The sequence below is a fragment of the Varunaivibrio sulfuroxidans genome, assembly GCF_029318635.1.
In the GTDB taxonomy this organism is placed as follows: Bacteria; Pseudomonadota; Alphaproteobacteria; order Rhodospirillales; family Magnetovibrionaceae; genus Varunaivibrio; species Varunaivibrio sulfuroxidans.
In genome coordinates this window covers 2,313,032-2,543,717 of record NZ_CP119676.1, presented here as the reverse complement: position 1 = coordinate 2,543,717, position 230,686 = coordinate 2,313,032, and the positions used below count along the sequence as shown (strand labels likewise).

Below are 230,686 nucleotides of genomic sequence, written 5' to 3'. Positions count from 1 at the left end.
GCCGTCGCGGTCTTGCTGTTGGCCGTGATTGGCGGCATTTTCTTCGCCAGACCGACCATCGTACGGCTCTACCCTCCGGCCAAGGATATCTACGCCATGCTCGGTGTCGGCCGCCCGGCCCTAGGCGAAGGTTTGGCGATCGAGAACATACAACCATCGCAGATTACCCGAAACGGGGCCGAAATTCTGGTGGTTAAAGGCGAGGTGAAAAACGTCACCGACATGCCGATCACGGTACCGACGGTGCGGATATCCCTGCTCAAGGTAGACGGCACGGAAGTTGTCGGCGTCAATGTCGAGGTTGCCGACAAACGACTTCCGCCGACCGAGAAAACCAGCTTCGAGGCTGAAATCGCGAGCCCACCCGCGATCGCGCGCAAAATGTCGGTCAACTTCACCGACACCCCCGATATGGGGGGGAAATCATCGGGCGCGCAGGACACCGGAACCGACAAACCCGCCGCGCATTGAACCCGTCCCCGGGAACCGTCGTCCCTGGGCCTGTATCCAACGCCACCGCTCCGTATCGCGTGCGCCCTCACACACCACGGTCCATCGCAGGGCGCTGTCCGCCGCGAGCCGTTGGCGCGGCAGGCCGTGCGCCGTTAAAAAGCGGGTGGGTCCGGAAAGATAAAGCCTCACCCCTCCCACTCTTTGAACGCCCCGCCCTCTTTTGATCTTTCTTGAGGGGGGGCATGACACGACAGGAAGAGAGCCGCGAACGCGGAAAGTCCCTACGGGATAATCTACCTTTATTTGTCGTATTTCAATAAATAAATTTTACATTATTTTGTTGTTGGAAATCGTTCCAAATGGCCTACTGGTCGAAGCCGAACGAAACCCGTTTGGCGAAAGCCGCGTTGTGAGCGGACCGCCTGCTTGGGCGGCCCGTTTGCGCAGGGGGCGCGTCCTCCGGCGCGTTTTTGCATAGGCGCGCCACACCATCGACATCGGCGCGCCATCCCAGAAGGGTTGGGTCTTCCGCCGTAAAGACGCGTGTGCGCGGCGCATACCCATAGACGCCGAAGACACGGAAATCATAACGACAGCCCACGACAAACATGGGCGTGAAACAGCAGGGAACGCCGTCAAGCGCGCTTTTTCGCACGCTGGTGGTGGAGAAAAGTGTTTACAAACATTAAGGGGAGGGACGGCAAAAGACGAGGAGCCTAAATTATGATTAAAAAATATTTTTATTTGCTGTCGCTATGGATCATCGCCGGTTTTGTCGGCGTCCTTGGCGCGGCAACTCTCCCGGGAACGGCGACGGCTAAGGAGGTCGTCTCCTCGATCGCCCGTGGCGGCATGCTGTACGACAATTGGTATACCGTACTTAAGGCGGGAAAACCGAAAGAAAACCACCCCCTATGGCCAACCGCCAACACGCAAGAAAAGGGCGCCAACACATGGCGCTGTGCATCGTGTCATGGCTGGGACCTTAAAGGCGACAACGGCATGCCCGGTCTAACCAAGCTGAAGGACGCCGACCCCGCCAAGGTCATCGCCGTGCTCAAGGGTAAAAAACACGCCATGGCCGACGAGTTTTCGCAGCAGGACCTTACCGACCTCGCCAATTTCATCACCAAGGGGCAGTTCGACGTCGATAAATATATCGACCGCGCCAGTGGCAAGGCCAAGGGAAACAAGGAAAACGGCGTGATTTACTACAATACGATTTGCGCCAAGTGTCATGGCCTCGATGGAAAGAAGCCCAAGGATTGGGACAGCGTCATGGGCGCGATCACCAATGAAAGCCCATGGGAAGCCCTGCATAAGATCATGAACGGCGAACCCGGCGAGGTCATGCCCGCGCTCAGGGCTTTCGGACCGCAGCTTTCCGCCGATATTCTGAGCTACGCTCAAACCCTTCCGAACAAAAGATAACCACCCGACGATGCGTGACCCACCCTCTCCCTTCATGACTATGGAGAGTCGGGGTGGAGCGCGCTCTAGGGCCGGTCACGCTTTGCCTAACACCATGATCAAAAGGATACCCCGACATGTTTTCACGTTTGTGGAAATGGTTTTTTTCGCCCACGTCGCGCTATGGATGGGGATTGATCCTCGTTATCGGCGGTGTTGGCGGCGCGTTCGCACTCGGCGGTTTCGACACCCTGATGGAACAAACCAACACCATCGGATTTTGCGTTTCGTGCCACGAAATGAGCCAGACCGTCTATCCAGAGTACAAAAAATCGCCCCACTATAAAAACGCCGCCGGCGTGCGCGCCAAATGTTCGGATTGCCACGTTCCCAAACAATGGTGGCCGAAGGTTATCCGTAAAATCGAAGCCTCAAACGAGGTCTTTCACAAGCTTACGGGCACCATCGACACGCCGCAAAAATTCGAAGCCAAACGCCTCGAACTGGCGAAAATCGTCTGGGCGACCATGAAGTCCAACGATTCGCGCGCGTGCCGCAGTTGCCACAGCTTTAAAAGCATGGATTTTCACAAACAAAATCGCCGCGCGGCGCGAAAAATGGAGGCGGCGATGAAAGAGGGTAAAACATGCATCGACTGCCATAAGGGCATCGCGCACCACTTACCCAAGGGATACAAGGACGACCAGGGTTAACGCCGAGTTTTCGACGACTTTATTTACGCCAGCCAGGGCGCGGGCGTCTCCAAGGCGAGAATGTCATCGACGGTGAGGCGGCGACGAATGAGGGCGAATTGATCGCCGCGGACCAAGACCTCGGGCGCGAGAGCGCGGGTGTTATACATCGAACCCTGCACCGCGCCGTAGGCCCCGGCGGTGCGGATCGCCAACAGATCGCCATCGTCCGGCGGCGGCAGAAGGCGGTCCTTGCCGAACAGATCGCCACTTTCGCAGATCGGTCCGACGACGTCGTAGCGCGCCATTTTCGCGTCGCCGCCGGGTTCGCGAACCGGCACGATCTCGTGGTAGGCGTTATATAGGGTTGGGCGGATCAAATCGTTCATCGCCCCATCGACGATGGCGAAATTGCGCGTCGTCCCCTCCTTGGTGCGTACGATGCGCGTGAGGAAAACGCCCGCGTTGGCGACCAGCACCCGGCCCGGCTCGAAGATCAGATGACAGCCGAGATCGCCGACGCACGCGCGCACCACCTCGCCATACGCTTGGGGCGAGGGAATGGGCGCACCGTCCGCGTGACGCGGTTCGTAGGGAACGCCCAGCCCCCCGCCCAAATCCAAGTGTGTGATCTCGTGCCCATCGGCGCGCAACATCGCGATCAGGTCGCGGGTGCGCACGAAGGCGTCGCGAAACGGCGCCAAATCGGTGAGCTGCGATCCGATATGGATCGCCATGGCGCGGGCCTCGATCCCTTTCATATCACGGGCGCGGGCGTAAATTTCATGCGCGCGGGTCCACTCGATCCCAAATTTATTTTCTTTTTTCCCGGTCGAGATTTTTTCGTGGGTCTTGGCGTCGATATCGGGATTGATGCGAATACCGATGCGCGCCTTGACGCCCTTTTCGACGGCGATCGCGTCCAGGAGTTCCAGTTCCCGTTCGGATTCGACGTTGATTTGCAAAATCCCCGCATCCAGGGCAGAGGAAAGCTCTTCGTCAGTTTTTCCAACTCCAGAGAAAATAATCTTTTCGGCAGGAATTCCAGCCATCAGCGCGCGACGCAGTTCCCCCCCCGAGACCACATCCGCCCCGGCGCCCATATCCGCCAGGGTCCGCACCACAGAGAGGTTGGAGTTGGCCTTCAGGGCGAAACACACCGTGCGTTCCAGCCCATCGAGGGCGTCGTCGAAGACCCGATAGTGTCGTTGGATGGTGGCCTCGCTATAGACGTAGCAAGGCGTGCCGACCTGCCGCGCAATATCGCTAAGGGCGACGTCTTCGGCGTACAGGCAGCCATTCTTGTAGGCAAAGTGGTCCATCGGGAATCTTTCGCTAATTCTTTAAGAGACAAGGAATTACTGATTATAGGGATATTCTTGGGGATAGGTGGCGCCACTGGGCGGTTGCGGCGATCCCTTGCGACCACAAGCCGCCAACGCCGTCATCACCATAAGCGCACAGACGATCACGATGCCCTTCGCCGCCCAAAAGCGACGGCCTTGGATCTTATATCTTCCATCGGTTCGCGTCATATCACGCTCTCCTCGATCAGTTTCGCGGATCGCACCCCCGCGCCCGCGGCATTCAATCCAAAAACCTGCGCCGCGCCTCATCGACCGCGCGGCGGACGTTTTCCGGCGCGGTTCCGCCGTGACTGGTACGGCTCTTGACCGAATTTTCAACGCCCAGGACATTGTAGATTTCTTCCGTAATCCCCGGCGCGACGCTCTGCATCTCGCCCAGGGAAAGGTCTTCCAGGCCGACCCCCTTGTCCTCCGCCATTTTAACCAGGGCCCCCGTGACATGATGAGCGTCGCGAAACGGCATCGCCAGCACGCGCACCAGCCAATCGGCCAGATCGGTCGCGGTGGTAAAGCCCTTGCCGGCGTCTTTCTTCATACGTTCCGTATTGAAGATGGCCGTGCGCACCATCGCCGACATTGCACTGATACATAGCTCCAAAGTATCGGCGGCGTCGAAGACCGGCTCCTTGTCCTCCTGCATGTCCTTGCCGTAACTCAACGGCAGCCCCTTCAGGGCGACCAGCAAAGACGTCAGATCGCCGATCACCCGGCCCGCCTTGCCGCGCACCAACTCGGCGGCGTCGGGGTTGCGCTTTTGCGGCATGATCGAACTGCCGGTCGAATACTCGTCCGATACTCGCATGAAGTTGAATTGCGCCGAACACCACAGCACGAATTCCTCGGCCATGCGCGACAGATGTACGGCGATGATCGCCGCCAAGCTCAAAAATTCCAGGGCGAAATCGCGATCCGACACGCTGTCCAGGGAGTTGGCCGTCGGGCGGTCGAAGCCCAGCCTGCGTGCGGTATCCAAACGATCGATGGGAAACGAGGTGCCCGCCAGCGCCGCCGCCCCCAACGGGCTTTCGTTCATCCGCGCCCGACAATCGGCGATCCGCCCGCGATCGCGGCCCAGCATTTCGCAATAAGCCAGCAGATAGTGCCCCAGGGTCACCGGCTGGGCGGCCTGCAAATGGGTGAACCCCGGCATCACGTCGTCATGGTGTTCCCGGGCGCGGTCGATCAGGTCGCGTTGCATGCCTTTTAGCGCGCCGTCCAAGCCGTCCAGGGTATCGCGCACCCACAAGCGCAGATCGGTCGCCACCTGGTCATTGCGCGAACGGGCGGTATGCAGCCGCCCGGCGCCGTCGCCGATCAGCTCGCGCAGCCGATTTTCGACATTCATGTGGATGTCTTCAAGGGCCGGAGAAAAAGCGAACTCTCCCGCCTCGATTTCATCCAACACGCGATCCAAGCCGTCGAGAATCTTGAGGGCGTCGTCTTCGGGGATGATGCCTTGGTTTTTCAGCATGACGCAGTGCGCCTTGGAGCCCGCGACATCCTGGGCGTAGAGGCGCTGATCGAAACCAATCGAGGCGTTGATCGCCTCCATCAGGGCCGAAGGCCCGGCGGCGAAGCGCCCGCCCCAAATTGAACTGGTCGCCCCCTCCGTCATCGGAATTTTACTTTCGTCATCGCGGTTTTTATCGTTATGATCTGTCATCTTATGATTTCGGCTCTCGTGTTTTCAATATGCATGACCACGCGCCGGCGCCGTGCACGCCAATGACCATGTGTCGGCGCCGTGTCGGTGGAATTTACATGAAACGTCCACATCGTCATTTTCCCGAACGCTTTCCCTCCTGGGCGGTCGTTCTCGCGTTCGCAATTGTGGCCATATCCTCGCCGCTTGCAAGGGGAGATGACGCCGCCACCGCGAATTCTGAAATTTCCCGAAAGATCGACCTGAAATCCCCGCGCGACGCCTTGCCCGATATCGCCTTTTTCGACGCCGACGCCAGGGAACATACCTTCAAAGAGTTTCAGGGCAAAGGATTCCTGCTCAACATCTGGGCGACGTGGTGCATTCCCTGCCAGCGTGAGATGCCAACCCTGAACAACCTAAGCGCCATCCTACGTGACAAGGGCATCCCCGTCCTCGCCCTGTCGGTCGATCGCGCCCCCTTTTCAAAGATATCCCGCTTTATCGACAAAAGAGGTTTTACCAACCTTAAAGTGTTTCAGGACGTCAGGGGCGCCGTCGCGCGCAAGTTGGATATACAAGGCCTGCCCACGACCATCATCGTCGATGCCCAGGGCCGTGAAATCGGGCGCATCGTCGGCATCGCCGAGTGGGATAGTCCGGAAAATATCAAGACGATTCTAAAATTTCTGGACACCCCGCCCGATCTTACCTCGGCGCGGCGGTAATGAATAGATGCCCCTACCGGCGCGCGCGCCTTGCTACGTCATGCGATTATCGTGAAAACGAACAACAATCATAAGATTGTATGGTAGAATGCCTTGGAGAGAGTTGTTTTTTCGCGTATAAATTGATATCAATGACGATGGGAATTAATCGCACGGGAAATACCGGCTCCCTCACGACGAACGACAATTTCCTCTCTTCGAAAGAAATCGCGCCCAACCGACGGATAGACGATGGCCAACGAAACTAAAGTTCGCGACCACCGATTTTCTCTCGACGCGGGTCAAGCCGGCAGGCTGGAGGCATATCTCGCCGATCACCACTTCCCGCATATGTCCTCCCTACTGTGCGACTGGACTTGGGAAACGGACGATCGCCTTGAAATCACCTTCATCTCCGAGCGCTTCTCCCAGACCTGCACCCTTCTTGAAAGCACCGTCCTCGGGCGCACCCTGCCCGCATTGACCCTAGCCGACGACAAAGCCGGTTTGGGTGAGGGACGGACATTTAATCTCCTGGAGAACCTGAAGCCCTTTGAGAATGTCGCTTGTTCACTGCTCGACCCGCACGGCAACATTGTCCACATCGCCCTGAGCGGCGCGCCCAGATTCGCCGACGGCGGCATTTTCCTCGGCTATAGCGGGACGGCCTGCAACATCACGCCCCTTCTTGCTTTTCGGCGTCACTACTATGATGAAAAGCGCTCATGCGACGAGCAACCCGCGCCGACCCCCCCTCAGATTGCGCCATCCCCTCGCGATCAGGGGGGCGTAGAAGCGCCCCTCTCCTCGCCCGCCGCCGACCCCGACGCATTCGTCGTCTACGACCCGCATGGACGGATCATCGCGGCCAGCCCGCAATATGCGGCGCTCTACCCCGCCGTGCGCGACCTGATCAGACCCGGCGCCGCACTCGGCGACATTCTCCACGCCGCCGCGCGCCGGCTGCATATCGGCGCGGCGTCCGAAAGTCCGGAGCGCTGGGTCGCGCGTAAACTCGACGAACGCCTACGCCCCCCAAGCGGCCCACAGGAAATTTTTCGCGACGGAAGGTGGTGGCGAATCAGCGAACTGGTGAGCGCCGACGGCAATGTCATCAGCATGCATACCGACATTACCGAGCGACGCAAACACATGCAAAAAGGCCGCGAAAGCGGCGCCCGTTACCGCCAGCTGGTAAACCTGATTCCCGACATGATCTGTACCGTGCGCGGCGGGAATATCACTTGGCTCAATCCTGCGGGCGTGCGTATGCTCGCCGTCGGGGACGCCGGGGATGTCGTGGGCAAACCGCTCAATCACATCGTCCACCCCGATTACCAAATCGTCACCGATAACGAATTCGAGACGCTCTCCACCGCCAGAGACGGCGTGCCGATTAAGATGATCCGCGCGGACGGGTCGTTTTTCGACGTCGAGATTTCTTTGAGACCCTATCCCGACGGCGAACGGCGCCATTGCGAACGACCCGACGGCGAGGTGATGATCATGGCCCGTGACATCACCGTGCATAACCACACCGCCCGAACCCTGCTCGACCGCGAGGCGCGATTGCGCGGAATCATGAACGCCGTCATCGCCGGCATCATTTCGATCGACGCCGATGGGGTCATTTTATCGCTGAACGCCGCCGCGGAGAAAATTTTCGGATACGGGGAATACGAAATCGTCGGTTGTCCCGCGGCGCAGTTGATGGCCGACGCCCCGCCCAAAGACGCCTCGAAGCGAAGGCGCGGGAAAAAAGGCCAAACCCTCACCTTGGATAAAACCAAGATCATGGGAAAAAACCGGGAACTCATCGGCATTCGCAAGGACGGAACGCGATTTCCCCTCGAACTGACTCTCAGCGAATTGTCGCGCAACGACTCCACCCTTTTGATCGGCGTGGTGCGCGACCTTAGGGCCCGCAAGCAGGCCGAAAAGGCGCTGCGCGACAGCGAGGAACGCTACGCTCTGGCGATCGACGGCGCCGCCGAGGGTATTTGGGACTGGAATCTCCCCGAAGATTGCGTTTACACCTCCGATGTTCTCAGGAATATGCTGTCGTACAAGTCCAATCGGATCAAATCGCGCAGTTGGATGAAAACGATCCATCCCGCCGACCGCGAGCGCTTCCGCCGAAGCCTTTTGCAACACCTCAAGGGGAAAAGTGAAATTTTCTCCATCGAATATCGCCTCAACAGCAAAAACATGGGCATGCGCTGGGTTCGCCAACGCGGTAAGGCGCTACGCGACGAGACCGGCAGGGCGTACCGCATCGCGGGCTCGCTCAGCGATGTCACCGAGCGCGTCGCCTTTCAAAAATCCCTTAAAAAGGCCAAGGAAACCGCCGAGGTCGCCAATCGGGTAAAAAGCGAATTTCTCGCCAACATGTCGCATGAGCTGCGCACCCCGTTGAATGCGATCATCGGCTTTTCCGACATCATGTGCACCGGTCTTTTCGGCAAAATCGACGCCCGTTACCAGGACTACATCCAAAGCATCCACGACTCGGGAGCCCATCTTTTGGGTTTGATCAACGATATCTTGGACGTTTCGCGCATCGAGGTCGGGAAACTCGAACTGAACGACGACATTATCGCGCCCCTCGACGCCATCGACGCCGCAGTGGGGTTGGTACGTCCAGACGCCGACGCCGCCAAGATCGCACTCGTCGTGCATATCGAAGACGGCCTGCCCCCGATCCGCGTCGATGCCCGACGGTTCAGGCAAATCTTACTTAACCTGCTGTCGAATGCCGTCAAGTTCACCGCCGAAGGCGGACGCGTCACCCTAACCGCCGCCATCGACCGCACGGGGGCGTTCGTCATCTCCATCGCCGATACCGGCATCGGCATGTCGTCCGACGAAATTAATCTTTCAATAACGCCCTTCGGCCAGGTGGACAGCACGTTATCGCGCAAGTACGAGGGGACGGGACTGGGTCTCCCCCTCGCCAAGAACTTCGTGGAAATGCACGGCGGTCGCTTTTTGCTCGACAGCACCCCCGGCCAAGGCACGAACGTCACCATAATGCTCCCTACCGAACGGGTGATCGACCCGCAAAAAGTTTAGGGCCGGATGCCCTTCCTTTGCTACACTGGCGGACATGGACGTCACGGAATTTCGCATCGCCACCTTCAATCTGGAAAACCTGGACGCCGCCGACGAGAGCGCCCTTGAGCGGCGCATCGCACAATTGCGTCCCCAGTTGCTTCGCCTCCACGCCGACGTTCTGTGCCTTCAAGAGGTCAACGCGCAACACCGTCCCTCCACCGGCCAAGACGTTACGGCGAAACAAGAAGGAACCCCGCCTCCCGAACGCACCCTGGCGGCCCTTGACGCGCTTGTCAAAGGCACCCCCTATGGCGAATATCATCGCGTCCACACCTTCAATCCCTCGGCCAGCGCCGCCATGGACAGGCATAATTTGGTGATCCTCAGCCGCACCGCCTTCGCCCACAGCGCGCAAATTCATCACCACTATATCGACCCGCCCTTGTACCGCCTTTCCTGCGCCGATCCCCCCGCCCCCGAGGACCCTCAACCGGTGCGCTGGGATCGTCCTTTCCAGCACGGCGTCATCACGACCCCCACCGGGGCGCGCCTGCACATTATCAACGTTCACCTACGCGCGCCGCGCGCCGCGTTCGTTCCCGGCTGCAAGGACAACGCCCAAACCTGGAACACCTTGGGCGGATGGTCCGAAGGGTTCTTTCTGGCGGCGGTGAAACGCGCGGGGCAGGCCTTGGAAGTTCGCCTGTTTCTGGAAACCCTGTTCGACGAAGACTCCCAGGCCCTAATTCTCGTCACCGGAGATTTCAACGCCGACGCCCATGAAATTCCACTGCGCATGATCCGCGGCGATGACGAGGATTGCGCCAACGGCGCGTTGCGTTCGCGCATCCTGGTCCCTCTTGAGAACGCCCTCGCCCAGTCACAGCGCTTTTCCGTCATTCACGGCGGGCGTAAACAGATGGTCGATCACATGCTCGCCTCGCAGGCCTTGATGGCGTGGTTTTCCAGAATAGAAATTCACAACGAAGACCTAAACGACGAGTTCGCCACCCCCGCCGTGGTCCCGGACACGCCGCAGTCTTTTCATGCGCCCGTCGTCGCCGAATTCGTTCCGCCGCAAAAGGTTTTTTAATCTCTCCCGCTTGCACACGGCGTTTTCCGGTCTTAGCTTCAAGTTCATGGACACGAACATGAACGAAACCACGCCCCCCCCTGCGGCCCACGATACCGGCGGCGCCCTAACGGCCCTGCGCGCGGAATTGGCGCGGCGCGCCCTCGACGCCTTCATCATCCCGCACAGCGACGAACACCAAGGCGAATACCTGCCCCCCTCGGCGGAACGCCTGGCGCGGCTCAGCGGCTTTACCGGATCGGCGGGCAGCGCCGTCGTCACCACCGCCGCCGCCGCGATCTTCGTCGATGGGCGCTACACGCTTCAGGTCGGCGATCAGGTCGATAGCGCACTTTTTCAAATCCACCATCTGACCCGGTCCCCACCCATGGATTGGATCGCCGGAAATCTTCGCCCCGGCGACGTATTGGGATACGATCCGCGCCTGCATACGACGGCCCAGGTCGCGGCCCTCGACAAAGCCTGCCGGAAAGCCGGGGCGCGCCTCGCCCCCCAAGACGGCAACCCCATCGACGCCGTATGGCGCGACCGGCCGTCACCGCCGATGACGCCGATGCGGCCTTATCCGGTGCGCTACGCCGGACGCGAAAGCGCCGACAAACGCGCGCGGATCGCCCAAACCCTGCGCGCGGCAAAGCAGGACGCCGTCGTCCTCGGCGCGTCCGATAGCATCGCCTGGCTGCTGAACGTGCGCGGCGGCGATCTTCCTTACATGCCTGTCACCCTGGCTTTCGCCATTCTTTACGACGACGGCAAGGTCGATCTGTTCATCGACCGGCGCAAAACCTCCGACGCCTTGATCGCTCACCTGGGTGACGCCGTTCGGGTTCTTGCGCCCGAAGATTTCGCCGCCGCCCTGGGCGCGCTGGGAGAGGGCGCGAAAACCGTGCGTACGCCGCACGGCGTCAACGCCTGGATCGTAGAGACCCTGCGCGCCGCCGGGGCGCGCCCGGACCCCGGCGACGATCCCTGTCAATTGCCCAAGGCGATTAAAAACGACGTCGAGTTGGCCGGCATGCGCGCCGCCCACGTGCGCGACGGCGCGGCGCTCACGCGTTTCCTGGCGTGGATCAAGACCGCCGCCGCCGCGGGCGGGATCGACGAAATTTCCGCCGCCGACACGCTGGAAGGCTTTCGCCGCGAAAACGACGCGTTCGAAGGGCTCAGTTTCCCCACCATATCCGGCGCCGGCCCCAATGGCGCGATCGTCCATTATACCGCCGACCCCCGCAGCAACCGCGCCCTGGAGACGGGCAGCCTGTATCTGGTCGATTCCGGCGGGCAGTATCTGGACGGCACCACCGACGTCACCCGAACACTGGCCATCGGCGCGCCCAACGCCGCGATGCGTACGCATTTCACGCTGGTTTTAAAAGGGCACATCGCCCTGGCCCGCGCCGTCTTCCCCAAGGGCACGACGGGAGCCCAACTCGACGCCTTCGCGCGCCGTCCGTTGTGGGAAGCGGGCCTCGATTACGATCATGGCACCGGGCACGGCGTCGGTTGTTTCCTGGGTGTTCACGAAGGGCCGCAGCGAATCTCTAAATCCCCCGGCACGGTGGCCTTGGAACCGGGCATGGTCCTGTCCAACGAACCGGGCTATTACGCCCCCGACGCCTATGGCATCCGTATCGAAAATCTGGTTGCGGTCGCCCGACATTCCGGGTTCGATCACCCCGGCGGCCCCGGCGACCATGACGGGCTGCAAATGCTCTGTTTCGACACCCTGACCCTGGCCCCCATCGATCGCGATCTGATCGACCTCACCCTTTTAAACGGCGATGAGGTTGCGTGGATCGACGCCTATCACCACCGCGTTTACGACACCCTCGCCCCACGACTGGACGCGGATTGCCGCGCTTGGCTCGCTCGCGCCTGCGCCGTTTTGGGCGCCACCGACGACGCGCGCCGGCGCCAACGTCCATGAGGTGTCCGGAAATGCTTCTTTTTCTCCTTTTTGTAGAGTAAGTTAAAGGGTATGAGGTAATCAGGAGCATGTCGTTGTTCGGTCGTTCGCAGCAAAAAGGTTCCAACGCCCCCATAGGCCCACCCGTCGATCCGGTTTGGGCGCGTGATTCCCGGGGGCGCTTTCACCGTTTCCTTCCCCTAGATCCCGAGGAGGCCGGCCTCAACGGAAAGGGCGGCGTCTTTGTCATCTGGCACGCCGGCGTACAGCCCGCATGGGTCTACGTCGGGCAGTCCGACGACCTCGCCGGGACCTTGCATATGGTGGGAAACGACAAAGATATTTTGTCGTTCGAAGTTAACGGCGGTCTTTTCGTCACATGGTCGTTCGTGCTCAAGGAATTTCGCAGCGGCGTCGTGCGCTACCTAGAAGAAACCCTGCACCCTCTGGTCCCCACCCGCGACGAATGGCCCCAAGAAACCCACCCCATCGCGGTGTTTTCCCCCGGCGGCGAACCCAAGAATCCTAGCGCTTAGCGCCGCGATCGGGATTTCTCGCCGCGCGCCAAGTGCTCTTGCGCAAGAACGACGAGGTCGCCGACGATCGCCGTCAGGTCGAAGTTTTTCGGCGTATAAACCCCGGCGACGCCCTGATCCATCAGCGCGCGGGCATCGTCCTCGGGGATAATTCCCCCGACGACGACCGCCACATCACCAAGCCCAAGTTCCCGCAGACGGCCCAAAACCGAACCCACCAACGCGCCGTGAGACCCTGAAAGGATCGACAGCCCGATCACGTGGACCCCTTCTTGCAGGGCGGTATGGGCGATGTCGTCGGCGGTCAGGCGAATGCCCTCGTAGATCACTTCGAAGCCGGCGTCGCGCGCGCGCATGGCGATTTGCTCCGCCCCGTTGGAATGGCCGTCCAGACCAGGCTTTCCAATCAACAATTTGGGCCGCACCCCATAGCGGCGCTCCAGGTCTTGGATCCGGGCGCGGACCTCTTCCCAGGCGGCGCCCGGCGTTTCCCCCGGCGCGGCGGCGGCGATCTCCCCCGGCGCGGCGGCGCCAATCCCCCCCGGCGCGGCGGCGCCAATCCCCGTGGACGCCCGGTATTCGCCGAAAACGGCGCGCAAGGCGGCCGACCATTCGCCCGTCGTCACCCCGGCGTGGGCGCACGCGATCGAAGGCTCCATGATGTTTTCGCCCTTTTTCAGCGCCGCGGACAGCGCCGCCAAGGCGCCGCGCACCGCATCATCATCGCGCCCGTCGCGCCAAGCCGCCAGGGCGGCGATTTCCTGCGCCTCGACATCGGGATCGACACTGAGAAACGCCGTTTCGCCGCCCACCAGGGGCGACGGTTCTCCCTCGCGGAAGCGGTTGACCCCAACCACGACCTGCGCGCCGCTTTCGATCGCCGCCAAACGCCGTGCGTTGGCTTCGACCAAACGTTGCTTCATGTAGCTATTTTCGATCGCCGCCACCGCGCCGCCCATCTCCAAGATGCGCTCCAATTCGGCCTGCGCACCGCTTTTGAGTTCGGCCACCTTGGCCTCGATCACCGTCGATCCGGCGAAAATGTCGCCGTACTCCAACAAATCGGTCTCATAGGCCACGATCTGCTGCAAGCGCAAAGACCACTGCTGATCCCAGGGCCTGGGCAGTCCCAAGGCCTCGTTCCATGCCGGGAGCTGCACCGCGCGCGCGCGGGCGTCCTTGGACAGCACGACCCCCAACATCTCCAAGGCGATACGATGAACGTTATTTTCCGGCTGTTGTTCGGTCAGGCCTAGAGAATTGACCTGAACGCCATAGCGAAAACGCCGCATCTTCGGGTCTTCGACGCCATAACGCTCGCGGGTGATGGCGTCCCACAGCTCGCCGAACGCCCGCATCTTGCACACTTCGCCGACAAAACGAATGCCGGCGTTAACGAAAAAGCTAATCCGCCCCACCACCTTGGGGAAATCCTCGGCGGCGACGTCCCCCCGATCACGCACCGCGTCGAGCACCGCGATCGCCGTCGCCAAGGCGAACGCCAATTCCTGGACCGGCGTCGCGCCGGCTTCCTGCAGATGGTAGGAGCAGACGTTGAGCGGGTTCCATTTGGGGAGCTCGCCCACGCAAAATTCGACCATATCGGCGATCAGGCCCAGGCTTGGCCCCGGTGGGAAAATATAGGTGCCCCGCGACAGATATTCTTTGATGATATCGTTCTGCACCGTGCCCGACAGGTCTTTGCGGGCGACGCCGCGGCGCTCGGCGGTGGCGATATACAGCGCCAGCAACCACGCCGCCGGGGCGTTGATGGTCATCGACGTGTTCATCCGTTCCAGCGGGATGCCTTCGAACAAGGTTTCCATATCGCCGAGATGGCGCACCGGCACGCCGACCTTGCCGACCTCGCCCTGGGCCAACGGGTGATCGGAGTCATATCCGGTCTGGGTCGGCAGATCGAAGGCGATCGACAATCCGGTCTGGCCACGATCCAGATTGGTGCGAAACAGCGCGTTCGATTGCGCCGCCGAACTGTGCCCCGAATAGGTGCGAAACACCCATGGCCGATCGCGCGATTTTGCTGCGTTTGCGAATGTCTCGTCCATGGTTTTTCGTCCCCGTTTTTCACTGCCCCGCAAAAGGGGCATTAATTGTATGTTTTAACGCGTGAAAATATTCAAATCGCACCCCAAGTCCGCTAATTGTAGCAATTTGTGCATTGCGAAAAAAGAGTGCTTGCGACATAATTTTACCCACACTGCGTGTATGACATTATCGGGAAAACACAATGACCGAGGCCACAGAAGCCCCCTCCCCCGCGCCCGGCGCGGCGAAAAAGGACCTTTATGAGGTCGGCGAGATCGCGCCCTTGGGTCATGTCCCCAAGCAGATGTACGCCTGGGTCATCCGTCGCGAACGCCACGGCGCGCCGGACACCGCGATGCAGGTCGAGGTCGTCGATGTTCCCAGCATCGATTCCGGCGAGGTGCTGGTCATGGTGATGGCCGCCGGGGTCAATTACAACGGGGTGTGGGCGGCGCTGGGCAAGCCGATTTCCGTGTTCGACGTCCACAAGGCGCCGTTTCACATCGCAGGGTCCGACGCCGCCGGCATCGTCTGGGCGGTGGGCTCGAAAGTCACGCGCTGGAAGGTCGGCGACGAGGTCGTCGTCCATTGCAACCAAGATGACGGCGACGACGAGGAATGCAACGGCGGCGACCCCATGTTTTCGCCCTCGCAGCGGATCTGGGGTTACGAGACTCCCGACGGCTCGTTCGCCCAATTCACCCGCGTCCAGGCGCAACAGGTCATGGCCCGCCCGCGCCACCTGACCTGGGAAGAAAGCGCGTGCTATACCCTGACCCTGGCCACCGCGTACCGCATGCTGTTCGGCCACCGCCCGCATATTTTGCGCCCCGGCCACAACGTGTTGGTGTGGGGGGCGTCGGGCGGTCTGGGTTCGATGGCGGTGCAACTGATCGCCACCGCCGGGGCCAACGCCATCGGCGTCATTTCCAACGAGGACAAGCGCGAATTCGTCCTCGGCCTGGGCGCCAAGGGGGTCGTCAACCGGCGCGACTTCGACTGTTGGGGACAACTGCCCGATGTCGATGACGGCGCGGCCTATGGCGATTACATGAAAAGGGTGCGCGCCTTCGGCAAGGCGATCTGGGAAATTACCGGCAAGGGGCGCGATGTCGATTTCGTTTTCGAACATCCCGGCGAGCAGACCTTCGCGGTGTCGTGTTTCGTCGTCAAACGCGGCGGCATGGTGGTTTTTTGCGCCGGCACCACGGGCTATAACCTGACCTTCGACGCCCGCTTCGTGTGGATGCGCCAAAAACGCATCCAGGGCAGCCATTTCGCCCACTTAAAGCAAGCCTCCCAAGCCAATCAGTTGATGATCGAACGACGCATCGACCCGTGCATGTCGGAAGTGTTTTCGTGGGACGACATTCCCATGGCGCACGTCAAGATGATGAACAACAAACACAAACCGGGCAACATGGCGGTCCTGATCCAGGCCCTCAAACCGGGACGGCGCACCCTTGAAGACTGCATCGAAGAATGAGACGGCGCGCAGGACCACGGATCGCAAGCCCCCTCGAACGGAGCCCCCGGCCATGAACGCCCCAAATCCCACCCCCGATACCGATACCGGTGCGCTCTTTCCGGCGCTGCTGGAAGACTGCCGCGCGGCGTTGAGCGTGGCCGAAAAACTGGTCGAGGCCGCCCGCCAGGGCGTCGCCGACCTGATCGCGCCGGGCGGAACGATCGATCCCGCCTTGCTTGAGCGCGAGCAGGTCGCCGCCCACGGTCTGGCGTGGCTGGCGACCTATGGCGAGGGTTTGGCTCAGCTTTTGGGTTGGGCCGAGCGCCTCGACGATGCGGGCCGCCTGGGCGAGTTGGAGCGCCTGATCCTCCAGGTCGGCTTCGGCGAATACCTGAGCCAGATGACCACCGGAATCGCCATGAGTCAGGTGGAAATCGTACGGCCCGGCGACATGGGGATCGAAGACGACACGGTGGAGGAAATTCTCAATATTCAGGCCCATCGCCTGATGCGTATGGGCAACGCCCCCGCCCTGCGGGTGCGTATCGCCGTCCTGCTCGATCTCGACGGCGGGCGCTTCGGCGATCTTGGCCTGGGCGATGAAACCCTGGATCTGGTGCGCGAACAATTCCGCCGCTTCGTCGAGGATCAGGTCGCGCCGTTCTGCCACGACTGGCACCTCGCCGACACCCTGATTCCGATCGCCGTGATCGAACAAATGGCCGAACTGGGCGTCTTCGGGTTGACCATCCCCGAGGCCTTCGGCGGCCTGGAAATGGGCAAGACCGCGATGTGCGTGGTCACCGAGGAACTGTCGCGCGGCTACATTGGCGTCGGATCCCTGGGCACCCGTTCGGAAATCGCCGCCGAACTGATCGGCCTGGGCGGCACCGACGAACAGCGCGCCCACTACCTGCCCCGCCTGGCCAGCGGTGAAATCCTGCCCACCGCCGTGTTTACCGAACCGAACACCGGATCGGACCTCGCCTCCTTGCAGACCCGCGCCACCCGGGACGGCGACGCCTACCGCATCACCGGCAACAAGACCTGGATTACCCACGGCGCGCGCTCGGACATGATGACCCTGCTGGCGCGCACCGACCCCGAAGACAAGGGATATCGGGGTCTTTCCATGTTCCTGGTGGACAAGACCCGGGGCGACGACAAGTCCCCGTTTCCCGATGCACACATCGACGGCGGCGAAATCGGGGTGCTCGGCTATCGCGGCATGAAAGAATACGAAATCGCCTTCGACGGCCTTGAAACCCCGGCGGCCAGTCTGCTCGGCGGCGCCGAGGGACAGGGGTTCAAGCACCTAATGGCGACCTTCGAAGCGGCGCGCATCCAAACCGCGGCGCGCGCCGTCGGCGTCGCCCAGAACGCCATGGAAGAGGCCCTCAAATACGCCCACGATCGGATACAGTTCGCCCAACCCATTTTTGCCTTCCCCCGCGTCGCCGGAAAAATCGGCTGGATGGCGGTGGAAACCATGATCGCCCGGCAACTGACCTATTTCTCCGCCCGCGAGAAAGACGGCGGGCGGCGCTGCGACATCGAGGCGGGCATGGCCAAGTTGCTGGCGGCGCGCGTCGCTTGGTCGAACGCCGACGCCGCCTTGCAAATTCACGGCGGCAACGGCTATGCCCTGGAATACCCCATTTCGCGGATTCTGGTCGATGCGCGCATTCTCAACATCTTCGAGGGGGCGGCGGAAATCCAGGCCCAGGTCATCGCGCGAGGCCTTGTGCGTCAAGCAGGGGACTGAGAAAACCGATGGCCCCGTGTGAAATTATTCTCGTGCGTCAGTTTCGAGAAACGGATACGCCCAACCGACGGATTTCGAGCAACCATTTCAACGTTGACGGTACATTCACCTTCGTGGCGGACGCCCACGATTTGGTTCGGCTTCCTCGATTTTTTACGGGTATTATATCGTGTGGCTCCTCCTAAAGGCATGGACCAAAGCCCTCAAGCGCGATATTTTAGCCCTATACTTGGCCACGCGAGATAAGAGGGTTCGATGGCGCGCGAAAATCTTAGCCGGGGTTGTCGCCGGTTATGCCCTAAGTCCCATTGATTTTATTCCTGACGTCATCCCGATCCTAGTGGTTTGAGTTTAACATTTGAGTCCGATGCAATTGGACACAAATGCGTGAAGAAATCAAACTGCAACAAAAAGATAGATAGCGGTCGGCCCGATGGTTCGCGGGAGCGAAACGTCGGCCCGATCCACTAGGCTATCTGGATGACGCCATACTGCTGCCGCTTGGCATTTTACTGGTCATCTCCTTAATTCCCCCGGTCGTTATGAGCGATTTGCGCCAAGAAGCCGTCGTTCGCTTCGAAAAACACCGACCGAAAAGCATAACCGCGGCCACGATTATCATCGCGATATGGAGCCTGCTCGCAGGCGGAGCGATCGCTCTCCTCATGACGGTTCGACATTAAACGTCGCGTCCAGACCCGTCCCGATGGCGATCGCCCCCACGGCACGAATGTCTTGTTTAAATTCGAGGATGGGACAATGATGGGACAATGATGGTCGAAGAGACTTCCACGCACCGTGGCCGACCGATTTTTCGATAGACGCCCGGAACGCCGGAGAACCGCCCACCTCTAGTGAGTTTCCGTTGATGAACTGAAGGTATACGCGTGCTTCCAACCGACGCCATCATCGAAATTTTCCGCTCCATCCTGATCTTCGGTCTTTTCGTTTACGTGCTGTTCGCCGGACGCGCAAATAAACTGGGCGCGCGGCGCGGCTGGTATCTTCTGGTGGTCGGACTCGGCCTCTTTTCCCTGACCAGTCTTTTTGACACGATAGACACCCTAAATAGAGGAGGACCGGATAGCGGAACCTTGGACGCGATCAATCCTTTTCTATCCTCTAACGGCACTATACAAAAAGCCTTCATCGGAAAATCCATTGGCTATGTTTTGGGCGCCGCCCTCGTGTTTGTCGGCTTGTTTTCCTGGAACCCCACACGCTCGGGAAAGGCGAAGTTCCGCCGTGCGCCCGCATTGCGTGACGAGCAGCGTCAACTTAACGATCTTATCGTGCTCTCGCCCGACGCCATCGTCATTCACCGCGAACATATTATCGTCTACGTCAATCCCGCCGCCGTAAAACTGATGGGCGGGCATTCGTCCGTCGATCTCCTCGGTCGCAATCTTCTCGATTTTGCACACCCCGATTCAATCGAGAAAACCAAGCAACGCCTGAGTGCGTTGTACGACGGCAAGCAAGAACTGCCGACCACCGAGATCCGCCTCCTGCGCCTGGACGGCGCAAGCGTTGACGCCGAGGTAACGTCGGGAGCAACGGTATTCATGGGCGAACCCGCCTTCCATTCCGTCGTTCGCGATATGTCGCGCCACAACCGCACCCTGGAGGCCCTGCGCCGTTCGGAAAAAAACGTGCGCACGATCCTCGACAATATGAGCGATCTGTTCTACCGCACCGATTTGAGCGGTCGCATCATCATGGCTTCGGCCTCCATCGAGGACCTCACCGGCTATCCCCTGAACGAGGCTATCGGCCTACACATGGCGTCTTTGTACGCCGATCCGTTGGGGCGCGAAAAATTCCTCCAAACACTTGAACAGAGAGGAGGACGCATCAAAAACTACGAAGCCCTCATGCGCCGTAAGGACGGCCGCGAATTGTGGGCTTCCATAAACGCCCATTTCATATACGCCCCCCCTCATACCCCCACCGGGGTCGAAGGATCCATGCGCGATATCACGGAACTGGTCGAAACGCGAAAGCGTCTCGAACGTATGGCGATGCAAGATGACCTAACCGGCATCGCCAACCGTAGGCAATTCGAAATTTTTCTCGAACACGCGATGGCGCGCTCGAATCGCTCCAACGTTCCGGGCGCCCTGTTGTATTTTGATGTCGATGATTTTAAAAACATTAACGATACCCACGGCCATGAATTCGGGGACTGGGTTTTACGAGAGATCGCGCAGCGCATCGGTGACACCGCCCGAGGAACGGATCTGCTGGCGCGCATGGGCGGAGACGAATTCTGTCTTATCCTGGAAAACATTCACGATGTCGGGGGCGCCGTTAAGGTCGCCGGCAATATTATTCGGGCGATAAACCCGCCCTTCGAACACGGCGGCGTCTCTCTCGGCGTGTGTATCAGTATCGGTATTTCCACTTTTTCGGGACGCGACGACAACATTTCAACCCCCCTACGCAAGGCGGACATCGCCATGTATAAATCCAAACAGGAGCCGGGCAGCCGGTTTCACGTCGCCGAAGCGTGATTCGGGGCGACGGACACTCATCCATAGGCGTACACGATGGTTAAACTGACAAAAATTTACACCCGAGGCGGCGATAACGGCCAGACATCGCTGACCGACGGTAGCCGACGGGACAAGCACGATCTTCGCGTTGCCGCCTATGGTTGCGTCGATGAGGCCGGCGCCGCGATCGGATTGGCGCGACTGCACTGCCCCCGGGAAACCGACGCCTTATTGAGCCGCATTCAGAACGATCTTTTTGATCTGGGCGCCGACCTTTCCACGCCCGCCGAAGGCCGCGCGGACGAAGGCGCCCTGCGCATCGTCACCGCTCAGGTCACGCGCCTAGAGCAGGACATCGACGCCTACAACGCCCAACTAAAACCGCTGAATTCCTTCGTTTTGGCAGGAGGAAGCGCCGCCGGCGCCCATTTGCATTTCGCCCGAACGGTGGTGCGCCGCGCCGAACGCGCGGCCTCGGCGCTGGCATGCCGGGAGAAAATTTCCGCCCCTGCCCTGATGTATCTGAACCGGTTGTCGGATCTCCTGTTCGTGCTCGCGCGCCACCACAACGGACGCGGCGAGGATGATGTTTTATGGCGTCCCGGCGCCGAACGTTAAAAAATGAAAGCGCACGATACAGCCTGACGTTGTGCCTGACGTTGTGCATGTGCGAAAGGATTTGCCAGCCACCGTCTTCTCCCATAAAATCCACGCCTTACGCATGGGGCGCGCCCGATGAGGGACGCCTCGATTTCCTTGAATGCAACTTCGATTACGGGTTTTAAGTGTTCATGAAAGTTCTCGTCGCGGTCAAACGGGTCATCGATTACAACGTCAAAATTCGCGTCAAAGCGGACGGATCGGGCGTCGAGACCGCCAATGTCAAAATGTCCATGAACCCGTTCGACGAAATCGCCGTCGAAGAAGGCATTCGCCTGAAGGAAGGCGGCGTGGCGCAGGAGTTGGTCGCGGTGTCGATCGGCCCCGCGGGTTGTCTTGAAACCTTGCGCACGGCGCTCGCCATGGGCGCGGACAGGGCCATCCATGTTCAATGCGACGACGAGATCGAACCGCTAGGGGCCGCTAAAATTCTAAAAACTCTGGTCGCGCGAGAAACCCCCGATTTGGTGATTGTGGGCAAACAGGCCATTGACGACGACGCCAACCAGACCGGTCAGATGCTGGCGGGCCTTTTAGGTTGGGGGCAAGGCGCCTTCACCTCCGCCCTCAAAATCGAGGATGGCGAGGCGAAAGTGACCCGCGAAGTGGACGGCGGCCTGGAAACGATCGCCGTGAAAACGCCCTGCATCGTGACCACGGACTTGCGCCTGAACACGCCGCGTTACGCATCGCTACCCAACATCATGAAGGCGAAAAAGAAAACCATCGACACCGTCGCCGCCGAGGATCTGGGGGTCGATATACGCCTCCGCGTTAGGACCGTTTCGGTTGAAGAACCGCCCCTGCGTCATGCCGGTCATCGCGTCTCATCCGTGGACGAACTGGTCGATAAACTAAAGAACGAAGCAAAGGTGATCTGATGAACGTTCTGGTTCTTGGCGAACATGACAATCGGGACCTGAAGGCCGCCACCTTACATACCATCACGGCCGCTGGGCAATTGGGTGCGGTGGATGTCCTGATCGCCGGCGAAAACTGCGATCAGCCCGCCCGGCAGGCGGCGGCGGCGGCGGGCGTACGGCGGGTCTTGGTCGTCGATGATCCCGCTTTCGCCCATCCCCTGGCCGAGGTCGTCGCGCCCCTTCTGGTCTCTCTCGCCGAAAACTATGAGGCCGTGCTCGCCGGCGCGACCACCACCGGCAAGAACACCCTGCCGCGCGCCGCCGCGCTGCTCGATGTCGCCCAAATTTCGGATGTTATCGCCGTCCTCGGTCCGGACACCTTCAAACGCCCGATTTATGCCGGAAACGCAATCGCGACGGTAACCTCAAGCGACCGCATCAAGGTGCTCACCGTGCGCACGACGGCGTTCGACGCCGCACCCTCCGGGGCGGACGAGCCGGCCCCGATCGACACCCTTGCTTTTGTCCCGCAAGACGCGCCGTCACGCTTCGTCGGCGCACAACTGAGCCATTCGGAACGCCCCGAACTGACCGACGCCAAAATTATCGTCTCCGGCGGTCGCGGCCTGGGTTCCGCCGAGAACTTCAAGCTGATCGAAAATCTCGCCGACACCCTGGGGGCCGCCGTCGGAGCCTCGCGCGCCGCGGTGGATGCGGGCTATGTGCCCAACGATTACCAGGTCGGACAGACCGGAAAAGTCGTCGCGCCCAACCTCTACGTGGCGGTCGGCATCTCCGGCGCGATCCAGCATCTGGCCGGAATGAAGGATTCTCGCGTTATCGTCGCCATCAACAAAGACGAAGAGGCTCCCATTTTTCAGGTCGCCGATTACGGTCTGGTGGCCGACTTGTTCACGGCGCTGCCCGAACTGACGGCAGCGCTCAATCGCGAATAACCGTGACCCCTGGGTTGGCGTTTTTTCACATCTTGCGCTCGGGCTTGCGCCCCAGACTCGGAAAAACGGATCGAGGGGAACGGATTGAGGGGAACGGAATATGTCGATAGAAGACATCAAGAAAATTGGGATCGTGGGCGCCGGGCAAATGGGCAATGGAATCGCCCATATCTCGGCCCTTGCCGGTTTCGACGTTTATATGATGGATCTCAACGAGAGCGCCGTCGCCGCCGCCCTTGAAACCATCGACGCCAACATGACCCGTCAGGTGCGCAAGGAAAAAATCAGCGCCGTCGACAAGGACGCCGCCCTCAAGCGCATCTCCACCGGCACCGGCTATGACGGCTTCGCCGATTGCGATTTCGCCATCGAGGCGGCCACCGAGGACGAACAGATTAAGCGCGAAATTCTCAAGGAGCTTTGCGCCCATATCAAGCCCGACACGATCATCGCCTCGAACACCTCGTCAATCTCGATCACCCGCCTGGGGGCGAAAACCGACCGTCCCGGCAAGTTCGTCGGCATGCATTTCATGAACCCGGTGCCGGCGATGGAACTGGTGGAAATGATCCGCGGCATCGCCACCGACGAGAACACCTTCAAGACCATCAGCGCCCTGGCGGTCAAGTTGGGCAAGATTCCGGTCAGCGCCGAGGATTTTCCCGCCTTTATCGTCAATCGCATTTTGCTGCCGATGATCAACGAGGCGGTATACACGCTTTACGAGGGCGTGGGCTCCGTACTCGCCATCGACACCGCCATGAAACTGGGCACCCATCATCCCATGGGACCTTTGGAACTGGCCGACTTCATCGGCCTGGATACCTGTCTTTCGGTGATGAACGTCCTCCACGACGGCCTTGCCGATACCAAGTACCGGCCCTGCCCTCTGCTGGTCAAATATGTCGAAGCGGGCTGGCTGGGGCGCAAGACCGGGCGCGGATTTTACGACTATTCCGCCGATCAACCCGTTCCGACACGATAACCTCAACTACCGTCCGCCACGCCCGCCTCAAAAGAGGAACGGGGCGAACGACGAACGCCATAACGCCAGAAAGACCTCCCGCCCCCACGCCGGTGTAATGCGCGCCAATGTAATACCCCCCGGTGTAATATTTTCATCACGCGTTCGACATATCACCGCCCCCAACTGTTCATCGAAGCGTAATTTGAGCCACCGCCCCCCTTCGTCTTCAATGGAGACATCGGATCCAGGTGAAGGGGAAGTCTCGTGGACACGCTTATTTTCAATACGCTCGAAGTCCGTCTCGCCCAAAACGCTGCGGAAATCGACGCCGCGCAGGCCCTGCGCTATCGAATTTTCTATCAAGAAATGGGCGCCCTGCCGACTCCCGCCATGCGGCTCAGCGGGCGCGACTGCGACCCTTACGACGAAATTTGCGACCATCTTCTGGTGATCGACCGCGCCCGTTCCACGCTTGGCGCCCCCTGCGTGGTGGGGACTTATCGCATGCTCCGGCGCACGATCGCCGAAGCCAGCGCCGGTTTTTATTCCGAAGATGAATTCCAACTGACACCCCTGTTCGAACACCCGGGTGAGGTTCTGGAGCTGGGCCGTTCGTGCATCGATCCCGACTATCGCAAGCGCAACACCATGCAGTTGCTATGGCGCGGTATCGCCGAGTACATCAACGTCCATGACATCGACATCATGTTCGGCTGCGCCAGCATTCCCGGCGACGACCCCACGGAAATGAAGCTCCCGTTGTCGTACTTACATCATTACCACAAAGCGCCGAAGACGTTACGCCCGCGCGCCGTCGCGCATCGCTACGTCGATATGGACATGATCAAAAAGAAGCGCATCGACGTTAAGCGCGCGTTGAACGAATTGCCGCCATTGATCAAGGGATACTTGCGGCTGGGCGGCTTCATCGGCGACGGTGCGGTGATCGACCACCAGTTTAACACCGTGGACGTCTGCATTTTGGTTGAAACCACACAGGTCACCGAAAAATACCTGCGCCACTATAGCCGCGACAAGCTGCCCCAGCACGCCGCCGCGCCGATTCGCGTATGAAAACGCAAACCGCCCTACGGCTTCTTGCGATCGTGCGCATGACCGCCCGCGCCGGCGCCTTCGTTGCGCTGACGGTCCTTCTGGTTCCACCCTACCTTCTCGTCTATCCGCTGGGCCGCCTCGGTCGCGACGGGATCGCGCGCTTGTATTTTCGCGGATGCGTCGCCCTGACGGGTCTGCGCCTACGCGTGTCGGGCGCGACGAATGCCGGGGCGGCGAATCGGGACGGCCCCGTGCTTTTCGTCGCCAACCATGTTTCTTATTTGGATATCCCGGTGTTGGGGGCGCTCTGCCGGGGCACCTTCATCGCCAAGGGCGAGGTCTCGCGCTGGCCCGTCTTCGGCCCCCTCGCCCGTCTCAGCGGCACGGTATTCGTCAGCCGGATCAACGCCACATTAAACGACGAACGCAATATCCTCGCCGAACGTCTGAACGCGGGTGAAAATTTTTTCCTGTTCCCCGAAGGCACCAGCAGCGACGGCAGCCTCGTCGGTCCGTTCAAAAGCGCCTTGTTCTCCCCCGCCCACATGCGCAATACCCTCGCCCTTCGGGTGCAGCCGGTGACGATCGCCTACGCCACGGACCGTAAGGGACGGCGGCTTGGCCCCGTCGAGCGGGACCGCTATGCCTGGTATGGGGACATGGAAATGTTCGGCCACCTTCTACGGGTGTTCATGCTGCCCGGGGCGATTGTCGATGTGCGCTTTCATCGCGCCGTCGCCGCCCACGATTTCGCCGACCGCAAGACCCTCGCCCAGCACAGCCACGACGCCGTCTCCAGGGGCCTGAGCGATATTCTGGGCCGCCCCAGGGACGGCGCGGCGGCGGATCGGGCCACCCTTTACGATGCGGCGGCGGAGTAGGGTTTTACGAACCACCGAAAAGCTATAGATGATCGGCGGCGGCCGCCTCGATCGAGGCGAAATCCAATGTGACCCCGGCCTCTTTGAGCATCGCCATCGACACCTTGGACCTATCGTCCCAGCGTGCGCCAAAGTCAGCGTTGGCCAATGAGGCCTCATCGACGACGACGCGGGTGATGCCGACCTGAACGATCGCGCGCGCACAGTCGGGACAGGGCACATGGGTGACGTAAATGGTGCAATTCTTCAACGCCATCCCGGTCCGCGTCGCGTTATAGATCGCATTGCGTTCGGCGTGTTCGGTCCAGTCATACTTAATCGGGCGTTGATGGCGCTCGTCCAGGTCGTCGTCGATGGTGCGGGGAAACCCATTGTAACCATAGGGACCCGGCGTTTTATCGTCGGCGACGATGACCGCGCCGACCTTGGTCGAACGGTCTTTCGACCAGCTCGAAATTTCCCGCGCCAGACGCACGAAGCGCGCATCCCATTTTTCCGACATCCCAATCCTCCCTTCGCGCCCCGCCAACGCATTAATGGGGCGCATTAACGGGGCAAACACGCATAACTCGAAGCGATGCACGAGGGATGGACAGACCGCGCCGCTACGCCTACCCGCTTACGGGGCCTCCGCGCGAATTTTTTGGCGTAAGGTGTCGATCGGAACCAAGGCCCCCTTCACTTCGGTGTACCAGAATTGCCAGCCGTTGCAAGTCGGGGCTTTTTGAACATGGGCGCCGACTTGGTGGATCGACCCTTTCGCCTCGCCGGTGGTCAAGGTGCCGTCGGCGCGTACGCGCGCGCTGAAGCGGCGGCGCTGATCGACCAGGACCGTGCCCGGCTGCAAGATCCCCCGCTCCACCAGATTGCCGAAGGGGATACGCACTTGCGCCCTTTTGGCGGGTGTTGACACCAGTTCCGGGTCGTCCACGGCGGTAACCTTGGCGATCCGTTCCGCGGCGATCTTAGCGTAGCCGGCATCGCGCTCCAAGCCAATGAAGTTGCGCCGCAACCGCTTGGCCACCGCGCCGGTGGTCCCCGATCCGAAGAACGGATCTAAAATCAGGTCATTGACCTCGGTCGAGGCGAGGATGACCCTGTGCAGCAACGATTCGGGCTTTTGCGTCGGGTGGGCCTTCTGACCGTTGACCTTGAGACGTTCGCGCCCGGTGCAGATCGGCAAAAGCCAGTCGGAGCGCATTTGCAGGTCGTCGTTGAGCGCCTTCATCGCTTCGTAATTGAAGCGGTATTTCGAATTTTTATCGCGCGAGCACCAAATCAGGGTCTCATGGGCGTTGCAGAACCGGCGCCCACGAAAATTGGGCATTGGGTTGGTCTTGCGCCAGACCACGTCGTTAAGCATCCAAAACCCCTGATCCTGAAGCTGTGCGCCAACCCGAAAAATATTGTGATAGCTGCCGATCACCCACAAAGTGCCGTCGGACTTCAACAGGCGTTTCGCGGCGGACAGCCAGTCACGGGTGAAGCTGTCGTAGGTGGCGAAGCTGTCGAAGCGATCCCAGTCGTCATCAACCGCGTCAACCTTGGAATTATTGGGACGCAACAAGTCGCCTTCGAGTTGAAGGTTGTACGGTGGGTCGGCGAAAATCATATCGACCGAGCCTTCCGGCAGGGCGTTCATATGCGCGATGCAATCGCCGATAAGAATTTCGTTTACGGGGGGGCGGGTGTGCTTTTTCATGAGGCGCAGCATGATTCATGAATGCCGGACCGTCAAGAAAATAAATAGATTCAATGGCTTACAAGATCATCCTGACGCAACATATGGGAGTCGAGGTTTACTCGGGACTCAACATCTTGCGAATGGGCGCGAAACTTTTTCGGTGCGCCGGGGTCACGCCAAGCCGCCGCAAGGCGTCGGCATGGGCCTTCACGCCGTACCCCGCGTTCTTCTCCCAGCCGTATCCGGGGTGGCGTTGGGCCAGTTCCGTCATCATCGCGTCGCGGTTGACCTTGGCCGCGATCGACGCCGCGGCGATCGACAACGAGCGCCCATCGCCCTTCACCACACACCGCGCCACACACGGCAATTCGGGGACGCGGTTACCGTCAACCAGGGCGAAATCCGGTTCCCCGGACAACGCCTCGACGGCGCGGCGCATCGCCAGAAAGGTCGCCTGCAAGATGTTCAGGCGGTCGATTTCCTCGACGGTGGCGACGCCGAGGCCGATATCGGCGTGTTCACCGAGGACCGCCCACAGCCGTTCGCGCTTTTTCGCCGTCAATTTTTTCGAATCGTCCAACCCCAGACGCAACGCGCCGGGCAGGGTCAGAGGATCGAGAACCACCGCACCGGCGACGACCGGCCCCGCCCACGGCCCCCGGCCCGCCTCATCGACGCCGCACACCCGCCGATAGCCCTCGGCCCATGCCCCTTCCTCCAGGATAAAATCCGCCATGACGTTCTGTTTTTATTCCTCGCTTCATATCGGCGCACGCACCGACGACGGACGCGTTTTAAAAGATGAAGATCGCCGCGCCAATGCTTATCGCTCTATTTCTCCAAGGGGGAATGATGCGCGTCGGCGTCGGCGCTATCGTCCGCCGCCGGCGCGCGGCGCTCACCGCGCTTTCTCATGATGACGCGCGATAGACGAACCAGATAGACGCGCACGCCGCCAACCCCGACACCGACGATATCCACTTCACGCCCATAGATCAGGGTCAGAACCTCCTTCGCCGAAGACACCCCTTCGGAGGCGACGTTATGCAAGCGTCGCGCCGTCACCACCCAAAGCGGGCTAAGCGCAAGGCTCAAGACCGTCACCGCGATCACCAGACGCGCGCCTTCGGGATCGATGACCCCATTGTTTAGCCCCAGCATCGCCAGCAGGAACGAGAATTCACCGATTTGCGCCAACATCACCGCCGCCAGAAAGGCCTGCGGCCAATCTTGCCCCAACATCCGCAACAATCCCGCGTTAAGGACGGTCTTGAAGATGGCGACGACGAACAACAGCAACAACACCGTGCCCAAGTGATTCCAGATAAAACCCAAATCAATCAACAGCCCGATGGATAGGAAAAACACCATCATCAGGACGTTTTGAATGGGCATGATATTGGTTTCGAAAACCCGACGTTGGGTCGAATTTCCGAGCACCAATCCGGCGATGAACGCGCCGTAGGCCGGCGACAACCCCAAGACCCCGGATGCGGCGGCCCCACTGAAACAAAACGCCAGTGCCGTTAACGGCGGCAACTCATCATTTTTGGCGATTCGATCCAGGTATGGAATCCGCACCTTGCGGCCGCGACCGAGATACCAGACCAACCCCCCCAGCAACCCCACCGAACCGGCTAGGCGGACGACCGCCAGCCAATCGAAGACATTGGTGCCCATGACCGAAACGATCAACATCATCGGCACCACCGCGAGGTCCTGGGCGATCAGGACGCCAACGGTAATCCGCCCGGCGCGGGACCTCAACTCGCCGATCTCTTCCAGAACCTTGATCGCAACCGCCGTGCTGGACATGGCGACGACGAACCCGATCAGAACGCCTTGACGCCAAGGCCAGTTAAGGACGTACGATAAACCGACCGTGATCGCGACACTGGCGACGATTTGACCCAGCGTCGCCACCACGGTAATTTTCCAAATTCGCCGAAATACCCTGAGCGAGAGCTCCAAGCCGACCACGAACAGCAGCAGAAGCACCCCAAGCTCGGCCAGGGCGTCAACCCGAGCGCGATCCTCGACCAGGGCGAGTCCCGACGGGCCAAGAATGACCCCGGCCAGCATATAGCCGATCAGGGCGGGCTGGCGCAGGCGTTCCATCCCCACGCCGCACAACAAGGCGGCCACGACGACGAGAGCGACTCCGGTCAAATCGGTATGTGCTGCTGTTTCCATGGGGCAAGCGTACCATCACGCCGCGCCCGCGCCTATAATGATAATAGGACGCTCATGCGCGGCACACCGCCCCCTAAAACCCGACCCCTAGAACAATGACAATTGGTCGCCCTTGCGCGGCGGCACGGCAAAAAGGTCGCCGCGCAACGCCGCGACCGTGGGCATCCCCCGGGACAGTCCCAAGCGCCGACAGGACACCGCGAAACGCTGCGCCAGCAGGTCGGCGTGCGGCCCCGCGCCCCGCATCCGCGTCGCAAACGACGGATCATACAGCGCGCCCTTACGGCTTTGGCGCAACAGACTCAAGACATGGCGAGTCTTGCCTGGGACATGAGCGTCCAGCCATTCGGTAAAGATGTCTTTTAATTCGAGCGGCAAGCGCAGCATCGCATAGCCCGCGCCCACCGCCCCGGCGTCGCGCGCCGCCTTTAAAATTCGCTCCAATTCGTGGTCGTTGACACAGGGGATCATCGGGGCGGCGAGCACGACGAGCGGAACGCCGGCGGCGCTTAACCGTTCGATCGCCGTCAGGCGTTTGGACGGCGTCGGAGCGCGCGGCTCCAACGTACGCGCCAGGGTCGGCCCCAAAGTGGTCAGCGAAATCGCCACACTGACCAAGCCCCGCCGCGCCATGGCCCCCAGTAGGTCGAGGTCGCGAACGATCCGGTCGGACTTCGTGGTGATCATCACCGGGTGGCTGAAGGCGTCCAACACCCGCAATATCCCACGGGTGACCTCAAGGCGCCCTTCGATCGGCTGATAGGGATCGGTGTTCGCCCCCACCATGATCGGACGAACACGATATCCGGGCTTGGACAGTTCGCGCGCCAACGCCTCGGACGCGCCCGGTTTGGCGAACAGACGGCTTTCGAAATCCAACCCCGGCGACAGTCCCAGATAGGCATGGCTGGGACGGGCGTAGCAATACACGCAGCCGTGCTCACAACCGCGATAGGGATTGATCGAACGGTCGAACGGCAAATCCGGCGAGGCGTTATGGCTGATCACCGTGCGCACGGTTTCCATCGTCACCTCGGTGGCGATCCGGGGCGGTGGCGCATCGTCGTCGGCCGGCCAGCCGTCGTCCACGGCCACCCGCGCGCACGGTTCGAACCGTCCACTGGCGTTGCTCACCGCGCCCCGGCCTTTTCGTGCGCGCATTTCGGGGATATGCTCCATGGCGTAAACGTAGCGTAAGAAACAAGAACATTTCAAGAACTTTTGGGGCCTTCGCGCCCCGATAGGATGCTGAACCCGGTGAACGCCCCCGAAATACCACCCACGCCTCTCTCGACGCTCAGTGTCGTCATCCCGACGCTCGACGCCGGGGCGGGCCTGGATGAAACGCTCCGCGCCCTCGGCGATCCGGCACTGCTGCGCGAGATTATCATAGCCGACGGCGGATCGACCGACGACACCATGGCCATCGCCACCGCCCATGGCTGCCGGATCGTAAGCACCGCGCCGGGGCGCGGACGGCAATTGGCGGCGGGGGCGGCGGCGGCGCGCGGGAATTGGTTGTTGTTCCTCCATGGCGACACCCGCCTTGACGGTAACTGGCGGTCCGCCATTTCCCGGCACATGGCCGATGGAACGATGGTGCGGTGCGCCGGGGTTTTTACCCTGCGCTTTGCCGGCGTCTCCGCCCAGGCGCGGCGCGTCGCCGCCCTCGCCAACTGGCGGACCCGCGTTTTCGCCCTGCCCTACGGCGATCAGGGGTTGCTGATCGGGCGGGATTTTTACGCCGCCACCGGCGGGTTTCGCCCTTTGCAGATCATGGAAGACGTCGATTTTGTCCGACGTATCGGCAGATCCCACATCGCCATTTTGGAGGGCGTCGCGATAACCTCGCAGGCGCGTTATCTAAAAGACGGTTGGTGGGCGCGCCCTTTGAAAAACCTGGGCTGTCTGGCGCTTTATTTTCTCGGCGTTCCGAACGCCTGGATCGCGAGACTCTACCGATGAGACGTTCTCGTCACCTTGTCATTCTGGCGCGCGCGCCACAAATGGGGCAGGGCAAGCGCCGCCTCGCCCGGGATATCGGCGATCTTCAGGCGGTTCGTTTTTCCCGCCTAATCCTGGCGCGGACCCTACGCGTCCTGGGGCGCGATCCCAGATGGCGCACCTGGCTCGCCTTGACCCCCGATCGCGCCGCACGCGACCGCCGTTTCTGGCCGCGCACGGTATGCCCACTGGCCCAGGGCGACGGCGATATCGCCCGGCGAATGATGCGACCGATGCACCGTCTGCCGCCCGGCCCCGTGGTGCTGATCGGTGGCGATATCCCCGATGTTTCAATTCGCCACATCTGGCGGGCGTTTCAGGCATTGAAACGTCACCATATGGCGTTCGGACCGGCGGGCGATGGTGGTTTTTGGTTATTCGGCCAACGCCGCATGCCGACAATCGTCGATCCCTTCACCGGGGTTCGTTGGTCAGGCCCCGACGCCCTGGCCGACACCCTGGCCAACATCCCCAAGGGATGGACCTGGGGATTGTGCGACATCCTGCACGACGTCGATGACGGCCCCGCTTGGCGCGCCTGGCGGGCGCGCAAGCGCGATGGCTAATAGGCGGAAAACCCGCCGCAACGACCTTCATTGCAAGGGTTTTCCAACGACATCCGCGTTTAAATTCATCTCCGCCAGACGCACCAGATCCAGACGCACCAGATAAAGAGGACCTGACCCTAGTGGATCGACTCCGACGTTTCGCTCCCGCGAACCATCGGGCCGACCACTATCTATCTTTTTGTTGCAGTTTGATTTCTTCACACATTTGTGTCCAATTGCATCGGACTCAAATGTTAAACTCAAACCACTAGGAAAGATGCTCTTGCAGGCGGGGCATCAGTTCGACGAAGTTGCACGGCTTGAAGCGGGCGTCGAGCTGCTGCACCAGGATTTCGTCCCAGGCGTCCTTGCACGCGCCGGGCGATCCGGGCAGGGCGAACAGATAGGTGCCTCCCGCGACCCCGGCGACGGCGCGCGATTGAATCGTCGAGGTTTTTATTTTTTGATAGCTGATCCAGCGGAAGACCTCGCCGAAACCCGGAATTTCCTTTTCGAACACGGCGCGGAAGGCCTCCGGCGTGACGTCGCGCCCGGTGACCCCCGTTCCGCCCGTCGAAATCACGACATCGACGCCGGGATCGACGATCCATGACTTTAGGCGCGCCGTAATCAGGGAGATTTCGTCGCGAACAATGTCGCGCGCGACGACGACATGGCCCGCCTTTTCGATACGATCGACCAGGGTTTGCCCCGAACGATCCTCGTCCAGGGTCCGACTGTCGGAAACCGTGAGCACCGCGATATTGACCGGAAGAAAGTCCCGGTGTCCTTCAATTTTTGACATTTTCCGCCACCACTACAGATTGTTGTCCCAAGGCCGTGTAAACCGGCCACCTTCCGGCGGCAAGGGCGTCAAGCGAGGGCGAGGGCTGGCCCAGGCGATCGCGATAAGCCCACAGGTTGGCGTGCACCCGTTCGATAAAATCCCGCGTTTCACGGGACGGAATGCTTTCGATGAAAAAAAGCGCGTCGTCCATGTCGTCGGTGTTGCGCCGCCACTTGTTGAGATTCCCCGGCCCCCCGTTCCAGGCCGCCGCCATCAAGAAAAGGTCACCGTTGATTTTACTGTCGGACAAAAGAAACTCGACATAGCTTTGTCCTAATTTCAAATTGCGCTCGGGGCTGAACAGGTGTTTGCGCTTGCTCCGTCGATAGCCTCCGTCGCCGGCGATGAAGCTTGCGGTTCCCGGCATCAGTTGCATCAGGCCGCGCGCGCCGGCGGAACTTTTGGCGCGTGGATTAAAGCGCGATTCCTGGCGCACCAAGGCGTAAATCAACGCCCGATCGACTTGGAACCCACCTTCGGGCCGCCAATAGGGCACCGGGTAGGCCGCCCCGTCATAGCCGCCACCGGATGGATACAAAGCCGAGGACAGCCGCACCGCCAGCGAAGCCATATCGGCGCGTACCGCCAGCGCCATGACATCCTTGGCCAGCGCGTCGCCACCGCGGGCGGCGGCGAGCAAAAGTTCGCGCCCCGCGCGCGCCGCGTCACCCACCTCTAAAAGAGCGAGAGCCCGGCGCGCGCCGGGGTTGGCGATAAGACGCGCGCGGACATCCCCGCTCAATGCCGGCACCGACCAGTCGAACCCCAAGGGAAGACCAAGCACCCGGCGCGCCAAAATTCCGTAAAAGGTATGCCCTTGCGCGCTCGCCTCACGCAGATAATCTTCGACCCGCCCGGGCCGACGGGCCACCAAGTTCGCCCGCGCCGCCCAGAACGCCGCAGCGGCGACCGTCCATGGCGAATCTTCAAACTTGGCGGCTTGTTCGAAGTGATCCGCCGCAATTTGAAACTTGCCCAGTCGCCACGCCGCCAGACCCGCGAACCAATGGGCGTCGGGCACCTTGTCGCCAGAGCGTCGCGCCGCCTTTTCGGCCCATTGCAAGGCCCAGCTATCGCGCCCGGCGCTGAAGTAGCCTTGCGCCAGACGGGCGCGCGCCCAATCCATGTCGGCGGAGGAAAAAGCCCGCCGCACGGCCTTGCTTTCGATCAAGCGCTTTGTTGACTTCGTCCAGCCGCTACGCAGCAGACTGCGTATTTTACGTTTGTAGGCGCGCACCCTGCGCGATCCGGTATAGGTCAAGTTGCGCGCGTACGTTCGCGCCGCCTGCCCACGCGACGCACCGACATCCTTGACCGGGCGCAGCGCAGGAACGCCCTTTGGCCGGTTTGGCGCGCGCCAATTCCTCGGCTTACGCCTGAGCGCCAGCTTATAAATTCGGTCGGCCTCGGGAAGATCGGCGTATCGCGCCAGCCAGCGTTTCAATTCTTTATAGTGGGAGCGATATTTAGTCGGGTGCAAATAGCGTTGCGCCAGGACATGCCCCATTAACACCCGGTCATCGAGCTTGGCGATCAAGCGATCGGCGGTTTTCCAATCACCAGCCTCCTGCACGGCGAAAATTCGCCGATAACGCCCCACATCGGCGGCGCCGAGAACCGAGGGAAGCTCGGCATGGGAACTTTTCGGAACGCCGCCGATTTGAGAAGAAGAAAGTGCGGCGTCAAAGCCTGCCTGAAGGTCGCCGGCGAACGCCGACGCATCGCCCTGCCCCTGAACAGGCGTGCGGTCCAGGGCGTAGGCGCGCGCGGCCCCTCCGCCAAGGGCGAAAGCCAGCACCAACGTCGCGCATATTTTCCGTGAGAGACAATCGAACGACAGCGGAATTTTCCCTAAAAAAATATTTTTCGAACTCGTCTCGATTTATAGGCGATGCCGCAAGCGCTGACAACCTCGGCGATGTTCGGGGGAAGACGCTGGCGCGGGTTCACGACGGGGCCGATTCTTCGTGTTCGAGTTTTTCGCGAATCGCTAATAAATCGCGCCATGCCAAGCGTTTTTGTTCCGGCGAGCGCAGCAAATACGCCGGATGAAAAATCGCGGTAGCGGGAACGGGGTGTCCCAGGCGCGGCGTCGAAAAGGTGAACCAGCGCCCACGTAAGCGGCTCATTCCGCCTTTCTGCGCCAATAGGGAATGACTCGCGGGCCCCCCCACCGTAACCAGGATTCGGGGATCGATCAACTCGATCAGGCGTTCGACAAAGGGCTGGCATACCGCGATTTCCGATGACGTCGGCGTGCGGTTACCGGGGGGGCGCCAGAACACGGTGTTGGAAATAAACACCGTGCTTCGGTCCAAGCCGATCGACGCCAGCATACGATCGAGCAACTGTCCACTGGCGCCGACGAAGGGGACGCCCTGGCGGTCCTCGTCCGCACCCGGGGCCTCGCCGATCAACACCAACTTGGCATCGGGCGCGCCGTCGCCGAACACCGTTGACATTGCCGTCCTCTTTAAGGGGCAGCCGTCGAAATCGGTCACCGCCGCGCGCAACGCCTCCAGGGTTTCAGCCGCACGCGCCAAGGCGACGGCGCTTTTTACCGACGCGTCGGCGCCCGGAATCGACCCCCGGCCCCCCCCTTGCATTTGTGGCGCGGAAACCGACGGATCGAAAGTGGACGACGGCGGCGGGGACGGCGGGGACGACGACGCAAGGGGCATCGCCGAGGCCTGGCTCTCCGAGCGATAGACGCGCCGTCCGGGTTCGCCCCGTCCAGACAACGCCTCGGCGAAACGGTCATGAGCGGCGTCGTCGATCGTCTCGTCAACGCCGGCCAAGACGTACCAACGCAAAACATCCTCGTCGGACATCATGTCTTCGCCGAACATCGCGCCGGAAGAATTTTCGGGAGGGGCCATTGTGCGCATAGGACCATGGTATCATGGCCAAAGCGACTTCGCGAGCCTTCTACCCTCAATAACAAGCGCACAAACAAGCGCACATCAAAGCGGGTCGCCTCGGCAAGGATTTCGCGGTTGCAGCATAATGCCCCATCCTGTTAAATCGGTTGCATCATAAAAACAACGAACGCCCGGTCCAAGCATCGGCGGGCGCGGCGACAGGCGGAGGAAACGATGGAACGCGAAGCGATGGAATTTGACGTCGTCGTCGTCGGGGCGGGCGTCGCCGGGCTGACGGCGGCCATTCACATCAAGCAACTGGCGGGCAAGGCCGGTCGAGATGTTTCGGTTTGCGTGCTCGAAAAAGGCTCGGAGGTCGGCGCCCATGTTCTGTCCGGGGCGGTCTTCGATCCGATCGCGCTGGAAGAACTGTTTCCCGACTGGCGCGAGATGGGCGCGCCGCTGAACACCCCCGCCACAGAAGACCGTTTTCAATACCTTACCCCGACCAAGGCGGTCGGCTTGCCGACCCCGCCGCAGATGCGCAATCACGGCAACTATGTCATCAGCATGGGCAATTTGGCCCGTTGGCTGGCCCGGCAGGGCGAAGCGCTGGGGGTCGAAATTTTCCCCGGCTTCAGCGCCGGGGAAAATTTGTTCGACGCCGATGGACGGCTGAAGGGGGTCGCGACCACGGACATGGGACGAAACGCCGACGGGACGCCGGGTCCACATTTCGAACCGGGCGTCGAACTGCACGCCCGTTACACCCTGTTCGCCGAAGGGTGCCGAGGCTCGCTCAGCGGGCAAATTATCGCCCATTTCAGCCTCGCCCACGGGCGCGCGCCGCAGACCTACGGGTTGGGCGTCAAGGAATTGTGGGAAGTCGCCCCGGACAAGCACCGCCCCGGCGCGATTACGCACACCGTCGGCTGGCCGTTGCAAAGCGACACCTACGGCGGGTCGTTCATCTACCATCTTGAAAATAATCAAGTCGCCGTCGGGCTGATCGTCGGGCTGGATTACGCCAATCCGTATCTGAGCCCATTCGACGAAATGCAACGTTTCAAGACCCATCCGGCGATCCGCCCGCTTTTCGAAGACGCAAAGCGGATCGCATACGGCGCGCGCGCGCTGAACGAAGGCGGGTTCCAGTCGATTCCCAAGCTGATTTTCCCCGGCGGAGCGCTGATCGGGGCGGCGGCGGGGTTCATGAACGTGCCGCGCATCAAAGGCTCGCACACCGCGATGAAATCGGCGCTGGAGGCGGCGAAGGCGGTTTTCCAGGGCCTGGATGACGGCGCGCCGGCGATCCTCGAAAATTATCCGAGAACCCTGAAAAAAAGTTGGGTATGGACCGAACTGTACCGTGCACGCAACATCCGCCCGGCCTTCCACAAGGGACTGTGGCCGGGAATCGCCTATTCGGCGATCGACACCTATGTGCTGCGCGGCCGCGCGCCGTGGACCTTCACACACCGAGAAGACCACAAAGCCCTAAAGCCGGCGGCGCAGGCGCACAAGATCGATTATCCCAAACCCGACGGGAAAGTCAGTTTCGACAAATTGTCCTCGGTGTTCATCTCCAACACCAACCATGAAGAAAATCAGCCCTGCCACCTGCGCCTAAACGACGACGCGACGCCGATCGACGTCAATCTCGCCCTCTACGACGGGCCGGAAAGCCGCTATTGCCCCGCCGGGGTGTATGAATTTCTCGACCCCGAACCGGACGGCGCAGGGCGAAAACGGTTGCAGATCAACGCCCAAAACTGCCTGCACTGTAAAACCTGCGATATCAAGGATCCGACGCAAAATATCACCTGGCGCGCGCCCGAGGGCGGCGGAGGGCCGAATTACCCCAACATGTGAGCAGAGCGGAAAGGTCGCCGCCGAGGACGCCGATGCGACTCAGTTCCGATTTGTAAGCCGCCCAGCTTATCGCTACACTCCGACGGGTGCGGACCGTCCCATGTTCCGCACCCTTGCATTTTGGATTTTTTCCACAGGAAACAGGCCCCTCGCCGCATGCCTCAGAAAAAGAGTTACCTCATGCCGACTCCGCGCTCGATATTCCCATCGAAAAAACAGCCGCGCCGTTTTGGCCGCGCCGCGATCATCGCCCCTGCCCTGTTGGTCCTCGCGGCATGCGCATCGGCGGGCACGACGACGGCGCACGAGCAACCGGCGTTTATCCCGGCGGCCTCGATCAGTGGCAATTATCTTTCAGGCATGCACGCCAACGCGCGCGGAGATATCCCACGCGCGATCGACTATTTTCAGACCATTGCTAAACAAAGACCCGACGACGTTTATTTGTGGAAATTGCTCTATGTCCTCAACCTGTCGGGCGGCGACATGAATCAGGCGACCGCGTTCGCGCGCCTCCTCCTTAAAAACCATATCAATGTCGCCTACGAGGCGTATCTGGTTCCCGTCGATGATCTCGTCAAGGGGCGCATGAAGCAAGCCGACGCCATATTATCGGGTCTCCCGAGTCAAGGCCTGCATATGTATTTGCGCCCCTTGATTCGCGCCTGGATCAAGGTCGCAAGCAAGGATTACGACGGCGCGTTGAAGGCGCTCCGCCCGCTGTCGAAGAAAAAAGACATCCAGCCCCTGTACGCCATGCACGAAGGCATGATCCAGGCTTTGTGGGGGCACCAGGACAAGGCGGAAAAATTACTCGAACAAGCAAATAACGGCGAGGACGGCCCCAGCTACCGCACCACGATCATTTTAGGCAACCTTTATGAACGGGCGGGAAAGCCCAACCAGGCGCGCCGCGTGTACCAAAACTACATCACGCAGAGCCGGTCGGGATACCTACTTGACGACGCCATGGCGCGTTTGAAAAGCGGGCGCAAACCCGCGCCGGCGATCAGAAACGCCACGGACGGCCTTGCCGAGGGGCTATTCGGGATCGCCAGTTCGCTGCGCCGCGATCACGTCAATGAACCGGCGCTGGATTTCGCCCGCATGGCGTTGGTTGCACGCCCGCATTTTCCCGCCGCACAAATTTTACTCGCCGATATTTACGAGCAAGAGGGGCAAATCCAAGCGGCGAACGCCGTCTACCGCCAAATCGACCCGGCGTCGGCCTTCGCCTGGGACGCCAAATTACGGATGGCGGACAATCTCAACGCCCTGGGGCAAATCAAAAACGCCCTCAAGCTGCTCGAAGCGCAGGCTAAGGCCTATCCCGATAGACCCGCCCCCTTGATTCAGATGGGCGACATTCTGCGCCACGCCGGGCGTTTCTCAGAGGCGGTGAACGCCTACGACCGGGCCTTTGCACGGATCAAAAACCCCGACGAGCGATCCTGGTCGCTGTATTATGCACGCGGCGTCGCCCTGGAACAGGCCAAGCAATGGCCGCGCGCCGAAGCCGACCTGCTAAAGGCGCTGTCACTCAACCCCAATCAGCCCAATGTACTCAACTATTTGGGGTATTCGTGGATGGAACAGGGCGAGCATCTCGATCGCGCCCTGGAGATGGTCCGTCAGGCCGTACTTTTACGCCCACGTGACGGTTATATTGTCGATAGCCTGGGTTGGGGGCTGTATCGGATCGGACATTACGCCGAGGCCGTCCGAGAGATGGAACGCGCCGTGCTTCTGGTTCCCGAAGACCCCGTGATCAACGACCACCTGGGCGATGTCTATTGGCAAGTGGGCCGACGCCAGGAAGCGCGTTTTCAATGGAACCACGCCTTATTTTTCGGCGCCGACGCCGCCTTGAAAAAATCCATCGAAAACAAACTGAAAAACGGCCTTCCCCCGCACAAGGTTCCCAGAAACGCCACCCCCAAACTGTCCCCCAAATCATCCTCCAAGACCGACGCGCCGGGCGACGTCAAGCCGGAGGCTCCATCCATATGAGCGCCCTCACCGTCGCCGCACCGGCCAAACTCAACCTCTATCTTCACGTCACGGGGCGACGCCCGGACGGCTATCATACGCTCGATTCGCTGGTCGCCTTCGCGGGCATTCAGGACATGATCCGGGTCGAAGAAAGCCGGGGCCTGACGCTGGACATCGAGGGACCGTTCAAAGATGACGTTCCGCACGGCGAGGAGAACATCGTTCTGCAGGCCGCGCTGGCGCTGCGCGAAAAGCTGGAAGCGCCGATGGGGGCCAAGATCACCTTGGTCAAGCGCCTGCCGGTGGCCAGCGGCCTGGGCGGCGGCTCGGCGGACGCGGCGGCCACCCTATCGGCCCTGATGCAATTGTGGAAAGACGCCCCCGCCGACGACGAACTGATGGCGCTGGCGCTAAAACTGGGCGCCGACGTTCCCGTATGCCTGGCCGGGCAGGCCTGTTTCGTCGGCGGCATCGGCGAAGAACTGACCCCCGCGCCGAAATTGCCCGAAAGCTGGGTGGTTCTGGTCAATCCCGGTGTCCCGCTGTCCACGCCCACCGTTTTCGCCGCACGGGAGGGCGATTTTTCCAGACCCAACCGCTTCGATTACGCCCCCGCCGACGGCGCCGAGCTGGCCGCCATTTTAGCCGAGCGCACCAACGACCTGCACGTCTCCGCATTGACGATGGCCCCGGTGATTGGCGATGTCCTGAAGGCGCTGAAAGACCGACCAGGCTGCCGTCTCGCCCGGATGTCGGGCAGCGGGGCGACCTGTTTCGCCCTGTTCGACACCGCCGACGCCGCCATTCAGACAACCATGGCCCTGGATAAAGACCACCCCGGATGGTGGGTTAAGACCGGTTCCCTGATCTGCGACACCGGAACGTTGAGCCGCCCCGCACCGTGATTTTCCGTGCCCGTCGGGTGATCGTTTTTTTTGCGCATTGACGGCTTGCGGCGCGCTCGATTTGCCCTTATGTTGCGCTCTCCTTGGTGGGGCGTCGCCAAGTGGTAAGGCACCGCTTTTTGGTAGCGGCATTCGCAGGTTCGAATCCTGCCGCCCCAGCCAATCCGATCATGCCACCGTCACCTGCCGCCGATGCGGACGGGACGGTGGCTTTTTTTGGCGCGCGCGCCTGTCGGTCCGACACCGAGCGACGGGCTTTCGGCGCGCCGGGGGGTGATGTACGATGACCTTCGCGCCCCATCCCCCGTTAGCCACACCGAGGAAGGTCGCCCGTCTGAAAGGTGTTCTCATGCCCAGCCCGCGCGCGCCTCTGCCGCCGTTTACCATCGCCCGTCTACCGCGCCTCGTGTTCGGGGCGGGGACCATCGCCCAATTGCCCGGCGAGATCGCGGCCCTGGGGCGGCGGGTTTTGATCGTCACCGGGGGGCGATCGTTCATGGAGGGACCGCACTGCGCCCCGCTGCTGGCCGAAGTGACGAGATCCGGCGCTAAATATTTCCAACTCGCGATTGCCGGTGAGCCGTCGCCCGAGTTGATCGACGACGCCGTACGCCAATATAAGGGCGCCGGCGTCGAGGCGGTGGTCGGCATCGGCGGCGGCAGCGCCTTGGACGGGGCCAAGGCCATCGCCGGCCTGCTTACGAGCGGCGACAGCGTGATGGACTTTCTCGAAGGCGTCGGTCCCGAACGACCCTACCGCGGCCCCGCCCTGCCCTTTATCGCCGTGCCGACCACCGCGGGCACCGGTAGCGAGGCGACCAAGAACGCCGTGCTCGGTCGCCACGGACCGGAAGGGTTTAAAAAATCCTTCCGGTCCGACGCCCTTGTGGCGCGGCTGGCGATCGTCGATCCGGATTTATTGTTCTCGTGTCCGAAAAGCGTCGTCGCCGCCAACGCCATGGACGCCTTCACCCAACTTCTGGAATCGCTGGTTTCGACGCGCGCCAATGTGATGACACGGGCGCTCGCCTGGTCGGGACTAGAGGCTTTCAATGACGGTTTATGGACGGCCTGGCGAAGCGCCGACGGCGACACGCCGACGCCCCGGCGGAGCCACGCCTTGCAGCGCCTCGCCTATGCCGCGATGATTTCGGGGATTTGCCTGGCGCAGACCGGCCTCGGGTCCGTTCACGGTCTGGCCGCGCCATTAGGCGCGTTTTTTCAAATTCCCCATGGCGTCGCCTGCGCGGCGGTTCTGGCGGCGGCGACGATGGTAAATATCGAGGCCCTGCGCGAGCGCGACCCGGAGAACCCGGCCCTCGACCTGTACGCCCGCGCCGGAACGCTGATCGGCGGTGGCGAAGACGACACGCCCCCCGGCGACCCCCTGGAGGCGCTGTGCGTTACCCTGCGCGGGTGGACCGAAACCTTGAACATTCCCCGTCTGGGCCATTTTGGCGTGGGCCCGGACGATATCGCGCGGCTTGTCGCCAACAGCCGAGGATCGAGCATGAAGACAAATCCCGTCGCCTTAAGCGACGCGGAAATCGCCGCCATCGTCCGGCGCAGCCTTTGAATGGAGAGCTGGCATTGTCCTGCAACAATTGCGGCGTTTTCAAAGAAGATGAAATCCAGTAATCATGAGACATGACGCACGCACCCCTGCACCCCTACGCCACGATTAAGAACGCCTTTTGGGGCGGCCTACGCGATGCCCTGGGCACCCCCGCGATCGTCCTTGGCGCAAGCATGGTAGGCTTTGGATCGTTGATGCAGGAAGATGGCTGGACGATCTGGCACGGCCTGTTTTCGACCATCACCACATGGGCCCTGCCCGGGCAAATCGCGATGGTCGAACTGTATCACGCCGGAGCGTCGCTGTTCGTCATCGTTCTCGCGGTGGGGCTGACCAATGCCCGACTTTTACCCCTGACGGTGACCCTATTTCCGATAATCCGCAATCCAACCACCCCGAAATGGGTCTATTATCCGCTCGCCCATCTCGTCGCCGCGACGGGATGGATTGGAGCCATGCGCCGCAACCCCACGCTTCCGCGCGAGCAACGCTTGCCTTATTTCGCCGGTTTCGCGCTGTTGTTGTGGGGGGTGTCTCAATTCGCCTTCGTCTTCGGGTTTTATCTGTCACGATCGGTTCCCCTGCCGGTTTCGCTGGGCCTGATGTTTCTCAATCCGTTGTATTTCGCCTTGTTGTTCACGCAGGACCTACGCCATCGCGGGCGAATTTTATCGCTCCTCCTAGGTGCGCTTAGCGGGCCCGTGCTTTATAAAATCATCCCCGATTGGAGCCTTCTCATCGCCGGACTGGGCGCGGGTACCTTGGCCTTCGCGGTGGATCGCGCGTTACCCGCAAGGGGTCCGCGGACCCGTTCCGCCGCCAAGGCGGACGACGCATGATCGCCTTGAACGACCATTGGCCGTGGATCGTGCTGGCGTGCAGCGCGTTGGCGACCTACGCCTCTCGCTTTTTGGGCGCCGCGCTGTCGGGACGCATTTCCCCCCAATCGGCGGCCTTCGCGTGGGTATCGTGCGTCACCTACGCCTTGTTGGCGGCGCTGATCGTCCGCATGATTTTGTTCCCCATGGGCGCGCTGGCGTCCACGGGATTGGGAACGCGCCTGGGCACGGCCGCGATCGCCTTTATCGTTTTCGCCGTGTCGCGCGGAAATCTTTTGCTAAGCCTGACCATCGGGGTTGGGGTCTTTGTTTATGTGTTGTGGTAAGCCGGGATTACAAGCCTAACGACCTTTCCGAAATCTTTACTTTTTTGACGAATTGCGTCTTATCGTCGAGTATGCCGCGGGGCGTTCGGACAGTAACGCAGAAAGCAAAGCTGAGAGAAATGGTTGAAATCATTGCTTTATTCGGATTTCTTATCGGCCTTAGCGCATTGCTGGTCAGCAGCGAGGCCATGCGCCGCCTAAGCCAGAGGTGTCTGCATCTCGAAGCGCAAATGTTCAAGGCGTCCCAGCGCATCACCAGGCTTGAAAGCGAAACCGGCGCCCTTCGTCGCCAATACCGCCGCCGCCAAGAAACGCTTATCGCCCTGGAACGAAAAAGCCGCCACGCCGCCGAAGAGCACGACGCGCCCCAGGGCGACGAATACCCGACCGAGGACATCCGAACGCCCCAACAGCGCTATGTTCCGTCGCAATTTCTCGATGCCTCACTGCGTCGCTCCGGGTAACGTCCGACGGAAACGGCACGCCCGTTAAGGGCGCACCCTTTGGTTTTCGACTGTTTTTTCGCGGGGCGCTTTTTCGCTCGGCTTAAGTGTCGGCGTTCCCCTCGGCCGCGCGCACGCGGTTTTTATCCCCGACGCAATCGAGGGTCGGGCTGCGCAGCGAGGCCTCGAAATCGACCGCGCACATTGGTCGTCCCAGATAATACCCCTGCGCAAGATCGCAACCCAATTCACGCAGGAAGTCGAATTGCGTCAGATGCTCGACCCCCTCGCCGACGACCTTCAGATTAAGGCTGTGCGACATGGCGATGATCGCCCGCACGATCGAGGCGCTCTCCTCTTTTTCCGTCATGTCGCAGATGAAGGCTCTGTCGATTTTTATGGTGTCGATGGGAAACATCTTCAAATAGGCGAACGACGAATAGCCGGTGCCGAAATCGTCGATCGACAACTGCACGCCCATTCCGCGCAAGGCTTTCAAGGTCCCCATGATATTTGTGGAGTCGTCGGCAAGCAGGGATTCGGTGATTTCCATTTCCAAAAGGTGCCCACCGACGCTGTGCCTTTCCATGACGTCCTGGATAATTTCCAAGAGGTTGCCTTGCTTGAACTGACGCACCGACAAATTGATCGCCAGTTTGTCGGGGGCGATGCCCTCCTCGTTCCATCGTGCAAGCCTGGCGCAAGCCTGCTCCAGAACCCACTTCCCAATATCGACGATCAGCCCGGTCTCCTCGGCGAGGGGAATGAAATCGGCGGGCGCGATCTGGCCGCGCACGGCATGGTTCCAGCGCAACAACACCTCGGCCCCGATGACCCTGCCCCGCTGCACGCAGACCAGGGGTTGATAGTACAGTTCGAGTTCATCGCGGGTGATGGCATGACGCATCTCGCGCTCGAGAAGCATCCGTTCGAGCACCTGCTCTTGCAGTTCCATCGTAAAAAACTGGTAGGTGTTGCGTCCCACGTCCTTGGCCCGATACATCGCGGCGTCGGCGTTTTTGAGCAACTCCTCGGGGGTGTCGCCATCGCGAGGAAACAGCGTAATGCCGATGCTGGCCGTAACATGCACCTCGGCGCCGTCGATGAACAGCGGCTCGCTCAGGGCGGCGAGAACCTTGCCCGAAACCACTGTCGCCGCCATCTCCTTGGCGATCGACGGCAGCGTGATGGTGAATTCGTCACCGCCCAGACGCGACACCGTATCCTCGCCGCGCACGCAGTTGGTCAAACGGCGCGAGACCTCCTGCAACAGCATGTCGCCGGCGGCATGACCCAGAGTGTCGTTAATCAGCTTGAAGTGGTCCAAGTCGATGAACATCAGCGCCGCCATGCGATTTTCCCGGCGCGAAATCTCCAAGGTCTGCCACAGCCTGTCCATGAACAACGTTCGGTTGGGCAACCCCGTCAAGGCGTCGTAATTGGCCTGATAACGAATACGCTCTTCATCCTGTTTGAGCTTGCTGATGTCGCTGAACAAGGCGACATAACTATCGACCGCGCCCGCGCCGTTTTCGATCACCGAAATGGACAGCCATTCGGGATAGAGTTCGCCGTTTTTACGCCGGTTCCAGACCTCGCCCTGCCAATTGCCCTGCGCAAGAAGCGTCGTCCACATCGCCTCGTAGAAGGCTTTGTCGTGACGCCCGGACTGAAGCATGCTCGGCTTGCGGCCGATGCCTTCCTCGCGACTGTAACCGGTGATCGTGGTGAAAGCCGGGTTGACGTCGATGATGTTATTGTCGCTGTCGCTAACCATGATCGCTTCGGTTGTATTATCGTAAACCGTCGCGCCTAGGCGCAGTTGTTTTTCGACCCTTTTGCGTTCCGTGATATCGTGTGCGACCAGAAGAACGAGATCGTCTTCGCTATCGTCGAGATTGATTTTTTCACCCGACAGCAAGAAATCTCGAATTTCCCCGGATTTGCAGCAAAATTGCACCTCCAAGTCGCGAAATGCGCCCTGGTTGGCGTGAAAGGCCTGAACGAAGCGTTCACGTTCTCCGAGACTGGGCCAAACGCCGATTTCCTGGGCGGTGTGGCCAAGCGCCTCTTCCCGGCTGTACCCTAGCGTATTGATCCAGGCGTCATTGACATCGAAATGCACGCCGTCCTTCAGTGTCGAAATCACCATCAGATTGGGACTGGCCATGAAGGCCTTGGTGAAGCGCATTTCCGAACGGCGCAAATCCTCCAATGCCGCGCGTTCGGCGGAAATATTACGTGCGTAGATGGCGATCCGCGTAACCTTTCCGGTGTCATCGAAAACCGGATAGTAGTTATCCTCGAACCACGCCCCGCGCACCGTCACCACCCCTTTGACCGGGTTGCGCCGGGCGATCACCTCACGAATCCACGACAGACGCTGCCGGTTTAGCTTTGCCTGGGGGTGATCGAAAAAAGTCTCTCCAAGAATAGCTTGGGCAGGTTTTTGCCGCCAGCGCGCCATCGCGTCGTTGACGAGCAGAACCTTGAAATCGAGATCGATCAGGGCCGCGGGATCCGGGGTCGCATTGAGAAACGCCCGCAGGTTTTCCGCGTTTTCCCGCTCCCGCTCCTCGGCCCGAATGCGTTCGGTGACATTGGCGCCGGTCCCCCGGTAACCTTCGAAAGAACCGTCGCTGGAGAATACGGGAACCCCGCTCAATTCAAAAACCGCCTCCTTGCCATCGGCAATTTCGGTCACATATTGAAAATTGCTGAAGGGTTCGTGTTTACGCAATTGCTCAAGATGGGCTTCGTAAGCCCCCGGTTCGCGCACAGAGCGAATCAGATCGGGGCGCGATAGGCCGATCACCGCGCTGGTTTGCAACCCCGTCGCCGCCTCGAAATGTGGCGAGAGATAGCTGAACCGTAGCTCGCTATCCATCTCCCACAGCCAATCTGTCGATGCCAGGGTGAAGTGGCGATAGCGCCGAGAGTTGCGCAGACGCACGTCGGATTTTTTACGCCTGTGCTCGGCGAATTGGACGGCCCACACCATTTTTTCATGAGTAAGGCCATCCATATCCAAAACATGGTCGATCACCGCCGACATCGGCTTGGGCGCGATGCGCACCCCGCCCGCCCGCAAAATCGCCAGGAGCATTTTTTTTGGAGCCACCCGGCGCAGTTCGATCAATCCTTCATCGGGCGCGCGATCGGCAAACTTGGGATCGACGATCAACCCACCGATTGTGTCGGCGTCGCGCCCTTTGAGGATATCCAGCGCCTCGCCCAGACTGTGCGCCGTGCGCACGCCACCCTCGGCCATCCACCCCAAGGCGTCCTTGACTCTCGCGACCGTTTCCGGTTGCGCGGAGATAATCAGAAAATGCATGTCCTGACGCTCGTGCATGTCCTGCGCTTTTCACTTTTTCCCGGGGATTGACGCCCTAAACGATCCGTCCGGGCGGGGGCATGCGCCCGGCGGAGAGGGGCGGCCCCACGGCGCCCCGCCCGGACGCGATAAAACCAGGGTGTCCCATCCATCCATGCTGATTTTTCTCATTAAAAAGAGCCCCCGCCTGCGATAGGCTTCCAAAACACGGGACGTGTCGCGCTCCAAAAGCCCGGATAAAACAGCCACGCCTCCCGGCGCTAGATGGCACTCTAACGCGTTGGCCATCTTCATTAAAGGCCGCGCCAGAATATTCGATACGATAAGGTCGTAAGGGCCGCCTCGGCAAACGCCACGAGAACGATACCCATGGCTTTGAAAGGCGCGCACGTAGCGCCCGAGAGCATTGCGCCCGGCGTTTTCCACGGTAACGGGAATGGCGATGGGATCGATATCGACGGCGATAACCCGCACCCGCCATAACCGCGCCATCGCCATCGCCAAGATACCCGAACCGCACCCCATATCCAGCGGACGAGCGAACTTGCGTTCTTTGGCCAGATCGTCCAAGGCGCGCAGGCATCCCGCCGTCGTCGCATGTTGGCCGGATCCGAACGCCGCCCCCGGATTTATGCACATCGCCATTTTTCCAACCGGAGCGGCGGCGTCAAAATGCGTGCCGTGGATAAAAAATCGCCCGACGGAAAACGGTGGAAACTGTTTTTGATTTTCCGCGACCCAGTCGTCGCTTTGCTGGCATTGCACGGCAAACGCCGGACAGGGCACGGCATTCGCCTTCGCCGCCCGGCTCAACGCCGCGGCAAGGGCGTCGTCGGAGGGCGCGTCGGCGCAAAATCCCTCCATACGCCAGGAAGCGGCATCGTCCTCGACGTACCAGGTAATTACCTGACAATAGGGCTCGAGCGCGCCTTCAAACTGGGCGACGACATCGCGCGGCACGCGAATCTCGACCCGCCATACTTTCTGTGCTTGTGCGTGGGCCATTCCCCTCCGGTATGCGTGAGCTTTATCTGCCCGTCAATGCCCTTCACACAAAAAATTAAAATAAAAAAATACGTTTGTTTTTTTCATTTGATCAATAAGGCCGGCCAACCAACGCAACAAATGCACGTTTTTCATTTTAGAACAAAATACTAAAATATTACTAAAGTTGAATATACAAAAACTCTAATACTAACAGCCATGATTTGCGTGCAAACATTAAGTTATGCTACAATTACTGCGGTTAAAAACACTAATAATGTATACAGGAGGGTGTAATGATGTCTGAGATGCTAGATAAGTACGGTCTCCCCATGGTTGGGTTGCTCGCGATGGCGGTATTTGTCGCTGTCTTTTATTAGGGTCAGGACCTCTTCATCCGGATCCGGCGCGTCTTTTCTCGGGGCGTAAAACCGAGGGGGGCATAAAACTGAGGGGAAGTCCTGCTATCGTGTTTCCAAGGTTGCCGCCCAAGGCTTCCCTGGAGACACGTTTTTTCGCCTCGGCGCCGTTCTGAACGCGGCTCCAACCTGAAACGGGGGGGCGAAACTTTATCCGATAACCGCCCCTCCGATAGCCGTCCCTATGAAACGAGAAAAAAGAATTGCGCGACCTTAAAGTGCGTCGGCGGGGCGTATAAAGGAGGTCATGACCTTTTTGACGCCCGCTTTATCGAAGGCGATCTCCAGTTTATCGCCGTCAACGGCGCGCACGCGACCGTAACCGAATTTTTGATGAAACACCCGCACTCCAACACCGAACGGCGCATCGTCGTCCGCGCCTTGCGTCCGCCGCCGCGACGCTTCCTGCCCGGTACGGGGGGCCGCGCGCAATCTGGCGGGAAACGCCACGGGAACCCCCGGTCCACCCGACCCGGCGTTGATCCCCGCGTTGCCGTACAGTCCCGTCTCGACGATGCGCTCGACATGCTCCCCGGGCAATTCTTCGAGAAACCGCGACGGCAGCGCACTTTTCCATTGCCCAAAAATACGCCGGTTGGCGGCGAATAAAATCACCGCGCGTTGACGCGCGCGGGTCAAGCCGACGTAGGCCAGACGGCGTTCCTCTTCGAGCCCCCGGGTTCCGGTTTCGTCCAGCGCGCGCTGATGCGGGAACAGGCCCTCTTCCCAGCCGGGCATGAAAACGGTGTCGAACTCCAGGCCTTTCGCGCCGTGCAGCGTCATCAAGGTGACTTTGTCGTCCTCGCTCGCGGTTTCGTTCTCCATCACCAGGGCGACGTGCTCGAGAAACATTTCCAAAGTCTCGAACGGCTCGATCCCGACCGTTAATTCCTTTAGGTTTTCGACTCGGCCCGGGGCGTCCAGCGCCTTGTCCTCGCGCCACATCTGCAGATATCCCGAACCGTTCAACACCTGATCGAGCAGTTCCGCCAGTTTGATTTCGGCGCTCCGCCCGCGCCAGGCTTCGAAGTGCGCGATCAGCGCACCCAGGGCGCGCCGGGCGGCGGGGCGCAATTCGTCGGTTTCGACCAAGCGTCCGGCCGCTCGATACAGGGAAATGCCCTGGGCGCGGGCGTACAGGTGGACATCGCGCAGGGACGCCTCGCCCAGCCCTCTTTTGGGAAGGTTGACGATGCGCATGAACGCTAGGTCGTCGTCGGGTTGGGCGATCACGCGCAGATACGCCACCACATCGCGAATTTCCTGGCGTTCATAAAAGCGCAATCCCCCGACCACACGGTAAGCGATGCCCATGGTTATTAGGCATTCTTCCAGTTCGCGGGTCTGCGCGCCTGTGCGCACCAGCACCGCCATCGAACTGAGGGGGTCGCCCCGGCGGTGGAGGGTCTCCATCTCATCGCCGATGGCGCGGGCTTCCTGGGGACTGTCCCAGACACCCCGCACACGGACTTTCTCGCCGCCGTCAAGATCGGTCCACAAGGTCTTTCCCAAGCGTCCCTGGTTGTGTGCGATCAGGCCCGACGCCGCCGCCAAGATATGCGGCGTCGATCGGTAATTGCGTTCCAGACGGATAATCACGGCGCCCGGAAAATCCTTCTCGAAGCGCAGAATATTGCCGACCTCGGCGCCCCGCCACGAATAAATCGACTGATCGTCATCGCCGACGCAGCAAATATTTTTGTGCTTCTGCGCAAGCAGGCGTAGCCATAGATACTGGGCGACGTTGGTGTCCTGGTATTCATCGACCAGGATGTAGCGGAACCGCTCTTGATAGCGCGCCAGAACATCGGGCGCGGCCTGAAATATGGTCACGCAATGAAGCAGTAGATCGCCGAAATCCGCCGCGTTAAGCTGTTTCAACCGCTCCTGATAGGCGCGATAAAGAGCCACAACGCGCCCCTCGGCGATGTCCGAGCCTTCCGCCCCGGTCACCTTTTCCGGGCCGAGGGCGCGGTCTTTCCAGCGCTGAAGAACTCCGCCCACGACTTTGGGCGGCCAGCGCTGGGAATCGATGCCCTGGGCGGGCAAAAGCTCCTTGATCAAACGATTTTGATCGTCGGTGTCCAAGATGGTGAAATTCGATTTCAGGCCGACCAAATCGGCGTGACGGCGTAAAACCCGCGCCGCCAGGGCGTGAAAGGTGCCGATCCACCACCCCTCGACGGGTCGGCCCACCAAATCGGCGACCCGTTCCTTCATCTCGCGCGCGGCCTTGTTGGTAAAGGTCACGGCGAGAATTTCCTGGGGATGCGCCTTGCCACTGAGGAGGATATGCCCGAGGCGGGTGGTCAGCACCCGAGTTTTGCCGGTCCCCGCCCCCGCCAACACCAGCACCGGACCGTCGGTCGTCTCGACCGCCCGGCGTTGCGTTTCGTTCAGACGTTCGAGGTGACGCGCCGACAACGCCCGCGGGGCGCCATCGGACGCCATCGGGTCATGGAAAGGATCGGAAGAATCGTTCATCGCCATGGTATAGCATGGCCGTCGGACGCCACGGAACGGCCTCGGTGGGCCAACCGTAAAAAAAATGCCGCCGCCATGACGCCGCCGCCCGGAAACGCGCATGGCGCGGCGACATGAGCGCCAAAACCTGAACCGAAGATAAACGTCGCCCTCAGGGGCCGTTCAGGCGCTTTGTGCCTTAATGGCGCAACACCCACCGAGCGAAGCGTTTTTTTAACACGATAGCCAAGAGGAAAAGCCCATGTCCCGCATCCGCAATTTCCCCCTTCGCCGCGTCGATCTTGTTCTGATCGTCGTCTCCGGCCTTTGGCTTATGATGCTGCCGATGCTCTGGAACGGATGATGCTTCCAACGCCCTGAAGTCGCCCACCGCGGGCGGAGATATCCGCCATAGCGGTGGGCGCGCTCGCGGCTCAATGGTCGAACGAGAGCGCCTTATCGTCCAGGTCCCGCTCGCTAAGACTACGGTCTCGGCCCGTCCGCTTGGCCATGTATAGCGCTTGGTCGGCCCGTTTGATCAAAACGCCGAGACTTTCGCCGTAGGCGAATTGGGCGATTCCCATCGACACCGTTATTTTTCCCATGTCTTCCTTGGTTTGGCGGTTGATCAAGTTTTTCGCGCTAATCTTATGGCGGATTTCCTCGGCCACCTTCTTCGCCTCGTCGATTTTCGTCTGCGGCAGAATGATGGCGAACTCCTCGCCGCCATAGCGCGCCGCCATATCGTCGGCGCGCACGGATGCCTTCAGTGTCGCGCCCAATAATTTCAAAACCTGATCGCCGACCTGATGCCCATAAGTGTCGTTAAAACGCTTAAAATGGTCGATATCGACCATGAGCAGACACAAGGGCGCGCCGTCTTCCATCGCCGTCATCGCGGCGCGGCGCAATTCAAGATCAAAACGCTTGCGATTGGCCAGTCCGGTCAGGGAATCGGTCATCGCCTCGCGGCGCATTTCTTCCAGGTCGTCCTTCAACTGCACGATTTCGCCGCTCGATTTTTCGAGCTGATTTTCCAGCGCCTTGTTGAGACGCTCCATGCCGCGCGTCTCCTTGATCACCTTGACGATCATGCCTTGCAGGTCTTCCGCGCCCGCGCCGCCAATGCTTCGCGAGGCGTCGCTTAGGGTCCGCCCATAACGCGCCGCGCCGTCGCCCGCCAAATCCAACGTCGTGAGGATTTTTGAGATTTCATTTTCGATCTGACCGGCCGTTTCGAAGAGATTCTTATTTTCTTCCTCCACCGTGAAAAAACGGCGAAACAATTCGTCACTGCGTTCAGGCGTGAAATTTTGACCATTGTCCAAAAGGATTTGCAGCGTTTGCGACAATTCGGGCCGCTTACCCGAAAAATGGCAATACCAGACCGCAAAATTATTTGGGTTGGCGACGACGCCCTTGGCCCGCATCAGCGTCAACGCCGCGCGCGCATACTCATCGGCCTGATCGGCGGATTCACTATACGACGTATCTCCCATCGAGACTTTCCCGTTTTTCGTCACGCCCCTCATCCCGGCACAAGACCGCCATCGCCCCAAGGTCCAAGCAATCCCGGTCCCGGCGTAATCCGGTCCCGGCGTAAAATGTGTTTTCTTTGTGAATAGCGCCCTTCGGTCATGATCGGCGCTGGCCAACACCGCCTAGGCGGTGTAAAAGCAGGGCTTAATGGTTCCAGGTGAACCCAGGTCCAACTCCAGCCGCGACCCCAGCCATGGCAGAAAACACATCGCGCGCCACCGCCGCCGTTTCCGACGGTCCTAGCGCACCCTCTCCCTATCACCTAGCCGTTGTCGTCCCCGTTTACAATGAGGAAGATAACGTCGCGCCCCTGATCGGTGAAATCGAGAGTGCGCTGAACGGCGTGTGCGCCTTTCAAATCGTTTACGTCGATGACGGCAGCGCCGACGGCACCGCGCGAACGTTGAGCGAGCAGGCGCGGCGGCTCGACAACCTGACGGTCATGCGCCATCGCGCCTGTTGCGGGCAAAGCGCCGCCGTCGCCACCGGCGTCGCCGCCGCGCAGGCGACCATCATCGCCACCTTGGACGGCGACGGACAGAACGACCCCAACGATATTCCCAATTTGCTCAAGGTTCTCGAGTCCGACGACGCGCCCGACACCCTTCTCGTCGCCGGTTGGCGCGCCAAACGCAAGGACACCTGGTCCAAGCGCATGCAATCGAAAATCGCCAATGCGGTGCGCGCCCGCCTGCTCAAGGACGATACCCCCGACACCGGGTGCGGCCTGAAGGTGTTCACCCGCACGGCCTTCCTCGACATGCCCCGCTTCGATCACATGCACCGCTTTTTGCCCGCCTTAATGATCCGCCGCGGCGGGCGGGTGCGCTCGATCGAAGTCAACCATCGCCCCCGCGAGCGCGGTCAGTCCAAATACGGCCTATGGGGACGATTGAAAGTCGGCATCATCGATATCTTCGGCGTGAACTGGCTGATCCGGCGCGGCTCCAGACCCGTTATCGAAAAAATAGAAGGCCCCCGCCCTTGAACCCCAAAGTTCTGATCCGTGGTTTCATCGTCATCGCCACCCTGATCGCCGCGGGATATCTCCTGCGCGCCTTAGAAAGCGGCGTCCTACTCGATGCAAGCTGGATCGACACCGCGGTGCGCGGACACGGCGTCAAGGGAGATATCATTTTTATCGCCGCCGTCACGATCGCCACCGCCGTGGGATTGCCCCGTCAGGCAATTTCGTTCCTCGGCGGTTATGGCTTCGGATTTCTGGCGGGAACCGGGCTTGCCCTGGCCGGTTCCATCTTAGGGTGCTTGCTCGCCTTTTATTACGCCCGCTTCGTCGGACGCGCATTCGTCACCGCGCGTTATCCCGACAAAGTCCGCAAAATAGACTCTTTCTTGCACGATCATACTTTCACCATGACGCTGATCGTGCGCCTGTTGCCGGTCGGCAGCAACGCCGTGACCAACTTGGCCGCCGGCGTTTCCAGCGTGCGCAGCCGACCGTTTCTCTCGGGATCGGCCCTGGGTTACCTTCCCCAAACCATGATTTTCGCCCTCATGGGCAGTGGCATCGCCATTGATCCGACATTGCGTATCGGCGTCGGGGTCGTCCTGTTCGTGACATCCAGCCTGCTTGGCGTCTATCTTTATCGCAAGTTGCGCCATGGCAAGAAATTGGACGACGCCGTGGATAGCGAAATCGGCGGCGACGCTTTGGCCCCCCCCTTAAACGAGGGGCGTGGCCCTCTTGACGCATCGGGAGAACGGCAAAAATGATTTCATCGTCCCCACATCGTCCCCTCGACGGTCCAAAATTGTGGATCTTACTCTGGTTTTTGGTCATGACCGCGGGAATCATGCTGCGCCCCTACCTGCCGATTGATGAAACCCGCTACATCACCGTGGCCTGGGAAATGTGGCGCGACCATTCGTTTTTGGTCCCCCATCTCAACGGTGAACTGTATTCGCAAAAACCGCCTTTGCTTTTTTGGATGATCCACTTGGGATGGGCGATCTTCGGCGTCAACGATGTCACCCCACGCCTCGTGGCCCCGCTGTTCGGCCTCGCCAATCTGTTCATGACCTACCGCATCGCTCGCCAATTGTGGCCCAGCGACGCCGACGCCCTAATCGCGCGCATCGCCCCGCCGATGGTTCTGACCGGGTTTTATTGGGCGGTTTTCTCGTCGATGACCATGTTCGACATGTTGGTCACGTTTTTCACCCTGATGGGGATTTCCGCTCTGCTCGGCGCATGGCGCGCCGGCGGCGGACGTGGTCATTGGCCCGCCTTTATCACTCTCGGACTCGCCATGGGGTTCGGCGCATTAGCCAAGGGGCCGGTGATTTTGCTGCACTTGCTACCGATCGCCCTGCTCGCCCCTTACTGGGGTCGTGTCCTGTCCTTCGCGCCCGAGATCGCGCCCAGGCGCGATAAGGCGTTCTGGAAAAAGTGGTACCTGTCGATTCTGATCGCCGTCGCCATCGGCTTCGCCGTCGCCCTGTCATGGGCGATCCCCGCCGCCGTCGTCGGCGGACCGGCCTACGCCGACGCCATCTTCTGGAGACAGTCGGCCGGGCGCATGGTCAAATCCTTCGCGCATCGCCGTCCTTATTATTGGTATCTGCTGCTGCTGCCCGTCCTGTTATTGCCGTGGACGGTTTGGCCCCGCCTATGGGCCGCCGTCGGCGGATGGACATCCTGGCGTGCGAAAGTCGGGTTGCGGGCGGCGTGGCGTGATGGCGGCGGACGATTCTTGCTGTTGTGGATCGTTCCGGTGTTTATCGCCTTTTCCCTAATCAGCGGGAAACAGCCCCACTACCTATTGCCGGAATTTCCGGCGATCATGGTGCTGTTCGCCTTCTTGCTGGTCCGCCATCAGGACCGTGCGCAAGCGCAAGAACAAACCAAGAAAGCCATCGACTGGACAATCCGCCCCCCCGCGCTTTTCATCGCCGCCCTCAGTGCGATTTTGATTATCGCCATCTATGGCGCTCTTTTGCTCGCCCGATTTGATCTGGGTGGCATTCCGCCCTGGCTGCATCTTGTCGAGGGGTATTGGTTGGTCTTTCCGCTAGCGGGCGGCGCACTTCTCGCCTGGCGCGGACGCGGGCGGCGCGTCGGCGCGCAGGTCGCGGCCCTATCGAGCCTGGCGATGACCCAGATCGTATTTCTGCATCTCGCGCTCGCTCCGGCGTTGCACGCCGCCTACGACCTCAAACCGATCTCCCTCAAGCTTAAGGCTTGGGAGGACGCCGGGCGTCCCTTCGCCCAAGTCGGCAACTATCACGGCCAGTATCAATTTCTTGGCCGTTTGAAGACGCCGATGGGTGAATTTCGCACCCTGGATGAAGCAACCCAGTGGCTGGGCGAGCACCCCAACGGCGTTCTCATCACCTATCCCAACGAAAAAACCGCGGACAGCGCCCGCGCATTGTATTTTCAAGATTATCGAGGGCAGTATCTCGCCGTCTGGGATAGCGCACACAGGCCGCCGGCGCAATGAGCCTTGCCGGGCCGTTTTCGTAAAAAATTCATCCTCCGCGCACTTGACAGAATGGGGGGATCACCTTAGATCGTTGGCACTCACATAGGGCGAGTGCTAATAATCGCTGGAAATTGTGTTTTCCCCTTTCCTAGAAAAAACCTTTATCGGAGGAATACCCATGAAATTCAGGCCTCTTCATGATCGCGTGCTGGTCAAGCGCGTGGAACAAGAAGAAAAGACGGCAGGCGGGATCATTATTCCCGACACCGCCCAGGAAAAGCCGATGGAAGGCGAAATCGTCGCTGTCGGCAGCGGCGCGCGTAACGAAGACGGCAAGGTCGTCCCCCTGGACGTCAAGGCCGGCGACCGCGTTCTGTTCGGAAAATGGTCCGGAACCGAAGTCAAGATCGACGGCGTCGAACTGTTGATTATGAAAGAATCCGATCTCCTCGGCATCATCGAAAGCGGGAAAAAGAAGTAAGCCTTTTTATTTCTCTTTCTTCCGAAATTTTCGACCCAGCACAAGGATTGATAAAATATGTCTGCTAAAGAAGTGAAATTCGGCGTTGACGCCCGCACCCGTCTGCTCAACGGTGTCGATACCCTGGCCAACGCCGTCAAAGTGACCTTGGGGCCCAAAGGCCGCAACGTCGTCCTCGACAAGTCCTTCGGCGCACCGCGCATCACCAAGGACGGCGTCACCGTCGCCAAGGAAATCGAACTGACCGACAAGTTCGAAAACATGGGCGCGCAGATGGTCAAGGAAGTCGCCTCGCGCACCAACGACGAAGCCGGTGACGGCACCACCACCGCCACCGTGCTGGCCCAGGCCATCGTTCGCGAAGGCTGCAAGTCCGTCGCCGCGGGCATGAACCCGATGGACCTTAAGCGCGGCATCGACATCGCCGTCGAGGCGGTCGTCGCCGACGTGCTCAAGCGCGCCAAGAAGGTCAAGACATCCGCCGAAGTCGCCCAGGTCGGCACCATTTCCGCCAACGGCGAAAGTGAAATCGGCGCGATGATCGCCAAGGCGATGGAAAAAGTCGGCAACGAAGGCGTCATCACCGTCGAGGAAGCCAAGGGCCTGACCACCGAACTGGACGTCGTCGAAGGCATGCAGTTCGACCGCGGCTACACCTCGCCTTATTTTGTCACCAACGCCGACAAAATGACCTGCGAGATGGAAAACCCTTACATCTTGATCCATGAAAGCAAGTTGTCTTCGCTGCAGCCGTTGCTGCCGGTCCTCGAAGCCGTCGTGCAATCCACCCGTCCGCTGCTGATCATCGCCGAGGATATCGAGGGCGAAGCCCTGGCGACCCTGGTCGTCAACAAGCTGCGTGGCGGACTCAAAGTCGCCGCCATCAAGGCTCCGGGCTTTGGCGATCGGCGCAAGGCGATGATGGAAGACATCGCGATCCTGACCAGCGGTCAGGTAATTTCCGAAGATCTCGGCATTAAGTTGGAAAATGTCAGCCTGGATATGCTCGGCACCGCCAAGCGCGTCGTCATCACCAAGGAAACGACCACCATCGTCGATGGCGCCGGAGCCAAGAAAGACATCACCGCGCGGTGCAACCAAATCCGCGCTCAGATCGAGGAAACCACCTCCGATTACGACAAGGAAAAACTGCAGGAACGTCTGGCCAAGCTGGCCGGCGGCGTCGCCGTTATCCATGTTGGCGGCGGTTCCGAAATCGAAGTGAAGGAACGCAAGGATCGTGTCGATGACGCCCTGCACGCCACCCGCGCGGCGGTCGAAGAAGGCATCGTCCCCGGTGGCGGCACCGCGCTTCTGTACGCCGTCAACGCGCTGAAGAAGGTCGAGGGCGTCAATGGCGACCAAAACGTCGGCATCGGCATCGTGCGCAAGGCCCTTCAGGCCCCGGTACGTCAGATCGCCGAAAACGCCGGTTTCGACGGCGCCGTGATTTCCGGTAAGCTGCTGGAAAGCAAGTCCGCCACCGAAGGCTTCGACGCCCAAAGCGGTGAGTTCAAGGATCTTGTCCAGGCCGGTATTATCGATCCGGTCAAGGTCGTACGCACCGCGTTGCAGGACGCCGCCTCGGTCGCCGGCCTCTTGATCACCACCGAAGCGATGGTCGCCGACAAACCCGAACCCGCCGGCAACGCCGCCGCTGGCGCGCCCGACATGGGCGGCATGGGCGGTATGGGCGGCATGGGCGGTATGGGTGGCATGGGCTTCTAAGTCCCGTTCCATCCGGCGCTCTGTTTCGCCATCGAAAAGGCCCACCTCAAGTGAGGTGGGCCTTTTTATTTCACCCCACGGGACGCCCTCTATGAGGGGTCGTCCTTCATCGGGTGGCGTGGTCGCGCGCGGTTTCGTTCGCCAGGACACGCCGGCGGAGATGATTTTAAATATTTTGACAAACAATCGTTTGGTATGTATCAAGGATACGTTATAGAGACACGAGGAACGCACATGCCGATACAAAAAACGGATAAGGAAGAGGTCATTGCCGGCGCCTTGGAACTTTTCCGCCGCCAGGGCTACCAACGCACGACCATGGCCGACATCAGCGCCGCGTGCGGTCTTCTGCGCGGCAGCCTTTACCATTATTTTCCAAGCAAGGAAGACCTCGCCGAGGAGGCCATGGGTCATGTCGATACCCTCTTCAAGGACACTATTTTTTCCATAGCCGAGGATGAAACGGCGTCCCCCACCGCGCGCCTTGCACGCATGGGGGCGGCGACCGAGGCTTATTTCACGGCCCGGCGCGGCGGCTGCCTGATCGGCAATCTCGCCCTTGAAACCCTAGACACCATCCCCGAGTTCAGGCCGCTTATTCGCCGTTATTTCGAGCGTTGGATCACCGCGTACGCCCACATTTACGCGGCAGGCGGCATGTCTCCGCGCGCGGCGCGCGCGGAAGGGCGCAAGGCCGTCGCCTTAATTCAGGGGGCCTTGATGATGTCGCGCGTCTTCGAGGATACGAGCGCATTGCAAGACGCCATGATGAAGCTATCGAAACACCCCCCGACGCCCGAAAATGAGGTCGAGGAGGCCCGAAACCGGGACCTCAAGCAAAATTAACCCCACGCAGAAGTGGACAAGGGCCGGTAGAAAACCGGCGCCCGGAGCGAAAAATGGGTTGTATTCAAAAAACGACCCAAACCTTGGCCCGAACCTTGGCCCAAACCTTGATACGCATTCTATTTTTATCAAACAACCGTTTGTTTCAAAGGAGCCGAGATGACCAACGACGCCCCACATACACCGAACGCGTCACCCACAAACGATCCCCGCCCCGAGACGCCCGGCGCCCCCCTGCGGCGGTGGGGCATGCGCATCGGCGGCGGTCACGCCGCCCCCCCAGGCGCGCCATCGCTCATCCATGTCGCCCGGGTTTGGTGTGGGGCGCTCATCGCCATCGCCGCTTTGGCTTTCCTGACCGAAACGACGCAGCACCCCCTGCTGCTCGGCTCTTTCGGCGCGACGTGCGTCCTTGTCTTCGGGTTTCCCGACAGCCCTTTTTCCCAGCCTCGCAACGTCATCGGCGGGCATGTTCTTTCGTCGTTCACCGGGTTGGTTTTTATTTCCGTCCTGGGCGTAACCTGGTGGAGCGCGGCGCTCGCCTTGGCCACCGCGATCGCCGTCATGCAACTGACCCGAACCGTGCACCCGCCCGCCGGATCCAACCCGGTGATCATTATGCTGACGCACGCAAGCTGGCCGTTCCTGCTCAACCCGACGCTGACCGGGGCGGTTATCTTGAGCGCCATCGCCCTGGCGTTCCATACCCTGACCCGCAAGGCGCCCTATCCGACGTATTGGTAGGAGCCCATCGAGGAACCGGGAACGGGCCGGCGCGCGATCACAAGGTCGCGAACCGCGCCCGCGCGCCCCGCTCGATGGCCGCCGCCGATAGACGATCGACGTTGAGGTGATGGCGCAGCATTTCGAGATAGAGCAATTCTTCCTGATGCGCCTCACCATCAGCGGCGACGATATCGCACGCCAGGGCGTAGGCGGTATCGCGCAATTTCGGCGGCAACGCTCCTTCGATCAGGTCCAACGCCATATCGAGACCGTTTTCATCATCGAGCAGGTCGGCGCACGACGCCGCCGTACTGGGCAGCGCCTCGGCGGGATAATCATAAAAGACCGGCACCGTTTCCACGATCGAGCCGATACGCTTCAACTCGGCGTCGGTCATCTCCCGATCCGCCGCCGAAGCCAAGACCATGGCGTAGATCAAAGCCGCGTGATGCGAAATACCTGTCATAATGGCTCCTCGTTACCGTTTGCGGAAAAAACGCATGGCGGCGCGAACCTCGTCGCGCCCCACATCCAGAACTTAGCATTTCTGCGCCCGGCACTCCAGAAATGTCGTTATGCATGTCCCCGCGCGCGATCACGGCGCGCTTAGAAACCCCCGAACCTCGGCGATGGCGTCTTTCAAGCCGCATCGCAACACCTCGACCCCTTCGGGAAAGGCCGTCGTCAGGCGCGTGGGCAAGGCCCCGTCGAGCATGATGAAAACGCCCCGGTCGCCTTGTTGACGCACCAATCGTCCGAAAGCCTGCTTCAATTTCAAGCGTGTCAGCATGTCGTCGTAAGCCCCCATCCCGAAGGCCTGGCGACGCGCCTTGTGTAAAATGTCCGGGCGCGGCCAGGGCACGCGATCGAATACGATTAGGCGCAAGGAGCTGCCCGGGACATCGATCCCATCACGCACCGCGTCGGTGCCGAACAGACATGAATTCGGTTCGGCGCGAAAGATGTCGATCAGCGTCCCGGTGTCCAGGGGGTCGATATGTTGGGCGTACAGCGCAAGGCCCGCGTCATCCAGCGCCGGGGCGATGCGCGCGTACACCGTACGCAAGCGGTTGATCGCCGTGAACAGGCCCAAAGCGCCGCCTCCCGCCGCCAGGAGCAGTTCCCGATAGGCCGCGGCGACTTGATCGGCGCTGTTTTTGTTGACGTCGGTGACGACGACAACCCGGCTCGCCTGGGCATAATCGAACGGCGAGGCATGGGCGAAGCGCACGACGTCACCGGGGATATGCCGCGCGCCGGTCCGCCGGTCCGCCGCGAGCCAGCCCGCGTTTTCACTATCCGGCGCATCGCGCAGCGTCGCCGACGTCACCAGGACGCCATGGGCGGAGGCTTCCATGACCTCGGCGAACGGCGCCATCGGATCAACCCAATGACGGTGCAGGGAAAAATCGACATCCCGTCCGCCAAGGCGCTCCGCACTCAGCCAATCGACGAATTCGGCCGGCGTTTCGCCCTGCCGTAAACTGTCGAGCATGGCCCGCCACGCCTTTACGGGGATCAGGGCGCGTCGCTGCAGACTGAGGATCACCCCTTCGATACGCGCCCGCTGGGCGCTGTCGAGTTCATCGGCCTCGTCGTCGAGTTTGTCCGCCAGACATGCCGCCAGCGCGCCCAGGGGTTGGGCCAGGGCGCGCAAGGCGTCGTCCAGATCCCGCGCCGCCTCGAACAGGCCATCGACCGGGGGGCGTGTCGGCGTTTCCAGCGAATAGCCGCCGGCGCGCTTGTGCGCGCAGCGGGCATAGACCTGATCGCGCACGCAGAGCAAAAAGGTTTCCGCGGGACCGTAGGGCTGCCCCCCGGAAAGACGCTGGAGCCATCCCACCCCAGGGAGCGCATGGGCCGCTTTGCGAATATCGACGATCAAATCCTGAACCTTGCCGTCATCGCCGATGAGGTCCTCAAGGCGCGCCTTGAGGCCTCGCGAGCGCGATCTGGCGCCTTCTTCCGCACCCAGTATCCAGCGCCGCAGGTCGCCCCCTTCGCGTCCCGAAAGCTGCGCCGAAAAAGCGCTGTCGGCGGCGGAGAAAAGATGATGTCCCTCGTCGAACACATAGCGCGTCGGCGCCGACGGGTCACGCTGTGCCCCGCCCGTCGCCTCCATCATCGCGGCGTGAGCCAGAACCAGGGCGTGATTGGCGATCACCAACCGGGCTTGACGTGCGCGGCGTTGGGAATGTTCGATAAAGCAGCGTTTATAGTGCGCGCACGCCGAATATACGCATTCCCCCCGGGTATCGGTCATATCCCAGGTCATCGCACGGCCCAGGAGGTCGCCCAACCAAGCGGGGAAATCGCCGCCGATCATGTCGCCGTCTCGGGTGAATTGCGCCCAGCGCGCCATCAAACCCAACGCCACCGCGTCCTGTGGACGGGCGGGCAGGCGGGCGAGCGCCTCTTCGAAATTGAGCAGGCAGAAATAGTTTTCGCGGCCCTTGCGCACCACGACGTGGCGGTTTTTTTCGTCGGGATCGGGGTAAAGACGATCCAGTTCGCCGTCGAGCTGGCGTTGCAAATTGCGAGTGAAGGTGCTGATCCATACCGGGGCGGCGTTTTTTTCCGCCCACACGCTGGCCGGGGCGATATAGCCCAGGGTCTTGCCGATGCCTGTGCCCGCCTCGGCGAGGATAAAGTGGGGACGCCCCTCCGCCGCCATCGGGGTGAAGGCTTCGGCGGCCCCGGCGCTGTAATCGGATTGCTGCCGGCGGCGCTCCGCCTTACCGCCCGCCCCCAGAAGAAAATCCAGCCGCGCCCGCGCCTCGTCCGGCGCGACGCCGTCATGACCGGGGGGACCCTCGGGGGGGCGTTCCTCCCACTCCTTCAGCTTGTTCCAGACCCTGAACCCTTCGAGAAGATTGCGCGTGTGCGGGGTATCCCGACCGGGATCCACGCCCAACGCCGCCAGGACATAATCGGCCCACGGCCAACCGCCCTGCTTCATCGCCCACGCCGTCGGGGCGAGATCGCGGCCCAGCAGCGGGGCGTCTTCGGCCAATTGCCCCAGCAGCGCCGCCGCCGACCCGAGAAGACTTTCGGCCTCGCGCGCCATCGTCGCGGGGATCGGCAGGTCCAGTTCCTGAGCGACACCCCGCGCGGTAGGCAGGCAAAAGCGAGCGGGCCGCACGAAGGCGAACAGCTCCAAAACATCCAACACATGGATCGTCTCGAGATCGAGCCGTTTCGCCGTCGCCCGGCCATGGCAAACAAGAACCGGCCCATGGGGTCGTTTCCCCCCTATGCCGGAGGACAGCGTCCGGCGCGCTTGGGCCGAGGAAAGGCTACGCACCTCGCCATGAACATCCACCATGACCGCGCCACGCACACCGACGACAAGAGCGCGCATCCCCGCGGGAAAAACATCGGCGAACCGACGTGGGTCGGAGTCGCCTTGCGATCGTCTCGCGGACGAACTTTCGGGCGGCGTTGCGGATGGCGGCACGGGCGAATTCATGGGCCGAGTATAACGCGCCCGCCGCCGCGCGCCATGCTCACGATACGCCCGCGGCGCAAATATGTTCGCCTCTTGCACGCGGTTTTGCTTTGCCGCCCCGAAAAGCAGTGCTAATGCAAAGTGATGTTACGCGCGCACCTCATCACCCACCTGGGCTATGGCCCCTTCGATCTCGACGTTTCCCCGGGGGAACGCGTGGTTCTGATGGGGCCTTCCGGTATCGGCAAGTCTCTTTTGCTGCGCGCCATCGCCGATCTCGATCCCAACAGCGGCGAGGTCCACCTCGACAATGTTTCCAGGGAGACCCTCGACGCCCCCATTTGGCGGCGACGGGTAGGCTATCTGGCCGCCCAATCCGGCTGGTGGGAGCCGACCGTGGGCGCGCATTTCCCCACCGACACCCGGAGCGCGGCGAAAATCTTGTTCGAACAGCTCGGCCTTGAAACATCCGCCCTCAATTGGGATGTCGGGCGATTGTCAAGCGGCGAACGTCAACGCCTTGCCCTCGCGCGCCTGTTGGTGAACACCCCCGACGTCCTCCTGCTCGACGAGCCGACCTCCGGGCTTGACCATGGCGCGACGTTAAGGGTGGAGGCGGTTTTGAAGGCGTACGCCGCCGCTGGAAACGCCATCGTTTGCGTCACCCACGACAAAGCGCAGGCCCGGCGCTTCGCCACCCGAACATTGACCGTCGATCATCGCGGCCTGCGCGGCGGAACGAAGCAACATCCGCCTTCGGAGGCCCCGCAATGACCTCCGCCCCCTATATCGCATTGAGTTACGTCGATCTGGCGATAGCCTCGGGGCTGTTGGTTTTAGCCGGCGGATTGTCGGTTATCTTAAGGCTGAACATCGCGCGCAATCTGGCGATCGCCGCCATACGCGCCGCAGTGCAACTGACGCTGATCGGGATGGTTCTGAAAATCCTCTTCTCCCTGGTGTCGCCGTTGTGGACGACGGCGGCGGCATTGGTGATGATCTTGCTTGCCGGGCGGGAAATCGTCGCGCGTCAGCACCATAGATTTACCGGACCGTGGGCCTACGTCATCGGGACCTCGTCGATGATGACCGCAGCGACCATCGTCACGACCGTCGCCCTGCTCAGCGCCATCCGCCCCGACCCCTGGTTCGACCCCCGCTTCGCCCTGCCGCTGCTGGGCATGATCTTGGGCAACACCCTGAACGCCATCTCGATCGCCCTGGAACGCTTGCTTAGCACCGCCCTGCGCGAAAAAGACGCCATCGAGGCCCGCCTCACGCTGGGCCACAGCCGTTATCTCGCCTTGTCGGCCCTGGTCCGCGACGCGGCGCGCGCAGGCATGATGCCGATCGTCAACGCCATGTCGGCGGCGGGAATTATTTCACTGCCCGGCATGATGACCGGTCAAATTCTAGCCGGCGTCGATCCAGGCGAGGCGGTCAAGTATCAGATTTTAATCATGTTCCTGCTCGCCGGATCGACCAGCCTTGGAGTCTTGGGCGCCGTCGCCCTGGCGGTGCGCCGACTAAGCGACGGCCGCCACCGTCTACGCCTGGACCGGATGCGTTCGTCCCGGTAGCCCCCTTGCCATGCGCCTTGCGTAGGCTATATTTTTTTCGAACGATCCTCTGACACCCCGACGAAAAGGCCCATCCATGTCCGCGCCCCTTTATCAAATCGTATGCCCCGAGTGCACGCAGGCGAACCGCGTTCCGGCGGATAAGCCCGCCGCGATGGCCAAGTGCGGCGTTTGCGGCGCGAAACTCTATCGCGCCAAGCCGATCATGGTTTCCGGGGCAGACTTCAAAGTTCACATCGCCAAGACAAAAATTCCCGTCGTCGTCGATTTTTGGGCGGCGTGGTGCGGCCCCTGCAAAGCCATGGATCCGGTATTCAAGCAAGTCGCCGCCGAATTGGAGCCCGCCGTGCGCTTCCTCAAGGTCAACACCGACGAGGAACAAAAGCTTGCCGGTGATTACGCCATTCGCGGCATTCCAACCCTGATTCTGTTTAAAAACGGACGGGAAAACGCCCGTGTATCGGGGGCGATGGCCGCCGGCCCCCTGAAGGCGTGGATCGCGAAATCCACTTGATATTCCCTCGATTTGGGATGAGGATTGCGAATCTAAAACTCGAGTATTACGGGAGTATGCTCATCATGGCGCGGACATATACGGCCAACCTTCTTAAGATCGCTTTTCTCGTACCCCTGCTTGGCGTAATTCCTCTCAAAATGAACGCGGGAGGGGCGTCTCTTTTCTCCTCCAACATCGCCATGGCTGAAGATCAGGGAAATGGAAACAAAACGGAAGACGGTCAAAATGGCATGATGGATTCACAGTCCGATTGCGTGCAAGGCCAACCCTGTTCCGATTCAAACGGCGACGCCAAGGAAACGGACATGCCTAAGATGGATCAAGGCATGGGACAGGACATGGAACAAGACAATGAGATGGAGCACAAAAACGGCGGCATGAATGGCGACGGGGGAACCCCCGAGGACTAACCGCCCGGGAAACGGCCTTTCGCCCTACCTGGTTCCATCGTTTTCACGCCGGGGCGGGGCGTTGCCGCACAGGAACACAAGGTGTTTTCAGAAAATTTTCATGCTTTTAGAATGAAATTTCCGTGAAAATCGCCTAGTGGTTTGAGTTTAACATTTGAGTCCGATGCAATTGGACACAAATGTGTGAAGAAATCAACCTGCAACAAAAAGATAGATAGTGGTCGGCCCGATGGTTCGCGGGAGCGAAACGTCGGAGTCGATCCACTAGGTCGCCGACAATGAATCGGCCCCGAAATACCCCACGGCGAAACCAAAGTCGGCACAACGCCGCCTTCGTGATAAAGGCGGCGTTGTTTTTTTCTCGAAGGTCGCGCGCCTTTTTGATCTTATAACGCGGCGGCGCAATGGCGGGGGATGGGTTGCATCCCAGCGCCTCGAAAAATAAGGCCTTACACACACCCCGTCGGCTTGGGCAACCCGCCCCACTTGCAGATCAACTTCATAGGGCCCGTTTCAAAGGTATCGAACAGCTGTTTCTTGTCCACGCCCATGACTTTGGTGAATTTCCGAATCGGCGGCACCGTCGCGTTTTCCTCGAATATGCGGCGCGCCTCCAAGATATAATTCATGTGCTCTTGCGTCAGCTCACGGCCATCGTTCGCGGCGATTTGCTTCGCCACTTCCGGTGACCAGTCATCACGGTTGACAAGAAATCCTTCACCATCAACGTTTAATTCCATCATCGCCTCCATCTTCAGGGATTCTTTATCCCTGGCGTTATTGTCCGGGGTGTCCAAAATGCTTGCCCCCAGGGACAAACATCCACGTCATCACCCAACGGCCGTTCAATTAGCCGGCTCACACAAGCAAAAATCCCTCGCTGCGTCGCGGAGCGAACACCATCATCCCAACGGCGAGGGCAAGCTTCATCACTAAGGTGGCGATTTAACAGCACATTTGCAACTTAAAATTAAATAAATCTAATATACAATTTCATCTTATTATTTTTTATGGTTTTTTTGCTCCCATCCAAACGGATCTCATTTGGGAAAAACGTCCCTCCCACACACTCTCTCGCGAGAGCGCGCCCTTAGCCCTATAACGACGCGCGCCGCCGGCCCCATCGAGGAGATGCAAACCACGAGCGTGGGGCGGACGAAAAACTTAGCGCCGCCGCGCCCTGCTCCAAAAGGCCAACTTCCGCCATAGCGTATTCTTTTGCTTGATCTTTTTCTTATTTACCCGTGCCGACTTACCCACGGCGTTTTTCGAGGCCTGTGGCCTTCCCTCGGGGAGAACGTTGGGGTTGGTGTAAGCGTAAAAAATTCGAAAATCGCCCGCATCGTTGACCTTATAGTAAGCTATCTTTTTGATCCAACCGTGCGCCGAACAGCGAATGAAGGCGTCCGATTCAGCATCTTCGCGGGAAATGATCCTATCGCTGTACTCCACTTGACCATCTTCCAGGGCTTGCCCTTCGCGACATATATAGATCTCGGTTGTTGTCATGATTGTGACTCCCGTTTCACTGTCGGGATCGCACCCCCAAGGCCCCGACAAGACCTTCCACTTCCCAAATAGCGTTCCTCAGATGCCGACTCGCGCCCGCTTCCATTGGCGTCCACCGGTACGGCGCAAAATTCAATTTTTGCACTTTTTGCGATTATACACCAACCCGGACACATGCAATATAAACACCCGCTAAAAACAATTTAACTCATTGATAATAAAGAATTTTATATAAGATCGGCATATTCAGAATAGATTTATGTTCGGTTCAGGCTGTATTCATATTTAACATGTATATTATGTATATCTAATTTATAGCGCCTTCCGACGCTTTCCCTTCACTCCAACCCAAGGAAACCGAGATCATGAAAACCTCCCCAAAAAACGCCCTTGTCACCATCGCCATCCTCGCCGGCGCCGCGCCTCTTGCCGCCGTTCCGGCGTTGGCCAGCGACAATACCACCCTCGTCGGCGCCGCCTTGTCTGGGCAGAGCACCCTGATGCCCTCTTCCGAGCACGTGACTCACGCGCAATATTTTGCGCGAATCAGGCAGGGAGCCATCCACCCGAACGCTAAGTCCTTAAGCGCCATGGTGGCGAGCACCAGCACGTACCCCTCCTTAATGACCTCTAGCGAACACAAAGGACACGCGCACTATTTCTCCGAAATCGGCCTGAAAATCAGCAGACCTCAGCGCGGCTAGGTCTCGCCTCTCCGTGATTGGCGAGGGGTGGGGCGGATCAGAATGGGGACGCGCCCCGACCGTGGAAAGTTCCCCTTTGTGTCCAGCCTCGTTTACCCCCCGACTCACAAGCCGCCCGCCTTTGCGGGCGGCTTGTGAGTGTCCGTCCCCAACCGTATATAGAGGGATGATGGGCGCCAATAAGGGGCGTCCAAGAACGGTTCCTTAAAAAAATAATTTATTGCAATGCAGCAAAAAAATAAGGGGCATTTTATACGTTTTTATTATGTGCAATGTGTTTAATTATGCAAAATTTGCATATCATGCGCTCGAAGACATCTTTTTGCACCTTTGCCTTCCGCAACCTCAGAGTTATCGTTTCGGAGCGATATGGGCGTTTGGAATGACGCCGCCTTACCCCCGCCCGCGCCCCATCCCCAAGCCCCCACAGATCGAACTTCGCGTTATTCATCCCCATTTCACGCCGCATCGGGCCCGCTTGCGAAGGACTTCGCGATCAAACGGGGACACTTAAAATTGCGCATGACGGTTCTTCTTTTACTTTTTATTGATATGCGCATAACGCATAACGGAACTGCAACAAAGAGGCTGGCCCCTAAGGGTCAATTTACGTATAGTCCCTCTTGTCGATGTTGCATTGCAACATCACCCCTCGGGCGCAAGCCCGACACGGGCCTGTTCCCTTCCTCCTCCCTGGGGTTGAACGGGTCCGACGTCTCCTAGACGTGAAGCCTCCCTGTTAAACTCGCCGGGCATTCGTGCCCGGCCTTTTTTTTCTCCGCTCCGTACACCTCAATTTCCCCAGAGATGGCATGCCCGGCAGCCGTTCATGCCGATACACCCTACGCCATACTGCGCGGAAGCCCTTTACGGCAATCAATTCCAATGTCCTAATTTTTTTCTGGACATATTTCAGTTTTTTCTTATATTAGGACGTCTTGATATTGCCACGCAGCAATGAGGTGTTCCCGTCCTTCTCCCCCCCTTTGGACACGGACCCTCGTATCAGGATTTTTGCGTCTCCCAGACGTGAGACCTCCCTTTTGACTTCGCCGGGCCTTGGGCCCGGCTTTTTTTTAGGCCCGCCCCTGCTCCTGACAGGCCTCATCGGCCAAGCGTCCGACCAATTCCTGATGGTGGTCGAATTTCTGGCGCAATGTCCCCACGCCAACGGTTTGCGAACGCACGTCAACAATCAGATCGTCAAGGTTTGCCTGTGGGATATAGGCCTCGATTTCATCCCAACCGCTCCAGCTCTCACGCGCATTAAAACTGAGAATTTGCCCACGCCGGGCGCTAACGACGCGCTGCACGTTGGACGAATAACGACTGGGCGCGGCGATCACGACTCGGCAAATCGGCTCCAACAGAACCGGGTCGCAGGCGTTCAGGCCTTCGCGCAGAGCCAGCCCCGCCGCCTTGCGAAACGCCATGTCCGAGCTATCGACCTCGTGATGCTGCCCATCCACCAAAACCACAGACAAATCGACCACGGGAAAGCCCAATGGCCCCTTACGCAAGGCCTCGATAACGCCGTTTTCCACGGCGGGAATGTATTTTTTAGGCACACGACCTCCGCTGATCCGTTCGTCGAACGCGAACCCTCCACCACGGGGCAGGGGCGCGATTTCCACCGTGATATCACCGAACTCACCGTGCCCGCCGCTCTGTTTGCGGTGGCGGGCGTGTCGGGTAACGCTTTTGCGCACGGTTTCCTTATAGGGCACCCTGGGCCGCGTCGCCTCAATCTTGAGACCGAAACGATCGCCAAGCGTATCCAATGCAATCGCCAAATGGACGTCCCCTTGACCCTGAAGGAGCAATTCTCCCGTTGACGCCTCGGCGACGACCCGCAGCGCCGCGTCTTCGGCGCACAATAGGCCCAACGCCGCGGTCAATTTGACATCGTCCCCAGGATTGGCCGGGCGTAGCGCCAGGGCGTAGACCGGCTCCAATGGTGAAAGAGCGTCCGTCTGCGCCATGCCCCCCGAGGACGTCAAAATATCCCCGGTACGCGCCCCCTCAAGCCGACCCAATCCGACCACGTCGCCAACGACGGCCGGCCCGTCTTTCTTGAGCATTTTCGCGCCCATCACCGACCACACCCCGCTGATCCGATCCCCCCCTAAGCTCGCCCCGTCCAGGATTTCGCCGCGCCAGACCCGCGCCATCGACACCTTACCGCCTTGGCCGGAATGGACGGTTTTAAAAACCTGAACCAAGGGCGTGGCGTTCGCGGCTTCGGAAACATTCAAGCGCCGCGCCCGAACATCCGGTTCCGGCGTTTCGTGACGCAAGGCCTTTAGTAGGCGCTTGACCCCATGGTCGTGCTCGCCCGAACCAAAAAAAACCGGAACGACAACGTCCCGGGCCAAATCGCGCGCCAGATTATCGTAAATCTCCGCCGGAGACGGGGTGACGTCCTCCAGAAGTTCCGTCAGCAGGGCGTCGTCGAAGTCGGCCAGGGTTTCCAGCATTTCCTCGCGGGCGCTCTCCTCACGCGCCGCCACGATGGTGGGCATCGAGATCAAATCCGACGGCGCGCCGTCGCGCCATTTAAACGCGCGTTCGCTGACCAGATCGACGTAGCCGGCGACGGCGTCGCCCTGGCGAATCGGAATTTCACGCAGCACCGGCGGACGGACGCTGATATCCTGCACCGCCTCGAACATGGCCTTAATGCCGTTGTAGTTGTTATCGATCTTGTTGAAGAACAGGATATGCGGCAAGTCCATTTCGTCGAGCATGTGCAGGTACGGCGCCAACATCAGCGCTTTTTCAGGATCCGCCTCGGTGACGACAACGGCGATGTCGGCCACCCGCAAGGCGTCGCGTCCGGCCTGCACCAGTTCGATCGAACCCGGGCAGTCGATAAAGGTCCACGCGTCGCCGAGAAATACGCCCTGCGCGATATTCACTTCGGTGGACATCTGGCGCTTGCGCGCTTCGGCGAACGTGTCGCCGAGCGCCGTGCCGTCGCGCACCGACCCCTTACGGTGGACGATTCCCGCGCTATGCAACAAACTTTCCAAGAGGGTCGTCTTGCCGCTGAGGTAGGGGCCAATCAGAGCCGCGCAGCGGGGCGCACGAGACGTTTTGTCGCTCATGCCTGCCTCCTTTCCCTGCGTCCGGGCGGTCACGCACCACAGGGTCCGGCGCCCCGGACGTCACTTCAAGAGAACCGGCGGACCACGCGCCCGCCTTTCCCTGAAGCCTACGCCAGCGAGGGAGCGAATCCAAGGCTTTCGCCAAATAAAGAGGCTCCTTTGCGGCGCCTCTTTATTTTCATTTTCCGCGGAGAAAAATTATCCGTCGTCAGCGCAGTGCGGCGCAAGCCCGTTGGATGCGGGTGCATGCCTCGCGCAAGATATCCGTCGCAGTGGCGTAAGACACCCTGAAATGCGGCGACAAGCCAAACGCCGCCCCGTGCACTGCGGCGACGCCTTCGCTCTCGAGCAGATAGGTGACGAAATCTTCATCGCTTTCGATGACCTTTCCGTCCGCCGTTTTCTTGCCGATCACCCCGGCGCATGACGGATAAACGTAAAAAGCGCCCTCGGGCGTCGGGCACGACAGGCCCTCGGCGGCATTCAGCATCTCGACAACCAGATCGCGGCGTTCCTTGAACTGGGCGTTGTTGCGGGCGATAAAGTCATGGTCGCCGTCCAGCGCCGCAATTGCGGCGGCCTGGGAAATCGACGAAGTGTGCGTCGTCGATTGCGACTGGACCTTGTTCATCGCCTTGATCAACGCCACCGCGCCGGCGGCGTAGCCCAAGCGCCAACCGGTCATGCAATAGGCCTTGGAAACCCCGTTCAAGGTTAAGGTGCGGTCATACAAACGCGGTTCGACCTGGGCCGGCGTGACGAACTCGAAATCGTCATAAACGATGAACTCATAAATATCGTCGCTCATCACCCAAACCTGGGGATGGTCCAGCAGGACGGCGCATAGCGCCTTCATTTCGGCGCGCGAATAGGCGGCGCCGGTCGGGTTCGACGGCGAATTCAAGATCACCCACTTGGTCTTCGGCGTAATCGCCTTTTCCAGGACTTCAGGCGTTAGCTTAAACCCATCCTCAGCCGGACAATCGACAATTACCGGCGTCCCTTCGGCGAGCAACGTGATGTCCGGGTAGGATACCCAATAGGGGGCCGGAATAAGGACCTCGTCACCGGGGTTTAAGGTCGCCATCAAGGCGTTGTAGATGGTTTGCTTGCCGCCGCAACCCACACTGATCTGATCGGGCGTGTAATCGAGGTCGTTGTCGCGCTTGAGCTTGGCGCAAATCGCCCGGCGCAGTTCGATCGTTCCGGCGACCGGGGTGTACTTGGTCTGCCCCGCGTCGATCGCCGCCTTGGCCGCCTGCTTGATGTGGTCGGGCGTATCGAAATCCGGCTCGCCCGCACCCAGACCGATGACATCGCGACCGGCGGCCTTCAATTCGGCGGCCTTGGTGGAAACGGCAATGGTTGGAGACGGTTTGATACGGCTCAACCGCGAAGCTATAAACGCCATAATGGAAACCTACTGGGCTGGTGTTGACAGGACGACGGAAAGCTACTCTTTGAACGCAAGACGCGCAACAGCGAAGTGGCGCCCCGCGCGATCCGCTTTCCCGGGAATTTCAAAGACCTCGGAGCTTGGTGAACACCGCCCCGTAATGATACGGCCCGACATCGACGACTCCGTGCAGGGTAAATCCCTGGGGCAGGACGACGCCCACGGTCTGCTCGGGCGTCATGCGCAGTTCCCCTCGGGGGCCTCGCGGTTGGCCGAGGACCGGCGTTTCCTCGCGCTCTTTTTTATGCCAATTGACGATAATGAACGCCCCATCCGCCCCGAGCACCTCCCGGACGGCGCGCGCCAGCCCTCCCTTGTCCGGCACACCGTGAAAGGTGTTGGCCAAGAAAACCGCGTCAAGCGGCGCCTCGGCAATATCCTTTAAATCGCAGGCGTCCATCACCCGCCAATCGACCCAACCCGCGGCCCCACTTTTTTCGATCCGCAAGCGCGCCGCGTCCAAAAGATCGTCGTCGAGATCGGCGCCCCAGACGCGCCCCAGCGGCCCCACAACGGCGGCCAGCGCCGCCGTGAAGTGGCCGTCACCGCAACACAGGTCGAGGACGCGCATCCCCGATTCCACACCCAGGGCGCGCACCACGGCTTGCGGATCGGGCCACAGGGCGTTCCACCAATCGGCGTCGGGCATCGCCGTGGCGGGAAAAAAGGCCTTTACCGGTTCAAGTTCGTCGTCCATGGCCCACCATAGCACATCGCAGTACTGGCTATGGAGTCTTTGAAGCTTTATAAAAGGGCCATGAGCACCTCGATCATCCTGCCCGGCCCTTTCGCCGACGACGACACGCCCCGCCCCGAAGGGGGCAAGCCGTTCGAGTTGATCTCCGATTACCGCCCCGCGGGCGACCAACCCCAGGCGATCGCCGCGCTCGTCGAGGGGTTGCGCGAAAAAAATCACGATCAGGTCCTGCTCGGCGTCACCGGATCGGGCAAGACCTTCACCATCGCCCACACCATCGCCCAGGTGCAGCGCCCGACCCTGGTGCTCGCCCACAACAAAACCCTGGCGGCCCAGCTTTACGCCGAAATGAAAGCCTTCTTTCCACACAACGCCGTTGAGTATTTCGTCTCGTACTACGACTATTATCAGCCCGAGGCCTACGTTCCGCGCACCGACACCTACATCGAAAAAGACGCCTCGATCAACGAACAAATCGACCGCATGCGCCACAGCGCCACGCGCGCCCTGTTCGAGCGCGACGACGTCATCATCGTCGCCTCGGTGTCGTGCATTTACGGCATCGGTTCGGCGGAAACCTACGCCGACATGGTGGTCAAGCTAGAGCGCGGGATGCAGGTCGATCAGGACGCCCTGCTCGCCAGCCTGGTCGAACTGCAATACAAGCGCAACGACGTCGCCTTCGGGCGGGGCGCGTTCCGGGTGCGCGGCGATGTCGTCGAAATTTTCCCCTCCCATTACGAGGATCGGGCGTGGCGGGTCTCTCTGTTCGGCGACGATTTGGAGGCGATCTATGAAATCGACCCGCTGACCGGCGAAAAAAACGCCGATCTTGAAACCATCACGATTTATCCCAACAGCCACTACGTCACGCCGCGCCCGACCCTGATCCAGGCGATCCCCAAGATCAAGACCGAGTTAAAGGACCAACTCGACGCCTTCGTGCGCGAGGGTAAGCTGTTGGAGGCCCAACGCCTCCAGGAACGCACGACCTTCGACATGGAAATGCTGGAAACCACGGGGTTTTGCAGCGGCATCGAAAATTATTCGCGCTACCTGACCGGGCGCGCCCCCGGCGAGCCGCCGCCGACCCTGTTCGAATATCTGCCCGCCGGCGCGCTGATGGTGGTCGATGAAAGCCACGTCTCCGTGCCCCAAATCGGGGCCATGTACAAGGGCGATTTCAACCGCAAGACCACCTTATCCTCGTTCGGGTTTCGCCTGCCGTCGTGCGTCGATAACCGGCCGCTGAAGTTCGACGAGTGGGATCGGATGCGCCCCGACACCATTTTCGTCTCCGCCACGCCCGGTCCGTGGGAGCTGGAGCGCACGGCGGGCGTGATCATCGAACAAGTCGTCCGACCGACCGGTCTGTTGGATCCCGAATGCATCATCCGCCCGGTCGATACCCAGGTCGATGACCTGCTCGGCGAGGCCAAGGCCGCCGCCGCCGCCGGGCAGCGCGTGCTGGTCACCACCTTGACCAAAAAAATGGCCGAGGACCTAAGCGAGTATATGCACGAGCACGGCATTCGCGTGCGCTACATGCATTCGGACATCGACACGTTGGAGCGCATCGAGATCATCCGCGATTTGCGCCTGGGGGCGTTTGACGTGTTGATCGGCATCAACCTGCTGCGCGAGGGATTGGATATTCCCGAATGCGCGCTGGTCGCCATCCTCGACGCCGACAAGGAAGGCTTCCTGCGTTCGCGCACATCCCTGGTGCAAACCATCGGGCGCGCGGCGCGCCATGTCGAGGGACGGGTCATCTTGTACGCCGACCGGATCACCGACAGCCTCAAGTACGCCCTCGACGAGACCGCCCGTCGGCGCGAGAAGCAAACCGCCTACAATCTGGAGCACGGCATCACCCCGGCGAGCATTAAAAAAACCATCGCCGACGCTCTGGGTTCGGTCTATGAGCAGGACTACGTCACCGTCGATACCGGAGTTTCCGGCGACGCCCACCGGGTCGGCAAAAGCCTGCGCGGCCATATCGAGGATCTGGACAAACGCATGCGCCAGGCCGCCGCCGACCTCGAATTCGAAGAAGCCGCCCGCCTACGCGACGAAATCCGCCGCCTCGAAGCCCACGAACTGGGCCTCGATCGGGCCGGCGTCGCGCCCAGGGCGGCGCGCGCGGGCGGCGTCGGGGCGGGCAAGGGAAAAAGTGCGAAAGGGCGCGCCGGAACAAAAAAAGGCGGCGGCGGACGCTAAACTCAAGAAGCCGCCCCTCAACCACGCGCCATCGTTGATTTTCATTACGTTTTATCGTTCAATTTCGTGTGTCGCGCGCCCCCATCGCGGCGGTGCGTCCGATAATACTTTTTGGAGAATTTCTCATGCGATACTTTTTCGTCCCCATTCTGTTTTTTGCCGTGATGCTCTCGCTACTTCCCCTCGATACGGCCCGTGCAGGCTATAAGGAAGCTCTCGATGCCGCGCAAAAGGGGGATTGGAAAATCGCCGTAGAAGAATGGCGTCCCCTCGCCGAAAAAGGTATGGCCGAGGCCCAGTTTAATCTGGCCCAGGCGTATTACAGCGGAAATGGCGTCCCGCGGGACCTTGCGAAAAGCATCCTGTGGTTTCGCCGCGCCGCCAAGCAGGGGAACGCGGCGTCCCAGTACAATCTTGGCATTCTATACGATACCGGCCAAGGCGCGCCCCGGGACATCAAGGAAGCCGCCAAATGGTACCGGCTCGCAGCCAACCAAAATTACATCGACGCCCAGTACGCCATGGGCACGATGTATGAGGCGGGTGAAGGGGTGAACAAGGATATCGCAGAGGCTCAAAAATGGTATCTACGCGCCGCGCGCCACGGTTCCATGAAGGCGCAGTTTGCCTTAGGCAAGATATCGCTCGGCGGCGAAGGCGCGCCTCAGGACATCCCGGATGCGGTGAAGTGGTTCACGCTCGCCGCCAAGCAAGGCGATGCGACAGCCCAACGCCTCTTGGGCATGTTTTTTGAGAACGGCGTAGGCGTCTCCAAGAATGTGAAAACGGCGGCGAAGTGGTATCTGGCCGCCGCCAAGCAAGGCGAGGCCGACGCCCAGTACGCCCTCGGCAAGATGTACGCCTCGGGAGAAGCGGGAAAACAGGACAACAAGCAGGCGTATATGTGGTTCATGCTGGCGTTCTCGCAGGGCGTCAAGGAAGCAGCGAAGGATCTGAACGCGATGACGGAAAAAATGCTCCCGACCGAAATCGACAAGGCCACCACGCTCGCCATTTTATGCGTAAAAAAGGGCTTTAAAAGCTGTTCGGACTAGGGTCAGGACCTATTCATCTGATGCGTCTGGTTTGTGAAAAATGTCACAAGTCTAGGAGAAGACTTGCCGGAAGTGCCGTTCACTTTCAAAAGTCTTCGACGACGTCCTTGGGGCATTTTTCACAAATCCCTGCGGGACGGGATGAATTTAAGCGCGGATGTCGTTTGAAAATCCTTGCAATGAGGGCCATTGCGGCGGCTTCTCCGCCTAACCCACACTTAAATTCATCTCCGCCAGACGCTTCAGATGAATAGGTCCTGACCCTAAATCGCGCATCCAAAGTGTGAAACACGAGATGACGCTGAAACGGCAACGGAACGCCAGGGAAAACCCGCGGAGGGAGTGACGTCCCCGGTCAAGAGCTTTGGCGCCGCGTTTCTTTGCCGTGGATGATGTCGCGCATATTTGCCCCTCTGCGGTGTTACAAGGACCTGAAAACCGATCCGGTTTCCTGCGTCCTTGCGTCTTGCGGGTGAACAAATTCGTTCATACCATTACCGTATCTTAATCGAGTGCAGGGCCTAGTGGATCGACTCCGACGTTTCGCTCCCGCGAACCATCGGGCCGACCACTATCTATCTTTTTGTTGCAGTTTGATTTCTTCACACATTTGTGTCCAATTGCATCGGACTCAAATGTTAAACTCAAACCACTAGGCTTAGGGTAAAGCCGCCCATAAGATCACACGCAAAAAGAGAATAGGGCAACGACCTCAATCGAATCATACATACCCGCCACGCAAAGATCAAAACACACGCCATTCGAGACCGCCCCGTTCGGGACTGAAGACCCCGGAAAAGACTGCATTCACACCCCCACGCCCTCATTTTTTCCAAAATACCCCATTCCCCATCAAGCAAGAATGAGTGCGCCTTCCCGAGCCCCTTTTTCATTTTCGTTTTGTTTTTACGACCGTATTTATGGTCAGAAATATGACAACTTTGCATTGCTTTTGTGTATAATTTATGACCATATTTTTTTAATGGTTTTAATGTTTAAAGACGATAGGGGGGACGCATATGTTCATTCAATGGGATGATGGATATCTGGTTGGCCATACACTCATTGATTTTGACCATCAAATGCTTATCAACATCACCAACGAGTTGTTCAGCCGTGTCGATAACGGCTTTACCCAAGAAGAAATTTCACAAACGATTTCATGCCTGAACGATTACGTAAATCGCCACTTCGAGCGTGAGGAAAGTCTGTTCATCGACAGTGAGTACCCCGACACGCAAGAACACATCAAAACCCACAGAGAAATTTCAAAAACGGTCGCCAATATTTCCGCATTGTACAAGCAAGACCCGAACGCCATCAATATTCATGAGGTCCTGGAATTCCTGCGCGATTGGCTGACAAAGCACATTTTACGCGCCGACCAGCAGTACGCCCCCTACATCGGCGTCACCGTACCCTCGCGGCGGGGCGCGTCTTGCCAGGCGCACAAACATGCCTCATGAAGGACCCTTCACGATGGCGGCGCTCTTTTCTCTCAGGAAAATTTCCTCAAACGTATTCAAGGCCGAACCTGACCGGCGGCGAGGCTGCGGCTTATGACCCGGGAGCCGGGGAAGGTGACCGTATCCCTCTCCCCCATAGGATAGGGCGTGACTCCTCTCCGAGCGACCCCGAACGGCCCCCGAGCAACCATCCTTGCGTCGGCGCGAGGGCGTCGCGGCGCCCATGAACGAGCGATCAGTGGGTATGAACGACGCTTTCCATCGCTTCGAGCATCGCTTCCAAGGTTTCGATGCCGGTTTCGGCGCTGGCTTTTTCGGCGGCGTCGGCCGCATCTTCGCGGGCCTTGTTGGCTGCCTTAAGACGCTCTTCGACGTCCGCGCGGTTGATGTCGGCGATGGCGATCGCCTCTTCCGCCAGAAGCGTGCAGCGCACCGCCGTCACCTCGACAAAGCCGCCGGCGACGAAAATTCGCTCGGCGACCTTGCCGTCATCGTGAATATCGACGACACCCGGACGAACCGTGGCGATCAACGGCGTGTGCCCAGGCAGCACGCCGATATCGCCCTCGGCGCAGGGCACGACGACCATATCGACCGGCTGTGATTTCAACAGCTTTTGTGGCGAGACCAATTCAAATTCGACCGTTTCGGCCATTGACATAGCTCCTACCCGCCCGGCGATTATGCCGCTTCGGCGGCCATTTTTTTCGCCCGCTCAAGGGCTTCGTCCATCGAACCGACCATATAGAACGCCGCCTCGGGCAGGTGATCGTAATCACCATCGACGATTCCCTTAAAGCCCTTAACGGTGTCTTCCAGGCTAACCAAGGTGCCCGGCGTATTGGTGAACACCTCGGCGACGTGGAACGGCTGGCTGAAGAAGCGCTGAATTTTGCGTGCCCGCGAGACCACCAATTTGTCTTCCTCGGACAGTTCGTCCATGCCCAAGATGGCGATGATGTCTTGCAGGGATTTATAGGTCTGCAAAATCCGCTGAACGCTTGTCGCGACGTTATAGTGCTCCTCGCCAACCACCCTGGGGTCGAGAATGCGCGATGTCGAATCGAGCGGATCGACCGCCGGATAAATGCCCAATTCCGCGATCTGACGCGACAGAACCGTGGTCGCGTCGAGGTGGGCGAACGAGGTCGCCGGCGCCGGGTCGGTCAAATCGTCGGCGGGCACGTAAATCGCCTGGACCGAGGTGATCGAACCCTTCTTGGTCGAGGTGATGCGTTCCTGCATCATACCCATGTCGGTGGACAGGGTCGGCTGGTAGCCCACCGCCGAGGGAATACGCCCAAGCAGCGCCGAAACCTCGGAACCGGCCTGGGTAAAACGGAAGATGTTATCGACGAAGAACAGCACGTCCTGGCCTTCTTGGTCGCGAAAATATTCCGCCTGGGTCAGACCGGACAGAGCGACGCGCGCGCGCGCCCCCGGCGGCTCGTTCATCTGGCCGTAAACCAGGGCGGCCTTGGAGCCTTCGCCGTCGAGTTTGATAACGCCCGATTCGATCATTTCATGGTACAGGTCGTTGCCTTCGCGGGTGCGTTCGCCGACGCCGGCGAACACCGAATAACCGCCGTGCGCCTTGGCGATATTGTTGATCAATTCCATGATCAACACTGTCTTGCCGACGCCCGCGCCGCCGAACAAGCCGATCTTACCGCCCTTGGCGTACGGTGCGATCAGATCGACAACCTTGATCCCGGTGACCAGCATTTCGGTTTCGGTGGATTGTTCGACGAACGGCGGCGCCGGGGCATGGATCGGGGCCTTCATCTTGGTGACGATCGGGCCACGTTCATCCACAGGCTCGCCGATCACGTTCATGATCCGCCCCAAGGTTTCGGGACCGACGGGAACCTGGATGGCGGAGCCCGTGTCGATCACCTGAGCGCCGCGCTGAACGCCGTCCGTGGAGTCCATGGCGATCGTGCGCACGACGTTTCCGCCGAGGTGCGCCGCCACCTCCAGAACCAAGGTCTTGTCGCCGTTCTCGGTGTGCAAGGCACTGAGAATTTCGGGAAGACTATCGGGAAACCGCACGTCAACGACGGCGCCCATGACCTGCGTAATTGTACCCATATTTTTATTCGCCATCGCTTGATGCTCCTTAACGCGTTTCGGCGTCGATAGTCGTCACAGCGCTTCCGCGCCGGAGATGATTTCGATCAGTTCCTTGGTGATATAGGCCTGACGGGTGCGGTTGAAGGTCAACGTCAGACCATCGATCATATCGCTGGCGTTACGCGACGCGCTGTCCATCGCCGTCATCCGTGAGCCGTGCTCGGAAGCTGAATTTTCAAGCAGAGCCTGAAAAAACTGTACGGCGAGATTGCGCGGCAAGAGGGCGTCCAGGATTTCGCTCTCGTCGGGTTCATATAAATAACTTGCGACGGGGCCGTTGTCTTTCGCGTGCGCATCGGCGGCATCGTCACCCGGCATGAAAGGGATCAATTGCTGACGGGTGACGACCTGGGTCATCGCCGATTGAAACCGGTTGAAAACAACGTGACAGACATCGAAGTCGCCATTTTCAAACATGACCGTCACCTTCTGGGCGAGGGAGTCGGCTTCTTCATAAGTCACGCCTTTTTTGCCGATCTCGCCCAGGGTTTCGACAATATCGTCGCCGAAGTCCCGTTTCAGCATGCCGCGTCCCTTGGTTCCGACACACAACAGCTTGACGTCTTTCCCCGCCCCCTTGAGCTCTGCAATCATACGCCGCGCATCGCGAACGATGGTGGCGTTAAACCCGCCGCACAGGCCCCGGTTGGATGTGCACACCACGATCAAGTGGGTCTGATCGCGCCCGGATCCCGACAACAATGCCGGGCCGCCATCGACGCCCTTAAACGACGACGCCAAGGAACCCAGCATTCGATCCATGCGCAGGGAGTAGGCGCGCGCGGCCTCGGCGGCTTCCTGGGCGCGGCGCAACTTGGCCGCCGCGACCATTTTCATGGCCGACGTGATCTTACGCGTCGATTTGACGCTATTGATGCGGACTTTGAGGTCCTTCAAACTCGGCATCAGGCCTGTCCCGTCTGCTGGTTTCTATTCAATTCAAGGCTCGACGGCAAGATTAGGCGAAGGTCTTGACGAAATCGTCGAGAAGCGCCTTCAGCTTGCTTTCCGTTTCCTCGCTCAACGTCTTTTCTTCGCGGATCGCCTGCAGGATGTCCTCGCCTTTCGTGCGCACTTCGCCAAGGTAGGCGTGCTCGAAGCGATTGACATCGTTCACGGCGATACCGTCGAGATAGCCTTTGACGCCGGCGAAAATCGACACCACCTGCTCTTCGACCGGCAGTGGCGTATACTGAGGCTGCTTTAACAGCTCGGTCAGGCGCGCGCCGCGGGCGAGCAATTTCTGAGTCGCGGGATCGAGATCGGAGGCGAACTGCGCAAACGCCGCCATCTCGCGATATTGCGCCAGTTCCAACTTGATCGACCCGGCGACTTGCTTCATCGCCTTGATCTGAGCCGACGAACCGACGCGAGAAACCGACAAGCCGACATTCACGGCGGGTCGAATGCCCTTGTAGAACAACTCGGCCTCAAGGAAAATTTGGCCGTCGGTGATGGAGATCACGTTGGTCGGGATATACGCCGAAACGTCACCGGCCTGGGTCTCGATCACCGGCAATGCGGTCAGCGACCCCGCACCAAGATCGTCGTTCATCTTCGCGGCGCGCTCCAACAGGCGCGAATGCAAGTAGAAAACGTCACCCGGATAAGCCTCGCGTCCCGGAGGCCGGCGCAGCAACAAGGACATCTGACGGTAGGCCACCGCCTGTTTCGACAGATCGTCGTAAAAAATGACCGCGTGCATGGCGTTATCGCGGAAAAACTCGCCAATGGCGCAACCGGTATATGGCGCCAAGAACTGCATCGGCGCGGGGTCGGACGCGGTCGCGGCGACGACGACGGAATACGCCATCGCGCCGTTTTCTTCCAGCGTCTTGACCAATTGCGCCACGGTCGAACGCTTTTGTCCGACGGCGACATAGATGCAAAACAACTTTTCACCGTCATTTTCGGCGGCGTCGTTGGTGACCTTTTGGTTGATGATGGTGTCGATGATCACCGCCGTCTTGCCGGTTTGACGATCGCCGATAATTAATTCGCGCTGACCACGCCCAACGGGGATCAGGGAATCGATCGCCTTAATCCCGGTCTGCATCGGCTCGTGCACCGATTTACGCGGAATAATACCAGGCGCCTTGACCTCGACCCGGGTGCGCACGACATCTTCAAGCGGTCCCTTGCCGTCAATCGGATTGCCCAGCGCATCGACGACGCGCCCCAACAACCCCTTGCCGACGGGAACGTCAACGATGGATCCCGTGCGCTTGACGGTATCGCCTTCCTTGATTCCGGTTTCCCCGCCGAAGACGACGATACCGACGTTGTCTTCTTCGAGGTTCAGCGCCATCCCCTTGATGCCGCCGGGGAATTCGACCATTTCACCGGCCTGGACGTTATCCAACCCGTAAACGCGGGCGATACCGTCGCCGACGGAAAGAACCTGACCGACCTCGGCGACTTCCGTCTCGGTTCCGAAATTGGCGATTTGATCTTTGATGATTGCGGAAATTTCCGCGGCCCGGATATCCATTAACCCACACCTTTCATGGAGAGGCGCATTTGCTGCAACTTGGTACGAAGGGACGTATCGACCATACGCGATCCGATCTTCACGATCAAACCGCCTAACAGGTCGCCATCCACATGGGATTGAACGGAGACGTCGGCCCCCGTCACTTTCTTCAACGCGCCGGCGATCGCCTGGCGCTGTTTATCGCTGAGTTCCTTGGCGGAGGTCACGAGCGCACGCACCTCACCGCGGCTTTCCGACAACTGGGAAAGAAACGCGCGCGCCGCGGCGGCGAGAATGGCGAGACGCCGATTTTCGACAACGATGATCACGAAACGGCGGACCAAATCGTCGGCCCCCGCCTTTTCGAGCAACGCCGAGATCGCGGAACGCTGATCGGCGCGAGCGATAACCGGCGATGAAATCAGTCGGCGCAGGTCGGCGCTATCGTCGATCATCGCCAACAACGAACGCATATCGTCCGCGACGGCATCCAGCTTTTCGGCCTGTTTCGCCAAATCGAACAAAGCGGCCGCGTATCGAGCCGCCAAACCGGTAGCGCCTGTGGTTTCGGATGACACCTGGGATGATCCCCGACTTAATTAATGACTTCGCAAAACGTAACAGGGAACTTCCCCCGCACCCCCGCGATACCGTGTACGCCGGGTTATTTCCCCCGCCGTGAAAGCGGGCATTATCTAGCACACAAGACACCCCCTGGCAACCCGACACGTGAGCAGACGCAAAATGCTAATAAATATTAATACATCAATATGTTATAGTGTGTTCGCATATAAGGGAATTGCCATAAAAAGCCGTTCTTTTAATTTATCCAACGTCAACGCCGCCAAAACGCGACGACGGTAAAGATACCGTATGGGTGAATGCCGTTCTTTTGAGTCTCCAAAGACGCGTGTCGCCACGTCGGCGGACTTAAAAAAAGCTCATCGGATCGACATCGATTTGCACCCGCACGCCCGCCATGGCGGGCGCGCTTCGCAACCAGGCGGCGACAACCGTCTGCACGCGAACCTCCTTGCGCGCCTTAAGCAAAAGACGCCGGCGATGTCGCCCCCGTAAAAACGCCATCGGCGCGGGCGCCGGACCAAGCACCTGAATGGTCTTGCTCGATGGCGCCGATCGCGCCAGGCGCTGAGCCATGGCGTCCACCGTTCGTGCGTCGCGGCCCGAAACGATCAGCGCCACCAGTCGCCCGTAAGGCGGCATGTGGGTCGCCCTACGGCCATCTTTCTCGGCGGACAGGAAGGCCGCGCGGTCACCGTTCACCAAAGCCGTCATGACCGGATGATCGGGCAGGTATGTCTGCATCAAGACCCGCCCCGCCCGCGCCGCCCGTCCGGCGCGACCGGAAACCTGACTGAGCAACTGGTAGGTTCTTTCTCCGGCACGCAAATCGCCGCCCATCAGCCCGACATCCCCATCAATCACCCCCACCAGCGTCAACAACGCAAAGTGATACCCCTTGGCGACGACCTGGGTGCCGATGACGATATCCACCGCATGGTCTTCAATGCGGCGCACTAAATCGAAAGCGGCCTGGGGCCCGGTCAAGGTATCGCTGCTGGCCAAGGCGATGCGCGCGTCGGGAAAGATTTCGCGAGCTTCTTCGGCGAGACGTTCGACCCCCGGCCCGCAGGCCACCATGGTGTCTTCATCGTCACAGGCCGGGCACCGGACGGGACGCGCCATTGAAAAACCGCAGTGATGACACAACAGGCGCTTACGGCTGCGATGTTCGACCAGCCACGCACTACACCCCGGGCACTGCATTCGGTGTCCACATGTTCGACACAGGGTTAGCGGCGCATATCCCCGACGGTTCAAAAACAACAAAGCCTGCTCGCCCGCAGCCAAGGTACGCGCGACGGCCTCGCGCAATTCGGTAGATATCCATTTTTGAGCGCCGGGGCGTTCTTTCCTCATGTCGATCAGGCCGACATCGGGCAGCAGTGCGTCGCCATGACGCGTCGGCAGCGCGATTTGTTCGTAGCGCCCGGACTCTATATTGACCAGCGTTTCCAACGATGGCGTCGCCGAAACCGGAATCACGGGAAAGCCGCCGATCCGTCCACGCACCACGGCCATGTCGCGGGCGTGGTAAATGACCCCTTCTTCCTGTTTGAAAGCGCTGTCGTGCTCTTCATCGATAACGATCAACCCCAGATCGCAGAACGGCAGGAACAGCGCCGAACGCGCGCCGACCACCACCCGCGCCCGCCCATCGGCCACGGCGCGCCAGGTTTCCCGACGCCGGGCGGCGCTCAGATCCGAATGCCACTGCGCCGGCGCGGCGGCGAATCGCGCCTCGAAACGCCTCAGCCATTGGGCGCCCAAAGCGATCTCGGGCAGCAGCACCAGAACCTGACGTCCCCGACGCAGCGCGGCGGCGATCGCCTCGAAGTAGACTTCCGTCTTCCCCGATCCGGTAACCCCATCCACGACCACAACCGAAAACGCGTCCGCCGCCGTCCGCTCGGCCAGGACATCGGCGCCCCGGCGCTGGTCCGGGTTCAGCGCCGGGGCGGGCCGATCCGGATCGGGAACCGCGAAGGTCCGTTCGGGAACGGGGGCGGCGTATCCACGCACGATCCCCGCCTGAACAAGTCCGCGCAGCACCGACGCCGAGCAGCCGGCCTCGTGGGAAATATCGGCGGCGCGCATTGCCGGAGCATCGTCTAAAAGAGCGATAATACGCCGGCGCGCCGGGCTCAAGCGCGGCGCTTCCGGCCAACGACTTCGCGCGTTAAGAACATAAACAAGGCTTTCCCTCGGCGGCTCCAGCGCCTCGGGGACGCTGAGCGCCATTTTCAACACCGCGCCCAAGGGCGATAGCGTGTAGGCGGCGACCCATTCGAGAAACCGGCGCTGTTCGCCGGGCATCGCCGGCGTCGGCATGATGGCCGCGACGTCCTTCACTTTTTCCTCGGCGACGTCCCCCGTAGCCGTCCCCCAGACGACCCCGACGAGACGGCGTTTCCCAAACGGCGCCTTGACGAAATCGCCGACGGACAACGTCATCCCCGCGGCGACCCGGTAGTCGTAGCCCGCACCGACCGGCAGCGCGAGCACGACGCGCACCCGCGCCCCGGCGCAAAAAGATCCCGCGGGTTTCGGTGGCGCGGGTATCGTCGAACTGGCGGATGAATCCATCATGACGTACACTTTACCCGCATCCGCCCATTGTCGTGAAAGGACTTTCAAGGCGACGGGGGCAAATTGGGGCTTTATTTCACTACGGAGGAACTATGAACGGTGAACGTGAAGGACAGGCGGGCGTGGATCGAGGCGAATCCATCACCGAGGACGACGTCCTCGCCTACTTGCGTAAACATCCTCATTTTTTATCCGCCTATCCGGAACTTTTGGTCAGCGCCGACATCAAAGCACGCTGGGGCGACGGCGGAGGGGGCGTCGTCGATATGCAGCAGGTCCTGTTGTCGCGCCTGCGCGAGGAAATCGAAAATCTGTCCTCGTGCGCTCAAGACGTTATCGAAACCAGCCGCACCAACATGTCCCACCAGGCGCGCACGCATACCGCCGCCCTCTCGCTGCTCGGCGCCGACGACCTGGAGCAATTGGCGCGCACCATCGCCGAGGATCTGCCGCTCATCTTGAACGTCGATGCCGCGACCATCGGCTTCGAGCTTCATCCGAACGACGCCGAACGTCCCTTATCACCACTTTTTCTGACTTCCGGAATTGGGCGTTTCGGGGCTGGTTATGGCGATGAAACCTTGGGCGGGGGAACAAGCGCCCGCTTGATCAGCGACATCAGCGACAACGGCGCCCTCTTTGGTCCGGCGTCCACCTTGGTCCGCTCGGCGGGGGTGGCGCGGCTCAATGCGGGCGCGCACACGCCGCCCGGCATACTCGCCCTGGGTTCACGTAGCGTCGGCGCATTTTATCCCGGTCAAGGCACCGAACTTCTGGGCTTTTTGGCGCGTATCGTCGAACGTAAATGCGAACAAATACTCCGCCAGGCGGCCTGAGCGCGATGATTTAGCCTAATAAACCCCGCGGGATATCACAAGGTACGGGTAAGATCATGATATACAACGCCGAACCCGCTCTCGTGCAAGCCATCGCCGGATGGCGAGGATGGCTCGCCGACGAGAGACGGGCGTCGCCCCACACCCTGGATGCCTACCAACGCGATATCGCGGCATTTTTGACGTTTCTTACCGAACATCTAGGATATCAACCCGGCGTTGGAGACTTGGCGCGGCTCAAGAGTTCGGATTTTCGCAGTTGGCTCGCAGGGCGGGCGATGCGCGGCCTGTCGCGCACTTCGACGGCGCGGGCGCTATCCACGGTGCGCGGTTTTTTCCGCCATCTGGAAAAAACCGGTCTCGGCGCCAACGCCGCGCTGAAAACCATACGCACCCCCAAGATCCCAAAATCGATTCCCAAGGCCCTGTCCGAGGACGAGGCCTTGGAATCGCTGGACGCGGTTGGCGATCTCGCCGACCTTCCATGGGTCGCCAAACGCGACACCGCCCTGCTGACTCTTCTTTACGGCTGTGGCCTGCGCTTGGGAGAGGCGTTGGCGCTCAACCGCGACCAAGCGCCGCGCGGGGACAGCATGATGATCCGCGGCAAAGGCGGCAAAGACCGTTTGGTCCCCATTTTGCCCGCCGTCGAGACGGCCGTCGCCGCCTACATCGCCGCCTGCCCCTGGCGTGGGGATAATGCGAGCGACCAAAGCCCCCTGTTTCTCGGCGTGCGTGGCAAGCGGCTCAACCCCGCGGTGGCGCAACGGCGGATGCGTGAACTGCGCGCTTATTTAGGTCTCGCCGATAGCGCCACCCCGCATGCCCTACGCCATAGCTTCGCCACACACCTACTTGCCGGCGGCGGCGATCTGCGCACCATTCAGGAATTGCTCGGCCATGCGTCCTTATCATCGACCCAGCGCTACACTAGTGTTGACGCCACCCGGATCAGCACCGTCTATCACGCCGCCCATCCCCGGGCGCGCAAACGGCGCGAGACCCGCGACGTTTGACGCCCCCCCGCGACATATCCCGGCCCCGAATACGAGACACCCCGAACACGAGACAAAAGAGCGTGAAAAAATCACATCCATTGCGGGTGTGGGCGCATTGTACTACCCCTTAGGGGTATCTGTCCCGTATGATACCCTGCGGGGGGATCGCGGCGTGCGCCGCGACCAATAATGAAAAGCCTGGTTAATGAGAAGCCTGGAAAAATCCGGGAATCCTGAGGGGGAATTCAGATATGTCACATCGCAACCAGACGCCCAATCCGTCGCGCCGCGCCACCTGCCGTGGGCGCGCGCGCCGCGCGGCTTTCGGGCGCGCCATGTGTGGGCTTAACGTCGCCGTCTTGCTCTTTTTCAGCGCCGCTCTGGTTTTCAACGCCGCTCTGACACAGGCGGATACCGGGGCGGAAAAAATGAAACCGTTCGTTCTCGCCTCCGAGGGACCGGGCGAGCCCGACCAAATTGTCCAGGATGTGTCGTCCAAGTTAAGCGCCGCCGGTTTCGAAATCGTCGGCACCTATACCCCGTATTCCGGCGCGACGATCGTCGCCGTCACCAATACGGCCTTAAAACGGGCGGCGGGCCTGTCGAAATTTGGCGGCTATGGGGCGGCGCAGCGCGTCTCCATCACCACGCTTGGCGGACAGGTTCAGGTCGCCTACACCAACCCCAGATACATGGCGGCGGCGTACCGGATGAAGTCCGATCTAGCCTTCGCCGGCGACGCCCTCGCCCACGCCCTGGGGGCGCAAAAAGAATTTGGCCCCAAAGACGGCCTCAGCGCGAAGGCCCTGAACCACTACCACTATATGTTTACGATGCCCTATTTCGACGACCCTCTCATCCTCGGTGGCGCGGCCAGCTATGGCGAGATGACGGCACGAATCGAAAAAAACCTCGCTGCGCATCTGTCGGGTGTCAGCAAGGTCTATCGCATCGACATTCCCGGAAAAAACGAAACCGTCTTCGGCGTCGCCATGAAGGGCCATGGCGGCAATAGCGATCAGCAGGACGATCACTATATCATGAAGGAAATCGATTTTAAGCCCCTGCGCTCGACCGCCCACCTTCCTTATGAAATTTTAGTGTCGGAGAAAAAGGCCTACGCCCTGTCGGCGCGCTTTCGCATCGCCATAGATTTTCCCGACTTGTCGATGATGGGCGACCACAGCTTTCTTAACATCATGGGATCTCCGGTCGCCATTCAGCGGGCATTGACCACCGTCGCCGGGGGCACTTATCGCGGTGACGGCAGCGCCGGGGATTGATCCGCCCGCCCAACAATGTCCACCTTTCGACCATGCCCGCGCCGCCTGCCGTTATCTTGCCGGAACCGTCCGCGCGCGTCCGCCCATGACCGTCCGTTTTTGCTTTCCATCTCGCCTTAAAGTGTCAATTTTTAATTACAAAACACGTTTGTTTATAAAAAATTAACCCTTTCTTGCCGTTTTTGCGAATTAGGGACTATGATCCCAAAAATCCATTGATTAATGAGGGGTCCTGCCGATGCGTTATCTCGGTTCCTTAAGCGCAAAAATTATTTTTGCGATCGTCCTGTTGCTCGGTATCGCTTCGGTGGCCGACATTGCAGTCAATAAATACATTTCCCACAAAGTCTCCAAGGAAATGAATTCCGTCGTCGCCACGACACGCAAGGCGCTTAGCGACAAAGACGGCCAAATTCTCAAACTTCTAAAAACCTCCCTAACAGCCAAGGAAGATAACCTCTCCAAGACCCACAAGTTGATCGAAGCCGAGGAGACCGGCAAATATCAAGGCGAAAGTAAATTCCTGCTCGGCAAGCGTGAGGGCATCACCAGCAACGCGGTGACCCTAATTAAGGCCGCCATGATGCGCGGCGACGCCCCGGCGGCCCAAGATATCCTCGACACCCTTCACGAAAGTCCCTCGATCGTCACCATCAATTTGTGGCGCGCCGATGGCGTCGCCGCGTTTAGCGACAATAAAACCATCGACGCCGTGAACAAACTGCTGGGCAGCACCATGTTCGAACCACGCACCCCTTCAAAAACCATCACCAAGATCGAGGGTGCGCGGGCGAAGTCTTTGGAAAAGGCGGTGAAAAGCGGGTCCAACGACATCACGTTGGACGGGTCGGCCAAGAATGTCGATGGGGAAGAAACCCCCGTCATGTTCTCTTATTATGTTTTGAAAAACGAGGAGCAATGCCAGTCCTGCCATAATGCCGCCAATCCAGTACGCGGCGTTTTGGAAGTGGGGGTGTCGCGCGCCGATCTGATCAAGCTTGAGGCCGACGCCAAGAAGCATCTCTCGTCATTGGCCGAGCAACGCAAAAAAGAACTCGCCGCGCTGCAACAGACCAGCACCCGGGAACGCACCACCGTCGAAACCCAATCGAAGGCTTTCGAGGTGAAGATGGACAAGACCCAGGAGCGCCTGACGCAAACCCAGAACGATGCCGATTTATGGATCATCGCCCTGAAGGTGACCTTCTTTATTGTCATGGCCATCCTTTTGATCGTTATTTTGAAACGCCTGCTCACCGCGCCGCTGAAGTCGATGACTTCCGCCATGATGGGATTGGCCGAAGGCCAACTGGAGATCACGATCCCGGCGCAAGGGCGAAACGACGAAATCGGCCAGATGGCGTCGGCGGTCAGCATCTTCAAGGAAAACGCCCTGCGCGTTAAGCAGATGGAGCGCGATAAGAAAGAAGCCGAAATCAAGGCCGAAAAAGAAAAACACGAGATGATGAACGCCATGGCCGATGATTTCGAAAATAGTGTCGGCAGCGTGGTCGAAGCGGTCAGTCGATCATCGGGACAAATGAAAACCTCGTCCCAAACCATGACTGCGACGGCGGATCGCACGAAAATGCAATCCTCCTCGATGGCCGCCGCCGCCGAGGAAGCATCGGCCAACGTGCAGACCGTGGCCTCGGCCGCCGAGGAATTGACCAGCTCGATCAGCGAAATTAGCCGTCAAGTCGCCCAATCGAGTGAAATTGCCTCCAACGCCGTCTCCGAAGCCCATCGCGCCAACCAGATGGTTCAAGGCCTAGCGACATCGGCCAACAAAATCGGCGAGGTCGTCAGCCTGATTACCGACATCGCCGAGCAAACCAACCTCCTCGCGCTCAACGCCACCATCGAGGCGGCTAGGGCGGGCGAAGCCGGCAAGGGATTCGCGGTAGTTGCCTCCGAAGTCAAGAACCTCGCCAACCAGACGGCCAAGGCGACGGAGGATATCGCATCCCAAATCGGCGATATCCAAGCCGCGACGAAAAACTCGGTGGCGGCGATCCGCGGCATCACCGAAACCATCGATGGCATCAGCGAAATCGCCTCGGCGATCGCTTCCGCAGTCGAAGAACAGGGCGCGGCGACCCAGGAAATCGCCCGCAACGTCGAAGAAGCCGCCAACGGCACCCGCGACCTGTCGGAGAATATCGTGTCCGTCAGCAGTGCAGCGAGCGAGGCCGAGGAAACGGCGTCGCAGGTCCACGAGGGCGCCAGCGATCTCGCCCACCAGTCGCAAATGCTGAAAACCGCGGTCGAAACCTTCCTAAGCCAGATTCGCAGCGGCTGATCCTTTTTGGACTATTGCTTCGACCGGGTTCCGTCGGTCCGATCGACACCGGGACCCGGACGAAAAATCGCCAAGCAAAAGGCCCCCCAGGTTATGCCTGGGGGGCCTTTTGCTTACGTCCGGTTCCAACATCAACCCGACGGAGCCGTTAGGAAAGGGCGCGAATACTGAAACTTCAAACGTCGCGACCAAGAGTCCGTTCCAAAATACGGCCACGCCTCGGCCATCATTTTAGAACGAACGGTCCGTATCGGTAGTTACATATGGATTGGCTTGTCCCACGCCGCCATCGCCGCCTCCTTGACCGCCTCGGAAATTCCGGGGTGGGCATGGCAGGTCCGCGCGATATCCTCGGCCGAGCCGCCGAACTCCATCGCCACGACGACCTCTTGGATAATATCCCCGGCGCCCGGCCCGATGATATGGACGCCGAGAACGGCGTCGCTCGCCGCGTCGGTCAAAATCTTGACAAAGCCTTCGCTATCGCCATTGGCCTTGGCGCGGGAATTGGCGCTAAAGGGGAATTTCCCCACTTTATAAGCGACGCCCGCCTCCTTAAGGGCCTCTTCGGTCTTCCCGGCGGAGGCGATTTCCGGCCAAGTGTAGACCACGCCCGGAATAGCATCGTAATTGACGTGACCTTTGCCTCCCGCGAGGATTTCGGCGAGGGCGACGCCCTCTTCCTCGGCCTTGTGCGCCAGCATGGCCCCCCCGATGACATCCCCGATCGCGAAAACGCCGGCGACGTTGGTTTGAAAATCGCCGTCCACGGTAACGAAGCCGCGCCGGTCCATGGCGACGCCAAGCGTGTCCAATCCCAATCCCTCGGTATACGGACGACGGCCCACGGCGAGCAGAACGACATCGGCCTTGACGGTTTCACCCGTTCCGCCGTCGCGCGGCTCGACCGTCAGGATCACGCCGCTTTTGGTTTTCTTCCCCGACGTCACTTTGGAAGCCATTTTAAAATTCATGCCCTGCTTTTTCAGGGTTCGCGTCGCCTGCTTGACGAGATCGCCGTCCATACCGGGCAGGATGTTGTCCATGTATTCGACGACCGTCACCTCGGCCCCCAACCGGCGCCACACCGAACCCAGTTCGAGGCCGATCACGCCGCCGCCGATCACCACCAGACTTTTCGGCGTTTTATCCAAGGCGAGCGCCCCGGTTGATGAAACAATCTGCTTCTCGTCGATTTCGATACCGGGAATTTGCGCCACATCCGACCCCGTGGCGATCACGATGCTTTCGCCTTTAAGGGTTTTCTCGCCGTCTTTACCGGCGACCTTCACCGTATCGGCGGACACGAGCGCACCGGCGCCGATGAAATGCGCGACCTTGTTCTTTTTGAAAAGAAAGGCGATTCCTTTGGTTAAGTCATCGACGACCTTGTCCTTGCGCGCCATCATCACACCCAAATCGACGGTCAACTTCGTCGCGGTGATACCGTGGGCGGAAAACTCGCGCTGCGCGGTTTCAAAATGATGCGACGACTGCAACAACGCCTTGGACGGGATACACCCGACGTTCAGGCACGTCCCGCCCAAGGTCTCCCGTTTTTCCACGCAAGCCACCGAAAGGCCGAGTTGCGCCGCCTTGATCGCGCACACATACCCCCCCGGACCACCACCAACAACGATGACGTCAAATGTCGTGTCACTCATGATAATTGGTCTTCCTTTTGTCCCCGCGTTGGCTTAGGCGTCGAGCATGATACGCTGAGGATCCTCAAGGGATTCCTTGACGCGCACCAGGAACGAAACGGCTTCGCGACCATCGACGATGCGGTGATCGTAGGACAACGCCAAATACATCATCGGGCGCGCCTCGATCGATCCGTCGGGCATCACCATCGGGCGCATCTGGGTCTTGTGCATCCCCAGAATTCCCGATTGCGGAGCGTTCAAGATCGGCGTGGACAACAGCGAGCCAAAGACGCCGCCGTTGGTGATGGTAAAGGTGCCGCCGGTCATTTCGTCGATGGTCAGGCGGCCCTCGCGGGCGCGCCGGCCATAGTCGGCGATCGTTTGCTCGATTTGCGCGAACGATTGCGCATCCACATCACGCACGACGGGGACGACGAGGCCGTTTTCCGTGCCCACGGCGATGCCGATATCGTAGTAATTCTTGTAAAGGATATCGGTTCCTTCGATTTCGGCGTTGATGGCGGGAAATTCGCGCAGGGCGACGACGCAGGCCTTCGCGAAAATCGACATGAAGCCCAGCTTGACGCCGTGTTTCTTTTCGAACTGGTCGCGTATCCGTTTGCGCATCGCCAAGACCTCGGTCATGTCAACCTCGTTGAACGTGGTCAACATCGCGGCGGAGTTTTGCGCTTCCTTCAGCCGTTCGGCGACACGCCGACGCAACCGGGACATTCCGACCCGTTCTTCGCGGGGGGCGTCGGGACGCGGCGGGTAAGACGCCGACGGAGCGACGGCCTTTGGCGCAGGCGCTGCAGGCGCGGGAGCCGCAGGAGTCTTTGCCCCGAAGCGGGAGCGGGGGCGGGGGCGGGGGCGGGGACGGGCGATTTTCGAGATAAGTCAGCACATCGCCCTTAACCAAGCGTCCGTCCTTACCGCTGGCCGGAATGACCGAAGCGTCGAGGCCGTTTTCCTCGACGAGCCGGCGCACCGCTGGAGACAATCCGGGAGCCGCCGCAGCCGGAGCCGGAGCCGGGGCGGGGGTCGGCGCAGCGGGGGTCGGCGCAGCGGAGGCCGCCGCGGCCACGGGGGCCGGAGCCGCCTTCGCCGGAGCCGCTTCGGGGGCCGGAGCCGCCTTCGCCGGAGCCGGGGCGTCCGCCGCCGAGGCGCTTTCATCGATCGCCCCCAGCACCGCGCCAACCTCGACGTCGGTGCCTTCCGCGGCGCTAATCGCCGCCAGGACGCCGGCGGTCGTGGCGTTGACCTCCATCGTCACCTTATCGGTTTCCAATTCGACCAGCGGTTCATCGACGCCGACCGCGTCGCCGACGTTCTTTAACCACTTTGACACAGTCGCTTCGGTGACCGATTCGCCCAGAGCCGGTACTTTGATCTCCGTCGCCATAATGACCTCTATTTCCTCATTGCATAAAAAAGATGATGTCCCACGCCCTCAGTAATTCGGGCGTTGATGGGGTTGAACGATGTCTTTCAGATTGCCCTCAAGCGCCTGATCGACCACCCAGGCCTGTTCTTCTTGGTGACGCTTTAAGAGCCCGACCGCGGGTGACGCCGCACCGCGTCGGCCGATGTAAAACGGCTTCGCCGAAGTGTGTTCGATCTCGCGCAAAATAGTTTCGATGCGTTGTGCGACAAAGGTCCACGCCCCCATGTTCGCCGGTTCTTCCTGACACCAGACGACTTCCGCGTTGGGATAGCGCGACAGCTGCTGCTGCATCCCTTTCCAAGGAAAGGGGTATATCTGTTCCAGACGCACCAGCGCCACATCGTCGATCTTGCGTTCGCGCCGGGCCGCCAGAAGGTCGTAGTAAACCTTACCCGAACAGAGCACGACGCGGCGCACGTTTTTGTCCAGAACCAACTGGTCGGCTTCCGGCAAAACCCGGCGAAACCGCGTACGCGGCCCCATTTGCCCCAAGTTGGAAACCACCAATTTATGACGCAGCAACGACTTGGGCGCCATCACAACCAGGGGCTTGCGATAATTACGGCGAACCTGACGACGCAAAACATGGAAATATTGCGCCGGCGTCGTGCAATTGACGACCTGAATATTGTTTTCCGCGCACAGTTGCAAGTAACGCTCCAAGCGCGCCGAGGAATGTTCCGGTCCCTGGCCCTCGAAGCCGTGGGGCAACAACATGACGACACCCGACATGCGCAACCATTTGGTTTCACCGGAAACGATGAATTGATCGATGATCACCTGTGCGCCGTTGGCGAAATCGCCGAATTGCGCCTCCCAGATCACCAGGGCATGCGGGTCGGTCAGCGAGTAGCCATATTCGAAGCCGAGCACGCCGGCTTCGGAAAGCGGGCTGTCGATGACCTCGAACTCGGCCTGATCGCGCCGAATGTTGTTGAGCGGAACGTAGCGTTCCTCGTTTTCCTGATCGACCAGCACCGAATGGCGCTGCGAAAACGTGCCACGGCCCGAATCCTGACCCGACAGGCGCACCATCGCGCCCTCGACCAACAAGGTCCCAAAAGCGAGCGCCTCGGCGGTCGCCCAATCGACGCCCTCTTGGGTGTCGATCATTTTCCTCTTGTTCTTCAACTGACGGGCGATCTTGCTGTTCAGCGCGAAGTTGTCCGGCGGCGTGGAAATGGCGCGCCCGACCTCTTCAAGCAGTTCCATCGACACCGAGGTGTCGTCGTCACGCAGCTCCTCTTCGCCGCTCAGTTGCGCCAGCCCCTTCCACTCGCCTTCCAGCCAATCGACTTTGTTGGGACGGTAGGTATCGGCGGCGGCGAATTCACGCTCCAAGTGCGCGTGGAAGTCTTGAACCAGTTGATCGGCGTCGTGTTGCGACAAAATGCCTTCGCTAATCAGCTTTTGAGCGTACAACTGGCGTGTCGTCGGATGGCCGGCGATGGTCTTGTACATGATCGGCTGGGTGAACATCGGCTCGTCGCCTTCGTTATGGCCATGACGGCGATAACAGAACATGTCGATCACCACGTCGCGATGAAACTCCTGCCTGAATTCGACCGCGATGCGCGAAACGTGAACCACCGCCTCGGGGTCGTCCCCGTTGACGTGGAAAATCGGCGCCTGGATCATCTTGGCGACATCGGACGGATACGGCGAGGAGCGCGAATAACGCGGCGCGGTGGTGAAGCCGATCTGGTTATTGACGATGAAGTGGATGGTCCCTCCGGTGCGGTAGCCCTTGAGCTGCGACAAATCGAGGGTTTCGGCGACCGGCCCCTGCCCGGCGAACGCGGCGTCGCCGTGCAACAATATACCCATCACTTGCTCGCGCTTACGGTCGTCATGCAATTTTTGTTTCGAACGCACCTTGCCCAGAACCACCGTGTTGACGGCTTCCAAATGGGACGGATTGGCGGCCAGGGACAAATGAATGTTGGCGCCGTCGAAAACGCGATCGGCGGACGTTCCCAGGTGATACTTGACGTCGCCCGACCCCAAAACCTCGTCGGGCAGGACCGAATTTCCCTGAAATTCCGAGATAATCGCCTGATAGGGTTTGCGCAGGACATTGGCCAACACGTTCAGGCGGCCGCGATGAGGCATCCCGAAAACAATTTCCTTCATCCCCAATTGGCTGCCGCGTTTGATGATCTGCTCAAGCGCGGGCACCGTCGCCTCGCCGCCATCCAGGCCAAAACGCTTGGTGCCCGTATACTTGACTTGAAGGAAGCTCTCGAAGCCTTCGGCCTCGACCAGGCGTTCCAAGATGGCGCGTTTACCGCGCACGGTGAAGCTGGTCTGATTGCGAATTCCCTCGATGCGGCTTTGAATCCAGGACTTCACGTCCGGCTCCATGATGTGCATGTATTCCACACCGATCGAACCGCAATAGGTTTCCTTGAGGATTTGCAAAATTTCGCGCAGCGTCGCGGTTTCGAGCCCGAGGACGCTATTGATGAAAATCGGACGATCGAGATCGGAATCGGCAAAGCCGTAGTGCCGGTAATCCAACTCGGCGTGTTCGGTATTGCCTTCCAATCCCAACGGATCGAAACGCGCGATAAGGTGGCCGCGCACCCGGTAGGAGCGGATCATCATCAAGGCGCGGATAGAATCCAGCGTCGCCCGGCGCACCGCGCCTACCGACGGTCGGTTGGCCAGTTCACCACCTCCCTGGCCGGCATGCGTCGAAAGCTCGTCATGCGTGGCGTAGGCGTCACTCAGGGTATTGCCGACGGGACGGGCGTAACGCCCGACAACCCCCGTTTCCCGAGGCGCCCACGAGGCCCCGACGAGATCGTCAAAGACCGCCTTTTCATTATCGCCCAAGGCCTCGAAATAGGTTTTCCAGCTGGAGTCTATGCTGTCGGGATCCTTGAGGTAACGCGTATACAATTCGGCCACGAAAGCCGCATTAGTGCCATTTAAGAATGTATCGATCGATGTCGCCATTGCCCTTGAAAATCCGTTTCGGATTTCCCTTTCTGATGTTGGTCACGGGTTCGATCGCCCCCTGGCGGCGCAATCGAACCCAGTTACCTCCAGTTGTTACGCCTGGTTACCCTTTAAGAATTTCCAGCATGGTCCGCCCTAAGGACGCCGGAGAGTCCGCGACCGCGATGCCTGCGCTTTTGAGCGCTTCGATCTTGTCCGACGCCGTGCCCTTGCCGCCGGAAATAATCGCGCCGGCATGGCCCATACGGCGCCCCGGCGGCGCCGTCATCCCTGCGATAAAGCCAACCGTCGGTTTTTTCGTTTTCGACGCCTTGATGAATTCGGCCGCCTCTTCCTCGGCGCTGCCCCCGATTTCACCGATCATCACGATCGCTTCGGTCTCGGGATCACCCAGGAACATGTCCAGACAATCGACAAAATTCGTGCCATTGACGGGATCGCCGCCGATGCCGATACACGTGCTCTGCCCCAATCCGGCGGTGGTCGTCTGCGCCACGGCTTCGTAGGTCAAGGTGCCCGAGCGCGAGACGATGCCAACCTTGCCCCTGGTGTGGATATGCCCCGGCATGATCCCGATCTTGCATTCACCCGGCGTGATGACGCCGGGGCAGTTGGGACCGATCAGACGTGTTTTCGCCCCCTTCAAGGCGCGCTTGACGCGCACCATATCGAGCACCGGAATGCCCTCGGTGATGCACACGACGAGAGGAAGCTCGGCGTCGATCGCCTCCAAGATGGCGTCGGCGGCGAACGGCGGCGGCACGTAAATCACCGAGGCGTTGGCCTCGGTCGCGTGCACGGCCTGAGCGACGGTGTCGAACACCGGAAGATCGAGATGGCGCGACCCACCCTTGCCCGGCGTCACGCCGCCCACCATCTGGGTGCCGTAGGCGATCGCCTGTTCGGAATGGAACGTGCCCTGCGCGCCGGTAAAGCCCTGACAGATCACTTTGGTTTCGGCATTAACGAGAACAGCCATCTTATGCGATCTCCTTCACGGCTTTGACGACCTTTTGCGCGGCATCGGCCAGATCGTCGGCAGAGACGATGGGAAGGCCGGATTCACTTAAAATTTTCTTTCCCAAATCAACGTTCGTACCCTCGAGACGGACCACCAGGGGCACATTCAGACTGACCTCTCGGGCGGCCGCGACGACACCCTCGGCGATCACGTCACAACGCATGATGCCGCCGAAAATATTGACCAAAATGCCCTCGACGTTGGGATCGGAGAGGATCAGCTTGAACGCCGTCGTCACCCTTTCCCGGGTGGCGCCGCCGCCGACGTCCAGGAAGTTCGCGGGCTCGCCGCCATACAGCTTGATGATATCCATCGTCGCCATCGCCAGGCCGGCGCCGTTGACCATGCAGCCGATGTTGCCGTCCAACTTGATGTAGTTCAGGTCGTGGCGCTGGGCTTCCAGTTCGGCGGGGTCTTCTTCGTCCTCGTCGCGCAGCTGTTCGATATCTTTATGGCGGAACAGGGCGTTGTCGTCGAAGTTCATCTTCGCATCCAGCGCCATCACCGCGCCTTCGCCGGTGACCACCAGGGGATTGATCTCGACCAGCGAGGCGTCCAACGCGACGAACGCGGTGTACATCGCCAAGATGAACTTGACCGCCGAGCCCACCTGCTTACCTTCGAGCCCCAGGCCAAAGGCGAGCTGGCGGGCGTGAAACGGCATAATGCCGATCGCCGGGTCGATCGAAACCTTGAGGATTTTTTCCGGGGTCTCGGCGGCGACCTCTTCGATTTCCATGCCGCCTTCGGTGGACACCATGACGGTAATCTGCGACGTCGCGCGGTCGATCAACATGCCGAGGTAAAGCTCGCGCGCGATGTCGCAGCCTTCCTCGACATAAATGCGTTTAACTTCCTTGCCCGTCGGTCCGGTCTGTTTGGTCACCAGAACGTGACCCAACATACCGGCGGCGCTATCGCGCACGGCATCGGTGGATTTCACCACCCGCACGCCGCCGGGACCGTCTTCCTGCCCTTTGAAGCGCCCCGCGCCGCGTCCGCCGGCGTGAATCTGCGACTTGACGACCCACACCGGACCGCCCAGGTCCTTGGCCGCGGTTTCGGCCTCGTCGGCGGTGTACGCCACCGCACCCTTGGGAACGGCGACGCCGAACCGCGCCAACAGCGTTTTCGCCTGATATTCATGAATATTCATTGCTACAATGCCTCGTGCAGGCTTCTGGTTTCAGAAAGTGCGCCACGCCCTGTGCCTGCAGTGCCCTGCAGGCACAGGGCGAGAAACACGGATTATTTTTTCGCATCAAGCTCCTTGATCGCCCCGATCAGGCCTTCGACCGCATGGACCGATTTCATGAAGCTCGTTTTTTCCGTTTCGTCGAGGCCAATCTCGACCACCCGTTCGACGCCGCCCGCGCCAAGAACGACGGGAACCCCGACATAAACGCCGTCAACGCCGTATTCGCCGCTTAGGTAAGCCGCACACGGCATTACCCGTTTTTGGTCGCGCAGATAGGCCTCGGCCATGGCCACCGCACTGGACGCCGGCGCGTAAAACGCCGAGCCGGTTTTCAGCAAGCCGACGATCTCGGCGCCGCCGTCGCGGGTGCGCTGAACGATCTCATCGATTCTTTCCTGGGTCGTCCATTTCATCTTAATCAAATCGGGAAGAGGGATGCCCGCAACGGTTGAATATCGCGGCAGCGGGACCATCGAATCGCCGTGACCACCAAGGACAAAAGCGGTGACGTCTTCGATCGAAACGTTAAACTCTTGCGAGAGAAAATAGCGAAACCGGGCGCTATCGAGAACGCCCGCCATGCCGACGACCTTATTGTGCGGCAGCCCCGCCGCTTCACGCAACGCCCAAACCATGGCGTCCAGCGGGTTCGTGACGCATACCACAAATGCATCCGGCGCATGTTTTTTGATCCCTTCACCCACCGAACGCATGACGGAGGTATTGATCCCCAGCAGGTCGTCGCGGCTCATGCCCGGCTTACGCGGCACGCCCGCGGTGACGATGACGACGTCCGCCCCTTCGATGGCGCCGTAGTCGGACGCCCCGCCAAGATTGACGTTGAAACCCTCGACGGAAGACGATTGCGCCAGGTCCAGCGCCTTGCCTTGGGGCAGACCATCGGCGATATCGAACAGAACGACATCGCCCAGTTCTTTTAGGCCTATCAAATGGGCCAACGTTCCGCCGATATTGCCGGAACCGATCAGTGCAATCTTATTTCGTGCCATGGGGGAAATGTCCTTTCTTCACCGGGAAACTGCCAGTCCATCCCAAGGGCGGGGGACATGCCGCAGTGCAAAAATCATTTTTTCGTTACTAGACCTTTTCCCGTCTCGGGGCAAGAAGCTATCCCAGAAATGCAATAAGAACGTCTTTATTTTCAAGGTGTTTCTAAGAACACGACTAACCCCATGACAAGGGGTGCTTTTAACTTCCCATTCCAGGAAAGCGCGCAATTCACATCTGTTGCGCACGCCATTTCTCCATGTAGGCAACCGACTGCATTTCGACAAGGCGCGATGCCGTGCGGGCGAATTCAAAATGCCCATGACCTGCAACATAAAGTTGATCCGGCTTCGCATCCGCGGAACAAATGAAATTGACTCGCGCCTCGTATAAGGCGTCGATCAAGGCGACGAAACGTTTCGCCTCGTCGCCGCGATCAGCCGACAACTTGGGGATATTGGAGACAATTACGGTGTGATAACGCCGGGCGATTTCCAGATAATCACCCGCGCCCAGGGGGCGTCCGCAAATATCGTCGAAATCGATCATCGCGGTGCCGCCGACCGCCTTGGGGATGGCGACGTCGCGCCCCTGCACTGGGATAATCGCCGCCTTCGGACGTACGCCCTGGGTCAGGCGACGGAAAATTTCTTCCAATTTCTCCTCGGCGTCCATGTCGGCCGGCATCAAGTAGGTATCCAACGTGCGCATGGTTTCCAGGCGGTAATCAAGGTCGCCGTTCAACGCCAAGACATCCATTTTCCGTTCCAGGAGGTCGATAAACGGCATGAACAAGTCGCGCTGCAACCCATCCTTATACAGATCGCGCGGCGGTCGGTTCGAGGTCGCGACAACCACCACGCCTTCCTCGAACAAGGTTTCGAATAGGCGCCCCAAGATCATCGCATCGGCGATATCGAGAACCTGAAATTCATCGAAACACAGCACCGTCGCTTCCGCCGCCAGTTGACGCGCGATCGGTGGAATCGGGTCGGATTCGCGGCCCTTGAACTTGCGGTACTCATTGAGGCGGGCGTGGACCTTCTGCATAAAGGCGTAAAAATGGACGCGTTGTTTTTTATCCATCGGCAGGGTTTGGAAAAACAAATCCATCACCATGGATTTTCCTCGTCCAACGCCGCCATAAAGATAAAGACCCTGGGGCGGGTCTTCGCGGCGACGGGCGAGGCCGAAGCGTTCTTTCCAGTTTTTCGGGCCGCGAACCGGCTCATACGCCTTGAGGGCGTTAAAAAGACTTTGCAGTTTTTCCACGGCCAGGGCCTGAACCGGATCCGGTTTCAGGTCGCCCCCATTAACGCGGGCGCGATATTCTGCAAGAGGGCCGTCAATCATGAGTGTCAATCACCTTTCGAAACCGCCCCGAGCAAAGAAGCTCTAAATAAAAACCGAGACCCGACATATAATAACGAACGACATATAACAACGAACATGGGGCTGTGGATGGGGCTGTGGTAAGCCGTCCCATGTACTTATATAGGCGCTTTCGTCTCGTTTATTAGCCCCTCTGCCCGCGGCGCAGCGCACGCGCCCTTAAAGAACGAGACAATTATCCAAATTTTGGCTTCCCTTGCGGCGTCTTAAGGACGCCAAAAGACAAAAGACCGCCAATTTACCCAGCGGTCCTTAATCTCTTTTCGCCATCCCCATCCCATGGCAAGCCGTGAGATCTCCGAGTTTTAGCGCCGCTTTAACAACAGATGCTTGATCTCGGCGATCGCCTTGCCCGGATTAAGGTGTTTCGGGCAGGTGTTGGTGCAGTTCATGATGGTGTGACAACGGTACAGGCGGAACGGATCGTCTACATTGTCGAGCCGGTCGCCGGTCGCTTCATCGCGGGAATCGGCGATCCAGCGATAGGCCTGCAGCAATACCGCCGGGCCCAAATAACGATCGCCGTTCCACCAATAGCTCGGGCAACTGGTCTGGCAACAAAAACACAGCACGCATTCCCACATGCCGTCCAGGCGGGCGCGTTCCTCGGGGCTTTGCGGGCGCTCGCCGGTCGGCGCGGGGGTGTCCGATTTCAACCACGGCTCGATCGAGGCGTACTGCGCATAAGGCACCGAAAGATCGGCGACCAAATCCTTCACCACCGGCATGTGGGGAAGCGGGTAAATCTTCACGTCGCCGCGCACGTCGCCGATCGGCTTGATACACGCCAACGTGTTGACGCCGTCGATGTTGAACGCGCACGACCCGCACACCCCCTCGCGGCACGAACGACGGAAGGTCAGGGTCGAATCGATCTCGTTCTTAATCTTGATCAAGGCATCCAAGATCATCGGCCCGCAAGCGTCGAGATCGATTTCGAAGGTGTCGATGCGCGGCTGCGCGTCGGCATCGGGGTCGAAGCGGTAGATCTTGAAGACCTTGACCCGCTTGGTTCCCTCGGGCGCCTTGACGGTCTTGCCCGCCACCGGACGGGAGTTCTTGGGAAGCATGAATTCAACCATTGTCCATGTCCTCCCTTAATAGACGCGGGTTTTGGGGACGATGTACTCGACCTCGTCGGTCAGCGTCCAGGTATGGACGGGCCGATAATCGAGACGCACCGTGTTGTTTTCGCCCAGCCAGCCCAATGTATGTTTCATCCACTTTTCATCATCCCGTTCGGCGAAGTCCTCGCGGGCATGCGCACCCCGGCTTTCTTCGCGGGCGAGCGCCGAATGCATGGTGATCTGAGCGCACGCCAAAAGGTTTTCCAATTCCAGGGCCTCGACGAGATCGGAGTTCCAGACCATCGAGCGATCGGAAACGTTGATTTCACCCAAGGCCTCGACCACCGAATCGATCTTGCGCCGTCCCTCTTCGAGAACGTCGTGATCGCGGAACACCGCGGCGTTGTTCTGCATGGTTTTTTGCATTTCCAGGCGAATATCCGCCGTGCGCATCACGCCCGAGGCGTTGCGTAGGCGATCCAGGCGATCCAACGCTTTTTCCGTATCCCCCTTGGCCAGCGGCGGCAAAGAGGAACCGGGCTTGACAATCTCCGCCGCGCGCAAGCCCGCGGCGCGCCCAAAGACGACGATATCAAGCAGCGAATTGGTGCCCAACCTGTTGGCCCCGTGGACCGAAACGCTGGCGCATTCGCCGATCGCCATCAAGCCCGGGCAAATGGCGTCCGGGTCGTCGGCGGTCGGACGCAAAACCTCGCCATGAATGTTGGTGGGGATGCCGCCCATGTTGTAGTGGACCGTCGGCAGAACCGGGATCGGGTCGCGGGTGGCGTCGACACCGGCGAAAATTTGCGCCGACTCGGTAATCCCCGGCAACCGCTCATGGAGCAAATCGCCGCCCAGGTGCTCCAAATGTAGGAAGATATGATCGTTGTGCTGGCCGACGCCACGCCCTTCGCGAATTTCCACCGTCATCGCCCGCGACACCACATCGCGCGAAGCGAGGTCCTTGGCGGTCGGGGCATAGCGCTCCATGAAGCGTTCGCCCTCGGAATTGGTCAAATAGCCGCCTTCGCCGCGCGCGCCTTCGGTAATCAGCACACCGGCGCCGTAAACCCCGGTAGGGTGGAACTGAACGAATTCGAGATCTTGCAGCGGCAACCCGGCGCGCGCCACCATGCCGTTGCCGTCGCCGGTGCAGGTATGGGCCGACGTGCACGAGAACCACGCCCGGCCATAACCGCCGGTGGCCAAGACCGTCGTGTGGGCCTGGAAACGATGCAGCGAGCCGTCGTCCAGGTTCCACGCCAAGACGCCTTGGCATGCGCCCTCGTCATCCATGATCAGGTCGATGGCGACATACTCGACGAAGAATTCGGCGTCGCGCTTAAGGCACTGTTGGTACAACGTATGCAGGATCGCGTGTCCGGTGCGATCGGCGGCGGCGCAGGCGCGCTGCACCGGAGCCTCGCCGAAATTGCGCATGTGGCCGCCGAACGGGCGTTGGTAAATGCGTCCCTCGGCATTGCGCGAAAAGGGCACGCCGAAGTGCTCCAACTCCTGAACCGCGGGGATCGCGTTGCGGCACATGTATTCGATGGCGTCCTGATCGCCCAGCCAGTCCGACCCCTTGACGGTGTCGTACATATGCCAACGCCAGTCGTCCTCGGCCATATTGCCAAGCGCCGCGCCGATGCCGCCCTGCGCCGCGACGGTGTGCGAGCGGGTCGGAAAAACCTTGGTGATGCACGCCGTTTTAAGGCCGGACGAGGTCATCCCCAGCGTCGCGCGAAGACCCGCGCCGCCGGCGCCGATGACCAGCGCGTCATATTTGTGATCGGTAATTTTGTACGCTTCGGTCATGTCGGTCAGCCTGCAAATGAAATCTTGAGAACGGCGAAAATGCACGACGCGCCAAACAGCACGGCGGCGTATTTAACGGCAATCAGGCTGCCCATCTTCCAGGCTTCGCCGTGGACATAATCCTCGATCACGACCTGCACGCCCAACTGCGCGTGATGAAACAGCGTCAGGATGAACAGCACCATGAACACGGTGTTGCCGAACTCGCTGAGCCAGTATTGGAACGCCTGGTAATCGGCCCCGGTCAGGGTGATCACCGAATAGACGAACCACAGCGACAACGGCACCAAGGCCACGGAAGTCATCCGTTGCGACCACCAATGCAAAACGCCTTCCCGGGTCGAGCCGAGACCGCGCACCCTTCCCAGCGATGAACGCAATTCAGCCATTACAATTTCCCCAAATGTCCATAGGCGAACAACCAGCTTAGGACCGTCAGGCAGCATGACGCCGCCACCACAACCAAGCCGGAGACCCGCAACTTCCACAAATCGAATCCCATGCCGATATCCCAGCCGAGATGGCGAATGCCGTTACAAAGGTGATAAAATAGCGAGAAGGTGAAGCCGAGCAACACGATACGACCGAACCAGCTCTGCAAAAATTCCTGCGCCCGCGCGAAGGCCTCGGGACCATAGGCCCCCGCCGACAGCCAATAGGTCAGCAGCAAGGCGCCCAGGGTCAGGGTCAGGCCGGTCATGCGGTGGGCGATCGAGAGTATCGAGGTGATCTGCGGGCGATAAATTTGAAGATGCGGCGAAAGTGGACGGTTTTGGCTTGCCATGGAATCGGCCTTTACGAGATTGGAACCGGGTGATATTGGCGTTGTTTGCTCGAATCAAACAACGATTGAAGCACTTTAGCGACGACGGGGCGCAAGTCAACGTGCCCGCCTCTAAAAAAACCTTCTCCCCCTAGGCGCGGCGCGCCATCAAAGCCGTGTAGTCCACGTCGAGGACAACCGAAGGGTCGTATGCGCCGTCATCCGATTTAAAGGGAAAATCCCCGCAACAACGGTCTTTCACCCCGGTCGTGCGCAGACGCAGGGCGCCGACATCCTCGCGACCGGGCAACTCGAATTTATCGAGAACCTCGCTCCACGCATAGACGGTATGTCCTGCGAACAGAGGCGAGACATGCCGCCCCCCGTTCAGGGCGACAACCTTAAAGGCGTTGGCCAAGCCGTTGAAGCTCAGGGCGCGGGTCAGACTGATGACATGGCCGCCGTAAACCAGCCGCCGGGCGAAACGACCGTCCTTTTCAAGGTGCTGATTGAAATGGACCCGCGCCGTGTTTTGATAGAGCCGGGTCGCCATCTGATGCTCGGCCTCCTCGACCGTCACGCCATCGACGTGGTCTATTTTTTCGCCAACCCGATAATCGTCCCACACGTGGGGACTGCCCGCCGCACCCAGGTGATAGCCGCCGAAATTCAAGCCTTCGGGGACATGCAGGGCGTCCAACCCGACAGACTCGGCCAGTTCGGGAACGATGGTTTCGGGGGCGGTTGACGCCGCGTCGCGCTTGCGCACCATCACCCAACGAACGTATTCGAGCACCGCCTCGCCGCGTTGGTTCTCGCCGGTGGTGCGCACATAGACGATGCCGGTCTTGCGATTGGAATTTTCCTTCACCCCAATGACCCGTGAGCGCGCCGACAGAGTGTCGCCGGGGTAGACCACCGCCCCGAAACGCCCCTCGCCATAGCCCAGGTTGGCCACCGCATTCAACGAGATGTCCGGCACGGAACGGGCGAAAACGATATGAAAAACCAACCAATCGTCGATCGGGGCGGCCTCGAAGCCCATGTCCATGGCGAAAATGTCCGAGGACTGGGGTGCGAAGCGCGGTCCATAAAGGGCCGTGTACAGCGCGACGTCGCCTTCCGTCACCGTGCGCGGCGTGGCGTGCAACAGTTCGCGGCCGACCTCAAAATCCTCGAAAAAATTTCCGCCGTCGGTTTTCACCACCGTCATACGCCGTCCCCTCGGGCCCCGTCCCCTCGGGCCGTGATCTGTTCCGCCAGGGCGACCAGGCGCTTCGCCTCGACGACATGCAGGCTCTCGATTAACTTGCCGTCGAGCACGGCGACCCCCTGACCCGCGGCGCGGGCGGCGTCGAAGGCGTCGATCATGCGCCGCGACCACAACACGTCTTCCGGCGACGGGGCGAACACCCGGTTCGCCACCGCGATTGTCCTGGGATGGATCAAGGTCTTGCCGTCGAACCCCAGATCCCGGCCCTGAACGCAGGCGCGCTCGAAACCCTCGTCGTCGTCCAAATCCAAGTGCACGCCATCGACGATCGCCAAGCCGTGGGCCCGCGCCGCCAGTAGGCACAGTCCCAGGGCGGTGATCATCGGCGTACGGTGGCGGGTGTGCGCGGCGTGCAAGTCCTTCGCCAGATCGGACGTTCCCATCACCAGGCAGGCGACCCTTGGACTCGCCGCCGCGATTTCCTCGACGTGCAAAATTCCGCGCGGCGTTTCCATCATACACCAGATCGCCGTTGTCTCGGGTGCGCCGGCGGCGCTCAATATCCGTTCCGCCTGACGCACGGCGTCGGCGCTTTCGACCTTGGGCAGCAAAAGCGCATCCGCCCCCGACCCCGCCACCGCCACCGCGTCGCCATACCCCCAGGACGTGTCCAACGCATTGGTGCGCACGACGATTTCCCGCGCCCCATAGCCACCAGCGCCAAGTGCGCCCACCACCCGCTCACGCGCTTCCACCTTGGCGTCCGGGGCCACCGCGTCCTCCAAATCCAAAATCAAGGCGTCGGCAGGCAGGGTGCGCCCTTTCTCCAAAGCCCGGGCATTAGATCCCGGCATATAAAGGACGCTACGGCGAGGACGGGAACGAGGACGGGCGGAAGCGGGCATTCGTGCGTTCTCCAATAAAACAAACCTCGGCGCGCGGAGGGCGGACCGAAAGACCCACCGTTCGAACGCCCCCAGCAAAGGTTCCGCGCATCGACCGGAGTATCGCCCCCTGCGAATTTCGCACCTGCAACATACGATACGTGTGAAGTTTTCCCTTGGCAAGGTTGCGTATTGGTCGTCATGGACTTACCCTCGAACGGGTATGTATCTCGGTTCTCGGTAATTTTCGGGTGGCGGTCGAACGTGTTCGACTTTTAGCGCCCCGCGCGCCTTGCGCGGCATGGGGCGATTGCGCGGCATGGGGCAATGGAACGGACGGAGATGGCGACGGAATACCTCAAAAGGATTAGCTTCCTCGTTGTTGACGACAACGACTTCATGCGCACGATCGTCCGGCGCATCCTCTCTTCTTTGGGCGCCGAGACCATCCATGAAGCCACCGATGGGGCGGACGCCCTGAAATTGTTGAAAGTCGTAACGCCCGATATCGTCATCTTGGATTGGCGCATGACGCCGCTGGACGGGATCGAGTTTACCCAGTTCATCCGCAGAGGCGAGGATAGCCCGAACCCGTTCCTGCCGATCATCATGATGACCGGATATTCCGCTTTTCAGCACGTCATGGACGCCCGTGACGCCGGGGTAAACGAGTTTTTAGTCAAACCCGTTTCCGCGCAACGCCTGTTCAGCCGCATTCAGGCCGTTATAGAGAGGCCGCGGAACTTCGTGCGCACCCAAATTTATTTCGGCCCCGATCGCAGACGCCGCAACCTTCCCTTCAAAGGACCCGATCGACGCGCGGAGATCGTCGGCTCCGATTTTCTCAGCGGTGACGATGAAGCCGCAAACACCCCGCACCCCTCTCCTCCGGGATGAGGGGCGTATATTTTCCGGGGACGGGACCGACTTCACCATCGGATCAGTGGGGCGGCGCTCAATGGTGCGACGCATGGCCGTCGATGAACCCAGGCGACACCAAACCGCTTCGCCGGGGAAGACTTTGTGCACGGCGACCGCGGCCCCACCCCGCCCCGTGGGCTCCGTAAATTAGATTTTTATCTCCACGGGAGACGCATAAAATACCATCCACAAAATTCATTCCCAGAAAAAGTTCACACCAATACTTTTCCTTGCCGAAGCATCTGATTTGTCATAAATATAACGTCATTCACAAAAGTGAATTTTATTGAAAATGACAAAAAAAATATCCAAGTCATCCGTTTCGGATCAGAGCGAATATTTAAATAACATCAGTTTTCTGATTGTCGAAGACAACGCGTTTATGCGCTCTATTATTCGTCAGGTTCTCTTTACCTTAGGCGCAAGAGATATCCGTGAGGCATCCGACGGCGGCGAGGCGCTTACGCGCCTTCAGGTTTTCACCCCCGACATCATCCTTCTCGATTGGGAAATGACGCCACTCGATGGTGTCGAATTCACTAAGATTGTCCGAACATCCCCCGACAGCACCAACCCTTTCGTTCCGATCATCATGATTTCCGGATATGGTGAATATTGGCGCCTGTCGGCGGCGCGCAACGCCGGCGTCACTGAATTTTTGGTCAAGCCCTTTTCGGCCAAAGGGCTGTTTTCCCGTATTCGTGCGGTCATCGAACGGCCCAGACCGTTCGTGCGCGTGGGGCATTATTTCGGTCCCGACCGCAGGCGTAAGGACCACAGCATCACGGATGAACGGCGTAAGGACTGGCTCAGTTCGGTCGCCCCCGACGACGCCCTAAAACAATCAGACATCAACGCCTTATTCAACCCCGACGACGACCGGCCCGACGAAGACGGAGAACAGCAAAAAATTAAGGCCCCACCCCAAAAGGGACGGGACCCTAATCACCCATGAGGGCGGGTATTCATGCGCCCAGATAATCCGCCGCCAGAACCTCGGCGATCTGCACCGTGTTGAGCGCCGCGCCCTTGCGCAGATTGTCCGAGACCACCCACATGTTGAGGGCGTTATCCATCGTGGGGTCGGCGCGCAGGCGACTGACGTAAACCGCGTCCTCGCCGGCGCACTCGACCGGGGTGACATAGCCTTCGTCGGCGCGATGATCGATCACCGAGACGCCCGGCGCGGCGCGCAAGGCCTCGCGCGCCTGATCTTCATCAAACGGGGTTTCGAATTCCACGTTTACCGCCTCGCCATGACCGACAAAGACGGGAACCCGCACGCAGGTCGCCGTGAGTTTAATCTTGGGGTCGAGAATTTTCTTGGTTTCGACCATCATTTTCCACTCTTCCTTGGTCGCGCCGTCGTCCATGAAGATATCGATGTGAGGGATCACATTAAAGGCGATCTGCTTGGTGAACTTGTTTTGATGTTTGTGGGCGGGATCGTTCATGTAAATGCCGCGGGTCTGATTGAACAGTTCATCCATAGCGTCCTTACCGCCGCCCGACACCGACTGGTAGGTCGCCACCACGACACGTCGAATGCGCGCCAGATCATGAAGCGGCTTCAAAGCCACCACCAATTGGATCGTCGAACAATTGGGATTGGCGATGATGCCCTTTTTGGTATAGCCCGCGATCGCACCGGGATTGACCTCGGGCACCACCAGGGGAACGTCGGGGTCGGTGCGAAAGTGCGAGGTGTTGTCGATCACCACAGCCCCGGCGGCGGCGGCCCTAGGCGCGAACTCGGCCGACACCTTCGCACCGGGGGACGACAGCACGATATCGGTACCGGAAAAATCGAACGTCGCCAGGTCCTGGACCTTGAGCACGTCGTCCTCGCCCATTGATATCTCACGCCCGACGGAGCGACTCGACGCCAACGCCACCACCTCGTCGGCGGGAAAATTTCTCTCCGCGAGGATATTCAGAATCTCGCGTCCGACATTCCCCGTCGCCCCGACGACTGCAATCTTGTATCCCATGTATCGCTACTCCACTTTAATGGCGCCGGCATATACGCGCCCCCCCAAAAAAACGAAAGGCCCGCGTCTTGCGCGGGCCTGTTTCGTTCACGTTTATGCGAACCGGCCCGCCTAAGGTGCGGTTTGAGTTTTCACCGTCGCCGGTTTGGTCGTCGTCAAGGCGGCGAACACACGCGCACGCGACGGAACCGTCACATCGTTCTTGCGTACTTTCGCGATCGTGAAAATTGCGTTCATCGGCTCAACCCTGAAGAAAACCACCCCTGACTTAACCCGCGCCCTAAAAAAAGGCAAGGATTATCCCCCCCCCCTATTCCCAACGGCGGATCGAAGAAACAAAAAAAAATATCTCCTCTTGGGAATAAAACCGGCGTGGGCGTGTTTACCCCTATAGAGGCGGATGTTCCGCCGTTAACCTGATCAAGGAAATCCTTCGATGAACATGAAACATATCCTCGCCACCGCCACCGTCGCCGCCGCCCTGGGCGCGCCGCTGTCCAACGCCTTCGCCGACGACGCCATGGGCATGAGCGCCACGGACATGGCCGAAGCGCATTTTCAGGCCATCGCCGCGGGGGATATCGCCGCGCTGAAATCCCATTACGCCAAGGACGCCCTTTTCCAGTGGGTCGGCGGTCCCCTCGACGGCGCCTACACCGGGGCGGACAGCATCGCCCAAGTGTGGACGAAGTTCACCAAGGGACAGGGTAAAATGCACGCCGAGGTGATCGATATTTCCCAAGGCGCCAACGCGCAGGGCGCGACCGTGGTGGCGCGGGTCAAGTTCGCCGGCAATAAAACCATTCCGGTGCGCTATGTGCTGGTCTATCGCGGCGAACGGTTGGTCGATGAAATCTGGCAGATCGACCCCAAGCTGACGGCGTACTAAGCGCGCCGACGAAAGCCGCCGTTCACGATCTCTCCCCGGGGCGTCTTCCGGTCTCGCGACAATTCAGACCGGGAGACGCCGTCGGCGAGATGCGTTATGATCGCTCCGCCACGGGCCGAGATAGCGCTCGAAAGCGGTGATAAGGACCCTTCGACATGGATATCCGCCACGCCATCGCAGGCGAGTTGCCCCGGGTCCGGCGTTACGCCCGCGCCCTGTTGTCGGGCGACATCCATCGCGCCGACGATCTGGTGCAACAAAGCCTGGAACGCGCGCTTGAGAAGTTGCACCTTTTTCGCCGCGACAGCAATCTGCGCGCCTGGCTTCTGAGCATTGTCCACAACGTCCATCTGAACAACCACCGACGCGAGAAAAATCGGCCCACCGATGCTTGGGACGAGGCCCTCGATGACACCGTCGCCGCCACCGAAAATTCCGAACACGGCGTCATCATCCGCGATATCGAACGCGCCCTGGCCGCCCTCAGTCTCGATCAGCGCGAGGTCGTCGTCCTGGTCGGGCTGGAGGGGATGGACTACAAGGAGGTCTCCGAAATTCTCGACATCCCCATGGGCACGGTGATGTCGCGGTTGTCGCGCGGACGCGAACGTCTGCGCATCTTGATGGAGGGAGACACCCGCCATGCCCCGGCACTGAGGAGGATCAAATGAACGGCAAAAAGAACGACGCCTCCGACGGCTCCATACTCGACGCCATGGTTCACGCCTATGTCGATGGCGAACTGGACGGCGCGGACCGCGACGACATCGAAACGGCCATCGCCAAAAGCCCCGAACTGGCGCGCAAGGTGGCGGCCTATCGCGCGCAAAAGCAGGATTTACATCTGCGCTACGACGCCGTTTTGAACGAGGAACTCAGCCCGACCATGACGGCGATGCTGGGGTTGAGAGAAACGGCGGCGGGCGGGACGGCGCATAACGACGTCAAACGTTGGGCGCCGGCCCCGACACTACGCCGGCTGGCCGCCGCCGTCGCCTTGATCGCGATCGGCGCCGGCGGCGGCTGGCTGGGCCGGGGCGCGGCGGCCCCGTCGTCTTTGGTCTCGCCCTCGAACACGCCCACGGGCATCGGCGCGGCCTATGCCGAACGCGCCATGGGCGCCCATAATGTTTACGCCGTCGATGTCCGCCACCCGGTCGAGGTCGGCGCCAACGAGGAAGATCACTTGATCGCCTGGCTGTCCAAGCGCCTGGGCCGCGCCGTGCGCGCCCCCGACATGGCGGGGGACGGCTTTCATCTCATCGGCGGACGCCTGCTCGCCGACGATGGGCGCCCCGCCGCTTTGTTCATGTACCAGGACGGCGCCGGGCGACGGGTGACGCTTTCGGTGAAGACCGTCGCCGACAAGGGCGAAACCTCGTTTCGTTTCGTCAACGAGGAAAACACATCCGCAGTTTATTGGATCGAGGGCGGCCTGGGTTACGCCCTCGCCGGAAACTTGCCCCGCCAACAGCTGCTCAGGCTGGCGCGCCAGGCCTACAACGCCTTGATCGCCTAGGCTTGATCGCCTGAGGGAGTCCACCGCAAAGCGCCTCGCGGCCCGGCTTGGGGGATGCCGTGACTTTGGCGGCGCCGTGAAAAGTTCGCGCGCGCTAGGCCGCCATCTTGTCCAGTTCGCCGATCAGCGCCCGGCCCATGCCTTCGGTCGAAACCAAAGTCGCCCCGTCGGACATGATATCGGCGGTGCGCAGCCCGGCGGCGAGCACGTTCTTGACCGCCGCGTCGATCAGATCGGCGTCCGCGCCCATGTCGAAGGAATAACGCAGCATCATCGAGAACGAAAGCACCGTCGCCAGCGGATTGGCCTTATTTTGCCCGGCGATATCGGGGGCGGAGCCGTGCACCGGCTCGTACATGGCGCGGCGAAAACCGCTGGCGTCGGCTTCGCCCAATGACGCCGAGGGCAACATGCCGAGCGATCCCGTCAACATGGCGGCGCAATCGGATAGGATATCGCCGAACAGGTTGTCGGTGACGATGACGTCGAACTGGCCGGGCCAGCGCACCAACTGCATGGCGCAGTTATCGGCGTACATGTGGTTCAACGCGACGTCGCCGTAAGCCTCGCGGTGGACGTTGGAAACCACTTCACGCCAAAACACGCCCGATTCCATGACGTTGGCCTTTTCCACCGAGGTCACCTTATTGCCGCGTTTCTTGGCTAAATCGAAGGCGACACGCGCCACACGGTCGATCTCCGGTTCGGAATAAATTTGGGTGTCGAAGCCGTAGCGCACACCGTCGCGTACATCCGTGCCGCGCGGCTGGCCGAAATAGACCCCCGCCGTCAATTCGCGCACGATCATGATGTCCAGGCCGCGCACCACCTCGGGCTTCAGGGTCGAGGCGTCGATCAGCGCGTCGAACACCACCGCCGGACGCAGGTTGGCGAACAAATCCATGTCCTTGCGCAGGCGCAAGAGGCCCGCCTCGGGACGGTGTGCGCGGGCTACGTCATCCCACTTCGGCCCACCGACGGCCCCCAACAAAACCGCATCCACGGACATCGCCTTGTCCATGGTGGCGTCGGTGACGGCGACGCCGTGGGCGTCGTAGCAGGCGCCACCGACCAGGTCCTCGTCAAGATCAAAGGCGACGTGACGGCGCTTATCCATCCACGAGATAACCCGTTTGACCTCGCCCATCACCTCGGGTCCGATACCGTCGCCGGCCAGCATGAGAAGTTTCATATTTGCAGACATGTCGGACGGCTCCTTAATCTTCGAGAGGACGTTTCAGGGCTTTGAGATGGGCCGTCAAGCGAACAGCCAGGGCTGGCCGAGCCGGTAGCGGGCCTCGAACGCGTCGATTTTCTCGCCCTTTTTCAGGGTCAGGGCGATATCGTCCAACCCTTCGAGCAAGCATTGCTTGCGGAACGGGTCGATATCGAAGGAGATCCGCCCGCCGTCCGGCCCGGTAATTTCCTGTTTCTCAAGATCCACGGTAACGACGGCGTTGGCGCCGCGCTCAGCGTCGTCCATCAGCTTATCGACGTCTTCCTGGGGTAGACGGATCGGCAAGATGCCGTTCTTGAAACAGTTGTTGTAGAAGATGTCGGCGAAGCTGGTGGCGACGATACAGCGAATGCCGAAATCGAGGATCGACCACGGCGCGTGTTCGCGCGACGACCCGCAACCGAAATTGTCCCCCGCCACCAGGATCTTGGCGTTACGATAGGCCGGCTTGTTGAGGACGAAATCGGGATTTTCCGAGCCGTCGTCGAGGTAGCGCATCTCGTCGAACAGATTCTTGCCCAGCCCGGTGCGTTTGATGGTCTTAAGGAACTGCTTGGGAATGATCATGTCGGTATCGACGTTGCGGATCGGCAACGGCGCGGCGATCCCTGACAGTTTAGTGAACTTGTCCATCCGCTTTTTCCCCTCAATCCAGCGTGCGCACGTCGGTCAATTTTCCACGGATCGCAGCGGCGGCGGCCATCGCGGGACTGACCAGGTGGGTACGCCCGCCTTTGCCCTGGCGGCCCTCGAAATTGCGGTTCGATGTCGAGGCGCAGCGTTCGCCCGCCTTTAATTTATCGTCGTTCATCGCCAAACACATCGAACAACCCGCGTCGCGCCATTCAAAGCCGGCCTCAAGGAAGATCGCATCCAGGCCTTCGGCCTCGGCCTGTTCCTTGACCAGCCCGGAGCCCGGCACCACCATCGCGCCGACGCCGGGGGCGACCTTGCGCCCCTTGGCGATCGCGGCGGCGGCGCGCAAATCTTCGATCCGCCCGTTGGTGCACGAGCCGATGAAGACCCGGTCGATAACAATGTCACACATCGCCATCCCCGCCTCAAGACCCATATACGTCAACGCCCGCGCCATCGAGCGGCGTTTGCCTTCATCGGCCTCCTGGGCGGGGTCGGGCACGCGCCCGTCGATGCCGATCACATCTTCCGGGCTGGTGCCCCAAGTGACGTTGGGAACCAGGGTCGAGGCGTCGATCGTCACTTCCTTGTCGAAGCGTGCCTCGGGGTCGCTTTTTAGGCCACGCCAGTAGGCCACCGCCTGCTCCCAAGCCCCGCCCTTGGGGACCATCGGACGCCCCTTCAGGTAATCGAAGGTGGTCTCGTCCGGGGCGATCAGACCGGCGCGCGCGCCCGCTTCGATGGTCATGTTGCAGACCGTCATCCGCCCTTCCATGGACAGCGCCGTTATCGCCTCGCCGGCGTACTCGATGACATATCCGGTACCGCCCGCGGTGCCGATCTCGCCGATGATCGCCAGCACGATGTCTTTCGCGCCGACGCCCGCGGGCAAACTTCCGGTCACGGTGACGCGCATGTTCTTGGCCGGTTTCTGGCCCAGCGTCTGGGTCGCCAAGACATGCTCGACCTCCGAGGTGCCGATACCGAAGGCCAACGCCCCGAAAGCGCCGTGGGTCGCGGTGTGGCTATCGCCGCAGACAATCGTCATGCCGGGCAAAGTAAACCCCTGCTCGGGGCCGACGATATGAACAACGCCCTGGCGAATGTCGTCCATCGAGAAATAAGGAACGCCGAACTCGGCGACATTTTTTTCCAGGGTTTCGACTTGAATGCGCGATTGTTCGTTGGCGATGCCACGCGCCCGCCCGGTGGTCGGCACATTGTGATCGGCGACCGCAAGGGTTTGTTTGGGCGCGCGCACGGCGCGACCTGCGGCGCGCAGGCCCTCGAAAGCCTGCGGCGAGGTCACTTCGTGGACGAGGTGGCGGTCGATATAAATCAGGCACGCGCCGTCATCCTGCGCCTCGATCAGATGGCTTCGCCATATTTTATCGAACAGTGTCTTCTTATCCGACAGTGTCTGGGGCTTATCCATACCGCCCACGCCTCCCCCGGCATTTTTTATTGTCTACGCACGCAACCACGTCCCCGCGGCCGCCCCACACATCCATAACGCCAATGGCGTCACGGGCGTGGGGACATAAAGGCCATCGAGCGGGACGCGCCGCCTTATTTTTCCTTGGTTTTCTCCTCGGCCGCGGCCATTGCGGCAGCGCGCGCCGCGACCTTGGCCTCGGATGCGGCGGCGCGTTCGCCCGCCGTCAACTTACCCGAATAACCGTCGGTTTTTTCGGCGATACGCGCGGCCTTACCGGTGCGCCCGCGCAGATAATACAACTTAGCCCGGCGCACATCGCCGCGGCGCACGACCTCGATCGTGGCGACGTTGGGCGAATACAACGGGAAAACGCGTTCCACACCTTCGCCGGAAGCGATCTTACGCACCGTGAACGAGGAATTCAGCCCCTTGTTCTTACGCGCGATGCACACGCCTTCGAACGCCTGCAAGCGTTCGCGCGTACCTTCGATCACCTTGACCTGCACCTTGACGGTATCGCCAGGGGCGAATTGCGGCGTTTCACGCCCGGCGGCCAGCTTATCCAGCTGTTCGCTTTCGATCTGTTCGATCATGTTCATGACACTGTTCCTTATGTCTGTCTGGCCGGGGTTATACCCGGCTATGGCCTAAATTCCAACTCTCGTTTATTTCGACACCCTGTTTTTCAAATAACGCGCCCACAAATCCGGGCGGCGTTCACGGGTGACGATTTCGCTCTGGGCTTGCCTCCAAGCGCAAATTTTTTCGTGATGCCCCGATAGCAGGACCTCAGGGACGTCCCGCCCCGCCCAACTGCGCGGCCGCGTGTAGTGCGGGTATTCCAAAAGATCCCGCTCGAAACTCTCCTCGTCCAGCGATTGCCGGCTGCCGATGACCCCCGGCAGCAGACGCACGCACGCATCCAAAAGCACCAAGGCCGCGATCTCGCCCCCCGAAAGAACGAAATCGCCGACCGATATTTCTTCGGCGGCGCGGGCGTCCAACACCCTTTGGTCCACCCCCTCGAAACGCCCGCACAACACCACGACGCCCGGCCCCTCGGCCAGGGCCTTGACCCGATCTTGGGTCAGGGGACGCCCCCTTGGCGTCAAATAGATCAACGGCGCACCATCCGTCGCCGTCACCGCGCCGTCCGCCATCACTCCCGTCAACGCCCGGTCGATCACGTCGGGACGCATCACCATGCCCGCCCCGCCGCCGCTCGGCGTATCATCGACGGTGTGGTGCTTGTCGGTCGCAAAAGACCGGATATTCACCGTTTCCAGCGACCACCGTCCGTCTTCCAACGCCCGTCCCGCCAACGATTGACCCAGCGGCCCGGGAAACATCTCCGGGTACAGCGTCAGCAAGCGGGCCGACCATGGTCGGCGAACAACGTCACCCATCCGCGTCACCACCTTCGCCGCCGTCCTCGTTTGGCGGTGTATCGAACAGCCCGCCCGGCGGAACGATCACCATGCGCCGCCCAGCGAGATCGACTTCGGGAATGACCGCCCGTGTGAACGGAACCACAACCCGCACACCATCTTCGCATACGATATCGAGCACCACGCCGGCCCCATAATCGTCGGCCGCCTCGACGCGCCCAAAATTCTCGCCCGCGCCGTCCACCACGATCAGCCCGACGAGATCGGACAAGTAATATTCATCCTCCTCGGGCTCGGGCAGGGCGTCACGATCCACGTACAGACGCACCCCCTTTAAAGCCTCGGCGGCGGTGCGGTCGGCGACGCCGTCAATCCGAGCGATCACCTGCCCGCCCTTGGCCGCACCGACAGTGCGAAGCGAAAACCGCCGCCGCCCACTCTCGTCGGATAAGGGGCCGTAGGCGTCCACCCGGGTCGGATCCGCGGTAAAACTCTTCAGGCGGACCTCACCTTTCAGCCCCCGAACCCCGGTAACAACGGCGACCAAAACCCGTGCGCCGGGCGCCTTGTTTTCGCCGTGCTGCGGCGCACATCGTTGGGTCATCGCCATCACCACGCGGGATCGACGCCTTGGCGGCGCACTGCCCGCACCCCAGTTTACGCGCTTGCCGGGGCGGCCTCGGCGGCTTCATCTGGAGCCGCGGCGGCGGTCGCAGCGGCCTCAGCGGCTTCGGCGGCCTTTTCCTCGGCCTCGCGCAGACGTTCCTGCGCCTTCGCCTTAGGTTGATTTTTCTTGGTTTGCTTCGGCACGGCCGGGACGGCGACAATTCCCGCCGCGCCCAGAAAACGGGCGACACGGTCGGATGGCAGCGCGCCGACGCCAAGCCAATGCTTGATACGTTCTTCGTTCAAAATCAACCGTTCGGGATGATCCTTGGCGACCATCGGATTGTATGTGCCGAGCCGTTCGATGAATTTGCCGTCACGCGGGCTGCGCGAATCGGCGACGACGACACGATAGAAGGGACGCTTTTTGGCGCCGCCGCGGGAAAGCCTGATCCGTAAAGACATATCTCAATACTCTCTTTCTTTTCTTTGGTGCGCGCCGCCCCTAATCGCCGGGAAACGCCACTCGATAAACCGAACACATTAAAAAAGACCTTTCGGGCGTCAGTGCATCGGCGGCATCATGCCGCCGGGTCCCATCGCGGATCCGAGCCGTCCTTTCTTTCCCATTTTTCCCGCCTTCTTCATCATCTTGCTCATCATCATGAACTGTTTGAGTAGGCGGTTAACGTCTTGAACCGAGGTCCCCGAACCGGCGGCGATGCGCCGGCGGCGCGAACCGTTGAGCACCTTGGGATTACGCCGCTCCACGGCGGTCATGGATTGAATAATCGCATGCTGGCGAGCGATCGCCTTATCATCGATATTGGCGGCGTCGAGCTGCTTTTTAACCTTGCCAACACCCGGCAACATCCCCAAAAGCCCCTTCATGTCGCCCATCTTGCGCAACTGACCCAACTGCGCGCTCATATCCTCAAGGGTAAACGCACCCTTGAGCATCTTGGCGGCCATTTTTTCGGCGTCTTCGTTCTCGATGACCTCGGCGGCCTTTTCGACCAGGCCGACCACGTCGCCCATGCCGAGGATCCGCCCGGCGATGCGCTGGGCGTCGAATTCCTCAAGGTCGTCGAGTTTTTCGCCGACCCCCATCAATTTGATCGGACGCCCGCTGACCGCGCGCATCGACAGCGCCGCGCCGCCGCGAGCGTCGCCATCGACGCGGGTCAACACGATGCCGCTGATACCGACCTTTTGGTCGAATTCCCGTGCCACGTTGACCGCGTCCTGGCCCGTCATGGCGTCGGTCACCAGAAGTTTCTCGCTAGGCCCGGTCGCCTTGGCGACCGCCGCCACCTCGTCCATCAATTCTTGATCGATATGAAGACGACCGGCGCTGTCCAAAATCACCACGTCGTAGCCTTCGCGGCGCGCGACATCCATCGCCCGTTTGGCGATCGCCAACGGTCGCTCGCCCAATACGATCGGCAGGGTCACGATCTCCGATTGCTTGCCGAGGTGCGCCAACTGCTGCTGCGCCGCCGGACGATAAATGTCGAGCGACGCCATCAGCACTTTCTTCTTGTCGCGGCGGGTCAGGCGACGCGCGATCTTGGCGGTGGTCGTGGTTTTTCCAGACCCTTGCAGGCCAAGCATCAAAATCGCGGCGGGCGGATTGGCGAGCTTCAGCGCACTGTCGTCGGCACCCAGCATCGCCGCCAGTTGATCGTTGACGATCTTGACGACCATCTGCCCCGGCGTCACCGAGCGCAAGACGTCTTGCCCCAAGGCGCTTTCGGTAACCTTGGCGATAAAATCCTTCACCACCGGCAAGGCGACATCGGCCTCAAGTAGGGCCAACCGCACGTCGCGCATGGCGTCCGTAACGTCGGATTCCTTAAGGACGCCGCGCCTCTTCAGGCCGTCGAAAATGTCGCCTAAGCGGCTGGACAGGTTTTCGAACATCTCTTTTCCGGCTCTTGAGCCCAGGCCTTAGCCTGCGCCATGTAAAAAATATACCAAAACGACAAACGCGCCAGCGCGCGAAACTCGCGGACTGACGATGCCCCTCGGGGCGTGTGTTCACCGCCATCACGGCGGCAAGGCGCGCAACATAAGCGTGGAGCCGCCGGATGTCAATATTTAAGCGCCATCCCCAATTTTATATACGCTTTTATTTATATCCTCCGAAGCCCCCTTCAAGGCCAACCTCAGGGCTGGCCTTATTGACAGAACGCCGACGTCCATGCTCCATTGTATCGAAAATTACGTTCACAATCACCCGCCTTGAGAGAAGTAATTACATGAAACGGAGACCACCTAAAGATCATCCCGACCCCATCGACATTCATGTCGGCGCACGCATCAAGGCCCGACGCACGGGGTTGCGCATTAGCCAATCGGAAATTGGAAAAAAATTAAACGTAACGTTTCAACAAATTCAAAAATACGAAAACGGAACCAACCGCGTCGGCGCCAGCAACTTATATCGCATGTCGCAAGCCCTCGATGTCGATGTGGCGTATTTTTTTCACGATATCCCCAAAGAGATCACGCACGGAGGCCACGCGGGCGACGGGCTGAGCGATAGTGCGATTTCCAAATTCGACCACGACCCGATGTCCTCGACGGAATCCATTAAACTGGTGCACAACTATTTTCGTATCGTCAACACCAAGGTCCGTCAACGCATCTTCCAGTTGGTCAAGACCATCGCCGAAACCCGCGACGCCGCGACTTAGGCGTCACCCCGATCGTCCGAGACATGCTCCCTTGCATGGCGCGAGAATTTTTTTTCGCGCCCCCAACCTATACTTTAGCGTGTGTGATGATATAAATACAACTTACTTTGCTTCGTTCACCCTATTTTTTAACGAAACGAATGAGTGTATGATATGGCGTCGCACCCAAGCGATATTCCCAAGTCCCCGCCTACTCCCCGTCTGGTCAAAACCGCCCCCTCCCGCGCGTCCTCGTCTTCGAACGCGATAAAAACGCACATCGCCCCCCCCGATCATGATTCCGCGAGAGAGGCCGCGGACACGGCAGTTTTGCGGGACGCGCTTCTCGATTCCGGCGTCCGCAAGCGCATCGCCCAGCGCCGCGCCGCGCTGAAATTCAGTTGTCCCGAACTCGACCGTATCGGCGGCCTTCCCGCGGGAACGGTCGACGCCGTGGAAAATGCGCAGATCGGCATATCGCCGGGACTCCTGGCCCGCCTCGCCTTGGCCTTGAACGTCGATCCCGGTTATTTTTTCGAAGACCCGCAAATTGATTTGCCCGCCGACGAACATGAGGAAATTGGCGAATTGCTGGAGGCGTTCTTGAGCATCGACGATAACGCCCGCCATGAAATTCTTGAAATGATACAGCTTCTCGCCGAGGATTGAGACAGAACGCTTCCCCTGCGACGACGCACAAGAGGAACCGGGCGCCCGGCGCCGCGCTTGACAGGAACATTCCTCGATGACCCCTCCACCGCCGCCTTCCGACATCACCGCGATCGACCGGGCGCTGGTCCCCTCGGGGCTGCGCGTCATGGGCGCTTTTCACCCCACGGCGGCGAACGCCCCCTCCTCTCTCACGACGGTGCGGACCATTGTCTTGATCGGCAACGGCGGCGCCGCGTTCTGGCCCATCTTCACCGCCCGGCGCCGCGAAGAAGACGACGCTCTCGACCGATGGACGCGCCGGGTCATCACTCCCCTGGCCGCCGCCTTCAACGCCGAGGCCTTTTTTCCCTTCGACGGACCGCCCTATTTTCCCTTCCAACGTTGGGCCGTCACGGCCAATTGCGCCGCCCCAAGCCCGATCGGAACGTTGATCCATCCGCGCTTCGGGCCCTGGCATGCTTATCGCGGCGCGCTGGGGTTTGCCCAGCGGTTGACCATCTCTCCCCCCAGCGCGCCGTTGACGACATGCCGGGACTGCGCCGCCAAACCGTGTCTTTCGGCGTGCCCGGTCAATGCCTTCGCCGCGGAGGCCTACGACGACGACGCCTGCGCGCGGCATTTGAAAACCGACGATGGGCACGATTGCCTGAACGAGGGATGCCGCGCCCGGCGCGCGTGTCCGGTGGGGAAAGAACACCGCTATGCATCGGCCCAGGCCGCTTTTCATATGCGCGCTTTCCTGCGCACCCGCCGTGAAGACGCCGACTAGACGCGACGCGCGCGGCAAAAAGATGGACATTCGCCCCGATACGGCCATATTAGGCCCCATGATGACGACACCATTCACCAAGATGCACGGGCTAGGGAACGACTTCGTCGTTTTCGATGCGCGCGCGCGCTTGTTAGACCTGGACGCCCGGCAAATCGCCGCTATCGCCAACCGGCGCACCGGCGTCGGCTGCGATCAGGTGATTATCATGGAAAATCCGGACACGGCATCCCAAGACGCCGATGTTTTCATGCGCATTTACAATGCCGACGGCGGTGAGGTTGGCGCTTGCGGCAACGCCACGCGCTGTATCGCGTCCGCGATCATGCTTGAGACCGGGCGCGACGAGGCCGTCATACAAACCCGGGCGGGTAATCTCCATGCCCACCGCGCGCCGGGCGACGCGATCACGGTGGACATGGGACCGGCCCGCCTTGGCTGGCGCGACATTCCCCTAAACGAAGAGCGCGACACGGCGCACCTGAACATTTCGTCAGGCCCCCTACGCGATCCGGTGGCGGTCAACGTCGGCAACCCTCACGCCGTATTTATCGTCGCGGACGTCACGGCGATCGATCTCGACACCCACGGCCCGATTCTGGAAAAACACCCCCTGTTTCCCGAACGCGCCAATATCGAAGCCGCCCAGGTGATCGACCGCGCGCATATCCGCCTGCGCGTGTGGGAACGCGGCGCGGGAATCACCCAGGCCTGCGGCACCGGGGCATGCGCAACTCTCGTCGCCTGCGCCCGACGCGGATTGACCGGGCGCACGGCCGAAGTTTTACTTGACGGCGGCCCCCTCGTCATCGAGTGGCGCGCCGACGACCACGTCTTAATGACCGGCCCCGTGGCGATCAGCTACGATGGCGCGCTCGCCCCCTCGTTGACCGCCCCGTCCCCTGCCGACACCGCCGAAGACTAAGCGCCATGGTCGAACCCGAAGTCATTACCCTGGGCTGCCGCCTAAACACGTTGGAATCGGAAATGATGCGCGATCAGGCGCGCAGGGGCGGCGCGCGCGACACCGTCATCGTCAACACTTGCGCCGTCACCCGCGAAGCCGAACGCCAAGCCCGCCAAACCATTCGTAAAATTCGCCGCGAACGCCCCGACGCCAAGATCATCGTCACCGGATGCGCGGCGCAGCTTTCCCCTGAAACCTTCGCCGACATGGCCGAAGTCGATCGTGTCGTCGGCAACCGTGAAAAATTGAGCCACGCCACCTTACTCGGCAACGACGCCACCGGCGTCGCGGTGTCCGACATCATGGCCGACGAGGTGGCCGGCGGTCCGTTGGTCAGCGGTATCGAGGGGCGCACCCGCGCCTTCGTGCAAATTCAACAGGGCTGCGATCACCGTTGCACATTTTGCATCATTCCCTTCGCCCGAGGCCCCAACCGTGCGGTCGATGCCGCGCGGATCGTCGAACAGGTGCGCCTGCTGGCCGCCGGCGGCCACCAAGAGGTGGTGCTGACCGGCGTTGACATCTCATCCTATGGCGCCGAACGGGATAACGGCCCGACCCTGGCGCACTTGGTGCGCACAATTTTGCACGACGTTCCCAGCCTAAAGCGGCTGCGCCTCAGTTCTCTGGACCCGGACGGCATCGACGACGATCTGGCGCGCTTGTTCGCCGAGGACGCACGAATGATGCCCCATGTCCACCTTAGCCTCCAGGCCTGCGACGACATGATCTTGAAACGGATGAAGCGCCGCCACAGCCGCGCCCAGGCCGTGGACGCCATCTCCTTGCTCCGCCATTATCGCCCCGATATCGCCATTGGCGCCGACCTGATCGCGGGCTTTCCGACGGAAACCGACGTCATGTTCGCCAACACTCTGAACGCGGTGGAGGCCTTCGGTCTCGACCTGCTGCATGTCTTTCCCTTTTCTCCGCGTTCGGGCGCGCCGGCGGCAAAAATGCCTCAGGTCGCCCCCGCCGACATCAAAGATCGCGCGCGCCGCCTGCGCGAAGCAGGCACCCTGGCCCGGCGGCGTTTTTTGCAACGCTTCGCCAACGCCGACGTGAACGTCCTCGTCGAAAAAAACGGCTTCGGCCACACCGACCATTTCGCCCCGGTAAGGGTCGATCGACGGCTACGTCCGGGAACCGTCCACACCCTGCGCATCGTCAATTTCGATGACGACGCCCTGATCGCAAAGGAGACGCCATGAGCGGTTGGTTTTCCCGCCTGAAACACGGATTGAATAAAACGTCGTCCAAGCTGTCGGGCGGCATCGTCGATCTGTTCACCAAGCGCCCGTTGGACAAAACCGCGCTGGAAGATCTCGAAGAGTTGCTCATCGCCACCGATATCGGCGTCGAAAACGCCACCCGCCTTAGCGCGCAAATCGCCAAGAACCGGTTCGATCAGGACGTCAGCCCCGAAGAAGTGCAAACCGCGCTGGCCGAACACATCGCCGAAATCCTGCATCCGGTGGCCCGACCGATCGAGATCGACCCAAGCCACGCCCCCCATGTGATTTTAATGTGCGGCGTCAACGGCAGCGGCAAGACGACGACCATCGGCAAGCTCGCCAAACAGTTCAGCGAACGTGGCCTACGGGTCATGCTCGCCGCCGGCGACACCTTTCGCGCCGCCGCCGTCGAACAACTCCAGGTCTGGGGAGAACGCACCGGCTGTCCGGTGATCGCCCGCGATATCGGGGCCGACGCGGCGGGCCTCGCGTTCGACGCCGTGAAAAGCGCCCGCGAACAGGGGATGGACGTCTTGTTGATCGACACCGCGGGGCGACTGCAGAACAAAAGCCACCTGATGGACGAACTGGACAAAATCGTCCGCGTGATCCGCAAGGTCGATCCCAGCGCGCCTCATGACACGGTTCTCGTCCTCGACGCCACCGTCGGACAAAACGCCCATTCCCAGGTCGAAACCTTCAACAAGGTCGCGCCTCTATCCGCCCTGGTGATGACCAAACTGGACGGCACCGCCAAGGGCGGCGTGGTGGTGGCGCTGGCGCAAAAATACGCCGTGCCGATCGTCGCCATCGGCGTCGGCGAGGGCGCCGACGACCTGCGCCCCTTCGATGGGGTAAGTTTCGCCCGCTCGCTTGTCGGCCTCTAAACCGCGGGATGTTCGAGACTTTCAAGCGGGGCGCCGGGGCTGTACCTCGGGGAAATCACGCCGACGGGGTGTCCGGCCCGTCTGTCTTTTCGGGCGCGCCGGAATCGGGTCCCGTGTCGGAATCGCCGGGCGTTCCCATCACACCCATGGGATCTCTTTCAACCAGATCGGCAACCGCATCGTAGGTTTGCGCGTTCATCCCCATTTGCTCGCCAAGCGCTGGATTTTGCCCTCCGATATCACGAAAAAACGTAGCGGCGTTGCGCAGCAAATTCGCCGCGATTTGAGCGTGTGTGGTCATGTATCATTCCTTACTCTGTAGCACGTCGCGTCACTGTGGGCGTGGCGAGGCCACCGCCCCGTTTCAGGCGCGCGGCAACCCTTCGGCGATCGGTTAGACGACGATATTGAGGTAATATCCCCGGGGCACGTCGCCGCGCAGGGGTTGACCGGACGACAAAATCCGGTCGAGCCGGGCCAGGGAAGCCGTATTTTGGGGCGTTTCCGGGGTGTGAAAAACCCTGGCGCGCGCACCAGCATCCCGGGCGAGTTGATAGCTTTCGGGTTGCGCCGAAGACCGTTGGACGCCGGGAACGGCGGCCCCTTTCGTTTGCCGAGGCGCACCGCCCAAACGGGCGTGCGCCCCCGGGCGTGCGCCTAGATTTTCGGAAACGGTCCGCTTGATGTCCATCATACCTCGAAGTGTGCCTTAAGAAAGTTAAACGTTTCTCAATGCGTCGTCGTCATTGCATCGCTGTTATTTTTCCGGGTGTTTATCGCGCGCCACGTCATTTTTTCACCAAGCGTCTCGTTTACATAGTTTCCCCACCGCCATAGCGCCACAAAAAATTCCATCCGGCGGTTCAATCCAGCGTGACGACATCCTTAGCGGTATACAGAACCGGACCGCCGCCCTCGCGAAAACGTTCCAGCGCCCAGGTGTTGGATGGAAACGCCAGCGCATCCCAGGGAATATCCGCCCAGGCGAACAACGCCACCTCCTGACTTTCAATCCCGGGGGCGAAGACCGGCTCACTCAATCGGGCGCGGTGGATGACATGGACTTGGCTGATATGGGGAATTTCGTATATGCCGACAAGACCATCCACCAGGATACGCGTACAGGCTTCTTCACGGACCTCGCGCACCGCCCCGTCCGTCGTGCTTTCGTTGAGTTCCATATACCCCGCGGGGATCGTCCAATAGCCGATCCTAGGCGCGATGGCGCGCCGGCAGAGGAGAATTTTTTCCTCCCAAACACACACCGCGCCAACGACAACCTTGGGGTTGGCATATTCGATATAGCCACAGTCGGGACAGACCAAGCGCGCACGGTTATCACCCTCGGGAATCGTTTCCACGAGAGGTCCGCCGCCCTCTCGCGCCCGAGGAGAAGGGGGCGAGTCAGGGGCCGTCTCGGCGTCGTGCTCGGGGCGATCCGTATTCATTTTCTCAGTTTGACCGTTGAGAGCGCCCTTAGGCAAGACTTTGTTCTTGGGGGCAAGACTTTGTTCTCGGGCGGCCAAAACCGCGTCCCCTAACCAAAAGGCGACGGCGAGACCAAAGGGCGACGACGCAATCGCCCCCCGCGGACGCAATCGGAAGAAGGCCTGACAATCGATACCTGATAACCGATACCTAATAACCGAGAAGAGAGGCGACCGGCGCGACAACGCGGGCCGCTACGGCCCGCGCCAAAAACTCCCGCCCGCGCCCGCAAATCCTGTGGAACCCACCAAAAACCTCTAGGGTCAGGACCTCGTCACCTGGAACGCCACGCGCGCGACACGGCCTGCTTAGGTCTAGGCCTTGATGTCCACCACATCTCCCCGGCTCGTATCGCGGGGGACGCTTTGCGTCGGGTCGGGCGCGCTGACCTTGGGGGTCTGTTTCGCCGCCTCATTGGCGGACTGCACGACCGCGGCGGCGGCGATGTGTTCCTGCTGGACGGTCTGGCTCAAAGTCGCCAGGGCCGCGCTGACATTCGACGCCGAACCTGCTCCTATTGCCGACATTATCCGTTTTCCTTATCCAAAATGCCCCACGCGGGCACGAAACCCCACCAAGGCACATATCAAAAAGGCATACACAAAATCTTCCCCATCTATCGAAACTTCATGCCAAAACCAATGGCATCGGACGGGTACATTTCACGATATAGGCGCCGCAAACGATATTTTCAAGATCGCCTGCGCAGCGCTTCCGGCGGGGACGACCCCTCGGTCCCTATATTACACCGCTCTCGCCACGCCGACTGTCATTGTAACACATCGCGAGGGCATATCGCAAACCGGCTCTTTATTGCCCTCCCCCTTGGCCGATGCGGACGTCGGATTTCGGCCCCTAGAAGGAACCGAAATCACTCCTGCAAGACGGCGACGCCGGGAAGGGTCTTCCCCTCCAACCATTCCAAAAATGCACCGCCCGCCGTCGAGACATATGAAAAATCATCGATCGCCCGGGCATGGGCCAGCGCCGAAACCGTATCCCCGCCACCGGCGACGGAAAGTAGCTTACCGGCCTTGGTCAGGCGGGCCGCCGCCTGGGCGACGGCATTGGTGCCGGCGTCGAACGGTTCGATTTCGAACGCGCCGAACGGGCCGTTCCAGACCAATGTCTTGCAACTTTCGAGCTTGGCTGCGATTTCCGCGACCGAGGCGGGGCCGATATCGAGGGCCATTTCGTCGCTGGCGACGCCGTCCAGGCCGACCACACGATTGGCCGCGCCGGCTTTGAATTCCTTGGCCACCACCAAATCAACCGGCAAGACCACCGCGCAGCCCGAGGCATTGGCGTCGGCGATAATCTTCAAGGCCGCGTCGGTCATCTCTTTTTCGCACAGGGAAACCCCTATATCGTACCCCTGGGCGAGCAAAAAGGTGTTCGCCATGCCGCCACCGATGATGATCATATCGACCTTCTTCGCCAGATTGCCGAGGACCTCCATCTTGGTCGATACCTTGGCCCCGCCGACCACGGCGGCGACCGGCTTTTGGGGATTTTCCAGAGCGCCGCCCAAGGCTTCCATCTCGCTTTGCATCAACCGTCCGGCGGCGGCGGGCAGAATACGCGCCAGCGCCTCGGTCGAGGCGTGGGCGCGGTGGGCGGTCGAGAACGCGTCGTTGACATAAATATCGCCCAATGCCGCCAGCGCCTTGGCGAAGCCGGCGTCATTTTCGGTTTCCTCGGCGTGGAAGCGTACATTTTCGAGCATCGCGACGTCGCCATCCTTCATCGCCGCGACCACCGCACGGGCGCCGTCACCGATGGCGTCTGGGGCGAAAGCGACCGGCACGCCCAGGACACGGGCGGTTTCCTCGGCCACCGGCTTTAGCGAAAGGTCGGAAACGATCCGCCCCTTAGGGCGACCAAAATGGGCGAGAACGATCACCCGAGCCCCGCGCGCGGTGAGGTCTCGGATCGTCGGAGCGGTCCTCTCGATGCGCGTGGCGTCGGAAACCCGACCATCTTGCATCGGCACGTTCAAATCGGCCCGCAGCAACACGCGTTTTCCCGCAACATCAAGATCGTCAATGGTTTTAAAGGTGCTCATCGTTTCCCCTTCGATCCTCCCCAACGGCCCTGGGCCGTTTGGCGATATTCCTGTGGCAATACCAAAGATATTGATTAAAGGTATTGCGTTTGCCGGCGTCACGGCGCAGGAAAAATCCCCTTGGCGCGATGACGGGCATACTTTCGTTGCGCGGCTTTATGCGCATTCGCGCCCGAAAAGGCAAGCCCAAGTATAAAATAATTGAAAAAAACATCTCCAGGACACGCGACCGGAACCCCTTGGGTTTTGATCACGCCGCGGGAAGATGCAGGCGCGCCGACAGGCCGCCAGCGGACGATCTCTCCAACTCCAATCGTCCGCCATACAGTTCGGCCATGTCGAGAACGATCGACAGCCCCAGGCCGCTACCCGGCTTGCTTTCGTCCAATCGGTGGCCGCGATCGAGCGCACGGGCGCGATATTCGGCGGGGATTCCCGGCCCATCGTCGTCCACCGAGATCACAAGGAGATCGCCATCCTTGCGGGCGCTGACCACCACCAGATGCTCCGCCCACTTGCAGGCGTTGTCCATCAAATTGCCGAGCATTTCTTCGAGATCCTGGCTCTCTCCTTGAAAGGACAGGCCGCCCATTTCCTCCACGGCAACGTCGATGTCGCGCCGCTCGTATATCCGCTTCAAGGTACGCGCCAGCCCTTGCGCCAAGCCTTCGATATCGGCGCGCGCGCCAGCGACGCCCCGCGACCCGGCGGCGCGCGCACGGGTCAGATGGCGGTCAATCAAGTCCGACATCAAGCTGGTTTGCAGCCAAATCGCATGGCGAGGTTCCTCCGGCAGGTGGTCGGCCTCGTTGGCCAGAACCGCCAACGGCGTTTTCAAGGCGTGCGCCAGATTGCCGGCCTGGGTGCGCGCCCGCTCGATCACCTTGGCGTTATGCGCCAACAGACCGTTCAAATCATCGACCAGAGGCTGCACCTCCATGGGAAAGCGTCCCTGCAAGCGGTCCGCCGCGCCACAGTGCACCGCCGCCAATTTTTGGCGCATCAAGTTGAGCGGACGCAGCCCGTAGCGCACCTGCAAGAACACGGCGACGATCAGGCCGAAACCGAGTAAAAGCAGGGCGGTCACGAGGGCTTCGGTAAACTCGCCGATCGCCTTGTCGATCACCTTTGTAGGGCCGGTCACATAAATCGTCACCTCGTGCGGGGCGCCGGGCAGACTAAACGTTTCGGCGACAAGGCGAACGTGCTTGTCGCGCAGTCCCGCAATAGTCACCCCGATGCGCTGCCCACGTGACGGCGGGGTCATCTCAGGCAGCACCTGATCCCACAACGAGCGGGACCGGTCGAGAATTCGACCGTTGGAAACCACCTCCCAATACCACCCCGACAGCGGCCGGTTGTATTCGGGGTCGGCGGGATGGCGGCGCATTTTTAGCCTGCCGTCCACAAAGTCGCTCAACGCCAGCAATTCCTCGATATGGGCGAAGAGGATGCGGTCGAAGGACTGTTCGACCTGGGTGCGCAACAGACCGACCAGTACCGTGCCCGAAAGCGCCAGCGTCAACGTTATCCAAAGACTGGCCCCCAGGATCAAGCGCAGACTTACCGACCGGTAAACCATGGCCTAGGCGCTTTCGCCGGGCGGCGACATCGAATATCCCCGCCCGCGATGGGTCTTGATCATCTCGGCGCCCAGTTTCTTGCGAAGTCGCGCGATAAAAACCTCTATCGTATTGGAATCACGGTCGAAGTCTTGATCGTAAACATGTTCGATGAGTTCCGTTTGCGAGAGCACACGGCCTTGGTGATGCATGAAATAGCTCAGAACCTTCAATTCATGCGCGGTCAGGGTGACGCCGGCGCCGCGGCTCGTTACCTTTCCGGTACGCGTGTCCAATTGCACCGACCCGCATTCCAGCATCGGATTGGCATGGCCCGCCGTGCGCCGGATCAGGGCGCGCAAGCGCGCCAGGAGTTCCTCCATGTGGAAGGGCTTGGTCAGATAATCGTCCGCTCCGGCGTCGAAGCCCGCCACTTTTTGGTTCCAGGTGTCCCGCGCGGTTAAAATCAGAACAGGAATGGCGACCCCCGACTGACGCCAATGGTCAAGCACCGTCAAACCGTCGATCTTGGGCAGACCAAGGTCGAGAACGATCGCGTCATAGGGTTCGGTTTCACCAAGAAACTGCCCTTCCTCGCCGTCCGGCGCCGGATCGACGGAGTAGCCGACCTCGGACAAGGCCCGGGAAATTTGCCGCAACAACCCCGGATCGTCTTCCACCACCAATACGCGCATGGTTATCCCTCACCCCTGAATTTCCGGCGCACCCGCCCCACGCGCCCGCGCGCCACACCGTCCGTCACTCTTTGTGCTCCTTGCCGTCTTTGTGCTCCTTGCCGTCATGCCCCTCGACGGACAAAAACTCCAGGGTTTTGGCGTTCATCTTAATCTTTAACACGTTACCTTCCTCCGTCAGCACCTTCAGCTCGTAAATGAACCCTTCGACGGTGGTCCCATACTCTTTTTTGTCTTTATCGCCGTTTTTGGCCTCGTTCTCCAGTTCGACTTCGATCACTTCGCCGGGATAGATTTTCCCCGCCTTGCTCAACGCCTCGGACAGCGGCGCCACCTCTCCGGCGATCATCGCCTTGCGCGCGCGCTCATGATCGCTAAGATCGTCCACGCCGTCGGCCCGCGCCGAAGACGGGACAAGGAATAGACCGACGGCGACAAGCAACACGGCGAAAGCGCCCTTAACCGGCCAACATCCATCATGACGCCGCGTCACCTGATCCACCACCATGTTATCGCCATCGCCCCGGCAAGAGCCAGCGCCGCCCGCCAAGACCCGACGTATCCCCCCGCGACATCGGGCGCGGACATGGTGTTTGTCTTAATTCCGCTAAACATGGCGCGAACCAAATTTTCCCCCGAAAGAAAGAAGTGCGCCAGCACCCCAAAGACGTGCACCCCCGCCAAAGCCAGCAACGCCGTCGTCAGACCTTCGTGCGCATACCCCAACGGCGCCAGGGGACCATGGGCGAAAGGCCCGACATAGCCGTCCTTGCTCATTGCCAGGCCCGAGACGACCGATACCGCCAGAAAAGCCAACAGCGTCAAGACCATCCATCCGCCCAGAGGATTGTGCCCAAGATAGCGCGGCGGGTTGAAGGAAAACAAGCGCACCGCATATGTGCGCACGACCGCCCAAGAGCGGACGAAGTCGCCAAAGCGCGAATGTTTCGAGCCGATCACACCCCACATCAAACGGAAAATCACCAGCACGAGAATGGCGATCCCGGCATCGACGTGCACCGACGTTAGCACGTGCTCTCCTTCACCTTCCGAGGTCGCCCACGCGACGCCGACCAAGATGACCACGGCCCAGTGAACCACCCGGGTTGGAAAATCCCAGACCTTAACGTCGGATGGCGGTGACGACGCCCCGCGCCCCGCGCCGCCCTTTTCATCCAAGGCCGGATTGCGACGCGAGGGCGCTTTTTCGTCGCTTCGAGTATCAGGACACATGCTGACTTTCCTTCTCGGCTTTTTAGCGCGCCAGTCCGACGGCACATGCGAAGTTATACTTAAAATAGGGTTTAAAATACGAATTTCATTTTGGAATAAAAATGTCACAATTAACATGAATGTCTCCTGAATGTGCGTTCCGGTCCCTTAAATTTCAAAATTCGCCCGCATATTCAGGTTGGGTTAAGCGCCTTTTGACCACAGTGCTGGACGTATAAGGGTCAAATCGGAACGCGCTTTGACGATCCCGTCGCTGAGGCGGCGTTCTTTTGCACCCAAAACCGGGACGCCAAAAAACGGCCCCCTCCGCAAACACGACGCATCCCTGAAGAGACAACGTCATGACGACACACCATCAGCGCCGTATCAAGGTATGGGATCTTCCCGTCCGGCTGTTCCATTGGACGCTGGTCGCCTCGGTCGCCATCGGTTTCATCACCGGCTATATCGCCCCGGAATGGTGGATGGGCGTGCACATCTGGGCCGGTTATATCACCGTGGTCCTGGTTGTGTTTCGCCTGGTCTGGGGGATTTACGGTTCCGAATTTTCACGCATCGAAACCTTTACCTTCTCGCCTCGGGAAATTTGGGCGCACATGCGCGAGCTGGTTTTCCTGCGCCCAAGCCATTACGTCGGGCACAATCCCAGTGGGGCGCTGATGGTGTTCACCCTGATCTTCATCCTGGCCGGCATTTCCCTGAGCGGCCTGACCCTTCTCGGCGGCGAGGAAAACCAAGGGGCGCTGGCGGGCGTCGTCGGCTATGGCGCGGGCGACATCGCGCGCACGGTTCATAACGTCCTGGTGTATACCCTGCTCGGCCTGGTGGTGCTTCATATCGCCGGGGTGGTGCTGGAAATCCGTCTCACCGGCGAAGATCTCGTACGCGCCATGATCACGGGCTGGAAGGCCCTACCCGCCGGGGTGATCCCACCCAAAGCCCGCGCCCCCCGTATCGGCGCCGCGGCGACGGTCCTGGGCGCCTTCGTCCTCGCCGGCGGCGGCGCGTTGTGGGGGCTATCGAAAATTCCGCCGTCGGGACTTTCAAAATTGGCCGCAAACAGCGCCTATCAGGGTAATTGCGCCGATTGTCATCAGCTTTACCACCCCAGCCTGCTGCCGGCGTCATCCTGGCGCGCTCTGATGGGCAACCTAGGCAACCATTTCGGCGAGGACGCCTCCCTCGCTCCTGCCGATCAGGTTGAAATTACACGCTACCTTAGCGCCAACAGCGCCGACGCCTGGGATACCGAGGCGGCCAACCGCTTCCGTAAGGTCAACCCCCGCCATCCTTGGCAAATTACCGCCACCCCATACTGGGTATGGAAACACAAAAATATCCCCCCCGCGGTTTTCGCCCGCAAGTCGATCGGCGCCAAAGGCCATTGCGCCGCCTGTCATCGCGATGACGCCAGCGGCCGTTTCGACGATCAAAAAATCAATATCCCCAAGGAGTAATATTTATGAAAAAAACCGCTTCCGTTTTCGTCGCCCTCGGCCTCGGCGTTTTCGCCATCGCCTCCACCGCCCAAACGGCCCACGCCGATCCCGCACGCGACGCCATTTTGGCTAAGTTGGCCGCCCAGGCGAAGGCCGAGAACCCGAATTTCTCCGCCTTCAGCGTCGAACGCGGAAAAACTTTGTTCTCCACGAAATTCACCACCGGAAAACCGGATACGCCGAGTTGCAGCACGTGCCATACCATGGACCCGCGCGCCCAGGGCAAGACCCGCGCCGGAAAGGTGATCGAACCGATGGCCGTCTCGCGCACCCCGGCGCGTTTCACCAAGCCGAAGAAAGTCGCCAAGTGGTTCCGCCGGAATTGCAAAAGCGTTATCGGTCGGGCCTGCACGGCGACCGAAAAGGGCGATTACATCACCTTCATGAATAGCCTGTGACGCGCACCCACCCCCACCTGAACGTCCGCACTAAAACGCCCGCCCCGCAGAATTACGGGGCGGGCGTTTTGATGCGTCACACGCGGACGGACATCACAAGCTCACGGGAGAAGCACACGGGCACGGGGACAAGCGCACGGGCGTCAGGGCTTGCCCTGCAGGACCGCAATCTTGGCCCGGGCCTCCTTCGCCTTGTCCTTCTCGCCGAGGACATCATAGGCGCGCGCCAGACGCCGCCAACCCTGAAGATCGTTCGGGTTGGCCTTTAACTGCTGCGCCAATTTATCGACCATCGAGCGAATGAACGCCTGGCGCTGCTCGGGCGTCATACTCTGCGCCGCCTGCATTTGCTCGCGGGTCGGCCCCGGCGGCGGGGCGACCCGACTCTGCCCGCCACCTTGATTTTGCGCGCCGCTTTTTTGCAGCGCGGCGATCCTTTCACGGGCCTGCTTCGCCTTGTCCTTCTCACCAAGAACGTCGTAAGCGCGCGCCAGGCGCCGCCAGCCCTGAAGATCGTTTGGGTTGGCCTTTAACTGCTGCGCCAATTTATCGACCATCGAGCGAATGAACGCCTGACGCTGCTCGGGCGTCATGTTCTGCGCTGCCTGCATTTGTTCCCGGGTCGGCCCCGAAGCGCCGGAGGACGCACCCCCCGATGCCCCACCCGATGCGAAGGGCGGCAGTTTCGGTTGGCTAAGCGCCAGAATTTCCGGGGGCGGGGCGACGCCCAGTTCCTTCGACGCCTGGCCGATTAGAGACGCCAACTGCGGCAACCACCGGGCGTCCGGGGGCGACCGCTTGACCAGCGCCATCCAGGTGTCGATCGCCGCCTTGAGACGACCCTGTTGGGCGTCGGCCATACCAAGGTAAAAATACGGCCTGGGGTCGTTGGCGTCGCGCACGAGAATTTCCTGAAATACCGTTTGCGCCTCTTTCGGAATCGGCCCGTTTCCCGCCAGCGCCAAAGCCTCGCCATAGGCCGCCAAGGCCTCTGTTCCGCGGTTGGTCAGCTTAACCAGCCGTCGATACATTTTGACCGCTTTTTCATATTCGCCGAGGGCGACATAGGCCTGCCCCAACAGAGCGACGCCCTTTTGGTCGTTGGGCCGGCGCTGCACCTTTTCTTCGAGCTGGACCACCATGCTTCGAAGTTGATCGAGTCGGTTGGCCTGCTGAAACGCAGGGTCGTGGCGTCCGGCGTAAGGCAGATCGTGCAGCGTCGGCTTACCCAGGTCGAGGTACAACGCCGCCGCGCCCAAAGGCACGACGACGACGACAACCGCCGTCAGCACCCGATGGGCCTTTTGCGACAGCGGGCGGCCTTTGGACGCCCCGGCGCCCGCATCCGCGCCCAGCATGCGTCGCTCGATTTCCACGCGCGCCGCCTCGGCCTGATCGGCGTTGAGCACACCGCGATCGAGATCGCGATCGACTTCCGTCAATTGGTCCTTATAGATAGCAACGTCATATTCCTTGCGGGAATACCCGTCCTTGGCGCGGCGCAATACCGATACCGCCAAAATTCCCACCGTCATAAACACCAAAATTGGAGCTGAAATCATCAGCATATTCATGCGTTATCGCCCTTCAAGAGACTCTCTAATTGTTTTTTTTCGGCGGCGCTTAACGGCGGTTCAGCCATCCCCTTGCCCTCGCCGTCGCCGTCGCCGTCGCCGCTGTCCCGAACGATACGGCGGCGATAGAAAAGGAAAAGCACGCCAAGACCGATCAACCCGATAAAGGCCGGCCCAAACCACAAAACATACGTCGCCGGTTTGAGGGGCGGATCAAGCAGGACGAAATCGCCATAGCGCCCGACCATGTAATCGATTACCTGCTGATTGCTGTCACCCGCCGTTATCCGCTTGCGCACCAACACCCGCATGTCGTGGGCGAGGTCGGCGTCGGAATCGTCGATCGACTGGTTCTGGCAGACCACGCAGCGTAGTTGCTTATCGACCACGCGGGCGCGGTGTTCGAGCACCGGATTGGCCAGCATTTCGCTAGGTTCGACGGCGAGGGCGCGCGACGCGCCGAAGACCGCCGCCGCGCCGATCAGCAAAAGGAAAAAACGTCTCATTGTTTTTGCAACTCCCTAATCAGGGGAAGCATGGTCCGGTCCCACGCTTCGGGAGTGATCGGACCGATCTGCTTATAACGAATGACCCCTTTTTTATCGACGATAAAGCTTTCCGGCGCGCCGGTAACGCCAAAAGCGATGGCCACCGCGCTGTCCGGATCGTCGCCGACACGTGTGTACGGATTACCCAGCCGGGCGAGCCAGGCCGGACCATCGACCCGATTAACCTCTCGCCAATCAATGCCATAGATCGGGACGGCGCCCTGGCTTTTGATCTGCACCAAGAAGGGATGCTCGGCCCGGCACGCGATACACCACGAACCGAAGACGTTGACCAGCGTGACCTGCCCGATCAAGTCCCGGTTGGCGAACCCCTTGAACGGTCCTTGGATCGCAGGCAAATCGAAAGGCGGAACTTCTCTGTTGATCAGGACCGAAGGCAGTATTTTCGGGTCCTTCGTTAAACCAACGGCAAAATAGACCACGAGGACGGCAAATATCCCGAGGGGAACAAGAAATACCAAACGACGCATGACTTCCGATTTCTCCGCGGGGACCGAACCCCCGTTGTTTTTTCCTTGGAATTGCCCACCAGAACGACCGGAGGGACCGCCTCGCCCCTTATTCGGCCGGCGCGCCCGCCGCGCCGGAGGGGGCCTTGGTCCGGCTTTTCGTCGGCGCGCCGATACGATGACGGCGATCGGTCAGACTTACCAAACCACCCAACATCAACAACAGAACGCCGCCCCAGATCCACGTCACCAGGGGGTTGTCGTAAATCCGCACGACATATCCGCCGCCCGCGTCCTTATCGCCCAGGGCGACGTAAAGATCGCGCCACACGGTTGGATAAATCGCCGCTTCCGTCGTTGGACGATGCTGCACCGGATAAATCCGGTTCTGCGGATGCATCACCGTGACGGCCTTGCCGTTCCGCGAGACATCCAAGGTTCCCGTCGTCGAGAAATAGTTCGGCCCACGTCCCTCGCGCACCCCCTTGAAGGTGTAATCGAAGCCGGAAACGTGAACGGTTTGACCGATTTTCATCACTTGAATGCTCTCGGTGCGCCAAATCGTCGAACCGATCATCCCAACCATGGCGACGCCCAATCCGATATGCGCGATCCACATTCCCCAATTGGCGCGGGGAAGATGAGCCAGACGGCGCAGGCTTTCGCCCAACGACGTCTTGAACAGTTTGATGCGAACGGCCCCGTCGCTCAGGGTGGCGATGATCAACCACGCCGCGACCCCCATGCCGAGGGCGGCGAAAATAGTCTGGCTGGAATGGATATACCAGCCGATGAGGCTCACCGCGGCGGCGCCGAACAGGGCGATTCGCAAGCGCGTCAGGGCGCTTTTCAGATCGCCGCGCTTCCACGCCATGAACGGTCCCACCGCCATCACGATCAACACCGGCATCATCAGCGGGATAAACACCGCGTTGAAAAACGGCGGCCCGACCGACACCTTGTCGCCGCCGATGGCGTCGAGGAACAGCGGATACAGCGTGCCCAGAAGCACCGCCGCCGCCGCCGTCGTCATCCCAAGATTATTGAGCAATAAGGAGCCTTCGCGCGAGATCGGCCGAAATAGGCCGCCCGCTTTCAGCTGCGGTCCGCGCAAGGCGAACAGCGTGAACGAACCGCCGATCACGATAATCAGCAAAACCAGGATGAACACCCCGCGCCTGGGGTCGGTGGCGAAGGAATGCACCGACGTCAGCACCCCGGAGCGGACGATGAAGGTGCCCAGCAGGGAAAACGAAAAGGCCAGGATCGAGAGGAAGATCGTCCACCCCTTAAGGGCGTTGCGCTTTTCCACCACGATCGAGGAATGCAAAAGCGCGGTGCCCACCAACCACGGCATGAACGAGGCGTTTTCCACCGGATCCCAGAACCACCATCCGCCCCAGCCCAGCTCGTAATACGCCCACCACGACCCCAGGCCGATCCCGACGGTCAGAAATGTCCACGCCGCCAGCGTCCACGGGCGCACCCAGCGCGCCCAGGCGGCGTCCACCCGGCCCTCGATCAGGGCGGCGATGGCGAACGAAAAGGCGATCGAAAAGCCGACATAGCCGAGATAGAGAAACGGCGGATGAAACGCCAGACCGGGGTCCTGCAACAGGGGATTGAGGCCCTGGCCGTTCGCCGGGGCGGGGAAAATGCGCACGAACGGGTTCGACGTGAACAAAATGAACAGATAAAAGCCGACCGCGATCAGCGCCTGGATGGCGAGCACCCGGGCGCGCAACGCGGGCGGCAAATTACGCCCGAACACCGCCACCGCGATACCGTAAAGCGCCAAAATCAGCACCCATAACAGCATCGAGCCTTCATGATTTCCCCACACGCCGGAAATCTTGTACAACATCGGCTTGTCGGAATGCGAATTGTTGACCACGTTAAGGACTGAAAAATCGGACGTCGCATGGGCGTAGGTCAGCGCCGCGAAGGCGATCGCCACGAGGGCGAACTGTAGCGCCGCGGCGGACCGCGACGCCGCCATCAACGCACCGTCGCCGCGTTGCGCGCCCCATAAGGGAACGGTGGCCTGAAACAACGCCACCATCAGGGCCAAAATCAAGGCGAAATGGCCGGTTTCGACGATCATCACGTATCTCCCTCTTCACGCAGCGGCGTTTTTATTGAGCCCCTTGGTGGGCCTGTTTTTTCATTTCGGTAGACATTTCTTTCCACTTCCCGGATTTTCTCAGGGCGTCGGCGACTTCCGGCGGCATGTATTTTTCGTCATGCTTTGCAAGCACTTCGTCGGCGATTAAAACGCCATTGACCATATGCCCCTCGGTCACCACGCCCTGGCCTTCACGGAACAGGTCGGGCAGCAACCCCTTGAAGGTTACCGGCACCGAATTGGCCAAATCCGTCACCCGGAATTTCACCACCGCACTCCCCGGCGTCTTAACGACGCTCCCCTTTTCGACCAGACCGCCCAATCGGATACGACGGTCGGACGGCGGTTTTTTCGTCACCACATCGGTCGGGCTATGGAAAAAAACAATATTCTGACGATACGCCGACAGAGCCAGCCCCACGGCGAGGCCCAGCAGCCCCATGCCGATCAGGACGAACGTCAGGCGTTTATGCTTGCGCTTCATCTCAAGCGTGCTCCTTCGGGGCGCGACCCGCCGGCGGCGTGGCGGGCGCATCGCGCGGCGACCTGCGTGGCGCGCCTTGCAGCTCCTTCAATTCAGACTCGTTCTTTTTCATCGCGCGCCAGCTGACAAACCCCATCACGACCAAGACTACAGCCGTAAGAATAAAAGATGGCCAAACAAAGGCGGCGTACCCGCCCATAGCGAAAAATTGAGACATGCGAAACTTCCTCGTGCCCTGTTCAGCCGTGCGATTGTATACGCTTCATGCGCAAAATACGGATTTTATTGGCCATCAGTTCGGCGCGCATGCGCAACAACAAAACCCAAACATAATAGGCCGTAAACGCCGCCCCCATGACCAACAGGGGCCACAACATCGACCAGGCGATCGTCGGCCCGCCCATGCGAAAGACACTGGCCGGTTGATGCAGCGTGTTCCACCAATCGACGGAAAACTTGATGATCGGCACGTTGACGAAACCGACGAGGGCCAAAATCGCCGACGCCTTCTCCCCCCGGGCGCGGTCATCGAAGGCCCCTGCCAGCGCCATATATCCCAGATAGAGGAAGAACAAAATCAGCATCGACGTCAGGCGGGCGTCCCAGACCCACCATGTCCCCCACATCGGCTTGCCCCAAAGCGAGCCCGTGACCAGACTCAAAAACGTGAACGCCGCGCCGATCGGCGCCGTCGCGCGGGCGGCGACGTCGGCCAGCGGATGCTTCCAGATCAGCGCCACCCCCGAGGCGATCGCCAGCGAGGTATAACAAAACAACCCCATCCACGCCGAAGGCACATGGACATACATGATCCGCACGCTTTCACCCTGCTGATAATCGGGTGGGGCGATGAAAAACGCACCGTACAGACCGACGGTCATCAAGATCGCGGTCAACGCCGCCGACCAGGGCAAAATCACGTCGCTCAGACGCAGAAAGCGGGTAGGATTGGCAAACCGGTGCATGGGATCACTTTCATCTTTTAACGCACACGAGGGCATCTTTTAACGCACACGAGGGACATATCCGGCGCCCCTCCTCTTCATTGTAGGCCGTCTCGTTTCATACCGTAAGACGGCTCTGCCGGAAAATGTGTTTCCCCGGACGGTCGATCACGACAACAAATGACGGTCGATCACGACGGCAAATGACGGTCGGTCACGACAGCATATCAAGTCTTCGCGTCGCCGCCTTGACCAAAGTCCAACGGCGCGCCTTCATCGCCCCTTATTCCATCGCCTGGCGCAAGGCGGCGGCGGCGGCCCAGGGACACAACGCCAACGCCCCCAACAACAAGGCGCCCAGAACATAAAGCTGGGCGGAGAAGGGGAATCCGGCGATCGCACTGTCCACCGCGGAAACGCCGAATATCAACAACGGCACATAGAGCGGGAGAATCAGCAGCGACAACAAGACCCCGCCCCGGCGCGAACCCAAGATTAAAGCCGCCCCCACCGAGCCTATCAACGACAGGCTCGGGGTGCCGATCGACAGCGCCACCACCAATATCCAAAATCCATCGCCGTTCATATGCAAAAGCACCGCCAACACCGGCGCGGCGACAATCAGGGGCACCCCCGTGGTCAACCAGTGCGCGGTGATTTTCGCCAGTACCGTGACCTCCAAAACCCCCGGAGAAAGCGCCAGCAGTTCCAGCGATCCGTCCTCATAATCGGCCAGGAACAGGCGTTCCAAGGAAAGCATCGCCGACAGCAACGCCGCCACCCAGATCACGCCGGCGGCGATGCGCGCCAGAATATTCGGCTCGGGGCCGACGCCGAAGGGAAACAGCACCACGGCGAGAACGAAAAAGGTGACGACCATGAAGCTGTCGATGCCCTGACGGAACGATAGCCTGAGGTCTCGGCGCACCACGAGCATAAAACCGTTCATTGCGCGAGGTCCTCGTACGAAACGCCATCGTACCCATCGACATACGGGCCGAGATTGGCGCAGTAGTCGCCGACATCCAGCACCTCACCCCGCGCCAGGGCGATATCGCTGTGGGTCGAGACCACCACCATCCCCCCCGCGGCGCGGTGCTGCTCGATCGCCGCCTCGAGGCGCGCGATCGACGCCTTGTCGAGCGCCGTCGTCGGTTCGTCCAGAAGCCACAGCGGCGCGGGCGCGGCGATGATCCGCGCCAAGTTGACCCGACGCTTTTGACCGGCCGACAAAAATCGGCCCGGGGCGTCAACCAGATGGGCGATATCCATGACCGCCAACGCGCGCGCGAAATCGTCCGCCCCGCCGCCGCGCAGGCCCGCCCAAAAAAGAATGTTTTCGGCCACGCTCAACACCGGTTTCACGGCGTCGTGATGGCCGACGTAATGGAAGCGGGCGTTATGGGCGTCGGGTTCCTCGCGAATATCCTCGCCATCCCACGCCAACACGCCCGCATGGGGGCGCAACAATCCCGCCATCATGCGCAGAAGGCTCGATTTTCCCGATCCGTTAGGGCCGATCAAAACCAGGGCGCCCCCCGAATTCAGGGAAAAATTCAGGGCGTGGAACACGTGATTTTCGCCGCGCACGCAATCTAGGCTTTCAGCGCTAAAACAGGCCATCCATCTCCCCACACGAAAAAAAGACGCCGGACAATATCATAAAACGAAAAAAAGGCGATAGCCACGCACCGGCAAGACGCATTTGGGATCGAGATGGGACGACCCGGCCGCAAGAAAACGTCGAAGGTAACGAAACCGCGCCCCGAAAACGGCGACGGCTGGATCAGGGGAAATCCAGCCGTCAGGGTCGGCATCGCTGCCGTTTCCAGGGGCCAAAGAGGGAGGGAACTCTTTGGCAAGGTCTCAGGGGAGCCTATGAATAGGATTTAGACGCCCAAATGTGGCGACTTTATGCTCAGAACGGGACAATCTCGTGATCATTTGTTTTTGTCCCGATAACCGCCGGACGAACGGCGAAAAACGGGCGGACATACAGGAACAATGTTCACACTTCACTTGTCGCGCCCCGGACGCTATTGTTGCGCCGCGAAAGGCCGCCGCGTCCCCTCCAAAAGCCCCGAGAACCACGGTGCGCGGCCTTTAACACATTAATCTTCCGGATGCAGGGGGCCGCAAAACGCCGATCGCCCTGCGCCAACACATTTTAGTTTTAACGCTTTTTCCCGTGCGCGCAGCACCGATAACGACGCACGAGGACATCGAGGAGACCCTTCATGGCCGGCAGCGATACCCTGAAAACACGACGCACCCTTGATGTGGGCGGCGCCTCTTACGCCTATTACAGTCTGGCCGCCGCCGAAGAGCAGGGCCTGGGCGATGTCTCACGCCTGCCGTTCTCGATGAAGGTCCTGCTCGAAAACATGCTGCGTTTCGAAGATGGCCGCACGGTCGGCGTCGATGACGTCAAGGCGGTCGCCGGATGGACCCAAACGCGCCGCGCCGGAAAGGAAATCGCCTACCGCCCGGCCCGTGTTTTAATGCAGGATTTCACCGGCGTGCCCGCCGTCGTCGATTTGGCCGCGATGCGCGACGCGATGACCAAAGTCGGCGGCGACGCCCAAAAAATCAACCCGCTGTCGCCCGTCGATCTGGTGATCGACCATTCCGTCACCATCGATTTCGCCGGCTCCGCCGACGCGCGCGCCAAAAACGAGGCGCTTGAATTTCAGCGCAATCAGGAACGCTATGAATTCCTGAAATGGGGCGCGAAATCGTTCGCCAACTTCCGCGTCGTGCCGCCGGGAACCGGAATTTGTCATCAGGTCAACATCGAAAACCTGGCCCAGGTGGTCTGGAGCGACGACACGGATAGCATCCCCGTCGCCTATCCCGACACCCTGGTCGGCACCGACAGCCACACCACCATGGTCAACGGCTTGGGGGTCTTGGGCTGGGGCGTCGGCGGGATCGAGGCCGAGGCGGCGATGCTCGGTCAGCCGATTTCGATGCTGATCCCCGAGGTCGTCGGCTTTAATTTGACCGGCGAAATGGCCGAGGGCGTCACCGCCACCGATTTGGTCTTGCGCATCGTCCAAATGCTGCGCGAAAAAGGCGTGGTCGGAAAATTCGTCGAATTTTACGGTCCCGCCCTCGACCACCTCAGCCTGCCCGACCGCGCCACCATCGCCAACATGGCCCCCGAATACGGCGCCACCTGCGGCATTTTCCCGATCGACGCGGAGACCCTGCGCTACTTGAAATTCACCGCGCGCGACGCCGAACGCATCGCCCTGGTGGAGGCCTACGCCAAGACCCAGGGGATGTGGCGCGACGCCACCACCCCCGATCCCGTGTTCACCGACACGCTGACGCTGGATATTTCCACCGTCACGCCGGCCCTCGCCGGACCGAAGCGCCCTCAAGACCGAATCGCGTTGAGCGCCGCCGGGGCGTCCTTTAAAGGAACGCTGAAGGATCTGTCCGGCGAAGATGCGCCGCGCGTCGCCACCGTGACCGACAAAACGTTCGATCTGCGCGACGGCGACGTCGTCATCGCGGCGATCACCTCGTGCACCAACACCTCCAACCCCAGCGTGTTGATCGCCGCCGGGCTTCTGGCGCAAAAGGCGGTCGCCAAGGGCCTGCAGGCCAAACCTTGGGTAAAGACGTCGCTCGCGCCGGGTTCGCAAGTCGTCGCCGACTATCTTCAAAGCGCGGGTTTGCAAGCGCCGCTCGACACCCTTGGGTTCAACATCGTCGGCTTCGGTTGCACCACGTGCATCGGCAACTCCGGTCCGCTCGACCCCGCCATCGTCGATGCCGTGAACGGCAAGGATCTGGTCGCCACCGCGGTGCTGTCGGGCAACCGCAACTTCGAAGGGCGGATCAGCCCTTACGTCAAGGCCAACTACCTGGCCTCGCCGCCGCTGGTCGTCGCCTACGCCTTGGCCGGGTCGATGACGCGCGATATCACCACCGAGCCGCTCGGCAAGGACACCGACGGCAACCCGGTGTTCTTGAAGGACGTCTGGCCCACCAATGGCGAAATACAGGCCGCCATCCGCCAGGCTCTGACGCCGGAAATGTTCCGCGAACGCTACGCCAACGTCTTCGAAGGTCCCCAGGCATGGCGCGACATCCAGACCGCCGCCGGGCAGACCTTCGACTGGAAAGACGGCTCGACCTACGTCGCCAACCCACCCTATTTTCAGGGCATGGCCGCCGATCCCGCCCCGATTGAGGACATCACGGGGGCGAAACTGCTCGCCCTGCTCGGCGATTCGGTGACTACCGATCACATTTCGCCTGCCGGCGCGATCAAGAAGGACAGCCCCGCCGGCGCCTATCTTCTGGAACATCAGGTCCGACCCGAGGACTTCAACTCTTACGGCTCGCGTCGGGGGAACCACGAAGTGATGATGCGCGGCACCTTCGCCAATATCCGCATCAAAAACGAAATGGCCCCCGGCACCGAAGGCGGCGTGACGCTGCTCGATGGCGTGCAGACCTCAATCTACGAGGCGGCGATGGCCCATCAGGACGCCGGCACGCCGCTGATCGTCGTGGCGGGTAAGGAATATGGCACCGGCTCATCGCGCGACTGGGCGGCCAAGGGCACCCGACTGCTCGGCGTGAAGGCGGTGTTGGTGGAAAGCTTCGAGCGCATCCACCGCTCCAACCTGGTCGGCATGGGCGTTTTGCCGTTGCGCTTCAAGGATGGGCAAAACCGCAAATCCTTGGGGCTACGCGGAGATGAAACTTTCGACATCACCGGCATCGGCGGCGCGATCACGCCGGGCCAAGATGTCGCCGTGCGCATCACCCGCGCCGACGGCACGGTGCAGGAGATCGCCGTGACCTGTCGCATCGACACCCTGGACGAGGTCGAATACTACCGTCACGGCGGCATTTTGCAGTACGTTCTGCGCAATCTGAACAAGGCTTAAAAAGCCTTCTCATGGCGGGCCCCGCCTATGGCGGACATCGTCGCCCGACATCCTCGACTCTCGTCGTATCCACCACCCCGGACCATATCCTGGTCCGGGGTTTTTCATACCCCGACGCGCCCCCAAAAAGCGGCATTTCCAAGCGGGTTCCCGCCGCTTTCGGGTTTGATGACGAGCAGGGGCGTCGCTATCGCCCCTTGAAAATCCAAAACAGAGACCCGATGTCTATCCCACGGCTTCGCCGCCGCGCCCGTTCTTGTGCGCGGGGAGGAAAACACGGACAAGAAAATACAAGCAAGATGGGGGGACGTCGCCAAAAGACATTCGTCACGTAAGTTTCACATCACCGCCATCGCTTTGCCGTAAATATCGGTTGTTATGAGACCGTTATAGGACGGCCCACCAATTCAATCGCACAAAAAGTATGGAGACAACCATGACGCCGCGCAAAGTAGAACGCCCGGAAACACGGCCCACCACCACACGGCAGACGCGGTTCGTCGGACTCGAACCGTCATTGGATGAGGTGCTGGGCGACCCGATCACCCACAAGCTGATGGCCAGCGACGGCGTCGATCTCTCCGAATTGACGGGTCTGATCGCCCAAAGCCGCCGCAATTTGCGGGTCGGGCTCTAGTGGATCGACTCCGACGTTTCGCTCCCGCGAACCATCGGGCCGACCACTATCTATCTTTTTGTTGCAGTTTGATTTCTTCACACATTTGTGTCCAATTGCATCGGACTCAAATGTTAAACTCAAACCACTAGGGTCAGGACCTAGTCACCCGGAACGCCCTCAACCGAACAACGCCAATAGGGCCATCGCAAACAGAACGGCGAACGCCGCACGGCGAAAGACGGTTTCGGACGCGATCGAAAACATGTGCGATCCCATCCACACGGCGACGGTATACAACGGCACGAGAACGGCGCAACGCAGCAGAAGGTGCGCCGTCAAAACCCCCTCCCACCAAAAAATCAGGCTCATCAGGACCGTCGTCACGGCGAAAACCGTCGTGATCGACGCCCGCGCGATCATCTTGTTTTGTGGACCCGACAGGTAAAACAGGATAATCGGCGGGCCGCCGACCCCGGTCGCCCCCGACAATACGCCCGACAAAGCCCCCGCGCCGACCGCCATGCTTCGGCTGGGGGTGACCGAAAAACGCACCCCAAACGATAGGATAAAGGCCGAAAACATGACGACGACGCCAATCGCACGGCGCATTATAGCGGGATCGGCGTTGAGCAACACCCAGGCCCCAACCGGCAACCCTAGGCAGGCCATCGCGCCCAACGGCAACACCGTGCGCCATTCGACGTGGGAAACCAGGCGCGGCATCAATTGGATCGTCGCCACGATTTCGATCAACACCAAGGTGGCGACCGCCACCGGCGGCGTGTAAATCAGGCTAAGGGCGGGCACGATCACCATACCGGCGCCGAAGCCGGTAAATCCGCGCAGCACGCCGGCGCCGAAAACCGCCAACGCCGAAAACCCAAAGGCCGGATCAAACGTCGCCCACATCGCAAACCCCAAAGAAAAAGCCCCGCGCATCCCCCATGGATGCGCGGGGCCGAGAAAGATATACGGCGCGCGGGCGCGCCCGGTCAAGAACGGTTTCGCCGCGCCCGACCGGGCGCGTCCATCAAACGCCGAGCGCCATCATCGCACTCAGTCGCCGGGCGAAAGCCTGGGGATCGTCGGGAATTTCGCCCTCGGCGATTTTCGCCTGATCGAACAGAAGATGAGCCGCGTCGTCCAGCGTCGCGTCTTTCTCCGCTTTTTCCGCTTCTTCCGTATCCTGCGCGGCGGCGTTTTCCGCCCGCGACGCCAGTTTTTCGATCAAGGGATGCTTGGGATTAATTTCGAGGATCTTCCCGCTCATACCGCCGGTCATCTGGCCGTGGCGTTTCAACATCCGCTCCAGGTTGACATCCATCGCCCCCTCGTCGGCAACCAGACAAACGGCGCTGTCGGTCAAGCGTTTGGAGACGCGCACGTCGCTAACCGCATCGCCCAGAACCGCCTTGACGGCGACGATCAGGCGGTCCATCCCGGGCGCTGTTCCGGCGTCGTCCTGAGAACCGTCGTCCTTTCCGTCCGCGCCCTTAACCTTATCCAGGTCCGCCGCGCCCTTGGTAATCGACTTGAAATCCTTGTCCTTGAATTTTCCTACCGCAGAAACCCAAAAATCGTCGATCGGATCGGACAGCAACAAAACCTCGACACCCTTGGCGCGGTAGCCTTCCAGGTGTGGACTTTTGGCCAACTGTTCCGGGTTTTCACCGGTGATGTAGTAAATCGCGTCCTGACCTTCCTTCATGCGCTGGACGTAATCTTCCAAGGACACCCATGCGTCGCCCGCCGTGCTCTTGAAACGGCTGAGGGCAAGAAGCTCGTCTCGCCGGGCATAGTCTTCGTACAAGCCTTCCTTGAGGACGGCGCCAAAATTTTTCCAGAAATCGGCGTAATCCTGAGGCGTCTTCTCGGCTTTTTTCTTCAATTCGCCGAGAACGCGCTTGACCAGACCGCTAGAAATTTTCGCCAGCTTGGGATCGTTCTGCAGTATTTCGCGCGAAATGTTCAAAGACAGGTCTTCCGAATCGACCACCCCGCGCAAGAACCGAAGCCAACTGGGCACCAACCCCTCACAGTCTTCGGTAATAAACACCCGGTTGACGTAAAGCTTAAGGTGCCCTTTGCGTTCCGGTTGAAACAAGTCAAACGGCGGCGTCGAAGGAATGAACAGCAAATTGGTGTAACTAAGCACGCCTTCGACCCGGTTGTGCAAGGTCAGCCAGGGATCGTCGAAGCTATGGGAAGAATGATGGTAGAACTCCTTATATTGCTCCTCGGTGATCTCGCTTTTCGGGCGCGTCCAAAGGGCGGAAGCGGCGTTCAGGGGCGCGCTCTCGTCGCCGTCGCCGTCGCCGTCGCCTTTCGCATCTTTCACTTCCTCAAGGACGATGGGAAAGCCGATGTGGTCCGAATACGTCTTGACGATATGTTTGAGTCGCTCTTTCTCAAGGAATTCCTTGGCGTCCTTCTTCATGTGCAAGGTCACCGTGGTTCCCCGCGCGCCCCGCGCGCCGTCGGAAATTTCAAACGCGCCCTTGCCGTCGGATGTCCATACCCAGGCCTCGGCTTCGCCCGCCTTGCGGGTCAGCACCTCGACCTTGTCCGCCACCATGAAGGCGGAATAAAAACCGACGCCGAACTGGCCGATCAACGGCAAATCCTTCTTGGCGTCCCCCGACAAGGCGTCCACGAACGCGCCCGTGCCCGAACGGGCAATGGTGCCCAGGGTGTCGATCAGATCCTGACGGTTCATGCCGATGCCGTTATCCGAAACCGACAGGGTCTTGGCCTTGGCGTCCACCGCAAGCGCGATGCGAAAATCACCGCTCGCCCCGTCGTCGATAAGCTCCGGTTTGGTCAGCGCCGCGTAGCGTAGCTTGTCGCAGGCGTCCGAGGCGTTGGAAATCAACTCGCGCAGGAAAATTTCCTTATGGCTATATAAAGATCCCGCAACGATATCGAGAAGCCGGCTGACTTCGGTCTGAAAGGTAAAGGTTTGCGTCGTCATGGCGATACGTCACTCACTTCATAGTCAAAATTAGGGGTCATCGTCAGAAACTAAGGGTCATCGTCAAAATTACAGTTCATAATCACGCCGCGCCGCCCGACGACGGAGCGCGGGCCTTGCGCGCACGACAGATATGTCTTGTTTGCCAAGCGGATGCAACCCCTTCACGTAGACTCCCCGTCCGTTTTTCTTCACGCCCACGGGCTTGACCGCCTCCCCGTTCGAGACCATCTAAAACTAGGGTCAGAACCTCTTCATCTGATGCATCCGGCGGAGATGAATTTAAGTGCGGGTTAGGCGGAGAACCCGCCGCAATGGCTCTCATTGCAAGTTGCAAGGGTTTTCCAACGACATCCGCGCTTAAATTCATCCCGTCCCGCAGGGATTTGTGAAAAATGCCCCAGGAACGTCGTCGAAGACTTTTGAAAGTGAACGGCACTTCCGGCAAGTCTTCTCCTCGGCTTGTGACATTTTTCACAAACCAGATGCACCAGATGAAGAGGTCCTGACCGGAGGGAGGACTCGCCTTTGACATTCACCCCGCCGATCCCCGCCCCGCCGCGTCGTCCGCGTTTCACGCGGCGCGAAAGGGAACCGGAAGAGTGGGTGCGCACCTCCCGGTTTTTCAACCCCGGTTGGAGACTTTCATGAAAGATCTCAAACAAATTCCCGTCCAGGTCAGATTCCTCAATTGCGATCATTCCGACGCCCTTCAGGTCGATATTGAGGCGCGCGCCCAAAAGCTGCATGTCTATCACGAACGGATCACCCAGTGTCGGGTCACCGTCGCCCTGCCCCACAAGCACCACACCAAGGGCGCGCTGTTTGAAGTCGGCGTCGATCTCGTCATCCCGGGAACCGATCCGATCATTTTTCACGATCCCGGCGCGAACCCCGCCCACACCGACCCCTATCTCGCCGTACGCGACGCGTTCAGCGCCGTCGAGCGCCAGTTAAAGAGCCGCACTGAAAAGCGCCGGACCAAGGAACGCCAGAACCCGCCGGAGGAAATCGGCCTTTAAAGTCGCCCCCTTAATCTTTAGGACCGCCCCCTTAACAAGGGGCGTCGCCCTAGGCGCGCGAGTAAGTTCCGCAGAGAACGGCCCGTTCGATGACGTGCTGGGCGGCGGCGACCTCGACATCCCGATTGTCGATTCCCGAACCGAGAGGGAGGCTTTCAACCCCCAGCGCCAACAGCGTGAAGCGGTAGTGGTGCACGCCATGGCCTTTGGGCGGACAAGGACCGCCATACCCGATCCGCTCAAAATCGTTGAGCGACTGGCGGATACCGTCCGACAGCTCTTCGCAGGGGAACGCTTCGGGCAAACCGCCTAAGGTAGGAGGGATATCAAAAATCCCCCAGTGATACCACGTCCCCGCCGGGGCGTCGGGATCGCTAACGATCAAGGCCAGGCTCCGCGTACTCTTGGGAAGGCCCACCCACACCAGTTGCGGCGAGACGTCCTCGCCCATACAAGTGTGCCGGTCGGGTATTCTTTGCGCTTCGTCGAAAGCCGGACTGCTGAGAATAAGCCCCATCTACATGTCCTCCCTATCTATCCCCCTTTAATTTCTACGGTTCGGATGCGATCGTTCGCCCCCCGGTCGAAGGGGACATCATAGCACACTCGACCGTCGCGCACCCACTCCATCCGACGGGAGACTGGCCATCCAACGGGAGACTAGGGTCAGGGCCTATTCATCTCCGCCAGACGCACCAGATGAAGAGGCCCTGACCCTAGCGCCGCGCGCCGAAATTTGCGATAACACCTTCCATTCCATGGCTCCCCTATCGAGAGGCCGACGGTTCCCGCTATGCATATCGAAACATCACGCCTTCGCGACAATCTGAAAGCGGTGCTCGGCCCCACCAACACCGGCAAGACCCACCTGGCGATGGAACGCATGCTGGCACACGCCTCGGGCATGATCGGGTTCCCGTTGCGCCTGCTGGCGCGAGAAAATTACGACCGGGCGGTCAAGATCAAGGGCCGGGGGCAGGTCGCCCTGATCACCGGCGAGGAAAAAATCCTCCCCAAGGGCGCACGCTATTTTCTGTGCACCGTGGAGTCGATGCCCACCGACCGCCCCCTCGACTTCGTCGGCATCGATGAAATCCAACTGTGCGCCGACCCCGAACGCGGCCACATTTTCACCCAGCGCCTGCTCCACGCCCGGGGACTGAAGGAAACCATGTTCATGGGCGCAGACACCATGCGCCCGGCGCTCGGCGCGCTGCTCGACGACATCTCCTTTATCTCGCGCCCCCGCTTTTCCGCGCTCGGCTATGCCGGGCGCAAGAAAATTACCCGCCTGGCCCCGCGCAGCGCCGTCGTCACATTTTCCCTGGCCGACGTTTACGCCCTGGGCGAGATGATGCGTCGTCACCGCGGCGGCGCGGCGCTGGTGATGGGGGCGCTCAGTCCGCGCACCCGCAACGCCCAGGTCGAGATGTTCCAATCCGGTGAGGTCGATTACCTAATCGCCACCGACGCCGTCGGCATGGGCCTGAACATGGACGTCGATCACGTCGCCCTGGCCGCGACCGGAAAATTCGACGGGCGCATCCGACGCCGCCTGTCCGTCGCCGAACTGGCCCAAATCGCCGGAAGGGCGGGCCGGCACATGAACGACGGCACCTTCGGCACCACCATGGCCGCAGACCGCCTGAGCGCCGAGGAAGTCGAGCAGATCGAAAACCACAATTTCGCCCCCGTGCGGACGCTCTTTTGGCGCAACGCGGCGCTAAGATTTTCTTCGCTCGACGCCCTGCTCCACAGCCTGCGCGACGTTCCCGATCGCCCCGGTCTGGTGCGCGCACGCGAAGCCCACGACGAACGGGCCTTGATCACGCTCGCCAAGGACGCCGTCCTGCGCGATATCGCGCACACCCCAGCCGCGGTGCACCTGCTTTGGGACGTCTGCCGGATTCCCGACTTTCAAAAAATCATGTCCGACGCCCACGCCCAACTGCTGGGACAGCTTTTTCGCCACCTGGCGGGCCCCGCCGGACGCCTGCCGGGATCGTGGATGAACGAGCGCGTCGCCCGCCTGGACCGGCTCGACGGCGACATCGACACCTTGTTGGGACGGATCAGTCAAATCCGAACCTGGACCTACGTTTCGCACCAAACCGGATGGCTTGATGACCCCATAGGATGGCAAGAACGCACCCGGAGCATCGAAAACAACTTGTCAGATACCCTGCACGAGCGCTTAACTCAGCGTTTCGTTGACCGAAGAAGTGCTGTATTAATGCGTCCCATGACCGATCAAGATCACATAGACACCCATATCGCCGATGATGGCGCCGTCGAAGTCGAAGGCCATTTTATCGGCCACCTTCGTGGATTTCGCTTCACCGCCGACGCAAACGAGCACGATGGCGCGGCGCGCGCGCTGGACCACGCCGCGACCCGGATCTTGCGCGCCCGCGTCAAGGAACGGGTTTCCGCCTTGACCCTCGACGACGATGCGCAATTTAGCTTCACGCCCCAGGGGCGAATTTTGTGGCGCGGCGACGCGGTCGGGGCCGTCAAGGCGGGTCCGGCGGCGCTGAAGCCCCAAGCCTTCGCCCTAACGTCGGATCTGCTCGACAGCCCCGAACGGGAAAAAATTCGAACCCGCCTCGCCCTGTGGCTGGAAACGACGCTGAACACCCGCATGAAGCCCCTACTCACCGCCCTCGATTCGGACCTCAAGGGGCCGGCTCGGGGACTTGTTTTTCAATTGGCCGAACAATTGGGCTCGCTGGACCGCGAGGGCGTCGAGGAGCAGATCAAGGCGATCGAGCGCGAGGAACGCCGGGAAATGCGCCGCCTCGGCGTGCGCCTCGGTCGCCAAATGGTCTATATGCCCGAATTGCTCAAGCCCGCCGCGATGGAAATGCGCCTGATGCTGTGGGCGGTGCGCGAAAGCCTGCTCAGCCCGCCGCCGCCGCCGCCGCCGGGTCGAGTCTCCGTTCCCTTCGATCGTGCCCAACCCCGCGGCTATTACGACGCCGTGGGCTTTCGCCGCGCCGGCCCGTTGGCCTTGCGCATCGATATGCTGGAGCGCATCTGCGAGCTGTCCTGGAGCCTGCTGCGCGATGGCGATGGCGCATTTTCCCTATCTGCGGATTTGATGTCCCTGGCCGGCTGCGGCCCCGAGGAAATGGACGCCATCCTCCACGACATCGGGTTCGTCGCCATCGAGGATAAATACACGCTCAAACACCTGCGTCATAAAGTCCGCAAGGCGCTGAAAGCCGCGGCCGAAGCCTCCACCACGCAGAACGACGACGCGACGCAAGCCCCCGACGTCATGACCGCGCCGGTACCCGACGGGACCATGCCCACGCCGGCTTCGGGCGACACCGGAACACCCGCATCCGAACAAGGTGAACAGAAACCGTCCGCGTCCCCCGCGCCGCCGGGAGACGGTGCGCAAACGCCCCCACCCTCCGCCGACGGCAAGACCGCCCACAAGAAAAAACCGGGCGGGCGAAGCAAGGTCAAAAAGAGCCGTAAGGGCGCGCCGCATCCCGCCTCGCGGCGCGATGAACAGGCCAAGCCCACGGTCGATCCCGATTCGCCCTTCGCCAAGTTGCTGGAGCTGAAATTGAAGAAATGAACACGCCCCCGGCGACGATCCGCTTGGACAAGTGGCTTTGGCAGGCGCGTTTTTTTAAAAGCCGCGCCCGCGCCACGCAATTTTGCCATGCGGGAAATGTGCGCAGGGCGTCGTCGGAGCCAAGCAAAGCCCACTACGCTTTAAAAATCGGAGATATCCTGACCTTCACCCTGAACGAACGGAAGCGCATCATCGAAGTCGTCGCCCTGGGCGCACGCCGAGGCCCCGCGCCCGAAGCCCAGAGCCTGTACATCGACCACAGCCCGCAAGAAGACGCGCGCGCGCCGGGAAAGCATGGTATTTATCCCTCCGCCCGGCGCGATCCCGGCGCGGGCCGCCCCACTAAGGCCGAGCGACGCGCCATCGATCGCCTAAAAGATTACGATTAGGTCCTGACCCTAACCCAACCGCGCAGACAGGAGCAGCACCGTGGAAACCGCCATCGTCACGCTGATCGCGACTCCCGAGACCTGGATCAGCCTCGCCACACTGATCAGCCTCGAAGTCGTTCTCGGTATCGACAACTTGGTCTTTATCGCCATTTTGGTCGATCGGCTGCCCAAGGAACACCAGACCTCGGCCCGACGCGGTGGCATCGCCCTGGCGCTGGTGACCCGATTAATGCTGTTGTTCACCCTGGCGTGGCTCGCCAAATTGACCGCGCCTCTACTCGTCATCGCGGATCATCCGCTGTCCCTGCGCGATATGATTCTGATCGCCGGCGGCCTGTTCCTGCTGGTCAAGGCGACCCGTGAAATTCACGAACGCCTCGAAGAAGCCGGCGCCGAGGCCGACTTGAAGCGAGTCAAACGCGGTATCATCGCGACGATCGTTCAAATTGCGCTGATCGATATTATTTTCTCCCTCGATTCGGTCATCACCGCCGTCGGCATGGTCAACGAGGTAAGCATCATGGCGACCGCGATCACCGTCGCCGTCGTGGTGATGTTGTGGGCGTCGGGACCGCTTTCGGCCTTCGTCAGCCGTCACCCGACGGTTAAAATGCTGGCGATGAGTTTTTTGCTGTTGATCGGCATGGCGCTGGTGGCCGACGGCATGGGTTTTCACATTCCCAAGGGATACTTGTATTTCGCGATGGGTTTCTCGGTCTCGGTCGAAGCGCTCAATTTGTGGGCCGCCGCGCGCGAACGCAAGGCCAAACACGCCGGCGAATAGCCGTCAGCGCCGTCGAAAAATCAAGGAAAAATTGTTCGCCGCCATGGCGCGGCACTCATCCAACATAAGCCCGTTCGCCTTGGCGCAGCTCTCAACCTCGGCAAGATCACGCACACCGAAAGCCGGGTCGCGCGCCTTCAACCAGTTGTCGAACTGGGCGTTACTGGGCGCGGTGTGCCTACCGTCGATCGTGTACGGACCGTAAAGATAAAGCACGCCACCCTGACGAAGCACGCGCCCCGCACCGGCCATCAACCCCTCGCACGCCGCCCAAGGCGCAATGTGAACCATGTTGATCGCGACCATGGCGTCGGCCCGTTCGACCGGCCAATGGGCGTCGGTGGTGTCGAGGAAAACGGCACTTTGGACATTTTCTAAAGAAGCCTCGACGCGCCAAGCCTCTACCGACGCCAGGGCGTCGCGGTCGCAATCGCTGGGCTGCCAACGCAGGCCGGGGAAAAGCCCCGCGAACGCCACCGCATGTTCACCGCTTCCCGATGCAATTTCAAGAAGATAGCCCTGCTCGGGAAGCACCCGGCGCAACACCGCGCCAATCGCATCGCGGTTGCGCGCGGTCGATGGGGCGAACTGGCGGAGGTCCCGCGCATCGTCTTTTATATGATTATTCATCTCCGTGAGGTAAGCGCCCACGGAGCCGAACACAAGACCCGACGCGCGTCTCCAGGGTGCTAAGGCTTGTCGATGGTTCGCCCGTATGCTAGAGGGTTCTCATGATAGAACGCATCAAAGCCCTGATCCTCGGCGCCAACACACCCTCCGCAAGAAAATCGTCACAGGATGCTCTGCGCATCGCGGTTACGGCTCTTCTTGTCGAAGCCTCGACGATGGACGGCCACTTCGATGAAATCGAACGCCAGACCATTCGCAATCTTTTGAAGGATCGTTTCGATCTCTCTTTTGACGAAATCGACACCCTTCTGGCCGACGCGCAAGGGGCATTGGAAAAATCGGGCGGGCTGTATGTTTTCACGCACACCATCAAGGAAACTTTCGATCACACCGACCGCGTGCGGATGATCGAAATGCTGTGGGAAGTCGTTTACGCCGATGGCGTTCTCGACGATTTTGAATCCAACTTGGTTCGCCGAATAGCAGGTCTTTTATACGTTCCCGACCGGGAAAGCGGGGAAGCGCGCAAGCGCGTTTTGGAAAAAATGGGGAATACGGCGTCTAAGCCCTGACGCCTTACGAAAAATACGGAGAACTCAATGACCTACGTCGTCACCGAAAACTGCATCAACTGCAAAATGCAAGATTGCGTCGAAGTCTGCCCGGTCGATTGCTTTTACGAGGGGAAAAATTTCCTCGTCATCAATCCCGATGAATGCATCGACTGCGGCGTCTGCGAACCGGAATGCCCGGTCGAGGCTATTTTGCCCGACACCGAGCCCGATGTCGAAAAATGGGTGGAAATCAATACCAAGTATTCCCTCGAATGGCCGAACATCACGCGCAAGGGCGCGCAGCCTCCCGACGCCGAGGAGTGGAACGGAAAACCCGGAAAGGCCGCCCTGCTTGACCCGAACCCCGGCCAGGGCACCTGACCCCCTCCTTCCGGCGCGCCCCTCGTCTTGACGATCGGCGTGGCGATGTGGGGTAGGATTTAGCGTTTTTTTGTGTTATAAGATCAGGGTCGGTTCCTTCGGGAGCCGGCTTTGGTCGTTTGGCCCACATTATGCGACCCGACTCTGCGATATGCGACCCGCGACACAGCCATCTCGATTTGGACCCTATCCGATTAGGCGTCGTCTGGTTTGGCGCCCCGGCGTTCGGCTGGATATATTCGAGCGAATGTGCCGGGTTTTTTGTCTGCGGTTCGGATCCGCGTCGTCGTGGCGCGAGCCGCGTTCCGTGAGCATGTGGGAAAGTTTCCGGGGTGTAGCGTTTTGGCTTTGCGCCCGGCGGTCGGAAACCCGTCGGGAGAGTCGGGAAAAGTGATGCGCAATGACCCCCAACGGATAGCGAAGCGCCCTTGAAAAACAACAACCGTATATTCAAGCCAATGGAAAGCCGCACCCCTGTCGGGGCGTTAACACACCGAAGATATCAATAAAACCTCGAAGGCCCACCTTAGGTCCGAAAGCAGAAGAAAGCACAAAATGGCTGAAGAAATGACTTTCAAATCCGGCGACTTCGTCGTCTATCCCACCCACGGCGTCGGCAAAGTGACCGATATCGAAAAACAGGAAATCGGCGGGCACCAGCTTAAACTCTACGTTATCACCTTCTCCAGTGAACGGATGACGCTGCGCGTGCCGACCTCCAAGGTCGCGACGTCGGGACTGCGTAAGCTATCGACCAAGAAAATGATGGAAAGCGCCCTATCGACCCTGAAGGGCCGCGCCCGGGTAAAGCGCACGATGTGGAGCCGCCGGGCCCAGGAATACGAAGCCAAGATCAATTCCGGCGACCCCGTCGCCATCGCCGAAGTGGTCCGTGACCTGCACCGCAGCACCGATCAGCCCGACCAGTCGTTCAGCGAACGCCAAATTTATGAGGCCGCCCTCGAACGTCTCGCCAGCGAGGTCGCCGCCGTCGATAAGACCGATGTCGATAAAGCCACGAAAAAGCTCGAAGTCCTGCTAACCGCGGCTTGATTTTCCACCAGCGCGCGCGATTCCTTTTTATTTTCAGGTGTCGCGCGCGCTAAAATTTGGCGGACGGTTGCGAGTCTAGCGGACGGTTGCGATTGGCCGCGGTTTCGTTCCTTCTTTTCCCGGCATGACCATCGATCGCGACCATCATCGCGCCCATGTGGCTGTGCGCATCACTCGGCGATCACCTTGACTTTCATACCCACGGCCAAATCCTGATCCCGGCGCACGCCGTTGAGCACGTCGAACCATGCTTCCTTGAAATTGTCCACCGCCATCGCCCGGGCCAAGCTTTGCACGCTATCGCCCGGACGGACGGTTCGTATTTGGATGGTGCGTGGATGAATGCGCGCCGCCTCGTCCGCGCTTAACCGCGCGAAGCTGTAGGTCGTTCGCTTTAAGGCGGTCGCCAGGCGCCCCGTTAGCGCGGGGGGCGTGAGGAACAAAAACCGATACACTCGCCCCGGGCGCTCCCGAATAGCCACAAGCCGCACGTCACGTACCCCCGATTGGGTGCGAACCCGCCCCATCGCCGTGGCCCCTGCCATACCGTTCACCGTAATTCTCTGGAGACTGGACGCGTTCAAGCCGCCACCCCATACTCGAACCACGTAATCGCCAAGACTGGGGGCCTTGGCGACATCGTCGCGCGGCGCCATGTCGAAAACGATACGCGCGCCGGCGTCATTACGCGCCACCAGATTGCTGGGTGTGTTGTCGGCATGAAACCCTTCCGGCAAGGTGAAGGCGATCTTCAATTCGGGATGCATGAAGCGCCGGTTAAGCACAATTCCCTGTGCGGGATCATCGCCGAACACGATACCCGTGATCGCTTTTAGATACGCCGCCTCGTGGTGTATCCCTTTTCCTCCATGGGCCACCCCCGCCAAGGCGATCGCCTGGGCGATCCGTTTTTCCGTCCGCGGGTGGGTCGCCATGATGTTCGGTGCGCCATCCTGGGGATTGCCCGCAATTCGCGCCATCAACTTGGTGTCGGCTTCGAGCTTGCGAAAGAAAGAGATCATCGCGTTCGGATCGTAGCCCGCCCTGGACATATAGCGCACACCCAATTTATCGGCTTCCATCTCCTGCTCACGCGAATAGCCTTTGAGCACCGCCTCGGCCCCGAACGAGGCGACGTCGCCGACCCCCATGGGCAGCCCCGCCGCGCTTCCCAAGACGTCCAATACCGTCACGCCGATATTGGCGACCTGGGCTTGAGAATAGCGCTGCGCGGTGTGTCGGGCCGTGATATGGCCAATTTCATGCGACAGGACGCCGGCCAGTTGCGCCTCGTCACTGGCCACCGCCAAAAGCCCCCGGGTGACGTATACATATCCGCCGGGCAAGGCGAAGGCGTTGACCGTGCTGTCGTTGAGAATCGTGAATGTAAAATGCATGTGGGGCAACTCGGAAACCTTCGACAAGCGGTCCCCCAAAGCGCCGACATAGGCCCTAAGCGCAGCAGAGCCGTATTCCCCGCCATAGGCCTTGATGATTTTTGGATGCTCTTCACGACCGACCTTCATTTCCTGCGCTTCCGACATGAAGGCCGTAAATGTCTGCCGACCGGTCGCCCGGTTCGTCGAGCATGCCGCCAAGGCCAATAGGGAAAAAAACAGAACCGCTGTTTTCGCAATCTGCGGCAAAGACGCCGCCTGCCTGTTCACGCCCCAAAAAACTTCCATCGCCTTCGTCCTCTATCGCCCTTTATCCGTTTCTTTCTTATTGGCTTTCGTTTCTTCATGCGGTCCTACGCCCACAACCTCCAGGGCCTCGGGGTGCGTAAGAACGATCATCGGCCCGTTTTCAGATCCGATCCATCCGCGCACGCGAACCGTTCGGTCCTTCAACGTCAACGGATCGCCGTGGACGTCATGATACTTTTTCAGCGCTTTTTTAGGAATCTTAACGGTAAAATCGTTACGCCAATTCACGCCGAAATTCAAATACGCCGTTCCTCTGACCACCGCCACGGCGCGCACGCGCCCTTCGACGACCTGAAAACTGCCGATATCGGCCTGCGCCGTATCGGGACGACGCGGTGCGTAGAACGCCTGTGCCCAGATCCCTCGCCGCGCCGCCCGCGCGACACGTTCACGGGCATAAAGTGTTTTCGTCACCGTCCGATTGTCGGCGAAGGGATACACGCGCGCAAGCCCCAGGGCGAGCATCCGGCCCTGAAGCCAAACACCATCGCGCCCGACCACCTGCGCCAACAGATGACCATAGCGGTCGCGCCGACGCCCGGCGAAATAAAGCGCGAAGAATTTTCCTTGCGCCAGCGCCGCCAAAGCCTTCTTCGCCGCATCGGCGAGCGGCCACGGTGCGACATCGCCGCGAGGGGCGCGCGCCCTTCCGCGTGGTCCCCCATCCCGCACCCCGGGCAATTGCGGCGCCTGAATACCCGCCAGGCGGACCGTGCGCCCATCGTCTAGACGCAGCGTATCACCGTCCACGACCGCCACGACGCGACCGCCATGACCGGCGGTCAGGCCGCGCGGCAAAAATCCATCCCCGGCCCAAGCGGCGTTCCGGGTTAACAAAAACAGTTGCGCCGCCACGATCGCCGCCGGGAATACGCCTTTTCGCAACCATCGCGCCATCATCGCAAACCGCCTTTATTCCCCACCCCGCCCCCAAGCGGCCTTGCCGATTGCGCCTCGGAACCGGGATACCATAGTTCCACTCCACGATGGTATGCTCCATGGCGTAACGGTCATGAACGTTACGCCATGGGAGGCATGATCTTCTAAAAATACCTCCACGTTCTAAAAAATACTTTATCCCCCGGCGAAAAAAACCGACGCTGTCTTAAGTTTTCCATCACGGTCCCTTGTCTCTTCGGAATCCAACCCCCCATGATCCTGCATCCGACCCCGCCGCCCAAGACGCCCGCCCACCCATCCTCACGAACGACGCCCAGGACGACGCTGCCGCTATACCCTCCGATCGAACCGCACCGTTCGGGTATGCTTCAAGTCGATGACCGCCACAGCGTTTATTGGGAGGAATGCGGCGCGCCCCAAGGCGTTCCCGTGATTTTCCTACATGGCGGTCCGGGGTCGGGCAGCGCCCCCTATCACCGCCGCTTCTTCGACCCGACGTTTTGGCGCATTATCGTTTTCGATCAGCGCGGCGCGGGGCGCTCACGCCCTCTGGCGGACATTACCGACAACACCACCGGGCATTTGATCGCGGATATCGAAAAACTCCGCCGTCACCTAAACGTCGCGCGCTGGCTTGTTTTCGGCGGCTCATGGGGAGCGACCCTGGCGCTCGCCTATGGGGAAAGTCATCCCGGACGCTGCCTGGGGTTCGTGCTCCGCGGTATTTTTCTGGCCCGCGCGCGCGAATTGAAATGGTTCCTCGGCGGCATGGAGGCGATCTTCCCCGAAGCTTGGAGAAATTTCTGTAAACATTTGCCTCCCGGCGAACGTCAAAACCCCGCAACGCATTACTATGCCCGCTTGATCGACGACGATCCCGCCGTTCATATGCCCGCCGCAGCCGCCTGGGTGCGCTACGAAAATGCATGTTCGACACTTTTACCCCCGGTGCAAAACGCCACGCCGCCAAATGTTGGGCGCAAAACGCTCGCGTTGGCCCGGATCGAGGCGCACTACTTCGTCCACAATATGTTCTTGGAGGACAACCAACTGCTCGCCCATATCGATACGATCAGCCACTTGCCGTGCGCCATCGTCCAGGGGCGGTATGATATCGTCTGCCCGATCACCAGCGCCGACGCCCTCGCACGCGCCTGGCCGCAGTGCGATTATACGATCGGCGACGACGCCGGGCACTCGGCCCTGGAACCTGCCAACTGCAAAGGCTTGATCGAGGCCGTCCAGCGTATGAAAGCCCACATGAAATGACGCCGCCCTGCAAGAAAGTCTCGTGAAAATACGGTGAAACGGGCCGCGGCTGGACTCAATCGGGATAACGCCACGCCACTATGCGCAAAAATATTTCAAACCGAGCGCAACATTGCGTACACTATGCGCAAATGGCGCATGCGTCGCATGGCACATCGTCGATGTGGCGTTCCAAATGAGGGGGATTTCCATCTTGCACACCAGGACAACCGCCGGCTTGCTCGCCGTATCGGCGCTCACGTTCGTTTTATCCTTATTCGCGCCCGCGCCCGAGGCCCATGCCGACGACCCGGCGTTCCTCAGCATCGGCGCGGGCACTTTCGATTGGAACCGACGCAAGGATGAAGGTGCGGAGTTCCGCATGGAATACCGTTCCAATTACAAGATCGGCGGTATTTTCAAACCGTTCGTCGCCGTCGCGGGCACCACTACCGGCAACTACTTCGCCGGCGCCGGCGTGCTGGTTGACCTCTACGTCGGCAAGCGTTTCGTCATCACGCCCAGCTTCGCCCCTCACTATTACACCGGCGGCAACAAGAAACTGGACCTCGACTATCCCCTGGAATTTCGCTCACAGATCGAGTTCGCCTACCGCTTCGACAACCGCTCCCGGCTGGGCGTCGCGGTATCGCATTATTCCAATGCCTCGCTGGGCAAGACCAACCCGGGCACGGAGGCGGCGACGCTATACTACTCGGTGCCGATCGACACGCTGCTGGGCAACTGACGCCCCCTCACGGTGGCGCGCGATACGTTTCTTTTCTATCTCGCGCGACCCCACCTCATGGTATATAAACGCCCAATCAAAAGCGTCAGGGCCCCGTAGCTCAGCAGGATAGAGCACCAGATTCCTAATCTGGGGGTCACAGGTTCGAATCCTGTCGGGGTCACCAAACGCCGCCTTGATGACCACGAAGGCTGGGCTGGTGATCAGATCATGGGCCTTGAGAAGCCGCTAGACCGGGGCTTCCGAGACGAAGTAGCCCCGGGTGTCGGTGAACCGCACCGCCAATTCCCGGGAGCTCAGTTCGGGCTCGTTCAGGGCCAGTTCCACGATCCGCTCGCGGGCCAACGTCGGGGATGCGGTTCCACACCCGGCCGGGGCCGCTGGTGCGGTCTGCGAGGCCGGTTTCGCCAAGGGCCTGATAATGTCGTACCAGCGATAGAACCGTCGTGCTGGGGATGCCCAGCTTATCCAGGGCGCGGCGCACCGGCAGGTGGGACTTCTCGACCGGCCGGATGATTTCAAGCTTTTCGGATGCGGAATACCTCATGCGTCGTCTCCCCCATCCGCGATCATGCTTTTTTTGAGTAGGCGCTTCTTTGAGATCGCGGGCTTCGGCACGTAGCGCCTTGACCTCACCTGTATTGGCTTGGCGGGCCGTATCCCCGGGCAAGCGTTTTTTGCCGGCTTCCAGGAATTCTTTCGACCAACTGTAATACAGGCTTTCCGCGATGCCTTCCCGACGGCACAGAGCGGCGATGCTCTCTTCGCCGCGCAGGCCTTCAAGGACGATGCGGATTTTCTCCTCGGCGGAATATTGCTTGCGGGTTTTGCGCCGGATGTCGCGAACGGTCTTCTCGACGGCGTCTTTCGTCGTCATGGATTTTAGTCCCATAGGCGTTGACGTCAGACACGGCGGCGGCCAATTCCAACGCGGCGGCGGTCGCGGCGATGACGCCGACGTTTTGGGCGTTGGCGGCGGCCAGCGCCGTCGCGGCGGCGATGATGGCGGGGCCGTCGGCGTCGGCGCGATCCACATGGGGCAGGCCGAGCGCCGCGGCGCGCGCGTTGAACTGCTCTTCGGTCATAACTTGGGGGGCATAACTTGGGGTCCTTTCGTTTGGGCGCCCGCGAGGGCGGACAGGTCGTGGATGGCGGGATTGTTGGTGGCGGCTTATGGGGATGTGACGGGACCGTCCCCCCGGACAATTGTCAGGGGGGCGAAGCCCGGGTGTCAGGGGACCGAGACGCAAAACCGATCCCACCCCCACCATGGAAAAGCCCACCATAAACATCCCACCCGTCGCGAACGGCGCACCGCTTGCGGGCGTATATGCCCGATTGCCGGGCCATTTAAGGGGGCATTTAATGGGTAATGGGGGGAGAAACCCCCACAAAGGGCCTGACGGGGCAAATTTTCGGTAGTGTGGATTTTTGGGGGGATTGGGGCTATAATCTGAGAACGCGCGGGCGACGCGGTGAACCTCCCAGCCGTAACACGGTCACAGCATCGCCTGGAACCGGAGTGCTATGTGAGGGACTTGGGAGTCCTCACCCCGCGTTATTTTTTCACCCAATCCCGGATGATGTCACCGCGCCGGGCGACGCGTTGGATATCGTCGGCGTTTGCGCGGCGGAAACTCAGAAGAAACATCGTTTTCCGGTCCTAGTGGTTTTTATCGCGGCATAGTACGGCGCGCCGGATTTGTAGTGGATTGCCAATGTCCGATGGTAATACACCTCAAAATAAGATGCCTTCAGAAGTAGAATTTTCTCGTATTTTGAACTGAATAGCCCCCTCACAGCCGTTTCGGGGGGATGTTTCTACTTGTCGGCCGATATCGCCTCGTTTCGCCCTCGCTCGGGAAGGTCGAAATAGAATGTGGAACCGACACCGACGTCACTATCGAACCCAATGCGTCCGCCGTGCCTCTCGATCATCGACTTGGTAATATTCAACCCCAAACCGGTTCCCCCTTTTTTACGCGAATCCGAGGAATCTTCCTGTGCGAACTTACCGAAAATCTTATCCCGAAAATCTTTTGAAACGCCAATACCATGATCGACGACCGAAACCCGAAACATGTCGTCATGCCGCGCAAGGGAAATTTCCACTTGAGCCCCCTGCGGCGAAAATTTTACGGCGTTGGACAGCAAGTTCGCCATGACCTGAGAAATTCGGCCGACATCGACATTTACCTTAGCCTCAAAGTTTGTTTTTTTGAGCACGAATTCAACGCCGTACTCCTGGGCGTAGCCCGTATTATCTTCAATCGCTTGCCTCAAAACATCCCGGAGATCCGCCTCCTCGAAGTCGAATTCCATGCTGCCCACCCCGAGTTTTTCCATATCCAAAATATCGTTGACCAAACCGGTCAATCGGTCGGCGTTTTTGATGGCGATCTGAATCATATTTTTTATTTTTTCGGGTAATTTTCCGAGAGCCTCGGCATTGACGATGCCGAGCGAGCCTTTGATCGAGGTGAGCGGGGTTCTCAGTTCATGACTAACGGTAGAAAGGAATTCATTTTTTATACGATCAATTTCCTTACGCTCGGTAACGTCCCGGACCATGCCCAGGAGCAAATGATCTTCGCCGATGTAAAAATCAGTGATCTGCATTTCCACGGCGACGCGCGTTCCGTCCTTGCGCCGGCCTTCGAATTCCCGCCTTATGCCGTTATCCTTGGGCTCTCCGGTTTTCACGCTATTGGAGATATATTCACGATGTATGGCGCTATAGGAGTCTGGGATGAGAATGTTTATATTTCGTCCGATCAGCGCGTCGCGCGAATATCCAAAAATCCTCTCAATCGCCGGGTTTGCCGACTGTATAATATCGGCGTCATTCGTTGTAATGATCCCATCGAGCGCACTGTCAACAATGGCCCTGACGTGCTTCTCGCTTTGGGCCAACTTATCGGTGCGTTCGGCGACTAAATTTCTAAGCAAGGCGCTACGCCCGCTCACCACCATGACGAACATGCCGACCAAGCTCGTCAGCGCCATGCCGCCGATCAAGAGCATCCAGGTATTCCCTTGACGATGACGGGCGATATAGTCCTCGCTTGGGGAGACTTTGAATTCCCACTTCCTCCCCCCAAAATCTATGGGAAACGATCGTCCTATGGACATCGAGCCACCGAAAAAACCCTCATCCACCAAAGTGGAAGAGCCGTGTTCCGGTGGACGGTTCTCCGTGAGGAACACCCCCGACGGGACGTTTGTTACGTCGATGAGACGATAGACAAGCCCACCCATATTCATGTCCTGCAGGGCGGCATTTACAATATCGCCGCCACGGAAGACCCCAACCATGTACCCCGCCAAGTTCAAACGGCGGTCTTCCAACGTGTCGTGGGGACGCCCCTTTAAATAAACGGGCATGAAGACAAGGAAACCAAACTGGTTGCCCTTTTCCTGAACCAGGGTGATGCGGGACGTCACGGTAGGCCGCCCCGTGTCACGCGCACGTTCCAGGGCCTTTTTTCGCTTTGGGTTGGACGCCACGTCAAAGCCGAGGACTTTCCTGTTTTCCGCAAGCGGCTCGATGAAGTCAACGACAATGTATTCGGAACGGTTTGCGGCCGGGACCATTTTTCCCTCGGCGTTCCGCTCGATAATATGAAAATCGGGGTACCCTTCGCGGTGCATTCGGTTTTCGAAATCGGCGCGTTCGTTCCCGCTAATCCTAGGGTTCCACGACAGGGCCTGCAGCCCCGTAAGAACGGAAAGCGATTGGTGCGTAAAAGTCCTGAAATTATCCCTATCACCATGGGGAAACGCCGCGTAAAAGCCCTTTAAAGAATAAAGCACCCCAAGATAGCTGTTCAGGGTTTTCTGCAATGCCGGAGCCAGGGGCGACGCCTGTTGATCAAACTGAAGCTTAATGCGCTGCCTTTCCCAGTTTGAGCCTATGGATACGGCGCTGACGGTCAACGCGAGTGCGATGGTTATGGGGACCGTCACAATAAAACGCCTGGGCATCCAGACTTCGACGGGACGCAACGTCCACACCAGAACGAGAGGCGTAAACACAGCCACGCCGATAGCGTCCCCAATCCACCATGTTCCAAAATTAAGTAAAAAGATTGACTCCGGAATTTTTCCGGTCGCCATGAGAACCGCCGTCCCGACGCCCGCACTCACGAAACAACTAACCACCCCACCCCAGAACAAGAGTAAAAAAATCTCCCTCTCGGTGCTCAGCTGATTGGGAAACCTCGCGAACCGGCGCACGCAATAAGCGCCGCCTACGGCTTGAAGGGCGGCGCCGAAAGCGATGCCGACGGGAACGAGAAAAGACGTTAAAACGGCGCCTTCCGTACGCGTATCGAAACCGGTCAATACGTTGACGAAAAACGACCCCAGGAATACCCCCACCCAAGACCGGTAGCCGTAAACAAGCACCGCCGCCAACGCGATCCCCGCCGGCGGCCAAATCGCCGTTGCATAGCCGGGCGGAATGGCCAACAATAAGCTGATTTTACCCGTGACGACGTAGGCGAGGGCGACCGCGGATGATTGAAGCGCCCAGCGTCGAAACGAGCTGGATTTTTGGTCTTCCATTTTTTGCCTTTTCTTAAATACTCCTCCTCCAAATGGAGAATGAAACGCCAAAATACGATAAATATATTCCAATATGCCGCTCTTTACGCGAGACGAAGGATGTCACGGCGGCGTTGTTGACATCCTCCCGTCGCCTTATGTTTGCGACGTTTTCGGCATTCATCGGCTATGGAGAATTCGCCGCCTGCGCACACCCTGCGCACACGATGACGTCGCCCCTCAAACAAACGTGATGCGGTAGCCCAAAAAGGCGCGCCGGGGAGAGGGGATATGGTCAAAAGCTCCGCCGAGGGGGAGAACGACACTGAACCCAAGCGTTAAAGTTTTACACCTCATTACCGGCCTGAATGGCGGCGGCGCCGAACGCATGCTCAGCCAGATCGCCGTATTGGGGCGGAATGATGGTGTTGATCATGTGGTGGTCTCCATGATGGGAAGGGGCTTCTTCGGTCCCGCCATCGAACGGGGAGGCGTCCGTTTATACACCCTCGATATGCGCCGCGGCATGCCGTCGCCGGCGAGCGTCTATCGTTTGATCAAAATATTGAGAATGGAGAGACCCGATATTTTACAAACATGGCTCTACCATGCGGATTTGCTAGGATTTGTCTTCGGTAAAATACTCGGAATCAAAAAAATTATCTGGAATGTAAGATGTTCTAACATCGCATTCAAAAATTACACATTTCTTACCCGGATCGTGGTGTGGTTGCTGAGAATATTATCTCGTTTTTCCAGCGCCGTTATCGTTAATTCCGAAGCGGGCTACGCCCATCACGTGGCGTTTGGGTACAAGCCTCCTAAATGGAAAATCATACCCAACGGCTTTGATCTCGACCGTTTCCAACCCAACGAAAGCCTAAGGCTCCGCTTTCGGGCGCTGATCGGTGTTTCCGAAGATGAGATGTTGGCCGGCATGGTCGCACGCCTGGACCCGCAAAAAGATCATGCCTGCCTGTTGGACGCACTATCCCTATTGGCCAAGGAGGGTTTGCGTCTTAAAACGGTTTTCGTTGGAAGAGGGTGCGAACCCGACGGAGCGCTTTCGCTGGAGGTTAAAAGGCGCGAACTGCAGGACGTTGCTTTCCTTATGGGGGAAATGAAAAATGTCGCCGAACTTCTTCCGGGGCTCGATTTTCTTATCCTATCGTCCGCGTACGGAGAAGGTTTTCCGAACGTCGTCGGCGAAGCCATGGCGACCGGCTTACCCGTCGTCGCAACGGATGTCGGCGATACGGCAAAAATTATCGGAACGACGGGACGGGTCGTTCCCCCTCGCAATCCTCCGGAATTGGCGGCGGCGTTAAAATTCATGATCACCCTCGACAAAGATACCTTCAAGGGACTTGGCGTCGCCGCCCGGGCGAATATTTCGCGAACGTCAGACATAAAAACAATCGTATCGGAGTTTAACGCGCTATATCGCAAGCTATGAGATGATCGTCGAGCGATCTGCGCCCTGAGGCGAATCTCTTTTGGTTAGGATCCGGACTTGGTTAATGTAACCCGTCCGGTTTACGCGAGGGGATTTTTAACCCGAGGCGCGAGGTTTAGCGCTTTCCGCCGCCGCCGCTGCGGCATAATCGCTTTCTTCCAGGTGAATGCTATCCAGACCGACCGACAGCGTAATACCGTCCTCGGCATTTTTTTGCAGATATTTGCGCCCCTCCCGCGGCAGCGGAATGTGTTTGACCCGACACGCCCCGATCAGCGCCCCGATCGCCTGATTCGAACTGAGATAAACGACGAAGGGTTTTTTCGGATTGGCGCTGGCGAAACACAGCTCGACGGAAAAACGTTCTTCTCTGAGAACAAACCCCTCAAATTGCGACGGCGGCAGAGCCACCCCCTCCATTTTACAATAATGGAGCAAGGCGATCCGCGTTTCCTTGGCGTTAAAGACAAGCTTGCGAACATCTTTCGGCATGGACAATCCCGTTTCTACGCGTTGCCTCCACCCCAAACCATGGCAACCTGTTTTTCCATGATAACGAGTTTAGTCAAAATAGTTAATGCGCTTGCTCCCAGTTGTATCCAAGACCGACATCCACCAATAGAGGAACCTCCAAATGCGCGGCATTTTCCATCACCGCGCGCACCAACGCGGTGGCGTCGTCACATTCGTTATCGGGGACCTCCAAGATCAATTCATCGTGCACCTGAAGGATCGAAACCGCCTTGAGGCCGGCCCGCGCCAAGGCGCCCGGCAGGTGGATCATGGCGCGTTTGATGATATCCGCGGCGCCGCCCTGGATCGGGGCGTTGATCGCGGCGCGCTCGGCGAAGTTGCGCCGCGCCGGATTTTTCTCGTTGATCCCCGCGACATGGCAACGCCGCCCGAACAATGTCGTGACATAACCGTCCCGACGCGCCGCGGCCTTGGTCTCGTCCATGTACGCCCGAATGCCGGGATAGCGTTCGAAATAGGCGTCGATATAGCGCGCCGCCTCGGGTCGGGAAATGCCCAATTGACGCGCTAGCCCAAACGCCGAGATGCCGTAAATAATACCGAAATTGATCGCTTTGGCTTGCCTGCGCACCATTGGGTCCATACCCTCCAGAGGCACACCGAAGACCTGGGCGGCGGTCATGGCGTGCACGTCTTGGCCTTTGGCGAAGGCGTCTTTCAAGGCGTCGATGTCCGCGACATGGGCGAGCAACCGCAATTCAATTTGCGAATAATCGGCCGACAGCAGTTTATGACCCGGCTTGGCGATAAAGGCGCGGCGAATTTTACGCCCCTCCTCGGTGCGCACCGGAATGTTTTGCACGTTGGGATCCGACGATGCGAGCCGCCCGGTTGACGTCGCCGCCATCGCGAACGAGGTATGCACCCGTCCCGTCGCCGGGTCGATCTGTTTGATCAGGGCGTCGGTGTAGGTACTTTTCAATTTCGCCAACTGACGCCAATCGAGCACCTTGGCGGCGATTTTCACGTCCTGGGCGGCGAGTTCCTCAAGCACCTCCGCACCGGTTCCATAGGCGCCGGTCTTGCCCTTTTTCGCCCCCGCGAGACCCATTTCGTCGAACAGGATTTCGCCCAGTTGCTTGGGCGAGGCGACATTGAATTCATGCCCCGCCAAGGCGTGGATTTCCCGTTCCAGATCGCCGATCCGCGCCGTGAAATCATCCGACAAATCCTTCAACTGTACCGCGTCCACCAGAACGCCGTGGCGCTCCATGTCCTTTAAAACCGTGACCAGCGGACGCTCCAGGGTCTCGTAGACGCTGACCAGACGTTCGTGAACCAGACGCCCCTTAAGCAGGCCAAACAGGCGCAAGGTGACGTCGGCGTCCTCGGCGGCGTATTCGACCGCCTTGTCCAAGGCGACGCGGTCGAAGGTGACCTGCGCCTTGCCGCTTCCCGCGACGTCCTTGAATTTGATCGTTTCCAGCCCCAGATGGAGGCGGGCCAGTTCATCCATGCCGTGGCCGTGCAGCCCCCCTTCGAGGACGAACGACAGCACCATGGTGTCGTCGTAAGGGGCGATGGATATGTCGTATTTTTGAAAAATATGCATATCGTATTTGATGTTTTGACCAACTTTAAGAACGCCGTCGTCCTCAAGCAGCATTTTTAGCTGGGCCAGCGCCAGATCGCGGGGAATTTGCTTCGGCGCGCCCGTCGCGGGGGCGTCGCCGGCGCCGAAGTCCAGCGCGCCCTGGTCGGGCGCACCCTTGTGGGCGAGCGGAATATAGCAGGCGCGACCCTCCTCGTAGGCCAGGGAAACACCGACAATCTCGGCCCGCATCACGTCCAACGACGTCGTTTCGCAATCCACCGCGACAACACCCTTTTCCTCGGCTTCGGCGATCCAACGTTTTAACGTTTCAATATCCTGAATCAGTTCGTAATTCCGCCCGGGACCTTCCTCCGCGATGGGCGCGGCGGAAGGCTTTCCCCCGACGTCGCCGGTGGCCGGAGAAACCTCTTTCGGCTTGCCGTGCGGGTGTACGCCACGACTTTTCACCTTCGCCGCCAGCGAGCGGAAATTTTGCGCCTCTAAAAACTTCAGCAGCGCCGGAGCGTTAGGCTCACGCACATCGAAGCTGTCGATATCGACGTCAACCGGAATATCGTCTCGCAAGGTCACCAGTCGGCGCGACAGGCGGGCCATGTCGGCCTGTTCGATCAGACTTTGCCGCCGTTTTGGTTGGGGGATGCTTTCGGCCCCGGCGAGAACGCCGTCCAGATCGCCGAACTGTTCGATCAGTTGCGCCGCCGTTTTAACGCCGATACCGCGCACGCCCGGAATATTGTCCGACGAGTCGCCCGCCAAGGCTTGGATATCGACCACCTTGTCCGGCCCCAGGCCGAATTTTTCACGCACCTCGTCGGGACCGATGAGACGGTTTTTCATCGCGTCCATCATATTGACTCGCGGCCCGACCAATTGCATCAGATCCTTGTCCGATGAAACGATGGTGACGTCGGCGTCCCTTTCAAGAGCGATCCTGGTATAGGTGGCGATCAGGTCGTCGGCCTCGAAGCCGTCCATATCGACGGCGGGAAGTCCCATCGCCCGGGTCGCATCACGCACCAGGGCGAACTGGGGGATCAGATCTTCAGGCGGCTCGGCCCGGTTGGCCTTGTAGTCGGGATAGATATCGTTGCGAAAAGTCTTGCGCGCCCGATCGAACAGGACGGCGATGTGATCGGCGTCGGTTTCCTCGACCAATTTCATCAGCATCATGACAAAACCATATACCGCATTGACGGGCGTGCCGTCGGGGCGGCTCATCGGCGGCAATCCGTGAAAGGCGCGGAAAATAAACCCCGAACCGTCGATCAAAAATACGTGCTTCATGCGCTTCCTAGTGTTTGGGGACCGATGGCGGCCCAATATCGACCCGGCGCTAACCCTGTAGCTTTGCGCCGCCGCCGGGCGTCAATGCCCCACGGCCGTCTTCTTCGCGGCGTCGAGCACGAAACGACGCGAGCAGTACGGGCAGGTGATTTCGCTCTCGTCATGGGGGATTTCCAGGTACACCTTGGGATGCCCCAGGGCGCCGCCGTCGCCGTCGCACGGGACGGTTCTGCTCTCGACGATGATGGTTTCCACGTTTTTCATGAACATTAGCCTTTCGTTATACGCTATGATTCGCGCGGGCGCGCCTCGCGGATCGTCCCACGCCGAGGGGCGGGGGTTCACATTGCCAAGAAAGCGACCATATTGTACCCGATGCGTTGACGAACCGTCACGGTGGATGATAGCGATTGCCGCGCGACATTCAACGCCCTCGTTTAAAGACGTCCCCAGGGGCGCCTCGACCCGCCACTCCAGATCTGAAGTGAACCCCTTCGATGCGTGCATTCAATGACAGCGCCCCCCCTCAATATGCCGTCGAAATCGACGCTCTCGCCAAAACCTATGTCGGCAGTTCCAAAATGCCGCCCAAGCGCGCACTGAAAAATATTTCATTAAACATCCCGCAAGGATCGTTTTTCGCCCTTCTCGGACCTAACGGCGCGGGAAAATCCACCTTGATCAACATCCTCGCCGGATTGGTCGTCAAGACGTCGGGAACCGCGCGCATTTGGGGCTACGATATCGAAAACGACATGCGCGCCGCGCGCCGGTCGATCGGCGTCGTCCCCCAGGAATTGAATATTGACCCTTTTTTTACCCCACGCGAAATGCTCGAACTTCAAGCCGGGATGTACGGCGTCCCCAGATCCGAGCGACGCACGGATGAAATCCTCAAGGCCATCGGACTCGAAGACAAGGCCGGCGCCTACGCGCGAACTCTATCGGGCGGGATGCGCCGACGTCTTCTTGTCGGCAAGGCGATGGTTCATGCGCCTCGGGTTCTGGTTCTCGACGAGCCGACCGCCGGAGTCGATATCCAATTGCGCCGTCAACTCTGGGATTATGTCAAGGAACTCAATGCCCGTGGCACCACGATTTTGTTAACCACCCATTATCTGGAGGAGGCCGAGGAGCTGTGCGATCGCGTCGCGATCATCAATCACGGCCGTCTCATCGCTTGCGATACGACAAAATCCTTGCTGGGCGGGATCGATTCCAAGGCCCTAACCTTTACCTTGTCCGCCCCGCTCGACGCCGTTCCCGATACGCTGTCCGCTTTCGAGGCGACCTTGAGCGAGCCCAACACCCTTTCGATCCAATTTCCGCCAAGCCAAACCAGCGCCTCCGAGGTCGTCGCGGCGGTGCAAAGTGCGGGTCTGGTTTTCACCGACCTCACCAGCGAGGAAGTCGAACTGGAAGATATTTTCCTGAAATTGACGCGCGCGTCGGAAAACGATGAGGACGACGAAACGCAGTCCAAATGTGAAACAACACGAAGACGCGCGCCCTGAACCGACCCGGCGCGCGCAAACGAAGCAGACCGGTGGCGTAAAATTTAAAAACGCGATGCGTGTGGTTTCTTTTGGTCCACTTGTCCTTTTTTCGCGGCGCGCACACATCATAAACACTATATAAATTTTCACGAATACTCTATTTTATTTCCGCTTCGAAATTTTATCCGCTTCTCGGCCTTGTCGTGACGATCGGCGGGTTCGCGCCCATTTCGCGCCCATTTCGCGCCCACGATGAAACCGGCCGGAGCCAATATGAAAAACCCGGAACTGACGCCAAACCTGTTCACCACCGCCGACGACAAACCTCACCGGGTTCTTTGTCGATTGGGCGATGGCGCACCCCTGCGCGCGATCGTGATCGCGGTACACGGGTTTAACGACCATGCCAGCTTCATCGAGGAGGGGGCGCGCAACCTTAACCGCCATCGGATCGGCGTTTACGCTTACGATCAACGCGGGTTTGGAACCGACCCCGACGCCGGACACTGGCCCGGCAAAGCCGCCCTGATCGACGATCTGAAGGTCTTTACGCGCCTGGTGCGCGCACGCCACCCGGATCTGCCGACCTACATCCTGGGAGAAAGCATGGGCGGGGCGATCGTCATGCTCGCCATGACCGCCCCCACGGCGCCGGACGTTGACGGCGTAATCTTATCGGCGCCCGCCGTGTGGGCGCGGGCCACCCAGCCTTTCTATCAGCGCCTGGGGCTATGGTTGGCGGCGCACATCGCCCCTTGTCTAAAACTCAACGGCAACACCCTACGCATCCAGGCGTCCGACAATATCGCCATGTTGCGGGCGCTTAACGCCGATCCTTTGTTCATCCAGAACACCCGCGCCGACGCCCTGAAAGGCATTGTCGATGTGATGGACGACGCCCTCGCCGCCGCGCCAAGACTTGCCGATCACGCCTTAATCCTTTACGGAGCGCGCGATCAGGTCATTCCCAAGGAACCGGTGCGTATCATGTTGGAAAATTTACCCGACGTTCCCAGCGAACAGCGCACCATCGCCCTCTATCCACAAGGTTGGCACATGCTCGGCCGCGACCTAAACGCCGACACGGTTTGGCGTGACGTCGCATCCTGGATCATCTCGCCCACAACCCCCCTGCCCTCGGGAGCCGACGCAACGAAATTTGAGACCTTTTTCTCAAAATCCAGGCGCACCATCGTGGCCGTGTAAAATTTTCCCGTCACGCCTCCACAACATTATCGGAAAAATATTGCGCCGACGAACGCCGAGACCACGGGGATGCGCCGAGGCCAGGGGCCTGGAAATACCCTAATGGATCGGGCCGACGTTTCGCTCCCGCGAACCATCGGGCCGACCACTATCTATCTTTTTGTTGCAGTTTGATTTCTTCACACATTTGTGTCCAATTGCATCGGACTCAAATGTTAAACTCAAACCACTAGCGGCGCCCGCCATCGACAACTTGAAGGGCCGGCAGGGCCGTGAAAGTCTCGGAAGAACGATGCTCGTCGCCACGATGAACGACGACCGGGTAGTGCGGGGCGCCTTCGTGTTGCGAGGACAGTGCGCGCACCACCTCTTTTTTGTGGATGTGCCGGATAAGTTGGTCTTCCGCGGCCAATGCGGCGATGCCAATCAATCGCGCGAGTTCCGGCGCATCCAGATCACGCGCTTCTCCGTGTAATGCGTTCAAACAATTAAGGATGCCTTCGATTTGCTTTGACGTGCTCACTTCAACCATTTCCTGCGCTCCGATCTGTGCAGGTGTCCACTCCCTGAGCCCCAAATGCGCACCAAAACGATGGGCGGCCACATCACGCAAACCCATGCCTGCTCATTTAAAGACATGGGCCTTCCTGTTTCCCGAAGTCCCGATATCCGCGCACCGCCCCTCCTGAGGCGCATCCGCGAAAAATCGAGCGTGATGTGGCAAATAATTTGAGGAACAAAGAATCAACCCTAATAAAACGCTTAATTTTCTACTATTGCCACCGCCACGATCAAGCTATCAAAATTGATAGTCCATGTTCTTTACATCTTGGTGGTCAAGATTAAATAATTTTATGTTTTACCGCGATTGCAACCATTTGCTCTCGCGTCTTGGATCCAAGTTTCAATCTTGCGTTGCGCAAATGAAAACTCACGGTTACAGGCTGAATACCCAATTTATAAGCGATTTGATCGGTTCGCAGCCCCTCGGATAGCCACAACAGACACTCAACCTCGCGCGGAGCGAGGGCTTTGGCCAAGTTAGGCGCGAGCATTCTTTTTATATGGGTGACATCCGAATAGATGGACGTGATTTTTCCCTGCTGATCCCTCTTTTCATGGACATCGATAATCCGCCCATCGAGCATGACGTGCTCGAAAAAGGAATCGAAGGTATCGTCGCTATCGTGATAGGCGAGACGCGCGCGAACCCATGCCTCGTCATCCTTGAGCGCGGCGACATTCTGCTTACGCTCCGCCGCTTCCACAATTAAACGGCGAAACTCATTACGAGGCTTAATGACGTCCCTGATAAGCGGAAATAATTCTAAATATCGACTATTGAAATGTAGTAACCGGCCATCACCACCACATATTGCCAAACCTTGAGGTACGGTGTTCGCAAATGTTTCATATTTTAACATTGTCAATCGCCATTATCGGTAACCCTGTTTTATATAACTATCTTCTTTTTTATGAAAAATTCCAGAATTTTTATTTTATGACGACTAAAAATATCGATTAATTTACGTTTTTTAGAATCATGCCTTAAGAAGAAGAAAGGAACCTCCCCCGATTACGTAAAGCCCCCACCAACCTGAGCGGACGCATTTCCTTGCATAGTCATGTAGGTATTGGTGGGGGGAATGTCATCGTCGGATATTTTTTCTTTTTTGCCGCCACAAGGGGAATGCCGGAACCGGGGCGCCCGCCGACACGGGACGCCTCCCACAAAACGGAGCCGACCCGCGAGAAATCTCGGGTCTTCTCTTTTTCGGTTTATTCGGCGGGCGCCATGCCCTTGGTTGACCCGACGGCCCCCGGGCGAAGACGCAGGCGATCGACGATCAAGTCGGTCAATGCCGCGCCGACCCACATGGACAGCAAGGCGACCCAGGCCGTAAGAGCGAACACCGCCCCCCCGGTGACCCCCGCGCCGACGGCGCAACCGCCGGCCAGCATCCCGCCGAACCCCATCAGCGATGCGCCAAAAATATACCGCGGCATGGGACGCTCGCTGTTAAAACAGGCGAATTTCAGGTCGCGCGTCAATACGGCGGCGAGGAACGATCCGGCGAACACGCCGGGCACCATACCCAAATCAAAGGTAAGAGGGATTGAGGGCTCGTTAATCAAGGCCATCAGGGTGTCTGTCGAGGGTCCGATGAAGCTGATCGATTTGACCAAAATCGGATCGAACGATTGGTAGGACATCACATAGGTAAACAACCACCCTACCGCCACCATCGCGCCGACGCCGAACGCCCCCACGCCCACCCAAAGGCTCAACCGGCTACGCCGAGCCAGAATAAGGGCTGCGATCAACAGCACGGTCGCGATCAAAATCGGAATATAACCGCCGTTAAAACCAAGCACGGCCATCAGGTCGCGGCTGCGTCCGCCATCCACCGTCCACAGCTCGGCGAGCCCCTCGCGAAATGGCGACAACACGCCGCGCAACGACGCCTGAGCGATAATCGTCAGGACCAGCCCCGCCAACAAGGCCCGTAAATTCCCCGTCGCCGACAACACCAGAAGACGCGCCGCACACCCACGCGAGAAAATCATTCCGGCGCCAAACATCAGCCCGCCGATCACCGCACCCGACATGCTGCCGCGGGCCGCCAACTGGCGCGCCTGGGTGACGTCGAGAAGATCGCCCGCGATGAGCCACTGCGTCAACGCCACCGCACCGGAAAACGCCAACAACCAAATCGCCAATTTCTTGCCGAACACACCGCGAGAAACCTCGATCACCGCCGAACGCATACAAAACTGGCTGCGCTGCGCAAACGCGCCAAACGCCAAACCAACCAACAAACCGCCACTCGCCGCTACTATTCCGCTGCCGAAGGTATCGATGATGCCCGCGATATCCATGGTACTTTCCCCTGTCATCATACCCTTGCCAACACGCTCTACCCTGAACGCCGTCGAACGCACCGGCCCACACCATTATATTCGGATAATCTAATATAATACAGAAATCACATTTTAATAAAGTAAATTATACATCTGCAAAATGCGATAGCGCGCCCCCCCCAATAAAATTCACCCGAGACGGCATCACGATAAGCACCCCCCCCCTTTCCTCTCGGTAAGGTGAGGACAAAAACCCGGCAAGCATGTCTTGCGCGCCCGCGCGACATTGCGTAATGTGCGCACACCGTGCACCCGTAGCTCAGCTGGATAGAGCGCTGCCCTCCGAAGGCAGAGGTCATGAGTTCGAATCTCGTCGGGTGCACCATTCTTTTCAATGACTTACACCCATATTTGCTTATGGCATTTAGGCCGACTGTGCCGAAACTGTGCCATAGGCGTTTAACGCCCCGATTGCCCGCTCTTGGAAGTCGGGGGCTAAGTGCGCGTAGCGCTGCACCATCTGGAAGCTCTTGTGCCCCGTCAGGTGCATGATCTCGTACAAAGGAACGCCCAATTGTGCGAGCCGTGATGCGAACGTGTGCCTTAGGTCGTGAAAGCGGAAGTCTTCTAACCCTGCCCGCTTGCGCGCTTTGTCGAAGGTCGTCTTCACGTCCTTAATAGCCTGTCCGCGATAGGTGAAGACGGGACCGGACTCTTTAGGCTCCAACCCTTCTAACACCCGCTGTGCCCGGTCCGTTAAACGCACCGAGCGGTCTTCTCCGTTTTTGGTCTTCGTGAACGCGACGAACCCTCGCGCTAGATCAACGTTCTGCCAATCAAGCTTAAGAAGCTCCGAACGCCTGCCCCCGGTATCCACGGCAAAGGTGATGAGTGCCCGCAAGTGCGGCTTAGCCGCCATGAGCAAACGCTTCTCTTCTTCAACCGTCAACCACCGACACCGCCCCGGTTCTTTCTTCATGCGGGGAAACGGCGGCACCTGAGCCAACAAGCCTTCGCGAAACGCCTTGTTCATGATCGCCCGAAGCGTTGAAAGGTCGCGTAACGCGGTTGCGGGTTTAACTTCGCCCAACCGTTCATCCATCCAATCGCGGATAACGGCATGGGTGATGTCCGACAAGTTCATTTCACCGAACTTGTTGATCAACCGTTGCAGCCTAGATTTTACGCTCGCTTTATACGACACCGGGTTATCCCTTTGGCGTTCCTGTCCGTAACGTAAAAGAGCATCCGAAAACGCATGGTCGGGAATGACCCCGAAATGCTGTTCTAAGAAGCTCTCTTGTTGCCACTTCGCCGCTAAAGCCTCGGCTAACTTTTTATCGTTAGTTCCAGTGCTTTCGCGGTGGCGGTGGCCTTTTTGGTCTGTCCAATCCACCCACCACTTGGATGAGTTTGCGCGCTTAAAGATACGCATGTTTGCCGTCCTTTCTGACTTGCAGAAGTTCGGGCGCTGTTGTGTGCCTTATTCTGCTCCGCATGAGCTTCGATATCAACCACGTCCCATCGCTTGCAGCGCGGGCCTAAATTAACGAAAGGAATGTCAAAACTTAGAAACGTATCCACGCACACGCTAAGCCATCCCGCTGCTTCCTCTCGCGTGAGGTAACGCCGGGGCGGTAACGTATGAACCGTGGCCGTCTCCATGCTCATCCCTTAAGGGCTTCCTTTCGTCTTGAGCCTAAGGCTCTGTCTTTATCCTTGGCCTGTTTGCCTAAGGCGTTTGCTTTAGCTAAGGCCTCGACACACAGTCTTTCAGCTTTGCCTCGAAACATCTTTTCCCTTAGCTAAGGGAAAGGGGCGAAATTGCCTTAACTAAGGCCCGTAAAACGCATTGCCTTAGCTAAGGAAAATCGTGCGTATTTTCTCCCACGCCACGCGCTTTGTGTCGCCCGAGCCTTAGCTAAGGAAATTCGCGTTTTTGCCCTTAGTTAAAGCGGCCCAAAAGTGAGCGAATCGCCTTAGGAAAATGCCCAACGCCTCATTGCGTATTACGTATACGCAACTTCCGGCCCCAATGAGCGATTCCTGGAAAATCCAGCGATTATCCAGGAAAAACCCAAGAATGGACATTTACACCCCTGAAAAATCCAGCGATTTTCCAGCACTATTCCTGCAAATTTTCCCTAAGGTGTTTTCGAGGCCACGGCTTTAGACATTAGGTATACGTAACCTCCAGCGCCCAAGAGCGATTCCTGGATTATCCTCTAAGGATTTTCCAGGAATCACCTTTTGCTAACCCTGGAAAATCCAGCCCTATTTCCTAAATATTTGCAGGATTATCGCCTAAGGTGTTTCCCGTGCATAAAGGGTGCTGAGGTGGGGGGAATACGGCCGACATAATTACTTCCATACGGGCTCCAAAGCCCCGACTGATGGAATTCGGTGCAAAACAATCAAAACCAAATGCCGTATTATGTTGCTGGTTAGGCTTTCGAGTTTTAACTTGGGTGTTCAGTGCCGCAGCGATTCGCTGTTAGGTTGCTAACTTATGGGGGAAAGCCGTGTTTCTAGGCGCGTTATTCACAAAAGATTTCTTAGTAGAAGGTATCCGCGATACCGAGGCCTGGAAGGCCGTGGATGATGCTGCGCTCTCTGCGTTCAAGACGAATCTCACCGATATCTTTAAAGCGTTCCCCACAGGTGAAAAGCCAAACGAGTCTACAACTGAAAACGACTTGATTTTTCCTGTCCTTAAAGCGCTGGACTGGGATCACTTTCTAACTCAAATCACGGCAGCGAAAAAAGGCCGCTCAGACGTCCCCGACGCGCTCCTATTTAAAGATGCAGAAGCCAAGACCACAGCGAACAGCGAGGCCCAGTCCGCCAAAAAATTCATGCATGGCCTTGTCGTTGCTGAAAACAAGGCGTGGCAAATACCGCTGGATCGCAAGGGCAAACACGGAAGCGACCAAGACTTAGTCGATCTCGCGCAAAGTGCGCCTTCGACTCAAATCCTGCGCTACCTAACGGTTTCAGAAGTTCATTCAGAGGGCCGTATTCTCTGGGGCATGCTGACCAACGGGCGCAATTGGCGCATCTATTATCAAAAAGCTAAATCACGCTCCGAAGACTTCCTCGATATAGACCTGCCCTACATACTTGGTGTCGAGGGTATCGGCGATGACCTACTGGCCTTAGAGCCCGAGGTGCAGGATCATTGGCTAAAAGTCTTCTACATCATGTTCCGTCGGGCTTCTTTCCTCCCCGATGGGGCTGGCGAACAAACCTTCCATCAAATAGCGATGGCAGAAGGGCTCCTATGGGAGCGCAAGGTCGCCGAGAGCCTGTCTGGGCTTGTATTCGGCAACGTCTTTCCATCCTTGGCCGCTGGCCTTGCCGCTAACGACCCGCAAGCCCCTAACCCGATAACCCCGCAATATTTGGATGAGGTAAAACAAGCCACCCTAATCTTGCTCTACCGCCTACTCTTCGTCCTCTATGCTGAAGACCGCAACCTTCTGCCTGTGAAGTCCAAGCGCTATGACGATTACGGCATGCGCGACAAAGTGCGTATGGATATCGCCAAGCGCATAGATGACAAAGACCAATTTTCAGACAAGCGCACCATCTATTGGGATCACCTGAAAGGCCTTTTCGCGTCTATTAATGAAGGCGACGCGTCCATCGGCATCCCACCTTATAACGGTGGCTTATTCAGTGCTTCTCGGACACCAATGTTAAACCGCGCGGGCCTACCCGATTCTATTTTGGCCCCCGCAATTGACGCCCTTTCTCGCCATGACGAAAAGGGCGAACGTAAGTGGATCAATTATCGCGACCTGCGCGTCCAGCAATTAGGCTCTATCTACGAACGCCTTCTTGAATTCGAATTAGGCTTCAATGAAGACGGCAAGGTCGAAGTTCGTCCCAATATTTTTGCACGCAAGGGCAGCGGCAGCTACTACACACCCGACGACCTTGTGCAGTTGGTGATCGAGCGCACAGTAAGCCCACTGATCAATGAATGCCGCGACCACTTTCGGGATAAGGCAGAAGAACTTAAATCCGGCAAGGGTTCAAAAAAGGAGCGCCTCAAAACACTGCAAGACCTTGACCCCGCCAGCGCCATCTTGAACCTGCGCATTTGTGACCCGGCCATGGGTAGCGGTCACTTTCTGGTGACGCTCGTCGATTATCTGTCGTCGGCCATTTTGGAAGCCATTACCGAGGCTGAACACGTTGTTGATTGGGCCGACGATGACGCGCTGTATGCCTCCCCCCTATCAGAACGCATCGAAACCCTGCGCGAACACATCTTCGTCCAGGCCGAAGCTAATACGTGGACAGTTGAAGACGAACACCTTGATGATCGACAACTGGTGCGCCGCATCATCTTGAAACGCGTTGTGCATGGGGTGGACTTCAACCCCATGGCAGTGGAGCTGGCAAAGGTTTCGCTGTGGCTGCACACCTTCACAGTTGGCGCACCGCTGTCGTACCTGGATCATCACCTGCGCTGTGGCAACTCCCTGTTTGGTGAAGATATTCGTGACGTCATGGATGAACTGTCCAAACGCTTTAAACTGCTGATCAATCCATACGTAGCGCAGGCAAAGGCGGCATCCGCTGGCATGAAGACCGTGGGAAACCTATCCGACGTCGATATTGGCGAAGTCAAAACTTCCGCCGCAGCTTTTGAACAAGTACTCGATGACACCAAGCACCTAAGTGCCGTGCTCAGCCTGCGCCAAGCGCTACGCTGGATGGGCATGCACGACCTGACTAAGAAGAAGCTACCCTTTGCGCTGGAAGCTATCTTCGACGGATCTCTCGTTGCCCAGGCCAAGAACAAAGCCACCAAATCCAAGCAAAAAATGGACTTCGTACACATGGTCACGGCAGGCTTCCCCTTACACGATGATGGGGAACAACCGGACCTGACCGTCGCAAAGACCAAAAAAGGAAGCTCCGTCGGCGTCAAGCAGGCCGATGTGTTGAAAAATGCCGCGCGCATACTTGGCCGCGCAAAAGAGCTAACCAAAGAGCAACACTTCTTCCACTGGCAAACCGCCTTTCCCGACATCTGGGACAACTGGGAAAGTGCAGAGGTTACTGGTGGGTTCGACGCCATCATTGGCAACCCGCCATGGGACCGCATGAAACTGCAAGAAGTCGAATGGTTTGCCGAACGCCGCCCGGAAATTGCACATCAAGCGAAGGCCGCTGATCGCAAGAAAATGGTTAAGGTTTTGGAAAAAGCTGGAGACCCACTTTACGGCGATTACCTCATCGCTGCCGACCGCGCCGAATCTGCTGCCCAGGTTGCACGTAAATGCGGCCACTACCCCTTGCTATCAGGTGGGGATATTAACCTTTATTCCCTGTTCGTGGAGCGGGCCCAGAAATTGGTCAAGCCAACAGGTATCGTCGGCCTTTTGGTGCCATCTGGCATTGCGTCCGATAAAGGGGCCAGCGCATTTTTCAAAACCATCGCCACCAAGGGGCGTTTATCGGCGCTGCTAGATTTTGAAAACAAGAAGGTGTTTTTCCCTGACGTTCATGCGTCTTTCAAATTCTGCGCTTTAATTGCCGGGGGAAATGAACGCAAGTTTGAACAGGCCGAGTGCGCGTTCTTTTTGCACAGCATTGCCGAGATCGAAACGGCGGCCTTTGGCTTGCAGCCTTCTGATTTCGCCGCCGTCAATCCTAACACTGGCACAGCCCCCATTTTCCGCACGCGCCGCGACGCTGACCTGACTACCGCTATTTACGCCCGCGTACCGGTGCTGGTGGATCGTCGCAAGACCCCGCCCAAAACTGTATGGCCGGTCAAGTACACCACCATGTTTCACATGACCAATGATTCGGACAAGTTCCATACGCTTTCAGAATTGGAAGAGAACGGCTGTTACAAGGTAGGTGCCAACCGCTGGAAAAAAGGTGAAGACGAGTTCGAGCCGGTTTATGAAGGTAAAATGGTCCAAGCTTATGACCACCGCGCGGCTAATATTGTCGTTAACTTAGAAAATCTGAACCGTCCTGCCCAACCTGAATCGGCTACAACCGAACAGCATGCTGATCCTGCTTGGCTTCCCAATCCGCAATATTGGGTTTCTTCAAATGATATTGATTGGCCTGAAGACTTGAGCTTTGCTATTGCGTTCAAAGATGTAACAGCTCCAACAAATGTTCGTACTATGATAGCGGCTATAATTCCCAGCAGTGGCGTAGGCAATACGTTACCTCTCCTTCTTCCGCCACTCCCGGACATCCCAGAAGATGAAGACCTGATAGCGCCCTGGGAAAAGCAAGTTGCTGAAGCTGTTTGTGCATACAAGGAAAATTCCTTCGTCCTAGTAGCGAACCTTAATGCTATGGCATTTGATTATATCGCACGGCAAAAAGTACAAGGGCAGCACCTTAACAGCTACATCGTCGAACAACTTCCCGTCCTTCCCGACGCGGCCTATAGCCACAAAGTCGGCAAGACGACCGCCCGCGACATCGTACGCGAAGAGGTGTTGAAACTCACTTACACCGCCACTGACATGGAACCATTCGCCCGCGACATGGGTTATGAGGGTGATCCGTTTGTGTGGGACGAAGACGAACGCCGCCACAGCCGTGCGCGCCTCGATGCGCTCTTCTTCATCCTCTACGGCATTTCCCGCGAAGACGCCGACTACATCCTGTCCACATTCCCCATCGTCAAAAAACAAGACATGGCCGAACACGACCGCTACCTAACCCGAGACCTAATCCTCGCCTACATGGCAGCGTTTGAAGCTGGGTATGCAGATACGAGGGTGGCACCATGACGGACCGGCACATTTTCAGGATGATGCACTTCCAGAATGTAGAACGGATTCTGCAGGATGGTGCGATTCACGCAAAAAATTTTCGTACGCAGCCTGGATACCAGATTTCATACGAAAACATCGTCAACAAGCGTGGCACGGTGTACCGGACACCCGCTGGAGATGTTGTTAACGATTATGTGCCATTCTATTTTTCGCCGAGGACATCCATGGCACATACAATCAGTAAGGAAAATGTCCCACTGCGAGACCCGTCGGGAACTAAGGTCGGTGTCGCAAATATGGATGACGTTATTTTTATGGTTTCACACACATCACATTTTCAAAATGCTGCATTACCCTTTTGGTTTACAGATGTTGCATGCAATTCAGGCGCTATGGTGCCTGAGTATAAAAATGACTTTTCAGAACTTCAGAGCCATGTGGAATGGTCATTATTTGACGAAACACCAACTGTAGCCACGATTCCTGAGATCAGTTATAATGGCGTTTGTAGGTATTTTTTTGATCGTGACAATCCGCCAGAACACAGTAATCGCAGCACAAAACGCATGGCAGAGTTTATGGTGAAAGATCAGGTTCCATTGAAATTTATTGACTGTATCGTTACGAAAAACGAGACTATTAAACAGTCAGTAGAAGCATGGATACAGGCTGACCTGCCCCCCAAGACCGGTCATTCACGAAGAGAGTTCCGCCGCATGGTAAATATTTTTTGGGGCGGTTGTCACGTCATCAGGGGCATGCCCCTGATGACGTGACGCGAACTCTTGTGGCGTGGCGTAGGCCAGAGCGCTGTGTGGACGCCAGGTGTTGTAATCGATCCTCCATGCTTCGATGGTCCGTCTGGCGTCGGCCAGGCTGGTGAACCAGTGTTCATTCAGGCACTCGTCGCGGAACTTTCCGTTGAAGCTTTCGACGAAGGCGTTCTGTACGGGCTTGCCCGGTTCGATGAAGTGCAGCCGGACGCCGTTGCGGTACGCCCATTCGTCCAGCGCCTTGCTGATCAACTCGGGGCCGTTGTCCACGACGATGGCCTTGGGCAGCCCCCGTGTCTCCGACAGCCGTTCCAGAACCCGCACAACGCGCGTGCCCGGCAACGACGTATCGACCTCTATCACCGGACATTCCCGGCTGAAGTCATCGACAATGTTAAGCGTCCTGAACCGTCGACCGTTTGACAGGCCATCGGACACAAAGTCCATGGACCAGCGTTCGTTGACCCGTTCGGGCAACTCGATCGGCTGCCGGTCGACCGGGCCGATCCGTTTCCTCTTGCGTTTGCGCACCTGCAGACCTTCCTCGCGGTAGATCCGATGCACCGCCTTATGGTTCACCGTCCAGCCCTCGCGCAGCAGCAGGATGTGCAGACGGCGATAGCCGAAGCGGCGACGCTCACCGGAAAGTTCAACGATCCGTTCCCGCAGGCCCGTCATAGCCCGCTTTGTGGATTTGTATTGCCAGGTCGAAAGATTGAGGCCGACCAGCCGGCAGGCGCGGCGCTGGGAAAGCCCGTGCGCCGACACCATATGCGAAACCACGTTCCGCTTGACGGCTGGCCTCACCACTTTCGCGAAACGACATCCTTCAATGCCACGTTGTCCAGCATCGTCTCCGCCAGCAACTTCTTCAGCTTGGCGTTCTCGGACTCAAGCTCACGCAACCGCTTGGCGTCCGACGCCTCCATACCGCCGAACTTCGACTTCCAGCGATAAAAGGTCTGCTCCGCGATCCCGTGGCGCCGCGTGATCTCCTTTACGGAAAATCCCGCCTCCTGTTCCTTCAGGATGTTGATGATCTGCTCTTCAGTGAAACGTTTCTTCATATCGTCCTCCGTGGGTGAAGTGTAACGGAGAACTCTCTTTCATGATGACCCAGTTTTTGGGGGGCAGGTCAGTTTCGCATTCTGTGTGTCGTTGATGACTTCACGCGCGAATGTATTGGGCTTGTCGCCGATACGTCCTTGTCGGGTCTGCGAGTGGCTCGGGAACTGGATGATATCATCAAACAACGTGGCAAGCCGCGTATGGTGGTCAGCGACAACGGCACGGAGCTGACCAGTATCGCAATCCTCAAATGGTCACAGGGTAATACCCCCTTTTTGAATGGTCTCTGCAAGTAGAATGTTTTAAGCTGCCATGGGCATGCCCATGGCAAGTTTTTGTTTTGGCGTTATTCCGCCAATGGCCATGTTGGGCCGTTCATTGTTGTAAGTCCACAACCATGCTGTGGCTGCTTCCTGTACCTCGTCAATCGTTTCAAAAATATATTGGTTCAGCCAATCATATCTGACCGTCCTGTTATAGCGTTCCACGTAGGCATTCTGCTGTGGTTTGCCGGGCGGGATAAATTGCAACCCGATGCCACGTTTCTCGGCCCAGGTCGCCAGCAATTCACTGACATATTCCGGGCCATTATCGCAGCGAATGGTACAGGGCGATCCACGCCACTCGATGATCTGGTTCAGTGCCCGAATAACGCGGGTCGCAGGCAGAGAAAAATCAACCTCGATCCCAAGCCCTTCCCGATTGAAGTCATCAATGACATTGAAGGTCCTGAAGCTACGGCCATCACCGAGTTGATCGTGCATAAAATCCATCGACCACATGTCGTTGATCGTTTTCGGCACAGCAAGCGGTTCCGGCTTTTCCCGATACAGCCGTTTCTTCGGCTTGATCCGCAGGTTCAGCGCCAGCTCGCAGTAAATCCGATAAACACGTTTGTGGTTCCAGCCAAAGCCCCTGACGTTACGCAAATACAAAAAGCACAGCTTGAAGCCCCAGTTGCGTTGCCGGTTCGTCAGCAAGATCAACCCGTCGGCAATCTCGGCATTCTCATCGCTCAGCTTCGGCTGATAGCGATAGCAGCTTTCACTGATCGTGAAGGCCGCGCACGCTGACCGGATGTTAAGCCGCCCCGTGTTGACAGCACATTGTGCCATCTCACGACGCCGGGACGGCTTCACCACTTTTTTGCCAGGGCTTCCTTGATGACATTGTTTTGAAGTTGCACATCGGCGTACATCTTCTTGAGTCGGCTGTTTTCAGCCTCAAGTTCCTTCATCCGCCCCATCAGTGACGCATCCATGCCGCCATATTTGGCCCGCCATTTATAAAAGCAGGCATTGCTCATACCGTGCTCTCGGCAAAGCTCCGGAACCGGCGTGCCAGCCTCCGCCTGCTTCAAAATATTGATGATCTGGCTGTCCGTGTATCGGGATTTCTTCATTTGAATCTCCTGTAAAAACATTACGAGAAAATTCTACTTTTGAAGACCACTCTTTTTCGGGGGCATTACCGGCCAACCCGTCGAGTTCATCCCAAGGGATGGGCGGAGAGACGATTTCCGTGGGCACCAAGCCCGCCGAAGCCTTTCCGGCCAACGCGCGCATCTGAGCATCAAGGTCGCGTATGACTTTGACGCTCTCTTTGCTTGTCGGAAGGGCGCTTTCCTCGACAATATCGCCCAAGTCTTTTTCCGGGTGGACGACCTGTGTGTCCAGTTCGACGCGAAAATCGCCCCACCGTGTGTCCGTCACGGTATATACAAATTGCGTGTCGCCGGATTTAGCCCGACCTCCATAACACGCGATCACGGCCTGCGCCGCCTGTTTTGGCGACAGCCCTGCGAATTCGATCTCGACCCCGACGCCACGAACGGCGCCGGATGTGTTTCGAGGGTCGGGCGGCTGAGATATTTGGTTTTTCACACCGTTAGCCCCTTCAACTTATGGTGGATCAGCACCGAAACATCTCCCCGGCGAAACAAATCCGCATCCTCGGGTTAAGCGCACGTATCCGCCCCCTGGCGGCGGTAGCGTCCCGGCGTTTTTCCGACGTGGCGCGCAAAAACCCGACTAAAAGCGGCGTCTGTGGCGTAGCCGACCTTCTCGGCGATGGCGCCGAGGGGCAGATCGCTTTGGCGCAACAGGCATTTCGCCTTGTACATACGCCACCGGGTAATGTAGCCCAGCGGCGTTTCGCCCACGACCTCCTTGAACCTGCGGGCGAAGACCGAGCGCGACATCGCCGCCGCGTCCGCCAGCGCACGCGCCGTCCAATCCCGCCCGATATCGCCGTGCACGGCCCGCATCGCCGCTCCCAAACGCCGGTCCGTATACGCCGCCAGCCATCCAGTCGTCACCCGTGCGTCGCACAGACAATGCGCCCGTATCGCCTGCACGAATAAAATATCGGCGAGATGGCTGACCACCAATTTCGAACCCAGGGCGGGTTCCGCCGTTTCCAGGGCGATCAATTGCAAGGTCGATTGCAAAGCCTGGGCGCGCGTGCTGTCCATGCCGATCCGCAGGACGGGCGGCAACATCGAGAGCAACGGCTCGGCCCCGGCTTTATCGAAGAAAAAACACCCCCCGACAATATCCGCGGTCTGACCCCCGCCACCGAAGGAGACCTCGTCACCATCCCTATCGTGGAAAACCTGAGTGCATGGACAGGTCGGACTTTTCGGGTCGTCCCGCAAGGAAAACGCCACCTGCGGCGCGACGATATAGCAATCCCCGGCGGTCAGGGCCATCGGTCGGTTGAGGCCCGCCGACGTCAACCAGCAGCTGCCGCGAACCACCATGCCGAAACGCACCTCGGGTTCGGCGACGAAGGCAACGCCCCAAGGGGCGCTCGCCGCGAGGCGTCCATAGAGCGCGCTTTCGACCCGCATCGCCGAAAATATTTCGTCAAATAAATCCATTTTTCCTGACCATTTGGGATAATTGGGTAAAAATTAGGCCATATTCGACGGTTCATGGCCAATTCATATGCCTATACTTACACATCGCGAGCCTCAAACCAAGCCCCGTTCCCGGCGCTTCCCGGCGGCCGAATTTTTAAGAGGTTCGCCATCGCCCCGCGCCGCCGTCTCAACCCTTTTTTACCACAGGAGTTCCCATGAAGACCTATCGCTTCGATCATCTCGACTCGCTTGACGGTCTCGTCGCCCACGACGAAGACACCCCCGAGCCGCGCGCCAACGAGGTTCTGGTGCGCGTACGCGCGAGCAGCCTGAATTATCGCGATCTCGCCATCCTCAACGGCACCTATCCGATGACCGTAGAGCCGGACCTCATCCCCCTTTCCGACGGCGCCGGCGAAGTCGCCGCCACAGGCGCGGACGTTACCCGTTTCAAGGTCGGCGACCGGGTCGCGGGCACATTTTTCCCGCGCTGGTATGGCGGGCGCGTCGAAATCTCACGTTACCTTTCCGAACAATACGGCAGCGACCGCGACGGCTGGCTGTGCACCCACAAGGTGGTCGATCAGGAGGCTCTGGTTTCGATCCCCGACCACCTCGGCTTCGAGGAAGCCGCCACCCTGCCCTGTGCGGCGTTGACGGCGTGGACCACCCTGCACGGCCCGACCCCGTTGATGCCGGGCGACACCGTGCTCACCCTGGGCGCCGGCGGGGTGTCTCTGTTCGCCCTGCAATTGGCGAAACTGTGCGGCGCGCGGGTGATCGCGACGACCTCCAGCCCCGCCAAGGAGAAGATTCTCAAGGATCTGGGCGCGGACGAGACAATCAATTATCTGGAAACACCCGACTGGGACCAAACGGTGCGCGAACTGACCGCCGGGCGCGGCGTCGATCGCGTCGTCGAGGTCGGCGGACCGGGCACCCTCGCCAAATCGATCCGCGCCACCACGATCCTCGGCGAGGTCGGCTTGATCGGTTTCCTCGCCGGTGGGCAGGAGCCGGTCAATTTCATGGACCTGTTCATGGGCGGCGCGGCGATCCGGCGCATCGCCGTGGGCAGCCGGGACGACTTCGAGACCATGAACCGCGCCATCGCCTATCATAAGCTTGCGCCCAAGATCGACGCCGTCTTCCCTTTCGACGAGGCCAAGCAGGCCTGGCGGCACTTCGAAAGCCGAAAAAACGTCGGCAAGGTGGTGATCGCCCACTAGCCGCACGGGCGAGTCGCCATGGACGTCGGGTGAACATCGCCTCACCCGACGTCCATTTTTCAGGGATGCCCCCCAGAAACAGGAGAAACATAAAGGTGAACGCGTTCCCTTACACGCTTGGCCTCACCGGGCTCACCGTGGCTTTCCTGGGCGGGTTTTGGTTTCTGCCCGGCGGCGTTCTGACGTTGCGCCGCCGCGCCGGCGGTGAACTGCAAGCCGACGTCAGGTTGGCTTATGGGCCGGACACGCTGTATCGGCTTCTCGATGCCTATGGTCCGAACGGGCGGCGTTTTTTTCGCCGCATGCTGTATGCCGACATGATTTTCCCGATGGTCTACGCCGCCATGCTGTATTCCTATGCCGATACCCTCGCCATTTCGCACCCGGCGGCGATCATCGCCAAGTCCGGCGCACTTTGCGCCGCCGCATTTGATTATGGCGAGAACGCGCTGCTCTTGACTGTCCTGCGCAAGCTGCCGGCGCGGTCCGTCCGCATCGCCCGTTACGCCGGAATATGCACGACGGCGAAAATGCTGAGCTTCACCCTGACCCTTATCGCGCTGGGCGTCGGCCTATCGATGGGGACGGGAGGGATGTGAAGCTCCGGCACTCGACATCCCTATAGACCCTTGCCGTCATCGGCGCCCACCGGGACGCTCAGGGTGTCCTTGACCGTTTCCATGACGACGAAGGTGCTGGTTTGGGTGACATGGGGCAGCGCCGCGATGCGCTCGCCCAAGACCCGGCGGTAGGACTGAATATCGCGGGTGCGCACCTTGAGAAGGTAGTCGAAATTGGCGGCGATCATGTAGCAGCCCTGAACCTCGGCAATTTGCTCGACACCACGGTTGAAAGCCTCCAACGCCGCACTCGTCGTCGTGCCCAGCGTCACCTGGACGAAGGCGAGATGGCCGGCGCCCAGGCGGTCCGGGTCGAGATGCGCGCCGTAACCTTGAACAAAGCCGCCCGCTTCCAGGCGACGCAACCGCTCCATGCACGGCGTCTTGCTCAGCCCCACCCGGCGCGCAAGGGCGACCACGCTGAGGCGTCCGTCGGACTGAATTTCCCGCAAGATGCGCCGGTCGATGGGGTCGAGGCTCCCGCCCACTGCTTTCATGATGGTACTAATTCCTGAAAAATATTATTTTCTTAGTAAAATAGGTTATATTTTTTGCTAAATATAGTCACAATGACTACTCATACCTTGGTATCATAGTCTTAATGACTGCACGATATCCAGGGGTTTCACGCCATGGCGACCGATCTTGCTTTGTTACGACACACCGTTCGTACCCATCACCTGCCCAATGAAAGCGACGAAATCGATCGCTTGCTTGACGAAGTCCCGTTCGACGCCGCGGCGCGGGGGCGCGTTCACGACGACGCCCGCGCCCTGGTCGAGGCGCTGCGCCGGGACCCGCATCCCGGTTTGATGGAGCTGTTCCTCGCCGAATACGGCCTCAGCACCCGTGAGGGCGTGGCCTTGATGTGTCTGGCCGAAGCCTTGATGCGGGTGCCCGACGCCGACAATATCGACGCCCTGATCCGCGACAAGATCGCCCCCGGCGACTGGGGCCGTCACCTGGGTCGCTCCGGCTCGTCCCTGGTCAACGCCTCGACCTGGGGGCTGATGTTGACCGGGAAAATGATCGACGACGGCCCCGACGACCTGCGCGATACCCTACGCACGGTGGTGCGCCGCCTCAGCGAGCCCGTCGTGCGCCGCGCCGTGGCCCGATCGATGAAGGTGCTGGCCCACCAGTTCGTGCGCGGGCGCTCCATCGCCGAGGCCTTGGAAAAAGCGCGCGATCTCGAAGCCCGGGGCTTTACCTATTCCTACGACATGTTGGGCGAGGCGGCGCGCACCGCGACCCAGGCCAAGGCTTATTTCCTGGCCTACGCCAAGGCGATCGCCGCCCTTGCCGAACGGGCCACCGCCGACAGTTTCCACGACAATCCGGGGATCTCGGTCAAACTGTCGGCGCTGCACCCACGCTACGAATTCGCCCAACACGAACGGGTGATGGCGGAACTGTCGCCGCGCATCGCCAGCCTCGCGGTGTTGGCGAAAAACGCCAACATCGGGCTGACCATCGACGCCGAGGAGTCCGATCGCCTCGACCTGTCCTTGGACGTTATCGAAGCCGTCCTCGCCAATCCCGAGCTTAAGGGATGGGACGGTTTCGGCGTCGTCGTTCAGGCCTACATGCCGCGCGCGCCGTTCGTCATCGATTGGCTGGCCGCCCTGGCGGAAAACCTGGGGCGGCGGATTTGCGTGCGCCTCGTCAAGGGGGCCTATTGGGATACCGAGATCAAGCGCGCCCAGGTATTGGGACTGGACGCCTATCCGGTGTTTACCCACAAGGCCGCCACCGATGCGTGTTATCTCGTCGCGGCGAAGAAACTGCTCGCCCTGAACGCATGGCTTTATCCGCAATTCGCCACCCACAACGCCCACACCGCGGCGGCGATCCTGACGCTTGCCGGAAAAAAAGGCGGGGCCGGAAAAAAAGGCGGGGCCAGTGAGAAAAGTGGAGCGGGCGACGCCACCGCCTTCGAATTTCAGCGCTTGCACGGCATGGGCGAAGCGCTGCACACCCTGCTTCGCGAACGCCATGGCGCGCGCTGCCGGATTTACGCCCCGGTCGGCGTGCACAAGGACCTGCTCGCCTATTTGGTGCGCCGCCTGCTGGAAAACGGGGCCAACGGATCGTTCGTCAACCAGATCCACAACAAGGCCGTCGCTCCCGCCGACATCGTACGCGACCCGTTCGACGCCCTGCGCACCCTCAAGACCGTTTCCGCCCCCCATATCCCCCTGCCGCCCGCTTTGTACGGCCCGAAGCGCGCCAACGCCAAGGGTTGGGAACTGGCCGACCCGATCGCCCGCGCCGCCCTGGAAAAAAACCGCCAATCTTACCGAACGGCGACGTGGCGGGCCGAACCCGTGATCGACGGCAAGGCGCGTCCCGGCGCCGCGCACGCCGTTGTCAATCCCGCCCACCATACCGATCACGTCGGCCATTGCGTGGACGCCGCCGCGGGCGATGTCGAGGCCGCGCTGTCCTGCGCCCAGCGCGCCTTCCCCGCCTGGCGCGACCGTCCGTCCGCCGCGCGCGCGCAGATCGTCGCCAAGATCGCCGACCTGTACGAAGAAAACGCCACCGAACTGATGGTCCTGGCCGCCCGCGAGGCCGGCAAGACTCTGCCCGACGCCATCGCCGAAGTGCGCGAAGCGGTCGATTTTTGCCGTTACTACGCCCTTCGGGCGCGCGCCTTGGGCGGACGCGTCGGGCGCGGCGTCTTCGTGTGCATTTCACCGTGGAATTTCCCGCTGGCGATTTTTACCGGGCAAATCGTCGCCGCCCTGGCCGCGGGCAACGCGGTGATCGCCAAGCCCGCCGAACAAACGTCCTTGATCGCGGCGCGCGCGGCGGCCCTGATGCACGAGGCCGGGGTGCCGGGGGATGTCTTGAACTTTCTGCCCGGCGGCGGCGAGGTCGGCGCCGCACTGACCCGCGACGGGCGGCTCGCGGGAGTCTGCTTCACCGGATCGACCGACACCGCGCGCGCCATCAACCGCGCGATGGCCGAATTCGGCGACCCCGATGCGGTGCTGATCGCCGAAACCGGCGGGCTTAACGCGATGATTGTCGATTCGACGGCGTTACCCGAACAGGCGGTGCGCGACATCCTCGCCTCGGCGTTTCAAAGCGCCGGGCAGCGTTGCTCGTCGCTGCGTCTGCTGTGCGTTCAGAACGATATCGCCGACGACCTGACCGCCATGGTCCAGGGCGCGATGGCCGAACTGACGACATCCGACCCCTGGGACCTATCGTGCGACATCGGGCCGGTCATCGACGACGATGCTTTCGCCGATATTTCGACGTACGCCCAGCGCCAGGAAGACGCCGGGCGTCTGATTTTCAAAACCCCGCTCGACCGCGAAACCGATCGGGGAACCTTCATCGCGCCGACGCTGCTGCGCGTTGATGCCGTGGACGACCTGAAACGCGAGGTCTTCGGACCGGTCCTCCATGTCTTGCGCTATAAAGCCGCCGACATCGACGGTCTGATCGACGCCATCAACGCCCAGGGCTATGGCCTGACCCTGGGCGTGCACACCCGGATCGACCGCCGCGTCGCGCGTGTCTGCGCCCGCGCCCATGTCGGCAACCTTTACGTCAACCGCAACCAGATCGGGGCCGTCGTCGGGGTCCAACCGTTCGGCGGCGAAGGCCTGTCGGGCACCGGTCCCAAGGCGGGCGGACCGCATTACCTGACCCGCTTCACCCGCCCCCGCACGGCGCCGGGGCAGACGCTTTTCGACCCCATGGCGCAGCACGCGCCCGAACGGCGCGACACCCCGCCTCCGACGGAAACCAACGCCGTCGTGACCCCCACCGCGCGCGCCGCGCAACAGGCCTGGGACCACCTGGAGGATCGAGAAAGCGTGCTGCTCGATATCGTTAAAAACGGCGATCCCGTCGTCTCCGCCGCATTGAGCGAGGCGCTTGCCCGTACCCAATCGCTGGATTTCACCCCCGTCAGCCTGCCCGGGCCGACCGGCGAAAGCAACCGGATCAGCCTCCACGGTCGCGGCGTGATCGCGTGCCTCGGCCCGACGCCCGAGGACGCCCTGCGCCAAGCCGCCGTCGCCCTCGCCACCGGCAATGGCGTCATCCTCGCCGTGGCCGTACCCGACACCCTGCGCACCCTGCCCGAAGGATTGGTGAACCGCGTCGCCGATGCCGATACGGCAATGGAACTGGATACCATCGCCGCCGTCGCCATCGACGGCGACCGTGAGACACGCCGGGCGGCGCGGCGGGCCGTGGCGGCGCGGAACGGGGCGATCCTTCCTCTGCTGAGCGCCGATGACGACGCCGTCGCCTTCGTCACCGAACGGGTGCTGTGCATCGACACCACCGCCGCCGGAGGCAACGCGACGCTCTTGGCGAACGCCGCCGCGCCGAGCGCCGCGCCATCGGAGACGGTCCCCTCCGGCCTAGACCGCTAGGATTTCCCTAAAAACGATGTACGAGGCGACGACGAGCAGAAAAACGGCAAATGTTTTCTTGAGCTTTGCCGGGGGCACCCGATGCGAAATAACCCCGCCGACGATGCCGCCGGCGATGGCCACCGCGGCAAAAGCGCCCATCAGGGTATAATCCATGGCTACGGCGCCGGCGTAGCCGGCGAAACCGGTCATCGACTGCACCGACACCACCGCGAGCGACGTGCCGACGGCTTGTTTCATCGTGAGACCCGACAGCAAAACCAAGGCGGGGACGATCAAAAAACCGCCCCCCACGCCGACCATCCCGGTCAGCGATCCGACGATGACGCCATGCAGGGCGATGGGCATGAGCTTGGCGACGTCCAGACCCTGCCCCACGACGGCCCCATTGGCGCTGGACAGTACGCTTTCTGCGCCAACGGGGGCGTTTTGCGTCGGTCTAAGCATCCGATAGGCCGCCAGATACATGATGACGGCGAACAGGCCCAATTGCAAAAACGTCGGCATCACGACGCCGACCTTTGCGCCGACGAAGGTTCCCGCCGCGCCAAAAAGGCTGAACACGAGGGCGACCGGAACGCTAACATTACCTTTGCGCCAATGCTGAACGGCGGCGATGCTCGCCGTCACGGCGACGATCCCCAAGCTCATCGCGATCGCGCTCTTCGGCGCGACGCCGACGAGGTACATCAACGCCGGCATGGTGATGATCGAACCGCCACTGCCGAGAATACCCAGCAACAGCCCCGTCGCCATCCCCGCCACTATGGTCAATATGGACATTCGACTATTTCCTCAATCCTGTTGGTTGGTCGCGCCCTATCTCAAATCCGTTCCCCTGTCGCCCGCCGATGACGGGGCAGGCAGGGCAAGCGGGACAAAATTGATAGACGTACGATTAATCTAATATTCAAAAGATTATTAGATTAATATCTTTAAGTGCTTTATTGAGTCAAGCCTCACGGAGTGCCACGCCAGCCTCCTAAAAACTGACAACAACTTGAAATAAATTGATATATTTACGTTTTGGGGTCATTTTTAGATGCCCCTTGCGGTAGCGGAGACCTGGCGCTAAGCTGGCTATTATTCAAACGGAGCATTGATTAACAATCATGACTGATGTGAATTCGACGCGTCCCGCCCCCAAAACCGCCCTCTTCGAACAGCTGGCCCTCATCGCCAAGGCCCTAAGCCAGCCCCTGCGCCTCGAATTGATGGAACATTTGGGGCAGGGCGAGCGCCCCGTCGAGGCGCTGGCGAATCTAATCGGGCAAAGCCTCGCGAATACCTCTCACCACCTTCTCGTCTTACGCCGAGCGGGCCTGGCCGAGGCCCGCAAGCAGGGCGTACGCGTCCTTTACCGATTGTCCGGCGATGACGTCGTCGATTTGTTGAACGCCCTGCGCCTCACCGGCGAACGCCACAATGCCGAGGTCGAGCGCGTCCTCGCCGGTTATTTCCGCACTCGCGACAACATGGAACCCCTATCGCGCGAAGAATTGCTGCGCCGGGCCAAGGGCGGGTTGGTCACGGTCCTCGACGTGCGCCCGGCGGGCGAGTTTGCAGCGGGGCACCTTCCCGGCGCGATAAACATCCCGCTTTCGGATCTTGGAAAACGGCTAAAGGAATTGCCGGAAAACCGGGAGGTCGTCGCCTACTGCCGCGGCGCTTACTGCGTGTTATCCTTCGAAGCCGTGGCCGAACTGCGCAAAAAGGGATTCAAGGCGCGAAGACTGGAGGAGGGCTACCCCGAATGGCACGCGGCGGGTTTACCCGTAACGCACGCCCCGGAATGACCGGCGAAGCGTCCGGCGGCCTCCCATCGTACCGCCGCTGGCGGGCGCGCGCCCTCGGCATGGCGACGGACCGTATCGAACGGCGCCTCGTGCTTGAATTGGCCGCGCCCAAGGCGGGTATGCGGGCGTTGGACGTGGGCTGCGGGGACGGCGAGCTTAGCCGGGAGATACATCGGCGCACCGGCGAGTGCATCGGCATCGATCGCGACCCGGCGATGATTGACCAAGCACGCCGCCCGGTGCGTGGCGAAAAGCATGGACCGTTCCTTGTCGGCGACGGTGCGCGCCTGCCTTTCGCCGATGGTGCTTTCGATTTGCTCATCGCCGTCACGGTGCTTTGCGTCGCGCCGGAACGCAATGGCGTTATCGACGAGATGGTCCGGGTTTTGCGCCCCGGCGGACGGCTGGTGATCGGAGAGCTTGGCGCATGGAGCCTGTGGGCCATGGTGCGACGATGGCGCGGGATATTCGGCAACCCTTTGTGGCGAAACGCCCATTTTTTCACGCCCGACGATCTCCGTCGGCGCCTGCGCCGTTCGGGCCTCGAAATAAAAGAAATGCGCGGCGCGGTTTACTATCCGCCCTGCGACCTCGCCGCCCGACTTTGCGCCCCGTTCGATCTTCATTTTTCACGCCTTCTCGGCCCCCTCGGCGCGGCATTCTTGGCCGTGGCGGCGGAAAAAACACCTAGTGGATCGACTCCGACGTTTCGCTCCCGCGAACCATCGGGCCGACCACTATCTATCTTTTTGTTGCTGTTTGATTTCTTCACACATTTGTGTCCAATTGCATCGGACTCAAATGTTAAATTCAAACCACTAGGGTAAGGACCTCTTCATCTCCGCCAGATGCATCAGATGAAGAGGTCCTTACCCTAAATCTCGCCCCACCGTGGCGCGCCGCACGATGCAATAGCGAACGAAAAAAGAGGCTCGCCTCGATGCCTTCCTCGATGTCTTCCTTACCTATGGATTTGCTAGATTGAGCAATTGCGCGTAAAATTCATCGTTCGTTTTTTTCATCTTTACGCCTCCCCCAGTTGGAACCTTAACGACCCCGCGTAAGGGTCCGTCCGTTCCGTGTTCGCAAAGGAGAACCGTCGATGAAGCCCTCGAAAGAGAACCTGCTATGGATGTATGAGGCCATGGTCCAGGCGCGCCATTACGAAGAAACCATGGCGCGCGCCTATATGGAGGGGAAAAGCCCCAAATTCGATATCGGGTCGGGTCCCGTGCCCGGCGAAATGCATCTTGCCGCGGGGCAAGAACCGTGCGCCGCCGGCGTTTGCGCGCACCTGCGCCCCACCGACACGGTGACCGCGACCCATCGCCCCCACCACGCCGCCATCGCCAAGGGCGTCGATCTAAACCGCATGACGGCGGAAATTTTCGGCAAGGCGACCGGCCTGGGCGGCGGACGCGGCGGACACATGCACCTGTTCGACCCCGACGTTCATTTTTCGTGCAGCGGCATCATCGGCGAAAGCTGCGGTCCCGCCGTCGGCGCGGCGCTCGCCGCCCAAATGCAAAAGCGCGACGATGTCGCCGTCGCCTACCTGGGCGACGGCGCCGCCAATCAAGGCGCGTTTCACGAGGCGCTCAATCTTGCCGCGATTTGGAATTTACCGGTAATTTTCGTGGTCGAGGATAACTCTTATGGAATATCCGTTCCAAAATCGGCTTCGACGGCGATCGCCCACAACAGCGACCGCGCCGGCGCCTATGGCATGGCCGGTGAGTATGTCGCCGACAATGATGTCCTCGGCGTCTTCGCCGCCGCCGGAAAGGCCGTCAAGCGCGCCCGCGAAGGCAAGGGGCCGAGCCTGATCGAAGTCGAGACCTATCGCTATTTCGGCCACTTCCAGGGCGATCCCGAACTGTACCGCCCCAAAGGCGAAGTCGAAGCCCTCAAGGCGAAGGACCCGATCGCGCGGCTGCGTGAACATATTCTTAAGGAGGGCGCGCATGACGAGGCCGCGCTGGACGCCGCCCTCGCCACGGCGCACGACGCGGTCGATGCCGCCTTCGCCTTCGCCCGGCAAAGCCCCGACGCCGCCCCCAAGGACGCGCTGAGCGCGGTTTTCGTTTAAAACGTCCGTTCGCCACTTGGCGTCGTGGGAAAGATGGGACGCACGCCACCCCACCGCGCGCCGTGCAAGGAGCAAGACAATGTCGAACCGTATCTTGACTATTTCCGCCGCCATGTCCGAGGCCATCGCCCAGGAAATGCGGGCCGATCCCAGCGTTTTCGTCATGGGTGAGGATATCGGCGCCTATGGCGGCATTTTTGGGGCCACCACCGGCCTGCTGGATGAATTCGGGGCCGAGCGCATCCGCGACACCCCGATTTCGGAAACCGCCTTCATCGGGGCCTCGGTCGGGGCGGCGATGTCCGGCATGCGCCCCATCGCCGAGTTGATGTTCGTCGATTTTTTCGGCGTCTGCATGGACGCCATATACAATCTCGCCGCCAAGAACACCTATTTTTCCGGCGGCGCGTGCCCCGTGCCGATGGTCTTGATGATGGCCGGCGGCGGCGGATACAGCGACGGCGCGCAGCACTCCCAGACCCTGTACGCCACCTTCGCGCATATGCCCGGACTGAAAGTCGTCACCCCGTCCAACGCCCACGACGCCAAGGGCATGATGATCGCCGCGATCCGCGACGACAATCCCGTGGTTTTCATGTTCCACAAAGGACTCCAGGGGCTGGGGTGGATGGCCTCGGTCGAGGGCGCGGCCACCAAAGTTCCCGAAGAGGCCTATACGCTGCCCTTCGGCGAGGTCGCCGTGCGGCGCACCGGCGCCGACGTCAGCATCGTCGCGCTGGGCCTAATGGTCCACCGCGCCATCGAGGCCGCCGAAATTTTGCAAAAAGAGGGCATCGACGCCGAAATCATCGACCTGCGCACCCTAGTCCCGCTCGACCGCGACGGGGTTTTCCGGTCGGTCAAGAAAACCGGACGAATGGTCGTCGTCGATGAGGATTACACCAGCTACGGCGTCACCGCCGAGGTCATCGCATCGGTGGTCGAACGCGATATTTCCGTGCTTAAAGCCGCCCCGAAACGGGTCGCCTACCCGGACATCCCGATCCCCTACGCGCGCCCGATGGAACAGATGGCCCTGCCCAACGCCGTCAACATCGCCGAGGCGGCGCGCGCCGCGTTCACCAGCAAAGGTTGAAAAAAAACCTCTGATCTGTCATAAAAACCATTAACGAAAAGTATCATCATGCCAACAAGAGTAACCATACCCGACGGCCTATGGGATACCGCGCAGACTCCCGAAGGCGTCCTGATTAACTGGCTCTATGAAGACGGCGCCGCCGTTACCGCAGGCGCGAAGCTCGCGGAAGTCATGGTCGAAAAAACAAATTTCGACATTTCCGCGCCGGCCACGGGATCTCTGCATATTACGGCGAAGCCCGACAGCGTGGTCGTCCCTGGAAGTTTGATAGGAGAAATCGAATGACAATGCCGCCATATGGTGGATTCGCCACCGACGACCCCACCCACACAAGCCCACCGACAAATATTCCCTGGCCCGCCAACGGCGCGTTCGGTCCGCCGGGCTTTTATGAATGCCTCCACCCCAACGAGCATATCGCCCGCGATCGCAGCGTGGCGCAGGCCGTGGCGCAAGCCGCACCGAAGAACACAAGCATCCCATCGTTTCGTTTATGGCGCAGCACTCCCGCCGTCATCGCCAGCAGCGCCGACACCCGCCTCCCTCATTTCGATTTCGCCGTCCAACGCTTGACCCAACAAGGCTGGCCGGTCGTCGTACGCGACACCGGCGGCAGCGCTATCCCCAACGGACCCGGGGTCGTTAATTTATCTCTCTTCATCCCCCGGAGCGATCCCTCTAGCCTGGATATTGACGCCGTTTACCGTCTGATTTGCGATCCCATCATCGAAACGCTCGCCCATTGGGGTGTCCGCGCACAGATGGGCGCCGTCGATGACGCCTTTTGCGACGGGCGCTACAATATCGTCGCCGGAGGTCGGAAAATCGCCGGAACCGCCCAAGCCTGGCGCGGTGGCGGTCGGGAAACCCCCGGATACATTCTCGCCCACGCCGCTTTATTCGCCGATATCGATACCATCGCCGCGACGAATATCGTTAATCGGTTCTATTATCTCGCCGGTTCCGATCTTCGCTTCGATCCGGCGGCGGCGACCTGTCTGCGCGCGCGCATGGCGCGCGATCCGGCGGACCACGGTTTTAACGGTGATTTATCCATGCGCGTTTGCGCCCGTTTAGCCGACGCGCTGACCCGTCGTCACGGCGAAGTAAGCCTCCACCCTTAAGCCAAAACCGCCCCCGCGCGCGCATACCGCGCGCGGGGCAGGACCGGAGGCGCGCGGAAATAGCATCCCGCATGGACGACGCCACCTCGACAGTGTGAGGGTTTGATTACTGCATCCGGCGGCGGAACAACCATCCCGCCACCGTCATCGTCACGACCGCTATGACGATTAACGGCCACGTGTTGTCCATCACCGTCGCGAACGGCATGTCCTTGGTGAACAATCCGTTGACGATCACCAAGAAATGACGCAGCGGATTGACCAGGGTCATGGTTTGCAGCCAATCGGGCATATTTTCGACCGGACTGGCGAACCCGGACAACAAAATCGCCGGGGCGGCGAACACGAACGATCCCAAGAACGCCTGCTGCTGGGTCATCGACAGCGCCGATATGAACAGGCCTATTCCGATCACGGAAACCAGATAGATGCTCATGCTGGCGTACAGGAGCAGGAGGGATCCCGTGTACGGGATATGAAAAGCAAAGACCGATATCAGCAAAAAGAACGTGCCGTGCATCAGGCCGATCATCAACGACGGGACGGTCTTTCCCATGAGGATTTCAAAAGGCGCCAAGGGCGTAATCAAAAGTTGGTCAAACGTCCCCATCTCCCGCTCGCGGGCGATCGACAGGGCGGAAACCGACAATCCGATCAAAAGACTGATGGTTCCGATCAGGCTGGGCACCGTGAACCATTGGTAATGTAGATTGGGGTTGAACCAGCTGCGTTGCACCAGGACGCTGGGAAGCGCTCCCGCGCCGCGCCGGGCGATAATGTCTCGATTAGCGCCATCGACGATGGTGTTGGCGTAACCGAGGAAAATCTGCGCCGCGTTGGATCGCCGACCGTCGAGGATAAACTGAAGTTGCGCCGGTCGCCCCGCCGCGATATTCGCGGAAAACCCTTGAGGAAATTGAATCACCGCCAAGACTTTTTGCGTATCGACCAAACGGCGGATATCGCCCGCGCCATCGACGCGCACGATCCGACCGACCGCCCGCGAAGCGGCAAAGCGCTGAACCAATTCATACGACCACTTCCCGTGATCTTGATCGAGGACGCCGATCGAGACATCTTTCACCTCCAAGGTCGCGGCAAAGGCGAAGATAACCAACTGAATCAGTGGCGGCACGATCAGTATCATCCGCCCCTGGCGATCGCGCAAAATCGCCAAAAATTCCTTAACGATCAAGGCTTGCAGTCTTCCCCACATGGTCAATCGAGCCTCTTTTTGGTATTGCGCAGCGCCAAAACAAGAAACAAAACACCGATGCCCAGCATCGCCGCGATATTGGGCAGCAGCAGCGCCCAAAAGTCCCCCGCCATGAACACCGTCTGCAAGCTGGAAACGAAATAGCGCGCCGGAACGATATGCGTAATAATCTGGATGGCCTTGGGCATGCTGCCGATCTCGAAAACGAACCCCGACAACAAAACGGCGGGCAAAAATGCCGAAAAAAGCGCAATCTGAGACGCCACGAATTGATTTTTTGTTATCGCCGAAATCAAGTACCCCTGACCCAGGGCCGGCACTAAAAATGCCGATGAAACCGCCACCAGCGCGCCGATGGAGCCGCGAAGTGGCACCTGGAACAGAAACACCGCGATTAAGGTGCACACCACCATCGAGGCCATCGCCAGCAAGAAATAAGGTATGATTTTTCCAATCAAAAGTTCGCCCGCCGTCACCGGCGTCGCCATGATCGCCTCCATCGTGCCGCGTTCCCACTCACGGGCGATGACCAGGGCGGTCAACAGGGTTCCGATCAAGGTCATGATGATCGCCACCGATCCCGGCACCAGGAAATTGCGGCTGGTTAGCTTGGCGTTGAACCAGAACCGTGGTGCGGCAACGATCGGAAGATGAATGTGCCGACCCCGCTCCAAGGCCCTCTGGCGAAGCCAACCCGACCACACTCCGGTGACGTAGTTGTGCACGAAACTGGCGGTGTTCGGCTGCGTTCCATCGGCAATAACCTGAACCGGAGCGGTCTCGCCGGGATGATTGAGGCGCGCCGTGAAATCAATTGGAACGACAATGATGCCGCGAATTCGACCGGCCACGAGATCGTCCACAAAGGCGTGGCGGGCGCGCGCGATACGGGCGCTGAAAAAACGCGAATCGGCGACCGCCCCGGCAAAGCTTTGCGCGTCCGGCGAAGAATCTTCCAGAACGATCCCAACCTTGATTTTATTGACGTCCAAGGAAACGCCGTAACCAAACAGAAACAGCAAAATCAATGGCATAACGAAGGCGATCAGAATACTGCTGGGATCGCGCACGACCTCGATCGCCTCTTTCTTCGCCAGGGCGGCGATACGGCGCAAGCGCGACGCCCGCTTCGGGGTATCTCCGAAATTTTCATCGGACGGCATCTCGGGGGACGCCTTAGGGGCGTCGGTCCGCCCGGCGATCATGCCGGCACCTTTTGGCGGGCGTCGAAATCCTCGATCAGGGCGATAAAGGCGTCCTCCAGCGTCGGGTCGGGGCGTGTCTCGGTGCGCACCCGCGCCTTCAGATCCTGAGGCGCGCCGGTGGCGATTTCCCGACCCCGGTAAATCAGGGCGAGACGATCGCAGTACTCGGCCTCGTCCATGAAGTGCGTGGTCACCATGATGGTGACCCCTTTCTCCACCAGGGCGTTGATGTGGGCCCAAAACTCGCGCCGCGTGATCGGATCGACCCCGGAGGTCGGCTCGTCCAGGAACAACACCTCCGGCTCATGCATCAGCGCGCACGACAACGCCAGGCGTTGTTTGAAGCCCAACGGCAGATCGTCGGCGGAAACGCTAAGATGGCTTTTCAGGGCGAAGGTTTCGATCATACGCTCGACCTGCACGCGCCGCGCGCGCCCGGTAAGACCATAGACGCCGGCAAAAAAGCGGAGATTCTGGAGCACGCTGAGGTTGCCATAGAGCGAAAATTTTTGCGCCATGTATCCGATATGGGCACGCGCTCTTCCCGGCGCGGTTTTCAGGTCCAGACCGACGACGCGCGCCCCCCCCAGTGTTGGCTGCATCAACCCGCACAGCATCTTAAAGGTCGTCGATTTCCCCGCGCCATTGGGACCCAAAAGCCCAAAGACCTCGCCCATGCGGATCGAGAACGAAACGTCGCTTACCGCGGTGAAAGAGCCGAAGCGCTTGGTCAGTCCTTCCGCCTCGATCACCGGCCCGCCGTCGCCCCGCAACGCCTTGATCCGGTCCGCCAAAACCGATGTCCCCCCCGGTCCGCCGCCGAGGATATCGACGAAGGCATCCTCGAAACGCGGCGCGACCTCGACGGCGCGCAACGACCCCGCGACCCCCAAAGCCGCGGCGTCGGGCACCTGTCGCCCCTCCTGCAAAACCAGGCGGATATTTTGCCCCTGTAGGACGCCATCGACCACACCATCCTGGTTGAGCGCCCGCGACAACACCATCCGACGATCGTCATCCACCCCCCGGATATGGTAGGTGCGCCCGGCGACGCGGTGCGTCAAATCCTCGGGAGGACCAAAAAACAGAAGCTCTCCTTCGTTCAGCAACAAAACGTCGTCGCATTGTTCGGCTTCATCCAGATAGGCGCTCGACCACACCACGGTGATTCCATCGTCGATCAACGCATCGACCATACGCCAAAGTTCGCGCCGCGATATAGGATCGACGCCGACGCTCGGTTCGTCCAACAGTAAAAGCCGAGGCTTGCTTAACAACGTACAGGCCAGACCCAGTTTTTGCTTCATTCCTCCCGACAGCGCCCCCGCCAGACGATCGGTGAACGGGCCCAGCGCCGTGAAGGCGAGCAACTCGGCGAAGGTTTCCTCGCGCGCGGCGCCGACGACGGCACGCAAATCGGCGTACAGGCTAAGGTTTTCGATTACCGTCAGGTCCTCGTAAAGACCGAACCTTTGCGGCATATAGCCGATGATTTCCTGGATCGCCGCGCTATCCTCACGACTATCGACGCCATCGACGATCAGCGCGCCCCGATCGGGCGTCATCAATCCCGTCATCAGACGCAACAGGGTCGTTTTGCCCGCCCCATCGGGACCGACAAGGCCGGTGATCCGCCCCCTTTCGACCGTCCCGGTAATCCCGTTCAGGGCGGGGCGCGCCTCGGGAGAGAACCGTTTTTCAACACCATCGATGACAACCATGGGAGTGCCCATCGGGTTATCCCCCCGGCATTTTTTGAGCGGCGCCGCCCTCCAGGGGCACATCGACGCTGACCGGCATCCCCTGGCGCAACATTCTGTCCGCATCGTCCACGATGACGCGCAGTCGATAGACAAGGTCCGTGCGCAGATCCGGGGTTTCGACCGTCTTGGGGGTGAACTCCGCCACCGGCGAGATGAACCCGATATGTCCATGGTAACGCTTGTTGGGCGCGCTGTCGGTGGAGACGGTGACTTTCATCCCCGGATACACGCGTCCCAGATCGGGCTCGCTCACGTAACTGCGCACCCATACCGGATTGCCCAACGACAGGACATAGACCGGAGTCCCGATGGCGACGATCGCACCGGGCTGCTGGACACGACTGAGGATAATCCCGCCCGCGGGGGCCTTCAGGTGGGTATCCGCGACCTGGGTTTGCGCCTGCGCCAGACGCGCCTCGGCGACTTGAAGATTGGCCCGGGCGATGGCGATATCCTCCTTGCGAAAACCCTCCTGCGCCAGAGTCAAGGCATCCTGCGCCGAACGCAACCGCGCCTGGGCCTCCTTTTTCTGCGCCAGAATTTCGTCATAAGCCTGTTGGGAAACGTGGCCGCCTTTAAGCAACCGCGCGCGACGTTCGAGAAGCTGCTTCGTGTTTTTCAGCGTCGCCCGGCGTTCCGCCACCAAGGCGCCGGCCTGGGCGATTTCCGCCGGGCGGGCGCCGGCTTCAAATTTTTTCACGTTGGCGCGTTGCGCGGCCACCTCGCCTTCGGCGATGCGCAGCGCCTCCCGATAAGGCGTGTCATCCAGACGCGCCAATTCGTCGCCCACCTTGACCACATCGCCTTCCTCGAAATTCATCGCTTGAAGGCGACCGGAAACGCGAAAACCCAATTCCACCTGACGGATGTCCACATTGCCGTACAGGCGCAAAACGCCACTGTTTCCTTTTTCTCCGCGCTGAACATACCACCATCCCGCGGCGGCCCCGACGATGAGCACGAGACCGATGACAATCGCTTTGCGTTTCACGTTTTACTCTCCTGTTGGGGAACGACGATTGCGCGCACGTGCGCCTGCACGAGTTTCACGATCGCATCGAGATGATCCTTGGAAAAATCGTCCCATCCCAGGCGGCGTAAAACCACCGCCCGAGTGGTGCGAAAGACCAGGATTTGCCCGATAATCGTAAAGGTCTTCAAGAGGGTTTCGGGGTCGTCCGCCGGACGGCCGGTGACTTGACCGATCAGGGCCGCGCAGCGGCCATGGAAATGCTTGATAACGCCGTCGTACAGTATGTCGAAGGCCTCGCTGGGATCCATCTGCTCGCGCATGATGAAGCGCGCCCATTTATCCGCCTCATCCGAGGCGATCACGATCGAGGCGAAAACCTCCAACACGGTATCGAGCCGTTCGAGGGCGTACGCCGCATCGCCGTCCCCGGAGAAGTCGCCTTGATCGAGGGCCGGGGTCATCATCTGGCGCATCTGCGCCCCGACATGTTCGGCGATGGCGCGGTACAGTCCTTTTTTGCCGCCGAAATAATACGCGATCGCGGCAAGATTGACGCCCGCCTTTTGCGCCAGCATACGTGTCGTCGCGCCGTCGAAACCGTATTTACCGAAAACATCCAGGCCGGCGGACAGAATCCGCTGCCGGCTCGCCGCGCCGCGCCGGTGTCCTTCCCCACGCCGCCCGTCCGAGCGTTCGCGAGAGTGGGCCGAAGGGGCGACGACGCCCTTATCCGATCGGACTTTGCGAGACATCAAAACCAGCCTTCCCATCCCGGCGCGCCGGAACGCACGAGGACGCCCGCGCCGCCCCATGCCCATTTCACATTCGGCGCCTACCCGACGTAGCCATTGCGTGTTTTTTCAAGATCAAGAAATTAAAACGATCGTTTGATTTTGTCAAATGTTCTTTACACGAATTGATCAAGCATGTGTACTGTGGGCCGAACGCGTGACAACGAATTCGATTTACGCGCCGCATGCCTCCGACGTTCATCCCACTTCGACAAAGAAAAACATCATGACCGGCCCCCTACGCGGCGTTATCGCCGCCATCGCCACGCCCCTCACTCCCACGAATCAACCCGACGGCGCACGCTTCGTCGATCACGCCCGCGATCTGCTCGCCACGGGCTGCGACGGTTTGAACGTGCTGGGCACCACCGGCGAGGCGACCTCGTTTTCCCTTCAGGCGCGCCTGGCGCTGATGGATGTGGCGGCGAAGGCCCTGCCGTGTGAAAAGTTGATGGTCGGCACGGGAACGCCGGCGCTCGACGATACCGTGCTTCTGACCCGCGCCGCTTGGGACCTCGGCTTCAGCGGCGCCTTGGTGTTGCCGCCGTTCTATTACAAGGACGTCTCCGAGGACGGCCTGCACGCCTACATCGGCGCCTTAGTGGCGGCCACCGCCGACGCCCCGATCCCGCTTTACCTGTATAACTTTCCCGCCCTCAGCGGACTCGCCTATGGCCCCGCGCTGGTCGCGCGTCTTTTCGAGGCATTTCCCCCGCGCATTCGAGGCCTGAAGGATTCCTCGGGCGACATGGACTACGCCCACGCCGTCGCCGCCATCGACCCCGCGCTATCGGTGTTCCCCTCGAACGAGGCCACCTTGTTGGCGGCCCATGACGGTCCCTTCGCCGGATGCATTTCGGCCACCGCCAACCTGAACGCCCCATTGTGCGCCAAGGCCTATCGCCAGGGCGATCGAGAAAGCCTGGACAAGGCCGTCGCGGTGCGCGCGCTGTTCACGGGCCGACCCTTGATCGCCGGCGTCAAGGCGACAATCGCCCACCTGAGGCACGACCCCCAATGGGCGTCGGTTTGCCCGCCGCTTAGCCCCTCGACATCCACCCAAGGGGAAACCTACGCCAAGAAGGTCTCCATGTTGCGCGCTTAGTGCTTAAAACGAGGAGGGCGCACCCTCGGTTAAAACGAGGAGGGCGCACCCTCGGGCGCCGTCTTTATTTTTGGACTTTCGAATTGTTTTTGGCGCGGGTCACCACCGTCTTTCCGTAGTGCGCTTCATCAACTGCTTTTCTTGCGCCTTGGAAAACAGTTCCCATTCATCGGCGGGCAAAAAACGTTGGGCGAGAAAGTGGTACAATTCGTCCAGCAGGCCCTCGTTCGTGCGCGAACGCTTCACCATGACGCCGTCCCACTTCGCAACCAAACCGTCCCATGCCCACAGGCGACGATGCAAGTCGTCGCGGCTTTGGCGAATAAAACGGGTCTGCGGCGCAATGTTTTTTAACACCGACAGAATTTCACCCGTCTGCGCGTCAATTTGGTCGAACGTATCCTTCAACCCCCTGGAGGCGATCCGAAACAGGCGCCGGATCGATTGAATTTTAACCGACATCGACTGTTCGGACCGATATTTCTGATGAATGGCGTCAACGGTGTCGGAGATGGCGAGGATATGCTCGAAGCGCTCGCGAAGGGCCTCGATGTACGACAATTCCTCGGCTAAGTTTTCCACCAAAAGGATGACTTTTTCTTTGTTTTCCCGGCCAACGCCCAAGTGTTCCGCGGCTTCTTCGAAGGCCACCGTGACCTGTTGACGGGTGTGCGGATCCTGGACGATCTGTTCCAGTTCCCCGACATCGGTGATGACGTGCTCCTCACCACCGATCCACGAGACCAGCTGCATCGTCAAGCGACTCCTGGAAATCGACAAGTGGCGCTCGGTCACGCTCCAAGACGCACGCCCGGACGTCAGTTCGCTAGGCACCGGGTCTCCGACCTTCAGGCCGCGCACAAATTTCAAGCCCTCGGCGACAATATCGAGCATGTGTGCATCCGCATCGCCCGGCTCCAGGTTCAATTCATGGCGAATGCCCGATAATTTCAGCGATACGTCGCCGGTTTCCAGGGGCATGACCATCACCGGCTCTGCGGTGTCTTCCCGCGCGATGAAGTGCGATCCTTTGATCGTCGTGAAAAAGGGATTCTTAAAGGTGATTTTTTGGGGAATCTCCGGCAAGGACGAAGCGTTATCGGGATGATCCGTATCGCCGACCGGTCCATCCTCAACCGACCCATCCTCAAACGCCGAAGTTTGCGTGAAATCGGAACCGCCAAACTCCGAAGACGGCGCGCCCACAGCTTCCGCCACCTCCCCGGGGGACGTTTTTGTAGGCGAGATCATTGCCGGCGCTCCAATACTCTTTTGGCGCGCGGCGCCGACGCGCCGGCCACAGCCCATACAGTCTTTTGCATAATATCCACGAATCCATCACACATGCATTATGAATAACAGATTGTTCGAGATTCGTGAATCTCCGATATCGCCCTTCCATCGTCTTGGCGTCCCCCCCCCCTTGCCCGTGCGTGGAAACAAGGACGCCCCCCGCATGTACAGCGGGGGGCGTCCCATCGCGCCGGTGTCCAAAACCGTGAGGAATAAGAACGATCGGAAACCGTCTCTCCTGGCCTTGGTGGGGCGTTTAAATCGCCTTACGCATCTCGATGACGAATTTACCCATTTCCGAACGCAATCGCTCGGACTGTTGAGAGAGTTCGCTCGCCGCCTCCAGAACCTGCCCGGCGGCATGGCCGGATTCCGACGCGGCCTGAGTAACGCTCGAAATATTCGACGTCACCTCGGTCGTACCGTTGGAGGCCTGTTCGACGTTGCGGGCGATTTCCTGGGTCGCCGCGCCCTGTTCCTCGACCGCGGCGGCGATCGCACCGGCGATCTCGTTCATCTCTCCGATGACTTTGCCGATCGACCCCATGGCCTCCACCGCCTCGCGGGTGGCCCCCTGGATGCCGCCGATCTGGGCGCCGATTTCCTCGGTCGCCTTGGCGGTCTGGTTGGCCAGGTTCTTGACTTCGGAGGCGACGACGGCGAAGCCCTTGCCCGCCTCGCCGGCGCGCGCCGCCTCGATGGTGGCGTTGAGCGCCAGCAGGTTGGTCTGATCGGCGATGTCGGTGATCAAGGCCACGACCTCGCCGATTTTATTGGCGGCCTCGGCGAGGCCCTGAATTTTGGCGTTGGTGCCATCGACCTCGGCCACCGCGGTGCCCGCGATCTGGGTCGATTGGGAAACCTGACGCGAGATTTCGCTGATCGAGCTGGACAATTCCTCCGCCGCGCTGGCCACCGTTTGCACGTTGCTCGAAGCTTCCTCGGCGGCGGCGGCCACCCTCGTCGCCTGCGAACTGGTTTCACTTGCCGTATGTTCCATGCCCTGCGCCGTGGACTGTAGTTCGGTTGACGCGGAGGCCACCGTCTCGACCACATTGTTCATATTCTTTTCGAAGTCGTCGGCGACGGCGGTAAAGTTCGCGACCTTCCGCGCCATCGTGTCGGTCGCGGTATTAACTTGGCGCGAGGCATGCAGGAAACTGCCGACCATGCCTTTTTCCGCAATTTTTCGGAAATACTTGTTCTGCGCCACATATTCCAGACACGCCGCCGATTCGCGGACATAGGCGTCACAACGATCGACCATGTCGTTAATGGCCTTTTGCAGGGCGCCGATTTCGCCGCCTTCCTTTAAGTTGATGAGGCGGGCTTCGAAATCGCCAGCATCGACGCGTTGGCAAATGTTACGTGTGCGCACGAGTTCCTGCGACAGTTTTCTTTGAAAAAACACCCCGACCAGACCGCCGAGGATGACCAAGAAGGCGATCCCGATCACAGGCAGCGAGCGCACGCCGCCGAGGATCTCCATGACCACCATCACAACCGCCAGGCCCGCCGTGATGGCGCTGGCGTACGAGGCCTTAGAGAGAGAAGACGAATTCATCGTACGCAACTCCTTTTTCTTTTAGCAGGTTGAACAGCATGGCGTGGGACGCCGCGAGGCCGTCCTTGGCGTTGTCATATTTCTGCTCCTCCCTCAGTAACGATGTGTAAAGGGGGATGATCGTGTCGTCGAGAATACGCCGATCGGGGACGCGACGGTTCGAGTGGTAGCCCGTGATATTTCCCGAGGCGTCAAAACTCGGCGTGACATGGGCGATAACCCAATAGTGGTCACCGTTTTTCGATCGGTTGACGACATAGGCGAACAGTTCCTTGCCGGTCTGCACAGTATCCCAGAGCAATTTAAAAACGGCCCGGGGCATGGTCGGATTGCGCACGATACTGTGCGGCTGCCCGAGAACGTCCTTCTCCGTGAAATCGGCGAGCTTCAGAAAAATATTATTGGCGTAGGTAATCCGGCCCTTCAAGTCCGTCTTGCTGACGATAATTTCATCATCGTCAAAAAAACGCTCGACCCCGGTCAGATTTTTTTCATTTGTTCCCATTGCTGGTCTCCTCAAGAAATCCCTTCGGCGTGTGGGCGCCGCATATCCACGGCGGAACCATCTCCGCCACGATAACCGCGACCGCGGCCTTCACCACCGTGACCCGCTTTTTTGCTCAACGGCTGAATTAAACACGCGAATAAACCCATAGGTAGCTTTCTACTTCAATTTTTTAGCTTAAGCACACTCTTCGAGACATTTCGAGGAACGCCCCCTGTTTCCTTAGCCTTCGGATTCATTTTAACTCTTTTTAGACAGTCCAAGGCTCTTGAATCGCTCAAGATTCACGAGCCCTGTCGCTGCGTGCGCCTTACATGTGATAACATTAACTGTGAAATTCAAATTCTTTTGCATAATAAAATTTCAATCGCGAATCCCGCGTTCACGCGTCGGGCGGCCCCGGCGTGAAAAAACAACGGTATCTGTAAGGTATTGTTTTCACAACAAGAAACAAGGGGCGCTCGCGCGCCCCTTGAAAAGCCTTGCCATCATGGCGCCGTCATGGCGCCCGCACCCATCGCGGACCGCGGCTATGCCCTTAAAACGCCATCGGTGTTCTTCGCCACAACGGCGACGATCCGCGCGCTGATGGCGTCGATATCGTCCTCCGTCAGGGTTCTCTCATAGGGCTGCAGGGTCACGCGCACGGCGAGCGATTTCTTGCCCTCGCCCAGCGCCGGGCCGGTGAAGACGTCAAACACGCCGACCTCCGCGATCAACGCCCTATCGACGCCCTTAACCGCCCGCACGATATCTTGCGCCGGAACCCCAAGATCGACGACGAAGGCGAAATCGCGATCCACGGGCTGAAACGGCGACGGTTTGAGCAACGCACGGCGCGCACCCTGTTTTTTCTTGGGCAGGGGAACACTATCGATAAAGATTTCCGTCGCCACGACCGGGCCGCGAACGTCCATTGCCTTGAGGACGCCGGGGTGCAGTTCGCCAAAGACCGCCAGGACATTCTTCGGCCCAAGGCAAAGCCGCCCCGAACGGCCGGGATGATACCACGACGGCGCGCCGTCCAGCGTTTGTAGGTTGTCTACCGCCACGCCCAACGCGCCCAGCACCGCCAGGGCGTCGGCCTTGGCGTCGAAGGCGTCCACCGGGCGCACGGCGCGCGCCCAATGCGAAGCCCCACTTTGTCCGGCGCGCAGAGCCGTGGCCACGACCGTTTGTTCGTCGGGCGCGTCGCCGGAAAATTGGGGTCCGACTTCGAACATCGCCCCGTTGGGAACGCCCCGCGCGTCGTTACGCCCGATCGCGGCGAGTAAGTTGGGCGCGATCGACGGGCGCATAACATCCAAGTCCGATGAAATCGGATTGACCAAGCGCACGGAAGACGCCACGCCGCCGAACAAATCGGCGTCCTTCGCCGCCATGAACGAATAGCTTACCGCCTCGTTCAGTCCGCGCGCGGCCAGGGTGCGCCGAGCCGAAGTGCGCCGCATCTGCTGCGCGCTCATCGCCGTCTCCGGCAAATCGCTTTCCCGCCTAAGCGGGGTCGTCGGAATATGGTCGTAGCCGAAGACGCGAACCACTTCTTCCACCAAGCAAGCCTCGCCGACGATATCTCCGCGCCACGACGGAACATCGACACGCAAGACGGCCTCGTCTTCGTCAAAAACGACAAAGCCCAACACCGTCAAAATACGATGCACGTCGCCCGACGGGACATCGACCCCGGCCAATGTTTTTATTTTTTGCGGACGAAAGGCGATTGTGCGCCGCCACGACGGTTCGGCCCCCGCGACGATGTTTTGCGAGGGCTCGCCGCCGCACAAATCCAAAATCAAACGAGTCGCGATTTCCATACCGTCGATGGCGAACGCTTGATCGATCCCACGTTCGAAACGATAACGCGCGTCGCTCATCACGTTCAGTTTGCGTCCCGTCGTCGCCGTGCGCACGGGATCGAACAGCGCCGATTCGATAAACACATTAACCGTGCCCTCGGCGCACCCGGTTTCCTCGCCGCCGATCACGCCGCCAAGGGCTGCGGGTCCACGCGCATCGGCGATCACCGTCATCGTGTCGTCGAGCGCATAGGTCTTGCCGTCCAAAGCCTTCAGGCTCTCCCCGTTTCGCGCCAGACGCGCCGTAAGCCCGCCCTCGACCTTATCGGCATCGAAAACATGGAGGGGACGGCCGTACTCGAACGTCATCAAATTGGTGATATCGACCAGGGCCGAAATCGGGCGCAGCCCGATCGCTTCCAGGCGCGCGCGTAGCCATTTCGGACTGGGGCCGTTATTTACCCCACGTACCATCCTGCCGACGAAATAGGGGCAAGCGGCGGCGGCGGCGGAAGGGAAATCCAAACGCACCGCAACGGGGCTTTCGAACATACCCGGAACCGGATCGTCCGCGATCGCCTTGAGTTTCCCCAAACCCGAGGCGGCAAGATCGCGCGCAACGCCGCGCACGCTTAGGCAATCGCCGCGATTGGGCGTGACGGCGATGTCGATCACCGGATCGGCCAAGCCCATAACATCGACGGCGCGCGCGCCAACCGGCGCGTCGGCGGACAAATCGACGATGCCGTCGTGGGCGTCGGACAGGCCCATTTCGCGTTCCGACAGCAGCATGCCGTTGCTCTCAACCCCACGAATTTCGGCCTTTTTCAAGACAATCCCGGTGCCCGGAATGGCCATCCCCGAAGCGGCGAAAACGCCCTTCATTCCCGCCCGTGCGTTTGGCGCGCCACAAACGACCTGCAGCGCCTCGCGGCCCGTATCCACGGTGCAGACCTGCAATTTGTCGGCGTTGGGATGCTTCTCGGCGCGCACGACGTGGGCGACGACGAAATCTTCCAGACCCTGGGCGCGATCGACGACGCCCTCAAGCTCAAGGCCCAACATAGTCAGCCGATCGGTGATTTCCTCAAGAGACGCCTGTGTTTCCAGATGTTCCTTCAGCCACGACAAGGTGAATTTCATCGCGTCAGCCCCCCCACCATCGACGGCGCGTCCAACGCCGAAAAGCCATAATGGCGCAACCACCGCAAATCGGACTCGTAAAAGGTCCGCAAATCGGGGATCCCATACTTCAGCATCGCGATACGCTCCAATCCCATGCCGAAGGCGAAGCCCTGATACACGTCGGGGTCGATCCCACAATTTTCCAGGACCTTGGGATTGACCATGCCACAGCCCAAAATTTCCATCCAATCGTCGCCGTGGCCGATCTTAAATTCGCCCCCTGCGCGGGTGCAACCGATGTCCATTTCCGCCGACGGTTCGGTAAACGGAAAATAGCTGGGGCGGAACCGTGCGGGCAGGTCGTCGATACCGAAATAGGCGCGGCAAAAATCGGTCAGACAGCCTTTGAGATGGCCCATGTGAGTGGTTTTATCGATCAGCAGGCCTTCGACCTGATGGAACATCGGCGAATGGGTGGCGTCGTAATCGCAACGATAGGTGCGCCCGGGAACGATGATGCGCACCGGACCCTTGGTTTCCACCATCGTGCGAATCTGAACCGGCGAGGTGTGCGTGCGCAGGACCTTGCGGTCTTCGACGGGGCCGGCGAAATAAAAGGTGTCCAATTCCTGTCGCGCAGGATGATCGAGGGGGATGTTGAGGGCGGTGAAATTGTGCCAATCGTCCTCGATCTCCGGCCCTTCGGCGACGGTGAAGCCCATCTCCCCAAAAATCGCCACGACCTCGTCGATGGTCTGGCTGATCGGATGCACGGAGCCTTGACGTTCCGGGCGGGGCGGCAGGGTGACGTCGATGGCCTCGGCCATCAGGCGCTCTTCCAGCGCCGCACGCGCCAAGGTTTCCTTGCGGGCGTCCAAGGCGCCCGCGATTTCATTTTTAAGGACGTTGAGCGCCTGCCCGGCGGCCTTGCGTTCCTCGGGGCCCATAGCGCCTAAGGTTTTCATGAGCGCCGTCAGCCGACCTTTTTTTCCGAGGACGGCGATGCGCACCTCTTCCAATGCGGCCAAATTTTCCGCTCCGGCGACGCTCGCCAATATCTCGGCCTTCAACGTTTCAATATCTTCCACACTCACCCCCACGTCCTTAAAAATGCGCCGAACAAGACAAAAGGGGAGGCCCAAAGCCCCCCCTCTCAACGTCATCGTCCTCACCCCTTAAAACAGGGTGCGAATCGTCCGTTTATGCGTTTTTCGCGAGAGCGGCCCGGGCCTGATCGACCAGGCTTTTAAAGGCCTCCGGCTCGCGTACCGCCAGATCGGCGAGCACCTTACGGTCGAGCGCGATTTCCGCCTTGAGCAGACCGTTCATAAATTGCGAATAATTCAGGCCATGCAGGCGGGCGCCCGCGTTGATGCGCTGTATCCACAACGAGCGAAAATCCCGCTTACGGGTGCGCCGATCGCGATAGGCGTATTGCAGCGCCTTTTCGACCTTTTCCACCGCGATGCGAAAATTGGTGCTGTTGCGGCCGCGATAACCGCTGGCCAGCTGGATGATTTTCTTGTGACGGGCGTGGGTGGTGACGCCTCTTTTAACGCGGGACATAAGCGTTTCTCCGGCTTGATCTGAATACGGGCAAGATTTAGGCGTTCGGCATATACGACTTGACGATGCGGGCGTCCTGATCACAAAGGATCATGGTGCCGCGCGCCTTGCGCTTCATTTTCTGCGGACGCTTACGCATGCCGTGGCGCTTGAAAGCGACCGCGGCGCGCACTTTGCCTGTTCCGGTAAGACGAAAACGCTTCTTCGCGCTCGATTTTGTCTTCAACTTGGGCATTTTGCTTGATCCTTTTCATGAAACCCCGACCCTCCCGCGAACATTAAAATTTCCACTAAAGAAAAAATATTCGCGAGACGCCGGGGCGACGCTAAGCTTTTGAGCGGCTGGGCATGCCCTGCCGGACCGCTCGTTCGGGCGACCCCCCGCCGGGGCGGGATACGCCGCGCGGGAAGACGGTGGGTTATAGCCAAGCCAACCCGCAAATGCAAGGGCGATATCCTGCAAGGGACATATACATCGAGCGGGATAAAATGGGCGACAGCCGCGCCCGCCCCCGCGGCCCGGCGCGACGACGCCTAAAAACGCCACGCACCCAACATCCAACGATGCCCAAAACGACAAATGAGGACCACGCGCCTTACTTAGGGGCGAGGACCATCACCATCATGCGGCCTTCCATCTTGGGAAATTGCTCGACCTTGGTGATCTCGCCCAGCTCATCGCGAACGCGGTTGAGAACATCCATGCCGAGATTTTGATGCGCCATCTCCCGCCCACGAAAACGCAAGGTCACTTTGACCTTATCGCCATTGTCCAGAAATCTGCGTGCGTTGCGCATCTTCACCTCGTAATCGTGAATATCGATTCCGGGGCGCATCTTGATCTCTTTGACTTCGATGACTTTCTGCTTTTTCTTCGCTTCGTTGCGTTTTTTCTGTTCCTCGTACTTGAATTTCCCGTAATCGAGGACCTTGCAGACGGGCGGCTCGGCATTGGGGGAAATCTCGACCAAATCGAGACCGACCTCCTCGGCCTTGCGCAGCGCTTCATCGACGGTAATGACGCCAAAATTTTCGGCTTCCGGTCCGATAACCCGGACGGTGGAGGCGGTGATTTGACGGTTGACCCGCGGGCCTTTTTGGGCCGGCGGTTGGTTGAACGGCGGGCGTGCTATGTGAAAAACTCCTTAAATTTTTATCCACTTGAGCCGGAACCAACCTCGACGACAACCGCCGATTGAATCCGCCGACCCTTATCCTTTCATATACACCGTCGCGGGTGCATTGTCTCGTTGAAACGCCTTGTCGAAAAGACCACTGCCCACAATAACGCCCGGGAATATCCCTGAGCGCCTGGGTAGGTCCCTGGTGTTTTTTTTAATACGGCCCCCTCCGCCCGGCGCCTACGACAGGGCCGCCGCGCGTTCATGGGGAGCGCGCGCCTCGTCTTTAAGGATATCAATTGCCTCTTGGAGCGCAAGAACTTCTTGGGTTTTCCCGCCAAGGCGACGCATCGCCACGGCCGTTTCCTCGGCTTCGCGCTTGCCGACGACCAACATCACCGGAACCTTGGCGTGGGAGTGCTCACGAACCTTGTAGTTGATTTTTTCGTTGCGCACATCCAATTCGGCGCGCAGCCCCGCCTCTTTCAAGCGCGCGAAAACGTCGCCGGCGTAGGCATCGGCGTCGGAGGTGATCGTCGCCACCACGACCTGAACCGGGGCCAGCCACAGCGGGAAGCGCCCGGCGGTGTTTTCGATCAAGATCCCTAAGAAGCGCTCGAACGTGCCTAAAATAGCGCGGTGGAGCATCACCGGACGGTGACGCTCGCCGTCCTCGCCGATGTACGCCGCATCCAACCGTTCGGGCAGCACGAAATCGACCTGCAAGGTGCCGCACTGCCAATCGCGTCCGATCGCGTCGCGCAGCACGAATTCCAGTTTGGGGCCGTAAAACGCCCCCTCACCGGGATTCAAGGTCCAATCCAGCCCCGCCGCCTCGGTCGCTTCCTTCAGGGCGGCTTCCGCCTTGTCCCAGGTTTCGTCCGACCCGGCGCGGGTCTGCGGGCGATCGGAAAACTTGACCCGAACCTCGTCGAAGCCGAGGTCCTTATAGACGCTCAGCAACAGCTCGCAAAACGCCTGGGTTTCCGAGGTAATGTCGTCCTCGGCGCAAAAAATATGGGCGTCGTCCTGAGTGAAGGCGCGCACCCGCATCAAGCCATGGAGCGCCCCCGAGGGCTCATAGCGATGGCACGAACCGAATTCGGCCATGCGCAGCGGCAGGTCGCGATAGCTTTTGATGCCCTGGCGGAAAATTTGGACGTGGCATGGGCAATTCATCGGTTTGATCGCCAGCACCTTGTCCTCAACTTCCGAGGTGAACATGTTTTCGCGGAATTTTTCCCAATGTCCGGAGGCCTCCCAAAGACTGCGATCGACCAGTTCGGGGGTGTTGACCTCGACATAATCGGCCCGCTCCAGGCGGGCGCGGATATAGTCCTGCAACTTGCGGTACACGGTCCAGCCCTTGGGATGCCAGAAGACGCCGCCTTGGGCTTCTTCTTGCTGGTGGAACAGGTCCATCTCGCGGCCCAGCTTGCGATGGTCGCGTTTTTCCGCCTCCTCCAGCATGTGCAGGTAGGCCTTCAACTGCTTTTCGTTGGCCCAGGCGGTACCGTAGATGCGTTGCAGCATGGCGTTGCGGGCGTCGCCGCGCCAATAAGCCCCGGCCAGCTTCATCAACTTGAAAGCCTTGCCCAATTTCGCCGTGCTGGGCAGGTGCGGCCCCCGGCACAGGTCAATGAAATCGCCCTGGCGATACAGGCTGATCTGCTGTCCCTCGGGGATGTCCTGGATAATTTCGGCCTTGTAGTGTTCGCCCATGTCCTTGAAAAAATGGATGGCATCGTCGCGGTCCCACACTTCGCGGCTGATTTTCTCGTCGCGCTTGACGATTTCGCCCATGCGCGCCTCGATCTTTTCCAGATCCTCGGGCGTGAACGGCGCGTCGCGGGCGAAGTCGTAATAAAATCCGTTTTCGATGGACGGGCCGATGGTGACCTGGGTGTCGGGGTACAGCTCCTTGACCGCCTCGGCCATAACGTGGGCGCAATCGTGGCGAATCAGCTCCAGGGCGTCGTCGTCCCGCACGGTGACGATCGACAGCGCGGTGTCGGTCTCGAACACGGTGGACAGGTCTTTCATTTCGCCGTCCACGCGCACCGCCAGCGCCGCCTTGGCGAGGCCGGGGCCAATGGCGGCGGCGACGTCGGCGCCGCTCACCGGGCCGTCGAAATGACGGATATTGCCGTCGGGAAGTGTAATCGCAACCATGGGACCGTCCGTATCTTGAAAAATCTTGAAGGAAATCCTGAAACCCGGCGAAATGTAAAGGCTATCGGCGCGCTGTCAAGGAGAACCCGGGAGAAATCGGGGGAAACCGGGCGCAGTTAAGGCGCCCGCGCGGGAGGGGGCGTGATCGCGTCCAGGGCCGCCGCCACCGCATCGACATCGAGCCGGTCGAGCGTGGGTCGGCGCACGATGCGCACCCCGGCCCCACGGGGGGCGCACAAGGCCGGATCGGAGGCCTCGGAGAACAGCACCACCGCAGGCGCGCCGGCGGTCGCGATCAGGTGCATCGGGCCGGTATCGTTCCCGACCGCGCCGCACGCCTCGCGGGCGAGCGCCGCGATGTCGATAAAATCGGTGCGCCCGGCTAAGGATACTGCGCTGGGCGCGGCACGCGTGATGACGGCGACGGCGGCGGTCTCGTTTTCGGTTCCCAGCACGACGGGCGTAATTGCGCGCGCGCCCAAACGCCTGGCCAGTTCGGCGAAGCGATCGGCGGGCCAGCGTTTTTCCGGGCGATGCGGCGCACCGCCGGGAACCAAAAGAGCGAACGGCGAAGACACGGCGAAATGCGCCGCCGCGCTCCCGGCGATCCCTTTGACCGCCATCCTCGCCCACGAAACGTCGCCCGGCGGCACATCGGCGATACCCGCCATCGCCAGTTGTTCGCGCTGACGATCGACGGTGTGCATGGCGTCGCGCGCCGGATTGGCGTGGGGGTGCGAACATCCCGGCGCGATCCCCGACCAGGGCGGACGGCCCATCAGGCGATGATACAGGCTTGTGCGCGATGCCGTCTGAAGGTCGTAAACCATCGCAAAGCGCCCCGCCCGCAACCACCGACGCAGCGCCAGGAGGCCGCCGAGCTGCCAGATTTTCGGGCGCGCATCGCAATAAACATCATCGAACAGTCCACCGGCGCGGGCAAAATCGACATACGGGCGGGTCGTCATCAAGGTAATGTGGGCATCGGCGTGATGGCGGCGAATGGCGGCCATCGGGCCCAGCGCCTGCACGAAATCGCCAAGCGCCCCCAACTTGATCACCAAAATACGCGCACGCGCCATGAGGCCCCGCTATCGTTCGTCGCCGCCCGGGGCGCGCCCCATGAGCTCGTCATAAACGTCAAGAGTCTTGGCGCACATCGCCGCCTTGGAAAAATGCGCATGAACGCGGGCGATGGCGCGCGCCGCCATTTCGGCGCGGTCCGGATCGCCGAGCGCCAGGGCCTTTTTCAGGCCTTCGGCGAGGGCGTCGGCATCGCCCGGCGCGACCAGCCAGCCGGTATCGCCGGACAGAATAATTTCCCGCGCCCCGCCGTGATCGGGGGCGACCACCGGACGGCCCAGGGCCTGGGCTTCGGCGACCACGCGCCCGAAAGCCTCGGGATCGGTCGAAGCCGAAACCACCACGTCGGCTAGCATATAGGCGGCGGGCATGTCGGCGCAATGATCGACGATGCGCACCACCCCACCCAGATCATTCCGCCTGATCAAGGTCTCCAGCTCTTTACGATATTGGCCCCGTCCGGCGTCGGAGCCGACCAGAACGCAACGGACGTCCCGACGGCCCAGCTTTGCGATAGCGTCGATCAGGACGCCCTGCCCCTTCCAGCGCGTCAACCTGCCGGGGAGCATGATCACCGGCAATCCGTCATCCAGACGCCACCGCCCAGCCAGTTGCACCACCCGTTCGGCGCTAACCCGGGCGGGATCGAATTTGTCCAGATCGACGCCGCGATGAATGATGCGCACCTTGGCGGCGGCGACGCCGTACAATTGGCGCAAATGCCCGGCGATGAAGTGCGATATGGCGATCACTCGATCGCCCCGGGTCATGATCGCATTGTAGCGCCGCTTGAACCAGTTGCCCGCCGAATAAGTGCCGTGAAACGTGGTGACGAACCGCGCGCCGCAATTTTTCGCGGCGAAATAAGCGCTCCACGCCGGGGCCCGCGAGCGGGCGTGGACGATATCGACCTTCTCCGCCTTGATGACGGCCTCCAGGCGGGCGATATTGGCGCGCATGACAAACGGGTTCTTGCTGTTTACCGGCAGCGTGACGTGCCGGGCGCCGACGCGCTTAAGATCGAATTCCTTGGGGCCGCCGCTGGACACCACCAACGCCCGACCGCCCGCCTTGACGATGGCGTCGGCGACCTCGACCGTGCCCCGCTCGACCCCGCCTTCGTTCCCCATCGCGGGCAGCACCTGCATCACCGTGTAACGCAAGGGGCGCGTCGGCGTTGCGTCCCCTTTCGCCGCGGTGGCGGTAATGGTACTGTCCTGGTGTTCTCGATCCATGAATTTCAAGCCTGAAAGTGTGTTTCCCCATGACCGAAACCCCGACAGTTTCGCCGCCGTCGATCATCACCCGGGAAGATGGCGCGACTATCGCCTACCGCGCCACGGCTGGCAAGTCTCCGTGCGTTGTTTTTCTCACCGGCCTGCACTCGGATATGGACGGCGCCAAGGCGCTCGCCCTGGAAGCCTTCTGCACGGCCCGTGGCCAGGCCTTCGTGCGCTTCGATTATTTCGGCCACGGTCGCTCGTCGGGGGCGTTCGAGGACGGCACTGTCGGGCGCTGGGCGTCGGACGGCGCGTTCGTGCTTGAAAATTTAACCGAAGGACCCCTCGTTTTGGTCGGTTCGTCCCTCGGCGGATGGATCATTCTGTTGCTCGCGACCCGCGCCCCGGCGGCGGTGCGCGGCAGAATCAAGGGGCTGGTCGGCATCGCCGCCGCGCCCGATTTTACCCGCGACCTGATGGAAAAGGAGCTGAGCGCCGCGCAGCGCGAAATTTTGCTGCGCGACGGCGTTCTCGAAGTGCCCAACTGTTACGACCCCGGCGCGCCGTTCACGATCAGCTTAAAGCTGATCGAAGACGGCCGCGGTCAGTTGTTGTTGGATGCGCCGATCCCCTTCGACGGGCCGGTGCGCTTGATCCAGGGCATGGCCGACGACGACGTGCCATGGCGCACCGCTTTGACCGTTCAGAACCGCCTGACTTCGAAAGACGTCGAAATCACCTTCGTGAAAAACGGCGATCACCGCTTATCGACGGCGGCCGATCTGGCGCGCCTGGAACGCACCGTCGAAGCCCTGTTGAACACCATGGGCTGACGAGCGTCGCCGGTTTTTACGTTTCCTCCCCGGGGGGGCGTTCGCTGTCGGCCTTCTTTTCCGCCGCCAACACCGCGCGCAGGCCCTCGCGGTAGCTCGGGTAGCGCAGCCGCACGCCCAGATCGTCCTTGATCCGCCGATTGCAGACCCGCCGGTTATCGGCCCAGAAGGTCCGCGCCATCGGACTCATGTCCGCCACGGCCTGGGCGAACGCCACCGCAGTGGGCGGGGTCACGCCCAGCAAGGCGCAGGCGTGACGCGTCACCTCGGACGGTTCCGCCGGCAGGTCGTCGGCGACGTTGTAAACGCGTCCGGACGCCACGCGCCCGCTTTCGCGCGCCGCCATCGCCGCGATTAGGACGGCGGCGATATCATCGACGTGGATGCGTGAAAAGCGATGGTGCGGCTTATCGACCAGGCGCGCGCGGCCCCGGCGTACCTTGCTCAGGACGCTCGAACCCGGGCCGTAAATTCCGGCCAGGCGAAAAATATCCACCGGAAGGGCGAAGCGATCGTGAAGGTCGCGCCATTGCTGTTCGGCCAGCGCGCGCCAATGCGATCGCGTTTGAGTAGGACGAACCGGCGCATCCTCATCGACCCACCCTCCACCGGCGTCGCCATAAACCCCGACCGTGGACAGATAGCCCACCCAACGCAGCGCGCCCGCCCGCGCGATCATGTCCGCGCCGTGCAGGGCGAGCAGCGGGTCGCCGTCTTCATCGGGCGGGATCGAGACCAAGATGTGGCTGACGCCGTCCAGCACGGCGTCGATATCGCCTAGGGGACGCCGGCCGTCGAAGACGATGGGCGTAATCCCCAGGTCATCGTTCCGCGCCACGCCGTCCGCCGCGCGCACCGTGCCCGACACCCGCCAGCCCTGAGCCAGCAAAATTTTCGCCACGGCGCGCGCGGTATAGCCCAGGCCGAAGCAAAATAAGCGCCCCGCCGGAAGCGCGGAGGGGACGGAGGGAAATGAAGGCGGTGGTGAATTTGTCTCTGTCGGCATGATACGGCGCTTGCTTTCCTGTCGGGATCGTCCAACCTTAGGCCGTCAGCAACGGATTGAACAAGACCATGCTTTCTTTTCACAGGACTTATTTTCCCCGCGCCGCGTTGATTTTTTCGTTCTTCCTTATCGCCCCGAGCGGCGTGAGGCAGGCCCGCGCAGCGGAGATCGACGGCGCCAAGGCCTACCGTCATTGTATGGATTTGGCGATAAGCGCCCCGAGGAAAGGCTTCGACGTCGCCCTGTCGTGGGAGGGCGTCGGCGGCGGCGACGCCGCCCGCCACTGCGCCGCCGCCGCGATGATGGGGCTGGGCATGTACGACGAGGCGGCCAAACGCTTCACCGACCTCGCCCAGAACATCAAGGCGTCGGCGGATTTTAAGGCGCGCCTGCTCGGCCATGCGGCGCAGGCCGACATGCTGGCGAACAAACCGGCGCAGGCGCAGGCCGTGCTCGACGCCGCGCTCAAACTATCGCCGAACGATACGGGTCTGCGGGTCGATCGCGGAGTCGCGCGGGCGGCTCTAGGGGCTTATTGGGACGCCATCGACGATTTCAGCATCGCATTGAAGCGCAATTCGCGGCTGCCCGAGGCTTACATCTTCCGGGCCACGGCGTACCGCTATCTGGGTTCCTTAGGCCTTGCCCGCGACGACATCGTCCGCGCCCTGGCGCTGGACCCGAAAAACCCCGAGGGCTTGCTTGAAAGCGGAATATTAAAACGTCTGTCGGGCGATCTCGAAGGCGCGCGCCGAGCGTGGGTCGCCGTCGTTCTCGCCGCCCCCGGATCGCCCGCGGCCCGCAGCGCGCAGCAAAATATCGAACGCATGGACGTGCACATCAAAGCCCCCGCGAACAAACCATAACGCCGCCCCACGGGGCGGCGTTATGGTGGCGCGCATCCCTGCATTTGCCCTTTCCAGGCCGCCTTCCCATATATATAACGAAACATGCGTATATACCGACGCTGGCGGGCGTGACGGCGGCCTCGCCCCTTGGTGGGGGCGCGCCGCCTTCCCGGTCGCACCCACAGCCCATGCAATGCAAAGGAATGCCGATGAGCGACATCGTGACCCTCGAGCGCAAAAAAATCTTCGACATCCCGTGCGGCAACGTGGTCATTACACATCATCCCCACGATCCGGCCGCCGATGTCGTGATTTGCCTGAAGATTGATCGTATCGGCAAGGAATACATGCACCATTATCTCGTCCCCCTCGACCCCACCCCCGACGACACCCTGCAATTGATCTACGCCGATCCCGACGACATCGCGATCGATTGCGCCGTCGGCGTGGTGTTCGACCTCGGCGAGGGTGAGAACGCGGGCGACATCCGTCCCGAAATCGGCGATATTTTCATCAATGAATCCGGGGTTTACTTAAAGATCAAGGACGACCCGAAAACCCAGAAACATTTTGGTTACGTCGATATCGACGCCAACCTGGTGCGCGTGCGCCAGGAACGTAAGATGAAGACCGTGCACAGAAAATGGCGCGTTAGCCCGGGAGTTCCGGGAGAATCGAGCGAGGCCACCTTCTCCGATCTGCGCCGCGCCCACTTGGCCCAACGCTAAAAATCTCGGGGCCCAACGCTAAAAATCCCGAGTCCAATGTTAAAAGTCCAGGTCGGCATAATAGGCGGGCGGGGCGACGCCGGGGATATGATCGCCAAGCAGGGGGCGGAAGCTGGGGCGCGATTTAATGCGCACATACCAATCCTTGGCGGGAGCATGGTCCTCCCAGGGCACATCACCCAAGTAATCGATCACCGAAAGATGCGCCGCCGCCGTGATGTCGGCCAAGGAAAAACGATCTCCCGCCAGCCAGCGCCGCCGCTCGACCAGGTAAGCGATGTAATCGAGATGGTGGTGAATGTTGACGTGACCGGCCCGGATCGCCAGGGAATCGGGCGCGCCCAGGCCTAAAAAACGCTTCATCACCTTTTCGCCGGATAGATTCTCGGTGACCTCGCGGTTGAATTTACCGTCGAACCAAGCGCACAGGCGGCGCACCTCGGCGCGTCCCAACGCCCCACTGCCGATCAGCGGCGGCTCGGGATGGATTTCATCGAGAAATTCGCAGATCACGTCACTCCCGGAAAGCACCGCGCCGTCGGCCTCGACCAAGACGGGAACCTCGCCCGCGGGATTGAGCGCAAGAAAATCGTGACGGCGCTCCCACACGTTTTCGACGGTCATGTCGAACTCGAGTTTCTTTTCGCTTAGGGCGATGCGCACCTTGCGACACTGCGGCGACAACCAAAGATGATACAGCGTTCTCATATAGCGTTCGTTATACCGGCTTCTATTAACAAGGAAAAGCCCCACCACGGCCCTCTTTCTCTACAGGGCGTATCACGGCCACGCACGAAACATTCACGGGCTTGTTATTTCCGTCATGACGGGAAGGCCGATAAGGTACCCCCAACGCAGCGATTTCGCCATCAAGAATAACAACGGGACATCAAAATCATGCTGATCACCATCCGCAAACCCTCCGACGCCAAGGAAGTCGAGGTCACGCCACAGGTGCTGTTCGAAAGCCGACGACGGTTTATCAAAACCGCCGCGCTGGGCGTCGCGGGGGGCGCGGTGGCGTTCACCCTGCCCGGCGCACCCGATGCGCGCGCCGTGGTCACCGCCGGTAACGGCGAGAAGTTGGCGGGGATCGTCGATGGCCCCTATGCCACAACGGAAAAGTTAACGCCCTACAAGGATGTGACGACCTACAATAATTTTTACGAATTCGGCACCTCCAAGAGCGATCCCGCCGAAAACGCCAAAAATTTCATTACACGGCCATGGACCGTCAGCATCGAGGGCGAGGTCGCCAAGCCCGGCGTCGTGGATGTCGAGGACCTGATTCGCTCCCATCAGTTGGAGGAGCGCATCTACCGTCACCGCTGCGTCGAGGCGTGGTCGATGGTGGTGCCCTGGGTCGGTGTTCCGTTGAGCGCGATCCTCAAACGCGTCGAGCCGACCTCGAACGCCAAGTTCGTCGCCTTCGAAACCCTGTACGATCCCAAGCGCATGCCCGGCCAGAATCGAAGCGTCCTCGACTGGCCCTACGTCGAGGGGCTACGCCTGGACGAAGCCATGAACCCGCTGGCGATACTTGCCGTCGGCGTCTATGGCGAAAGGATGCCGGCGCAAAACGGCGCGCCTATTCGTTTGGTGACGCCGTGGAAATACGGCTTCAAGGGGATCAAGTCGATTGTCAAAATTCGCCTTGTCCGCGACATGCCGCCGACTACATGGAACAAATCCGCCGCCCGCGAGTACGGCTTTTACGCCAACGTCAATCCTCGGGTCGATCACCCCCGCTGGAGCCAGGCCAAGGAACGACGCATCGGCGAGTTCTTCCGCCGCAAAACCCTGATGTTCAACGGCTATGGCGCGGAAGTCGCGGATATGTACCGAACCATGGATTTGAGCAAGAATTTCTAACCCCGACAAACCTCACCCAATAATAACAAAGACCGGAACAAACCGTGCGCACATTACGGACGTCAAACCTCTCATCCAGGACCCGCATTCGCATCATCAAAACGCTCGTTTTCACGGCGGCGCTGCTGCCGTTGGCGTATTTCACTTATCTGGCGACAAGCGGCGGATTGGGGGCCAACCCGATCGAATTCACCACCCGCTATCTCGGCGATTGGGCGCTGCGGGCGTTGATCCTCGTTCTTGCGGCAAGCCCCCTGAGGCAAATCAGCGGCTGGATATGGCCGATTCGGGTGCGCCGGATGCTGGGCCTTTTCGCCTTTTTTTACATCACCGCGCATTTACTGAGCTACGTCGCCCTGGATCATTTTTTCGATTGGCGAGAGATCGGCGCGGACATCGTCAAGCGCACATACATCACGGTGGGGATGACCGCCTTCGCTATCACCGCGGCGCTCGCCGTCACTTCGACCAAGGGATGGATCCGGCGTTTAGGCGCAAAACGCTGGCAGACCCTGCACCGTCTCGTCTACGGCGCGGCAATCTTGGGAGTCGTTCATTTTTTCATGATGGTCAAGGCCGACCTCTCGCTGCCCATGGTGCACGGCGCGGCGCTCGCGGCTTTATTGGCGTGGCGCATCGCCTACCACTGGCGCGCCGGCATTAGGGTCGGGACCTCTTAATCCGGTGCGTCTGGCGGAGATGAATTTAAGCGTAGGTTAGGCGGAAAACCCGCCGCCCCCTTGCCGGCGCATACACCCCGGTCCACGGCTTGCTACCGTCGCCACGATCAGGGTATATGTTTGTGATGATAAAAGCCCTATTTTACTCCATGGGGATTGCGTTCGCCACCGTGTGCCTCCTCAGCGTCGTCCTTCTTTGCGCCGGGGCGGCCCGTGCGGGGGGTGCGGCGCCCGGCGGCGCGTCCGCCGCACCCGATAAGATCTCCGGCAGGCCGATGGTGGACGTCAACGGGCGGTTTCGCATCATCGGACAAACGGACGCCCAGAGCGAGAGCACCTGCATCGGTCGGGTCGATACGCCCTTGTGCGTGGCCGAAACGGCCGTCGCGGCCACAGAACGCCAAGATATGCAACTTCAAGACATCGCCTATGGCAAGGCCGACCCCAAGACGCGCAAGCCGTTCACCTCGGACATAGGCTCGAAAGTCGGCTACCGCATCGTTTCCGTGCGCCGGTTCGCGCCCTACGACGTGCCGGCGGAGAGATTCAATGTCTTCGGCATTAAAGCGGGCGACGTCGCGATCTACATCGAAACCTGCAACGCCACCTACAAACGCTGCACGCAGCCGTCCCTCAACTCGAATATTAGCGTGCTCGCCCGTAAAGGGAAATACGGCTGGTATGCCGTATCAGGCCTTGGTAGGCCACAAGATTTGACCAATCCACTTTATAACTCCAGCCAATATTGGCGTAAATAACGCGCCGAGAACCCGCCATCGCGGAGACAACGTTAAGGGAGAATTTCGCCATGATGAAAATTCCTTCTTCCGCCACCTTCCTCGCGTCCGCCGCCGTCGTCCTTCTTTGCGCCGGAGCGGCCCGTGCGGGGGGTGCGGCGCCTGGCGGCGCGTCCGCCGCACCCGATAAGATCTCCGGCAGGCCGATGGTGGACGTCAACGGGCGGTTTCGCATCATCGGACAAACGGACACCCAGAGCGAGAGCACCTGCATCGGTCGGGTCGATACGCCCTTGTGCGTGGCCGAAACGGCCGTCGCGGCCACAGAACGCCAAGATATGCAACTTCAAGACATCGCCTATGGCAAGGCCGACCCCAAGACGCGCAAGCCGTTCACCTCGGACATAGGCTCGAAAGTCGGCTACCGCATCGTTTCCGTGCGCCGGTTCGCGCCCTACGACGTGCCGGCGGAGAGATTCAATGTCTTCGGCATTAAAGCGGGCGACGTCGCGATCTACATCGAAACCTGCAACGCCACCTACAAACGCTGCACGCAGCCGTCCCTCAACTCGAATATTAGCGTGCTCGCCCGTAAAGGGAAATACGGCTGGTATGCCGTATCAGGCCTTGGTAGGCCACAAGATTTGACCAATCCACTTTATAACTCCAGCCAATATTGGCGTAAATAACGCGCCGAGAACCCGCCATCGCGGAGACAACGTTAAGGGAGAATTTCGCCATGATGAAAATTCCTTCTTCCGCCACCTTCCTCGCGTCCGCCGCCGTCGTCCTTCTTTGCGCCGGAGCGGCCCGTGCGGGGGGTGCGGCGCCTGGCGGCGCGTCCGCCGCACCCGATAAGATCTCCGGCAGGCCGATGGTGGACGTCAACGGGCGGTTTCGCATCATCGGACAAACGGACACCCAGAGCGAGAGCACCTGCATCGGTCGGGTCGATACGCCCTTGTGCGTGGCCGAAACGGCCGTCGCGGCCACAGAACGCCAAGATATGCAACTTCAAGACATCGCCTATGGCAAGGCCGACCCCAAGACGCGCAAGCCGTTCACCTCGGACATAGGCTCGAAAGTCGGCTACCGCATCGTTTCCGTGCGCCGGTTCGCGCCCTACGACGTGCCGGCGGAGAGATTCAATGTCTTCGGCATTAAAGCGGGCGACGTCGCGATCTACATCGAAACCTGCAACGCCACCTACAAACGCTGCACGCAGCCGTCCCTTAAATCGGATTTCAGCGTGCTCGCCCGTAAAGGGAAATACGGCTGGCATGCCGTCGTCGGCGTCGGGGACCAGAGAGACCTAACCGACCCACGCTATAACTCCAGCCAATATTGGCATAAATAACGCGCCGAGAACCCGCCATCGCGGAGACAACGTTAAGGGAGAATTTCGCCATGATGAAAATTCCTTCTTCCGCCACCTTCCTCGCGTCCGCCGCCGTCGTCCTTCTTTGCGCCGGGGCGGCCCGTGCGGGGGGCGCGGCGCCCGGCGACGCGTCCGCCGCACCCGATAAGATCTCCGGCAGGCCGATGGTGGACGTCAACGGGCGGTTTCGCATCATCGGACAAACGGACGCCCAGAGCGAGAGCACCTGCATCGGGCGGGTCGATACACCCTTGTGCGTGGCCGAAACGATCGTCGCGGTCGAGGCACGCCATGACTGGAAACTCCAAGACATCGCCTATGGCAAGGCCGATCCCAAGACGCGCAAACCGTTCACCGCGTCGGATACGATGATGAAGATCGCTTACCGCATCGTTTCCGTGCGCCGGTTCGCGCCCTACGACGTACCGGCGGAGAGATTCAATGTCTTCGGCATTAAAGCGGGCGACGTCGCGATCTACATCGAAACCTGCAACGCTACCTACAAACGCTGCACGCAGCCGTCCCTCAACTCGAATATTAGCGTCCTCGCCCGTAAAGGGAAATACGGCTGGTATGCCGTATCAGGCCTTGGTAGGCCACAAGATTTGACCAATCCACTTTATAATTCCAGCCAATATTGGCATAAATAAAAGACTCGCATTCATGGTAACTCCGACTCTATGGACGGTAATAATCAATGCGGTCCCTCCAGCCTTTTTTCCCCGTCTTAAGATAGTTAGGATCGCTTTTGACCACCTCCCACCGGGCGTCCGCGATGGCGTTCAGCGTCGCGTCCCGCGTTTTGGGATCGGCGGTCAACGCGTCGAGGGCTTGCAACGTCTTGCTCCCGGGGGATGCCGTCCGGCGTGCCGAGCAGGCCGGGGCGGACCGCGTTGATCCCCTTTTGAACGGCCAGTGTACCCAAAGCGGTGCCGTGGCTGAACAAGGCGTCGCCCAACACGGCGGCGGCCCGTTTGTCGTGGATGCGGTTCAGGGCTTTTACCCCCCCCAGCGCCTTGAACGTTTCGTCGAAAAACCCCTTATAGGCATCGCGCA

The 230,686-nt window shown here is 60.0% G+C and carries 203 protein-coding genes, 3 tRNA genes and 4 pseudogenes (2 of these 210 cut by a window edge); 98 read left to right on the top strand and 112 right to left on the bottom strand.

The genetic code is table 11. The features are described 5' to 3' along the window. The 3 genes from P3M64_RS11920 to P3M64_RS11910 form a co-directional block, all read left to right on the top strand. Positions 1–471 carry the final stretch of an FxLYD domain-containing protein gene (locus tag P3M64_RS11920; protein WP_165886259.1) on the top strand. It extends 546 nt beyond the left edge of the window, so 471 of the gene's 1,017 nt are visible here — the last part of the coding sequence; the start codon falls outside the window, past its left edge; its stop codon occupies positions 469–471. 705 nt (positions 472–1,176) lie between these two features. Further along, positions 1,177–1,884 carry a c-type cytochrome gene (locus tag P3M64_RS11915; protein ID WP_132938499.1) on the top strand — a complete coding sequence of 236 codons (708 nt, stop codon included), beginning with the start codon at positions 1,177–1,179 and terminating at the stop codon, positions 1,882–1,884. 116 nt (positions 1,885–2,000) lie between these two features. Continuing rightward, on the top strand, positions 2,001–2,576 hold the full coding sequence (locus tag P3M64_RS11910) for a NapC/NirT family cytochrome c (protein ID WP_132938500.1): 576 nt from the start codon (positions 2,001–2,003) through the stop codon (positions 2,574–2,576). A 23-nt stretch (positions 2,577–2,599) separates the two neighbouring features. Here the strand turns inward: P3M64_RS11910 and lysA are convergent, their stop codons facing one another. The 3 genes from lysA to argH are packed head-to-tail and all read right to left on the bottom strand — an operon-like array spanning position 2,600 to position 5,537. Continuing rightward, entirely contained in the window at positions 2,600–3,877 is a 1,278-nt protein-coding gene (gene lysA, locus P3M64_RS11905; protein WP_132938501.1) for a diaminopimelate decarboxylase, read from the bottom strand. Between the two features lie 36 nt (positions 3,878–3,913). After that, a complete protein-coding gene (locus P3M64_RS11900; protein WP_165886249.1) occupies positions 3,914–4,090 on the bottom strand; it encodes a lipoprotein in 177 nt (58 codons plus the stop codon). A 52-nt stretch (positions 4,091–4,142) separates the two neighbouring features. Next, on the bottom strand, positions 4,143–5,537 hold the full coding sequence (argH, locus tag P3M64_RS11895) for an argininosuccinate lyase (RefSeq protein ID WP_243644738.1): 1,395 nt from the start codon (positions 5,535–5,537) through the stop codon (positions 4,143–4,145). Positions 5,538–5,683: 146 nt separating this feature from the next. On the opposite strand from argH, the gene P3M64_RS11890 reads away from it, so the two are divergent. The 5 genes from P3M64_RS11890 to P3M64_RS11870 all read left to right on the top strand — a co-directional run bounded on the left by P3M64_RS11890 (position 5,684) and on the right by P3M64_RS11870 (position 12,860). Next, complete coding sequence (locus P3M64_RS11890; RefSeq protein ID WP_165886260.1) at positions 5,684–6,292, top strand: TlpA family protein disulfide reductase; 609 nt, start codon at positions 5,684–5,686, stop codon at positions 6,290–6,292. A gap of 231 nt (positions 6,293–6,523) precedes the next feature. Then, positions 6,524–9,343, top strand: a complete 2,820-nt coding sequence (locus tag P3M64_RS11885; protein ID WP_132938504.1) for a PAS domain-containing sensor histidine kinase — start codon at positions 6,524–6,526, stop codon at positions 9,341–9,343. 34 nt (positions 9,344–9,377) lie between these two features. Next, positions 9,378–10,418, top strand: a complete 1,041-nt coding sequence (locus P3M64_RS11880; RefSeq protein WP_132938505.1) for an endonuclease/exonuclease/phosphatase family protein — start codon at positions 9,378–9,380, stop codon at positions 10,416–10,418. Positions 10,419–10,476: 58 nt separating this feature from the next. Continuing rightward, positions 10,477–12,345: an aminopeptidase P family protein gene (locus P3M64_RS11875; RefSeq protein ID WP_132938506.1), complete on the top strand. Its 1,869-nt coding sequence runs from the start codon at positions 10,477–10,479 to the stop codon at positions 12,343–12,345. Positions 12,346–12,413: 68 nt separating this feature from the next. Beyond that, positions 12,414–12,860, top strand: a complete 447-nt coding sequence (locus P3M64_RS11870; protein ID WP_132938507.1) for a hypothetical protein — start codon at positions 12,414–12,416, stop codon at positions 12,858–12,860. Here P3M64_RS11870 and P3M64_RS11865 read toward each other — a convergent pair. Then, positions 12,857–14,926 (bottom strand): protein meaA, encoded by a 2,070-nt coding sequence (locus P3M64_RS11865; protein ID WP_132938508.1) that lies wholly within the window; start codon positions 14,924–14,926, stop codon positions 12,857–12,859. The genes P3M64_RS11870 and P3M64_RS11865 overlap by 4 nt on opposite strands. Positions 14,927–15,108: 182 nt before the next feature. Between P3M64_RS11865 and ccrA the strand changes: the two genes are divergently transcribed. The 10 genes and pseudogenes from ccrA to P3M64_RS11815 all read left to right on the top strand — a co-directional run bounded on the left by ccrA (position 15,109) and on the right by P3M64_RS11815 (position 26,017). Next, positions 15,109–16,392: a crotonyl-CoA carboxylase/reductase gene (ccrA, locus tag P3M64_RS11860; RefSeq protein WP_132938509.1), complete on the top strand. Its 1,284-nt coding sequence runs from the start codon at positions 15,109–15,111 to the stop codon at positions 16,390–16,392. A 52-nt stretch (positions 16,393–16,444) separates the two neighbouring features. Next, complete coding sequence (locus P3M64_RS11855; RefSeq protein WP_132938510.1) at positions 16,445–18,139, top strand: acyl-CoA dehydrogenase family protein; 1,695 nt, start codon at positions 16,445–16,447, stop codon at positions 18,137–18,139. Positions 18,140–18,344: 205 nt separating this feature from the next. After that, positions 18,345–18,479, top strand: a pseudogene (locus P3M64_RS11850) (YkvA family protein); the annotation flags it as partial. Positions 18,480–19,026: 547 nt separating this feature from the next. After that, positions 19,027–20,652, top strand: coding sequence for a GGDEF domain-containing protein (locus P3M64_RS11845; protein ID WP_132938512.1), 1,626 nt, complete (start codon positions 19,027–19,029; stop codon positions 20,650–20,652). A gap of 36 nt (positions 20,653–20,688) precedes the next feature. Further along, positions 20,689–21,252: a cob(I)yrinic acid a,c-diamide adenosyltransferase gene (locus tag P3M64_RS11840; RefSeq protein WP_132938513.1), complete on the top strand. Its 564-nt coding sequence runs from the start codon at positions 20,689–20,691 to the stop codon at positions 21,250–21,252. A gap of 173 nt (positions 21,253–21,425) precedes the next feature. Further along, on the top strand, positions 21,426–22,175 hold the full coding sequence (locus tag P3M64_RS11835; protein ID WP_132938514.1) for an electron transfer flavoprotein subunit beta/FixA family protein: 750 nt from the start codon (positions 21,426–21,428) through the stop codon (positions 22,173–22,175). Next, the gene (locus P3M64_RS11830; RefSeq protein ID WP_132938515.1) at positions 22,175–23,113 is read left to right on the top strand and encodes an electron transfer flavoprotein subunit alpha/FixB family protein; all 939 of its coding nucleotides are present in this window, start codon (positions 22,175–22,177) and stop codon (positions 23,111–23,113) included. Before P3M64_RS11835 ends, P3M64_RS11830 begins: the two co-directional genes overlap by 1 nt. A gap of 100 nt (positions 23,114–23,213) precedes the next feature. Next, positions 23,214–24,098, top strand: coding sequence for a 3-hydroxybutyryl-CoA dehydrogenase (locus P3M64_RS11825; protein ID WP_132938516.1), 885 nt, complete (start codon positions 23,214–23,216; stop codon positions 24,096–24,098). Between the two features lie 246 nt (positions 24,099–24,344). Beyond that, positions 24,345–25,154, top strand: a complete 810-nt coding sequence (locus tag P3M64_RS11820) for a GNAT family N-acetyltransferase (protein WP_132938517.1) — start codon at positions 24,345–24,347, stop codon at positions 25,152–25,154. Next, positions 25,151–26,017: a lysophospholipid acyltransferase family protein gene (locus P3M64_RS11815; protein ID WP_132938518.1), complete on the top strand. Its 867-nt coding sequence runs from the start codon at positions 25,151–25,153 to the stop codon at positions 26,015–26,017. The genes P3M64_RS11820 and P3M64_RS11815 overlap by 4 nt, the downstream gene beginning before the upstream one ends. 22 nt (positions 26,018–26,039) lie before the next feature. On the opposite strand, the gene P3M64_RS11810 is transcribed toward P3M64_RS11815, so the two are convergent. The 5 genes from P3M64_RS11810 to P3M64_RS11790 form a co-directional block, all read right to left on the bottom strand. Further along, positions 26,040–26,519: a deoxycytidylate deaminase gene (locus P3M64_RS11810; protein ID WP_132938519.1), complete on the bottom strand. Its 480-nt coding sequence runs from the start codon at positions 26,517–26,519 to the stop codon at positions 26,040–26,042. A gap of 117 nt (positions 26,520–26,636) precedes the next feature. Beyond that, entirely contained in the window at positions 26,637–27,719 is a 1,083-nt protein-coding gene (locus P3M64_RS11805; RefSeq protein WP_132938520.1) for a site-specific DNA-methyltransferase, read from the bottom strand. 97 nt (positions 27,720–27,816) lie between these two features. Further along, on the bottom strand, positions 27,817–28,437 hold the full coding sequence (locus P3M64_RS11800) for a ribonuclease HII (RefSeq protein ID WP_132938521.1): 621 nt from the start codon (positions 28,435–28,437) through the stop codon (positions 27,817–27,819). 95 nt (positions 28,438–28,532) lie between these two features. Beyond that, on the bottom strand, positions 28,533–29,894 hold the full coding sequence (locus P3M64_RS11795) for a cation:proton antiporter domain-containing protein (RefSeq protein WP_132938522.1): 1,362 nt from the start codon (positions 29,892–29,894) through the stop codon (positions 28,533–28,535). An 87-nt stretch (positions 29,895–29,981) separates the two neighbouring features. Continuing rightward, entirely contained in the window at positions 29,982–31,055 is a 1,074-nt protein-coding gene (locus P3M64_RS11790) for a PA0069 family radical SAM protein (RefSeq protein ID WP_243644730.1), read from the bottom strand. Positions 31,056–31,151: 96 nt separating this feature from the next. Between P3M64_RS11790 and P3M64_RS11785 the strand changes: the two genes are divergently transcribed. Beyond that, positions 31,152–31,859 (top strand): TIGR04283 family arsenosugar biosynthesis glycosyltransferase, encoded by a 708-nt coding sequence (locus P3M64_RS11785; RefSeq protein WP_243644731.1) that lies wholly within the window; start codon positions 31,152–31,154, stop codon positions 31,857–31,859. After that, a complete protein-coding gene (locus tag P3M64_RS11780) occupies positions 31,856–32,464 on the top strand; it encodes a TIGR04282 family arsenosugar biosynthesis glycosyltransferase (protein WP_132938524.1) in 609 nt (202 codons plus the stop codon). Before P3M64_RS11785 ends, P3M64_RS11780 begins: the two co-directional genes overlap by 4 nt. 250 nt (positions 32,465–32,714) lie before the next feature. Here P3M64_RS11780 and moaB read toward each other — a convergent pair whose 3' ends face one another. The 3 genes from moaB to P3M64_RS11765 all read right to left on the bottom strand — a co-directional run bounded on the left by moaB (position 32,715) and on the right by P3M64_RS11765 (position 36,172). Further along, the gene (moaB, locus tag P3M64_RS11775; RefSeq protein WP_132938525.1) at positions 32,715–33,251 is read right to left on the bottom strand and encodes a molybdenum cofactor biosynthesis protein B; all 537 of its coding nucleotides are present in this window, start codon (positions 33,249–33,251) and stop codon (positions 32,715–32,717) included. Next, positions 33,238–35,091 carry a lytic transglycosylase domain-containing protein gene (locus P3M64_RS11770; RefSeq protein WP_132938526.1) on the bottom strand — a complete coding sequence of 618 codons (1,854 nt, stop codon included), beginning with the start codon at positions 35,089–35,091 and terminating at the stop codon, positions 33,238–33,240. Before P3M64_RS11770 ends, moaB begins: the two co-directional genes overlap by 14 nt. Positions 35,092–35,239: 148 nt before the next feature. After that, the gene (locus P3M64_RS11765; protein ID WP_243644732.1) at positions 35,240–36,172 is read right to left on the bottom strand and encodes a uracil-DNA glycosylase; all 933 of its coding nucleotides are present in this window, start codon (positions 36,170–36,172) and stop codon (positions 35,240–35,242) included. A 216-nt stretch (positions 36,173–36,388) separates the two neighbouring features. Here P3M64_RS11765 and P3M64_RS11760 point away from each other — a divergent pair, with 216 nt between their 5' ends. From P3M64_RS11760 to P3M64_RS11725, 8 genes are all read left to right on the top strand, one after another. Then, a complete protein-coding gene (locus P3M64_RS11760) occupies positions 36,389–38,026 on the top strand; it encodes an electron transfer flavoprotein-ubiquinone oxidoreductase (RefSeq protein WP_132938527.1) in 1,638 nt (545 codons plus the stop codon). Between the two features lie 180 nt (positions 38,027–38,206). Next, positions 38,207–40,036 carry a tetratricopeptide repeat protein gene (locus tag P3M64_RS11755; protein WP_165886261.1) on the top strand — a complete coding sequence of 610 codons (1,830 nt, stop codon included), beginning with the start codon at positions 38,207–38,209 and terminating at the stop codon, positions 40,034–40,036. Continuing rightward, complete coding sequence (locus P3M64_RS11750; RefSeq protein WP_132938529.1) at positions 40,033–40,923, top strand: 4-(cytidine 5'-diphospho)-2-C-methyl-D-erythritol kinase; 891 nt, start codon at positions 40,033–40,035, stop codon at positions 40,921–40,923. The genes P3M64_RS11755 and P3M64_RS11750 overlap by 4 nt, the downstream gene beginning before the upstream one ends. An 87-nt stretch (positions 40,924–41,010) precedes the next feature. Further along, positions 41,011–41,085: transfer RNA gene (locus P3M64_RS11745), tRNA-Gln, on the top strand. A gap of 187 nt (positions 41,086–41,272) precedes the next feature. Further along, entirely contained in the window at positions 41,273–42,499 is a 1,227-nt protein-coding gene (locus P3M64_RS11740) for an iron-containing alcohol dehydrogenase (RefSeq protein WP_132938530.1), read from the top strand. A gap of 71 nt (positions 42,500–42,570) precedes the next feature. Further along, the gene (locus P3M64_RS11735; RefSeq protein ID WP_132938531.1) at positions 42,571–43,338 is read left to right on the top strand and encodes an AzlC family ABC transporter permease; all 768 of its coding nucleotides are present in this window, start codon (positions 42,571–42,573) and stop codon (positions 43,336–43,338) included. Further along, positions 43,335–43,664, top strand: coding sequence for an AzlD domain-containing protein (locus P3M64_RS11730; protein ID WP_132938532.1), 330 nt, complete (start codon positions 43,335–43,337; stop codon positions 43,662–43,664). Before P3M64_RS11735 ends, P3M64_RS11730 begins: the two co-directional genes overlap by 4 nt. A 119-nt stretch (positions 43,665–43,783) precedes the next feature. Further along, positions 43,784–44,128: a hypothetical protein gene (locus P3M64_RS11725; RefSeq protein WP_132938533.1), complete on the top strand. Its 345-nt coding sequence runs from the start codon at positions 43,784–43,786 to the stop codon at positions 44,126–44,128. Between the two features lie 82 nt (positions 44,129–44,210). Here the strand turns inward: P3M64_RS11725 and P3M64_RS11720 are convergent, their stop codons facing one another. The 4 genes from P3M64_RS11720 to P3M64_RS11705 all read right to left on the bottom strand — a co-directional run bounded on the left by P3M64_RS11720 (position 44,211) and on the right by P3M64_RS11705 (position 52,809). Next, positions 44,211–47,462, bottom strand: a complete 3,252-nt coding sequence (locus P3M64_RS11720) for a sensor domain-containing protein (RefSeq protein WP_132938534.1) — start codon at positions 47,460–47,462, stop codon at positions 44,211–44,213. 12 nt (positions 47,463–47,474) lie between these two features. Beyond that, positions 47,475–48,449 (bottom strand): 50S ribosomal protein L11 methyltransferase, encoded by a 975-nt coding sequence (locus tag P3M64_RS11715; protein WP_132938535.1) that lies wholly within the window; start codon positions 48,447–48,449, stop codon positions 47,475–47,477. 611 nt (positions 48,450–49,060) lie between these two features. After that, complete coding sequence (locus tag P3M64_RS11710) at positions 49,061–51,337, bottom strand: ATP-dependent helicase (protein WP_456119828.1); 2,277 nt, start codon at positions 51,335–51,337, stop codon at positions 49,061–49,063. 407 nt (positions 51,338–51,744) lie between these two features. Next, positions 51,745–52,809, bottom strand: coding sequence for a GGDEF domain-containing protein (locus P3M64_RS11705; RefSeq protein ID WP_165886262.1), 1,065 nt, complete (start codon positions 52,807–52,809; stop codon positions 51,745–51,747). Positions 52,810–53,042: 233 nt separating this feature from the next. Between P3M64_RS11705 and P3M64_RS11700 the strand changes: the two genes are divergently transcribed. The 7 genes from P3M64_RS11700 (at position 53,043) to P3M64_RS11670 (ending at position 60,094) form a co-directional block, all read left to right on the top strand. Beyond that, the gene (locus P3M64_RS11700) at positions 53,043–53,837 is read left to right on the top strand and encodes a glycosyltransferase (RefSeq protein WP_132938537.1); all 795 of its coding nucleotides are present in this window, start codon (positions 53,043–53,045) and stop codon (positions 53,835–53,837) included. Beyond that, positions 53,834–54,583 (top strand): TVP38/TMEM64 family protein, encoded by a 750-nt coding sequence (locus P3M64_RS11695; RefSeq protein ID WP_243644733.1) that lies wholly within the window; start codon positions 53,834–53,836, stop codon positions 54,581–54,583. Before P3M64_RS11700 ends, P3M64_RS11695 begins: the two co-directional genes overlap by 4 nt. 65 nt (positions 54,584–54,648) lie before the next feature. Next, positions 54,649–56,313, top strand: coding sequence for an ArnT family glycosyltransferase (locus P3M64_RS11690; RefSeq protein WP_165886263.1), 1,665 nt, complete (start codon positions 54,649–54,651; stop codon positions 56,311–56,313). 160 nt (positions 56,314–56,473) lie between these two features. Continuing rightward, positions 56,474–56,776, top strand: a complete 303-nt coding sequence (groES, locus tag P3M64_RS11685) for a co-chaperone GroES (RefSeq protein WP_132938540.1) — start codon at positions 56,474–56,476, stop codon at positions 56,774–56,776. A 57-nt stretch (positions 56,777–56,833) separates the two neighbouring features. Then, entirely contained in the window at positions 56,834–58,504 is a 1,671-nt protein-coding gene (groL, locus tag P3M64_RS11680) for a chaperonin GroEL (RefSeq protein ID WP_132938541.1), read from the top strand. A gap of 234 nt (positions 58,505–58,738) precedes the next feature. Then, the gene (locus tag P3M64_RS11675) at positions 58,739–59,350 is read left to right on the top strand and encodes a TetR/AcrR family transcriptional regulator (protein WP_165886264.1); all 612 of its coding nucleotides are present in this window, start codon (positions 58,739–58,741) and stop codon (positions 59,348–59,350) included. A gap of 159 nt (positions 59,351–59,509) precedes the next feature. Beyond that, the gene (locus P3M64_RS11670) at positions 59,510–60,094 is read left to right on the top strand and encodes an HPP family protein (protein WP_207893122.1); all 585 of its coding nucleotides are present in this window, start codon (positions 59,510–59,512) and stop codon (positions 60,092–60,094) included. 37 nt (positions 60,095–60,131) lie between these two features. Here the strand turns inward: P3M64_RS11670 and P3M64_RS11665 are convergent, their stop codons facing one another. After that, positions 60,132–60,542 (bottom strand): tellurite resistance TerB family protein, encoded by a 411-nt coding sequence (locus P3M64_RS11665; protein WP_132938543.1) that lies wholly within the window; start codon positions 60,540–60,542, stop codon positions 60,132–60,134. A gap of 129 nt (positions 60,543–60,671) precedes the next feature. Then, entirely contained in the window at positions 60,672–63,437 is a 2,766-nt protein-coding gene (locus P3M64_RS11660; RefSeq protein ID WP_243644734.1) for an ATP-dependent DNA helicase, read from the bottom strand. 231 nt (positions 63,438–63,668) lie between these two features. Here P3M64_RS11660 and P3M64_RS11655 point away from each other — a divergent pair, with 231 nt between their 5' ends. The 4 genes from P3M64_RS11655 to P3M64_RS11640 all read left to right on the top strand — a co-directional run bounded on the left by P3M64_RS11655 (position 63,669) and on the right by P3M64_RS11640 (position 66,031). After that, positions 63,669–64,298, top strand: coding sequence for an ABC transporter ATP-binding protein (locus P3M64_RS11655; protein ID WP_132938545.1), 630 nt, complete (start codon positions 63,669–63,671; stop codon positions 64,296–64,298). Continuing rightward, positions 64,295–65,104: an ABC transporter permease gene (locus P3M64_RS11650; protein ID WP_132938546.1), complete on the top strand. Its 810-nt coding sequence runs from the start codon at positions 64,295–64,297 to the stop codon at positions 65,102–65,104. Before P3M64_RS11655 ends, P3M64_RS11650 begins: the two co-directional genes overlap by 4 nt. 76 nt (positions 65,105–65,180) lie before the next feature. Beyond that, complete coding sequence (trxC, locus tag P3M64_RS11645; RefSeq protein ID WP_132938547.1) at positions 65,181–65,618, top strand: thioredoxin TrxC; 438 nt, start codon at positions 65,181–65,183, stop codon at positions 65,616–65,618. Positions 65,619–65,683: 65 nt separating this feature from the next. Further along, positions 65,684–66,031, top strand: a complete 348-nt coding sequence (locus P3M64_RS11640) for a hypothetical protein (protein ID WP_132938548.1) — start codon at positions 65,684–65,686, stop codon at positions 66,029–66,031. A 449-nt stretch (positions 66,032–66,480) separates the two neighbouring features. On the opposite strand, the gene P3M64_RS11635 is transcribed toward P3M64_RS11640, so the two are convergent. Continuing rightward, a complete protein-coding gene (locus tag P3M64_RS11635; protein ID WP_207893123.1) occupies positions 66,481–66,828 on the bottom strand; it encodes a TusE/DsrC/DsvC family sulfur relay protein in 348 nt (115 codons plus the stop codon). A gap of 367 nt (positions 66,829–67,195) precedes the next feature. Beyond that, a complete protein-coding gene (locus tag P3M64_RS11630; protein WP_132938549.1) occupies positions 67,196–67,540 on the bottom strand; it encodes a hypothetical protein in 345 nt (114 codons plus the stop codon). 365 nt (positions 67,541–67,905) lie between these two features. Between P3M64_RS11630 and P3M64_RS11625 the strand changes: the two genes are divergently transcribed. Continuing rightward, on the top strand, positions 67,906–68,244 hold the full coding sequence (locus tag P3M64_RS11625) for a hypothetical protein (protein ID WP_132938550.1): 339 nt from the start codon (positions 67,906–67,908) through the stop codon (positions 68,242–68,244). 1,076 nt (positions 68,245–69,320) lie between these two features. Here the strand turns inward: P3M64_RS11625 and P3M64_RS11620 are convergent. The 3 genes from P3M64_RS11620 to P3M64_RS11610 all read right to left on the bottom strand — a co-directional run bounded on the left by P3M64_RS11620 (position 69,321) and on the right by P3M64_RS11610 (position 73,504). Then, positions 69,321–71,351 (bottom strand): elongation factor G, encoded by a 2,031-nt coding sequence (locus P3M64_RS11620; protein WP_132938551.1) that lies wholly within the window; start codon positions 71,349–71,351, stop codon positions 69,321–69,323. Between the two features lie 208 nt (positions 71,352–71,559). After that, entirely contained in the window at positions 71,560–72,762 is a 1,203-nt protein-coding gene (locus P3M64_RS11615) for a pyridoxal phosphate-dependent aminotransferase (protein WP_132938552.1), read from the bottom strand. Between the two features lie 109 nt (positions 72,763–72,871). Beyond that, positions 72,872–73,504: a class I SAM-dependent methyltransferase gene (locus P3M64_RS11610; protein ID WP_207893124.1), complete on the bottom strand. Its 633-nt coding sequence runs from the start codon at positions 73,502–73,504 to the stop codon at positions 72,872–72,874. Between the two features lie 60 nt (positions 73,505–73,564). On the opposite strand from P3M64_RS11610, the gene uvrB reads away from it, so the two are divergent. The 3 genes from uvrB to P3M64_RS11595 all read left to right on the top strand — a co-directional run bounded on the left by uvrB (position 73,565) and on the right by P3M64_RS11595 (position 78,245). Beyond that, on the top strand, positions 73,565–75,724 hold the full coding sequence (uvrB, locus tag P3M64_RS11605; protein WP_132938553.1) for an excinuclease ABC subunit UvrB: 2,160 nt from the start codon (positions 73,565–73,567) through the stop codon (positions 75,722–75,724). A gap of 125 nt (positions 75,725–75,849) precedes the next feature. Beyond that, positions 75,850–76,779 carry a tetratricopeptide repeat protein gene (locus P3M64_RS11600; protein ID WP_132938554.1) on the top strand — a complete coding sequence of 310 codons (930 nt, stop codon included), beginning with the start codon at positions 75,850–75,852 and terminating at the stop codon, positions 76,777–76,779. A 1,082-nt stretch (positions 76,780–77,861) separates the two neighbouring features. Next, the gene (locus P3M64_RS11595) at positions 77,862–78,245 is read left to right on the top strand and encodes a bacteriohemerythrin (RefSeq protein ID WP_243644735.1); all 384 of its coding nucleotides are present in this window, start codon (positions 77,862–77,864) and stop codon (positions 78,243–78,245) included. Positions 78,246–78,480: 235 nt separating this feature from the next. On the opposite strand, the gene atpC is transcribed toward P3M64_RS11595, so the two are convergent. The 6 genes from atpC to P3M64_RS11565 all read right to left on the bottom strand — a co-directional run bounded on the left by atpC (position 78,481) and on the right by P3M64_RS11565 (position 86,022). Continuing rightward, positions 78,481–78,900: an ATP synthase F1 subunit epsilon gene (atpC, locus tag P3M64_RS11590; protein ID WP_132938556.1), complete on the bottom strand. Its 420-nt coding sequence runs from the start codon at positions 78,898–78,900 to the stop codon at positions 78,481–78,483. 26 nt (positions 78,901–78,926) lie between these two features. Continuing rightward, positions 78,927–80,351 (bottom strand): F0F1 ATP synthase subunit beta, encoded by a 1,425-nt coding sequence (gene atpD, locus P3M64_RS11585; RefSeq protein WP_132938557.1) that lies wholly within the window; start codon positions 80,349–80,351, stop codon positions 78,927–78,929. Positions 80,352–80,390: 39 nt separating this feature from the next. After that, the gene (locus P3M64_RS11580; RefSeq protein WP_132938558.1) at positions 80,391–81,284 is read right to left on the bottom strand and encodes a F0F1 ATP synthase subunit gamma; all 894 of its coding nucleotides are present in this window, start codon (positions 81,282–81,284) and stop codon (positions 80,391–80,393) included. A gap of 52 nt (positions 81,285–81,336) precedes the next feature. After that, a complete protein-coding gene (gene atpA / locus P3M64_RS11575; protein WP_132938559.1) occupies positions 81,337–82,869 on the bottom strand; it encodes a F0F1 ATP synthase subunit alpha in 1,533 nt (510 codons plus the stop codon). Further along, entirely contained in the window at positions 82,869–83,429 is a 561-nt protein-coding gene (locus P3M64_RS11570) for a F0F1 ATP synthase subunit delta (RefSeq protein WP_132938560.1), read from the bottom strand. The genes atpA and P3M64_RS11570 overlap by 1 nt, the downstream gene beginning before the upstream one ends. 352 nt (positions 83,430–83,781) lie before the next feature. Next, on the bottom strand, positions 83,782–86,022 hold the full coding sequence (locus tag P3M64_RS11565) for a primosomal protein N' (protein ID WP_322111136.1): 2,241 nt from the start codon (positions 86,020–86,022) through the stop codon (positions 83,782–83,784). Between the two features lie 92 nt (positions 86,023–86,114). Here P3M64_RS11565 and P3M64_RS11560 point away from each other — a divergent pair, with 92 nt between their 5' ends. From P3M64_RS11560 to P3M64_RS11545, 4 genes are all read left to right on the top strand, one after another. Then, positions 86,115–86,858 (top strand): DUF484 family protein, encoded by a 744-nt coding sequence (locus tag P3M64_RS11560; protein ID WP_132938561.1) that lies wholly within the window; start codon positions 86,115–86,117, stop codon positions 86,856–86,858. A 56-nt stretch (positions 86,859–86,914) separates the two neighbouring features. Beyond that, positions 86,915–87,874 carry a tyrosine recombinase XerC gene (locus P3M64_RS11555; RefSeq protein ID WP_132938562.1) on the top strand — a complete coding sequence of 320 codons (960 nt, stop codon included), beginning with the start codon at positions 86,915–86,917 and terminating at the stop codon, positions 87,872–87,874. A 233-nt stretch (positions 87,875–88,107) separates the two neighbouring features. Continuing rightward, on the top strand, positions 88,108–89,139 hold the full coding sequence (locus tag P3M64_RS11550; RefSeq protein ID WP_207893125.1) for a hypothetical protein: 1,032 nt from the start codon (positions 88,108–88,110) through the stop codon (positions 89,137–89,139). 238 nt (positions 89,140–89,377) lie between these two features. Next, entirely contained in the window at positions 89,378–91,441 is a 2,064-nt protein-coding gene (locus P3M64_RS11545) for a methyl-accepting chemotaxis protein (protein ID WP_207893126.1), read from the top strand. A gap of 257 nt (positions 91,442–91,698) precedes the next feature. On the opposite strand, the gene lpdA is transcribed toward P3M64_RS11545, so the two are convergent. The 14 genes and pseudogenes from lpdA to P3M64_RS11480 all read right to left on the bottom strand — a co-directional run bounded on the left by lpdA (position 91,699) and on the right by P3M64_RS11480 (position 107,832). Further along, positions 91,699–93,105 carry a dihydrolipoyl dehydrogenase gene (gene lpdA / locus P3M64_RS11540; RefSeq protein WP_132938563.1) on the bottom strand — a complete coding sequence of 469 codons (1,407 nt, stop codon included), beginning with the start codon at positions 93,103–93,105 and terminating at the stop codon, positions 91,699–91,701. Positions 93,106–93,138: 33 nt separating this feature from the next. Then, positions 93,139–93,972 (bottom strand): 2-oxoglutarate dehydrogenase complex dihydrolipoyllysine-residue succinyltransferase, encoded by an 834-nt coding sequence (odhB, locus tag P3M64_RS14480; RefSeq protein WP_456119836.1) that lies wholly within the window; start codon positions 93,970–93,972, stop codon positions 93,139–93,141. A 58-nt stretch (positions 93,973–94,030) separates the two neighbouring features. Then, positions 94,031–94,489 (bottom strand): annotated as a pseudogene (locus P3M64_RS14475) (biotin/lipoyl-containing protein); the annotation flags it as partial. Between the two features lie 48 nt (positions 94,490–94,537). After that, positions 94,538–97,492, bottom strand: coding sequence for a 2-oxoglutarate dehydrogenase E1 component (locus P3M64_RS11530; protein ID WP_132938565.1), 2,955 nt, complete (start codon positions 97,490–97,492; stop codon positions 94,538–94,540). 106 nt (positions 97,493–97,598) lie between these two features. Beyond that, on the bottom strand, positions 97,599–98,474 hold the full coding sequence (gene sucD / locus P3M64_RS11525) for a succinate--CoA ligase subunit alpha (protein WP_132938566.1): 876 nt from the start codon (positions 98,472–98,474) through the stop codon (positions 97,599–97,601). A 1-nt stretch (position 98,475) separates the two neighbouring features. Further along, positions 98,476–99,672 (bottom strand): ADP-forming succinate--CoA ligase subunit beta, encoded by a 1,197-nt coding sequence (gene sucC, locus P3M64_RS11520; RefSeq protein ID WP_132938567.1) that lies wholly within the window; start codon positions 99,670–99,672, stop codon positions 98,476–98,478. A gap of 92 nt (positions 99,673–99,764) precedes the next feature. Continuing rightward, positions 99,765–100,724 carry a malate dehydrogenase gene (gene mdh, locus P3M64_RS11515; protein ID WP_132938568.1) on the bottom strand — a complete coding sequence of 320 codons (960 nt, stop codon included), beginning with the start codon at positions 100,722–100,724 and terminating at the stop codon, positions 99,765–99,767. 229 nt (positions 100,725–100,953) lie between these two features. Beyond that, entirely contained in the window at positions 100,954–102,075 is a 1,122-nt protein-coding gene (zapE, locus tag P3M64_RS11510) for a cell division protein ZapE (RefSeq protein ID WP_132938569.1), read from the bottom strand. Positions 102,076–102,419: 344 nt separating this feature from the next. Beyond that, entirely contained in the window at positions 102,420–103,196 is a 777-nt protein-coding gene (locus P3M64_RS11505; protein ID WP_132938570.1) for a succinate dehydrogenase iron-sulfur subunit, read from the bottom strand. Positions 103,197–103,211: 15 nt separating this feature from the next. Beyond that, on the bottom strand, positions 103,212–105,002 hold the full coding sequence (sdhA, locus tag P3M64_RS11500) for a succinate dehydrogenase flavoprotein subunit (protein WP_132938571.1): 1,791 nt from the start codon (positions 105,000–105,002) through the stop codon (positions 103,212–103,214). Between the two features lie 5 nt (positions 105,003–105,007). Further along, a complete protein-coding gene (gene sdhD, locus P3M64_RS11495; RefSeq protein WP_132938572.1) occupies positions 105,008–105,391 on the bottom strand; it encodes a succinate dehydrogenase, hydrophobic membrane anchor protein in 384 nt (127 codons plus the stop codon). Then, on the bottom strand, positions 105,391–105,786 hold the full coding sequence (sdhC, locus tag P3M64_RS11490) for a succinate dehydrogenase, cytochrome b556 subunit (RefSeq protein WP_132938573.1): 396 nt from the start codon (positions 105,784–105,786) through the stop codon (positions 105,391–105,393). The genes sdhD and sdhC overlap by 1 nt, the downstream gene beginning before the upstream one ends. A 130-nt stretch (positions 105,787–105,916) precedes the next feature. Continuing rightward, entirely contained in the window at positions 105,917–106,978 is a 1,062-nt protein-coding gene (locus P3M64_RS11485; RefSeq protein WP_132938574.1) for a MaoC family dehydratase, read from the bottom strand. After that, the gene (locus P3M64_RS11480; protein ID WP_276157030.1) at positions 106,975–107,832 is read right to left on the bottom strand and encodes an HpcH/HpaI aldolase/citrate lyase family protein; all 858 of its coding nucleotides are present in this window, start codon (positions 107,830–107,832) and stop codon (positions 106,975–106,977) included. Before P3M64_RS11480 ends, P3M64_RS11485 begins: the two co-directional genes overlap by 4 nt. A gap of 372 nt (positions 107,833–108,204) precedes the next feature. On the opposite strand from P3M64_RS11480, the gene P3M64_RS11475 reads away from it, so the two are divergent. Together P3M64_RS11475 and P3M64_RS11470 are read left to right on the top strand one after the other, a co-directional pair. Further along, positions 108,205–108,759: a response regulator gene (locus P3M64_RS11475; protein ID WP_132938576.1), complete on the top strand. Its 555-nt coding sequence runs from the start codon at positions 108,205–108,207 to the stop codon at positions 108,757–108,759. A 406-nt stretch (positions 108,760–109,165) separates the two neighbouring features. Continuing rightward, on the top strand, positions 109,166–109,738 hold the full coding sequence (locus P3M64_RS11470; protein WP_243644736.1) for a response regulator: 573 nt from the start codon (positions 109,166–109,168) through the stop codon (positions 109,736–109,738). Between the two features lie 10 nt (positions 109,739–109,748). On the opposite strand, the gene P3M64_RS11465 is transcribed toward P3M64_RS11470, so the two are convergent. Further along, entirely contained in the window at positions 109,749–110,774 is a 1,026-nt protein-coding gene (locus P3M64_RS11465) for an aspartate-semialdehyde dehydrogenase (protein WP_132938578.1), read from the bottom strand. A 111-nt stretch (positions 110,775–110,885) separates the two neighbouring features. Then, positions 110,886–111,011: a hypothetical protein gene (locus P3M64_RS11460; protein WP_276157029.1), complete on the bottom strand. Its 126-nt coding sequence runs from the start codon at positions 111,009–111,011 to the stop codon at positions 110,886–110,888. A gap of 199 nt (positions 111,012–111,210) precedes the next feature. Between P3M64_RS11460 and P3M64_RS11455 the strand changes: the two genes are divergently transcribed. The 3 genes from P3M64_RS11455 (at position 111,211) to P3M64_RS11445 (ending at position 113,182) form a co-directional block, all read left to right on the top strand. Continuing rightward, positions 111,211–111,663: a nuclear transport factor 2 family protein gene (locus P3M64_RS11455; RefSeq protein WP_207893127.1), complete on the top strand. Its 453-nt coding sequence runs from the start codon at positions 111,211–111,213 to the stop codon at positions 111,661–111,663. A gap of 155 nt (positions 111,664–111,818) precedes the next feature. Continuing rightward, positions 111,819–112,334, top strand: coding sequence for a sigma-70 family RNA polymerase sigma factor (locus tag P3M64_RS11450; RefSeq protein ID WP_132938579.1), 516 nt, complete (start codon positions 111,819–111,821; stop codon positions 112,332–112,334). After that, the gene (locus P3M64_RS11445) at positions 112,331–113,182 is read left to right on the top strand and encodes an anti-sigma factor family protein (RefSeq protein WP_132938580.1); all 852 of its coding nucleotides are present in this window, start codon (positions 112,331–112,333) and stop codon (positions 113,180–113,182) included. Before P3M64_RS11450 ends, P3M64_RS11445 begins: the two co-directional genes overlap by 4 nt. Before the next feature lie 94 nt (positions 113,183–113,276). Here P3M64_RS11445 and leuB read toward each other — a convergent pair whose 3' ends face one another. From leuB to ffh, 8 genes are all read right to left on the bottom strand, one after another. After that, positions 113,277–114,386, bottom strand: a complete 1,110-nt coding sequence (leuB, locus tag P3M64_RS11440; protein ID WP_132938581.1) for a 3-isopropylmalate dehydrogenase — start codon at positions 114,384–114,386, stop codon at positions 113,277–113,279. 54 nt (positions 114,387–114,440) lie between these two features. Next, entirely contained in the window at positions 114,441–115,052 is a 612-nt protein-coding gene (gene leuD / locus P3M64_RS11435; protein WP_132938582.1) for a 3-isopropylmalate dehydratase small subunit, read from the bottom strand. Between the two features lie 13 nt (positions 115,053–115,065). Then, the gene (gene leuC, locus P3M64_RS11430; RefSeq protein WP_132938662.1) at positions 115,066–116,472 is read right to left on the bottom strand and encodes a 3-isopropylmalate dehydratase large subunit; all 1,407 of its coding nucleotides are present in this window, start codon (positions 116,470–116,472) and stop codon (positions 115,066–115,068) included. A gap of 152 nt (positions 116,473–116,624) precedes the next feature. Then, positions 116,625–117,092, bottom strand: coding sequence for a 50S ribosomal protein L19 (gene rplS / locus P3M64_RS11425; RefSeq protein ID WP_132938583.1), 468 nt, complete (start codon positions 117,090–117,092; stop codon positions 116,625–116,627). Between the two features lie 66 nt (positions 117,093–117,158). Continuing rightward, a complete protein-coding gene (gene trmD, locus P3M64_RS11420; RefSeq protein ID WP_132938584.1) occupies positions 117,159–117,899 on the bottom strand; it encodes a tRNA (guanosine(37)-N1)-methyltransferase TrmD in 741 nt (246 codons plus the stop codon). Beyond that, positions 117,892–118,485, bottom strand: coding sequence for a ribosome maturation factor RimM (gene rimM, locus P3M64_RS11415; protein WP_132938585.1), 594 nt, complete (start codon positions 118,483–118,485; stop codon positions 117,892–117,894). The genes trmD and rimM overlap by 8 nt, the downstream gene beginning before the upstream one ends. A 53-nt stretch (positions 118,486–118,538) precedes the next feature. Continuing rightward, positions 118,539–118,952, bottom strand: a complete 414-nt coding sequence (gene rpsP / locus P3M64_RS11410; protein ID WP_132938586.1) for a 30S ribosomal protein S16 — start codon at positions 118,950–118,952, stop codon at positions 118,539–118,541. Between the two features lie 99 nt (positions 118,953–119,051). Beyond that, positions 119,052–120,410, bottom strand: a complete 1,359-nt coding sequence (gene ffh, locus P3M64_RS11405) for a signal recognition particle protein (protein ID WP_132938587.1) — start codon at positions 120,408–120,410, stop codon at positions 119,052–119,054. Between the two features lie 338 nt (positions 120,411–120,748). On the opposite strand from ffh, the gene P3M64_RS11400 reads away from it, so the two are divergent. From P3M64_RS11400 to ftsY, 6 genes are all read left to right on the top strand, one after another. Then, positions 120,749–121,186: a helix-turn-helix domain-containing protein gene (locus P3M64_RS11400; RefSeq protein ID WP_132938588.1), complete on the top strand. Its 438-nt coding sequence runs from the start codon at positions 120,749–120,751 to the stop codon at positions 121,184–121,186. A 153-nt stretch (positions 121,187–121,339) separates the two neighbouring features. Next, positions 121,340–121,834: a hypothetical protein gene (locus tag P3M64_RS11395; RefSeq protein ID WP_132938589.1), complete on the top strand. Its 495-nt coding sequence runs from the start codon at positions 121,340–121,342 to the stop codon at positions 121,832–121,834. Positions 121,835–121,910: 76 nt separating this feature from the next. Then, the gene (locus P3M64_RS11390) at positions 121,911–122,606 is read left to right on the top strand and encodes a hypothetical protein (RefSeq protein WP_132938590.1); all 696 of its coding nucleotides are present in this window, start codon (positions 121,911–121,913) and stop codon (positions 122,604–122,606) included. A gap of 61 nt (positions 122,607–122,667) precedes the next feature. Next, positions 122,668–123,531, top strand: a complete 864-nt coding sequence (dapF, locus tag P3M64_RS11385; RefSeq protein ID WP_132938663.1) for a diaminopimelate epimerase — start codon at positions 122,668–122,670, stop codon at positions 123,529–123,531. Between the two features lie 5 nt (positions 123,532–123,536). After that, positions 123,537–124,784 carry a tRNA (N(6)-L-threonylcarbamoyladenosine(37)-C(2))-methylthiotransferase MtaB gene (mtaB, locus tag P3M64_RS11380; RefSeq protein ID WP_132938591.1) on the top strand — a complete coding sequence of 416 codons (1,248 nt, stop codon included), beginning with the start codon at positions 123,537–123,539 and terminating at the stop codon, positions 124,782–124,784. After that, a complete protein-coding gene (ftsY, locus tag P3M64_RS11375) occupies positions 124,781–125,695 on the top strand; it encodes a signal recognition particle-docking protein FtsY (protein ID WP_132938592.1) in 915 nt (304 codons plus the stop codon). The genes mtaB and ftsY overlap by 4 nt, the downstream gene beginning before the upstream one ends. Positions 125,696–125,750: 55 nt before the next feature. Here ftsY and P3M64_RS11370 read toward each other — a convergent pair whose 3' ends face one another. The 9 genes from P3M64_RS11370 to P3M64_RS11330 form a co-directional block, all read right to left on the bottom strand. Then, positions 125,751–125,996: a hypothetical protein gene (locus P3M64_RS11370; protein WP_132938593.1), complete on the bottom strand. Its 246-nt coding sequence runs from the start codon at positions 125,994–125,996 to the stop codon at positions 125,751–125,753. A 93-nt stretch (positions 125,997–126,089) separates the two neighbouring features. Continuing rightward, positions 126,090–126,389 (bottom strand): hypothetical protein, encoded by a 300-nt coding sequence (locus P3M64_RS11365; RefSeq protein WP_132938594.1) that lies wholly within the window; start codon positions 126,387–126,389, stop codon positions 126,090–126,092. 169 nt (positions 126,390–126,558) lie between these two features. Further along, the gene (locus tag P3M64_RS11360) at positions 126,559–127,143 is read right to left on the bottom strand and encodes an NUDIX hydrolase (RefSeq protein ID WP_132938595.1); all 585 of its coding nucleotides are present in this window, start codon (positions 127,141–127,143) and stop codon (positions 126,559–126,561) included. Between the two features lie 354 nt (positions 127,144–127,497). Next, a complete protein-coding gene (locus P3M64_RS11355) occupies positions 127,498–127,710 on the bottom strand; it encodes a hypothetical protein (RefSeq protein ID WP_132938596.1) in 213 nt (70 codons plus the stop codon). Positions 127,711–128,054: 344 nt separating this feature from the next. Next, positions 128,055–129,248, bottom strand: coding sequence for a phosphoglycerate kinase (locus P3M64_RS11350; protein WP_132938597.1), 1,194 nt, complete (start codon positions 129,246–129,248; stop codon positions 128,055–128,057). Positions 129,249–129,498: 250 nt separating this feature from the next. Beyond that, positions 129,499–130,830, bottom strand: coding sequence for a sensor histidine kinase (locus P3M64_RS11345; protein WP_132938598.1), 1,332 nt, complete (start codon positions 130,828–130,830; stop codon positions 129,499–129,501). A 3-nt stretch (positions 130,831–130,833) separates the two neighbouring features. Continuing rightward, positions 130,834–131,505 (bottom strand): response regulator transcription factor, encoded by a 672-nt coding sequence (locus P3M64_RS11340; RefSeq protein ID WP_132938599.1) that lies wholly within the window; start codon positions 131,503–131,505, stop codon positions 130,834–130,836. Between the two features lie 64 nt (positions 131,506–131,569). Then, positions 131,570–132,013, bottom strand: a complete 444-nt coding sequence (locus P3M64_RS11335; protein WP_132938600.1) for a PepSY domain-containing protein — start codon at positions 132,011–132,013, stop codon at positions 131,570–131,572. Further along, entirely contained in the window at positions 131,995–132,738 is a 744-nt protein-coding gene (locus P3M64_RS11330; protein ID WP_165886265.1) for a cytochrome b/b6 domain-containing protein, read from the bottom strand. The genes P3M64_RS11335 and P3M64_RS11330 overlap by 19 nt, the downstream gene beginning before the upstream one ends. A 341-nt stretch (positions 132,739–133,079) precedes the next feature. Here P3M64_RS11330 and P3M64_RS11325 point away from each other — a divergent pair, with 341 nt between their 5' ends. Together P3M64_RS11325 and P3M64_RS11320 are read left to right on the top strand one after the other, a co-directional pair. Next, entirely contained in the window at positions 133,080–134,195 is a 1,116-nt protein-coding gene (locus P3M64_RS11325; RefSeq protein WP_132938602.1) for a cytochrome b/b6 domain-containing protein, read from the top strand. 5 nt (positions 134,196–134,200) lie between these two features. After that, a complete protein-coding gene (locus P3M64_RS11320; RefSeq protein WP_132938603.1) occupies positions 134,201–134,635 on the top strand; it encodes a DUF1924 domain-containing protein in 435 nt (144 codons plus the stop codon). Positions 134,636–134,778: 143 nt separating this feature from the next. Here P3M64_RS11320 and ccmI read toward each other — a convergent pair whose 3' ends face one another. From ccmI to ccmA, 9 genes are all read right to left on the bottom strand, one after another. Next, positions 134,779–136,209, bottom strand: a complete 1,431-nt coding sequence (gene ccmI, locus P3M64_RS11315; protein WP_132938604.1) for a c-type cytochrome biogenesis protein CcmI — start codon at positions 136,207–136,209, stop codon at positions 134,779–134,781. Further along, the gene (locus P3M64_RS11310) at positions 136,206–136,715 is read right to left on the bottom strand and encodes a cytochrome c-type biogenesis protein (RefSeq protein WP_132938605.1); all 510 of its coding nucleotides are present in this window, start codon (positions 136,713–136,715) and stop codon (positions 136,206–136,208) included. The genes ccmI and P3M64_RS11310 overlap by 4 nt, the downstream gene beginning before the upstream one ends. Continuing rightward, on the bottom strand, positions 136,712–137,248 hold the full coding sequence (locus P3M64_RS11305) for a DsbE family thiol:disulfide interchange protein (RefSeq protein WP_132938606.1): 537 nt from the start codon (positions 137,246–137,248) through the stop codon (positions 136,712–136,714). Before P3M64_RS11305 ends, P3M64_RS11310 begins: the two co-directional genes overlap by 4 nt. 88 nt (positions 137,249–137,336) lie before the next feature. After that, positions 137,337–139,331 carry a heme lyase CcmF/NrfE family subunit gene (locus P3M64_RS11300; RefSeq protein WP_132938607.1) on the bottom strand — a complete coding sequence of 665 codons (1,995 nt, stop codon included), beginning with the start codon at positions 139,329–139,331 and terminating at the stop codon, positions 137,337–137,339. 31 nt (positions 139,332–139,362) lie between these two features. After that, positions 139,363–139,836: a cytochrome c maturation protein CcmE gene (ccmE, locus tag P3M64_RS11295; protein ID WP_132938608.1), complete on the bottom strand. Its 474-nt coding sequence runs from the start codon at positions 139,834–139,836 to the stop codon at positions 139,363–139,365. 1 nt (position 139,837) lies between these two features. Then, positions 139,838–140,035: a heme exporter protein CcmD gene (gene ccmD, locus P3M64_RS14435; protein WP_407702174.1), complete on the bottom strand. Its 198-nt coding sequence runs from the start codon at positions 140,033–140,035 to the stop codon at positions 139,838–139,840. Between the two features lie 40 nt (positions 140,036–140,075). Beyond that, complete coding sequence (locus P3M64_RS11290; RefSeq protein ID WP_132938610.1) at positions 140,076–140,801, bottom strand: heme ABC transporter permease; 726 nt, start codon at positions 140,799–140,801, stop codon at positions 140,076–140,078. 262 nt (positions 140,802–141,063) lie between these two features. Then, a complete protein-coding gene (gene ccmB, locus P3M64_RS11285; RefSeq protein WP_132938611.1) occupies positions 141,064–141,729 on the bottom strand; it encodes a heme exporter protein CcmB in 666 nt (221 codons plus the stop codon). After that, a complete protein-coding gene (gene ccmA / locus P3M64_RS11280) occupies positions 141,726–142,403 on the bottom strand; it encodes a heme ABC exporter ATP-binding protein CcmA (RefSeq protein WP_132938612.1) in 678 nt (225 codons plus the stop codon). Before ccmA ends, ccmB begins: the two co-directional genes overlap by 4 nt. A gap of 614 nt (positions 142,404–143,017) precedes the next feature. On the opposite strand from ccmA, the gene acnA reads away from it, so the two are divergent. Both acnA and P3M64_RS11270 read left to right on the top strand, forming a co-directional pair. Further along, the gene (acnA, locus tag P3M64_RS11275) at positions 143,018–145,690 is read left to right on the top strand and encodes an aconitate hydratase AcnA (protein ID WP_132938613.1); all 2,673 of its coding nucleotides are present in this window, start codon (positions 143,018–143,020) and stop codon (positions 145,688–145,690) included. A gap of 436 nt (positions 145,691–146,126) precedes the next feature. Then, positions 146,127–146,327: a hypothetical protein gene (locus P3M64_RS11270; protein ID WP_132938614.1), complete on the top strand. Its 201-nt coding sequence runs from the start codon at positions 146,127–146,129 to the stop codon at positions 146,325–146,327. 159 nt (positions 146,328–146,486) lie between these two features. Here the strand turns inward: P3M64_RS11270 and P3M64_RS11265 are convergent, their stop codons facing one another. Then, positions 146,487–147,218 (bottom strand): sulfite exporter TauE/SafE family protein, encoded by a 732-nt coding sequence (locus tag P3M64_RS11265; RefSeq protein WP_165886266.1) that lies wholly within the window; start codon positions 147,216–147,218, stop codon positions 146,487–146,489. 121 nt (positions 147,219–147,339) lie between these two features. Further along, positions 147,340–149,280: a molecular chaperone HtpG gene (htpG, locus tag P3M64_RS11260; protein ID WP_132938616.1), complete on the bottom strand. Its 1,941-nt coding sequence runs from the start codon at positions 149,278–149,280 to the stop codon at positions 147,340–147,342. A gap of 647 nt (positions 149,281–149,927) precedes the next feature. On the opposite strand from htpG, the gene P3M64_RS11255 reads away from it, so the two are divergent. Continuing rightward, positions 149,928–150,302 (top strand): HPF/RaiA family ribosome-associated protein, encoded by a 375-nt coding sequence (locus P3M64_RS11255; protein ID WP_132938617.1) that lies wholly within the window; start codon positions 149,928–149,930, stop codon positions 150,300–150,302. A 49-nt stretch (positions 150,303–150,351) separates the two neighbouring features. On the opposite strand, the gene P3M64_RS11250 is transcribed toward P3M64_RS11255, so the two are convergent. Continuing rightward, positions 150,352–150,819, bottom strand: a complete 468-nt coding sequence (locus P3M64_RS11250) for a YbhB/YbcL family Raf kinase inhibitor-like protein (protein ID WP_132938618.1) — start codon at positions 150,817–150,819, stop codon at positions 150,352–150,354. Between the two features lie 276 nt (positions 150,820–151,095). On the opposite strand from P3M64_RS11250, the gene P3M64_RS11245 reads away from it, so the two are divergent. Genes P3M64_RS11245 through P3M64_RS11235 form a run of 3 tightly spaced genes read left to right on the top strand, consistent with a single transcriptional unit; the run spans position 151,096 to position 155,067 of the window. Next, entirely contained in the window at positions 151,096–153,891 is a 2,796-nt protein-coding gene (locus P3M64_RS11245; RefSeq protein ID WP_132938619.1) for a helicase-related protein, read from the top strand. Next, positions 153,888–154,280 carry an RNA-binding S4 domain-containing protein gene (locus tag P3M64_RS11240; RefSeq protein WP_132938620.1) on the top strand — a complete coding sequence of 131 codons (393 nt, stop codon included), beginning with the start codon at positions 153,888–153,890 and terminating at the stop codon, positions 154,278–154,280. Before P3M64_RS11245 ends, P3M64_RS11240 begins: the two co-directional genes overlap by 4 nt. A gap of 40 nt (positions 154,281–154,320) precedes the next feature. Beyond that, entirely contained in the window at positions 154,321–155,067 is a 747-nt protein-coding gene (locus tag P3M64_RS11235) for a TerC family protein (RefSeq protein WP_243644737.1), read from the top strand. A gap of 3 nt (positions 155,068–155,070) precedes the next feature. Here the strand turns inward: P3M64_RS11235 and P3M64_RS11230 are convergent, their stop codons facing one another. After that, the gene (locus P3M64_RS11230) at positions 155,071–155,697 is read right to left on the bottom strand and encodes a DUF938 domain-containing protein (protein ID WP_132938621.1); all 627 of its coding nucleotides are present in this window, start codon (positions 155,695–155,697) and stop codon (positions 155,071–155,073) included. 101 nt (positions 155,698–155,798) lie between these two features. Between P3M64_RS11230 and P3M64_RS11225 the strand changes: the two genes are divergently transcribed. The 3 genes from P3M64_RS11225 to P3M64_RS11215 all read left to right on the top strand — a co-directional run bounded on the left by P3M64_RS11225 (position 155,799) and on the right by P3M64_RS11215 (position 157,685). Then, the gene (locus tag P3M64_RS11225; RefSeq protein ID WP_132938622.1) at positions 155,799–156,269 is read left to right on the top strand and encodes a tellurite resistance TerB family protein; all 471 of its coding nucleotides are present in this window, start codon (positions 155,799–155,801) and stop codon (positions 156,267–156,269) included. Between the two features lie 27 nt (positions 156,270–156,296). Beyond that, entirely contained in the window at positions 156,297–156,632 is a 336-nt protein-coding gene (gene fdxA, locus P3M64_RS11220; RefSeq protein ID WP_132938623.1) for a ferredoxin FdxA, read from the top strand. Positions 156,633–157,187: 555 nt separating this feature from the next. Further along, on the top strand, positions 157,188–157,685 hold the full coding sequence (locus tag P3M64_RS11215; RefSeq protein ID WP_132938624.1) for a CarD family transcriptional regulator: 498 nt from the start codon (positions 157,188–157,190) through the stop codon (positions 157,683–157,685). A 170-nt stretch (positions 157,686–157,855) separates the two neighbouring features. On the opposite strand, the gene P3M64_RS11210 is transcribed toward P3M64_RS11215, so the two are convergent. Both P3M64_RS11210 and P3M64_RS11205 read right to left on the bottom strand, forming a co-directional pair. Beyond that, positions 157,856–159,370 carry a M48 family metalloprotease gene (locus P3M64_RS11210; RefSeq protein WP_132938625.1) on the bottom strand — a complete coding sequence of 505 codons (1,515 nt, stop codon included), beginning with the start codon at positions 159,368–159,370 and terminating at the stop codon, positions 157,856–157,858. 12 nt (positions 159,371–159,382) lie between these two features. Next, positions 159,383–160,291, bottom strand: coding sequence for a thermonuclease family protein (locus tag P3M64_RS11205; protein ID WP_132938626.1), 909 nt, complete (start codon positions 160,289–160,291; stop codon positions 159,383–159,385). A 252-nt stretch (positions 160,292–160,543) separates the two neighbouring features. Here P3M64_RS11205 and pip point away from each other — a divergent pair, with 252 nt between their 5' ends. The 3 genes from pip to P3M64_RS11190 all read left to right on the top strand — a co-directional run bounded on the left by pip (position 160,544) and on the right by P3M64_RS11190 (position 162,453). After that, positions 160,544–161,560: a prolyl aminopeptidase gene (gene pip, locus P3M64_RS11200; protein WP_132938627.1), complete on the top strand. Its 1,017-nt coding sequence runs from the start codon at positions 160,544–160,546 to the stop codon at positions 161,558–161,560. A gap of 193 nt (positions 161,561–161,753) precedes the next feature. Then, positions 161,754–162,287, top strand: a complete 534-nt coding sequence (locus P3M64_RS11195) for an acyloxyacyl hydrolase (RefSeq protein WP_165886267.1) — start codon at positions 161,754–161,756, stop codon at positions 162,285–162,287. An 89-nt stretch (positions 162,288–162,376) separates the two neighbouring features. Beyond that, positions 162,377–162,453, top strand: a tRNA-Arg gene (locus P3M64_RS11190). Positions 162,454–162,455: 2 nt separating this feature from the next. On the opposite strand, the pseudogene P3M64_RS11185 reads toward P3M64_RS11190, so the two are convergent. From P3M64_RS11185 to P3M64_RS11175, 3 genes and pseudogenes are all read right to left on the bottom strand, one after another. Continuing rightward, positions 162,456–163,179 (bottom strand): annotated as a pseudogene (locus tag P3M64_RS11185) (transposase); the annotation flags it as partial. Beyond that, positions 163,067–163,372 (bottom strand): hypothetical protein, encoded by a 306-nt coding sequence (locus P3M64_RS11180; protein ID WP_132938629.1) that lies wholly within the window; start codon positions 163,370–163,372, stop codon positions 163,067–163,069. The pseudogene P3M64_RS11185 and the gene P3M64_RS11180, both read right to left, overlap by 113 nt. A 736-nt stretch (positions 163,373–164,108) precedes the next feature. Next, positions 164,109–166,853, bottom strand: coding sequence for a CHASE domain-containing protein (locus P3M64_RS11175; RefSeq protein WP_132938630.1), 2,745 nt, complete (start codon positions 166,851–166,853; stop codon positions 164,109–164,111). Between the two features lie 388 nt (positions 166,854–167,241). Here P3M64_RS11175 and P3M64_RS11170 point away from each other — a divergent pair, with 388 nt between their 5' ends. Continuing rightward, positions 167,242–168,288, top strand: a complete 1,047-nt coding sequence (locus P3M64_RS11170; protein WP_243644740.1) for a glycosyltransferase — start codon at positions 167,242–167,244, stop codon at positions 168,286–168,288. 96 nt (positions 168,289–168,384) lie between these two features. On the opposite strand, the gene P3M64_RS11165 is transcribed toward P3M64_RS11170, so the two are convergent. From P3M64_RS11165 to P3M64_RS11155, 3 genes are all read right to left on the bottom strand, one after another. Further along, a complete protein-coding gene (locus P3M64_RS11165) occupies positions 168,385–168,780 on the bottom strand; it encodes a hypothetical protein (RefSeq protein WP_132938632.1) in 396 nt (131 codons plus the stop codon). 82 nt (positions 168,781–168,862) lie between these two features. Continuing rightward, positions 168,863–171,661, bottom strand: coding sequence for a DNA polymerase I (gene polA / locus P3M64_RS11160; RefSeq protein WP_132938633.1), 2,799 nt, complete (start codon positions 171,659–171,661; stop codon positions 168,863–168,865). Positions 171,662–171,742: 81 nt separating this feature from the next. Further along, positions 171,743–171,925 carry a zinc-finger domain-containing protein gene (locus P3M64_RS11155; protein WP_132938634.1) on the bottom strand — a complete coding sequence of 61 codons (183 nt, stop codon included), beginning with the start codon at positions 171,923–171,925 and terminating at the stop codon, positions 171,743–171,745. A 233-nt stretch (positions 171,926–172,158) separates the two neighbouring features. On the opposite strand from P3M64_RS11155, the gene P3M64_RS11150 reads away from it, so the two are divergent. Together P3M64_RS11150 and P3M64_RS11145 are read left to right on the top strand one after the other, a co-directional pair. Beyond that, on the top strand, positions 172,159–173,175 hold the full coding sequence (locus P3M64_RS11150) for an ABC transporter ATP-binding protein (protein ID WP_132938635.1): 1,017 nt from the start codon (positions 172,159–172,161) through the stop codon (positions 173,173–173,175). 255 nt (positions 173,176–173,430) lie between these two features. Continuing rightward, complete coding sequence (locus tag P3M64_RS11145; RefSeq protein WP_165886268.1) at positions 173,431–174,363, top strand: alpha/beta hydrolase; 933 nt, start codon at positions 173,431–173,433, stop codon at positions 174,361–174,363. A gap of 229 nt (positions 174,364–174,592) precedes the next feature. Here the strand turns inward: P3M64_RS11145 and P3M64_RS11140 are convergent, their stop codons facing one another. The 3 genes from P3M64_RS11140 to P3M64_RS11130 all read right to left on the bottom strand — a co-directional run bounded on the left by P3M64_RS11140 (position 174,593) and on the right by P3M64_RS11130 (position 177,243). Then, positions 174,593–174,982, bottom strand: coding sequence for a hypothetical protein (locus P3M64_RS11140; protein ID WP_132938637.1), 390 nt, complete (start codon positions 174,980–174,982; stop codon positions 174,593–174,595). A gap of 223 nt (positions 174,983–175,205) precedes the next feature. Continuing rightward, complete coding sequence (locus tag P3M64_RS11135) at positions 175,206–175,787, bottom strand: helix-turn-helix transcriptional regulator (protein ID WP_132938638.1); 582 nt, start codon at positions 175,785–175,787, stop codon at positions 175,206–175,208. Between the two features lie 355 nt (positions 175,788–176,142). Further along, entirely contained in the window at positions 176,143–177,243 is a 1,101-nt protein-coding gene (locus P3M64_RS11130; protein ID WP_132938639.1) for a YeeE/YedE family protein, read from the bottom strand. A gap of 290 nt (positions 177,244–177,533) precedes the next feature. Between P3M64_RS11130 and P3M64_RS11125 the strand changes: the two genes are divergently transcribed. Further along, positions 177,534–177,610: transfer RNA gene (locus P3M64_RS11125), tRNA-Arg, on the top strand. Between the two features lie 39 nt (positions 177,611–177,649). Here P3M64_RS11125 and P3M64_RS11120 read toward each other — a convergent pair. Next, entirely contained in the window at positions 177,650–178,660 is a 1,011-nt protein-coding gene (locus tag P3M64_RS11120) for a tyrosine-type recombinase/integrase (protein WP_132938640.1), read from the bottom strand. Positions 178,661–179,747: 1,087 nt separating this feature from the next. Here P3M64_RS11120 and P3M64_RS11115 point away from each other — a divergent pair. After that, entirely contained in the window at positions 179,748–184,004 is a 4,257-nt protein-coding gene (locus P3M64_RS11115) for an Eco57I restriction-modification methylase domain-containing protein (RefSeq protein ID WP_132938641.1), read from the top strand. Continuing rightward, positions 184,001–184,765, top strand: coding sequence for a DUF4433 domain-containing protein (locus P3M64_RS11110; protein WP_132938642.1), 765 nt, complete (start codon positions 184,001–184,003; stop codon positions 184,763–184,765). Before P3M64_RS11115 ends, P3M64_RS11110 begins: the two co-directional genes overlap by 4 nt. Here P3M64_RS11110 and P3M64_RS11105 read toward each other — a convergent pair. After that, positions 184,685–185,829 (bottom strand): IS3 family transposase gene (locus P3M64_RS11105; RefSeq protein ID WP_407702156.1). Its coding sequence is split into 2 segments (ribosomal slippage): positions 184,685–185,571 and positions 185,571–185,829, totalling 1,146 coding nucleotides; the frame shifts between segments, so codons are not numbered across the junction. The genes P3M64_RS11110 and P3M64_RS11105 overlap by 81 nt on opposite strands. A 69-nt stretch (positions 185,830–185,898) precedes the next feature. Here P3M64_RS11105 and P3M64_RS11100 point away from each other — a divergent pair. After that, a pseudogene (locus P3M64_RS11100) lies at positions 185,899–186,087 on the top strand (DDE-type integrase/transposase/recombinase); the annotation flags it as partial. Positions 186,088–186,132: 45 nt separating this feature from the next. Here the strand turns inward: P3M64_RS11100 and P3M64_RS11095 are convergent. From P3M64_RS11095 to P3M64_RS11085, 3 genes are all read right to left on the bottom strand, one after another. Continuing rightward, positions 186,133–187,232 (bottom strand): IS3 family transposase gene (locus P3M64_RS11095; RefSeq protein ID WP_276157028.1). Its coding sequence is split into 2 segments (ribosomal slippage): positions 186,133–186,971 and positions 186,971–187,232, totalling 1,101 coding nucleotides; the frame shifts between segments, so codons are not numbered across the junction. Next, complete coding sequence (locus tag P3M64_RS11090) at positions 187,114–187,599, bottom strand: amidoligase family protein (RefSeq protein WP_276157027.1); 486 nt, start codon at positions 187,597–187,599, stop codon at positions 187,114–187,116. The genes P3M64_RS11095 and P3M64_RS11090 overlap by 119 nt, the downstream gene beginning before the upstream one ends. 188 nt (positions 187,600–187,787) lie before the next feature. Continuing rightward, on the bottom strand, positions 187,788–188,711 hold the full coding sequence (locus P3M64_RS11085) for an AraC family transcriptional regulator (RefSeq protein ID WP_132939987.1): 924 nt from the start codon (positions 188,709–188,711) through the stop codon (positions 187,788–187,790). 197 nt (positions 188,712–188,908) lie between these two features. On the opposite strand from P3M64_RS11085, the gene P3M64_RS11080 reads away from it, so the two are divergent. Next, positions 188,909–189,922, top strand: coding sequence for a zinc-dependent alcohol dehydrogenase family protein (locus P3M64_RS11080; protein ID WP_132939986.1), 1,014 nt, complete (start codon positions 188,909–188,911; stop codon positions 189,920–189,922). 95 nt (positions 189,923–190,017) lie between these two features. Then, positions 190,018–190,521, top strand: a complete 504-nt coding sequence (locus P3M64_RS11075; RefSeq protein ID WP_132939985.1) for a hypothetical protein — start codon at positions 190,018–190,020, stop codon at positions 190,519–190,521. Positions 190,522–190,541: 20 nt separating this feature from the next. Here the strand turns inward: P3M64_RS11075 and P3M64_RS11070 are convergent, their stop codons facing one another. After that, complete coding sequence (locus tag P3M64_RS11070; RefSeq protein WP_132939984.1) at positions 190,542–191,039, bottom strand: Lrp/AsnC ligand binding domain-containing protein; 498 nt, start codon at positions 191,037–191,039, stop codon at positions 190,542–190,544. Positions 191,040–191,174: 135 nt separating this feature from the next. Between P3M64_RS11070 and putA the strand changes: the two genes are divergently transcribed. Next, a complete protein-coding gene (putA, locus tag P3M64_RS11065) occupies positions 191,175–194,942 on the top strand; it encodes a bifunctional proline dehydrogenase/L-glutamate gamma-semialdehyde dehydrogenase PutA (protein ID WP_132939983.1) in 3,768 nt (1,255 codons plus the stop codon). Here putA and P3M64_RS11060 read toward each other — a convergent pair. Then, positions 194,931–195,725, bottom strand: coding sequence for a sulfite exporter TauE/SafE family protein (locus tag P3M64_RS11060; protein ID WP_132939982.1), 795 nt, complete (start codon positions 195,723–195,725; stop codon positions 194,931–194,933). The two genes, putA and P3M64_RS11060, sit on opposite strands and share 12 nt — an antisense overlap. 329 nt (positions 195,726–196,054) lie before the next feature. Between P3M64_RS11060 and P3M64_RS11055 the strand changes: the two genes are divergently transcribed. From P3M64_RS11055 to P3M64_RS11030, 6 genes are all read left to right on the top strand, one after another. Next, complete coding sequence (locus P3M64_RS11055) at positions 196,055–196,738, top strand: ArsR/SmtB family transcription factor (RefSeq protein ID WP_132939981.1); 684 nt, start codon at positions 196,055–196,057, stop codon at positions 196,736–196,738. Beyond that, the gene (locus P3M64_RS11050) at positions 196,696–197,565 is read left to right on the top strand and encodes a class I SAM-dependent methyltransferase (RefSeq protein ID WP_132939980.1); all 870 of its coding nucleotides are present in this window, start codon (positions 196,696–196,698) and stop codon (positions 197,563–197,565) included. The genes P3M64_RS11055 and P3M64_RS11050 overlap by 43 nt, the downstream gene beginning before the upstream one ends. A 275-nt stretch (positions 197,566–197,840) precedes the next feature. Continuing rightward, positions 197,841–198,827, top strand: a complete 987-nt coding sequence (locus P3M64_RS11045) for a thiamine pyrophosphate-dependent dehydrogenase E1 component subunit alpha (RefSeq protein ID WP_132939979.1) — start codon at positions 197,841–197,843, stop codon at positions 198,825–198,827. A gap of 79 nt (positions 198,828–198,906) precedes the next feature. Next, positions 198,907–199,923 (top strand): alpha-ketoacid dehydrogenase subunit beta, encoded by a 1,017-nt coding sequence (locus P3M64_RS11040; protein ID WP_132939978.1) that lies wholly within the window; start codon positions 198,907–198,909, stop codon positions 199,921–199,923. Positions 199,924–199,971: 48 nt separating this feature from the next. Beyond that, positions 199,972–200,211, top strand: coding sequence for a biotin/lipoyl-containing protein (locus P3M64_RS11035; protein WP_132939977.1), 240 nt, complete (start codon positions 199,972–199,974; stop codon positions 200,209–200,211). Continuing rightward, positions 200,208–201,050: a lipoate--protein ligase family protein gene (locus P3M64_RS11030; RefSeq protein WP_132939976.1), complete on the top strand. Its 843-nt coding sequence runs from the start codon at positions 200,208–200,210 to the stop codon at positions 201,048–201,050. The genes P3M64_RS11035 and P3M64_RS11030 overlap by 4 nt, the downstream gene beginning before the upstream one ends. A gap of 106 nt (positions 201,051–201,156) precedes the next feature. On the opposite strand, the gene P3M64_RS11025 is transcribed toward P3M64_RS11030, so the two are convergent. From P3M64_RS11025 to P3M64_RS11005, 5 genes are read right to left on the bottom strand one after another with little or no spacing between them, the layout of a single operon-like run. After that, the gene (locus P3M64_RS11025; RefSeq protein WP_132939975.1) at positions 201,157–202,266 is read right to left on the bottom strand and encodes an ABC transporter permease; all 1,110 of its coding nucleotides are present in this window, start codon (positions 202,264–202,266) and stop codon (positions 201,157–201,159) included. A gap of 2 nt (positions 202,267–202,268) precedes the next feature. Further along, entirely contained in the window at positions 202,269–203,471 is a 1,203-nt protein-coding gene (locus P3M64_RS11020; protein ID WP_243644864.1) for an ABC transporter permease, read from the bottom strand. Then, positions 203,468–205,192, bottom strand: a complete 1,725-nt coding sequence (locus P3M64_RS11015; protein WP_276157026.1) for an ATP-binding cassette domain-containing protein — start codon at positions 205,190–205,192, stop codon at positions 203,468–203,470. Before P3M64_RS11015 ends, P3M64_RS11020 begins: the two co-directional genes overlap by 4 nt. A gap of 16 nt (positions 205,193–205,208) precedes the next feature. Further along, positions 205,209–206,225, bottom strand: a complete 1,017-nt coding sequence (hlyD, locus tag P3M64_RS11010; protein ID WP_132939973.1) for a secretion protein HlyD — start codon at positions 206,223–206,225, stop codon at positions 205,209–205,211. Continuing rightward, positions 206,222–206,959: a CerR family C-terminal domain-containing protein gene (locus P3M64_RS11005; protein WP_165886398.1), complete on the bottom strand. Its 738-nt coding sequence runs from the start codon at positions 206,957–206,959 to the stop codon at positions 206,222–206,224. Before P3M64_RS11005 ends, hlyD begins: the two co-directional genes overlap by 4 nt. A gap of 196 nt (positions 206,960–207,155) precedes the next feature. Here P3M64_RS11005 and P3M64_RS11000 point away from each other — a divergent pair, with 196 nt between their 5' ends. Continuing rightward, a complete protein-coding gene (locus tag P3M64_RS11000) occupies positions 207,156–208,103 on the top strand; it encodes a dihydrodipicolinate synthase family protein (RefSeq protein ID WP_276157025.1) in 948 nt (315 codons plus the stop codon). 99 nt (positions 208,104–208,202) lie between these two features. On the opposite strand, the gene P3M64_RS10995 is transcribed toward P3M64_RS11000, so the two are convergent. From P3M64_RS10995 to P3M64_RS10945, 11 genes are all read right to left on the bottom strand, one after another. Then, positions 208,203–209,321, bottom strand: a complete 1,119-nt coding sequence (locus P3M64_RS10995) for a hypothetical protein (RefSeq protein WP_165886397.1) — start codon at positions 209,319–209,321, stop codon at positions 208,203–208,205. 331 nt (positions 209,322–209,652) lie between these two features. After that, positions 209,653–210,960, bottom strand: coding sequence for a methyl-accepting chemotaxis protein (locus P3M64_RS10990; RefSeq protein ID WP_207893206.1), 1,308 nt, complete (start codon positions 210,958–210,960; stop codon positions 209,653–209,655). Next, a complete protein-coding gene (locus tag P3M64_RS10985; RefSeq protein WP_132939969.1) occupies positions 210,938–211,465 on the bottom strand; it encodes a PAS domain-containing protein in 528 nt (175 codons plus the stop codon). Before P3M64_RS10985 ends, P3M64_RS10990 begins: the two co-directional genes overlap by 23 nt. A gap of 530 nt (positions 211,466–211,995) precedes the next feature. Continuing rightward, positions 211,996–214,404: a phenylalanine--tRNA ligase subunit beta gene (gene pheT / locus P3M64_RS10980; RefSeq protein ID WP_132939968.1), complete on the bottom strand. Its 2,409-nt coding sequence runs from the start codon at positions 214,402–214,404 to the stop codon at positions 211,996–211,998. Further along, positions 214,401–215,474 (bottom strand): phenylalanine--tRNA ligase subunit alpha, encoded by a 1,074-nt coding sequence (gene pheS / locus P3M64_RS10975; RefSeq protein ID WP_132940001.1) that lies wholly within the window; start codon positions 215,472–215,474, stop codon positions 214,401–214,403. Before pheS ends, pheT begins: the two co-directional genes overlap by 4 nt. Positions 215,475–215,586: 112 nt before the next feature. Then, positions 215,587–215,952, bottom strand: coding sequence for a 50S ribosomal protein L20 (rplT, locus tag P3M64_RS10970; RefSeq protein WP_132939967.1), 366 nt, complete (start codon positions 215,950–215,952; stop codon positions 215,587–215,589). Between the two features lie 37 nt (positions 215,953–215,989). Further along, positions 215,990–216,187: a 50S ribosomal protein L35 gene (gene rpmI / locus P3M64_RS10965; RefSeq protein WP_132939966.1), complete on the bottom strand. Its 198-nt coding sequence runs from the start codon at positions 216,185–216,187 to the stop codon at positions 215,990–215,992. 361 nt (positions 216,188–216,548) lie between these two features. Then, on the bottom strand, positions 216,549–217,085 hold the full coding sequence (infC, locus tag P3M64_RS10960) for a translation initiation factor IF-3 (RefSeq protein WP_132939965.1): 537 nt from the start codon (positions 217,083–217,085) through the stop codon (positions 216,549–216,551). Positions 217,086–217,313: 228 nt separating this feature from the next. Next, positions 217,314–219,245 (bottom strand): threonine--tRNA ligase, encoded by a 1,932-nt coding sequence (gene thrS, locus P3M64_RS10955; protein ID WP_132939964.1) that lies wholly within the window; start codon positions 219,243–219,245, stop codon positions 217,314–217,316. Between the two features lie 116 nt (positions 219,246–219,361). Beyond that, a complete protein-coding gene (locus P3M64_RS10950; protein WP_132939963.1) occupies positions 219,362–220,327 on the bottom strand; it encodes a glycosyltransferase family 9 protein in 966 nt (321 codons plus the stop codon). A 9-nt stretch (positions 220,328–220,336) separates the two neighbouring features. Beyond that, entirely contained in the window at positions 220,337–221,563 is a 1,227-nt protein-coding gene (locus P3M64_RS10945; protein ID WP_132939962.1) for a glycosyltransferase family 4 protein, read from the bottom strand. Positions 221,564–221,592: 29 nt separating this feature from the next. Here P3M64_RS10945 and P3M64_RS10940 point away from each other — a divergent pair, with 29 nt between their 5' ends. Then, entirely contained in the window at positions 221,593–222,381 is a 789-nt protein-coding gene (locus P3M64_RS10940; protein ID WP_132939961.1) for an alpha/beta hydrolase, read from the top strand. Positions 222,382–222,397: 16 nt separating this feature from the next. Here the strand turns inward: P3M64_RS10940 and P3M64_RS10935 are convergent, their stop codons facing one another. Further along, the gene (locus P3M64_RS10935) at positions 222,398–223,387 is read right to left on the bottom strand and encodes an SDR family oxidoreductase (RefSeq protein WP_132939960.1); all 990 of its coding nucleotides are present in this window, start codon (positions 223,385–223,387) and stop codon (positions 222,398–222,400) included. 68 nt (positions 223,388–223,455) lie between these two features. On the opposite strand from P3M64_RS10935, the gene P3M64_RS10930 reads away from it, so the two are divergent. Together P3M64_RS10930 and P3M64_RS10925 are read left to right on the top strand one after the other, a co-directional pair. Further along, positions 223,456–224,253 carry a tetratricopeptide repeat protein gene (locus tag P3M64_RS10930; RefSeq protein ID WP_132939959.1) on the top strand — a complete coding sequence of 266 codons (798 nt, stop codon included), beginning with the start codon at positions 223,456–223,458 and terminating at the stop codon, positions 224,251–224,253. 191 nt (positions 224,254–224,444) lie between these two features. Next, a complete protein-coding gene (locus tag P3M64_RS10925; protein WP_132939958.1) occupies positions 224,445–224,963 on the top strand; it encodes a hypothetical protein in 519 nt (172 codons plus the stop codon). Positions 224,964–225,002: 39 nt separating this feature from the next. Here the strand turns inward: P3M64_RS10925 and P3M64_RS10920 are convergent, their stop codons facing one another. Continuing rightward, the gene (locus P3M64_RS10920) at positions 225,003–225,671 is read right to left on the bottom strand and encodes a glutathione S-transferase family protein (RefSeq protein WP_132939957.1); all 669 of its coding nucleotides are present in this window, start codon (positions 225,669–225,671) and stop codon (positions 225,003–225,005) included. 189 nt (positions 225,672–225,860) lie between these two features. On the opposite strand from P3M64_RS10920, the gene msrP reads away from it, so the two are divergent. The 6 genes from msrP to P3M64_RS10890 all read left to right on the top strand — a co-directional run bounded on the left by msrP (position 225,861) and on the right by P3M64_RS10890 (position 230,280). Next, entirely contained in the window at positions 225,861–226,835 is a 975-nt protein-coding gene (msrP, locus tag P3M64_RS10915; RefSeq protein WP_132939956.1) for a protein-methionine-sulfoxide reductase catalytic subunit MsrP, read from the top strand. A 44-nt stretch (positions 226,836–226,879) separates the two neighbouring features. Beyond that, a complete protein-coding gene (locus tag P3M64_RS10910) occupies positions 226,880–227,515 on the top strand; it encodes a protein-methionine-sulfoxide reductase heme-binding subunit MsrQ (RefSeq protein ID WP_243644858.1) in 636 nt (211 codons plus the stop codon). Between the two features lie 125 nt (positions 227,516–227,640). Further along, positions 227,641–228,273: a hypothetical protein gene (locus P3M64_RS10905; RefSeq protein WP_276157024.1), complete on the top strand. Its 633-nt coding sequence runs from the start codon at positions 227,641–227,643 to the stop codon at positions 228,271–228,273. A gap of 50 nt (positions 228,274–228,323) precedes the next feature. Further along, on the top strand, positions 228,324–228,941 hold the full coding sequence (locus P3M64_RS10900; protein ID WP_276157023.1) for a hypothetical protein: 618 nt from the start codon (positions 228,324–228,326) through the stop codon (positions 228,939–228,941). Positions 228,942–228,991: 50 nt separating this feature from the next. Next, positions 228,992–229,609, top strand: coding sequence for a hypothetical protein (locus P3M64_RS10895; protein ID WP_276157022.1), 618 nt, complete (start codon positions 228,992–228,994; stop codon positions 229,607–229,609). Positions 229,610–229,659: 50 nt separating this feature from the next. Beyond that, positions 229,660–230,280, top strand: coding sequence for a hypothetical protein (locus tag P3M64_RS10890; protein WP_132939954.1), 621 nt, complete (start codon positions 229,660–229,662; stop codon positions 230,278–230,280). 86 nt (positions 230,281–230,366) lie between these two features. On the opposite strand, the gene P3M64_RS10885 is transcribed toward P3M64_RS10890, so the two are convergent. After that, positions 230,367–230,686, bottom strand: the 3' end of a protein-coding gene (locus P3M64_RS10885) for a peptidoglycan-binding domain-containing protein (protein ID WP_132939953.1). 886 nt of this gene lie beyond the right edge of the window; only the last 320 of its 1,206 coding nucleotides appear in the window; the start codon falls outside the window, past its right edge; its stop codon occupies positions 230,367–230,369.

What these genes read in the sequence shown, in the direction of transcription:
- sdhD (WP_132938572.1), bottom strand. Translation starts at nt 105,391, where the DNA reads ATGGCTGAATTGCGTTCATCGCTGGGAAGGGTGCGCGGTCTCGGCTCG.
- ccmI (WP_132938604.1), bottom strand. Translation starts at nt 136,209, where the DNA reads ATGAATATGCTGATGATTTCAGCTCCAATTTTGGTGTTTATGACGGTG.
- P3M64_RS11070 (WP_132939984.1), bottom strand. Translation starts at nt 191,039, where the DNA reads ATGAAAGCAGTGGGCGGGAGCCTCGACCCCATCGACCGGCGCATCTTG.
- P3M64_RS11730 (WP_132938532.1), top strand. Translation starts at nt 43,335, where the DNA reads ATGATCGCCTTGAACGACCATTGGCCGTGGATCGTGCTGGCGTGCAGC.
- P3M64_RS10900 (WP_276157023.1), top strand. Translation starts at nt 228,324, where the DNA reads ATGATGAAAATTCCTTCTTCCGCCACCTTCCTCGCGTCCGCCGCCGTC.
- P3M64_RS11830 (WP_132938515.1), top strand. Translation starts at nt 22,175, where the DNA reads ATGAACGTTCTGGTTCTTGGCGAACATGACAATCGGGACCTGAAGGCC.
- P3M64_RS11595 (WP_243644735.1), top strand. Translation starts at nt 77,862, where the DNA reads ATGCTTATCAACATCACCAACGAGTTGTTCAGCCGTGTCGATAACGGC.
- P3M64_RS11355 (WP_132938596.1), bottom strand. Translation starts at nt 127,710, where the DNA reads ATGTCGGCAATAGGAGCAGGTTCGGCGTCGAATGTCAGCGCGGCCCTG.
- P3M64_RS11240 (WP_132938620.1), top strand. Translation starts at nt 153,888, where the DNA reads ATGAACACGCCCCCGGCGACGATCCGCTTGGACAAGTGGCTTTGGCAG.
- htpG (WP_132938616.1), bottom strand. Translation starts at nt 149,280, where the DNA reads ATGACGACGCAAACCTTTACCTTTCAGACCGAAGTCAGCCGGCTTCTC.
- P3M64_RS11180 (WP_132938629.1), bottom strand. Translation starts at nt 163,372, where the DNA reads ATGACCGAAGAGCAGTTCAACGCGCGCGCCGCGGCGCTCGGCCTGCCC.
- P3M64_RS11810 (WP_132938519.1), bottom strand. Translation starts at nt 26,519, where the DNA reads ATGTCGGAAAAATGGGATGCGCGCTTCGTGCGTCTGGCGCGGGAAATT.
- pheT (WP_132939968.1), bottom strand. Translation starts at nt 214,404, where the DNA reads ATGAAATTCACCTTGTCGTGGCTGAAGGAACATCTGGAAACACAGGCG.
- ccmA (WP_132938612.1), bottom strand. Translation starts at nt 142,403, where the DNA reads ATGGCCTGTTTTAGCGCTGAAAGCCTAGATTGCGTGCGCGGCGAAAAT.
- P3M64_RS11470 (WP_243644736.1), top strand. Translation starts at nt 109,166, where the DNA reads ATGCGCTCTATTATTCGTCAGGTTCTCTTTACCTTAGGCGCAAGAGAT.
- P3M64_RS11345 (WP_132938598.1), bottom strand. Translation starts at nt 130,830, where the DNA reads ATGGTTTACCGGTCGGTAAGTCTGCGCTTGATCCTGGGGGCCAGTCTT.
- P3M64_RS11150 (WP_132938635.1), top strand. Translation starts at nt 172,159, where the DNA reads ATGCGTGCATTCAATGACAGCGCCCCCCCTCAATATGCCGTCGAAATC.
- ccmD (WP_407702174.1), bottom strand. Translation starts at nt 140,035, where the DNA reads ATGGGCGGGTACGCCGCCTTTGTTTGGCCATCTTTTATTCTTACGGCT.
- P3M64_RS11475 (WP_132938576.1), top strand. Translation starts at nt 108,205, where the DNA reads ATGGCGACGGAATACCTCAAAAGGATTAGCTTCCTCGTTGTTGACGAC.
- P3M64_RS11245 (WP_132938619.1), top strand. Translation starts at nt 151,096, where the DNA reads ATGCATATCGAAACATCACGCCTTCGCGACAATCTGAAAGCGGTGCTC.
- P3M64_RS11255 (WP_132938617.1), top strand. Translation starts at nt 149,928, where the DNA reads ATGAAAGATCTCAAACAAATTCCCGTCCAGGTCAGATTCCTCAATTGC.
- P3M64_RS11505 (WP_132938570.1), bottom strand. Translation starts at nt 103,196, where the DNA reads ATGGTTGAATTCATGCTTCCCAAGAACTCCCGTCCGGTGGCGGGCAAG.
- P3M64_RS11445 (WP_132938580.1), top strand. Translation starts at nt 112,331, where the DNA reads ATGAACGGCAAAAAGAACGACGCCTCCGACGGCTCCATACTCGACGCC.
- P3M64_RS11370 (WP_132938593.1), bottom strand. Translation starts at nt 125,996, where the DNA reads ATGACCACACACGCTCAAATCGCGGCGAATTTGCTGCGCAACGCCGCT.
- P3M64_RS11450 (WP_132938579.1), top strand. Translation starts at nt 111,819, where the DNA reads ATGGATATCCGCCACGCCATCGCAGGCGAGTTGCCCCGGGTCCGGCGT.
- thrS (WP_132939964.1), bottom strand. Translation starts at nt 219,245, where the DNA reads ATGGTTGCGATTACACTTCCCGACGGCAATATCCGTCATTTCGACGGC.
- P3M64_RS10985 (WP_132939969.1), bottom strand. Translation starts at nt 211,465, where the DNA reads ATGGGAACAAATGAAAAAAATCTGACCGGGGTCGAGCGTTTTTTTGAC.
- P3M64_RS10935 (WP_132939960.1), bottom strand. Translation starts at nt 223,387, where the DNA reads ATGCCGACAGAGACAAATTCACCACCGCCTTCATTTCCCTCCGTCCCC.
- P3M64_RS11555 (WP_132938562.1), top strand. Translation starts at nt 86,915, where the DNA reads ATGATATACAACGCCGAACCCGCTCTCGTGCAAGCCATCGCCGGATGG.
- rplT (WP_132939967.1), bottom strand. Translation starts at nt 215,952, where the DNA reads ATGTCCCGCGTTAAAAGAGGCGTCACCACCCACGCCCGTCACAAGAAA.
- fdxA (WP_132938623.1), top strand. Translation starts at nt 156,297, where the DNA reads ATGACCTACGTCGTCACCGAAAACTGCATCAACTGCAAAATGCAAGAT.
- P3M64_RS11300 (WP_132938607.1), bottom strand. Translation starts at nt 139,331, where the DNA reads ATGATCGTCGAAACCGGCCATTTCGCCTTGATTTTGGCCCTGATGGTG.
- trxC (WP_132938547.1), top strand. Translation starts at nt 65,181, where the DNA reads ATGTCCGCGCCCCTTTATCAAATCGTATGCCCCGAGTGCACGCAGGCG.
- P3M64_RS11625 (WP_132938550.1), top strand. Translation starts at nt 67,906, where the DNA reads ATGAAAACCTCCCCAAAAAACGCCCTTGTCACCATCGCCATCCTCGCC.
- P3M64_RS10920 (WP_132939957.1), bottom strand. Translation starts at nt 225,671, where the DNA reads ATGAGAACGCTGTATCATCTTTGGTTGTCGCCGCAGTGTCGCAAGGTG.
- P3M64_RS10890 (WP_132939954.1), top strand. Translation starts at nt 229,660, where the DNA reads ATGATGAAAATTCCTTCTTCCGCCACCTTCCTCGCGTCCGCCGCCGTC.
- P3M64_RS11400 (WP_132938588.1), top strand. Translation starts at nt 120,749, where the DNA reads ATGAAACGGAGACCACCTAAAGATCATCCCGACCCCATCGACATTCAT.
- uvrB (WP_132938553.1), top strand. Translation starts at nt 73,565, where the DNA reads ATGAGCACCTCGATCATCCTGCCCGGCCCTTTCGCCGACGACGACACG.
- P3M64_RS11885 (WP_132938504.1), top strand. Translation starts at nt 6,524, where the DNA reads ATGGCCAACGAAACTAAAGTTCGCGACCACCGATTTTCTCTCGACGCG.
- P3M64_RS10945 (WP_132939962.1), bottom strand. Translation starts at nt 221,563, where the DNA reads ATGGATCGAGAACACCAGGACAGTACCATTACCGCCACCGCGGCGAAA.
- P3M64_RS11020 (WP_243644864.1), bottom strand. Translation starts at nt 203,471, where the DNA reads ATGATCGCCGGGCGGACCGACGCCCCTAAGGCGTCCCCCGAGATGCCG.
- P3M64_RS11780 (WP_132938524.1), top strand. Translation starts at nt 31,856, where the DNA reads ATGAGACGTTCTCGTCACCTTGTCATTCTGGCGCGCGCGCCACAAATG.
- P3M64_RS11270 (WP_132938614.1), top strand. Translation starts at nt 146,127, where the DNA reads ATGACGCCGCGCAAAGTAGAACGCCCGGAAACACGGCCCACCACCACA.
- P3M64_RS11790 (WP_243644730.1), bottom strand. Translation starts at nt 31,055, where the DNA reads ATGCGCGCACGAAAAGGCCGGGGCGCGGTGAGCAACGCCAGTGGACGG.
- P3M64_RS11340 (WP_132938599.1), bottom strand. Translation starts at nt 131,505, where the DNA reads ATGCGCGTATTGGTGGTGGAAGACGATCCGGGGTTGTTGCGGCAAATT.
- P3M64_RS11225 (WP_132938622.1), top strand. Translation starts at nt 155,799, where the DNA reads ATGATAGAACGCATCAAAGCCCTGATCCTCGGCGCCAACACACCCTCC.
- P3M64_RS11610 (WP_207893124.1), bottom strand. Translation starts at nt 73,504, where the DNA reads ATGGACGACGAACTTGAACCGGTAAAGGCCTTTTTTCCCGCCACGGCG.
- P3M64_RS11665 (WP_132938543.1), bottom strand. Translation starts at nt 60,542, where the DNA reads ATGACAGGTATTTCGCATCACGCGGCTTTGATCTACGCCATGGTCTTG.
- P3M64_RS11760 (WP_132938527.1), top strand. Translation starts at nt 36,389, where the DNA reads ATGGAACGCGAAGCGATGGAATTTGACGTCGTCGTCGTCGGGGCGGGC.
- P3M64_RS11755 (WP_165886261.1), top strand. Translation starts at nt 38,207, where the DNA reads ATGCCGACTCCGCGCTCGATATTCCCATCGAAAAAACAGCCGCGCCGT.
- P3M64_RS11005 (WP_165886398.1), bottom strand. Translation starts at nt 206,959, where the DNA reads ATGTCTCGCAAAGTCCGATCGGATAAGGGCGTCGTCGCCCCTTCGGCC.
- P3M64_RS11080 (WP_132939986.1), top strand. Translation starts at nt 188,909, where the DNA reads ATGAAGACCTATCGCTTCGATCATCTCGACTCGCTTGACGGTCTCGTC.
- P3M64_RS11350 (WP_132938597.1), bottom strand. Translation starts at nt 129,248, where the DNA reads ATGAGCACCTTTAAAACCATTGACGATCTTGATGTTGCGGGAAAACGC.
- moaB (WP_132938525.1), bottom strand. Translation starts at nt 33,251, where the DNA reads ATGTCAAAAATTGAAGGACACCGGGACTTTCTTCCGGTCAATATCGCG.
- polA (WP_132938633.1), bottom strand. Translation starts at nt 171,661, where the DNA reads ATGAAGCACGTATTTTTGATCGACGGTTCGGGGTTTATTTTCCGCGCC.
- rpmI (WP_132939966.1), bottom strand. Translation starts at nt 216,187, where the DNA reads ATGCCCAAGTTGAAGACAAAATCGAGCGCGAAGAAGCGTTTTCGTCTT.
- P3M64_RS11855 (WP_132938510.1), top strand. Translation starts at nt 16,445, where the DNA reads ATGAACGCCCCAAATCCCACCCCCGATACCGATACCGGTGCGCTCTTT.
- P3M64_RS11210 (WP_132938625.1), bottom strand. Translation starts at nt 159,370, where the DNA reads ATGGAAGTTTTTTGGGGCGTGAACAGGCAGGCGGCGTCTTTGCCGCAG.
- msrP (WP_132939956.1), top strand. Translation starts at nt 225,861, where the DNA reads ATGCTGATCACCATCCGCAAACCCTCCGACGCCAAGGAAGTCGAGGTC.
- dapF (WP_132938663.1), top strand. Translation starts at nt 122,668, where the DNA reads ATGACGACACCATTCACCAAGATGCACGGGCTAGGGAACGACTTCGTC.
- P3M64_RS11565 (WP_322111136.1), bottom strand. Translation starts at nt 86,022, where the DNA reads ATGATGGATTCATCCGCCAGTTCGACGATACCCGCGCCACCGAAACCC.
- P3M64_RS11485 (WP_132938574.1), bottom strand. Translation starts at nt 106,978, where the DNA reads ATGACGGTGGTGAAAACCGACGGCGGAAATTTTTTCGAGGATTTTGAG.
- P3M64_RS11615 (WP_132938552.1), bottom strand. Translation starts at nt 72,762, where the DNA reads ATGGCGTTTATAGCTTCGCGGTTGAGCCGTATCAAACCGTCTCCAACC.
- rplS (WP_132938583.1), bottom strand. Translation starts at nt 117,092, where the DNA reads ATGAACATGATCGAACAGATCGAAAGCGAACAGCTGGATAAGCTGGCC.
- P3M64_RS11045 (WP_132939979.1), top strand. Translation starts at nt 197,841, where the DNA reads ATGAAGCCCTCGAAAGAGAACCTGCTATGGATGTATGAGGCCATGGTC.
- atpA (WP_132938559.1), bottom strand. Translation starts at nt 82,869, where the DNA reads ATGGATATCCGGGCCGCGGAAATTTCCGCAATCATCAAAGATCAAATC.
- P3M64_RS10905 (WP_276157024.1), top strand. Translation starts at nt 227,641, where the DNA reads ATGATAAAAGCCCTATTTTACTCCATGGGGATTGCGTTCGCCACCGTG.
- P3M64_RS11670 (WP_207893122.1), top strand. Translation starts at nt 59,510, where the DNA reads ATGACCAACGACGCCCCACATACACCGAACGCGTCACCCACAAACGAT.
- P3M64_RS11390 (WP_132938590.1), top strand. Translation starts at nt 121,911, where the DNA reads ATGACCCCTCCACCGCCGCCTTCCGACATCACCGCGATCGACCGGGCG.
- ccmB (WP_132938611.1), bottom strand. Translation starts at nt 141,729, where the DNA reads ATGAACGGTTTTATGCTCGTGGTGCGCCGAGACCTCAGGCTATCGTTC.
- P3M64_RS11650 (WP_132938546.1), top strand. Translation starts at nt 64,295, where the DNA reads ATGACCTCCGCCCCCTATATCGCATTGAGTTACGTCGATCTGGCGATA.
- P3M64_RS11600 (WP_132938554.1), top strand. Translation starts at nt 75,850, where the DNA reads ATGCGATACTTTTTCGTCCCCATTCTGTTTTTTGCCGTGATGCTCTCG.
- P3M64_RS11465 (WP_132938578.1), bottom strand. Translation starts at nt 110,774, where the DNA reads ATGGGATACAAGATTGCAGTCGTCGGGGCGACGGGGAATGTCGGACGC.
- mdh (WP_132938568.1), bottom strand. Translation starts at nt 100,724, where the DNA reads ATGGCACGAAATAAGATTGCACTGATCGGTTCCGGCAATATCGGCGGA.
- P3M64_RS11165 (WP_132938632.1), bottom strand. Translation starts at nt 168,780, where the DNA reads ATGCCGAAAGATGTTCGCAAGCTTGTCTTTAACGCCAAGGAAACGCGG.
- P3M64_RS11675 (WP_165886264.1), top strand. Translation starts at nt 58,739, where the DNA reads ATGCCGATACAAAAAACGGATAAGGAAGAGGTCATTGCCGGCGCCTTG.
- P3M64_RS11035 (WP_132939977.1), top strand. Translation starts at nt 199,972, where the DNA reads ATGCCAACAAGAGTAACCATACCCGACGGCCTATGGGATACCGCGCAG.
- P3M64_RS11230 (WP_132938621.1), bottom strand. Translation starts at nt 155,697, where the DNA reads ATGAATAATCATATAAAAGACGATGCGCGGGACCTCCGCCAGTTCGCC.
- P3M64_RS11480 (WP_276157030.1), bottom strand. Translation starts at nt 107,832, where the DNA reads ATGCCGGGATCTAATGCCCGGGCTTTGGAGAAAGGGCGCACCCTGCCT.
- P3M64_RS10895 (WP_276157022.1), top strand. Translation starts at nt 228,992, where the DNA reads ATGATGAAAATTCCTTCTTCCGCCACCTTCCTCGCGTCCGCCGCCGTC.
- P3M64_RS11265 (WP_165886266.1), bottom strand. Translation starts at nt 147,218, where the DNA reads ATGTGGGCGACGTTTGATCCGGCCTTTGGGTTTTCGGCGTTGGCGGTT.
- P3M64_RS11215 (WP_132938624.1), top strand. Translation starts at nt 157,188, where the DNA reads ATGGCTGAAGAAATGACTTTCAAATCCGGCGACTTCGTCGTCTATCCC.
- P3M64_RS11205 (WP_132938626.1), bottom strand. Translation starts at nt 160,291, where the DNA reads ATGATGGCGCGATGGTTGCGAAAAGGCGTATTCCCGGCGGCGATCGTG.
- ftsY (WP_132938592.1), top strand. Translation starts at nt 124,781, where the DNA reads ATGAGCGGTTGGTTTTCCCGCCTGAAACACGGATTGAATAAAACGTCG.
- argH (WP_243644738.1), bottom strand. Translation starts at nt 5,537, where the DNA reads ATGACGGAGGGGGCGACCAGTTCAATTTGGGGCGGGCGCTTCGCCGCC.
- lpdA (WP_132938563.1), bottom strand. Translation starts at nt 93,105, where the DNA reads ATGAGTGACACGACATTTGACGTCATCGTTGTTGGTGGTGGTCCGGGG.
- P3M64_RS11875 (WP_132938506.1), top strand. Translation starts at nt 10,477, where the DNA reads ATGAACGAAACCACGCCCCCCCCTGCGGCCCACGATACCGGCGGCGCC.
- P3M64_RS11750 (WP_132938529.1), top strand. Translation starts at nt 40,033, where the DNA reads ATGAGCGCCCTCACCGTCGCCGCACCGGCCAAACTCAACCTCTATCTT.
- P3M64_RS11530 (WP_132938565.1), bottom strand. Translation starts at nt 97,492, where the DNA reads ATGGCGACATCGATCGATACATTCTTAAATGGCACTAATGCGGCTTTC.
- rpsP (WP_132938586.1), bottom strand. Translation starts at nt 118,952, where the DNA reads ATGTCTTTACGGATCAGGCTTTCCCGCGGCGGCGCCAAAAAGCGTCCC.
- P3M64_RS11040 (WP_132939978.1), top strand. Translation starts at nt 198,907, where the DNA reads ATGTCGAACCGTATCTTGACTATTTCCGCCGCCATGTCCGAGGCCATC.
- P3M64_RS11130 (WP_132938639.1), bottom strand. Translation starts at nt 177,243, where the DNA reads ATGGATATCGCGGGCATCATCGATACCTTCGGCAGCGGAATAGTAGCG.
- P3M64_RS11085 (WP_132939987.1), bottom strand. Translation starts at nt 188,711, where the DNA reads ATGGATTTATTTGACGAAATATTTTCGGCGATGCGGGTCGAAAGCGCG.
- P3M64_RS11025 (WP_132939975.1), bottom strand. Translation starts at nt 202,266, where the DNA reads ATGTGGGGAAGACTGCAAGCCTTGATCGTTAAGGAATTTTTGGCGATT.
- sdhA (WP_132938571.1), bottom strand. Translation starts at nt 105,002, where the DNA reads ATGACCGAAGCGTACAAAATTACCGATCACAAATATGACGCGCTGGTC.
- P3M64_RS11110 (WP_132938642.1), top strand. Translation starts at nt 184,001, where the DNA reads ATGACGGACCGGCACATTTTCAGGATGATGCACTTCCAGAATGTAGAA.
- P3M64_RS11740 (WP_132938530.1), top strand. Translation starts at nt 41,273, where the DNA reads ATGCCCAGCCCGCGCGCGCCTCTGCCGCCGTTTACCATCGCCCGTCTA.
- P3M64_RS11120 (WP_132938640.1), bottom strand. Translation starts at nt 178,660, where the DNA reads ATGCGTATCTTTAAGCGCGCAAACTCATCCAAGTGGTGGGTGGATTGG.
- P3M64_RS11865 (WP_132938508.1), bottom strand. Translation starts at nt 14,926, where the DNA reads ATGGACGAGACATTCGCAAACGCAGCAAAATCGCGCGATCGGCCATGG.
- P3M64_RS11735 (WP_132938531.1), top strand. Translation starts at nt 42,571, where the DNA reads ATGACGCACGCACCCCTGCACCCCTACGCCACGATTAAGAACGCCTTT.
- P3M64_RS11030 (WP_132939976.1), top strand. Translation starts at nt 200,208, where the DNA reads ATGACAATGCCGCCATATGGTGGATTCGCCACCGACGACCCCACCCAC.
- P3M64_RS10930 (WP_132939959.1), top strand. Translation starts at nt 223,456, where the DNA reads ATGCTTTCTTTTCACAGGACTTATTTTCCCCGCGCCGCGTTGATTTTT.
- sucD (WP_132938566.1), bottom strand. Translation starts at nt 98,474, where the DNA reads ATGGCTGTTCTCGTTAATGCCGAAACCAAAGTGATCTGTCAGGGCTTT.
- P3M64_RS10940 (WP_132939961.1), top strand. Translation starts at nt 221,593, where the DNA reads ATGACCGAAACCCCGACAGTTTCGCCGCCGTCGATCATCACCCGGGAA.
- P3M64_RS11015 (WP_276157026.1), bottom strand. Translation starts at nt 205,192, where the DNA reads ATGGTTGTCATCGATGGTGTTGAAAAACGGTTCTCTCCCGAGGCGCGC.
- P3M64_RS11395 (WP_132938589.1), top strand. Translation starts at nt 121,340, where the DNA reads ATGGCGTCGCACCCAAGCGATATTCCCAAGTCCCCGCCTACTCCCCGT.
- P3M64_RS11050 (WP_132939980.1), top strand. Translation starts at nt 196,696, where the DNA reads ATGGCACGCGGCGGGTTTACCCGTAACGCACGCCCCGGAATGACCGGC.
- P3M64_RS11290 (WP_132938610.1), bottom strand. Translation starts at nt 140,801, where the DNA reads ATGCACCGGTTTGCCAATCCTACCCGCTTTCTGCGTCTGAGCGACGTG.
- P3M64_RS10925 (WP_132939958.1), top strand. Translation starts at nt 224,445, where the DNA reads ATGAGCGACATCGTGACCCTCGAGCGCAAAAAAATCTTCGACATCCCG.
- P3M64_RS11725 (WP_132938533.1), top strand. Translation starts at nt 43,784, where the DNA reads ATGGTTGAAATCATTGCTTTATTCGGATTTCTTATCGGCCTTAGCGCA.
- P3M64_RS10950 (WP_132939963.1), bottom strand. Translation starts at nt 220,327, where the DNA reads ATGGCGCGTGCGCGTATTTTGGTGATCAAGTTGGGGGCGCTTGGCGAT.
- atpC (WP_132938556.1), bottom strand. Translation starts at nt 78,900, where the DNA reads ATGGCCGAAACGGTCGAATTTGAATTGGTCTCGCCACAAAAGCTGTTG.
- P3M64_RS11720 (WP_132938534.1), bottom strand. Translation starts at nt 47,462, where the DNA reads ATGCACGAGCGTCAGGACATGCATTTTCTGATTATCTCCGCGCAACCG.
- P3M64_RS11550 (WP_207893125.1), top strand. Translation starts at nt 88,108, where the DNA reads ATGTCACATCGCAACCAGACGCCCAATCCGTCGCGCCGCGCCACCTGC.
- P3M64_RS11320 (WP_132938603.1), top strand. Translation starts at nt 134,201, where the DNA reads ATGAAAAAAACCGCTTCCGTTTTCGTCGCCCTCGGCCTCGGCGTTTTC.
- leuB (WP_132938581.1), bottom strand. Translation starts at nt 114,386, where the DNA reads ATGTCTGCAAATATGAAACTTCTCATGCTGGCCGGCGACGGTATCGGA.
- P3M64_RS11815 (WP_132938518.1), top strand. Translation starts at nt 25,151, where the DNA reads ATGAAAACGCAAACCGCCCTACGGCTTCTTGCGATCGTGCGCATGACC.
- rimM (WP_132938585.1), bottom strand. Translation starts at nt 118,485, where the DNA reads ATGACCCAACGATGTGCGCCGCAGCACGGCGAAAACAAGGCGCCCGGC.
- P3M64_RS11705 (WP_165886262.1), bottom strand. Translation starts at nt 52,809, where the DNA reads ATGGGAGATACGTCGTATAGTGAATCCGCCGATCAGGCCGATGAGTAT.
- acnA (WP_132938613.1), top strand. Translation starts at nt 143,018, where the DNA reads ATGGCCGGCAGCGATACCCTGAAAACACGACGCACCCTTGATGTGGGC.
- P3M64_RS11660 (WP_243644734.1), bottom strand. Translation starts at nt 63,437, where the DNA reads ATGCGCGCTCTTGTCGTCGGTGTGCGTGGCGCGGTCATGGTGGATGTT.
- trmD (WP_132938584.1), bottom strand. Translation starts at nt 117,899, where the DNA reads ATGGGTGACGTTGTTCGCCGACCATGGTCGGCCCGCTTGCTGACGCTG.
- P3M64_RS11135 (WP_132938638.1), bottom strand. Translation starts at nt 175,787, where the DNA reads ATGTTAAAATATGAAACATTTGCGAACACCGTACCTCAAGGTTTGGCA.
- groES (WP_132938540.1), top strand. Translation starts at nt 56,474, where the DNA reads ATGAAATTCAGGCCTCTTCATGATCGCGTGCTGGTCAAGCGCGTGGAA.
- P3M64_RS11250 (WP_132938618.1), bottom strand. Translation starts at nt 150,819, where the DNA reads ATGGGGCTTATTCTCAGCAGTCCGGCTTTCGACGAAGCGCAAAGAATA.
- P3M64_RS11560 (WP_132938561.1), top strand. Translation starts at nt 86,115, where the DNA reads ATGAACGGTGAACGTGAAGGACAGGCGGGCGTGGATCGAGGCGAATCC.
- P3M64_RS11765 (WP_243644732.1), bottom strand. Translation starts at nt 36,172, where the DNA reads ATGGCCCCTCCCGAAAATTCTTCCGGCGCGATGTTCGGCGAAGACATG.
- putA (WP_132939983.1), top strand. Translation starts at nt 191,175, where the DNA reads ATGGCGACCGATCTTGCTTTGTTACGACACACCGTTCGTACCCATCAC.
- P3M64_RS11055 (WP_132939981.1), top strand. Translation starts at nt 196,055, where the DNA reads ATGACTGATGTGAATTCGACGCGTCCCGCCCCCAAAACCGCCCTCTTC.
- P3M64_RS11655 (WP_132938545.1), top strand. Translation starts at nt 63,669, where the DNA reads ATGTTACGCGCGCACCTCATCACCCACCTGGGCTATGGCCCCTTCGAT.
- P3M64_RS11840 (WP_132938513.1), top strand. Translation starts at nt 20,689, where the DNA reads ATGGTTAAACTGACAAAAATTTACACCCGAGGCGGCGATAACGGCCAG.
- P3M64_RS11145 (WP_165886268.1), top strand. Translation starts at nt 173,431, where the DNA reads ATGAAAAACCCGGAACTGACGCCAAACCTGTTCACCACCGCCGACGAC.
- P3M64_RS11715 (WP_132938535.1), bottom strand. Translation starts at nt 48,449, where the DNA reads ATGGCCCACGCACAAGCACAGAAAGTATGGCGGGTCGAGATTCGCGTG.
- P3M64_RS11155 (WP_132938634.1), bottom strand. Translation starts at nt 171,925, where the DNA reads ATGAAAAACGTGGAAACCATCATCGTCGAGAGCAGAACCGTCCCGTGC.
- mtaB (WP_132938591.1), top strand. Translation starts at nt 123,537, where the DNA reads ATGGTCGAACCCGAAGTCATTACCCTGGGCTGCCGCCTAAACACGTTG.
- sucC (WP_132938567.1), bottom strand. Translation starts at nt 99,672, where the DNA reads ATGAATATTCATGAATATCAGGCGAAAACGCTGTTGGCGCGGTTCGGC.
- P3M64_RS11700 (WP_132938537.1), top strand. Translation starts at nt 53,043, where the DNA reads ATGGCAGAAAACACATCGCGCGCCACCGCCGCCGTTTCCGACGGTCCT.
- P3M64_RS11805 (WP_132938520.1), bottom strand. Translation starts at nt 27,719, where the DNA reads ATGAAAAAGCACACCCGCCCCCCCGTAAACGAAATTCTTATCGGCGAT.
- P3M64_RS11305 (WP_132938606.1), bottom strand. Translation starts at nt 137,248, where the DNA reads ATGCGTCGTTTGGTATTTCTTGTTCCCCTCGGGATATTTGCCGTCCTC.
- P3M64_RS11800 (WP_132938521.1), bottom strand. Translation starts at nt 28,437, where the DNA reads ATGGCGGATTTTATCCTGGAGGAAGGGGCATGGGCCGAGGGCTATCGG.
- P3M64_RS11620 (WP_132938551.1), bottom strand. Translation starts at nt 71,351, where the DNA reads ATGAGCGACAAAACGTCTCGTGCGCCCCGCTGCGCGGCTCTGATTGGC.
- sdhC (WP_132938573.1), bottom strand. Translation starts at nt 105,786, where the DNA reads ATGGCAAGCCAAAACCGTCCACTTTCGCCGCATCTTCAAATTTATCGC.
- pip (WP_132938627.1), top strand. Translation starts at nt 160,544, where the DNA reads ATGATCCTGCATCCGACCCCGCCGCCCAAGACGCCCGCCCACCCATCC.
- P3M64_RS11580 (WP_132938558.1), bottom strand. Translation starts at nt 81,284, where the DNA reads ATGCCGAGTTTGAAGGACCTCAAAGTCCGCATCAATAGCGTCAAATCG.
- P3M64_RS11325 (WP_132938602.1), top strand. Translation starts at nt 133,080, where the DNA reads ATGACGACACACCATCAGCGCCGTATCAAGGTATGGGATCTTCCCGTC.
- P3M64_RS11825 (WP_132938516.1), top strand. Translation starts at nt 23,214, where the DNA reads ATGTCGATAGAAGACATCAAGAAAATTGGGATCGTGGGCGCCGGGCAA.
- P3M64_RS11330 (WP_165886265.1), bottom strand. Translation starts at nt 132,738, where the DNA reads ATGTGTCCTGATACTCGAAGCGACGAAAAAGCGCCCTCGCGTCGCAAT.
- lysA (WP_132938501.1), bottom strand. Translation starts at nt 3,877, where the DNA reads ATGGACCACTTTGCCTACAAGAATGGCTGCCTGTACGCCGAAGACGTC.
- P3M64_RS11175 (WP_132938630.1), bottom strand. Translation starts at nt 166,853, where the DNA reads ATGGAAGACCAAAAATCCAGCTCGTTTCGACGCTGGGCGCTTCAATCA.
- P3M64_RS11640 (WP_132938548.1), top strand. Translation starts at nt 65,684, where the DNA reads ATGGCGCGGACATATACGGCCAACCTTCTTAAGATCGCTTTTCTCGTA.
- P3M64_RS11880 (WP_132938505.1), top strand. Translation starts at nt 9,378, where the DNA reads ATGGACGTCACGGAATTTCGCATCGCCACCTTCAATCTGGAAAACCTG.
- P3M64_RS11460 (WP_276157029.1), bottom strand. Translation starts at nt 111,011, where the DNA reads ATGAACGCAATTTTCACGATCGCGAAAGTACGCAAGAACGATGTGACG.
- P3M64_RS11310 (WP_132938605.1), bottom strand. Translation starts at nt 136,715, where the DNA reads ATGAGACGTTTTTTCCTTTTGCTGATCGGCGCGGCGGCGGTCTTCGGC.
- P3M64_RS11140 (WP_132938637.1), bottom strand. Translation starts at nt 174,982, where the DNA reads ATGGGTTTGCGTGATGTGGCCGCCCATCGTTTTGGTGCGCATTTGGGG.
- P3M64_RS11900 (WP_165886249.1), bottom strand. Translation starts at nt 4,090, where the DNA reads ATGACGCGAACCGATGGAAGATATAAGATCCAAGGCCGTCGCTTTTGG.
- P3M64_RS11835 (WP_132938514.1), top strand. Translation starts at nt 21,426, where the DNA reads ATGAAAGTTCTCGTCGCGGTCAAACGGGTCATCGATTACAACGTCAAA.
- P3M64_RS11545 (WP_207893126.1), top strand. Translation starts at nt 89,378, where the DNA reads ATGCGTTATCTCGGTTCCTTAAGCGCAAAAATTATTTTTGCGATCGTC.
- atpD (WP_132938557.1), bottom strand. Translation starts at nt 80,351, where the DNA reads ATGGCGAATAAAAATATGGGTACAATTACGCAGGTCATGGGCGCCGTC.
- P3M64_RS11910 (WP_132938500.1), top strand. Translation starts at nt 2,001, where the DNA reads ATGTTTTCACGTTTGTGGAAATGGTTTTTTTCGCCCACGTCGCGCTAT.
- P3M64_RS11890 (WP_165886260.1), top strand. Translation starts at nt 5,684, where the DNA reads ATGAAACGTCCACATCGTCATTTTCCCGAACGCTTTCCCTCCTGGGCG.
- P3M64_RS11060 (WP_132939982.1), bottom strand. Translation starts at nt 195,725, where the DNA reads ATGTCCATATTGACCATAGTGGCGGGGATGGCGACGGGGCTGTTGCTG.
- ccmE (WP_132938608.1), bottom strand. Translation starts at nt 139,836, where the DNA reads ATGAAGCGCAAGCATAAACGCCTGACGTTCGTCCTGATCGGCATGGGG.
- groL (WP_132938541.1), top strand. Translation starts at nt 56,834, where the DNA reads ATGTCTGCTAAAGAAGTGAAATTCGGCGTTGACGCCCGCACCCGTCTG.
- P3M64_RS11795 (WP_132938522.1), bottom strand. Translation starts at nt 29,894, where the DNA reads ATGGAAACAGCAGCACATACCGATTTGACCGGAGTCGCTCTCGTCGTC.
- P3M64_RS11360 (WP_132938595.1), bottom strand. Translation starts at nt 127,143, where the DNA reads ATGAATACGGATCGCCCCGAGCACGACGCCGAGACGGCCCCTGACTCG.
- ccrA (WP_132938509.1), top strand. Translation starts at nt 15,109, where the DNA reads ATGACCGAGGCCACAGAAGCCCCCTCCCCCGCGCCCGGCGCGGCGAAA.
- leuD (WP_132938582.1), bottom strand. Translation starts at nt 115,052, where the DNA reads ATGGACAAGTTCACTAAACTGTCAGGGATCGCCGCGCCGTTGCCGATC.
- P3M64_RS11335 (WP_132938600.1), bottom strand. Translation starts at nt 132,013, where the DNA reads ATGGTGGTGGATCAGGTGACGCGGCGTCATGATGGATGTTGGCCGGTT.
- P3M64_RS11915 (WP_132938499.1), top strand. Translation starts at nt 1,177, where the DNA reads ATGATTAAAAAATATTTTTATTTGCTGTCGCTATGGATCATCGCCGGT.
- P3M64_RS11870 (WP_132938507.1), top strand. Translation starts at nt 12,414, where the DNA reads ATGTCGTTGTTCGGTCGTTCGCAGCAAAAAGGTTCCAACGCCCCCATA.
- P3M64_RS11365 (WP_132938594.1), bottom strand. Translation starts at nt 126,389, where the DNA reads ATGATGGACATCAAGCGGACCGTTTCCGAAAATCTAGGCGCACGCCCG.
- P3M64_RS11455 (WP_207893127.1), top strand. Translation starts at nt 111,211, where the DNA reads ATGAACATGAAACATATCCTCGCCACCGCCACCGTCGCCGCCGCCCTG.
- P3M64_RS10990 (WP_207893206.1), bottom strand. Translation starts at nt 210,960, where the DNA reads ATGAATTCGTCTTCTCTCTCTAAGGCCTCGTACGCCAGCGCCATCACG.
- P3M64_RS11630 (WP_132938549.1), bottom strand. Translation starts at nt 67,540, where the DNA reads ATGACAACAACCGAGATCTATATATGTCGCGAAGGGCAAGCCCTGGAA.
- P3M64_RS11710 (WP_456119828.1), bottom strand. Translation starts at nt 51,337, where the DNA reads ATGGCGATGAACGATTCTTCCGATCCTTTCCATGACCCGATGGCGTCC.
- P3M64_RS11690 (WP_165886263.1), top strand. Translation starts at nt 54,649, where the DNA reads ATGACCGCGGGAATCATGCTGCGCCCCTACCTGCCGATTGATGAAACC.
- zapE (WP_132938569.1), bottom strand. Translation starts at nt 102,075, where the DNA reads ATGATTGACGGCCCTCTTGCAGAATATCGCGCCCGCGTTAATGGGGGC.
- ffh (WP_132938587.1), bottom strand. Translation starts at nt 120,410, where the DNA reads ATGTTCGAAAACCTGTCCAGCCGCTTAGGCGACATTTTCGACGGCCTG.